Source organism: Candidatus Rickettsiella isopodorum, assembly GCF_001881495.1.
GTDB lineage: Bacteria > Pseudomonadota > Gammaproteobacteria > Diplorickettsiales > Diplorickettsiaceae > Aquirickettsiella > Aquirickettsiella isopodorum.
Genome location: NZ_LUKY01000032.1, coordinates 173,014 through 384,641 on the forward strand (window position 1 = coordinate 173,014; position 211,628 = coordinate 384,641).

Genomic DNA, 211,628 nt, shown 5'->3' on the forward strand with positions numbered 1-211,628 from the left:
GGTCAATAGAAACGACTGCTGATAAAAATTTAGTCGATAAAGTTCTATTGAATTGCTCAGCATTATTATTAATTTATTTTAATAAAGATTATTTTGCTAAAAGGCCTAATAATTTGCAACTCGTTACTGATAAGTTATTTGACTGTTATTTAAACGAACTCGAAGAGCAAAAAGCCCAGAAAATAATCTACACCACTAAATTTTCATTTTTTAATTGGCGCTACTCTACAACGCAAAAAATAGAAGCAGCACTCTCCTTAAAAAAAGCTTTAGTTACACAAGAAATGGATAAAGCATCCGTTTTAATGAAACTCAAAGACCAGTATTCTATTTTATCTTCCTATCCTCCTCTTTGTAATCTATTTGCTGCCTACCAAGAAAGCTATAAGCAGGCTGAGCAGGCTAAGGAAGTAGATGAATTAACTTTGGAAAACGATGCCGTACATCGTCAATTCGATGTGCCGGCTTACCATCTATAAACATTTAATTTAAAATTTTTTAGTCAAAGAAAATCCGTATTTTCTTTGACACGAAGTGAATCAAATTGAAACAAATTAAGCGTTAATGCGGGTAGGCTCGAGGAAGTTTACTCGTAAAACCCAAATAAAGTGCAATAATAGCCATCAAGAGATAGAAAAAACTATCGGAAATAGTAATGTGTACGATACCTAGATTACCATTTATGGCAAAACTCCAAATCGCTACCGTAGCAAAGATGCATCCAAAAAGCTTAAAATACAAACGCGCATAAAAGATAGAACCACTAGCAGACAAAGCAAGCAGACCGACCAGTATATAAAAAAGATTCAATAAAATAGCAACCGTAAAAAAATTGAACAATACATGATTGGGAGCAATCGCTGGAATGAAGCCCAATAAGCCTAATAGAATAAAAACAATAGCAAAGATTAAGGCCATACCTCTTAAGAACACGCTGAAACTCCCTTTACAACGTTTGGCTTTTGCTACCAAAGTCTCGAGTATAGTTTACTTTTAAAAATTAGCAAATAAGCCATACGTCCTAAATAAGATGACACTGATCGCTAAAAATGTTTAATTATTAGGCATTAGGATGACAAATCTATATTTACCCACAGATTCTGTGAATAACTTTGTGGACAGCGTTGGGGGAAGCTAGTAAAAACCTTTATTTATAAGTCATCGTTACAATTTGTACAAGCTTTAAACAAAAGAAAAAAAATGTCTTTTTTCAAATAGTTATTTCCTGTCAATCAGAAAATTACTTTTAATGCTGTTAAGATTGCATAGAATAAATTAAATTAAGCTGACTTGTGCAAAAGTCCTGACCATTCTTAGCTAAACTTAGCGTTGTCAATAGGTAGTCTATGGAAATTTATAACAAACTTTTCAATCGGTTAAATCCAGATGATTTATTACTAACAGGCAATAAACGCTTAATTCCTTTTTTACAGAAAACTTACGCGCATTATCAACAAAAACAAAAAAAACAAATTTGGTCTACACCGAAATTTTTTACTTTTACACATTGGTTAGAAACGCTTTGGGAAAAACAATTCATTGAAGAAACCGGTTTCTCTTTGCGCTTACTCAACAAACACCAGGAATGTGTACTATGGCAAACGATTATTCAGCAATCGACTTATTTTTTTTTAGATACGGCTCATACTGCAAAGAAAGCCCAGGAAGCTTGGCAATTAGTACAGCAAACGCAACTTGATTACCGATCTCCTCTTTTTAAACAATGTAATGAAACCGAAACCTGGCAAACATGGGCCAATCATTTCGTAAATCTTTGCCAAAGCCAGGCTTATATTGATTTATCGAGTGTCATTAATCATCTGATCCTATTATTTAACAAGAAAATTTTAAACCCTCCGCAGCGTATTTTTCTGATAGGATTTAATGAAATAAACCCACAATACCAAAAACTGCTCGGCGTCTTACAAGAACTACATTGCCACATCGATCATTACGCACCGATTTATCCAAGCGCTAAACCACAACGTCTACGCTTAAGCGATAAAGAAACCGAATGTCATAACATGGCACTCTGGACTTATCAATCCTGGCGACAAGGTAAAAAAAATATCGGCTGTGTTATTCCCAATCTAGTCGAACAACGTACTCATTTACTTAATACCTTTACCGACCTATTTACTGAATTGGCGCCTCAGAGCATCAATCCTCCTCCCTTTAATATTGCTGCGGGTAATCCACTGTCTGAATTTACATTAATTCAAACCGCAACTCACATTCTTAGCTTAGAGTCCATCAATGCATTTCCGAAAATCAATCAATTATTACGCTCACCCTACGTAGGAGGTTCTCAACAAGAACAATCACAACGTGCACAACTTGATATTTATCTGCGTTGCACTGCTGAGAATAAACTGAGCTTAGATCAGCTACTTAAACTCAGCCAGCAACAAGCCTGTCCTCTTTTTAGTCATTTAATCACTCATCTCATTCATTTAATAAAGAAATATCCTATCCATTTTTTAGCTAAACCCAGTTTTTGGTCAGACTATTTTGCTAAAAAACTTTATGCTTTATCCTGGCCTGGAGAACGTGTATTAATTAGTAGCGAATTTCAATTGCTGGAACGTTGGTCTGAATTATTAACTCAGTTGGCTAGTTTAGATTTTATTCTTGGAGAAATCTCACACGCAGAAGCATTACAGCAATTACATGAATTAATTGCGAATACCTTATTTCAAACTAAGACATTGCATGAACCGCCTATTCAAGTATTAGGATTACTGGATACGGCAGGCATGTATTTTGATGCCTTATGGGTGATGGGACTCGATGACAGAACCTGGCCAGCCGCTGCAAAGCCTAATCCTTTTATTCCTTATGCTTTACAGCGCACCTATCAAATACCTTATGCCTCCAGTGAACGTGAATATTATTTTGCATCGATGTTGACAAAAAAATTACGTGCCTGTGCAAAAACTCTTATTTTCAGTCATGCGGCACAACATCTGGATCAGATTTTATGTCCTAGTGTTTTGATTAAATCTATACCAGAAACTGAATTAAGTGATCTGAGTCTACCCAGCTACCAAACTTTTGCTAAAAAAATAATGGTTAGTCAACAATGGGAATATTACACTGAGGAATCCGTGGCAATAGCTGATGCAGATAGCTTTTCTGCTGGTACACAGCTCTTGCAATCGCAAGCGGCATGCCCATTTCAAGCCTTTGCGCGCTGGCGTTTAAAAGCACGTTTTCAACCATTCCCGCAAAACGGACTTAACGCACGAGAACGTGGCATACTCCTACACCAAATCTTGGAACAATTTTGGAATAAGGTGAAAAATCAAGAAACCTTATTAGCGCTAACACCCCGCGCGCTCCATCAACACATCAATACAGCAATTAACTATAGTTTAAACCTATTTAGTAAAAAACGACCGCTTGTTTTTAAAACGCATTTTATTAACCTAGAACGACAACGTTTGCAATCTTTATTAAATAACCTCATTGATTTAGAAAAACAACGACCCACTTTCAGACAAACACAACATGAAAACAAACGACAATTAACACTAGGCAAGTTGTTGCTGTCATTACGCATCGATAGACTTGATCAGCTTAATCCAATGGAATCTATGATTATTGATTATAAAACCGGCAAACCGAGTAAAATAGATTGGTTGGAAGAACGTTGTGATTATCCGCAATTACCGTTGTATTGTTTAAGCTATCCAGAAACCGTGCGTAGCTTTGCCATCCTACATCTACGTAGTAATAAAATGACACTGCAAGGAATTAGTGCAGAAGAAACTGCACTAAAGCAACTCACACCCTTAAAAAAATTAAAAACTTCCGTCGTCTTAAACCATTGGCCAGACCTACTTAAACATTGGCAAGCTTCCTTAGAAAAACTCGCCATAGAATTTCAACAGGGGATTACGCAAGTTAATCCGAAACAGGGTGCTCACACCTGTCGAGATTGCGATTTGCAGTTACTTTGTCGTATTAACTCTCTGCAACTTAATGTAACAGTCTCATGAAATCTCCATTCCAGTTAGTCGACTCGAATCAACGCCAGCGAGCACTCGATCCTAACGCATCGTTTATTGTGCAAGCACCCGCTGGATCCGGAAAAACAGAATTATTAGTTCGCCGTTATCTCGTGTTATTGGCGCGCGTAGCATGCCCAGAATCAATCATTGCGATTACTTTCACACGTAAGGCCGCTAACGAAATGCGCTTACGGATTATGCACGCCCTAGAGCAAGCACAAAACATTGAACCAATCGCTAGTAAAGATAACGAACGATATTATTTAGCCCAAAAAGTGCTGGCACAGGATCAAGCCTTAAACTGGAATTTATTAAGCAATCCCAATCGACTGCGCATACTCACCATTGACAGTTTTTGCCAATCCTTAACTCGACAAATGCCTTTACTTGCTGGGTTAGGTGAAAAATTGACACCCGTCGATAATCCTGAATGGTTATATCGCTTAGCCACACATGAATTACTCAACCAGCTCGAAGATAAAGTGCCTTGGCAAGCCTCATTAAGTCATTTATTGAGTCATCTCGATAATGATTTTCAACGCGTAGAAAATTTATTCATTCCAATGTTAGCGCGACGTGAACAATGGTTAGATTATTTATTGCAACATCAACAAGATTTACGCAAAGACTTAGAACACGCTTTATTTAACATTAATCAAGCATTGGTCGAAAAATTAAATCAACTCATTAGTCAAGACGTTGCACAAGAACTTTTTCAATTGCTCAATTTTTCCTTACAACAGCGCCAATTAACACCTTTAGTTCAGCACAATGATTTAAAATTTTGGCAAGCAGCGGGTCATTTATTGTTAACGGAAACCCACACCTGGCGTAAACAATTACGAAAAACTGAAGGTTTTGCTGCGGCTAATGAAAAAAATAATCTCGAAAAAACTGAAATTCAAACACTAAAAAAACAATTATTGAATTTAATTACCCACTTAAGTCAACAAAACTTAGTACAAGAAACTTTAATTGCTTTAAACCGAGCACCACCTCAACACTACTCAGAGGCGCAATGGCAGATTCTCAAGTCACTCTTTGAATTATTACCGATTTTAGTGGCGCATTTAAAGTTCATTTTTCAACAGCAGAAAAAAGTGGATTATACTGAGATCTTACTCGCCGCAAGCGCTGCGCTAGGACAACCTGAAAACCCCACTGACTTAGCTTTGGCTTTAGATTATCAAATTCAACATTTACTCGTGGATGAATTTCAAGATACTTCCAGTACGCAATTCCATTTAATTGAAAAATTAATTGCCGGTTGGGAAAAGCAAGATGGTCGCACATTATTTTTAGTGGGTGATCCGATGCAATCGATCTACCGATTTCGCAAAGCCGAAGTCAGTTTATTTTTAGACGTACAACGACAAGGCATCGGTTCATTGCAACTCCAAACGTTACGTTTAACTGTTAACTTCCGTTCGACCTCTGGCATCGTCGATTGGGTCAATCGGCATTTTAGTCAGTTATTACCCACCACACAAGATATCCAATCCGGCGCAGTCTGTTACTCGGCCGCTAGTGCTTACTCACAAGCGACACAAACGGATACCGTAGATACCTACTGGCAACTCGCCAATGATTCTGCCTCGGCAGAAACCGCAGAAGCCGATCAGATCATAAAAATTATTCAAAAAATTAAACTTAACGATCATCCCTGTTCGATCGCTATTTTAGTCCGTGCACGTAGCCATTTACGCAGCATTTTAACTGCCTTGCGCAGCGCGGCAATTCCTTATCAAGCCATAGAGATCGACAGTCTCGCCGAAAAATCGGCGGTGCAAGATCTTTTAAGCTTAACCCGAGCACTGCATCACTTAGGTGATAGGATCAGCTGGCTCGCCTTATTACGGTCACCCTACTGCGGCTTATCGTTAAGCGATCTTTACCAAATTACACAATTTAATGATGAAAACCAAACGATTATTAGTATTTGGCAACAACTCCAGCAATTTGAAAAAATTTCTCTTAGCATAGAAACTAAACAACGTTTACGCCGCATCGTGCCGATTTTACAACAAAGCTTACAACAACAAGGACGTATTCCTTTCCCCTTATGGGTCAAACAAACCTGGTTACAATTAGGCGGGTCGACCACTTTGTCAAACTGGGAAGAAATGGATGTTATTCAGGCTTATTTAAATTTTCTAGATAATAAAATTAAAGTCGAAGGCGAATCATTCGATTCTTTTAAATTAGGTGATGAATTAAGTCACATTTACACACAAACCACCTCGACAACTGGCGCTCAAGCAATCGAAGTCATGACACTACATAAAGCCAAAGGTTTAGAATTTGATCATGTGATCTTACCTGGTTTACATCGTCGTAGCCGTCCTGAACCCTGCCCTTTATTATTGTATAGTGAACAAATGCTTGGGCAACAAAAAAAAGATTTTTTACTGGCACCGATACCTGCCAGTCATGAAGAACAAAATTTAATTTATAATTATCTGTTGCACGAAGAAAATAAAAAAAACACCGCGGAATTAACACGTTTGCTTTATGTCGCCTGTACTCGCGCCAAGAAATCATTACATCTATTAGCAACGTTAACAAAAGACACCTCTGGAGAATTTAAATCCCCGGCGCCACAATCTTTGTTAAGTCAGTTATGGCCGGTTTTAGACATCCAGGCAAAAGACGTGTTAAGCAATGCTTCAATACCCACTCGTACAAATCTACCTGCTCAACCTTTATTAAAACGTTTACCCGCCGATTGGCAGTCTATTCCTAATAATCAATTTGAGACACACGCTGAGATAAAAATCAACGCTTATTCCTATCAATGGCTCTTACATCCAGAACGCATACTAGGAACGGTCATCCATCGTTTATTATATCAAATCAGTCAAGATGGTTTAGACCGATGGAATAGAAAAAAAATAAGTACCTCACAAGCGATGTTAGGCAGTTTACTGACACAATACGGCCTGTTAGACTCCTATCTACCGCAAGCTTTAGTGACACTCAACACTTGCTTAGAAAAAACCTTAGCCGATCCGCGCGGGCGTTGGATTTTAAATCAGCAGCATCTTTCACCACAATCAGAATATGCAATAACTGCTCTACTCCATGGCAAATTGGAAAACTTTGTCATCGATCGAACGTTTATTGATCCCATTACTCATATACACTGGATTATTGATTATAAAACGACGGATTATCAAGGAAATAAACCCGAAGAATTTTTAAAACACGCCATGCAACAACATCAACAACAATTGAATCGCTATGCGCAAGCACTGTTGTTGGATACACAATATTATGCCCGCCAGACGCGCTGTGGATTATATTTCCCACTCACCTCACTGTGGTGCGAGTGGAAATTTACGGAAGTGTCTATCACTGAATCGAGCCAATAAATTTAGTTTATTACAAAAATACTTACCGACATTCGTGTATCCTTATCGATGTTGAAGTAGGCATTTTATTTGAATCGTTTTTTCCATTGCCTTTAAAAAAAATAAATGCACTCGATCGGCTATTTTCTAAATTATTAATTACTTCTGCTTGTTTTTCATGATGGAGATTAATTTTATTATTAAAAAATTCTATAATTTTATCAAAAATAGTTTGAGTTAATACTTTGACTTTTAAAAATGCAGCGCATAATCTATTTAATAACGAATCTGAAGGCTCCTCTGTCGAATTCTCAGATATCCGATTTTGCTGATCATACCGCTTAGCTTTATTATATATTTTTAAAAACTGAGAAAAGTGTTCTTGATCTAAAATATTTGAATGACTAAATTTAGAAAGTACCTGAAATAAATGCAGCAAATCAGCTTTTTCTAAGTTAGTAATAGGGGTAAAATTATCCTGAGTTAAAATAGCCGCTTTATCCAATAAAGAAATTACATCCGATAACGTTTTAATATCAAAATCTGCTTTTTCTATTTTATCAATATTCTCATGCGTTAATAGATTTTTTAAATTAATGGCCAAATCAAAGTTTTCTTGAGTTAAGACTTTTGATTTATCTTCTACTTGTATAAATTGAGCCAGCACTTCGAGATCAAGATCAGAATTATCGAGCAATTTATCCAGATTAGCTTGGTTTAAAAGAGGATCGGTCCCCCCACTTAAACTGAGTTTATTGAGCACACTAGAAAATAGTTTACTATTTAGTTGCGTTTTAGCATTAACTTTATTTAGGTTCTCCTCCATAAGTAAATCAAAGTCATTCAACCTTACCCACATTTTAGCCATTTCGAAAGCATCGGCATGCGTTAAGCTAACGTAAATTGCATCCATATTCGTAGAAAAATTAATGGTTTCGAAAAAATCGGATTGCTTGAGAAAAAACTCTACTGCCTTAGAAATTTGCAATACTGGCGAGATCGTTAAATGCTCAAAAGATGGGGAAGTTAATAGTGTCAGTATTTTTAAATAAATTCCATTTTCTTTTTTTTGTATAATTTTTTCCTCCAGCAATCCCTCTAGTTTAAATGTTATGTCAGTATTTTCAGAAGCTAAGTCCCTAAATGTTTGTTGCGGGAAAGATTGTTTTGCGAGTTTTTTATCGAGAAGTTCTTCCTTTAGAAATTGATTAAATTTTTCGAAAAATAGTCTATACGCTTGCCTATCCGTTTGCTGGCTATTAATAATATTCTGCATATTTCGCAATGCAGCGGAGCGTGAAAAATATCTAATAATCCCATCGTGCTTTGGACTCACCTTCTTAATCTCTAAAGCGGTCTTAATAATTTGAAAAATTTTATTGTGATTTATGAGTTCTTTCATATTATTCTCCGATGCAACGCACTGGATCTCAGTGCCTAGTGTATAGAAGAAGCCTTAAGAAACACTTAAATATCAAGGTTAGTAAAAATACGATTTTTTATGCTGAATTGGATTTATTCAATCAAAAAAATAACTTTGTAAGTTTTTTAATAAAAAAAGCGTATGGAAAAAATTTAAAAGACCGCTTTCATTAATAAGCTAATCTGTGTATGTAAGGCCTCGGTTGCACTATGCCAATGGTCATGAAAAAGATAACCGGCACCAATAAACAGACTAACCCATACAACCGCACCAAGATACGCAAACACAGCAAAATAGCGAAAGGGTAATTTTAACGCCCCAGCCACATAGCCAGTCAAGTGTCGAACACCGGGAATAAAATAACCGATCACTAACGCCCATTTACCGAAGCGTTCAAACCAATTGTGTGCAAGCTGATAACGCTTTTCGGTTAATCCGATATATCGTCCCCAACTTTGACTCAGATAATGACCTGTGGCTAAACCTAGACCATAACTACCGCTGATACCGCAACAACTTCCCGCATAAGCGGCTAGTAAACTTGGAACTATGGCTAGTTTTCCTTTGGCCATTAAAAATCCTAATAATAATAGTAAAGATTCTTCTGGTATGGGTAAGGCAAAAACTCCTAATCCAAACCAAACAAAAATCGCCAGACTACCATAGTGATTTAACCAAGGTAAAAAATGATCCAGCAAAGCGGGTAAGGACATAAAATGTATTCAATAAATAAAACCATTTAATAGCATCAACAGCCACCTATTAAAGTATAGCGTTGCAACCGACAATGATTATGCCATTGATGCTTTTTTTCTCAACTTAAGCAGGACGGGTAATCGCCTCTTCGATCTTTTTCAAATCCGCTTGACTTTTATCGGTTTGGCTCGCTGTCACTTGTTCCTCAAGGGAATTGATTATTTCTAATTGGTTGTCAGCCACTTGATTATCGAAAACATCAAAATCATCGTTACTGCTAATGATATCATCGTCATCGTCGTCGTCATCACTGACTCGAACATGATTCGAAGGATAAGGTAAAATAATTACCTGCGTACCAATATCCGCAAATTCTCTATTCAGCCACTGAGCATCGTCAACAAATAATCGCACGCAACCATGGCTCGCATTGTAGCCTGGCACACCACGTGAGCCGTGCATAGCAAAACCACCTTTAAAGAACATGCAATATGGCATCGGTGCACCGCCATAGGGTTTAGGGAATTTAGTTGAAGTACAACCAGGTCCCCGTTTATCATAAATTTTGAACGTTCCAGAAGGCGTATGACAAGGTCTCCCTAAATCTGGACACCAATTTTGACCACTTGATGCCGGCCCCCAGCGAATAATATTTCCAGCAGGACCATAAGCTGCCCAGGCATTTAATGCCGGCGAGTAAACAATCATTTTTCTACCAGAAGGCGCTCTATAGGGTGAAAATGGTGTATACTCCATCCAATTAGTTGCGTCGAGATTTCGTGGTGCAGCGATCCTCATTCCCGGCCAAATACCCGTATTCATACGGTTAATACGTTGGACCAATTCGCGTCGTTGTGGATTGGGAAATAAGGTATACCAAGTTTCCCCTCTCGCTACGACCAAGCAATACAATCGAGGATCATTACACAGGCTTTGTAATAACCACCCACGCGCGGCAAAGCTGTCACCATGCATAATGAAGAACACAACAAGCAATGCAATCAATAAACCAAATCTTATGAGTATACGCATAATTTCTCCTTCCGCTGAGTGAGGGCGGTTTTTTCGCTTTTTAAGAAAGCGTTACTCTTATTAAAATGATAGTCTATTTTTAAAGGCTAAGAAGAAATATCATGCTTAAATTTACTGAAAAAAACCGTAAATGGTGGATCCTACTCGCCATGTCCAGTTCCTTAGCACTGGTATTTATTGACCAAACGGCCTTAGCAGTCGCCTTACCGGCTATTCAGCGTGAACTGAATCTCAGTAATAGCCTCACACAATGGGTCATCAATGCTTATTTGTTAGCTTTAAGTGCCATCATCTTATTGGGTGGAAAAATTGGCGATAGATTAGGCCATAAACGTGCTTTTTTATTTGGCGTAACTGTTTTTGTACTGGCATCGGTATTAAGCGCCTTAGCCGAGTCTGGCGGGTGGTTAATCACGATGCGTGCCATACAAGGTATCGGCGGTGCGTTTATGATGCCTTCGACCAATGCTTTGGTCACTAACGCCTTTCCTGATAAGGAACGTGGCAAAGCGCTAGGAATTTATGTAGCCCTGGCGGCTATCTTCCTTGCCTTAGGACCTTTATTAGGAGGATTTTTAACTCAGGTATTTAGTTGGCGTGCCGTTTTCTGGATTAATTTTCCGATCGCTTTAATCAGTATTTTTCTAGCGATTTCCTCTGTTCCTGGCTGGACACGCACTGAAAAATTAAATATCGATTGGTTAGGATTTTTTATCTCCATCCTTTTCATTAGCGGATTTGTATTAGGTTTTATGGAAGGTCCTAATTGGGGCTGGACCTCTTTATCTAGTATTAGTTTATTTCTATTTAGCACACTCAGTCTTGTTTCTTTTATTGTATGGGAAAATAAAACCAGCAATCCATTAGTAGAATTAACTCTGTTTAAAAATCTAACTTTTTCTATTTTATTTAGTGTGCTGCTAATTATTCAAGCGGTGGGTATTGTATTTGTATTTTGGGCGATATTTCTACAAAATGTTTTATATTACACCCCTTTAAAAGCCGGCCTATTGCTGTTACCGGCTATGTTGCCTATTATTATTATGGCTCCGCTTGGTGGTCATTTACGTGATAAATACGGGCCCACGATACCGATGTTTTGGGGATCGTTACTTGTTATATTAAGTCTTATTTGGATAGGTATTTTTTGTCATCATCAAACCTATCCTATTTTATTTCCTGGTTTACTCGGTTTTGGTATTGGTATGCCCTTGATATTATCCGGCATTATGGTAACGGTAATGAATATGGTCAAAGTCGAACAACGAGGGATTGCTAGTGCGATATTGAATTGCTCACGACAATTTGGTACCTCGATAGGCTTAGCCGTGTTAGCAGGTTTGTTAGGCAGTTTAAATAAATGGCAACTCGGTTCTTTTTTAAAACACAGTGCGGCCCCCTTTTCCTCTCTGCAGGAATATCAAATTGATGGTTTATTAGTACAATCGGATCGCGCTATGCAAGCAGTCCGTCATTTGTCAGCACAAAATTTGCACCTGTTAAAAACAGCCGCCGCTAAAGCGTATACGACCTCCTTTAGTATCACCATGTTTGTCGCAGCTTTGTTTGGCTTGATTACCTTAACGCTAGTATCTAAGCTTCCACGTAAAAAGTAGATCAATTAAAAACCAGACATCCCGCATTCTTATCTATTTATTGATTAAATTAATTTCTTAAGTTTCTGCTAAGAAAACTAATTTATAATGCCAGCATTTTTTAGTCATTAAAACTTTTAATCTATTTAACTGCAAGGAAGTCACTCTTTATTTTTAAAAAAACCTAAGATCAATGCCTACTTCCTATGTTTTCGATTCCGCTTTAAACCTTAATAAATGCTTCCAAAACACTCCGCCTTTAACTCTACAAATCAATGATTTGCCTAAACTACCTGAAGCTTGGTTGACAGAATTAGAAAATAAATGTCGTCAAGTTACGCCCAACTTAGAAAAAAATATTTTTTTTAAACATGTCGGCCCTATTGCTCAATATAAACTTAAAAAACCTTTAAAAGAGCAATTATCATTTCTATATTATCGTGTTTCAGGTGGTTTAGACACGCCTCTAGGTCCTTTAGATAACGAATCAAGTAAAATATTATTACTCGAATTACTCGAAGATATCCATCAATGCACACCCGGTTTTCACATTCGGGTGAATAAACTGGTCAATTCACTACAAATACCAACCGATCTGGATCAGTTATTATATTTAGTTAGGAAAAGTATTATATTAGAAATTGCCGCCCACTTAACCAATACCGTTGAAGCGATATATCAAGTTCATGTTGTCGATCGGGTATGTCGAATTGCAAAAAAACAAGGCTTAGCTATAGAACCGAATATTCAAAACGATCAATACAAAAGTTTATTATCCGGTAGCACGATTCGTGAACGCTTAGAAGAATTTTCAACACACTATACGGCATTTAAAATTCCTTTTTTATTAGCTGAACAATTACAACTTATTTTAAATCAGCATGGATATAAAGGCCCTGAAGATATGGGTTATGCCACCGGTCCTGCAGAACATATGCTTGATATTATACAGCGATTTTTAACTCATCCCGCTAAGTCAAATACAAATAAATTTTGTCCTTTTTTCATTCTAGATAAGTTTGACGAATTTGGTGACGCAACGCGGATTTATGATATTAATTGGTCTTTGATTCGACAGCTTTTTTTTCAAAAATTAAACAACCATAACTATTATACCGCGGAACCACAAATAGTTGATTTAATGGATTACGCTTACTATCAAGCCCTAATCCCTAAAAAAGCGACTATTGAAACAGAAACTAAGCTTATTCATAATAAACTTTATGATCAAAATTTTATACTACTGTTTGACGAATTAATCTCAATTCAAGATAAGTTCCCTGATTATTGGAAAAAACTCATAACCCATCCACTGATAATAAAAAATCTTGACACTTTTTTTAATTTTTTAATAGCGCAGCCCCGTAACGTTTCTAATGCTCGAGAACTATTAAAAAAATTAAATTTTACTTATACCTTATTTTTTTCTCAAAACGATAAATTTATTTTAGACAACATCATCGTTGGAAATGCTAGTAAAAAAAATTTAACGGTAATGGATGTCAATCATAACCTACTCTTAAAATCAATTAGATATCGACCTGAAATTACTAAAAAAGCCTTTAGCCTTATTTTTGCTAAAAGTAATCACTCTCATCAAGTGTTTTTTAATCTTGCTGCCAAACAAAATAGTGAAGGCTCTAATCTTTTAATGCTAGCTGCGCGATACCATACCGAAACAATGCAACATATTTTGGGTTTATTAAATCAATTTATTAATTGTTTTGAAAAAGAAAACATTACCGAATTATTTTTTAGAAAAAACAAAGAGAACTGGAACTTTATTAGTTTAGCCGCTAAATATCGATCGGATGCTATGAAATTTATTTTTGATTTTATCAGTGAAAATCCTTATTATTTCGATGAAGAAATTCTCAATAAAATCTTCAATCAATCCACCTATTCTGAATGGAATTTTTTATACTTTTTAGCGCGCTATCAAACTAACGATGAAGTCACTATTTGTTTAGATTTTATCAGTGAAAAATTTAAACTTTCTAAAAATACCCAATGGCTAAAATTGATTTTAAACAATCACATGGGAAATATATTACGATTGGCGGCGCAATCCAATTTAAATGCACTCAGCAGTTTCTTAGCTTTCATTAATCAACATAGTGATCACATTGAACTCCCTAGTTTAAGTGATTTTTTCTTACATTCCAGTAAAAATAATTGGAACTGTTTACATGCCGCAGCGCGTTACTCTCCGAGCAATCTGTCTTTACTTTTACAGTTCATCAAAGAAAAGAGAGATAAATTTTCTGATATCGCAATAAAGAATTTATTTTTTGCACAAAACGATACCGGTCGTAATTTTTTAATGCTGGCGGCTCATTATCAAACAGCGGCCATCAATCGAATCATTGAATTCATGCAGCAGCAATCTCAAGTCTTCGACAGAGAAACCTTGAGAAACTTATTTTTACAACAAAATTCTGATGGTTGGAATTTTTTAAGCGCAGCGCATAACCAGCCCGGCAACCTACAGCTTTTTTTAAATTTTATCCTTGATAATTTCGATAAATTTAATACGAAAACGATTAAAGAAATTATCTTCCAGAAAAATAAACGTGGGTATACTTGTTTGCATCTTGCTGTCCGTTATCAACCGGATAGCATAAAAAATATTTTAGATTTTATCGATCAGTATATCGATAGTTTTACTCACGAATTTGAACAATTATTGCTCGCTAAAAATAAACATGAAAAAAATTTATTACTGCTTAGTTTAAACTATCAATCTGATGCAGCTATTCATTTTTTAAGTTTTTTTAATCAGCATGTTGATCGTTTTGCTACACTTAAAAATAATGAAATTTTTAAAAAGTTTATTTGTCAGACATTCCTATTAAGCAAGGATCAAACCTTAATTAAAACCACGCTGGCTATTCATAGTGATTTATTAGTTGATAATTTTTACCGATTAGCTTTCAATGAAATGACTATACCCCGCTGCACACAATTTTTTTCATTAAAAATGTGCTGCTCTAAACAACTAAAAACAGCTGCCCAAGCATTTAAAGATCTATTAAAAAGAGGTTTACACGCTAACGACTTAATGGAATTAAAAATCATGTATCCTGCTGTAGCCCGTGGAGAACTGGGTAAGCTTTATCAAGCGTTAAATCAGGTTTTTTGTAACAATAAAGAAACGCAACCCATCAATGAAATAAAGCATCCCTACCGCTTATAAAGGGATCATAGCATAGCAGGACTGAGTTAATCATTTATTTCGCCGCCATTCAGTCCCGGTGATACTATCCTCCAATACCACCCCTAAATTCAATAACTCATCACGTATCCTATCCGCTTCTTGCCAATTTTTAGCCGCTCTCGCTTCATTGCGTGCAATAATTAAAAGGTTAATTTTTTCTGCCTCGTTGCTATTTTGTACTAGGCCAAGTTTTAAAAACTGTTCTGGATCCTGTTGTAAAATACCTAAGATGCTTGCCAGACAGCGTAAACACTCCGCATAGTACTGCGCTTTTTTATTATTCGTTCCGCGAAAACGATTAATTTCACGTGCTAATTCAAATAAGACTGCTAAGGCGTCGGGTGTATTAAAATCATCATCCATCGCCGTTTGAAATTTTTCTAGGTATTCTCCTGAGAATTGCTCAGGAACAAAAGTTTGTGGCGCTTTACCCACCAAGCCGCGTAAGCTGGTATACAACCGTTGTAGTGCCGCCTGTGCGGTTTGTAAATTTTCTTGGCTGTACTGAATCGGACTACGATGATGGCTCGACACTAAGAAATAGCGTATCACTTCAGCTGGATATTCTTTTAAAACATCACGCAGCGTAAAAAAATTACCTAATGATTTAGACATTTTTTGACGATTGATTTGTACAAAACCCACATGGATCCAGGTATTAACAAACTTCTTAGCGGTTGCCCCTTCAGATTGAGCTATTTCATTTTGATGATGAGGAAATACCAGATCTAACCCTCCGCCGTGTATATCAAAATGTTCGCCTAAAGCCGCCATCGACATGGCCGAACATTCAATATGCCAACCGGGGCGCCCTACTCCCCAGGGAGATTCCCAACTCGGTTCGTTGGGTTTAGCTTTTTTCCATAACACAAAATCTAAAGGATCTCTTTTGGTAATATCGACAGCAACACGTGAACCATGGCGTAACTTTTCTAAATTTTGATGCGCTAATTCGCCATACGATTTAAATTTATTCACTGCATAACAAATATCACCATTTTCTGCCTGATAGGCATAACCTTTATCGAGCAAGATTTGAATTAAATCTACTATCTGTGGGATAGCATCCGTTGCTCTGGGTTCATGCGTCGGTGGCAGGATATTTAATTGGGCGAAATCTTCATGCATCGCTACTATCATGCGCTGTGTCAATGCTGACATGCTTTCATTATTTTCTTTGGCACGTTTGATGATCTTATCGTCAATATCAGTGATATTACGAACATAATTTACCTGATACCCTTGCATGCTTAAGTAACGCAGCATGACATCAAAAGCAACCAATACGCGAGCATGGCCAATATGACACAAATCATAGACCGTCATGCCACACACATACATACCGACTTTCTTGGCATGCAGGGGTCTAAATTTTTCTTTTTTTTGCGTTAACGTATTATAAATTTTTAGCATAGCATATTCTCTCGCGAATTTTTTCATTGCCTAACAGGCTAAATAATTTAGCCAGCTCAGGACCATCGTGACGCCCCGTTAATACCAAGCGTAAGGGTGAAAACAAAGCTTTGCCTTTAAGATTTAATTTTTCTTGTAACTGTTTTATTAAAACTTTAAAATCTGTATTGCTTTGCTCTAATAAGTCTAAGAGTGTCTGCCAATACAATGGATCAACTTTTTGTAAGAATTCCTTCACTTCTCGGGTAAAACTTAATCCCTTAGATTCTGCAAATAAAATAGTCGCCCATTCTACTGCTTGCTCAGGAAAACAAATTGTCGAACGCATCAACTCTATAAATTCTAATTCAGCCACACAAGGCACTAAATTTTTTATTTTAGGCTCTAACCATTCGTACAGTTTATCATTAGAAATATGTAATAAAGCTTGTTTTTGCCAATATAATAATTGGGTTGGGTCATAGTGTGCCGGTGATTTTCCGAGACGACTCGGTGAAAATTGATCGGCTAAAGCATGAATATCAAGAAAACTTGGATTAGGATAAGTATGACCTAAGCGTGCTAAATAATTCTGTAAGGCTTCGGCAAAATAACCTGCTTCCCGCAAACCTTTAATACTAAAACTCCCATGACGTTTTGATAAAGGCGCACCATCCTCACCGACAATTAATGCCATATGCCCATAAGCCGGAATATTTAAACCTAAAGCCTGCAATAACATAATTTGCCGTGGTGTGTTGGTGAGATGATCTTCACCACGCAATACATGCGTAACTTTCATTAATGCATCATCAATCGCGTTACAAAAGAAAAATGCGGCTGAACCATCACTCCGCTGAATCACAAAATCGCCGATATCATCACTGGAAAAGCTTTGCTTGCCTTTGACAAAGTCATCAAAACGTATCACTTGCTTAGGTAAAACATGAAAACGCAAACTCGCTAACTGACCTCGAGCCTTTTTTTCGGCCACTTGCTCGGTAGTTAATTGACGACATTGGCCGCTATAACGTGGTGGTTTGCCCAGTGCCAGCTGATGTTTACGCATCATGAGCAATTCCGATTCACTACAAAAACAAGGGTAAGCACGACCGATACTAACTAATTGTTCATAATAAAGCGTGTAAATCGCTTGCCTTTGCGATTGGTAATAAGGCCCCAGGCCTTTTTCTTGACCAGGACCTTCCTGCCAAGGTAAACCTAACCAGAGTAAGTCTTCCTCTAATTCTTTAGCCAGCGCCAATAGCGAGCGCGTTGCATCACTGTCTTCTATCCGCAATAAAAAACAACCGGCCTGTGAATGGGCCAACAAAAAATTAAATAACGCGGTTCTAGCATTTCCTAAATGGATATGGCCGGTAGGACTAGGTGCAAAACGAGTTTTCATAATCAACTACTTGTTTAAAATTTTGGTAGGTTCATCCAAGATGTTTAACTATTATTAGGGTTAAAAAATATCATCACGACCTGCTAATTTACGCTATGATTAAGTCCTATGTCGACCCTCTTTATATCCGATTTACATCTCAGTAGCGACCAACCTGCCATAACGCAGTTGTTTCTAAATTTCTTACAGTACCAAGCCAAGCAAGCTGAAGCTTTATATATATTAGGTGATCTATTTGAAATTTGGGTAGGTGACGATAATTTAAGCACCTACAATCAAAGCATTATAGCGGCACTCGCTGAATTAACGGCCAGTGGCATAGCAACTTACTTCATGCCCGGGAATCGCGACTTTCTCATAGGTAAACGTTTTATTCAGCAAACGGGCTGCCGCTATCTTACTGATCCGACAATGATTGATTTGTATGGAAATCCCACATTACTCACACATGGTGATAGTTGGTGCACATTAGACAAACATTACCAACGCTATCGGCGCTGGTCGCGTAATCCCTTTTGGCAATTTTTATTTTTACATCTACCTTTAGTATGGCGACAAAAAACTGCTAATTTCTTACGTAATCAAGAACATTCCACCACACCGACTGATGCGACGAAATATGATGTAACCCTGCCTGATATGTTAGCTTTCTTAAAACACTATTCAGGTACACAACAAATCATCCATGGTCACACTCATTTACCGAGTATTCAATTAATAAAAATTGCGGATGATACATGGATAAAACGTTTTGTGTTAAGCGACTGGACTTCTAAGCAAGGGAATGTATTAAGCGCATTACCGAATCATAGCTTTGAATTAATCTATTTCAACTAGTCTCGATTAGCTTACCGTTTAAAATCAAAGACGTATTACGTATACTGGATACCTTACAAACTAACGAATTATGTCCTTGTCATTGGAAAAAAGGCGGAGCCCCCCCTAGCATCGCACTGTAGACCAAACCATAACCTTTCAGGAGATTATTATGATCCTAACGATAGAAACATTCAAAAACAAACTGTTAGACAGTGCAAAAGATATTAAACTAAATCTATCGAACATTTTAACAGAAGAAGGCTCACCGGATTTAAGCAAAAAACAAATCGGCGGCATTGCACTGGCTTCGGCGTATAGCATAAAAAATACAGCCTTAATAGGAGCCGTTTTATCGGAGTTTAAATCTATATTGTCAGAAGCAGAAATTAACGCTGCCAAATCCGCAGCCACTATCATGGCAATGAATAATATTTATTATCGATTCATTCATTTGGTTAATGATAAAGAATTTTCGAGTATGCCGACTAATTTACGCATGGGTGTGATTAGCGATCCAGGTGTCGATAAAGTGAATTTTGAATTAAATTGTTTAGCGGTATCGGTAATCAATGGTTGTGGCCTGTGCATTGAAGCCCATACTCGCGGCCTGATAAAAAATGGTGTCAATAAACTGGGGATGCAATCGAGTGTGCGTATCGCGTCAGTATTAAATGCTGCAGCGGTTGCCTTCGAAATTGCAACACTTCAAGAATAATTAATCTAAATAGCTTGTTTACTGAGTAGTTTATACTCAGTAAACAGCATTCGCTTAATAAACCTTTTGCTCAAATTAGTATTGAGCTTTCTGTATTTCAAGATGACTATGTATAGACTCGGGTAAGAAACTACTCAACCAATCTTCTAAAGGTTGGAAATGTGGTACTAATACGGACTCTTGCCAAGATGCTTCTTTAGCGAACGGAGTTAAACTGACCAGCATCATTAATAACACTACCACTAAAATTCCGCGTGCAATTCCAAAAATAATCCCTAACACACGATCAGTGCCGCTTAATCCAGTATTCGCGACAAGTTGACCGATCAAATAATTAATCAGCATACCCAATATTAATGTCACTAGGAATAAACCGACAAAACTAACCACTAACCTGACTGAATCAGAATGAATAAAATTTACCAGTAAATCAGCAATATAACGATAAAAAATAAAGCTGACTGCAATCGCGGCAACCCAAATAACCAAAGAAATCACTTCGCGCACAAAGCCTCGCATGACGCTAATTAATACGGACAGCGCAATGATGGCGATAATGGTGTAATCGATCCAATTAAATGTAGACATCAGAAAAACCTTAGAATAGTGTAAAGAATTTTAAACGTGTAGATAGCACCCCGTTGGGTTATATAGTATAAACTACTTTTTTAAAGTAGTGATATTAATAACGTTTGAAAACGGAGAAAGCCTATATCTTAGGACAAAAAAAGACCGATAGTATTTTAAATACAAACCCATTAACTCCTCTATCACTTAATTTTTAATTAATTCAAAGGAAGTAGTGTCATGTGGCAATCGAATTCTACTCTTGACGCAGGAACTCTGTTACGTCGCGCTGCAGCCGAAGGAGACGTAGACAAAGTTAGAAGCTTGTTAGATAAAAACTTTATCAATCATAAAAGTTCAAATGATAATACCGCATTACACTGGTCTATCGTCAATAAACATTATGCCGTCACGAAGCTCTTATTAACTCTCTCTGGCATCCATGTCGACGCTAAAAATAAACAAGGTGATACACCTCTACATTTAGCGACAAAACAAGACGATAAAAAAACCGTCTATCGTTTACTAAAAGCCGGTGCGGGGAAAAAAAATATAACCGACAAAAAAGGACTTTCTCCTTTAGATTATGCTTTGGATAAAAATTGTAGTTTTATAGTCGCTAAATTAAAACAAATACTTCCTAATATGACTTTTAAAAAGGATCATCAGCTTGCCGAACAAGCCTATGAAAAATTTAAAACAAACAATCCTAATCTACTACGCAATAAGAAAATCTTTGATCCTAATTATCTTTTTAATGATAAAGTGGCTCGTTATTTTCTACCGGGCAACCCGTTCACGTTAGTCGGGATACAAGCCGCCATAGAGAAAGGTGTCCTTAATCCGCATAAATTATTTTGTTCGGGTAATTTACTGCAAAGCGCAGCCGTTTCTCGAGTTGATACCTGTTAAAAATTTCGTTGGCTACTCGAACAAGATGTCGATCCTAATCTGCAAGCCTGCCACGAGATAAATCCTTGTTCTTATAAAAACACTGCGTTACATACACTGATTGCTAACGAAGATGAAAAGGATGCGCTAGTGTTCATCGACATGCTGAATGCTAATCAAAAATTTAATTTTAATTTGACGGATAGTGAAGGAAAAACCTGTCTTTGTTTAGCGACAAAAGTAGGTTTATCTAACGTGGCTAAGAAACTAATTAAACTAAAAGATAGAATTGATGTCAATGTTCCTGATGAAGACGGTAATACGCCTCTACACTATGCGCTTCTATTAGGACATTCATCCATTGCGACTGAACTGCTTGCCCATCAAGCGAACAAAAATGCAAAAAATAAAGAGAACAAAAACCCTTATGAATTATTAATCTCAACCGATAGTGAAGATGTTAGGGACTGTTTAGAGATCATTTGGATTAATCCAGATAAAAAAGTTAAACCTTCTAGAAAAACTTACATTCAACTGTGTATGGAAAATAGAGAGCGCGCTAAAAATGAGTGGGTTACTATTTTTACCAATACCAACCTACCTATAGCGCATAAAAGAAAAAGCATTTGTTTTCTCTTAGCCGCAGCAACCGGTGATTTAACTAAGCTGAAAAACCACTGCGATAGTTTTACACTAAATCAAGTTAACGCAAAAGGAAATACTGCTTTACATTTAGCCTGTGAGCACGGACATGATGAAATTATAACCTATCTTTTAGAACAACCTGGAATCAATCTTGACAAAAAAAATAATGAAAACATAAAAGCAATTGATCTATTGAGTAATCCATTACTTGCGACATTATTCAAAGAAAAATTTTTTGGTATAGAAGAAAAAACAACTGAAGATAAAAAAGATAATGGTAATCGATTAGTTCAGGATTCAGGAACTCTCAGTAACAAAACGAAATGGGCTTTAAGCAATTAATAATAATAGAATCTCAAAGCTTAGCTTACTAATCGGTCATTTTATAATCAAGCCAATAAACTAAATATGGACCTTAATAATTCCATCCAACGTGTAGACACTATGTAATCGATAACCCGCAGCCAATAACGCTTCTTTGCCGCCTTGCTGTCTATCCACTAACACAACGATATCTTTTACTTGTATATCGTGTTTTTTTAAAATCTCCGCTATCTGTAACACACTGCCACCGGTAGTGACGACATCTTCAACGATTAAACAATCTTGACCGAGTTTAAAAACTCCTTCGATTTGTTTTTTAGTCCCATATTCTTTAATTTCTTTTCGACACATTAGCATCGGCAGGTTTTGATCGAGTGAAATAGCCGTAGCCATAGGTAATGCGGTATAAGGCACACCACATAACAAACTCGGTTTAAGATGTTTTATCTTACCCCACAAGGCATTAGCAACGGCCCGCAATAGCGGCGGATAGGAAATAATTGAGCGACAATCGATATAGATCGGCGAAATTTCACCGCTACGTAACGTAAAATTGCCCCATTTAATCACACCCAGGTTAATTAACGCATCGAGTAATTTTTGTTTTTCCATCATTAGGCTTAAGGCTTAATTAAGATTGTCGCTATCCGTTTTCTCTGGCGCTAAATGTATCAATGTATCGGTTTGTTCTGGACTTGCGATCAAATCTTCTTCGATACGTTCTAAACCCACTAAGCTTTCACCTTCATTCAGTCGTATCAGCCGTACCCCTTGTGAATGACGGCCCGCCACACGAATTTCAGCAACCCGTGTACGCACTAACGTCGCTTTATTGGTAATTAACATGACTTCATCCGAAGGTAGTACTTGCACCGCAGCGACTACATTTCCATTACGTTCTGTGGTTTTAATCGCGACCACACCGCTACCGCCACGACTCGTCAAGCGATGCTCAGGAACAGGCGTGCGTTTACCATAACCCTGACTGGTTGCTGTTAAGATTAATCCTTCAGGCTTAGCAATGATTAAGGAAATAACTTGCTGTCCTTCTTGTAATTTAACACCTCTTACACCACAGGCCGTACGTCCCATACAACGGACTTTACTTTCATTAAAACGTATGACCTTACCCGCATTAGTAAACAATAAAACATCTTGCTGACCATCGGTTAATGCAACGCCCACTAAACGATCACCTGCTCTCAAATCAATCGCAATAATTCCGTCGTTACGTGGTCTAGAAAAATCAATCAAACTGGTTTTTTTCGTCGTACCATTCGCCGTAGCCATAAAGATAAAATATTCGGCACTATAATTCTGTACAGGTAAGACGGCAGTAATCCGTTCCGTTTCACCTAAAGGTAATAAATTAACGATAGGACGACCTTTGGCAATCCGACTACCTTCGGGTAATTTATACACTTTTAGCCAATAGACTTTACCCACGCTAGAGAAACACAATAACGTAGCATGCGTATTGGCAATTAATAAATGTTCAATAAAATCTTCTTCTTTGACATCGCCTGACGATTTCCCTCGACCACCCCGACGTTGTGCGTGATAAACATCTAAACTTTGTCGTTTGACATAACCTTCATGCGACAATGTCACCACCACATCCTCGGCAGGAATCAAATCTTCTTCATTAATTTCAGCATCAACACTAATAATTTCGGTACGTCGTGGATCAGCGAATTCTTCTTTAATTGCTATCAGTTCATCATGAATCACCTGACGCAAGCGTTCCGGTTGATTTAAGATATCTAATAAATCAACAATAATATCTAATTGATCGCGATATTCTTTTAAAATTTTCTCTTGTTCAAGGCCCGTTAAACGATGTAAACGCAGTTCGAGTATTGCTTGCGCCTGTTCAGGTGATAATCGATAACTACTTTCGCCTTTTTTTACTCCATATTCATGCGCTGCATCTATCGTTAATTGGGTTTCCAGCAAATCGGTTTTAGTCAGCATCTCAGCCACCATACCTAATTGCCAAGTCTGTGCTAACAGCTGAGATTTGGCATCCGCGGGATCCTTAGCGGTCTTAATCAACGCGATCATCGGATCAATGTTCACTAAAGCAATGCCTAAACCTTCTAAGATATGGGCACGTTCTCGGGCTTTCCGTAATTCAAAGATCGTACGCCGCGTCACCACTTCTCGACGATGTGCTAAAAATTCGATAATTAATTGTTTGAGATTAAGTAAGACGGGTCTGCCATCGACCAAAGCCACCATATTAATACCAAACGTGACTTGCAATTGAGTTTGCGCAAATAAATTATTCAATAACACATCCACGTTTTCACCGCGCCGTACTTCAATCACCATGCGCATACCGTCTTTGTCGGATTCATCGCGCAATGCAGTAATCCCTTCAATACGTTTTTCCTTTACCAATTCAGCAATTTTCTCGATAAGTTTTGCTTTGTTTACTTGGTAAGGGAGCTCGGTCACAATAATTCGTTGTTTATTCGATTTTTCATCCTGTTCGAGTTCGATACGCGCTCTAACAAATACTCGCCCACGACCACTGTGATACGCCTCAATAATGCCTTGCTTACCATAAATTAAACCCGCCGTCGGAAAATCAGGTCCTTTAATAAAGTTCATCAAACGTTCTATGGTCAATTCAGGATCGGCTAATAAGGCCACACTGGCATCGATGACTTCAGCAAGATTATGCGGTGGGATATTAGTCGCCATACCGACCGCAATCCCTGAAGAACCATTGACCAGTAGATTAGGTACGCGGGTCGGTAATACGGTAGGAATCTGTTCTGTTTCATCATAGTTTGGTGCAAAATCGACAGTTTCTTTAGCTAAATCTGCTAGCAAGGCATGTGCCAGCTTCGACATCCGAATTTCGGTATAACGCATCGAAGCCGCGGAATCACCATCAACCGAACCAAAGTTACCTTGGCCGTCAATCAACACAGAACGCATGGAAAAGGTTTGCGCCATACGCACGATGGTATCGTAAATCGCCCCATCACTATGTGGATGGTATTTACCAATTACGTCACCCACCACACGAGCAGACTTTTTATGCGGCTTATTCCAATCGTTGCCAAGCTCACTCATGGCAAATAAAACTCGCCTATGTACCGGCTTTAAGCCATCTCGCACATCAGGTAACGCTCGACCTACTATGACACTCATAGCATAAGCCAAGTAGGACTGCTTTAGTTCCTTTTCAACTGTTACTGAAATAATTTCATTAGCCACTGATTCTGCCATAAAAGCGCAAACCTATTGATACGTAAAAAGTTCTAGATAGTTATACTCACAGCAATTGGATTTTTGGCAAGTGCCGCAACCATGCAGCAATCTGGGTATATACAATAACCCTGTGGATTGCGAGTTGGGCGACAAACAGGCAAAAATTCAAGCCCAAAGAGTATACCATAAATAGGCTTAACTGGCAGTGTGATCCAGTAAAATTTTTAAACAAAAGAAGCGTTTTTCCTTGATTTAATAGGAAACTTCAGAGGATAAATTTAGACTTTTCCTGGCTATCCTATGCTGCTTAAAACAGCGTAGGATAGGTCCAAGAGAAAAAGCAAATTATTAATTATTCTTAAACCAGTCTATAAACAGTGATTTTTAGGCTGGTGTTTATAATAAATTTACTTATTTTGATCCAGCGGCAGAATTAGCTGAGTTATCCTTATTAGCGGGTTCTGCGGGTGTTGTCGTATTGGTGGTTTCTTTGTTAGATGATGTATCCGGTGTTACCGGCGTAGCGGGCGTAACATCGCTAGGTGGTGTTTGAGTAGGCTCCACAGCTTGTGGACTAACCGACATTGGTGCATCCGAACCAGATGAATTCGCTGGATTAGCCATTTGATCTTGAACAGGCATTGCGGTATCTGATTGATCTCCTTGCTTATCAGAAGGCTGATGATTACAGCCGACTAACGCCGCCGTCAGCAGCATTGAAACCAAAAACTTCTTATACATAAGCAAAATTCCCCATCTAAAAATAGTGCAAAAAAACATTAAAGAACAAAATTGTCAGCAATAGACTGACAAATCCGTAGCCCATAGTAGAAGCCAACTTAAGCATAGCAAAACTTTCAAGTAAAACAAAATCTCATAAAAATTAGACTTGACTGATTAAGTCCTGTACACCTCCTCTTCCTATTTTAATTAACCAATCTACTCAATATTGTTATAAAATCCTCTGCTGAAACCCCTCTTTTATTGCCAACCTACTAAATACTGTTATAATAAGCTCTAGATTTAGTTTCCAGTGTCAGTATATAGCTCGGCTAAACCCTCTATTTAACTGACATAAAAACAGAACGAAATGATAAGAAATCAACGTTTTTGTAAATAGAGCTAACTAAGGTAAAAATTTTTAGTTAATAAATTTACTCTTGGTGATGAATTTTAACGCCAAAATTAGAGAATTAGTCCGGCTTCTTAAGTTTGCAACTTTTTATTTGGTCGATATTCTTAGGGTGCAGATTTTGTGAATAGTAAATATTATTCGCAAAAAATATGGTATTCAGAATAGGCAAGCATATAATCCGTGTTAAAATCAGATATTTAAAACTCGCTACTTAGCCTAAAGGGCAAAATAGCTTATGCAAAGAACCCTGTTGACTCATTCACCCCTTTTAATTAATTAAGCGGTCATTGTTTCAGGTAATGGCAATAGTTTTTAATTTCTTTTAACCACAATTATCACATTGACAAATAAGCAAGCTTAGTTGAGCCTTCATTAAAATAGGATTCAACGATGCATAATGAAAAAAATCGAATATTGATCAATGCAAATCAACCAGGAGAAATTCGGGTTGCTTTGCTCGAAGACAACAAGTTATCCGACCTAGATATCGAATATAGTGGTCAAGAACAAAAAAAATCGAATATTTATAAAGGAAAAATTAGCCGTATTGAGCCTAGCTTAGAGGCTGCATTCATCGGCTATGGCGCCGATCGTCATGGTTTTTTACCCTTCAAAGAAATCGCTCCTTCATACTTTAAGGGGAGAAATCATGAATCACAATCCATCAAGCACTCGCTGAAGGTCGGCCAGGAAATGATGGTACAAATTGAAAAAGAAGAACGGGGTGACAAAGGCGCTGCTTTAACCACTTACATTACTTTACCCGGTAGCTACTTAGTATTGATGCCTAATAATCCGGGAGCCGGCGGTATTTCACGACGTATCGAAGGAGAAGAACGACGCGAAATGCAAGATCTCATGCAAGAGCTCATGAAGCAAATGGATCTTTCAAAAGATATGGGCCTTATTCTACGCACGGCAGGCGTAGGTAGAGAGTTTCCCGAACTACAAAATGATTTGCATTTGCTTATCCAACAATGGAATGCCATACAGAAAGCATATAATGAGCGCCCTGCTCCTTTCCTTATTTTCCAAGAAGGTGATCTGATCACACGTTCGATACGTGATTATTTAAGACGTGATATTGACGAAATTATTATCGATGATAAAAAAATCTATGAAAAAATTAAACATTACATAGAACAAATTCGACCTGATTTTGTATCGCGAATTACGCTTTATCAAAATTCTATCCCCTTATTTATGTATTTTGATATTGAAGAAGCCGTTGAATCTGCATTTAAGCGCAAAATAGAACTCTCCTCTGGTGCCACCATAGTTATCGATCGTACCGAAGCCTTAGTTTCTATCGATATTAACTCAGGGCGTTCTACCAAAAATGTAGACATTGAAGAAACCGCCGTTGCCACCAATCTTGAAGCGGCTAAAGAAATTGCCCATCAATTAAGGGTGCGTGATTTAGGAGGCTTAATTGTCATTGACTTTATTGATATGAATTCAGAAGAAAATCAACGTAAAGTCGAAAACTGCTTACGTTTAGCGACTAAAAAAGATCGTGCACGCATCCAAATAGGTCGAATTTCTGCGTTTGGATTATTAGAAATGTCACGACAACGCTTACGCCATTCCTTAGGAAAGGCTAACGAAACCCTATGTGCACGCTGTAATGGTGAAGGAACGGTACGAACCATAGAATCATTAACTTTATCTTTATTACGTGCAATAGAAAAAGAAGCTTTAAAGAAATCTACCCAGCAAATACGTGTCGAAATACCTGTCGATATGGCTACTTATCTAATCAATGAAAAACGCCCAGCCATACAACAAATTGAGCAACGTTATAAAATAAACCTAGTATTAATACCTAATCCCTATTGGCAATCTCCTCAATTTAAAATTACTGGTCTAGGTAGAAACATAAATCTGCAGGCGAATGAAAACGCGAGCTACCAAATACTCGATAAATCTTGTGCAGAATCACCGTTACCCTATAGCGCACCGACTATTAAAACGATAGAAACACCAGCTGTTAAATCCTTAAGCTTTGCGATTAACAAAAATAAAACTAAAACTCAATTAGGTTTATTAAGCCGATTGCTAGGTATGCTAAAAGATCTCGGTAAAACCAAGGTTGAGCTTAATAAAAAACCATTAAAAAAAGAGATGACTCATACATCTATGTATCCTAACGATCCACATAGGCATCCTTCAGAAAGACGTTATTCAAAAACAAATCGGAATAACCGAATGCGAAATCCTCGCCGCGATGATAGAGACAGACGTGATAAAGATGGAGAAGGAGGAAGCGAAAACAATGGCAACGGGGGGCAACACCGCCCTAACGCGGGTAAGCAATCACATAATCGTTATAATAAACATCACGCTCAACGTTATGAATCACATCCACAACAACAGAATAATAAATCGACTCCTGCTGTTGTAAGCACAGAAAGAAAATCATTAGCTAATAAAAGAAAGCAACCCCTGTTAGAAAAAACAGTAATAAAACCCGAAAATAAACTACACACTCAAGCATCGAGAGAAGAAAATCTAACCATTAAACCAGAATCTAAAATTCCAGAAAAAAAAGTGATTATCTCGCAACAACAGGTTGAAAAAATTACTCCGAGCCAGGAGAAAAAAAAACCACTTGCTGATCCAGTGACTAACACAGCTAACGTTAATGCCAGCAACCCTACTCCCTCTACAAACGCTAACAATCCCTCATCACAACGCCGAAACACGATGCGACGTTATGGCGGTGAACCCAAATTACGTCATCGCACCTACAGTCACTATGAACAGGATCAAAAAACCAAAAGCTAATAATTAAACTTGAATCCATCTAACACCTAGCCTTCCAAAAACCCTCGGTTTTAACACATAGACCACCGAGGGAAACGCTGTAAATTGTAAAAATGGATGCTTCACGTTCTTAATAAACAATAAAGACAACACTTAGCTGGATGGATTAGCTTGCCAACTACCATACAAAGGGTTTGGTAAAACGAAATAACCGAAACCAAACTGACTATATTGTTGCGTATCATTAGGGAAAGCATACGCAGTAGCTTGCTTAAATTCAGGGAAATCTTGGATGTTATCGCCAAAATAGGCAATCACGAGATGTGGAGGTAATTTGTTAGACCATACCATTTCATGGGGATCATAGCAGCCATGTGTCACGGCATTAAAGCGTGGATTTTTATCTGCTGGATGTTTAGATTTTTTATCATTCGCTAAAATAACTTGATCAAAAGTAACGTGTTGTTGTTTTAAATTATCGATAGTGGCCTCGAGGCTGGTAATTCCAGATCGATCAACATAAGAACCATCACGATTAGAAACCAAACTCACATAACCGCCTAATTGATGCACCAATCGCGTAAACGCTACAACGCCTGGTAATGCGTGTGACTTTTGCGGGATCGTCACATAATGTTCAAAGTCTGCTGGATTCGCAGCTAAGTTGCTACATTGATAGTAATACCAGGAATTATCTAACGTCGTTTCGTCAATATCTAAAACCACGCCCCAGGTTTTAGCTTTGGGATGATGCTGTCGGACCCATTGTTTAATATAAGCCGATCCGATGTTATATACCTGTCGATAACTAGCTTTTTTCTCTGCCGAATTTCGATACCATTTAACCGCTTGAGCTATCGCAGAGTTTTTTTTTGCAGTCTGCGCGCAAACAATGACGTATTGATTATTAGCAAAAGCAAGCGGGGAGAAAACAGATAGATACACTAAGGTCACTATTAACCATTTCTTCATATATTTTTGCTCTATCAAATTAATTAAATGACACTCGACTCAAGCTAAAAATTCACAGTTCTTATCCAAAATAAATAAAGATTAGGATTGATGATAAAAAATTCAGAGATTTATTTCAATTAATATTATTCAAACTGAAAAGCCTGCGTTTTTTAAATAGTCTTTGCTATTTATTAACTGCCTCAGGCTTTTTTTATTGGTGGAGCTAAGCGGGATCGAACCGCTGACCTCTTACATGCCATGCAAGCGCTCTCCCAGCTGAGCTATAGCCCCGTGTTGAGCATTTTACCGTAGCACCAAACACTGTCAACCGTGAATATTAAGCTAAGTAAAAATAAGCTTTTATCTGTTAGATTGTACAAAGGTGATTTTACTCAATTGAATTTCTTCACTGGTATTTAAAGTCTTCTCAACGAACGAGTGCTGCTGTTTTTTACACCAGAAACTTGAAGAGGAATAGAGACTTTTTCCCAGTTGATAGGTTTCTTCTCCCACTTTAAAACAGAATCCTTGAACAAACTGTAAGAATAATGTTGGTAATAGCTTGCTATTTTCCGAAAGAAATAAACTAGGATTCCATAACAAGGTCCAGATCATCATCTGCACTAAAAAACACAGTATTTTATTGTGGATCTTTTCAGCAAGCTTTTGAGTCAGCGGTTGTCCAATAGCCACGCTTAGATAATTTACCGAAAAATAAGTAAAAATTCGGGCAATTTTTTGTTCTATTTCTACGGTTTGATCAAAAAATACGTTGTTCAAGCCCGCACTCACCACAGCAAAGAGGAAAGGTTTCAATCCATACTGGATATAGGCGGGAAGTAAAGGATAGTTACTTCTGTGAGCTAAACTGACATTATCAAGACAAGCCGAAGTAAATCCAGCTAATAATGAATGTAATAATAAAGGTAGGCCTTTTTTCACTTGTGAGGTAAATTCTTCACTAGAATAAGAAACTAAAGCAGTTTCCTGTAAACCTGTTAAATCTTTATCTGAATAAACCAGAAAATTCCTTTTAGATAGCGCACTAGTAGAATTAAAGAAAGGAAATTCTGTAGACAATGTCTGAGTTTGATTCAAACAGACTTTAATATCATTTAAATAGATCATCGGTGGTTCATGTCCATTAGGGAAAATACTGAGGTAGTTATTACATAGATTGACCTGCTGACGCGACCAAGCCACAAATGCCTGAACATTAGAAGCGTTATCGATGAATGTATCCATCTCTGTATAGAAGCTACCCTTATCCTTCTTCTGTAGGAAACAGACTAAGGTTTTAAATAAGTCAGGCTTCTCATTCACTAAGTACGCGACCCATTTTAAGGCGTTAAAATAAAAAGGGTATTGACGTGCTTTAAAAAGTTCAAATATAAAGGTATCGTTTACAAAATTTCTTAAGTCATAAATATTCTTTTCAGAACAGATACCGCTAGAATATAACTCAGCCATCCCTTCGACCAATGTCAAATCGATCTCTCGATTTTGGACATACAAAGCATATAAATGGTGAACATATCCATGCTTTAGAGCGGGAGGATCGAGCGTGTAAGTATAGGTCGAACCTAATAAAGGACCGGTTTGGCTTCGGTTTTCAAACGGAAAGTAAGTGGCCATAGTACCGAATTTTTCAGAAGGAATATCGCGCTCGAAAAGAAATTTATCTATCAAGAAGTTTTTTTCAGAGTCAGCCAAATGTAAACGATATTGACTGGCATTATAGTTAGTTTTAAATCCAAATTTTTCCATCCAAAGAACAAACGGTTCTACCGCTCTCATAGCGACACATAAGCGATCGAGATCGACTTTAGAACAGTTATTATTTCTAATATCTATGAAAAAACTAGGCAGTCGATCGATTGAACAGCGATAGTTATCTTTAAAACGAACATAATCAGATTTACATTGCGATCGATAATTTTTACTTTTACATAACTCAGTAAGCTGGGTCGAGTTAGGGTAACTTCGCGCAAGATACGATTTATATACAATAAACTGTAAAAAATTTTTTTCGACATAGCGTTTAAACTGATTATAAATAAACTTGCGAGTATCCTGAAGAGAGCGATTGATCATCGCTTGATTGACTATAACCTTCCTTACCCGACTCACTTTCAACGTATGAGCCAGCATACCCAATGTATCGAATAGCTCCATAGCCGCCAGCTCATTTGAATCAATCTGCGCTTTATCCAGTGAATAGGCCAAATCGCTAATCGTTCGTATTAAGACAGGATAGTTTTTAATAAAAATTATCGATTGAAAACTTAATAGTAAGGTATGGCGAAATTGTGATAAAAGCTTTAGTGAGTTAAACGGTCTTTGAGAAATTTTTTGAAAATCATTTGTCCAAAGGCTAATCTCAGGTTTTTTAAATAAATCGCGATACTTAGGTTCGAGCATTAGCGATAACAGTTGAAGATAATGGATCACGACGTTTTCTTGCTTACTATTAAAACGAGGTTCTACACTTATTTTATCCAAAATCCCAGCGGTAATTTCACTGAACTCTCTTAGAACGCCCTTATGCCATGGCTTAGTTTCTGCGAGTTTTCTTAGAAATCTAAAAAATAGAGTCGTTTCCGGAGGGTTATCAAAAAAATTAACCGATGTAATTTGTTGGTTAAATGAACTTAAAATCATTGCTAAACCAATAGGATTTATAGAAAAATAATCAGGCCATTTTTCCTCATTCAATAACAAAATTTTTAAACTAGGAGAAATAGGCCAAGAAGAAAAATTTGGCTTAATAGGCATTAAATCCATAACTTTCATATAAATCCCTTTATACTTTTCATTTATTTATTTAACTTTAATCTAAAATTAGTTTACAATAAAATTTTACAAAAAAATACAAAAAATTAAGCTGGCAGTTAATTAATAAATGATTTTTAAAATTAAAAAATTATTCAGATCCCAATCTAAATTTTTGGGATCAATTTAAGACGCGGTCTAAGCGGACTAAAACTTCTTGTTTACCTAATACGCGTAAGGTCGCATTAATAGGTGGTGATACACTCCCTCCTGTCACAACATAGCGCAAAGGCTGAGCCACTTTACCCATTTTCAATGAAAGTTCAGCACCTGTTTCAATTAATACACTATGTATCGATTCATCTGTCCAAACGCTAAGTGATTGAAACCGATCGCGGAGAATTTTTAATAACACTAACCTGTCGGCTGAGAGAGTCTGTTTTTCTATAGTGGGTGATAAATAAAAATAACGGCTTTTTTCAGCCATTTCATTTAAGGTTTTAACTCGTTCGCGTTGTAACCTAACCACATCCGTTAAATCCGGACCGGTATCGCTCGGTATGTTTAAACGCTGACATTCCTTTGCTAATAACTCAGCGATTTTTTTTACATCATCGGTTTTTAAATAATGTTGGTTTAACCAAATTAATTTATCTGGATTAATCGCCGCTGGTGCTTTATTTAAATGGTTCAAGTCAAAATACGCTATCATTTCGGCACGGGAGAAAATTTCTTGATCGCCATGCGACCAACCTAGTTTAACCAAATAATTTAACACCGCGTCCGCTAAATACCCTTCATCTCGATATTGTAAAATATTAGCCGCACCGGTTCTTTTAGAAAGTTTTTTTCCATCGCCGCCTAGGATCATCGGTAAATGGGCATACACTGGCAAACTAGCCTCTAAAGCCAGTAATATATTGATTTGTCTCGGTGTATTATTCAAATGATCATCGCCGCGAATGACATGAGTAATCTGCATATCACTGTCATCGACGACTACGGTAAAATTATAGGTCGGTGAACCATCACTGCGAGCAATAATTAAATCATCTAATTCACTATTTTGAAAAATAACTTGACCGTGCACTTGATCATCAACGATCACTTCACCCTGTAACGGATTACGAAAACGCACTACATAACGTTGCTGAGGTAATATCGATGTTCTCTCTCGACAATAACCGTCGTAGCGTGGTTTTTGATGTTGGGCAAGTTGTTTTTCTCTTAATTCAGCTAAGCGTTCTTTAGAACAATAGCAACGATATGCCTTACCTTCATTGAGCAATTGTGTTAAAACTTCTTGATAACGGGCTAAACGTTGACTTTGAAAGATGGGACCCTCGTTATAATCTAATCCTAGCCATTCCAAACCTTGTAAAATAACATCAGTTGCCGCCACTGTGGATCGTTCGGTGTCAGTATCTTCAATGCGTAAAATAAATTCACCTTGTTGTTTTTTTGCGAATAACCAAGAATATAATGCCGTTCTAACGCCGCCGATATGCAAATAACCGGTAGGACTGGGTGCAAAACGAGTACGAACTTTCATAAATTAGCCTTTATTTTTATACTCACCCTCATTGGATTTTTAACAAGTGCCGAAACCATGCCGCGATCTCCATCGTTACCTATCCATAAGGAATGCGAATTGAACGGTAACGCAAACAAAAATTCAAGTGCGAAGAGTATATATCAAATAGATTGAAACGGTTTAATATCTCCTCCACCACAGCGAATAATTTCGGGTGTATGGGTGGATAAATCAATGACGGTTGTTGGCTCTAGACCACAAAAACCTCCATCAATCACTAAGTCAACGCGTTTGCCTAAAATATCACAGATGGCTTCGGGTTCTAATAAAGGTAAATCAGAACCCGGTAAAATCAAGGTCGTACTCACTAAGGGTTGATCATTCATTTCCAATAGCGCATGCACTATTTTATTGTCCGGAATTCTTATACCGATCGTTTTACGTTTGACATTGACTAAATAGCGTGGCACATGAGAGGTTACGGGCAATAAAAAAGTGTAAGGACCTGGCGTGTTGGCTTTTATTAAACGAAAAATAGGATTTTCTAACTGAGCAAAGACTGCCATTTCTGAAATATCACGACACAATAAGGTCAGGTAGTGTTGGTCTTTCAACTGACGTATCTGCCTAATCCGTTGTATCCCCTTTTTATTACCTAATTGGCAACCTAAGGCATAAGCTGAGTCGGTAGGATAGACAATCACGCCTTCTTTCATCAAGCTATTGGCTGCTAGCCGTATCAAATGCAACTGAGGATTTTCTGGGTGGATCTTGAGAAACTGACTCACATTACTAACCCTTTCCTAAACAAATCAGACTATTATACATACGCTTCGCACTTGAACTTTTATCGATGTTGCCGCTCAATTCGCAATTCTCATGTAAAATATTGTATACACACAGATTGCCGCATGGCCGCAGCACTTGACAGAAACCTAATTACTGTGAGTATACTAAGGTGTATCGAGTCTCTATTACTTCACCCAATGCGCCTACTTTTCGATTTTTTGCCTATAGTTGCCTTCTTTATCGCTTATAAGTTTTTTGGCATCTATGTCGCAACCGCAGCCGCTATTATTATCAGCTTGTTACAAGTAATCAGTTACTGGATTAAGCACCGTACCGTACCTAGTATACAACTTATTAGCTTAGTCCTCATCCTCTTATTTGGGGGTGGAACCTTGTTATTGCATAATGAATTACTTATTAAATGGAAGCCTACTGCTCTTTACTGGCTACTCGCCTGTGGCGCATTAGTGACACAATATTTTGGCAAAAAACCTTTAATTCAGCATCTGTTAGAAACAAATATTGTCTTACCCGCTCACCTTTGGTCCTCTTTAAATAGAAATTGGATCATCTTTTTCACCTTAATGGGCAGCATTAATTTATGGGTTGCCTATACGTTTGATACGAACACCTGGGTCAATTTTAAGTTATTTGGCTTGTTGGGAATTACTTTTGTCTTTATACTCGTGCAAGCAATTTATTTAGCGCGTTATATTCGATCCGATGAAAAAACATGAAAAATAATAATCCAACACTTGATACAGCCGCCACGATTCGTAAAAAACTCTATCAATCACTCGCACCTACATTTTTAGATGTCATTGATGAAGGCGATCAACACATAGGCCATGCGAACGAAGGCGCCGGCCATTTTTCAGTACGAATCTCCTCACCTTTATTTAAAAACAAACCCTTAGTTGAATGTCATCGGCTGGTTTATACTGCATTGGGTGATACCATGCGTACCGAAATCCATGCTTTAAAAATAGATATCACCACGTCTGAGTCGTAATGTTCACAGTTGTAATGTTCTAAAATGATGATTTAATAACGCGTGATCATTATTTGGTTTATTTAAATTTAAAATCGCACTAAACCTATCCGGATAGGTTATGACTGTCTCATTTTGATACTGAGCAGAAAAAGAGCATAGCTTACCCACATCACAAAAATTCTTAGGCTTAAATTGAATAAAATTTTCATGGAGCTCAGTTTCGTTACTACAAATATCTAATTCATCTTTTGTTTGAAATGTTATTAATAAGGGGCAATTAGTTTTAATTAAACAGGGAAATATTTGATCGACTATTTTACAAAAAGTACGCTGCCTATTGTTGTGCTTTGTAAAATCAGGATTACGCAAAATTCCCAAGTCAATGGGTTCAAGAGCTACTTTATTAGTTATTTCATCGAGATTAGAAGCATCTGCACAGATAAATTTTACATTTTTGAAGTCCCTATATCGATTTTTGTTATCATCAATTACATCCCTGTTATTGTCTATACCAATGTAATTAACTTTTTTATTTTGATATTGAAAGTACATGATCAGTGGTATTATTTCTGTAGAGATACCACACGCTAAACTCAGAATGGTAAACGTATTTTGATGATTGTTTTCTGGCGGAAAAAACTCGGATAGTTTTAATGAGCTTATAATAAAATGAAAAGCAGTTGCTGATGCCAATTCGCCCTCAAGTTCCTCAGATGAGGTAATTTTCGTGCATTCTATCTTTAATAGTTCGTTTACTAATGTAAAATAGCAAGAAATTTTTTCTCTTAATTCTTGGGGCAAAGTAGATCGATCCACATTAACATGCAAATCTTGTAAAAAATCATGCGGTATCTTTCCACATTTATTTTTTATAAGGTGACTCGCGCCCGATTGGATTAACAAGCGAATGGTTTCATTATATGCTTCAGAATAGCCACCATGGTTTTCTTTCGCATTAAAACAGGCCCAATGCAACGCGGTATTCCCATTGGAACTTTGAGCATTGATATTAAAGCATGAATTTTTTTTATTTTTATTTTTATTTAAAATTTCTTGAACCGCATTAAACTCGCCATCCGCTGCATATCTACGTAATAGGTATTCTTCATTATTTTTTAAATCCTTTTTTTTTAAATTATTTTTAAACACACTTTACCTTCCTTTGTTTTTTTGTAAAATTAATAATATTTCATATTTACTTAAAATTTTTATCGTGATTTATAGAAATGGTTCCGCTATTAATAAAAAATTATATATTCTCAAGATAATTGTAATTGCATCACTTTAAACCGTCAACTTCAAATATTACGATTACAGCTTTCTTTATTAAAGAAAGAAAATTTTATTTTTTATTTTCATTGAAAAACAATTAAATTTTAACGATTATTTTTTTAAAAATTAATTTATATCTCAAAGGTGAAAATAGTTTGGATGGTAGTAATTAAAGTGTATACATTATTTGCTGTGTCGCTAACATCAACTTATTTTCGTCAAATTGATTTTCCCTGTTACCTTCTTCTTGATAAAAACGATAAAGATTTTTTTTATATCTTGCCGAAATAAAAATCGGTTTATTTTTTACTTCGGCACCCACGATTAATCTCAACAAATCGTCATAGTCCATTTTATTGGTGTTAAGAAATAAAAGCGTCTTCAATGGGTGATATTCTGGAAGGTTTAAATAATTCAAGCACGCTCTAGCGGAACGAGTCTGACCATTATTTAATCCATAGCGATTCATTAAACTGACGCCAATAAAATTTTTTAATAAATTCTTTATATGATCGCTACTTATTTCTAGTTGTGGTTCTTTCGCATTCAATTGTTGTAAACTTAACATGATCGTTTGTTTCTGCGATTTATTCGCTCGCCATCCCATATGCCGGATGACGGTTTGCATAAAACATTTCGCAAGATTAAACAATAGCATGTTTTTTTCTTTTTGGATGTCGACAAACTGTTGTTGCAGTTGGGTCAATTCTTTTTCTGACGCTTGTTTAATCGTCTTTTTTTCATATATTAAGCTTTGTATTTGCTCTTCTAAATGGTGTAATCGAGTAATCGTTTTGTCTTCAGCCTGTTGTTTTTCATGAGATAAAGCTAACTGTTCGTGGTAAGTTTCTAAACCTTTGATGGCATTGATCTTCTGGTTCATTCTCACTTTGAATTGAGGGATTTCTTGGAAATAATGATCAAATAATTGATCAAAGTCTTGTTGCTTTGCCCCACCCGATGAATTCAGAATATGCTTAATAAAAGCAAGGATTTTTTTTCTGCTTAGTAAACTTAGCAAACATTTACATTTTTCAAAGTTAGTTTTAATTAAATTAAAAGTTTCTTCTGTGATAAAGTTCCAAAGGCTATCATAATAAGTAAAAGGAAGCACACTTAAACCTCGATAATCTTTTTGATAAATTTCTGGTAAAGGTGGTTTTTTGCCAAAAAAATCTCCTCCCGACGCGCTATAACACTTATCACTTACGCGTAAATCATGTTCACCGCCGTATTGATCCGGTTTTCCTGGAGCGGATTGTTCTATACCGAGCAATAAACCAGATGACTTCTGTGTTTCACCTTGATAAAAGTTAATATATAAATGCCCATGTTCGCCATTATTCTGGATCATCTTTTTGGAAGCAAAATGTTGATTGCCTACACCACCCAACGCTAAATCGAAACCATAATGTTCCGCTATATCTAATTTATTTGATGTATGTTCCTGCATAAACTCCGAACAGGATGTCATTAAGCCTGTGACGGAATTGTACGCAAAGTTAATCGTGGCTTGTCCGATATTAATTTTTTCTTCTTTTAAACACTTATAGATAAAGGGATTGGTGGTGTTGTCATTATTATCAATCCTTTCTGCTTCTGTTAAGACGCTAATACCGTGTGTTGCTGCATAACGCCAGCTATTCTTATCAATAATCAGCCAATCCATTATTTGGCGTGCTAGTTCACTAGGAAATTCAATTAATACTCGACTACCATGTAATAGAATAGCGGCTATGGGAAAATGCGTTAACGTCGTGTTGGTTTTGAAATAGTTGTTTAACGTATCGAAGGGGTAAAAACATTGATCTGAGCTGTGCCGATAACAAACTTGACCAAAAAATAAAAGCAGCATACTTTTTAATAACCTATCCGCTTTTAGTTTATCTTGCTCGGATAAGCCGTAGTCAACAATCGCTAAACTCATGAATTCAATATCGCGCTTAAATTGGTTATCTAAGCTATCATTTCCAAAACGGATATGATTGAGTGCTTCATGTCTCAATTGAGTAATTTCACCTTCTTGTAAAATTACAAAACTATCATCCTGGTTTTCCTTAGTCATAGCAGCTCACTCCTTTTTATTAATATTTTATTGAGTTAAACGTTATTTTCGGGTGCTTAGTCACTAGAAAAAATTTCTATTAAGCTCTAAGCAGCCTCATTTAAGTCACCACCACTGAGGATAACTCTGGATCTTTACGATAATTAAGCAGGATTTCCTCTGCAATTTGCTCAATAATTCCTAGGCTAGAATCTTCAGTAATGACACCGTAATCCTCTTTTATGGCAGCTAAACGTCTTTCGACCAATTTTTTAATACTCCCATTGGGAAATAAACGGGCTAATATACGTCGCGCTTCTACCGGCCCCAAATTATGATAAAGCCGATTACGTAAACTTACGTCTTCTACCGTCGTACTAAACGCCCATAATTCGATAGGACCTAGCGTTAATGTTAACAATTGGGTATTCATCCCTTCTTTTGTCGCAAATTGCGCTAAGAAGGTAGCGCCGCCTTCACGTGGACCATGCACACGTGTTCGCAATGCAATTTTAGCGGTAGGGGACAAACCAAAGGTTTCTACTGATTTCTCAATGGATTGTGCAGGACCGGCATCCATAATATAAATCGACGTGGCGAACTCTACCATCACTTCATCAAAATCATCTAGCGATTGAGAAAGTAAAGCAATCTGGACATTCCATTTGCGGCCTTCACGCATATCCACGATCACTTGATCACGAACGGCTTTGGCTTTTGAGGTCCGATGAAATTCATCAAAGACTATACGCTTAGGGTCATCGCGCAATTCTGCAATACGTTGTTTGTGGTAGTCACGATATTGGCTGGCAATATCATTTAAATTTTCTTCACTCAAATAATAATTTCGCGCGAGTATATAACGTGCCAGCATATACATAACAGCGGTTTGTCTATCTGCTGCATCACCACCGCTTTTTGCCACCTCATCCAAATCTAATGAGACTATCCTTGCTTCACCCAAATCAAAACGCGTCACGCGTGATAAAATCGGATATTCTCGAATCGCACTGGAAATCATCCGTGCAAAGGCATTAATTAAACTTTCGCCAGTCGGCGCGGTTATTTTCCCATACAAATCTTCTATGATAGGCGTGCGACATATAGCGGCTGCATCGGCAAGTAAAGGCATTGCATAGCGTTGTGCCAACATAGCTTCATGTGGAAAACCTGAAATAAACAACGCATCCGTCACTTCCCACCAAGTCGTACGCTGATCCGCAATAAAACCCATTTCCTCTAGAATTCCATCCACTAAGGGTTCAATACCCGAAGTATACGGATAAGGCAGCCCCTCATCAGAAAGACTTTTGTAAAGTTCATCGATAACCAAACCCGCCATATCAGAAATAGCATCGTAAGGTTTAACTGCACCTAACGGCGTAGTTAATAAAGTTAAAAAATTAACTAAAAAGCTACGCTCTTGTGGTGTTGGGTAACGACAACCCAATTGCGTATCAAATGGATTAATCGAATAATCCGCTGTCATGCGCAAACGGTGATACGCCACCCAATGTCGATTCGCCACCGGTAATGCTTCGCGTAATAAAGAAATCAACCCGCTACTTGAAGGGCCGATATCAATAATGGCAATACGTGGTAAACGTTGTAAACCACCCGCCAAACAAAGCGCTAAATTTAATGTATTGGATAGTACTGATTTTCCTGAGCCAGGACGCGCGTAAATCAGATCGATCCAGGTGGTTTGTTCACTTGAACCGGGCTGAAATGGCCAAGGCTTACCATCAGGACTCCGAAATAATTGGGCACCCGTCTTCCATGGCGACGCTGGTCGTGTAATTGGTAACATATAAACGACCTGAGAAAAAGGCAGTATGGTTGGTGTGGCAACACTTTCTGCGGATATACCTAGCAGCGTTGAAGCAAGTCCACCAAAGGGATCACCAGAAACCTCAGAGACATCACAGGAACCCCAACCTTCGATGGCTTTAGCTAATTCTGCCGCGCGAGTACGTAATAAACCTATTTGTCCCTCGGGCGCCCAGGTGCATGCCGCTACGCGTAATCTCACTACCGCATCATCTGTATTAATCGCCACATATTGCAACAAATTATTGGCATCACTCAGCAAGCGATTTTGCGCTGAAGAAAAACTTAATATAGAAGCCAATGTCGATCGTAATTTAATAGTACGCAAGCCATCACTTTCTACAAAGAAAGAAATCCGCCATGGAATTCTTGCAGATAAAGTACGTTGCAATAAGGCATTGAAAGTTTTTATCTCCTTGGGTAAAAGATCAATAAAAACACAAGAATAAATTTTATCGCCAAAGCGTACGGTCCTTAAATCTAAATTCTCGGCATCACGGGGTAATACTTGGCGTGCTAAAGAGGGCCATAAAATATCAGAAATCGTATTGCGTGATCGGTCATATTCTTTCAGTGATATTTTATCGCCTGGTAATGCGGGGCGCCAATTTTTATCGGTAAAAGCAGGATCAGCTACTGAGCGAATCGCATGCAGTGCATCATGGACTTCTAATAAATTGGCCGCAATATTTAAATCCGCTAAATCATGGCGTATCGAACGGATAAATGCATCATGCGTATCACGCAAATCGGGTATGGCCGCAATGACATTTTGCGTCAACGTGGAAGGAGGAATTTTTTTTTCGCGAATAAATTTTAATTTATCTTTAGTGGAGCGCTGATGTTGTTCCGTGGTTAAGCTAGTCGGTCGTGTCCAACAAACAAAATAAACACTTTCAGAGGCACAATGCTTCGCGAGAAAATTAACTCGTTCAGCAAATAAATCATTTAACTCTAAATTTAATCGTTGACTGGTTTGCTTCCCTGGTTCTAAAATTTCTTTTATTAGGTCAGAAACAACTTGTCTATCATATTGAAATAAAACCTGCAGCGCATGACCCGAACGTGAAAGCGCAATTTGCAACGTTTGTGTTAACCCTTCGTGCAAACGCTGAAATTCAGTCGTTCCTATGAGTTGTGTCACACCTAAAATCTGAATGACCGAAATAAGCGAGCCATCATGGGCAACGAGCACACTAGGGCTATCGGCAGTTTCTAAATCGCAATAGGACTCCACTGTCTGCTTAAGTGATGTGCTCAACCAGGCAAGGAAAGAATCTATTCCATCTAAAAATGAATTTAGAAATTTAGCCATGCAAATTTTTTTATTGTAAAATAGTTGTTATTGAACGTGACCAATCTGTACTTTGATACCTAAATCCTGCTCGTGAAGGTAATAAGCGAATAGCGCTAAAAATTTTCTTGTCTAGTAAACTCTTATTTTCTGACTCAATGATAAGTTGGCCGAAAACAGCCGGTTCCTGCAATTGCGCACCCCATTCGTCTTCTATCACTTGAGCACGTAACTTTAAATTTCGATACGCATTTTGCGCTGTCTCTTTATACTTGGTTTCATTATTCATTGCTGTAAACAATAAATGACAAAAACCATTTAAATGATTTTGCGATACTTCGGGTAAATAAATTAAAATGCCTCCACCATACGTTTCGACCGATTCTAAAAAAAAGCATTGTGTGCATAAACTACAAGCGGTTACTAAATTAGACATTTTATTGTTATGATAATTTTGATCCAAGTTAATTATTTCTTGATGTTTTTTTGATTGTAAACCACAAAATTTACAAGCGAACTCATCACGTTGCCAAATTTTTTGACTAAATTCCTCAAAGCGCCGATCTAATTTACGTTGCATAAAAAGACGCCAGCCATGTGGATTTACATTTAATTTAATGGGATACATCGTTTAGGGGCCCGGCAACCCAGTCGTACCCGAAATTCCAGCTGCACCACTGGTCCCGCCAAAAATCGTATAACCGGCAATAATAAAGATATGGGGTAAAAAAATTAAAGCGGACCCGACAAATAATAAAGCAATCGGTGTTCCTATTGGAATTTGCGTAGGATTATCTTTATGTGCTTTAAACTTCAGCATCGAAGCCATAACAAAACCGATCCCAGCCATATACGCACCCGCGGTAATCAGCTTGGCTAAACCTTCAAATGATTTTGTAATCGTTAAGGCCATATCCCCTAATGTCATCACGCCATCGGCTTTACTCACTGCTGCATAACCTAAGGTAGTCAACATCACCGTTACTACGGATAGACAGCGCTGGACACTTAACCTTTTAAGCAAAACCATTTTTTTATTTTTCATGCATTTTTAAATCCTTAAATCATTCACCTACTTTAAAACACTAAATGGTAACTTTAGCATGACCTATTTCGAAGTAATTTCTGGATAGATTCTTCGGCCTTAAATTTTTGTCTGCGTTGCTGCTTAACTCTCAAGCTTCATATAATTATTATAAACTTCCTGAAAGCCCTGTCGTACCACTAACACCCCCTGCGCCACTGGTTCCACCAAAAATCGTGTACCCGGCAATACGGAATATATTCGGGAGGAAGATTAATGCGGCACCAATAAACAATAAAGCAATCGGTGTTCCAATAGGGATTTGTGTAGGATTATCTTTATGTGCTTTAAACTTCAGCATCGAAGCCATACAAAAACCAATACCCGCCATATAAGCCCCTGCCGTAATCAATTTAGCCAGTTGACCAAAAGAACCCGTAATCGTGCTAGCCACCTTGCCTAAATTATCATCTGTATCCGCAGCTAACGCTAAACTGGTATAAAAATAGACGCTCATCCACAAGGGCAATTGAGCTAAACTAGATACGCTGCGTCGAATCCGCTTAGCTTTTAGGAATTTATTCTTCATTTTACATTCTCCAAACATTCTCTATTTATAATAATGATCCACTCTAACTTATACCAAAACTGGCTTGTAACATTTCCTTTGTGCCTTCGATATTAATTGCTAAAAGCCCAGCAACAATATGTGTAACCGCTTTGCCCATCGTACTCCTCCCATTAGGATTAGATACATGGGTAAGACTCACCCAGCCTTTTATAAACGAGATAGTACCTATTAATTGAATAAAGCGCAAAACTGCCTGTGAGGCTAAGAACGTTGATAGACTACTCGCTGGCTCATAACTCATTGGATCCGTCACGCTGGTGGTCGCAAAAGTCGTTAACAGCATACTTTTAAAAGCAGTCGGTGCATACAGCAGTGCCGTGCCCGCAAAAAAGACCATCATAGTCGCTTTAAAGTTAGTTTGCACAGACATCATGGTGCGTAAATCACCGTAAACCTTTAATTGATATACTCCGCGAAAAATAAAAGCGATACCCATCAAATAAGCCAACGCGGTAATAAGACGGTAAATATTAGGAAATTGATTCGACACGGTGAGCAACATACTTTCAACATGAGCATAATGCACCCCACTGCAACCACTTAGAAACAAACAAGCTAGCAAGAATAAAGCAGGTCTCCAGGATTTCTTGATAAGATTGTTGTCACGGAATAAGTGCATGATTAATTACCTATCATCTGGGTTATAACCAATGATGGCTCCAGAACTCAAAGTAATAATTCCCTGATTAGGATCTATTGCGGTTATAACACCATATCCCGCTAATTTATCTCCCCTACCTAAAGTAAGCGTTGAACCATCCTGTAAGGTTAACCACACACGACCCGGTATGATTGCACGCACATAATAAATGGGTTTAGGTGCTAATTTTTTTCTTTCGCTTAGTTTAGTTTTAGCTTTTTGCTGTTTTTGAAAAAAAGCTTCTTGTTGAGTCCGTAATAGTTGAGTTTGTTCATTCATATCGATTAATCGCACATTGAGATCCGCTAAAGTTGATTTAATATCGCTTAATTCCGAATCAAAATCTTGGACATGCGATTGTAACTCACGCTGTTCTTTTTCAATATGATTAAACCGATTATCGAGCGCCATGTTAGCTTGCACGGCGGCTGGGATCGGCACAGCGGAATTTGGTACTTTTGCGACGGTTTTAGGTTTCGATACAACCTGCCTATGAATTAATTTATCCACTATTTTATAAATACCTAAACTTGTAAAAATAATAAATATAATTAAAAAAATATGATGACGTTGGGTCTTTTCCAAAATAGCCGATGCTGGATCTTTACTGGTTGTCCCCGAAAAATGTGGCGCTGATTCTGTTGAATCCTGAAGCTTGTATTCTTCATCAGAATTATAGTTTTTCTTATCCATTATCCCCTCATTTTACTGTGAATAGTTGTCTGTGACTGTATTAAGCATAAAAATTAACTCGTTGGTAATGCGGGTAAATCAGAAAGAAATAATATACCCACCGGTGTTCCAGAAAAAACCTTCACTGTCGGTGGCGTATTGAATAGGCTTCTTAATGCTGACGCATATTGCTGACCCACTTGACCTAAACCAACAAAAGCTCTCTCACGTGGCGATAGATTAATCGGTTGATTAGTTGGGTTAATAACCACCGCACCGGCATAAGTGTTACCATAATCTAAAAAGGATTGACCATAACCTTGGAGAAAAGCAGAAGCAAATAAAGTCCCATAACGTAACCAATAGTGATTATTGGTATCGCTGGATAAAGCGGTACGCGCGGTATTCTCATCAATAGCAACGGTACTAATCGGAACACTTTCGGATAATTTGGGTAGGGTTAAGGTATTAAAGGAAAGTAAAACCTTTTGACCTTGATTGCTTAATGCACCCATTAAACGGGCGCCTTTAAATTTGCCTTGTACAATCTCTGCAAGTACCGGTCCTGGCTCATCACTATTGACTGCCGTTAATAGTACCGCATACATAATAGTCCCTGCTTTTACGGCAGGCGCTTTGGTGTTTGCTTCTCCAGACAATGTACCCGTTAAACCATTCCCCAGTCGATTTAACTCCGGCATTCCTGCTACATATTGCTGATTGGGCGAAGTCCAAGCCGCAAAAAGCTGACTTGCTTGTGTACTCATCGAAGTTTGCATTTGTTGTTGTAATTGATCGGCTTTTTGGGCTGAAATTTGTTGCGCTTGTCTATCTAAAATGCTCCGTAATTCTGGATTAGGGTTACTCGCCGTGTCAGAGAGTAAACTAACAGCAGCATGGGTTGCTGTCTCATTATTGTTTGTTACTGACGCCGTATTTCTGTGGGGTGGTGTAATACTACCAATAGGATTACTTTGTGCATCGCGCACAACTCCACCCGCGCCTAATTTCCCTAAGGCTTTACCTTGTACGTCTCTAAGCAGGCCATCGTTACCTACACTTCCCACTAAATGGCCTTGACTATCATAAACAGGCGTACCGGGTGCAGTTGCGCCGAGTTTTCCTATAATTTCATCATGTAATCCGCGTACCAAACCATCACTATCTAACTTACCAATCACCTTTCCCTGTGTATTACGAACTTCAGCATCACTATCAAGCGTCCCTATTAATTTACCCTGATGATTGTAAACAGGTGTACCTGGAATAGCATGTCTTTTTTCATGTGTTCCTTTTAAGTAAGCATGACCAATAATTTTACCGGCTGAATTACGCACAATTCCGTTTGCATCGACTTCACCCATCACATTTCCTGCGGCATCTCTTAACTTACCATCGGCACCAAGCGTACCCAGCAAATGACCTTCGGAATCATAAACAGGAGCACCTATCATGTTAACACCCGTTTTACCGATAATATCGCCCTCAGAATTACGAACAGTGCCATCCGCATCGACTTCACCAATAATATGACCGTTGGCATCTCTTAATTTACCATCGGCATCCACCGTACCGATCAGATGGCCTTTTTTACCATAGGCTGGAATAACAATGCTGGCTTTGGGAACAACCACTTTACCAATCACTGCCCCTTTTAGATTACGTACAATACCATCAGGGCCCACTATGCCTATCACACGACCTTTTGCATCCCTGACTTTTCCATCTCGATCTACCGTACCTATTAACCGACCCGCCAGATCATAAATAGGATCGCCCATCGCCGGGACTGCAGCACTACCGATAACCGTTCCATCTTCTGATCGGACTAAACCATCAGGACCTACTTGGCCGATAATTTGTCCATTCCTATCTCGTACCTTACCATCCATACCAAGATGACCAATAACTTTTCCTTGTGCGTTATAAATTAATGTTCCCGATTTTAATTGACTCGGTTGCAGAGATAAACTGGCCGCTGTCGACTGTATACCCGCACATGCCATATATTTTGCGCAGGCCTCACACGGTGAACTGACCATTGGGCAAGGTAAACCACCATTTTGATTAAACTGATTAGAGTCGAGTAAAGTGGGGATAGAACTCGCACCCGTTTTTTCAGCGATAGCCGCTTGTTCAAGATTTTGTTGGGCTTGCAAACGTTGGTAATCCGCGGGGGGTGATTGCTTTAATCCACCAGGAACTGATTCAATATTGGGGGACCCTTTCAGCTGTATCGAAGTATCTTCGACGGATGTTTTTTTATTCGTAAAATGCATAAATCCATATAAAAAACCAAATACAAGGATGCACGCTGTTACTAGAATAATGCTACGTGTACGGATATTTTTAAATAAATTGGCAATATTTTGCAATTGAAGTTTCATAAATTTTTTTAAAATCCTTCAACTTTTAATTGGATAGACTGTCCATCTTCAAAACCCAAAATAAGGGGTGTTTTGGGCATTTCATAGGCCTTCATGCCATCTGGACTCGACATCGTAGCAATCCAGGCGGGTGAAATTAAGGTTAAACGTGTTCGCAAATAAAGATGATCACCCGCCAACCAAGCTTGAGCAAGGCCTCCTGAAATTTTTAATGCGGTATTTCCTGGGGGTGGAACACCTTCTAAGATATTTAATAAGGCTGGATCAGCGCTTTGCGGTAGATTTCTTCCTAAGAGTGCTTTTGCATTAGGACCATTGCCAGGAACACGTAAATCCACTCGGTAATCTACCGCTTTTTGACCCGAAATCAGTGTCACCATCACCGGTGTTTCTAAACCACGTAACTGTACCGCAAGATTTCCAACGTTATATAAGGAAGTCGCTTGTATCATCAACAAATTACTTTTTTTATCCCATTGGATATTAAATGCTTGTGGATTACCAATATCATAATTGTCCACAGGCCAGGATTGACCGGTTGAGTCAAGAAACGCGAGTGTCGTCACATAACCTTCGGCTAAACGGATAACCGTCGGTGTCGCACCAGGTTCTAACTTCACATATTGAGATGAAATAGTAGGCCGCGGTGGCGTGCCAGGTGTTGTAGCAGCAGCCGCTTGGGTTTGATTAAAAAGTCCTCTTAAGCGTTTTATTTGTTCCGGCGACATCGGTAACATCGTTTGCGCCATCGACCCAAATGCCGCTTTATTAAGGGATTGTATCGAAACAGACGCTTTATCGTTATCAGCACTTGCCTCTACTGAATTGCTAGCGGAAGAAGAATCTTGTTTAGCTGAATTTTCTGCCGCTGCAAACGACACCGCCGAAATGCTGATTAAGACTATCAGTGCTAAAAAGTTAAAAATAGTGCGAAACTTTCTTTTTTGATCAGTAAAAAAATACATACTTGTTAACCGGTTATTCCCCCGCCTCCCGATACAATAAATTGCGCAATACCGATACCACGTGGCGATGTTAACGTCGAAACTCGAACGATTAACATCGTGACTGTCACGGCTTGTTGAGAAAACTGACTGGCGCTTTGGAAAGTAATGAGCATCGGAATTTGCACTTTCCAAGTATAACGACCTGCTAATAAACCTTGTTCTAATATGACTGGAACACCTGTCGCCACAGCCGAGACAATTAATTTTTTACTAATCACGGCTTGCAAATTATTCGAACTTTTTATCGCCGAAAAAAACATTTGTTTTCCTTCTGGCGTAAAATAATCAGCCGCTTGTTGTAGCGCTTGTCGATAATTAACGAAGTTATAACTATAGGCTGCCGTTGCTGCGGTATTAGACCATTCCAATACGGCAGCATTGCTTAAATTCGGTTGCGAAAAAGGCACCAAAGGAACAACACGACCATCACTACTGGTTGCAAAATAACGGGGTGCCGGCGGATGTGTCACGATATAAAATAAGGCGCCCGCTAAAATTAATATAACAAAAAAACTAAACATTAAAGCGGCGACAACTTTTCTATAATTATCCCGATAAAATTCGTTACGTAACTTAACGACTTGTAGGGCATCTTCTTTCATGGTCATCTCAATTTTAAAATTATTTTTATTAAATTAAGTACGCATATCGCTTGAGGATTCGAATGAAACTAAACGTGTTAACTTTCCGTCTTGAGAACTTGCATAAAAATCAGGTGTAGGAGAAAAGACAGTTAAATAAATGACTAGTGCACTTAATATCAAAATTATAAATAAAGTGAGTAACAGCGCACTACAAACACGGTTGTAATTATCCCGATAAAAACCTTTACGCGATTTAAGCAACTCAATTCGATTCCCCACTATGACCTCTTTTTGTCTAATTTGGTCTTATTTCAACGAACTATAACTCAATACTAGGCGAAAAAGCTAGTTTTAAATACATCATTTAATTTCCCAAAAAAAGGTTTTTTAGGGTTGTTTATCGTTTCATTTCCTAAATTTTATTAGCCCCCTCGCTTCTTTTTTTCACTCGCTATCTTCAGGACGCAAATGGCGCGTTCTAATCTCAGTTGACAAAATTTTCGGTTGATCGCCATCAAATCTCACTCCTCGCTCATCGCTTTGGTCTCCTCTATCCCAAGCTCGAGCGACAATAATTCGTACATTCAAACCCTGTTCTAATAGATAATTTTGGATAGTTATAGCTTGTTGTCTCGCTAAATCTGAGGTTTCATACTGTAAATCTCCTGTCGGATTAAATGTCAGCACATCAATTCCTAAATTTTTTCGTTGGTTGAGCAAGGTGACTAGTCGGTTTAATGTAGGATAAGCACTAACTTTTAATTTAGAAGTATTCTTAATGAAAAAACGGGAATTAGGGAGAGTTAATCGCAACTCATCTCCTACTTCAAGTCTACGCACACCTTCTTTGCTAATAGCATTTAATAAATTAGCCTGTTGCGCAGCTGGGCTTAGTGATTTTTTAGGCGTGCTCGTACAAGCTGAAAGCAACAAAAAAATAAATAATAAAAAAATTCGATTTTTCATACATTAACTCGACTATGCATCTGACTTTTCCTCACGGGAGACCCGTTCTTTCTTAATAGCTAACAACAATTTATTCACATCTTTAGCCAGCTCTGCTCCTGGTAATATAGGATGAAGTGCCGGTGGATAATGGGTTGCTAACGCCATATCTTGAACAATTTCCGCAGCGATACTATTGGCATGTTTTTCAAATTTACCGGATACTTTTTCTATCACCGCTACTAATTTTTGTGTTATCGATCGTTTTAAAAATGCCGCGTTAAATTGATCCGGATTATCCACCGTCATCAAACTCGCTAATTGCGGTGTGACGGTTAATGGGGTGAACACATTTAATTCATTGTCAGGTAATGTTTCTTCTGTCTCAATGACTGTTTCTTCTTTACTGGCCTCTATAGGTTGATCTAAAACTAATAAAGCAGGCACTGCTGCTTTAATAGGATTGAGTTCAGGATGTTCGGATAAAGTTTGTGCCAACCTAGTAATAATGGTTGATTCATCAAGTTTAGTCAGTGAAAATTGTGCTTTGTCTGTCACTTTCCGAAAGTTTTGTAGGCGTGATTGCAAATCTAACAAATAGCGATTAGTTGGCAGACCTACTTTTAAAAATTGATTCAGTCTCATGCGGGCCACTGGACGTGGATTCGCATAAAATAATCGTGCGCGAATAATCTTAGATTTAAATAAAATGTGTGCTTCTCCTTCACGCTGTTCTTTTAAATCAAGTAAATCGATACGTGCCCGCTTTTCTGAAGAAGCGCTACGTGTATCCGCATAATTATTCATCACACTTTCAGCGCGGGTTTGAAAAGCATCTACTTTAGTAACCCAAGCCTCGCCTGCACTTTTTGAAAAAAAGTCCCACGTTTCTAATGGATCTTCCAATTTCATACAAAGTTTAATATTACAGTTTGCCCCTATCGATGCCGCTTCTTCTTTAGACGCTTTTTGAAAAGCGGGCAAATCTTGTCCTGCAAAAACGATGGAAAACCCTAATGAACGGGCTTGAGCAGGAACGACAGCAAACCCAGGGACTGCGTAATAGCCATATTCATCGAGCACACACAAGTAAGGCGTTAAAGAGTTAGTAGGCTTACGCTCAATAATATCTCGGTAATCCCCTTCGACTTCCTCCCCTAAACCCGCGGCTAACATTGCTTTTAAAGAAGCAATGATCACTTTACCTAGATTAGATAATTCATCCGGTGATTTTTCAAAAGCAGGCAATAAGACCAACAGAATGCGGCGATTGAGTACGACGTCTTTTAAATCCACTTCTGCCAAATTCGTTCGTAAAATATGGCCATAGGTATCGGCTAAGGAACCAAAAACACGCGTTAACTGCATGGTAATAAATCCATGTTGCTCCAAAACTTGTGAAACTTGTTTTCCTTTTTTGGATTTATCATAGCCAGGCAAGTTAATCAGATAATTAGTAATCGGTTCCAATACAACTTCAGGAACATCAATTAAGCTCAAAGGTTCTTGACCATCACGTGGAAATATTTTATCGATAACGATATTTTCTACTCGTGTTAACTCAAAATAATTACGTACCACATTAACATCTAATAGAATTCCACCTTGATCACGGATATAAACTAATAATTTCATTAACGCTTCAACAAATACGATGGCTCTACCTTTCCACATATCACCATCCGGTGTATTACTACTCGCATCCATTAAGCTGACGACCAACTGAGATAACATACTCGAAGAGCCATTAGCAAAAGGATTCATCGTATTTGACAACCGTTTTTCTTGTGGTCCAACAATATCCCGCGCACCAGTCATAAAATTGACTACAAGAATATCGTCTTCACGACCCATGGAACGTGCCATCGAGAAAACTTTAGCAAATAAGCTGTTATCTCCTTTGCCATCCACGTAAATAAATCCACTGCCCTGTACCAATGCATTAAAGGCTAAGGATATTAACGCTTCAGTTTTACCACTTCCGGTAGAACCAAAGATCAAACAGTGTGTCCGCATGTCATCGTTGCTAAACCATAACTCTTCGCCGCTAGATATTTCATTACCAAACAAGCAAATACCGCGTGCTTTTTGTGGTTTATTCGTTCCGGCTTTTAAATCATTATGGTCTAATTGATGTGAACGTTGTGGCATCCGAAACGGTAAGCTGGTTTTACGTGTATACGCATAAAAAAACGACAGGATACCCAGTAGAAAGATAAGATCGGCAATTGCTGGAATAAAAAAAGCACCTGAAGCGAAACCTACTAATAAAATCGTAACGGCCTGAGGATTTTTGAAAAAATCGACAAAACGCTGAGAGAGCGTACGCGTATCTCGTAATAATCGACGCGGATCTTGTTCGTGTTTTTGTTCTAAACCACGTGCTATCGCTACCATACCTTACTCAACTCTAATATATTATTTGAAGCAAAGTTTTCTTAATCTATGTTTAACCTGATCCAAGAACATTTTACACGTCTTCAGCATCAGGAATATAAAGTATGTCTTTAATCGCGGCTTCCAAACCATTCACTGCTTCTTCTACCATAGGAACCATCAGTCTTCTACCCATCGCACGTTCAACATTCCAGTGTGCAAAGGGTCCGCTCACTTCTGAAAAAGCGGTTTGACGACCGACTGAATTTAACATAAACCACAATAATCGATCCGTGGGTTTAAGCCACAAAAAATCTGCACTCGCCAAAACACCTTCTTTTCTTGCTAATTCTAACATCGAGGCCATGACTGTTAAAACATAAGCATGACTATACATCACACGTTGAACTAGTTTATTATTTTTATGTTTTTCTAATAAGGCATCCACGCCCGAAAAATCAAGCCGCCCGCTAGTTGTCGACTCTGCAATTTGTAATAATAATTTCAATGCACCATCGCGATCACGATTGGCTCTGGCAGCAAAGACAGCAAACAATGCCTTAGTCGCTGGTTTTAAGTAGTGAATACCTTGCCAATACTCGCCACATTGCATGACAAATACGTGGTGTGCCGCCTCTCTTTTTATACTCACTGTCCGTTGATTATGTTTCTTTGCTGCCATAGTCATGGAGGAAATGATTTTTTCTTCGTGTAATAATTTATATTTTTTGGCAAATTGCATCGGTGATAATGCCATCGCCCAAGGACCTTTATCAATATCTTCCTTAACTAAATCAAGTTTAATGACCGGGGAAATTTGTGGCCAATTTTTCCTTTCTGCTGCTGCGAGCGTGTCCATATTATAAAGTTTTTTAAATTGTAGATTAATATGACTAAAATAAATAATTAACGCTAATGCGACGAGGATCACAATAATCGGATAACGTAAATAATTACCAACCTCACGACTGATATCTAACAGTTGTGGAAAAGGTATTTGCGCGGGAATTAGATGGTGAATACTTACCGGAAGTTGCGCCATAGAAGGCAAGACGAATGCAATTAAACGCGACTCCCAAAATTTAATTTGTAATATAAAAGCAACAATTTGAGTATGAAAAAAAGCCCAAAACAACCATCCTAAAAGAAAGACACATAAAATAATCCATAATGGAGCAAGTGAGTTATCTCCGGATTGCTGTTGTTGTGCGGGAGCGGCCATAATAATTATTTATTTTTTTGTATACTCTTCATAATTGAATTTATGCCTGTGCTGCCTCAACCCACAATCCTGTTCGCGACACTTGACAAACACTCAATTGCTGTGAATATTTTTTTACATTCAATTCTGTTTTACTAAAAAATTTCTAACCACTTTATATTCCCCGGTGGCATGCACTAAACGAATAATATTCTTTAATTGAATCGCCGATGCACGCAAGCTAACTAATTTGCGTCCTTCGCGATCGGTACGTACTTGTTCCGCTGTGTCATTTAGAATAGCATCACTATGCACTTTAACCACGGCGTAAGCATGATTTAAATTTCTATCATTTAAACGAATCGCTGCTCGAACGTCCGTTTCATTGTAATAAATGGGTCTTCCCATGGTATAATTTTCTAAAGAGAAAACGACTTCTTGCCATTTGTTTATATTGTCACCTTGAGATTGATAAAGGGCAATATACACTTCGGTATGTTCAGCACTATTCGCTGCCAACAAATCCTTCGTAAGTTGCTCATGGTGCTGTTCTAGACCGACTCTAGTGACAAAATCATCGCGTAACTCTTCTAATTTTTTCTTAATCCCTTTTAAAAATAAATTAGCTTGCCATGGACCCGCCGCTATCCCTTCCTCTAATATTTTCTTTATTTCTAAAGCAGCTTGAATTTCTTGCTCAGTCTGAAGCATAAATTAAGCCCCTAATTTTCATCAGCAACAATTAAAAGTTCGCTTAGAGGTAGCTTCTGCGTTTGTTGTTTCGATTTTTTGATAAATAGCCTTTAAATAAGCCCCTGCCCCTGAAAAATTAGGACTTTGGCTTTTAAGCGCTACTCTGTCAGTCGCTTGTATAACGCGAGTTAATTCTGCTAAAACATTTTCTTTTTCGTCATGCAAAGAAGTACTCATGCATTTGTTACCAGAATCAGAAAAATTCAAATTCACCTTAGTCAACTCCTTTACTCATTTTTTGAGTTACTATTTTATCTATTTAAAATAGTATTAAATTAACACACACAAATCTACAAACGAGTCCGTTTATCGTATAACTTAAATCCATTTAATGGGGAGAATTCATAGTTTCGGGTCAAGCCCATCACTTTAATAAGCTCTCCCATTTCACTCGGCGATGTTAATAAATGTGCCTGTCGATTGACATCCATCGAGGATACCTCATCATAACATTTTTCTATTAAAGGTAACAAATCATTGTTAAGCAAGAACGCCGCTTGTGATGTATAACCGGCCACTTTTAAGCCAGCTTGCAGTGCCGCTTGTGCCAAGCAACTAAAATCAACCGACGCCGTGATATCCTGCAGACCCACTAAACTTAAAGGATCGTCATGGATGCGATGTTGGTAATAACACCTAAGCGTACCATTGACCCGGTCAGGATGATAATATTCTTGGGCTGGAAAACCATAATCGATAACTAAAATTAAACCCTGTTTTAAAGCGAAACTAAGCTTGTTCACCCAATCAGGTAGTTGCCCACACACCTCAGATTGATAGGCTTTTACCTTTGGAAAATACGCCGCTTTTAACTTGCCCAAATCATTTAACACGTAATTTTTAACAGGACTCAGATGGTAACAAAAACAATCTTTTTCACAACCAACTCGCACCTCTTGAATATTAGCTTCAGTCCAAAAGAACTGACTCACGGGTAAAGCATCCAGCACTTCATTGGCCAAAATCACTCCTTTAATAGGTTGTTTTGGCCAGTCATGTAACCACTGAATTAAAGGAAATAGATGAGGAATATGTTGCTGTAAGCGCTCTTGTTGACGTTCTCTAAGTGTTGGACTGATTTCAAAAATTTTATAGGTCCCAGGCAAACTCTGTTGTTTTTCTAAGAACAACAATAAATCGATGGCTAATTGACCGGTGCCCGCTCCGACTTCTAAAATATCGGTTTGACCTAAATTCGCAAAGACTTGCTGGCATTGTCGACCGATGCATTGTGCAAATAAGGGAGAAATCTCAGGTGCGGTAGTGAAATCTCCCATTTTACCAAATTTTTCTAAATGCGCTGTATAATATCCCCACTCTGGCTCGTATAATGCCAATTCCATAAATCGTGCAAAGCTGATAGAAGTTGATGGCTCATGGCGTATTTCTTCAGTAATCAATTGGCATAATGCGTCACTTTGCGTTTGCAAGGCAGCAGTCGGAACCGGTAAACCGAGCGGTATTGTTATCATTGTTACTCTAACTATTCATAAGGTAAAAGCCATGCTAGATGATTCGAAAGCCCATAGTAAAGTAGTACTTATAACCGGAGCCGGAAAGCGCGTTGGTGCGGCTATCGCCCAACATTGTCATCAGTTAGGTATGCGAGTGGCCATACACTATCGAGAATCCGCACAACAAGCGTCTGCTTTATGTACAAACTTTAATCTACAACGCCCAGATTCCGCCATAGCCCTCGGCGCCGATTTACGTGATACCGACCATCTGAAAGATCTAATCACACAAGTCACCCGTAAATGGGGCCAACTCGATGTTTTAATTAATAATGCGTCCAGCTTTTATCCCATGCCTGTCGCCAAAGTAACACCTAGTGTATGGGAAGATGTGATGGCAAGCAATTTAAAAGCCCCCTTTTTTTTAGCGCAACTTGCAGGGCCCCATCTTAAAGAGCAAAAAGGTTGCATTATTAATCTTGTTGATATTCAAGCACAACGTCCGTTGAAGAATTATTCTGTGTACTGCATTGCCAAAGCGGGATTGGTCATGCTCACTAAGAGTTTAGCTAAAGAATTAGGACCCAACATTCGCGTCAATGCGATTGCGCCGGGTATCGTTTTGTGGCCAGATGATGATACCGAGTTTAACGACGCCTTACGTGAGAAAATTGCTGCCCGAAATGCCTTAAAACGTATCGGAACCCCTCAAGATATTGCTAAGACGGCGGCTTTTTTAATTAATCACGCTGACTTTATCACCGGTCAAATTATCGCAGTGGATGGTGGTCGTTCACTCGGTTATTAATCAGAAAGAAAAAGACGAAAGGTTTTAGTAGAAGAAATAGAAAAAAGTCCCGCCAGTGTCTTATCTACTTGAAAGCGACAATGCTACGATGGCGATTTGTGATGCACTTTAGGCTTCCTACTTAAAGTAGGCATGCACACCATGCATCAAGACTATCTCCAACCTTTTAGGATCAAACTTCAAGCGCTATCCAACGGAACTTTCATAGTCAAGTGTAGCTTTTAATCAAGATAATGCAAATTATCGGCTATAGATCAAATTTTGAGCTGTTCTCTCATTTTCTTCAAGTACATTTGAGGAAGATTGAAAAAAAGGAGCTTTGGTATTTTTTTTAAGTTTAGTAAGTTTAGATAGTGATGATATTTCTACAAAATCTTCACCATTATATATAGAGTTAACCTGCGATTGTCTTGTAGCATCACTTATTCCTAAATGCGCCTCATAAGATGCTTTTGAATCTTTTTCCCAAGGTATAGATTCACCAGATTCAATTTTTCGCACATCAGAATATTTTTGTTTAAAATTATCTTGAATTGATTTTCCTATCGGATCTTGCCCTTCTAATGTATTTAAGGAAACAAATATATTTTTCAATCCTCCGCTAGACTTTTCTAATATTTCTTTAATATAGTGATAGACAAAATAAACACAAGAATAGTTATCAGCCTGCTTAGCATGATGGATATATTTAACCTGATAACCTTGTTTCTTTAAATCTTTTAAACAATTCGGATAAAAAAGATTTCGCCACCAAGATTGTGAATCATATGTATTTATTTTTTTCCTACCCTCTTCAATATTAACCTCGACCAAGACGCAATGTTGCTTCCATAAACGTGATTGCATTAAAGGGATTAATAAAGTGGTTTTTTGTTCGGGATTATTTTTTTCAGACTGTTGGATAACCTCGTTAATATAAGCAAGATTTTGCCGTGTTTTTTTGGCATCGCTAACCGCTTGAAAAACAAAAATAGAAGTTTCATTTTTTGAAATTTTTTTAAATGGAACTAATTTATTGTCTTTATCTATTTCATCTTGAATAGTATAACCCTTCTCTTCTGTAAGAGTCCCTATCATATAAGATAGAACTAGATTATTTAATTGCGTAGGATTTAATCGTGACGGTCTGCTTGCTGTAGGCATTTCTTAGCCCTTTTTATTATTATTTCTCCTTATTTTAATTGAGTTGTATTAAACAATTATTAACAGCTAAGAGCATGACTCCTTACTAAAGTTCTGAATAATTCACCATAACTGAAAAACAACTCTGTAGAAATTTATTAACATAAAACCTTGTTTTTAAACTAGAATAGGACTAAAATGGTCCCATTTCAGACGGGTATAATAAAAATTTACTTATTATGTTAAGACTCAGCAAACTAACCGATTATGCCGTGGTCATCATGGCGTATTTATCACAACATCCTGGATTGGCTATTAATGCGAAAAGCATTGCCGAGCATACCGGCATCTCTTTACCGACGACTAGTAAACTACTGAAACGTTTAAGCCATGAAGGCCTTTTACAGGCAAATCGAGGCATTAAAGGGGGCTATCAACTGGCCTGTCCAGCCACAGATATTGCACTCGGAACCGTGATTCAAACCCTAGAAGGCCAAATTGCTCTGACTGAATGTAGTCATCACACACGATCCTGTCACTTAGAAAAACAGTGTACGATTCGGGATAACTGGCGTAAGATTAGCGCCTTTATTCAGGCGACGATGATGCATATTAGTTTAGCGGATCTCATCCAGCCACTTAAGCGAAGTCAATTAGAGAGACTAAAAATAGAAAATCCTCTTCATTTGCTACCAGAGAACAACGCATGACTCAAGCTGCTTTAAACAAATTATTACAACAAGATTATCAACATGGCTTTGTCAGTGATATTGCGGCAGATACGTTGCCCTGCGGGTTGAATGAAGACGTTATTCGTCATATCTCAGCGAAAAAAAATGAGCCTGAATTTTTATTGGCCTGGCGCTTAAAAGCTTATCGCCATTGGCTAACGTTAACCGAGCCACACTGGGCTGATTATATGCATTATCCCGCCATCGATTACCAAGCGATTAGCTATTATTCGGCGCCAAAAATAAAAAAACAGCTGAATAGTTTAGATGAAGTCGATCCGGAGTTGCTACGTACTTATAATAAATTAGGTATTTCACTTCAAGAACAGGAACGCTTATCGGGTGTTGCCGTAGATGCCGTCTTTGACAGTATTTCTGTCGCCACTACGTTCAAAGAAAAACTGCGCACAATGGGAATTTTATTCTGCTCCTTTTCTGAAGCCGTGCAAGAATATCCAGAGCTGATCAAAAAATACTTAGGTTCTGTCGTCCCTTATACCGACAATTTTTATGCCTGCTTAAATGCGGCGGTGTTTACCGACGGATCTTTTTGCTACATTCCACCGGGCACACGATGTCCGATGGAATTATCCACTTATTTTCGAATTAATGCCGCGAATACTGGCCAGTTTGAACGAACCTTAATAATTGCCGACGAAGGCAGTTATGTGAGTTATTTAGAAGGATGCACGGCGCCACAACGCGATGAAAATCAACTCCATGCCGCTGTGGTTGAATTAATAGCCTTAGATCATGCGCAGATAAAATATTCCACTGTGCAAAATTGGTATCCTGGTGATAAAGAGGGCAAAGGAGGAATTTACAATTTTGTCACTAAACGCGGTCATTGTCGTGGCGTGCATTCAAAAATTTCTTGGACACAAGTCGAAACCGGGTCTGCCATTACTTGGAAATACCCTAGTGTTATTCTGCAAGGCGATGCTTCTGTCGGTGAGTTTTATTCTGTGGCCTTGACTAACCATAAACAACAAGCTGATACCGGAACTAAAATGATCCATATTGGCAAAAATACTAAAAGCACGATTTTGTCGAAAGGAATTAGTGCTGGTCACGGCCAAAACAGTTATCGTGGTTTGGTCAAAATAGTCGAAACAGCCGACCATGCGCGTAACTATACTCAATGCGACTCACTCTTAATTGGTGGAAGCTGTAAAGCACATACGTTCCCTAGCATTGAAGTTAAAAATCAAAGTGCACAAATAGAGCATGAAGCCTCTGCTTCGAAAATTAGTGAAGATCAGCTTTTTTATTGTTTACAACGGGGCCTTGATAGCGAAACCGCCCTTTCATTGATCGTCAATGGTTTTTGCAAAGCGGTATTTAAAGAATTACCTATGGAGTTTGCGGTTGAAGCACAGAAGTTATTGGGTTTAAGTTTGGAAGGATGTATCGGTTAATTATTCATAAAGACGAAGAAAAACATGTTAGCTATTAAAAATTTACACACAGAAGTCGATAACAAGAAAATATTACGTGGGGTTAACCTTCATATAAAATCGGGTGAAATACATGCCATCATGGGACCTAATGGTTCGGGTAAAAGTACCTTAGCCAATGTTTTAGCAGGACGTGGTAACTACACACTGACACAAGGCGAAATCAGCTATTTAGGGGAAGATCTAACCCGCTTAACACCTGAACTACGCGCACGCGCCGGAATATTTTTAGCGTTTCAATATCCCGTCGAAATTCCGGGTGTTAGCAACGTTTATTTACTAAAAGCTTCTTTAAATGCGATTCGCAAAGCACGTGGTGAAACTGAACTCGATGCCATGGATTTTTTAAACTTGATTAAAGAAAAACTAAAATTGGTCGAAATGGATCAAGATTTTCTGTATCGATCCGTCAATACCGGTTTTTCTGGCGGTGAGAAAAAACGCAATGAAATTTTACAAATGGCGCTTTTAGAGCCTCAACTCGCTATCTTAGATGAAACCGATTCTGGTTTAGATATTGATGCTTTAAAAATAATTGCACAAGGTGTCAATAGTCTGCGATCACCTAAACGCGCTATAGTGCTGATTACGCACTATCAACGTTTACTCGATTATATTAAGCCCGATCATGTCCATATATTGGCTGGCGGAAAAATTATTCGTTCCGGTGATTTCTCTTTAGCGCAAACCTTAGAAAAAGAAGGTTATACGACTATTTTACAAGAAGAATCGTTGGTGTAGAACATGTTAAACCCTAAAAAAATCAATGATGTTAACGCTATAACCCATTATTGTCGCGAATATCAACGAGTTGAAAAAAAATTAATCGGTCAGGATCAAGACTATTTACATCGATTACGACTCGCTGCTTTAGAAGAATTTTCTACGCGCGGTTTTCCTAGTAAAAAACAAGCCGATTGGAAATACACCTCCTTAACGGCGTTACGTCAAACGCCTTACTCGTTAAGTGCGCCAACAGCACGCAACACGGTTACAGCAACGATGCTGGATCCCGTTAGTAGTGAGTATCGCTTAGTCTTTGTGAATGGTTTTTTTGCTGCACATTTATCTACGATCGCAAGCCTAGCTAACTGTAAAATGACTCATTTAGCTACCTTGCTGAAGCAACCGTCTGAACGCTTCAATGCAACTTGGAAACCTAACGAAACGGTCGAAAAAAATAGTTTTACACATTTAAACACTGCCTTTATACAAGATGGCGCCTATATTTATTTATCTGCCAATACGCGTTTAAGCTCACCGATAGAAATCCTGTTTATCAATACGGATGAAACACCTCATCGTTTTATCCCACTACGTAATATCATTATCGCTGAAGAAAATAGTCAAGCGACTATTATCGAAAAATATATTGATATGACTCCTGGAAATAAGGCTAATTATTTTTTGAATACGGTGACCGAATGTTGTTTAGCCGCCCATAGTCATATCGAACATTACAAAAACATTACTGAAAGTAAGCAAGCACAGCATGTTGGCAATCTTTGTGTCACACAACAACAAAATAGTCGATTTTCAGCGTATTCACTGGCTTTAAGCGGTGCTTTAATTCGTAGCGATGTTTACGTGAAATTATTAGCGCCGCATGCCTATTGTCAATTAAAAGGTCTGTATTACGCCTTAGACCAACAACAAGTCGATCATTGCACACAGATCGATCATGTGAGTCCGCAAACCCGCAGTGAAGAATTTTATAAAGGTATTATTGATGACCAAGCCCGTGCCGCATTTAACGGGAAGCTTATTGTGCGCGAAGGGGCTATACAATCCAAAGCTCAGCAACTGAATAAAAATTTATTATTATCCGCACAGGCTGAAGTGAATAGTAAACCTCAACTAGAAATATTTACCGATGATATCCAATGCACGCACGGTGCGAGCATTGGTCAACTCGATAAAGAGGCTTTATTTTATTTACGTGCTCGAGGATTAACCGCAACCGCAGCAACTGATCTACTCGTTAAAGCGTTTATCCAAGATATCATTGAACAAATGCCGTTGTTTAATGTTTCGTCTTTATCCCGTTCAATTAATAAATACTCATGAAAGTGTTTGATATAAAAAAAATACGATCTGATTTTCCTATTTTACAAGAAAAAATAAAAGGTAAGCCTTTAGTTTATCTCGATAATGCGGCAAGCACACAAAAACCTAGCTCGGTTATTGAGCGTCTACAGCATTTTTATCGCCATGAATATAGTAATGTGCATCGCGGCATTCATACTTTAAGTGAAGTAGCCACTGAAGAATTTGAATTAAGCCGCGAAAAAATTAAACAATTTATTCATGCAAAGTCTTTTGCAGAAATTATTTTTGTCCGTGGTACCACTGAAGCTATTAATTTAGTGGCGCAAACCTATGGTTTAAGTCAGATCAAAGCGGGTGATGAAATTATTATTTCGCATATGGAACATCATGCTAACATTGTACCTTGGCAAATTTTATGTGCACAAACTGGCGCCCAACTTAGAGTTATCCCGATTAATGATTCGGGTGAGTTGATTCTAGAAGAATACCAACGATTACTCAATCCAAAAACTAAATTAGTCGCTATCTGCCATATTTCTAATACGTTAGGGACTATTAACCCAATTAAAGCGATCATCGATACTGCCCATGCGAATAGTCCCGAAACCAAAGTGTTAATTGATGGCGCACAGGCAGTGGCTCATCAAAAAATTGATGTCCACGCTTTAGATTGTGACTTTTATACCTTTTCGGGCCATAAACTCTTTGCACCGACCGGTATTGGTGTTTTATATGGTAAACAGGAATTATTAGCGCATATGCCACCTTATCAAGGCGGCGGCAGTATGATCACCGAAGTCAGCCTGGAAAAAAGTCATTACCGCGAGCCACCGTATAAATTCGAAGCCGGTACACCGCATATTGCCGGCGCCATTGGACTAGGAGCCGCTATTGATTACCTCAATCAATTAGATTTTAACGCGATACAGCTTCATGAACAGCAATTACTCGATTATGCCACGCAAAATTTACAAACGATTCCGGGCCTACATTTAATAGGCACTGCCAAAGAAAAAGCGGCTATTTTAAATTTTACTGTGAGTGACTCACGTGGTGTGCGTATCCATGGACATGATATCAGTGACGTTTTAAATGCCGAAGTCGGTGTTGCAGTACGTGCTGGTCAACATTGCACCATGCCATTAATGCAACGCTTCAATGTCGATTCGACCGTACGCGCCTCATTAGCATTCTATAATAATAAAGAAGATATTGATGCCTTAATAAGTGGTTTACAGTCATTAAAACAATTGTTTAAATAAAAATGATGTCAGATTTACGCGAACTTTACCAAGAAATGATCCTGGACCATGGGCGCAGTCCTCGCCATCACCATGCGATGCCGTTAGCCAATCGTCTAGCCAATGGTTTTAATCAACTGTGTGGTGATCGTTTAACAGTCTATCTTAAAACGGATCAAGATAAAATTACGGCGATTAGTTTCCAAGGTTCAGGTTGCGCCATTTCGATGGCATCCGCTTCATTGATGTCGGAACTATTATCAGGAAAAACACTCAACGAAGCTGAATCGTTATTTGAAATCTTTCATCAGTTATTAACAAGTGAATCCACGACCTCTGAACAATTACTCAGGCTCAAAAAATTAGCGGTTTTTTCTGGTGTTAAAGCTTATCCTGCACGAGTAAAATGTGCGACGTTGGCATGGCATACCTTACTCGCTGCCTTGAATCAAAACACCGAATTAGTTTCTACCGAACATTAACACATTAATAACCCACTCATCATGACACTCTACCCACTTAACGAAGACGCCTTAATTAGTTTAAAAAGTGCTATTATTGAAGCACTTAAAGGTGTTTATGATCCTGAAATACCGGTCAATATCTATGATTTAGGCCTTATTTATCATATTTTTATTGACCCACAAGGTCTGGTAAAGATTGAAATGACGTTGACTTCGCCGGGTTGTCCTGTTGCACAAACTTTTCCCGGCATTGTAGAAAATGTGATCAATAACGTAACGGATGTTAACGAGACGCAGGTGGAATTAGTTTGGGATCCACCCTGGACTAGCGAAAATATGTCTGAAGCCGCCAAATTACAATTAGGCATGCTATAAAAAATTTTCTGCGGTCATACTAAACGTCCACACAGGAGAGAAAGCGTGACAAATTGGGTTGATGTAATCGATGTAGCAAGCTTTCCGGTGAATAGCTATCAAGTATTTGATTGGAATGGCTTATCCTTATTAGTTTTCAATCTAAACGGTAAATTTTATGCCATAAAAAATCTCTGTACGCATGAAGATCAATCATTGGAAGGCGGTGAGATAGAAGGAGAAGAAATTATTTGTCCTTGGCATGGCGCCGGTTTTTGTATTAAAACGGGTGTTGCAACCCGCGCTCCCGCTTTCACAGGCATTAAAACCTTTCCTGCTCGATTAGTCGATGGCAAAGTCCAAGTCGCAATTGATAGGTAAATTCCAATGTTTTAACCTGACTTAACTATTGCTTTAAAGTGTGAAGTTTTTTAATTCGACTTCTGAAGCCTTGACAGAATTATTTTTTTCCTCGTCACTATAAAAAAATCGCTGCTTAGCTAAGCTAGTTACTAAAAAAGAACTTTGGCTGGTTTCTTGTTGCTCCAAAGCTTTTATTTTTTCTTCGATAGTTTGTAATCGCGTGTGCTTTTAATTTAAAAACTTTTTCAGCTTCCCATTTTGTTTTAGCTATTGCTGACGTATCTAATTGTTCTAGATTAGGCAGCGCTAATTACTGTAGAATTTATTCGGATAATTCTAAATTTTTAAATAAAATTTTGTGTTTAGAATTTTTTGCTCAGGTGAGATAGGGTGGATCCTGATAAGGAATATCAAGGTAGCGATAAACATTTACTCGGAAGCAATACGTTTATTATTCCCTTAATAAATGTGTATCATATAAAAACCTTTCGATCTACAATTTTTTAAAGTACAACCTATCACCTCTACATCGCTAATTTTGCAACTGTCTTTGCTAACGTATCCTCTTCAGCAAAGGTGGTTACCCCCGAAACGGTTGCTGAAGCCTGTAAATTATCAAAAAAAACAGATGATCCCATTAATCGAGGTGCCTGCTCTATATTTTCTGAATTTTCAGGTTCAAATAGATTTTTGGTTTTCTTTCTGATTTTCTTCCTAAAATTAAATCCATGAATTCCTTTGTCTTTAGAATCCGAAGAGTAATCTGTTCTACCAAAAATATATTTTTTTTTCTCTCTAACCTCCTCTCTTTCTCTTTGTGCTCTTTCTACCTCAACTATAGTTTCAGGAACATTCGTTAGATCTAACTCAATTTGATAGATAATGCCAATTTCTTCGAGTTTTTCTTTGGATACTAATATTTTTTCTAATTTAACCGATTGAAAATCTCCGGATATATAAGAAGTTTCGTTTCGCTTAAAAGGAGAAGGAATGTATAATTCTTTATATTCTTTTCCATTAAAAGAATAGATTGTTGAACCGCCGTCCCTAAAAACTTCCCTACTGTCAATTTTAACTTTTTCCCAATCGGTGGGTTCTTGCTTCATCCAAAATTCTTTTTCAGAATTAGTCATAAAAAAAAGTGCTGTTTTATCTTCTGTAATATTCGCTTGAAATAAATTCTTTGGTTTTAACATCGTATTGACCTTTTTTTAATTTAATCTAAATATACTAATAAATTTAAAAATAGCCGCCAAGGATAATTTAATCCTATTTATTACAAAATACTATTTAGGCTTTTTTGTCGATTAAAAGATTATTTAGAATAATAACCTATAGATTGTTTATTTTTTAAACAGCTTCTGTAACGCCAGTCATCTAAACGTGTTCAAACGCTTTTACACACATTTTTACACAGCTTTAACACAGAAACTGTGAATAGTGCCTCCTTCCGTTTGTTCTTCTATGGGATTCTCAAGTGCCTGTAATTGTTTCGCATAAAGAATTTTTTGTTCTTTATAAATATTGATTTGATCACTGAGTCTATTGACCGATTCTATAGGGGGATATTTTAGATTTTGTATATTTTCTATTGTTTTTCCTAGTAAGATGATAATATTTTCTACTTTTTGAATTTCTTGTCTTTTTTCGTCTAAGTCTAATTTTTTTTGTACTTCTTCTCTCGTCTCAGGAATACTCGTTAAGTCCAATAAAGATAAATTCGGAATACCTCTCTTATGAAGTGCTTCTTGAGATAAATGAATCGTATCTAATGGAATTTCTAAGGTTTCTTTTAATGCATAAGCCTTATTTTTAACTATAGAAATATTTAAGCTATCCATATAATCGTTTTTTTCAAAAAAATAGATTGTTGAATTTTCTTCTTTTGGTTTCAATAAGTGCTTTATTTTAAGCTCCTGCCAATCATTCAGGCCTCTTTTTATCCAAAAATTTTCAATCGAGGTGGTAATAAAAACAGATAATGGATTATTTTTATCATTCTCTGTGCAAAATAAATAACGTGGCTTAGGTTTATTCGTGCTATCACGGACAGAGAAAAAAGTTACACCATTGGGAGGAATATAATGAGTTTCCATTCTTTTCATACATTTATCCGTAGTTTTTTGCGATTATATTATTTTAAAATTTTACCTTGTTGACTCAAAGCTCAATTATTAAAAAGGAGTTTAATAGAGAAACTTGAATATTACTAGCGTTTTAAATTACTCCTATTTTTCCATCGGATTCCATGACACCCATTAATCTTTTTAGCCAAATGGGTAAATTAAAATTCTTATCTAAAACACCATCAATAGAAAATTCATCCGCACCCAATACGACATAACTCAAAATAAAAACACTCCACATGACGGGATATTCCCAACCACCACCGGGCAAGGCCCAAATAAAGCCCTTTAAAAAATGATGGCCGATAATGGTTGCAATAATTAAATAGAGGGACGTGCCTAACGCACCTACACGCGTTAAAAAGCCTAATCCTAATGAAATGACACCCGCTAGTTCGCATAAGCCTGATAATCGGACAAAAAAACTGGGATCAACCACATTTAAGTGCATGAAAGCGGTTACGTCAGTTCGGAAAGGGATACGCCCGGCAAATAATTTTTCGGTACAGTGAGCAATGAGATCAAAGCCTACGTAAAGTCGAATAAAGCTTAGATGCCATTCATAGGCCGACATTTCAAACATAACTTGAGGTTTACGCTGTAAAATAATAGGTCGTCGTTTAACATCGTGATAAGCAATATAAATAAATAAAATGACTAAACACAAAAAACTAATAATCACGGGTATCATCGGTACAAAACATTTATGCAGACCTAAAATTCGTAACACGGATAGCACACTAAACGTTGCAAATAAAAATGGAATACAAATATATCGATACAACATACACAGCGTGATGATGCCACCTAAGCTTAATAACACAATAAAAAAAGTGGGATTAGTAGGAATTCTATTGTTTGAAAAAGCCAAAATGATTAAGCTGAGAAACATTCCTACGATAGCAATAGCAACTAATGATGAATAGGCTTGTTTGAACATGAGTGCTCCAGTTAAGCAAATTAGTTTCAACCCCTTTTAGGCATCTTGCGTTAAAACTCAGATAATGATTGTTTTAACCTGATCGATCCATCTCTCTAAAATCAAACCATTGAACCTCAATTAGTATAGTATTTTATTTTTATACGGTAAGAAATTAAACTGTTAAGACTTCAGTTGATGAGTTGATATAAATACGGCATTAAATCACTGGCTAATAAACCACGCTCACCTTTTAGTCTAGCCGCTTTATCACCCGCCATTGCATGTAAATAAACACCACACTCTGCTGCTTGCTGTAAAGTGAAATGTTGCGCCATAAGTCCGCCGATTACTCCACTTAAAACATCACCCATGCCTCCACTGGCCATGCCAGGATTACCCGCTAGACATATTCGTAGTGATTGGTGAGTGCAGACTAAACTACCTGCTCCTTTTAGTACAACAACACCACCATATTTCTTTTGCAATGCCTTAACTGCCTTAATTCTATTCGTTTGAATCGCTTTAACCGTGCAGTCCAATAATCGCGCTGCTTCACCTGGATGAGGTGTTAGTATCCAGTTGTTTGATTTTTTAGGGCGTTTTGCCAGTAAATTTAAAGCATCGGCATCCAATACTTTGGTTTGCGAAACCTTTAAAAGAGACGTCACTAATTGTTGTGACCAACGGGACTGACCTAATCCTGTTCCTAGCACAATAACACTCGCTTTTTTGAGTAACGGCAACAGATCGTTGCTCGTTTTAACTGCATGCGCCATGATTTCAGGACGCTGACTGATGATGGCAGTAACGGATTCAGCTCGAGTAGCCACACTGACTAAACCCGCCCCCACACGCAACGCGGCTTCTCCTGCTAAACGTACAGCTCCCATCATGCCATGATCACCGCCGACTATCAGTGCATGACCAAATAATCCCTTATGAGCATCTCTAGGTCGCGGCGTTAATAATTCCTTAAAATCATTCAATTGTATACTGGATGGTTGTATCACCTGAGCAATCCTTTCATCATTAATCAATCCACTCAGTTAATAGCTTAGTTCAATTTTTAAAATTTAATTTCCAAACTAAACTCATAATGACGCTTTAGGAAAAATTGTATCGATGAATTGCGCGCTGATATTCAGATCACATTGTGCATCGATTTCACGTACACCGGTAGGACTGGTAATATTAATTTCGGTCAAATAATCACCAATGATATCTAAGCCAACAAATAACAAACCTTTTTCTCGTAAACGAGGCCCCACTTGTTGGCAAACCCAAACATCGCGTTCGGTTAATTTAACGGCCTTACCTATTCCACCTACCGCCAAATTAGCTCGCGTTTCACCGGGCGGCGCGACACGTGCCAAAGCATAAGGAATAGGTTCACCATGAATCATAATAATACGTTTATCTCCACTACGCACTTCGGGAATATAGCGCTGTACCATCATATAAGATTGGTTGTTAGCGGTTAAGGTTTCTAAGATGACATTGTTATTGGGATCATTGACACGCAATCGAAACACTGAATAGCCACCCATTCCATCCAATGGTTTAGCAATAATATCTTGGTGTTCCAACAAAAATTTTTGTGCCGCATGGATACTGGATGTCACTAAACTGGGAGGACAACATTGAGGAAAATTTAATGTAAACAGTTTCTCATTAAAATCACGCAAACTTTGTGGGTGATTGACAATTAATACGCCAAGCTGCTCCGCTTTATCGAGCAATTGTGTCGTATAAATATATTGCCTATCTACCGGAGGATCCTGACGCATCAATATCACCGATAAGCTGGCAAGTGGGGCAATCGTTTCCTTGTCATAAGTAAACCAACTTCTCTCATCATCTTTGACTTGCAAATTGCGCATGCGTGCATAAGGTTTGTCATTGACTAAAAAAAGATCCCGAGCTTCCATATAAAAAATCGGCCAATCCCGTTGCTGTGCTGCTAGCAATAGGGCCAAGGTAGTATCTTTCTTAGGATTAATCCCGGTAATGGGATCCATAATCACACCCAGAGGCTTAAGCATGGTTTACTCCGCTTTCTTTAAAACTTCGGCTTGTTCACGTGCCGCCGCCAATAAAGCCAATCGTGCGATGACACCATACACATAAAACCGATTTGCACATTTTCCTTTTGGTTGTCCGCTATGATCGGGAATATTACACGCTTGCACAAAAGGTAAAGGCTCAAATTGCATACCCGGTGTATTCAGATTATCACTGACACCGCGACCGGTATGGACACGATAAAAACCACCCACTACATATTGTCCTAGCATATACACCACGGGTTCAGCAACCGCCTCATTCCACGTTTCGAAAGTATAAACTCCTTCTTGGATAATCACCTGATCAATAGGTCGACTCCCTTTAGAAACCATCATATCACTGCGTTTTTTACGATTAAGCTGAGAGATTTCTTCCGCTTCGCGAATAGACAACACACCCATACCATAACTACCTGCATCTGCCTTAATAATGACATAGGGTTTTTCTTTAATATGATATTGCGTATATTTTTTTTGTGTTTTTTGTAATATTTGTTGACTTTTTTCTATCATGCACGCCTCACCTTCACGTTGCATAAAATCAACACCGGTACAACGTGAAAAATAAGGAGTAATCAACCAAGGGTCTAAATTCAGTAATTGAGAAAATTCTTTTGTTACTTGCTCATAGTGATCAAAGTGATTTGACTTTAAACGCTTATACCAACCCAAACTAATATTAGGTAAAATAACTTGTTTGATTCCTTGTAGGATTTCAGGGATACCATTTGCTAAATCATTATTTAATAGAATCAAGCAGGGTAAAAAATCACTGACTTTGATCTGATTCGCTAGCCGATGGATCGGTTCTAATGTTATCACTCCGCCTGATTCTAACTTAATTTCTTTGGTTGTTTTGATGTCTTCTAGTAAGGATCCCACTCTCACTTCAAACCCGGCTTTACTCAAAATATCCTGTAACCTATAAAGATTTTCGAAATAAAAATTATTTCGGGTATGATTTTCTGGGATTAATAAGATACGTAAACATCCTGGTACTAAGCGTTCTAAGGTTTCCTGTGCCGCTTGGACTGCCAACGGCACAAAAGCTTCATTCAAATTATTAAATCCCGCTGGAAATAAATTGGTATCGACCGGAGCTAATTTAAATCCCGCATTGCGTAAATCAACTGAAGAATAAAAAGGAGCCGGTGTTTTACGCCATTGTTCACGCAACCAATTTTCAATTGTGGTTTGTGCTACCAATAAGTGTTGTTCTAACTGGTGAAGCGGATCTAAGCAATGCGATGCTAAACATGGGATCTTATATCGATTTTCTGATGATGTTGTCATCCAGCTAACCCCCAATAAAGAAAAAGGACTTTTTTAGTGTATCTTAACTAAACAACTAAAAAAGTCCTATCAGTATTTTGAACGACTTTCTTTCAATAAAGTATAGGAAAGTCAATTTTATTTACCTACAATTGCAAAAGTAGATTTTCCCTCATCTGTTCGTCTGAATCCTCAAGAGGAGATTGAAGAATGGGGATATCTGAAAAAAATTGCATAATATCTTTGATTTTCTGATCCGTTAGTCTACATTCTATCTCTCCAGCCGCTCCTTCTATACTAGTTAGCTGCGCAATAGGTTTAACTATTAATGGTTTCATCTGCTCATCCCAATAATCATTTAATTCTTGCGTTTTAAAATTGGGTTTTCCAGTGATTGGATCTTTGTGTAAGAGTGCGTCAATAAGTACTCTTCCCATCACAGCATCCTTTTTTTGATCCACAATCTTTAAAGGTGTTTCACCTCTGTTGCTCACAATATTAAGTGAGGCCCCTCTCTTTATAAGCAGGTTAACAATCTTGTCATAACCCATTCGTACCGCAGCATGTAATACGGTTTCACCCGCAATATTTTTACTATTAATATTGGCACCGTGATCTAAAAGCAAATTTATCTGCAGAGCAGTATCCTGATAAAATGCATCATGTAATTGGATTGTATGAGTTAACTCCTTCATTTTTTCTGCAAGCTTTTCAGTCGGTGGTAATTTGCCTATCTGTATTGTAAATAGCTTACATAATTTTCCTTGAGTAATAGTAAAAATGGACCCTATTTCTATCTCATAATGGGATAAAAATAGTTTGCAGTCCTCTACAAATTGTGTAAATTCGCCCACAGTTAATCGACTGCGAAATTCAATCCTGTAAGCGGTATTAGAATTACCCACTAAACGACATTCTTGCCAGAATGCTCTTTTTAATAATTTATTTAACTTTCTAAACTCTTTTTTCTTCATAGCAAGTCCTTTTTATATCAATTAAAATCGATATTTTATTAATAAGCTAAACAACCTATGATCCGTTTAACGATTATACCTATAAACTTCAGCATAGACGGTTAGAAATAATCTCACTATTTTTAAAAAACTCAAAAATAAAATCTACACTTCATTGAGAAAATTAAAAAAAAATAAACTTTCCTAAAAACATGACTTCAAAAACAATCTTTAACCCGCTATAGTAACATTTTATTCAGTATCCACATGGGAATGACTTTTTTTCAACGTCTTGGTCGTTTTTTGCTCGGAAAACCCCGAAACCCTTTAAATCCTAACGCGCAACGCAATATCGCATTGGTGGCTTTTTTAGCCTGGGTGGGCCTAGGTGCGGACGGATTATCTTCTTCTTCTTATGGTCCTGAAGAAGCATTTATTGCTTTAGGACCGCATTACAGTTCTTTAGGTCTGTATATTTCCATTGCTACCATACTCACCGTTTTTATCATTGCACTGGCTTATAATCAAGTCATTACCTTATTTCCTAGTGGTGGTGGTGGTTATAAAGTGGCCACACAATTATTGGGTCCCCACGCAGGATTGGTTTCCGGTGCAGCACTCATCGTCGATTATGTCTTAACCATTACCATCTCCGTCGCCAGCGGTATCGATGCTTTATTTAGTTTATTACCTCATTATTTTCTAAATTATAAAATGTTGACAGCTGCTGCTGTCATCATCCTATTAATTACACTTAATTTACGCGGTATGAAAGAATCGATTAAGGTTTTAATGCCCATTTTTTTAGGTTTTATCGCCACACACTTTTTTTTAATTATTTATGGCGTCATTGCGCATAAAAGTAATTTACCCAGTGTGTTTTCAGATACCTTAAGTAACACACTCAAAATGTCAGAGCAAACCGGTTGGTTATTTATTATTGCTTTATTATTACGCGCTTACTCATTAGGAAGCGGAACTTACACCGGAATCGAAGCCGTCTCCAACAATGTGAATCGACTGACGGAACCCCGCGTGCAAACCGGCAAGTGGACCATGTTTTATATGGCGCTTTCTTTAAGTTTTACTGCGGGTGGAATTATTTTGCTGTATTTGTTATGGCATGCGCATCCCGTTTATGGTCAAACCTTAAATGCAGTCGTATTTCATAAAATTTTAGGTGATTCTGCCTTAGGAAAGGTGATGTTAACTGTCACCTTATTGATGGAAGCAGGCCTGTTATTAGTCGGTGCGAATACCGGCTTTTTAGCAGGTCCCAGTGTGTTAGCGAATATGTCAATCGATAGTTGGTTACCTAATCGTTTCCGCCATCTTTCGAGTCGTTTAGTCACACAAAATGGTGTCATTGTGTTTGGTATTGCTGCGTTACTCATATTGTGGTTGAGTGGGGGGCGAGTTTCTTGGTTAGTCATTCTTTATAGTATGAATGTGTTCTTAACCTTTTCACTCTCTATTTTAGGTCTATGTGTTTATTGGATCACCCATCGAAGTAATGCATCCCCAAACTGGGTAGGTCGATTATTTTTTTCAGCTTTTGCATTTCTAGTAACCTTTAGCATATTGATCATCACTCTGATATCAAAATTTACATTCGGTGGCTGGGTAACGGTGCTAATCACAAGTTTTGTTATTTTAATTTGTCTATTAGTCAAAAAACATTACACCATGGTCTTCAATAAATTACATGATATTGACCTATTGATGACTAGCACACCCTTAAAAACACCGACTGTGGCCAAACCCTTACAGCCTAAAGAAGCCACGGCTGTCATTATGGTAGGGAAACATCGTGGTATCGGTTTGCACAATCTGTTATGGATACTACGTATGTTCCCGAATCATTTTAAAAATTTTGTGTTTGTTACGATCGGGATCGTCGACGTAGAAAGTTTTAGTGCCAAAAAAGAATTGACTACGATGCAAAAAGATACGAATGAGATGTTGGATTATTTTGTCACTTATTGCCAGGAACAAGGCTTAGCAGCAAAAGGTTTTTCAGCTTATGGCACCGATCCGACAGAAAAATTAACGATTCTCTCTAAAAAAATTATAAAAGAATTTCCACATTCAATCTTTTTCGCCAGCAAATTGATTTTTAGTAAAGATAACTGGATAACTCGCTTATTGCATAATGAAACAGCGATCATGCTACAACGACGTTTACACTTATTAGGCGTACAACTGGTTATTTTACCCATGAAAATAGATTAACATGATAAAAAAATCTGCTCCGGAAAAAACTCCAGCCAGCATCTTGCAGCAAGATCCAGAAAGCGTGTTAGCGTTTATTCAAAAAAAAGTACAGCAATTAACAAAACTAAATCAGATCTGGCAAGCTGAAATTTCTAACGATCTAGAAGAACATACGCGTATTGCTAATTTTCGTGACGGTTATTTAATTGTCGAGTGTGATAGTGCGGCCTGGGCTACCCGTTTACGTTATATATTGCCTGATATAACTCAAAAATTACTTAAACATCCGGATTTGCGCGATTTAACCCATATTGAATGGAATATCCAGCCTCTGTTTCACACGCCAAACGCACAATTAAGCCTGCTGCCTCCTCTGCTATCCAGTGCTAGTGTAGCATTACTGAAAAATGCTGCAGGTAATATACACGTTAAACCTTTACAAGAAGCTCTATTACGCATCGCAAAGCATGAAAAATAACATTGTCGGCGCACAGAATGTAATTGGATAAACTATATAAAACCTGCTATTTTGCATCGTGACTACTGATAAGATTATCATAGGGAACTAAGTGTTTTTTATAAAGTTTGGTTAACCCCTCTCCATTATCCCGCCAATCACGTTGTAATTCAGCCGAGAGCGCAAACCAACCCATAGGAATAGCTCCAGCGTGTATCATACGGCTAAGCGCCGCATCACGTATCGACTTATTCAATGTTCCTGAAGCATCTACCACGATATAAACGTTATATCCTTCACTTAATGCGGCTAATGCGGGAAATGCTACACAAACATCCGTTACGATGCCTGCGATAATCAGTTTTTTTCGACCCGTTGCTTTGACCGCTTTTACAAAATCTTCATTATCCCAAGCATTGATTTGCCCAGGTCTAGGAATAAAAGGAGCATTCGGAAATTCCTTTTTTAATTCAGGTAAGAGTGGTCCATTAGGACCTTTTTCAAAACTCGTTGTTAATACAACTGGTAAATTATATAACTTACCGATAGCCGCTAAAGCTAAAATATTATTTTTGAATTCATCATATTGATAATCTCTAGCTATCTGCATCAAGCCAGTTTGATGATCGATCATTAATAATGCTGCGTTTTCTTTAGACAAGCGATTATCACCTACTTGTCTTTTGGCACACATATTTGCATTGTTCATTTAATCCTCCATGATTAAGATAGTTTATTATAAGCATTAATTAGGTAAATAACTATCCTATATAAAGCTTATAAACTTCCCTCTTCTTCCGACCATCCCGCTTTCACCTTGACCCAAAGCTCTAAATAAACTTTTTTACCAAAACACGTTTCCATATCCATTCTAGCTTCGGTGCCAATTTTTTTAAGCAACTCGCCATTTTTACCGATAATAATAGCTTTCTGACTGGATCGCTCTGTCCAAATAATCGCAGAAATTTTAATGATTTTTTTTTGTTCAACAAATTGTTCGATACTAACTGTTAACCAATAAGGTAATTCTTCGTATAAACTACGCATTAATTTTTCGCGAATAAATTCTGCGGCTAAAAAACGCTGGCTACGATCCGTATATTGATCCGGCGGATAAATAAATTCAGCGATCGGTAATGCTTCGGCGATCACTTTTTCTAATTCCTCAATATTTTTTCCTTTTTGCGCTGAAACAGGAACAACGGCTAAAAAAGGCATTTTTTCATAACAGGATTGCAAAAAAGGAAGTAAACGACTCTTATCTTTTATTTTATCTATTTTATTAACAATTAATATCACCGGCTGTTCTTGTTGCTTTAAGCGTTCTAAAATTGCATCCTCTTCTGCAGTCCAACGATTGGCTTCGACAACAAAGCCAATGATATCAACATCGATTAAAGCATTTATCGCTGATCGGACCATTGCTCGACTTAATCGACGTTGCGTGTTTTGATGGATACCCGGCGTATCGATATAAATGGACTGTGTCTGTGTGTCGGTTTTAATCCCTAAAATTTGATGGCGAGTCGTTTGTGGTTTAGATGAAGTAATCGTTAATTTTTCACCTAGAATTTTATTCAGCAAAGTAGATTTACCGACATTGGGACGCCCAATAATGGCGACGCTACCACAATGACTTGCTAGATTTTTCATAGTTATACACTCTTCGCATTTGAATTTTTGTCTGTGTTACCGTTCAACTCGCCAATCCTCATGGTGATTGTAGACACGTCGATGGCGGCATAGTCGCGGCACTTTGCCAAAATTCCAATGACTGGGAGTCTGCGTAGTTATTTCAAGCTTTATAAATTGATTCTAATTCCTCTAAAATTTTTTCTGCCGCTTTTTGTTCAGCACGGCGCCGACTACTTCCTATGCCTATCGCTTTATTAGGTAACCCATGTAGATGACATTCTACTTTAAAGGATTGTTGATGAGCGGGCCCTTCTAAAGCGAGTATGGTGTACACGGGTAACGCTAATTTTTTTGCTTGTAAATATTCTTGTAAACGAGTTTTAGGATCTTTAAGATCAGGAATAGTTTCGACGTTTTCCAAACGATTTTCATACCAACGCAGAATGCAGGTCTCACAGGCCTGAAAACCACCATCGAGATAAATAGCACCCACGACGGCTTCCATGCCATCAGCTAAAATAGATTTACGTTGCGCGCCACCGGTTTTTAATTCTCCCGCACCTAGGCGTAAATATTTTCCTAATTCGAATTCTTGTGCAAGATCGGTGAGAGTTTCACCGCGCACCAAATTAGCACGCAAGCGACTTAACTCGCCTTCGCGCGCTTTAATATTTTGACGAAATAAAGCCGCGGCTATAACAAAATTAAGTACTGCGTCTCCTAAATATTCTAATCGTTCATTATTTTTATTGCCGAGAAAACTACGGTGGCTCAGTGCATCTTCCAATAGCTCAGAATTTTTAAATCGATAATTTAACTTTTCACATAAGATTTCTATTTCTGCTCTCACTATTGCCTCTTAAAATAAAAAATCTTATTTAATGGATACGCATACCCAAGCGATCCCAACGAACTCGGTGTTGTTCGTTATCCCAACTAAAAAATACCCACATGGCCTTTCCTATGAGATTTTTTTCAGGAACAAAACCCCAATAACGGCTGTCTAAACTATTATCTCGGTTATCACCCATAACAAAATAATTACCGGGTGGCACATGAACTGAAAAATCTGTTGATGATTGATCAGGACGTAGATAAATATCATGTTGAACACCTAATAAATTTTCCCGTTTCAACAATACCGGCCATTTTTCATTCAAGCCATCTCGATCCGTTTTCTCTCCCAATAAAGTTTGTGGAGCAAGCTGGCCATTAATGGTTAATACTTTATCCTTATAGGTAATAACGTCACCCGGTAAACCGATTACGCGTTTGATGAAATAAATTGATGGATCTTTCGGCCATAAAAAAACCACAATATCGCCCCGTTTAGGTTCACCGATGGGAATAATTTTTTTATGAAGTACCGGTAAGCGTATGCCATAACTAAATTTATTTGCAACAATAAAATCACCGATCAATAAATCAGGTTTTTCAGAACCGGAAGGAATGCGGAACGGTTCAGCCAAGAAAGATCGTAATAATAAAACTAAGAGTAAAATAGGAAAAAAAGAACGTGCATATTCAATTAACATCGAAGGATGAGCAATTTTTTTTCGCTGTCGAATAGGCGCAAAAATCAGTCTATCTATTAAAGCAATGGCACCCGAAATGATGACCGCCATCGTTAAAAAAAATTCAAAATTAAAACTCATCATAGTCACTCTATATAGGATTATTTCTTCTCTAATTGCAAGACAGCTAAAAAGGCCTGTTGCGGTATCTCTACGCGACCAACTTGCTTCATGCGCTTTTTACCCGCTTTTTGTTTTTCTAATAATTTTTTCTTACGTGAAACATCTCCTCCATAACATTTAGCGATGACATTTTTACGTAACGCCTTAACCGTTTCTCGTGCAATAATATGGCCACCTATCGCGGCTTGTAGTGCCACCTCAAACATCTGGCGCGGAATAAGCTCTCTAAGCCTAGCTACCAATTGACGGCCCCGATATTGCGATTGACTACGGTGTACCACTAAAGCAAGGGCATCGACTTTATCACCATTAATTAGAATATCCAACTTGACTAAATCCGCTTCTTGAAAACGGATAAACTGATAATCCAGTGAAGCATAACCCCGGCTTAAAGATTTTAAACGGTCGAAAAAGTCTAAAACCACTTCACTCATCGGCAATTCATAAGCGATAGAAACCTGTTTGCCTGTATAAAGTAACTTGGTTTGTATGCCACGACGCTCGTTACAAAGTGTGATCACTGCCCCTAAATAGGTTTGTGGCACGAGTATATTCGCCAAAACGATGGGTTCACGCATCACAGCCATTAAATTGGCAACCGGTAAATCAGCCGGATTATCCACATGTAGCGTTTCTCCCCGCGTGGTTACTATCTCATAAACAACGGTAGGGGCGGTAGTAATTAAATCGAGATCGTATTCTCGTTCTAAGCGCTCTTGGACTACCTCCATATGCAACAAACCAAGAAAACCACAACGAAAACCAAATCCTAATGCTTCGGAAGTTTCAGGTTCATAAAATAGTGATGAATCGTTTAAACTGAGTTTTTCCAACGCTTCGCGAAAATCGGTAAACTCTTCGGTATTGACTGGAAATAAGCCCGCGAATACCTGAGGATGGACCCGTTTAAAACCGGGTAAAGGTGCGCCGGCTGGCTTCGAGGTATGAGTTAAGGTATCGCCGACCGGTGCACCATGGATATCTTTAACACCTGCAATAACAAAACCGACTTCACCGGCACTGAGTGTCTCCATTTCTTGTCGTTTAGGCGTAAAAATCCCACATTTATCAATAAGGTAACTGCGTCCCGTGGACATCACTTGGATCTTGTCTCCTACTTTAAGCCTGCCATTTTTTATGCGTACTAAAGAAACGATGCCTAAATAGGTATCAAACCAAGAATCGATAATCAAGGCTTGTAAGGGTTGCTGTAAATCACCTACGGGTGGAGGAATAACGTGTATGAGCCTTTCTAGGAGTTCTAAAATACCTATCCCTTGTTTTGCACTTACTCTAACCGCCTCTTGAGCCGGTATGCCAATGATCTCTTCAATTTCTTGGATGACGTTTTCTGGATCGGCTTGTGGTAAATCAATTTTATTTAATACCGGTAAAACTTCTAAGCCTTGTTCAACCGCCGTATAACAAACCGCAACGGTTTGTGCTTCGACACCTTGAGCGGCATCGACGACTAACAACGCTCCTTCACAAGCCGCTAAAGAACGTGATACCTCATAAGAAAAATCCACATGTCCTGGCGTATCAATAAAATTTAACTGATAGCGTTGGCCGTCCCGAGCGGTATAATACAAGGTAACGCTTTGCGCTTTGATAGTGATGCCACGTTCGCGTTCTAGATCCATAGAGTCCAGTACTTGTTCGGACATTTCTCTCGCCGACAACCCTCCGCAAACTTGTATTAACCTATCGGCCAAAGTCGATTTTCCATGATCAATATGGGCAATAATAGAAAAGTTACGAATATTCTGCATGATAATATTGTATCGCCTTAAACTATTTAAAATGTCGTTTTTTTACTGGATAAAGCGAAAGAGTATAACGGATTTATACTCACAGCAATTGGATTTTTGGCAAGGCGCCGAGAAAATGAGCAACCGGAGTATATTAATAGATACATGAGGATTGCGAATTGAACGGCAACACAGTCAAAAATTCAAGTGCGAAGAGTCTATCTTTATTTTTGTAAACGTTGTTGTAACCATTGTGTTATATCCATAATTTCTTGTGGACAAACGCTATGACCTATTGGGTAACGATTAAACTGTACAGGATAAGCTAATTTTTTTAAACACTCGTAAGAAAATTCGCCTAATGCTGGTGCGACCACGTTATCTTCATCACCATGAGCCATAAAAATAGGAGTTGTTTTATTCGCGTCACTCGCTTCTTTTTCTAAAAAATGATGTAAGGGTAAGTAGGTCGATAAGGCCAAAACCCCCGCCAAAGCATGTGGATAACGTAAAGCCGTGTACAAAGCCATTGCGCCACCTTGAGAAAAACCTGCTAAAACAATCCGATTGGCAGGAATACCTCGCGCCATTTCTTTTTGCATCAACTCAAATAAGCTTTGCGCAGCAGCACGAATACCCGCCTCATCTTCAGGCGAGCCAAATGTTAGGCCATGGATATCATACCAAGCTGGCATTTTCACTCCACCATTTAAACTAATTGGTCTCACCGGCGCATGCGGAAAAACAAAACGAAAGCCTGTGCTTAAGGCCACTGCTCTAGCCATATTGGCTGAATCGTGACCACTGGCTCCGAGTCCATGTAAACAAATGATGCTAGCTGAAGGAGATTGGATCGGATTAAACTCTAAATAATCTAATGGCCTTGGGTTTTCCATTGTGAACCTCATAAAAATTAAGACTGTTTTTTACTATATTGCTTCCGAATTGCTTCCGAAGAAAAATCACTTATATTTTCAGTATATACCGCTCCCTAATATTTTTAAATTTTCCCCTTTGTGTTAAAAACGAGCAATTTTACTTAAAATTTTTGGCGTCAACTCCACCTAGGCAGGATTGTAAAATCTTAGCACAATAGAATTGATGGATTATTTTTAACCGCTCGCAATTTCAATTGCGAATACTATATACTAGGAGTTTCAAGGTTTCACAATAGCGCTTTATGAAGTTTTCATTAATCCTTGGCTGGCTCTTATACTTTAGGGTAAAAAAATTTTTTAGATGCTATTCGGCTGATAATAAATTAAATTTCTAGACCCATTAACTTTTAACTTTATGCGAACAAAACACTGCTGGTACACTCTTTATTTAAGTATTGTAGTTTTAGCCGGGTGTGGACAAATGGGTCCTTTATATTTACCCGATCAAAAACCACCCGTTTATATCCCTCATCATTTTGCTAAGCCTGCACCCTAATGTCTTTTCATTATTCAAATCAGGTTTTACATGCAGAAGCGATCCCTATCACACACTTATTAGCTAAATATGGTACGCCTTGTTATATCTACTCGAAAGCTAGCTTACATCGCCAATGGTGTAGGTTTAAACAGTTATTCCAAAACCCGCAGCAAATCTGTTATGCCGTAAAGGCTAATTCTAATCTTTCTATTTTAGCTATTTTAGCCAAATGGGGGGCCGGCTTTGACATTGTGTCTGGCGGAGAACTTGCTCGTGTCCTGCTAGCAGGAGGAAACGCAAAACAAACTGTATTTTCTGGTGTCGGTAAAACCAGCGAGGAAATCAAGACTGCTTTACGAGCAAATATTGGCTGCCTCAACGTTGAATCACCCTCTGAATTACTCAGAATCGAAGCGCTTGCAAAAAATTTGCGTCTACTGGCTCCGATTGCCTTGCGTATCAATCCCAATATAGATGCTAAAACCCACCCTTATATAACAACCGGTTTAAAAGGTACTAAGTTTGGTCTAAGCGAAGAAGATGCCTTATCACTCTATCGCTTAGCCGCACAATCTCAACATTTAAAGATTCAGGGTATTAGCTGTCACTTAGGTTCACAACTCACAACACTCGATCCTTTTTTACAAGCAATGGAGCAATTGTTAAATCTTGCCGAACAATTAGAGAAAGAAAATATCCTATTAAAAACTATTAATTTAGGCGGTGGCTTAGGTGTTGCGTATCAATCAGAAAATGTTCCCAGCCCTGAAGAATATTGCCAGAAAATTTTAGCTTTACTGAAAAAAAGAAACTCTAAACTTCATTTAATCATCGAGCCCGGCCGCGTAATTACCGCACAAGCAGGTATACTTGTCACCAAGGTTGAATACCTTAAATCGAATAGGGATAAAAACTTTGCTATAGTCGATGCAGGCATGAATGATCTCATCCGGCCTGCTCTTTATCATGCGGAACAAAACATATTACCCATCATGCAACATAGCGATAGGCCCAAAAAAAATTATGATATCGTCGGTCCTATTTGTGAAAGTAGTGACTTTCTCGGTAAAAACCGTCGACTGGCACTACAAGCTGATGATTATTTAGCAATTATGGATAGTGGTGCCTATGGTTTTTCTATGAGTTCCAACTATAATTCTAGACCGAGAGCCACCGAGATTATGGTTGATAAAGATCAAGTCTTTTTAATTCGCTCACGCGAAACCTTAGAGCAATTATGGGCAAATGAAACGATAATCTCCGCATCCAATTAAAAACCTAAAGCAAATCCAATGAAAACTGAATTTACTAAGATGCATTTATTAGGGAATGACTTTGTTGTTGTCGATGCCCTACAACAAAATTTTAAGCCCAATGGTAAATTGATAAGGCTCTGGGCCAATCGACACCGTGGTATTGGTTTTGATCAGCTATTGTTAATCGAAAAGCCTCGATCCAAATCCAAGCATTTTTATTATCGCATCTTTAATTCCGACGGCAATGAAGTCGCTCAATGTGGTAATGGCGCTTTATGTGTTGCAAAGTTTTTATTAGAAAAAAAACTTTGTATGGAAAATCCCATCCATCTGATGACCATGAATAATCCCTTGGAACTCAACATGGAAGCAAGTGGTAAAGTCACTGCCAATTTAGGTCTCCCGATTTTTAATCCAGAAAAAATTCCTTTTATCAGCCTGTCTGCACCACCCATTCATCCTATCGAAACACCTTTTGGGCGCTTTGATTGTTGTGTTTTATCTTTAGGCAATCCACACTGTGTGATTCAAGTCAATTGTTTAGATAAAGCACCGCTAGAAGACTTAGGCACCTATCTTAATCAGCATCCCTACCCTTATTTTCCGCAAGGGTGTAACGTCGAGTTTATGAAAATTCGGGATCCAAAACAAATCGATCTCCGTATTTATGAACGTGGTGCTGGAGAAACTCAAGCCTGTGGCAGTGGTGCCTGTGCTGCAGTCATTGCTGGACGTTTATTAAATCGGCTCACTAAAAAAGTTAATGTCAATTTACCGGGCGGCCTTCTCACAGTAAGGTGGGAAGGTGAAAATTCTCCTGTCTTTTTACGCGGAACCCCTGTCAAAATATTTAGTGGTGTTATCGATTAACCCACATTGGGTCCCAGCATTTTTTTAGGGTCAACCGCTTTATCGAATTCTTCCCCTTTGAGATAACCCAAAGACAAACAGGCTGCACGTAAACTCGTTTCTTCATGTAGCGCTTTATGCGCAATTTTAGCGGCTTTATCATAACCAATAATAGGATTTAAAGCTGTCACTAACATCAGTGAATTTTCTAGAAAATGCTTAATTTTAGCTTGGTTGGCTTTTAAGCCTTTAACACAGTAGTTAGTAAAGGATTGGCACGCACTACTCAATAAATCGACCGATTGTAAAAAATTATAAATCATCACAGGCTTATAGACATTTAATTCGAAATTACCTTGACTACCTGCTAAGGTGATCGCCGTATCATTGGCCATCACTTGTACGCATATCATGGTCATGGCTTCACATTGGGTAGGATTCACTTTACCCGGCATAATCGAAGAACCCGGTTCGTTTTCAGGTAAAATGAGTTCACCTAAACCCGAACGCGGACCCGAACCTAACCAACGAATATCATTGGCTATTTTCATTAAAGCACAAGCTAAGGTTTTGAGCGCTCCGCTAGCAAAGACTAACGCGTCATGAGCAGCCAATGCCGAAAATTTATTTTTCGCTGAAACGAAAGGTAATTTAGTTTCTTCAGCAATGATTTTTGCAGTTAATTCGGCAAATTTTGGATGTGTATTCAAGCCTGTACCCACTGCTGTACCGCCAATTGCCAACTGATAAAGCCCTGGTAAGGTTTGTTCGATATTCGCTAATATCGATTCCAATTGATCGACATACGCTGAAAACTCTTGGCCTAAGGTTAAGGGTACCGCATCTTGTAAGTGCGTACGTCCAATTTTAATAATATCCTTAAATTCATGAACTTTTTCAATCAATGCTGCATATAATGTCTGCACAGCTGGAATTAATTGTCTAACAATAGCCAGTACAGCAGCGATATACATCGCGGTAGGAAAGGTATCGTTAGAGGACTGGGATTTATTAACATGGTCGTTAGGGTGAACCGGATTTTTACTGCCACGCTCTCCCCCGGCTAATTCTATGGCACGATTGGCAATTACTTCATTCACATTCATATTCGTTTGTGTGCCACTACCCGTTTGCCAAACGCGTAAAGGAAATTCAGCATCAAGCTGTCCAGACTTTACTTCTTCGGCCACTTGGATAATTAAATCAGCTTTGTCCTTTGTTAATAAACCTAATTCCAAATTGGCTTTAGCAGTCGCTTTTTTCAAAATGCCAAACGCATGAATGACCGCCAACGGCATCGCTTCGTGACCTATGGCGAAGTGATGCAAACTCCGTTGTGTTTGAGAACCCCAATAGTGATGCGCTGGAACTTCAATCGGCCCCATACTATCGGTTTCAATACGCGTATTTTTTGTATTTTCTGACATACCACCCCTATAAACAAATTAGTTCAGCAAATTTAAAGTGAGTTTGCCAACAAAGTATAAAGACTCTATTTACCATTGGCTAGTTTTAAGCTAAGCCACCCAAACTTAATGAGCAACACTAGTCTAAATCACTGGCAATTTAGAGGTTGCGCCCGCTTGTTCATACACACATTTCGGCACTAAATAACCGGGTAACCTCTCGCGCAATGCAGTCATGAGCTGTTTAGCTTTTGTTCGAGACACCTCAAAATGTGCAGCCCCCTGCACTTTATCTAATAAATGCAAATAATAAGGGAGAATCCCACAGACAAATAAACGTTGACTCAAATTAACTAAAGCTTCAACATTATCGTTGATACCTTTTAATAACACGGTTTGATTTAATACCGTAATTTTTTGTTGACGTAATTTGCTCATCGCATGTTGCACCGAATCATCTAATTCATTAGCATGATTACTATGCGTAACCAATACCGGTTGCAAACGTGTTGCAGTAAACCCATTTAAAAACTCAGGGGTAATACGCTCGGGTAAGACAATCGGTAAACGAGAATGGATGCGTAAAATCTTTACATGCGTTATATTCGCCAGATCATTGGCACATTGTTTCAAATAGTGATCATTAGCCAATAAAGGATCGCCGCCACTGAAAATAACTTCACTGATTGAAGTATCCGCTTGGATATACGCTAAAATAGCCTGCCATGCCTTGCCACCCGGAATATTCTCTGTGTAAGGAAAATGACGGCGAAAACAATATCGACAATTTATTGCGCAGGCCCCTGTCATCGTTAGCAGCACTCTGCCATGATACTTATGTAATAACCCAGGCAATGGATTAATGGCATGCTCGTGCAAAGGATCACGACTAAATCCTTCCGCCGTTATTTCCTCTGCAGCTAAAGGAAGTACTTGTTGTAAAAGCGGATCAGCTGGATTGCCTTTTTCCATCCTTGCCACAAAATTTTCCGGAACGCGTAAAGGAAATAATTTTGCTGCTCGCTGTGCGTCGGATAACAAGCTAGAATTTAATTCTAATTTGTCAAGCAATTCTGCCGGATCGGTAATTACTGCTTTAAGTAAGCATTGCCAATTTTTTTGCATAAGAAATTTTTATTTAGATTAGAAACACTTCATCCTATCAAGCAGTAATAACGCTTTTTAGTTTTTATGGGCACACAACCATGGTCCCATTTAATATGCAAACGACATTGCTTAAATTAATATTGGGACCGGATGCCAATGTAGTGCTCATCCCACCTGATACAGATAGCGTACCACTATTCATAGTTATACTGCCGCCACCTGTAGTCAATAAACCCTCTGTTGTTGAAGCGGGGTCATTGTTTCTTACATCAAGATTACTACGATTCATTGTCACAGAACCACTCTGGGATAGAACTCCTATAGTAACAATATTACCCACTAATCCAACCACATTTATCTGGCTATCATTAACCTGCGCATTAGAATTTGTTGCATCAATTCCAGCAGGAGCAGTAGCGCTATTAACATTAATAACACTTGATTGCATTAGTAAGGAAGCATTATTAAGTTCAATAGCAAACTCACTGGAATTAATAATTGAATTTTCCAGTGTTACACTGCCACCGCTCGCAATACTCATTCCGGTTTCATAAGTAGTATTAGCACCACCAATGACACTATTGCTTATCAATACATTGTTCGCCCCAGAAACATTAATGCCTATATCGGATACCGCTGTATTGACTAAAATAACACCATCTAAAGTATTATTACCTAACAGATTAAAAGCCCCATTAAAAGTAGAACGTGCTGCACCCGTTGCAGGGGCTGAATAGTTGGCTGTTCTGGAAAAAACACTTTGACCATTATTTAACGTTAGAGCCGTATTTACACCCGCTGCGGCCGGATAAGCTCCTCCATTAAAATAAAAGTCAGTATTTGGCAATAAAATATTTAATGTATTAACGCCGGTTTGACTAAAGTCCGTCGGCCCGCAAGGATTTTCAAAGGTACAGTTAGCTAAGGTTAATCCTACTCCACCCCCATTCGGCGTTCCCGTTTGACTAAAGAAAGCAATACTATCACTGACCAATACACGACTACTACCGCCACCTATTCCATATAATAACGTTTTACTCGGTATCCCAGCAGAACCATGACCTAAATTGGCTAAATAGCGTTCCACCGGATCCGTTAAACGTTCGGATAGACCTGGATCCGTCCAATGTTTTCTTACTCCTCCAAAACTAATTCCTACACCACCCACTACGTGATTATGTTGATAATTATCGTAACTATAATTCGCAAATACTCGGATATTGTCATTAACCCAATATTCCATGCCCGCCGCACCACCACACACATTATCGGCATTGGCTATGCCAAAAAAATAAGCTCCCAAATAACCCTTTAAGGGCACAGTACGAAAGAGTTGATAACCCACTCTTGCATCCATACCATTACCCACTTGTTGAATGGCATTCGCATCGTTAAACACGCTATTTCTTATCTCCGTATGACCTGTAAAAACTGTGTTCACGACATTGAATCTTCTTATGCCTAATTCATTACTACGTCCTGCCACAGGAATATACGCATTAATCCGTGCATCCCAACGACTTCCCATCACTTCTAAACCTGGATTCGTTATCCAAAATCCACTGCTATTTTCAGCACATGTATGCCCTGCAAAAAGATACCAGCCTAATATCGCCGACTCATTTTTAATCCAGCGATAACCTAAACCCACATCACCATACCATTGCTGATCACTGCCGTACGCGCCTTGTGGATTCACATACAAATTATGTTGTCGATCTCCATCCAAAGAAATCATCAAATCCGCCTGACCTACCGTATACACACCCGTAGATGCATTCGCTGAAAATCGTGGCGGTAAGAGTTCTCGTGCTTGAACATTCGATATAAAAAAAATAGAGAAAAGTATAAAATAAAAAGCATGACTCTTTAACATCAATCCCTTTCCTTGTCCCAAATATTCTTAATAAAAATCGAACTTATGACAATGCGTTACTTTGAGGAATTTATTTTTAATACTTAAATGGGTGTAATTCGCTAAACTCTATTAGACAAAAAAATTAATATAATTATTTAGGCTTTCCATACGGGTATCAAATTATACCTTACTAAAGATAGTATGCACTAAAACGACTAATCTTGCATACCTTGTGAAGGAAGCATTACGTGAGGAAGTGGTTGATTAAGACTCGCTAAATCGTCAGGGGGAATATTAAGCAAGTGTAATGCATTATTCATCACATGGGAAAAAATAGGTCCTGCCGTATAACCGCCATAATATAAGCGACCTTTTGGATCATGCAACACAACTGCAACGACAAGACGTGGGTGGCTCGCAGGAGCAATGCCAATAAAAATACTATTATAACGATGTTTTTCATAACCATGCACACCGACTATACGCACAGTACCGGTTTTACCGGTCACTCTATAGCCTGGAACGCGTGCTAAGGGTGCTGTTCCACCTTTAGTCAGTACGGACTCTAACATATCCAACACTTCTCTACTAATAGTCTTATCTAGCACCCGTTGTCCCGATGGAGCATCACCTTGAATTTTAAGAAAAGTCACCGGAACTTTAACACCCCCATCCGCTAACACGGCATAAGCTTGTGCCAACTGCAAAGCAGTCACTGAAATTCCATAACCAAACGACAAGGTCGCTAATACAAAAGGATTCCATACTTTAAAATTGGGTAAACTACCGGTTCGCTCACCCGGGAAACCACTTTGCGTAATTTGACCAAAACCCACTGTATTTAAAGTATTCCATAAATTTTCCGCGGGTAGTGAAAGAATTAATTTTGACATACCCATGTTGCTAGAAATCTGTAATATCTTGGTTAAATCCATGACACCATTATTACGTTCATCCATAATACGTTTACCGGCAACGATCATCCAACCAGGCGATGTATCGATTTGACTACTAGGAGTAAATCGACTACTGGCTAACACGCTCGCCATACTAAAGCTTTTAATGGTAGATCCCGGCTCAAACAAATCGGTTAATGCACGATTACGCGTATGGCCGTCCTGTGTTGTAAGCCTGTCATTAGGATTATAAGAGGGCCAGTTTGCCATTGCTAAAATTTCACCCGTTTTAACATCAAGTACAACGACCGATCCAGAATCCGCTTGATATCGTTCGATTCCTGTCTTAAGCTCTCTAAAAGCCGCATATTGGATGCGTTTATCTATACTTAATTGTAATTGATGTCCTGGTCTGGGTTGACGGATTGATCGTATATCCGCTACAACATGCCCTAATCGATCTTTAATCACTTTCTTTAAACCGGATTGACCTTCTAGCCAATTATTATAAGCGAGTTCTAAACCTTCTTGCCCTTTATCATCCACATTCGTTAAACCCACCACATGTGCCATCACCGGTCCTTCTGGATAATAACGATGATATTCATTTTGTAAAAAAAGGCCGGGTATTTTTAGATCCTTGATTTGCTTGGCTAAACTGGGATTTAAACCACGCTTTAAATAAACAAATTCTTTAAATTGACCATGTAACCCTATTTCATGAATAGTTTGAGGATTGATGTGTAAAAAATGACTGAGTAAAGAAAGTTGTTGTCTATTCGGCTTAAAATAAGCAGGATCTATCCAAATAGCATCTACCGGAGTACTGATCGCTAAAGGTTCACCACGGCGATCCAAAATCATACCGCGATGTGCAGGAATAGTTAACGTACGCACTGTTCTTGCATTCCCTTGGTTACGTAAGAATTGGCGATTAACAATCGTTAAATTGATAAGTCGTCCAATTAAACCTAAGGCGACGATCAACAATATAAAAACCACTATCATCAAACGCCATTGGTAGGTCGAAGCAATAGGAGTACGTTTGTTTTTTTTGACGCGACGACGCTGCATGAAAACTAAACCTCTTGCTAAACCAAATTAAGAGCTTGAGTCCGAGGCAAGCAAGTCAAAAACCAAAATTATCTTGAGAAATAAATATTCTAAATTCTTTTCACAGAATAAAATCAAGTCGACAAGACCCTTTATAAAAAGATCGAATAGCATTTTTAAACAGACTTCGTTAATAAAACCGTGTTTTTCATTTCAGGAATTCGCATTCCTAATTCTTGTTGCGCTAAAGTTTGTATTCTCACTGGCGCCACCCAAGTATTTTCTTCGAGTAATAATTGGCTCCATTCTGTTTTTAAATGATCGTAATCTTGCTGACTTGCTTGTAACTGACTATATAAATTACGCTGTACGGTTTTTATATAAATCACTGAGAGTGCTGAAGACAATACGGCAAGTATTAATAAAATGAGTCCTAACATCTTTAAGGAAATGACCCAACTTTGCCCTCGCTCCCAAGTTAAAGAACTTTGTGTTAAAGCACGTGCTGCCATATTCATGATATTTTCTCCGCAATTCGTAACACAGCGCTACGCGATCGTGGATTCGCTTTAATCGCATACGCATCCGGTTTAATCCTGCGACCTAAATTTTTTAATTTAGGCTCCCATTTAGCTGGCATGAAAGGTAGCTTTTTTAACTCCACCGCTTCATGAGTATGCTGGCGAATAAACCGTTTTACGATTCGATCTTCTAACGAATGGAAGCTAATAACCAATAAACGTCCACCTATCTTCAACACTTCCAAACTTTGTTCTAAGCAGACTTTTAAATCTTCCAACTCATTATTAATTCGAATGCGTATTGCTTGAAAGGTTTGTGTAGCAGGATGTTTATGCCTCTCCCAACGAGGGTGAGCTAATTTCACTACATTCGCTAAATGAACCGTCGTTGCGATAGGTCTTAATTTCCGTTCTTCTCCTATTGCTCGAGCAATACGTTTTGCATAACGTTCTTCGCCATAATCCTTTAATACTTGTGCAATTTCCTTCTCTTGTGCACAGGCTAGCCATTCTGCTGCGCTGATTCCTGTTTTTGGATCCATGCGCATATCTAATGGCCCATCTCGTAAAAAACTAAATCCTCTATCCGCTTGATCTAATTGAGGGGAAGAAACCCCTAAATCTAATAAGATTCCAGCGACCTGACGCATAATACCTTCGATTTCTGCTATGGCTTTTAGACGCTTAAATGAACCCTGATACACTTTAAAGCGCTCATCATGACCCCATTGCTGGTGTGCATAAGCCACGGCTTCAGGGTCCTTATCAATAGCAATTAATCTTCCTTTAGGTCCTAAATTCTGTAAAATTTGTCCCGCATGCCCACCACGTCCAAACGTGGCATCCATATAAATTCCATCCACATCAATGGCTAAATTTTCAACAACCTCTGCCAATAAAACCGGTTGATGCTGCTCTTGTTTTTGCATCGACAAACGCCTACAACGCTAAATTCTGTAACTCACCAGGTAACTCTTCCGGTTTAACGGTCTCTGAAATCCATTGAGTACGATAATCGTCCCATTCTCTAGCGCTCCACAATTCAATTTTTCTACCTTGACCTACGACCATAATTTCTTTTTCTAAATGTGCATAATTTCTTAACAGTGCTGGCAATAAAACTCGGCCATTGGTATCGACATCCAAATCAGTTGCATGACCTATCAGTAATCGTTGAATACGCCGCACAGCCGGATTAAAACTGGGTAAGGCCTGCAATTTTTCTTCGATGATTTCCCATTCCTGTAAAGGATAAAGCAATAAACAAGGAGACTCGGTATCGATAGTAAGTACTAGTTGAGGTTCTTTATCTGTAGGTAGTAACTGTCGATAGCGAACCGGTAACTTGATCCGGCCCTTCGCATCGAGCACTACCAAATTTATACCCCGAAACATAATTTATCCCATTTTTGCCCACATTTACCCACTTTTTGCCACTTAATTACACTATAGGAATTAGAATTGCTTCTTGTCAAGCATTAGCTGGGCTTAGATAAAATTGATGGGGAGTTTTGTGTTTAATAAGCACAAAATGAGCCGATACAGAAAAAAATTTAGCGAATTAATTACCTGAATGGTAATACTTTTTTAGAAAAAGAGAGTTAGCCGATAAGCCGGGTTCTGTCGTGGACAGTCATTCATCTAGGATATACGTCACCATACATCTCAAGCGACCTACCCGAACCTAGCGTGGGCCACGCCTAAAAGGTTCCTATTTGGTCTTGCTCCAAGTGGGGTTTGCCCTGCCATCACTGTTACCAATGATGCGGTGCGCTTTTACCACACCTTTTCACCCTTACCCAGTCTATACTCTTCACACTTGAGTTTTTGGCTGTGTTGCCGCTCAACTCGCAATGCTCATGTATTTTGGATATACATGTTGACTGCACGAACGCGGCACTTGCCAAACATCCAATTGCTGTGAGTATATAATTTCACTAAGGCGGTATATTTTCTGTGGCACTTTCCGTAGGCTTACACCTCCCAGGCATTACCTGGCACTTTGCCCGATGGAGCCCGGACTTTCCTCTGTAGAAACTACAGCGACTGTCTAGCCAACTCTACTTCAGCTTAGCGTACTATTTTTTCCCTATGCTTTGCAATACAATTAAAAAGTTTTATTCTCCTATTTATTAATGATGGTTTAATGAAAAAATTATATATAGGTTTAATGTCAGGCACGAGTATGGATGCAGTGGATGTTGCATTAGTCGATTTTTCAAATAATCAACCCAAATTACTTGCTACCTATAAATCCCCTTTACCTCATCGGTTACGTAAAGAACTCAATAAACTTTACTCTATAGATTCAATTAACATAGTAAAATTTGCTGAACTCGATCAAAAAATCGCATTAATTTCGGTGGAAGCCGTTAAAAAACTATTAGAAAAAAGTCAATGTTCTGCTAAAGATATTTTAGCGATAGGTAGCCACGGGCAAACTGTTTTTCATTATCCCCATCTTTCAAATTATCCATTTACTCTTCAGATTGGCGATCCCAATATCATTGCAGAAAAAACCGGTATTACGACCATTGCGGATTTTCGTCGACGAGATATTGCCGCCGGAGGTCAAGGAGCGCCCTTAACGCCGGCTTTTCACAACACGATTTTACGCAATAAAAAAGAAGAGACTATCGTATTAAATCTCGGTGGAATTGCCAATATCACTTATTTACCTGCTGATCTAAAAGCGACAGTTTTAGGCTTTGATACGGGTCCTGCGAATTGCCTACTCGATCAATGGATACAATATCATTGTAAACGCTGGTTTGATGACGAGGGTGCTTGGGCAGCAAGTGCCTCTTTTGACCAAGCCTTATTAAACCAATTTTTATCTGATCCTTATTTTCAACTAAAACCTCCAAAAAGTACTGGGCCCGAATATTTCAATTTCAAATGGATACAGACACAACTTGCTTTGCTAAATCAACCGCCCGCACCTGCTATAGTGCAAGCAACTCTTTGCGAACTGATTGCTGTCAGTATTTCAAAAGCTATATTAAGCTTTAAAAGTACGCATGGCGTGATTTTACTCTGTGGGGGAGGAAGTAAAAATACTTATTTAAGAAAACGCATCCAACAACATTGCCGCCACCATCCTATCTTATTAACCGATGATCGAGGAGTACCCAGTGATTGGTTAGAAGCAATGGCATTCGCATGGCTTGCAAAACAAACTTTAGAAGGCAAATCCAGTAACCTCCCCGAAGTAACCGGCGCTAAAAACGCAACCATACTCGGTGGAATTTACTTAAAAACTTAAGCAGCAAAAGAAGAACCGCAACCGCACGTGGTTTTAGCATTCGGATTACGGATAATAAACTGTTCCCCCGTTAAATCCGATTTATAATCTATTTCTGCACCGACTAGATAAGCGAGGCTCATAGGATCAACGAGTAGCTGAATGTTGATAGGACAATGATCTCCAGCATCTTCTTTAACGATAGTTTTGGTTATCACCGTATCATCGTCATTGATAGTCTCATCGAAACTAAATCCGTATTGAAAACCAGAACAACCACCACCCGTAATAAATACACGTAGTTTTAACTGAAAATTCCCTTCTTCAGTAATCAGCTCCCCTATTTTGTTGGCTGCATTTTCAGTCATAACAATCGGCTGCATTTCAAACAGAGACGTCTCTGGAGGCAAATTTTGTGTCGATGTTATTTCTGACATAAAGACCTACTCGTATGGGAATTGGGTAAAAATTATACATCATTTTGGGAGCTAGGCCTATCCTAAGCCTATCTATTCGTAGAAATAGCTGAGCCTTGAGAACATCCCTTTAAGCATTTAACTAACGCTCTGTAATTGTCTTCTCAACTGCTTAAAATCCTTAAGATTTAAACTATCCGGCAATAAAACTAAAGAAATTTTAGTTTTTTTCTTATTTAAAGCAACAAAATTTAATAGCACAAAATAGCGGGTACAAATGCTATCATCCGCCAAATGTTGCATACTCACTTCACCAAGATTATTCCTTAACTGCCAACAACCGATGCTTTGTTGCCAAAATTCAATGACAGAATGAGGATTATTTAATAAGACATGTTGGCAAAAAAGCGTCACAAAACTCATCAAACAAGCCAAACTTAACAGTAATTTAGTCCACCAGGGCCAGGGCAAAAAGCACAAGCAAGCGATAGCGCCACCATGAACCACCAGGAGTAAAATAGCTAAATAATAAGAAGATTTTAAACGATAAAAATTAGCCGCCACAACTTATCCGTTCCATTAAAGCTTGCATCGCTCTATCTGTCATGGGCTGACGCTTAATTAAATAAGAATAAAGTTCTTGATCAGAATAAGTTAACAATTGTTCAAATAGATCTTGATCATTAGGCACTAAAGTTAGATAGTTTTTATCAAAAAAAGCTTGTAAAATAAGATCTAATTCTAGCATTCCGCGCCGACATTGCCAACGTAAACGTTGTCGTTTTTCTTGCAAATTCTTCATAACGAGAAGTAATAATCTCTACCAAAAATCAAAAGTTAGTTGACTAGAATATCACGAATTTGCCGCTGACTACTATCGCCCATAATAGCATAGCCTGCGGCATGAGGAAGTTTATCCTGATAGATTTTGGAAAAATTGCTGAGATACTCAGGATTAAAAAAAATACTTTTCACACCTAAGCTAGATAAAGTCACATAATTAGCACGTAACCCTAAAGGCGTTTTTTTCAAAAAAAGTAATTCTAATTCTGGGTAAAGAGAATCCGTGTCTTGTATCGTATTTTTGTTAGTTTTTTCAACCAAAGCAAAAATATCACGGGTTTCAAGAATATCATCCCGATGATCTTCTGCAGATTGGGTCGGATGAACCACTAAAAATCCAGAATTTTCAGGCAAAAAGCTAGGATAATCTTTATTTTTAATACTGAGATCCAACACTAAGGCTCGAGTTAATGGTCGAAATCCCATAAAAAAAATTTCTTCGCTGGGAAAAAATCGAGTCAATAAAATATACGCTAAACTGGCTATCGCCACTAACAAAACCGCTATCAGTATTTTTAAGCTAGTCATTTTGGTCATTTTATTTCCCTATCATTTCGACAAAAAAGATAAAAATTAATCTAGTATACTGTTCGTATCTTGATGACTACGCGTGCAATAAGTTTATTTGGCAGGCCGATATCGTTCATCATGTTTTGCCAGTACTTGTTTGGCTTGCATAATACCCCCCGGATCCAAACTCCCTTCAACCACCACTGACTGTCCTTCACGGAACAAATCCGGTAGCACCCCTTGATATTCCACTAGCACATTATGCGACGCATCACTCACTACAAAAGAAACTAACAATTGTTGCTCATTTTGTTTCACGGTGCCTTTTTTAACTTGACCCCCTAAACGAAAAAGTCGACCTGGGGTTACGTGTCGTTCAGCGAGTTGGGTAGGTGTATAAAACAAATTAATGTTTTGTTTTAACGCATAGAGAGATAAACCAATAACGAATGCAGCCACCATTATCATGAACAAAACGAAATTTAAACGTTTTTTTTGGAGCACATTCATTGCATTTTTTTGTCCGTAGTCCTAAAAGAAATAGCGACTCTATTTCAGAGAACAACTAAGTATTAGTAATCCGTTCATTGACTTGTAACGCTGCAAAAACTTCATTGAATTGTTGAGTAACACGCAAAAAAGTGGTGCGTTTAGAAAGTTCTTTCAAACGCTGCGCACCCACATAAGTGCAGGTAGAACGTAATCCGCCTAAAATATCAAGTAGGGTATTTTCGACCTTACCTCGATAAGGAATATTAACTGAACGACCCTCACTAGCACGATAGTCATTCATCTTACCATGATGTTTATGCATCGCCTCACTTGAACTCATTCCATAAAATCGCATAAACAATTGGCCATTTTCCTCTACCTTTTCACCCGCACATTCTTCGTGACCGGCCAGCATACCCCCTAGCATAACAAAGTCTGCTCCTGCAGCAAATGCTTTAGCGACATCCCCCGGTGAAACGCAGCCACCGTCTGCACACAAATGCCCGCCTAAACCATGTACTGCATCTGCACATTCTATGATAGCGGATAATTGAGGATAGCCTACACCTGTTTTCAAACGGGTTGTACAAACAGAACCCGGACCGATACCGACTTTAACAATATCAGCTCCTGCTAAAACCAATTCTTCAGCCATTTCAGCCGTCACTACATTACCCGCGATTAATGTTTTTTTAGGATATTTTTTTCGTAATGCTCGAATACTATCAACAAAACGTTGCGTATAACCATTAGCAACATCAATGCAAATAAAAGGACTCGGTGCACTTTTAATAATTTTTGCCAGCATATCGGCATCTTCCGGTTTAATTCCTGTCGTCGGGAAACAATAAGAAGTCAGTTTAGCGTGTTGAGTAGAAAATTTTTTCCAGTCTTGTAAGCTTGCAAACTTATCAATCGCGGTAAGTAATTTATGATGTGCTAAGCTTTTCGCCATAGCAAAAGTACCCGTATGATCCATATTCGAAGCAATAATAGGAATACCTTTCCATGAAAGCCGTGAGTGCTTAAAGGTATAGTCACGAGTTAAATCCACATCGGCACGCGTTTGCAACGTGCTGCGTTTCGGCCTAATTAACACGTCTTTAAAATCTAATCTTATTTCGTGCTCAATGCGCATAGTGTAACCTCATGACTTATTGACAGACTCGCTGCATAACGCCACACAGCGAGTTTAATCACTTTTTACCAGGATCTACAAAAATAAACCGCGTGTAGATATAGTAAGCTTTAAAATGGGCTATGTTATCATATCATTGAACACGATAACGAAACTGCTAGCTTAAATTCTAAAGCCTAACTTTCAATACGCATCGTTTTGGTTATGAAAATGCTGCTTTCTAAACACTAGACTTGCGCGTTTATCCGTACAAGCAACTCTATCAATACTGCTGGAAAGAAGTCTTATGAAAAAACCCCTGGTCCTAGTCGATGGCACTTCCTATCTATACCGTGCTTTTCATGCACTTCCGCCGTTAAGTAATTCTAGAGGGGAACCCACCGGCGCCGTTTATGGTGTCATTAATATGCTACGCAGATTAATTAAAGACACTAACCCAGAGTATATGGTAGTGGTTTTTGATGCTAAAGGTAAAACTTTCCGTGAAGAATTATATACGGAGTACAAAGCTCATCGCCCTACGATGCCAGATGACTTACAATTCCAAATAGAACCTCTCTATGCCATCGTGCGTGAATTAGGCTTACCACTCATTATCCATTCAGGCGTTGAAGCCGATGATGTGATAGGGACTTTAGCCGCTAAAGCAGTACAACAACAGCTACCGGTTTTAATTTCTACCGGTGATAAGGATTTTGCGCAATTAGTTTGCGAACACATTACCTTAGTGAACACCATGACCAACTCTCGATTAGACTATCAAGGTGTCGTTGATAAATTTGGTGTCACTCCAGAACAAATAACCGATTATTTAAGTTTGATTGGTGATACGGTGGATAATGTCCCTGGAATTCCCAACGTAGGACCAAAAACTGCAGCAAAATGGCTGAATCACTATGGAACTCTGGAATCACTGATAAAAAACGCCCATGAAATTAAAGGCAAAGTAGGAGAAAATCTTAAAGCGCATCTCGACAAACTCCCCTTATCGCGTCAATTAGTTACGATTAAAACTGATGTCGACCTCGAGTTTGACTTAGAAAAATTTCGGCCCCAAGCTCCTGATACTTTAGCGTTAATGAATAGCTATAAAAAACTAGAATTCAAAGGATGGATGCGCGAATTAGAAAAAAATTTAGATTTAAGCAACCAAGCGAACGATAAAAATCTATCTACACAAACCGCTTATTCATTAATTCTCGACGAAGAAGCTTTTCAAGTACTTTTAAAACAATTAATAACAAGTAAACTCTGGGCATTCGATACTGAAACAACGAGTTTAGACGTCATGCAAGCCGAACTGGTCGGTCTATCTTTTGCCATTCAATGTAAAAAACCTGTGTATATCCCCCTGGCCCATAATTATCCAGAAGCACCCAAACAATTATCTAGAGATTGGGTTTTACAACAATTAAAACCTTTATTTGAAGATCCTAAACAATTAAAAATAGGTCATAACTTAAAATATGATAGCGGCATACTGGCGAATTATGAGATCCCACTGCAAGGGCTTCACTTTGATACCATGTTAGCGTCTTATTTACTCGATAGTGCAAGTAATTCACATAGCCTCGATAGTGCGGCAATAAAACATCTGGACCATAAAACCATACGTTTTGAAGAAATCGCTGGTAAAGGGTCAAAACAAAAAACATTTAATCAAATCGATATCCAGGAAGCCGGTCCTTATGCTGCCGAAGACGCCGATATTGCTTTACGGTTACATGAAATTCTTAAACCGCAATTAGAGACATTAGCAGGTTTATCTAAAGTTTTTAGCGACATTGAAATGCCGTTAATACCCGTATTATCCCGCATTGAGCGTCACGGGGTGTTAGTCGATGCACAATTACTAGAAAAACAAAGTCGTTCGATTGCAAAACGTTTATTAAAACTTGAAGAAGAAGCCTATCAATTGGCCGGTAAAACCTTTAACTTAGGATCTCCAAAACAATTACAAACGGTGTTATTTGCGGAGCAAGGCTTACCTATTTTAGAAAAAACACCCAAAGGCCAAGCTTCAACCTCTGAAAGTGTTTTGCAAGCACTCGCTATAAAATTTCCGCTAGCTAAAGTCATTTTAAAGCATCGAAGTTTAAGTAAATTAAAATCAACCTATACAGACAAACTTCCATTACAGATTAATCCAAAAACCGGTCGTATCCACACCTCTTATCATCAAGCTGCCGTCGTAACAGGACGGCTCTCGTCCTCAGATCCTAATCTACAAAATATTCCAGCACGCACAAAAGAAGGTCGAAAAATCCGACAGGCTTTTATTGCTCCAGCGGGCTATAAAATCCTTGCTGCGGATTATTCTCAGATCGAATTACGTATTGTTGCCCACTTTTCACAAGATAAAGGTTTATTGGATGCGTTTGCACGAGGTCTTGATATTCACAAAGCCACTGCAGCAGAGGTTTTAAATATTCCCTTAGATCAAGTGTCACATGAACAGCGTCGTAGTGCTAAAGCGGTCAATTTTGGCCTCATTTATGGAATGTCTGCCTTTGGCTTAGCCAAACAACTAGGCATTTCACGTGAAGAAGCTAAAAATTATATCGATCGCTATTTTGCTCGTTACCCTGGCGTAAAAGACTATATGGAGCGAACACGGCAACAAGCTCATGAACAAGCTTATGTCACGACCTTATTTGGACGTCGTTTGAATTTAGCCTTTATTAATTCCAGTGATCCTTTACAACGTCGAGCCAGTGAACGTGCTGCAATTAATGCTCCCTTACAAGGTAGTGCAGCAGATATCATAAAAAAAGCGATGATCACTATTGATCATGCTTTAACTCAGCAAGCTTTTAAAGCACATATGATTATGCAAGTTCACGACGAACTGGTGTTCGAAGTCGCTGATGAGGATCTTAAGTCAGTAAAACAACTGATTGAAGATTTAATGGTCAATACCACACAGCTGTCCGTTCCCCTCATGGTCGATACTCAGATAGGATCGAATTGGAGCAAAGCCCTTTAACTAGAAGAACGTCATTTTATCTTAAATATACCAAAAATTACCTATTAGGTATAAAATGACGGACCTTAAAAAAATCCGAAATTCATTTTTTATCACTATTTTTATGCGAATATCCTGTTCTGTTGAGCGGATGAACCGATAGACTACACGCTTACATTCTCCCTGACTCCCCTCTGACCGGACAAACTCTTAATGTTCAGGGCTATGCCCTATGCATTTCCCATGCTAAACTTACTGCGCTTGGTTATAAGCTAAATAAATTTAAGACCAAGGCTTTTTGAGATTATATTTATATTTAAAATTTGCATGGAGAAGCTAATTATGTCTAAAGGGCAACTACAAGATCCTTTTCTAAACGCATTGCGTAAAGATAAAGTTCCTGTTTCGATCTATCTTGTTAACGGGATTAAACTTCAGGGTTTAGTCGAATCATTTGATCAGTTCGTAGTGTTATTAAAAAACTCAGTTAGCCAAATGGTCTACAAACATGCTATTTCAACAGTCGTTCCAGCAAAGAATGTTAAATTAGCAAGTATTGATGAAAGCAATGATCTACAAAATTGTAATGTGACTGACGAGGAACTAGAAATCAGTAATGCTTGAACGTCCCCAAAGCGGTGAGCTAGCGCTTTTAGTCCATATTTATTTTAAAAAATATGAACACGAAGAAATAGTAAAAGAATTTCAGGAGCTAGCTCTAGCAGCGGGCGCCCAACCGATGGCTCTCATCACTGGGCGACAACGTCGGGCTCAAGTAAAATATTTCATTGGCTTAGGTAAGCTTGAAGAAATAGTCACTGCCACCATTGCACACCGATCGCAGTTAATTCTATTTAATCATGATCTCAGCCCCGCTCAAGAACGAAATTTAGAACAAAAATTACATTGTCGTGTATTAGGGCGCACCGGATTAATCCTCGATATTTTTGCGCGACGTGCACGTACTTTTGAAGGGAAATTGCAGGTTAAGCTTGCGCAATTAGAACATCTCTCCACTCGGCTGATCCGTGGTTGGACACACTTAGAAAGGCAACGCGGTGGTATTGGCTTACGCGGTCCTGGTGAAACACAATTAGAAACGGATAAACGTTTAATTCGACAACAAATTAAAGTGATACAAAAACGTTTAGAAAAAGTTCGCTCGCAACGTGCGCAAAGTCAGCGTGCAAGAAGAAAATCTCACACACCCTATATCTGCTTAGTCGGTTACACTAATACCGGAAAATCTACATTGTTTAATCGGTTAACTAAATCAACCGTCTTCGTTGCCAACCAGCCTTTTGCGACACTAGATCCCAGTATACGTCGTATGCCTCTTAATGACGGACAAATAGCCATTTTGGCCGACACGGTGGGTTTCATACGTCACTTGCCTCACCCTCTAGTAGCCGCTTTTCGTGCAACATTAGAAGAAACCCAACAAGCCGATCTATTATTGCATGTAGTCGATGCCACTAATACAGAAAAGAACGAATGTAACCAAGCGGTTCATGACGTTTTAAAACAAATACACACGGATCACATTACTCAATTAGTCGTCATTAATAAAATCGATCGACTTGAAAATTACTCGCCCCGCTTAGAACGCAATGCAGCAGGCCTACCGACTAAGGTTTGGATATCTGCTCAATCGGGCATAGGTATCAAGCTATTAAAACAGGCAATCATCGAATGTCTTGCGTATCAAAGCAGTACCGAAAATTCTTATCGGTTTAATCTCCCGCTAGCAGATCTAGATGCCTCCCTTAGCCTCACACGACGGGATGAAAAAAACTCAATAATGCCTAAAATGCCGTTTATTTAGAGTTTATTCTGTTTTTCTAGCACCAAATTAAACGATAGCTTAAATTCCGTCTCAGACTTTTAACCACACATTTCTGAATTAATAGTTGCTAGAATGGCTCAGCATGCCTAAAATGCTTCTCTGAGTGGGCGTTATCTACAGTGTAGGTCAAATCCGTTAGGTTCATTAATTCAGAATCTAACTTAAAATCTGATGAAAAGTGAAGCTATTTAACACAGGAACATCGCGATAGAAAAATATAAGCTTTGGAAAAATCTTAAAAAACTAACAATTGGAGCATACTATGCCCTGGAACGAACCGGGTGATCCCAGCAAGAACAAAGATCCGTGGACAGGACGACCCAAACAGACTCCTCCTGATCTCGAAGCCTTTTTGCGTGATTTATTTAAAAAAATTATTGCTTTATTCAAGTTAAGAATTTTGAATAATAAATCGGCACTTGCTCGCCCATTTATTCCCACAAAACTTAATGCAAAGGCAATCGGTCTAATTTCAGTCTTCTGCTTACTCGCATGGCTTGTGCTCGGTTTTTTTAAGGTCAATCTGGATGAATCCGCTGTTATTACACGTTTTGGAGTGTATCGCGCTACAGAAGGTTCTGGCTATCATTGGATTTTAAAGCCATTCCAACACGTTACCATAATCAATTCCGGGAAAGTCAGTAAACTTTCTACTACGGTTAAGCTGCTAACACACGATGAAAGCAAAATTGCTGTTGATGTCAACATTGATTACTCAATTGTTAATCCACACAATTATCTTTTTAACAGTGCTCATCCTTTACTCAGTTTACAAGCAATCATACACAGTGCAGTTAATCACACGCTCAGCCAATTTACTTTAAATCAACTGCTCACCACTTCACCTCTTGCATTGGCCAATAATTTACAAAAACAACTCAATACATCAATGATAAAAGAACAAACCGGCTTAGCTATCAAAAATATTGAATTAGGATCCATTCAAATTCCAGAACAACTGCACGCTGCTTTTACGGATGCCGCTAATGCTAAACGGGATCAACAGCAACTTGAAAAATTGGCTAATGTTTATGCGCTTCAAGTAGAACCACATGCTAAAGCAGAAGCGCAACGACTGATAGCGGATGCCAAAACTTACCAACAACAAACTGTTTTAAAAGCTAAGACAGAAATTATTCGTTTTTTAGCTTTATTACCTCCTTATGAAGCCTCTCCTTCATTGACAAGGAAACGGCTTTATTTAGATGTCTTACAAACGATGATGGCACATAGCAATAAACTGGTTGTTGCTAATAGTGCTCATACCAATTTTTCCTTAACACTCGATCAATCCAGTACCCTACCCTCTATAAACACAACTAAATTAAGCCCTATCAGTGCGGCAGATACTAACGATAAAAAAGAAATTACTGCTAATAAAGAACCTAGTAATAAAAAAAATAATACTATCCCCAGTAGTTACAATATTTCCGGAGGATATGAATGATCATTCTAAGAAAAAAAATTCATTTGCTCTTAGGCTTTTTAGTCTGTTTATCTTTTATTCTTTACCAAAGCATCACTATCGTACCCGAAGGCCATCGGGCTTTATTAGTGTCTGAAGAAAAATTAATGTCTAATGGACAAGAATCAGATTCGGTTCTTAAACCGGGTTTACACTTTATAATACCTTTTTTCATGCGACCGATATTGCTCGATAATCGCTTGCAAACACTAATATTTAGTGAAAACAGTGATGAAAAGAACTCGCCAGAAAACCCCCTTACTATCGACTATTTTGCGAATTGGCACATTAGCGATCCTATACGCTATTATCAACAAACAAAAAATAATTTCCAACAAATTAAATTGTTAATCGGCCAGCAATTAGCTAGCTTATTCAATAACAAGAATACGCCTATTCCTTTTAGCCAACTTATCTTACAGGGAACAACGACGCAACAAAACTCCGTTTTGTCTGCAGCAAATAAACAACTCAAAACAGCAGGTATTCAGCTTACACAGATTGGTTTTAAACAGCTCCACTTATCTGCTAACGCCAATACACGATTACTAAACAGTATGAGTACTGAGCAGGAAAATAGTGCCATTACCCAACGTGCCGAAGGCAAAGCCCATGCCGAGTTGATTCGTGCCAACGCGGATAATTCAGTGAGCTTAATTTTAGCTAAAGCAAAAGAAGAAGCGGCACAAATTCGTGCGCAAGGAGATGCCGAAGCCGCTAAAATATATAATAAAGCCTATAATAAAAATCCAGAATTTGCTGCTTTTTATCTCAATCTACAAGCCTATCAACAAGGCTTTAATCAAACTCCAGTGAATAATTTTTTATTATTAAACACGAAAGATGAACACTTCAAACTAGAAAAAGATCAAATAAATAAAAACAAAATTAAATTAACCAATTAAACTAACCGCATGAAGAAAGTACCGAATTATGCCACTATCTTTTCTCTTTAGTTTAATTAACGTATCAAAGTATTTCTTATTGGGTGTTTTTTAAATCATGACAAAAACGATCATTATAGTGGGTTGCCAATGGGGCGACGAAGGGAAAGGAAAAATTGTTGACTTGCTCACACAACATGTTAAAGCAGTCGTACGCTTTCAGGGAGGACACAACGCCGGACATACTTTAGTTATCCAAGGAAAAAAAACTATTCTACGTTTAATTCCCTCTGGAATTTTACATGCAGGAGTAGAATGTTTAATTGGGAATGGCGTGGTGATTTCACCGGAAGCTCTACTCAAAGAAATGGAAGAATTAGAACAGCAAGGCATTCCTGCACGCCAACGTCTCAAACTCAGTGCAACCTGTCCTATTATCTTACCCACACATATCGCACTCGATGAAGCACGCGAAAAAAGCGGAAAAAATGCCATTGGAACAACAAAACGTGGGATAGGACCTGCCTACGAAGATAAGGTAGCGCGACGTGGTTTACGGCTTTGTGATTTTTTCCATCCGCAGCAATTCGCTGAAAAATTAAAAATACTTTTCCACTATCACAATTTTTTACTTGATCATTATTATCAGGCTCAAACGATAGATTACGAGAAAGCTTGTACGCATTTATTAGCATTAGGTAAACAGTTAGTTCCTCTCATTACCGATATCCCTGCACTCTTAGCAAAATATCATGAAGAAAAGAAAGCCTTATTATTTGAAGGGGCACAAGGTACCTTTTTAGATATCGATCAAGGCACTTATCCATTTGTCACTTCATCGAATACCATTGCCGGTTCTGCAGCTACAGGTAGCGGCTTAGGAATCCGTTGTTTTGATTATGTATTAGGTGTCAGCAAAGCCTATAGCACGCGTGTTGGGAATGGCGTCTTTCCCACGGAATTGCAGGATCAAGACGGCGATACTCTTAGAGATCGCGGGAATGAATACGGGAGTGTTACCAAACGTCCACGTCGTTGTGGATGGTTAGATACAGTTTTATTGCGCCGTGCAATCCAGCTAAGTAGCGTCTCTGGCTTATGTCTGACTAAACTGGATGTATTGGATACATTACCTCACATTAAAATTTGCACTGCCTATCAATTAGGATCTCAGGTACTCACCGACTTACCTTTAAATCCAGAAGATCTCACACAATGCATTCCACTGTACGAAGAACTCCCTGGGTGGCAAACACCGACAACGCCGATTAAAGAATTAGCCAAATTACCAAAAAATGCCCAGACTTATTTAAATCGTATCGAAGCATTGGTGGGCGTACCGATAGTCATTATTTCCACTGGTGCAGATAGAGATGAAACAATTATTTTGGAGAAAATTGTTTAACCACAAATCGAAGTATCTTTAAATTCAGATTTTACTTCTATTACCTCAGATTTTGGATGTAGTCCTATCAACATATTTTCACGTAGCTCTTCTCTAGAAAGTAAAGGAGATAAGTCTTCTAAAGGAGGAGAAACAATAGAACCATCTTTTTGTAAAGCGAGTGATAATTTAGGGCTAAATAATTGCTCTGGATGTGTAAATACTTCACAAATAGCTGGCCCAGTTAAATTTTTTACTTTTAGAATTTCGGATTCTACGTCTTCCCAGGTCCGAATAACAAACGATGGCATATCAAATGCTCGTGCTAAAGCAGAAAAGTCTGGGCAGCTAACACCCGATTGTTTATTAGTCCCGGTATACCTTCCGGAAAATAATGATTTTTGTGTATGTTTAATCATAAGATAACCATCATTATTAAACACAAATATTTTTATCGGTAAATTGTGATGCACTATGGTTTGTAATTCTTGCAAATTAAGCATCATTCCGCCATCACAGTTCAAACAAATTATCTCAGCATTTTTATTGGCAAATGCTGCACCTATAGCGGCAGGAAGTGCATAACCCATTTCACCCAGACCCGTCGAGGTAATTAAACGTTGGCCTTTTTTAATCGATAATATTTGATGCGTGCTTAATAAAGCAGTTCCCATATCGGTAACTATAATCTGGTTATTTGTAAAATAACCAGATAGTTTATGGATAAAAGTATAAGAATTGATATAACCATCACGATCAAAATATTCATGATTTAAAATGGGATATTTATTTCGATAATTATTACATTGTTCTAACCAAAATTTTGGTTTCTGTTTGGAAATAGAATTTGATTCCCTAATAGCCAACATGGCTTGCATAAAATCTTTCGCATCTGCGTGTATAGGTATGGATATTTTATCTGCATATTTCTGGATCTCTGCTAAATCAATATCCACTAAAGCTAATTTTGCTGTTCTAATAAATTCATTCAAATCATAGCCAATTTGAGGAATAGCTAAACGTGTCCCCACTGCCAAAAGAAAATCACAATTTTGTAAAATAAAATTAGCGGCTCGTTGACCGTAGACACCCGCTCTACCAAAAACTAAAGGATGATCCGACGAAATCATATCAATCCCTGCCCATGAAATTAATACGGGGCATTGTAAAAAATTGATAAAAGGTTCAACGAGATCAACTGCATCGGCTAAACGAATGCCATGACCTAACCAAATAACCGGTCGTTGTGCTTTAGTTAATTCATTCCAAACACAATTTGCCATCTGATACAGCTCAGTTATTTTTAAAGCATTCTCAGAAGAAGGTTTTGATAATTGTGCTTGCTCCTGTTGAGATGATTCAAACTCATGTAACTGCAAAGCTTGAATATTCATTGGAAAATCAATCCAACAAGGTCCAGGCTTAGCATTTAATGCATGATAATAGGCAGTTTCTAAAGCTAATAATGCTTCATTTGGACTTAGAACTCTTGTTGCATATTTAGTTACCTTACTCACCATAGCAACAGAGTCGTAACCCTGGACGCCCCAAATTCTTAACGGATTATCTTCCAGAGTATATTTAGAATTTTCATTTCCAGAAATCACTAAACAAGGAATAGAGTCCATCCATGCACTCACCACTCCAGTAATCGCATTGGTCGATCCTGCACCGGTGGTAACAATAGCAGCGGATAAGGCACCACAAATGCGATAATATGCTTGCGCCGCCATACAAGCTGCTTGTTCATGATGAACACAAATTATAGTTGTAAACCCTTTCGACACTATTGAATCAAATAGTTGCGCATTTCCGGCCCCAATAATACCAAATATATGGCGGATCCCTTTTTCTGCTAAAAAATTTGCAATTACTTCACTTATTTTCATAAAAATATTTTTAATAAGTTTTCAATTTAGATAGCTTATGTTTATTAACTTGCTTTTTTTGCTAAATCATTTGCGACTTCAATGATAATATCTTCTTGCCCTGCTATTATCCTACGTCGTCCGAGTTCAATAAAAATATCTCTAGGATCTACCTCAAACTCTTTTGCAATTCGCAAAACGGGTTTTAGAAATCCAGAAAAAACGCCAGCAAGTCCACTTATAATACTCAATGATTTTATTGCAGGGATTTCTTTCAAAAGTTCTTTTTCAGCAATATCACTAGCATCCAACATTTTATAAAAATCAATGCCTGTATGGTATCCTTTTCGATCAAGCACTCCTACTAAAACTTCGAGCTGAGTATTTCCTGCGCCTGCACCAAATCCACGCGCACAACCATCTAAAATAGTAGCTCCAGCTTCTACAGCCACTAATGAATTTGCAATAGCAAGCCCTAAATTATTATGCGCATGAAATCCTATAGGAATAGAAAGATGATCAACTAAAATTTTTACTCTCTCTATCACATCCTCTGGCAAAAAATTGCCCGCTGAGTCCATAAAAACAATACCCTGTGCCCCATAAGCTTCCATCTTAGCAGCTTGAATAAGCAGTTCTTTGCTACTTATCATATGTGCCATCATTAACACACCATAAACTGTTTTTTCTTGCATCCGAACGAATTGTATATGACGCTCCGCGATATCAGCCTCAGAACAATGAGCAGCCACACGTACCACATCAACCCCCAATTCAATAGCCGGGCGCAAATCTTTTTTAACTGTTCCGAATCCAGGAATAATATGAATCCCTAAACGAGATTTTTTAAGATGGGTTCTCGCTAAGTTAAGTACTTTTTCATCGGTAAGTTTAGCAATTCCAAGTTGCAAAGAAGATGCACCTAAACCATTTCCATGACCTACTTCCACAATAGGAATACCTGCAGATTCTGCCGCAATACAATAGTTAGCAATCTGCTCACCATTTAACTGATGTTTTAGAGCATGATTTCCATCGCGTAAAGTAGGATCACTAATTAAGATGGACCGCATAGAATTTCCTTATTCAATCTACTCATTGCGTATTTTTCCGCTATCGCCAAAGCTGCACAGTTAATAATATCTAGATTTCCAGCATAATCAGGAAGATAATCACCCTGCCCTTTCACTTGCACTATTACAATAATACGCTTATTTTCCATTAAAGGATTTAAAAGTATTTTGTAACCCGGCACGTAGCTCTGAACTTTTTTCTCAACACATTCAGCCATTTTAGTAAATTTTTGCATATCTAAATGTTTAACTTTAGCAAAAATAGTGGTTTGCATATCAATACAGGGTAATGCAGGATTGAGATTTAAGATAGCCTTAGCTTTTGAAACTCCTGTAAAAAATTTTATAGCCTGCTCAGTAGTATGAATATATTCATCTAAATTAATTCGCGTAGCAGGTCCTGCGCTGGAAGATGCAATGCTGGAAACCACCTCGATATATTGAATCTTCGCACCTGAAATACTGAAGGCATGAATAATAGGTAAAGTAGCTTGACCACCGCATGTTATCATATTAATGTTTTTATGTTGTAAAGCACTCTCTAAATTAATAATCGGTACGCACATTTCTCCTTGTTTCGCCGGTGTGAGATCAATCGTAAATTTATCTAAGCTTCTCAAAATAGGAGCATGTATTGCATGTGCCACTGCTGAAGTTGCATCGAACACCATTTCACAACAATCAGAGTTTTTTAGAATATACTCAATACCAGACACTGATGTATTCACACCTAATTCACAAGCTTTTTGAATACCTTTAGATAATACATTTCGACCGATAAATACGCCGCACTCTAAATAAGGTGATCGCAGAATTTTAATTAACAAATCTGTCCCTATGTTGCCACTTCCTAGGATTGCAACTTTCATTTTTTACAGCTGAGAATAAGTTATCAAAAGTTAACCCTTTCTTTTTCTATAACTAAAGGCCGCTTTAAAACCTGATGATGAATCGAAGCAATATATTCTCCTAACAAACCGACAAAAAACATTTGCATTGAAAAAAAGAAAAAAGAACCTATTAATATAGGTGCAAATCCCAAGGGAAACTTGCTCCAAAAAAACAGCTTAGCAAAAATATAAATAACCGCTATAAGCATACTAATAAAGGCCAAAGAAAATCCGACTAAAGACAGAATTCTAAGCGGTAGTTTAGAATGAGTGGTAATTCCCAACATGGCCATTTCATAAAGCTGATAGAAAGTGCTTGACGAAAAACCTCGTTTGCGCTTTGGCTGCTTAAACGGAATTTCAGCAATATCAAAACCAATTTCCGCAACCATTCCTCGAAGATAAGGATAAGGATCGTTGAACTGACGCATAATATGAATTATAGATCGATCATACAAACCAAAACCTGTAAAATTATTAAGTAATTTTAAATCAGCAATCTTATCGGAAAATTTATAATACAATTTTCGAATAAAAAATTTAAAAAAAGATTCTTCACTTTGTAGTTTCGTTCCTATCACTATCTTACATCCTTCCTCCCATTTTTTTAAGAAATCGTTAATCAGGTTTGGTGGATCCTGAAAATCAGCTGCCATATAAATAATGGCGTCACCTGATGCCTGTAACAAGCCATAAAAAGGGGAGCGAATCCAGCCAAAGTTTCTCGAATTGATGATAAGTTTTACATTAGAATCAATACTTGCTATTTCTTTTAGTAAAAAAATACTGTTATCAGTTGAAGAATTGTCTATAAAAATATGTTCATAACAATACGTGCCAAGTTTAGAAAAAATCTCCTTTACCGTTAGATAAATATCTTTAATATTGTCTTTTTCATTGAAACAGGGCGTTACCACTGAGATTAATTGCATATTAATTTACCAGGATAGAAGTTAAATTTGATCTTGATGCTATGGAAATCACACTTAGCATCCATGTAATCTTCCTTTAATATCTGACCTTGGAAAGTTATCCTTGCACATAAACAAGCTCATAACAACTCTTAATTGTTCTTAAAAATCCTTCTTCAATAGTAATTTTTGGCGACCATCCTAGCGTTTGAATTTTTTTAATATCCGGTATATTAACTGAGATTTTACTCTCTAAATATTCTGATTGAAACGATCTCGACTTTTTAACTACCTTTAACTGCCTATCATTAAATAGATTTTTTAATTTAACCGCTAACTCCATGATACTTAAAGAACAATCTAGATTCCCTACATTATAAGCTTCAGCATTTTCTCCTTTTAATAATATAGTAAAAAAGCCTAAAGTCGCGTCGGCTAGATAACAAAATGATCGAATTGCTGTACCTTTTCCATGAATAGTGATATCCCGATCATAAAAGATATCAGCAGAAAAATCAGCATACACGCGACCATCGTCTAAACTTAATCCAGGTCCATAAATATGAAAAGGCCGTGCAATGTTAACATGCAATTGATATTGATGTGCATAGGAAATACACATATTTTCACCCATACGTTTACTTTCGGCATAACAAGATCGGATGTGCGTGGGATCAAGATATCCAAAGGTATTTTCCTTGATTGGTACTTGTGTTACATCAACTTCTCCGTACACTTCTCCAGAACTGAAATACAAAAAACGTTCTACTTTATGAAGTTTAGCTAATTCTAATAAATGATGCGTACCTAACACATTCGCCGATAAGGTCCCTACAGGATCAATGGCATAATATTTAGGACTCGCTTGACTTGCAGCATGGATAATATAATCAATTTTATCCGATATATTAATCGGAAGGCAAACATCTTGAAAAAAAAACTTTAAATAATTTCGATTTAAGTAAGTACAAAAACGAGCAAATGTTTTTTCTTTATTTCTAGCAAGAGCAAAAATTTTTATATTATATTTTTTAACATCATTTAAATGGCACAATGTTTCTACCATATAGGCTGGTAAAAATCCATTTGCGCCTGTGATTAATATAGTTTTATTTGCAAATTTATCCCAAGCAAGATCATTGCTAATGATATTTTCTATATCTTCATCTATAATTTTTCTGTTCATTAGATTTATAATCAAAAATATTGGTTTCTTTTCATAAATTTAGCTTATCTAATTTTTCTTCAAAAGAATCAATTTTATTTTTTATAGTAAAAATTTTTTTATTGAGATAAAACGATATAAATGTAGTAAGAGCCATAGTTATTAACCCTGAAATATAAAAATTATTGATATATATATTAAACATTTTTACTAAAATTATATGCAAAAAATACAATATAGTACTTATTAATATAAATTTATAAAATAAACCAAAGTCTTTATTTTCGAATACAATTCTTCCAGTGGTTATAAAATTAAACATTACCCCTAACAATCCGGAAAATAGAAAAGCTAAATAATATCTTATTTGAAAAAAAATAAAAAAAGCAAAAACTGAGTAGCCAAATATGGTATTAATAGCTCCGACAAAAAGAAACGTAATGAACTGTTTTTTTGTTTCAATATCTAGTTTTTTTTTAAACTTGAATATTTGCATAACAATTCTCGAATTCGTGAAAAGTTTGATAAATATGCTCGATCATGGTTTCGGTCATACCATGATGACTACCGATTAATATACCTCCACGCATTATTTGATCCGCATGGGGATATCCAAATTCTGTTTCGCGACGTAAAATATTGGTAAATCCAGGTTGTCGCAAAATATTCCCGGTAAATATTGTTCTCGTCTGTATATTTCTCTGCTCTAAAAATATTTGTAAATCCTTACGTTTAAATGGCGCATCATCTCTCACAATAAAGGGAAAAGCTAGCCAAGCCGTTTTTGAGCCTTGCAATTGTCTAGGTAAAATAAACCAATCTGTATATTTAGAAAAAAAATCTAAATGTGAAGCAAAAATCTTTTCACGAACGCTAATGATGTTATCCAACTTGGATAATTGAACTAATCCAAATGCCGCCCCTAATTCTGATGGTTCTAAATTATAACCAATTTCTTCAAAGATAAATTTAGCGTCATAATCAATTTCATCAATTTTATTTTGAAAACGATTTTCTATGCTTTCTGACTCTACATATAAAGAGGAACTACGTCCCCAGCTGCGCAGTAATTTCGCTTTCTCTGCAAGAAACGGATTGTTTACACACAACATACCACCATTTCCAGCACAATTAATAATATGCGATCCATAAAAGCTAGTTGTGCTGATGTCAGAGTAAAAACCACTAGCATTTCCATCTAGAGTAGCCCCTAAGGTATCACAGGAATCTTCGATAACGACTAAATTATATTTATCAGCAATTAATCTTATTTTATGCCAATCTGGTAAATTTCCCAGTAAATTTGGAATGATTAATGCTTTTGTTTTGTCAGTGATCATGCTTACTATCTGATCGGCATCAATATTGAATGTATCCAGTTCGACATCGACAAAAACTGGAATTAATTTATTTTTTATTAAGGGCGCTACTGTCGTTGAAAAAGTTAATACTGGGGTTATTACTTCAGAAAATTCTGGTAATTTTAATAATTCAATTGCTAGATAGTTGGCTGATGAACCTGAATTAAGCATAACTCCAAATGCTTTATTAAATAATGTCGATATTTTTTTTTCCATGTCGCGGACAGCTTTACCCATTTGTGTTGAACTACGCAATACAGAAATAACCGCGGCTATCTCTTCTTCTCCATGTACCGATTTTCCATAAGGCACATGAATAAATTCCTTAGGCATTCGATGTTTCCTTAATAAAATTCTTTTCAGCAAAGTCCTGCATTTCATTACTAAATTGGTTAATTTGACTTATTGTCTTATCGTGCATATTTGTTTCTGTTTGATAAGCCTGAAACCAATCTACAGTTTTTTTGAGGCCTGTTTCTAGATTCCATATTGGAACCCATCCCAAAAATTTCTTTGCTTTGCTACTGTCTAATTGCAAGCTATTTGCTTCATGCAAATGTTTAGTTTCATCCTTGATCCATTTAACGGTGCTATTAGAGATTTTAATAAGGTAATCAGTTATCCAGCTTACCGATTTTATATCCTCTATTTCCGGCCCAAAATTCCAACTTTCTGCGAAGATATCAGGCGCAGAATACAATTTTTCGGCTAATATTAAATATCCATAGAGCGGTTGTAACACATGTTGCCAGGGACGCAAGGCATCTGGATAGCGCAGTAAAATATTTTCATGCTTCATACAAGCATTAAGCACGTCAGGAACCAAGCGATCCTTTGCCCAATCTCCCCCTCCGATAACGTTTCCGGCTCTTACCGTAGCAACGCCTACGCCTCTAGGTTTGAAATATACATCCCGATAAGTTTGGGTTACCAATTCTGAACAGGCTTTACTATTACTATAGGGATCATGACCACCAAGCCTATCTTCTTCCCGATATTTTTTATTTAAATCAGCATTTTCATAGCATTTATCACTGGTTACGTTGACTATAACTTTGACAGACTCTGTTAATCGTGCTGCTTCTAGTAAATTTATCGTGCCCATAATGTTGGTTGTATAGGTTTCTAAAGGGGCTTGATAAGAATGACGAACCAGTGATTGCGCGGCCATGTGAATAATAATTTCTGGCTGATATTTTTTTATTACAGCATGTAATGCTGAAAAATCTCTTATATCTGCTAAGTTATTTATCATTCCTGTGCTAAGCTGTGTTATATCAAAGAGATTCGGAAAGGTGGGTGGTTTTAATGAATAACCAATCAAATTAACGCCAAGTGATTTTAACCATAAAGACAACCAACTCCCTTTAAAGCCTGCATGGCCAGTTAACAGCACTGTTTTTCCTTGCCAAAACTTCATATTAACTTTTACTAAACTAGGTACAAATTGAATTTTCAAACTTTAGATCTTTATTAGCCCAAAGTCTCCAAGGAGCTTTACCTGAAGACCACATCTCTTCTAAAACATTTTTATCACGTAGTGTATCCATAGGATGCCAAAAATCATGATGAAAATAGGCAGACAACTGACCCTGTTGAACTAAAGTCTCTAGTGGTTGCTTCTCCCATAAAGTATTATCACTATCAATATAATTAAGAACTGACGGAGATAAAACAAAAAAACCTCCATTAATCCAAGCACCATCGCCATGAGGTTTTTCCTTAAATGCAGTAACTTTTTGGTCAGAAATTCTTAGCGCTCCAAATCTTCCTAGTGCTTGCACTGCTGTTAAAGTAGCCAATGTTTTTTGAAGTTTATGATATTCTATTAATTTATAAAGATTAACATTACCCAATCCATCTCCATAAGTAAAACAGAAATCCTCATTATCGAGATAAGGCGCTACTCTTTTTAGACGACCGCCCGTCATAGTATGTTCACCTGTTTCTACTAGGGTTATTCGCCAGGGCTCTGCATTATTCTGATGAATTTTCGTCTGATTTTTGGTCATATCAAAAGTAATATCCGATGTATGTAAGTAATAATTTGAAAAATACTCTTTAATCAGATAGCCTTTATAGCCTAAACAGATAATAAAATCATGAATCCCATAGACTGAAAATATTTTCATGATATGCCAAATAATAGGCTTACCGCCTATTTCGATCATGGGTTTAGGTCGCAAACTGGTTTCTTCACTGATACGAGTTCCAGCTCCGCCTGCTAAAATAACCGCTTTCATAAAACAATCCTTTTTCTACTAAAAAATCAATTGCTAGTAGCCTAATTTTAAATTCTTGAAAATTTTAATTTAAACGTAAAATCAGCTTCTTTCTGTTTTCCATCAACAATAGCCACACCATTCTTATAACATTTTGTAGCCGAAGCCCACCAAGAGATAGCATTACCACTAAAACTATTTGGAGAGGTTAATCGTAGTAAATAAGTATTCCCCTTTTGCATTTTAATATTTGGGAGCTTAAAAGATTCCCAAGCATTATCTTTTATAAATAGTGCAGATCGCTTATCTATGTACAGCTGTTTATGATTTTTGGTAAGCACTTCTAACTGAATAACCGTATTATTTTCTCTGCGGTATGTAGCTAGAAATAAATCTATTTGTTTAAGTTCTGAACCTTTCGCTTTAAAGCTTTGTTCAAACACTCTGCTAGCAGTTAACTCTCCAAATACTTTTTCTCTAATAGGATTTATAATATATCTATTAGAGTTCATATAATTTAGTATAAACACAATAATGGCCGGAATAATAAAAATAAGTATTCCTATATAGTACCTTTGTCGAACTTTAGTATATAAATAATTCCTTAATTCAAATGTTGTGTCTGTAAACAAAAATTTATATTTAAGAATTAGATTCAAAGTTAAATATCCCCAAAAAAGAGAAAGATAGACATTGACACTAAAACTTTTAAATAACCCAAACAACATACTCATACTTTGCACTTGTTGAAAAGTTATGTGAAATAATTTTGCCTGAAACATATTTAAATCAACGTTATCTTGAAACGATAAAACCGTATAAGCAATAAAAAAAAACATCCCGAACAAGTCAAAAAGCAAAAATTTTGAAATTTTATTTTTTTTAGCCAAAGCTGTGGTTAATGCCATAGCGGGCGTTACAAATATTAACCATTGCGGATGCCAAGAAATAAATAAGAATGGAAATATGCTTGCAAAAAGAAAGATAAATGCAGCTACTTTTTTATAATTCTTGTAGAGATCTAAATAATAAGTTATCCCGGATAATATTAGAAATATAGCAAAAATGTAATATACTTTCTGACCATTATAGGTTAAACCTGCCGAAAAAACACGCGCAATAGGTGAAAATCCTAGTACACCCGTAATATACGCTGGTGAATGTATATATAATATTTGAGTAATAACAGTTGGTATTGAAAAAATTAAACCACATACCATTATTTTTATAATTTTTTTTTCAAAGAATAATAGTAAAGGTATAAAAACAAACAAGGGAAAATATTTAAAAGTAATTGCTAGCCCAAATAAAATCGAACCTATATAAGGCTTCTTTTTTAAAAAAATGAAAAACCCGAATAAAGTGAAAAAAACATAAAAAATATCATATTGGGAAAAAATAAACTGAGAAAAAATCGCTAATGGAGAAACAAACCAAATCCAGGTAGAGTAAATGCCCCATTCTCGGTTTTTTTGGTAAATTTGAGTCACGCGATAAAATACTAATCCCGTAGCAATATACACCAAAGTAGTCAATACTTTTAACCAATAGACCAAATAAAGAGGAAAATAAAGTGGCGTTTTGATTATGCCTAAAAGTTTAAGGGGGTATAACCATAATGCAAAAATTAAAAATATCGATGGTGGATAGCTAGCTGGCTCAAAAATACCTTTACCTTGTATTTTTTTACAATTTTGGTAAAAATCAAGTGGATTTCCATACAAGTAATTTAAAGAATTCCATCCTGTAGCAAATATATCATAGTGGAAAAAAGCAAAATAACAGAATAAAAACAGTAATCCTCCAAGAAGGTAATCTACTGTACTTAATCGAAAGGGAGAGAATATAGTTTTTTGATTCAATTGCCAAAGTTCCATTTTGTTAAACATTCACTGGCCTTAACATAGGTCAAGCCTTTTTAGGGTATATGTTACAACGCTTAAGTATTGGGTACAATAACCTCTTTAAGAAATTTATACAGATATTTTATTTTATTTGTGAATATGCCATTAAGGTTTTTAAAATGCCTGTTGAAAACGTCTCTTTAGGTTGCCAATTTAACTCTTTACTAATTTTTTCCGCATTGATTGCATAACGCAAGTCATGCCCAGGCCGATCCTTTATAAAAGTTATTAAATCTAAATATTTATAACTAACAGGCCTAACGTTGCTTAAAATTTCACAGATAACCTCTATAACTTCCAAATTAGTTAATTCAGTATTTCCACCAACATTATAGCTTTCACCTAATTTTCCGTTTCGAATTACTCTATCTATTCCACTACAATGATCTTCTACAAAAAGCCAATCCCGAATGTTAGAGCCATCACCATAGACCGGAATAGGTTTTTGTCGTAAGCAACTATCAATAATGGTAGGAATAAGCTTTTCATTATGTTGATAGGGTCCATAATTATTTGAGCAATTGGTAATAGTAATAGGAAGTCCATAAGTATTATAATAAGCACGTACCAGATAATCTGAAGACGCTTTACTGGCTGAGTAAGGAGAATTAGGTCGGTATGGCATTAGTTCAGTAAACGCTGGGTCATCCTTCTGTAAGCTGCCATACACTTCATCGGTAGAGATATGGTGAAATCGACAAGCAAATTTGCTTAAACCCTGTTCTTCCAACCAGTATTTTCGACATGAATCTAATAAAACAAACGTTCCTGATATATTGGTTCGTATAAATTCTTCGGGTGTATTAATCGAACGATCAACATGTGTTTCGGCCGCAAAATGAACAACCGTATCCACTTTAAATTCTCTCAATAAATTTAATACTAAATAACTATTCAGTATATCTCCCTGAACAAAACGATGTTGCGCTGGCAAGTCTAAATTTTTTAAATTATTTAGTGATCCCGCATAAGTAAGCTTGTCGAGGTTAACTATAAAGATTTCTGGATAATACACTTGGGAATATTTCACAAAATGACTTGCAATAAAACCTGCACCACCAGTGACTAAAACATTTTTAGGTGTATACATCATAATAAAATATTCACTACCTTTTTTAAACCATCGAACCAATCATTAGGTTTAATATGAAATACTTGCACAATTTTGTTACAAGACAGTTCTGAATTAAAGGGTCTCTGTGCAATACTGGGATATTCTAATGCTGAAATAGGTATAACTTTTTTTAAGATTAACTTCTGCCGTTGCTTTGCTTCATCTACTATTTTCTTGGCAAATTCATACCAACTTAGCGTGGGTGTTCCTGTATAATGGTAGGTACCCCAATCGGTCTGACCCTTATATAGGCACCCTATTAATTTTAGCAGCGTCTGAGCAATATCTACCGCATAAGTCGGAGAGCCCCTCTGGTCAGCAATAATTCTTAATTCATTTTTTTCGTTAGCTAACCGAATAATATTTTTCACAAAATTATTACCGTAAACTCCAAATACCCAACTGACTCGTAAAATGATATGTTTATACCAAGTTTCTCTGAGTAAATTTTCGCCGCTTAATTTACTTTGGCCATAAATAGACAACGGTTGGGCTTGATCTTCTTCGGTATACGCTAATTTTTTTTGGCCATCAAAAATATAGTCCGTTGAAATATGCAGCAAGGGTATATCGTATTTCTTAGCGATTTGTGCCAAGTAGGCTATGCCCGTCGCATTAACTAAAAAAACATTTTCTCTTTCCAATTCTGCTTTATCAACTGCCGTATAAGCTGCAGCATTAATAATATAATTTGGTTTAATTGTCGCTAATACATACTCAATTTGTTCGAGATTTGTAATATTAAGTTGCGTGCGTGTAAAAGAATATAATTTTAAGTTACGATTTTTTGCTAAATTGACAATTTCATTACCTACTTGTCCATTTGCACCTGTTAATAATATTTTTCCAGAAAAAGACATCAAAATAATCTCACTAGTTAATTTATCTCGCTAGATTTTTTATAAATACCATCTTTTATACCTCTGATAGCAGCTAATAAACTTTTTTTAGGTTCAGGAACAAAGGGTATTTTTTTAATTTCCAATATGTTCCGAATCAATATAAAAAAACGAAAATCAAACGGATATTGTTTCTCTCTAAAAAGAAAAAAGCTATTCCGTATTGTATAATAATACCGCATGGGGTTTTGATAAAGCATAAAGCTATTTTTGTTTGTTTTAATTTCACCAATAGTATGTTGAGTCTGAATTTTTTTTAACCTTTCAACATGATAATCTTTAGAAAGTGCACGCAAACACCACTCTAAATCAACTAAATCAATAAAATACTCTTTTTTAGGATAGCCAATATTCTTTAAAGACTTCACTAAAACTAACATCCCAGAACTAATAATAACATTATTTACCCTATATATATTATCTATTTTGCTTGTAATTTTAAATCTTTTATTCAATGCTTTTTTCACAAATTTCACAAATTTCACAAATTTCACAAATTTCTTAAATTTCTTAAATTTCTTTTGATACCAATCATAAACTCTAGGATCTTTCCATGAAGGCCCAATGGCTACCAAACGAGAATGTATTTTTTGTAATTGATAAAATTCTAATATCATACTATTAACAAAATATTCGGGAAGTTGAGTATCTTGATCTAAAAAAAGCACAAAATCAAAATTCTCTGATTCAGCCATTTCACAAGCATAATAATGTGCGCCCGCGATTCCTACATTTTTAGTACTCTTATATAAAATAACTTTTTCAGAATCAATGTAATTCAAGCTATGCTTATCAGATGCATTGTCAAATAATAAAATCTTTACCTGCTCATAATCCAAACAAATACGAATAAGCTCTAATATTTTATTTTTATCTGAATTATAAAGTACAATATTAATTAATATGCGGGGTTCAGACATGCAATTTTTTCCATGGGATAATATTTAACTATTTAGCTGATATTTTTTTTAATAAAAAATCCATCCTTAATACCTCGATAAGCTGCAATAAAACTTTTTATAGGTGCTGGTGAAAAAATTATTTTTCTTAATTTAAATAAATTTCCTAGTAAAATTAAAATTTTGTAGGAGAGCAGGATATTTTTTTCATGAAATAACAAGAAACTATTACGTAGTGAATAATAATAACGAATAGGTTCTTCATATTGAACAACTAATTTACTCCATTTTTTGATTTCACCTATTCTATGCAACATCTGTACATCAGGTAACATAAATATCTGGTAACTTTTGTATAAAGCCCGTAAACACCATTCGGTATCCACTAAATCGATAAAATATTCTTTTTTTGGATAGCCAATATATTTTAAAGTAGGTACCCAAATTAACATTCCTGAACTAATTAATACCTGCTTTAAATTCGGTGCTTTTAAGAACGTTCTTAGCTTATCTTTTAATACTCTAGTTTTTGACTTTCCAAGCTCAGGATCATTCCATGTTGGTCCAATAGCACACAAACGAGGATAGATTTTTTGTAATCGATAAAATCCTGAAAGCATGTCATTTAAAAATCCCGAGGATAACTGACTGTCCTGGTCTAAAAATAGCAAAAAATCAAACTTTTCTTCTTCCGCCATTTTGCAAGCGGTATAATGCGCCCCTCCTACACCGACATTTTTGGGGCTTTTAAATAAGATAATATTCTTATTATCACTGATCTCAAAAGATTGTGAATCTTCACTATTATCAAATAGTAAAATTTTCATTTCTTCATATTGAGAACAAACACCAATGAGATCTAATATTTTGTTCTTATCGGCGTGATAAAGGACGATATTAATTAATACCGAAGGTTTAGACATCATAGTCATAAGCTATTTTAATAAAGTTCAATATACCTTACACTAGAAAACATTTAAAGCTCACGTTAAAATTTTGATTTAAGCAGAAATTAACAAGGAAAATTATCCATGAAAGGTATCATATTATCAGGCGGTTCCGGTACCCGTCTACATCCCATAACCAAAGGGATTAGTAAGCAATTGCTACCGGTTTACGATAAGCCCATGATCTATTATCCGCTTAGTGCTCTCATGTTGGCAGGGATTCAAGAAATTTTAATCATTACTACTGTTGAAGCGTTGTCCCAATATCAGAGTTTGCTTGGAACAGGTGAACAATGGGGGATCGATCTCCGTTATTTAACCCAAGACAACCCTGACGGTTTAGCCCAGGCTTTCATTATAGGTGAAAAATTTATTGGCAAAGATTCAGTAGCGCTTATTTTAGGTGATAATCTATTCTATGGAGAGAAACTTTCCGAGATCTTAAAATCTGCCGCCGGACAACAAAAGGGAGCTAAGATTTTCTGTTATTTTGTCAATGATCCCGAACGTTATGGTGTCGCGGTATTTGACAAATACCATCGCTTAATTGATATTGAAGAAAAACCCAAGCTTCCTAAGTCCAATTGGGCGGTTACGGGTCTTTATTTTTATGATAATCAAGTCATTGATATTGCGAAAAATATTAAGCCTTCTAAACGTGGCGAATTAGAGATTACCGATGTAAATCGTCACTATTTAATACAAGATCAACTTTCACACCAACTGATTCGCCGTGGCAGCACCTGGTTAGACACCGGAACGCATGATGCCTTGTTGGAAGCTTCCCATTTCGTGCAAGTAGTCGAAAAACGGCAAGGCTTAAAGATAGCTTGTTTAGAAGAAATCGCCTGGCGCAAGGGGTTTATCAGTGATGAAATCTTAGAAATTTCTGCACATAAATTACTCAATAGTAGTTACGGTAATTATTTACTCGACATCCTTAAAAAAGAATTATGAAAATTATTCCGACCTCGATCCAAGATTTAATTTTAATCGATCCTAAATCGTATCCAGATGAACGAGGCTTTTTTTTAGAAACTTTTCAGAAAGAACGTTATCAACGTTTACTAAAAAAAGATATTTATTTTGTTCAAGATAATCTATCTCGTTCAAGGAAAAATGTATTGCGTGGTCTACATTATCAGATTAAACAACCGCAAGACAAATTAATCACAGTCATCCGTGGAAGCGTATTTGATGTTGCTGTGGATATCCGAACTCAATCGGCTACTTTCGGGCAATGGTTTGGTGTGATTTTAAATGATGAAAACCATTACCAGTTTTTTATACCCAAAGGGTTCGCTCATGGATTTTGTGTACTGAGTGACATAGTCGATTTTCATTATAAATGTAGTGATTACTATAATCCTGACGCTGAACAAGGCATACTTTGGTCTGATCCTAATATAGCAATTGATTGGCCTTCGCAAGCACCAATAATATCCCCAAAAGATAAAAATTATACTTATTTAAAAAACTTACCGTCTACTTTATTATTTTAACAACCATTTCCAGGAGTAATATAAAGCTGATTTACTTGCAACCCATGCCATCTGTTTATCTTGATAAGCCGCTCTTTGCCAGACATGTTTAATTCTAACGCTTGGTGAATAAGCTATTTGGGAAATACTTGCCATACGTCGACCCAAATCGGAATCATCATAATACATAAAAAATTTCTCATCAAAACCTCCTAAACGTTTGAGCAGATCCAATCGACAAAACATAAAACAACCGGTAGGATTACTTAACTTAAACATCACTTCGTTATAATTTTTATCTTGCATTTCAAAGTGATTTAACTGTTTATGAAATATTTTTTTAAAAAAATTCGGTGCAAAACGACGCAAAAAACTTATCCAAAGACTAGGGTTATGTCGACAAAGGTGCACTCTTTTCTCATTCATATCATAAACATCTGGAACTAACATACCAACGTACGGATGTCGTTGCATAAAATCAAATGCGTTTTTCAGTGAATCCGGCATTAAATAAACATCATTATTAAGAATAAGGTGATATTCAGCATCACTTTTAAATATAGCTTGGTTATGACCATAGCCATAACCGCCATTTTTAGAGGATACAATATAATCAATAGGTAAATTTACAAAAAAATTTTTAATGTTTATCGCCAAAGCATTATTTTTTTGTAATTCTAAAGCGCCATTATCTACTAGGGTAATTTCATAAGAAATAGCTTGTGGTATTGCACTCAGTAGGCTTAAAAGACAATCTTTAATTTGTAAAAAGCTTTCTCCATACACAACAATGCTGATTGAAAGTTTGATTCGATACATTAATTTATATATCTTCCTATTGTTTAGCCACTATGGTCGCAATAGAGGTTCTTGTTGAAACAAAGTCTAAGCTTAGTTAACTTGAGAATAAAACTTTAAGCCTTCTTCTAGGCCACCCACGTATTTAAGCTTTCCCTTTTCTAACAACACGACTTTATTACAAAGCCTTTGAATCGTTTCGTTAGAATGTGAAGCTAAAACCATAATACTGGATTGTTCAATAAACTCTGCTAAACGTGCTTCTGCTTTTATCTTGAACGCCGCATCTCCAGCCTCTATCATCTCATCCATCAATAGAATATCTGGCTTTATACAAGTTGCCACTGCAAAAGCTAAACGCAGTTGCATTCCTGCAGAATAAGTACGTATAGGTACTGACAAATATTCGCCTAATTCCGTAAAATCTGCAATTTCCTGCATTTTCGCTTTAATCTCTTTTTGCCCAAGACCTAACAAAAGTCCGCGCACTAAAATATTTTCGTAACCTGTTGATTCTTGGTTAATCCCTAACATGACATTCAAAAGAGGAGATACGCTACCCTGTATATGGATACTTCCTTGCGTCGGCTCATATATCTTAGCAAGTACACGTAGTAAAGTACTTTTTCCTGCGCCATTATGCCCAATCAAACCCACCCGATCTCCATGCTCTAAAGTAAAGCTGATATTATCTAAGGCTTTAACAACGACGGTATGCGCTGTCTCCTTACGTAAAGCACCGCCCGTTAGACGCAAAAAACGTTTTCTAATTGAACGTGCATTTAGATGGTAGATAGGAAAATCAACTGTTAAGGAATTAAGTTGTATTAATGCCATTACAAATACTCATTACAAATACTCATTACAACCAATAGGCAATTCTAGCACGATAGCGGCTGAAAATTATAAATGCAGAAAAAATACCTAATATAGTCAAACTTAAAGTTGTGATTAACGTATAGTTTGAAGGTAATGCACCTAATAAAGGGCTTCTAAATAATTCCATAAATTGTGCAAAAGGATTTAAGTCAATAACGTAATGATAACGTGCGGGTAAAATACTCGGAGACCATAAAATAGGGGTTAAGAAAAAAACAACTTGTATTAAACTGGCTACTAATATCGGTATATCGCGAAACCGTGTCCCCAAAAGAGCCAGTATAGTGCTATAAGAAACTGCGTTGATCCAGAGTATCAATAAACTGATAAATATAAATAGTGTACTGAAATTAATTTTAAGATAAAAAAATAATATCAAGGGAAGTAATACTAAGCTATTATGAAAAAATATAATAAAGTTTCGCGTAACCGACTGAAACAGAAAAAATGAATACGGCTGTTTCATTTGTTTTATGAATTGATCAGCACTGACAAACGTCATCGTTCCATCATTAACGATCAATGAAATTAAATTCCAACCCAAAATTCCTGTTGCAAGAAAAGGGTAATAGACGGCTAAATCCATTTTGAATAGATGACCATAGAGTATGCCCATGGTGTAGATAGTAATCGCCATACTGATGGTGATCCAAAATGGTCCTAATGTCGAACGGCGATAACGGAGTTTTACCTCATGCCAAGCAAGTAATAACCAAATTCGCCAGGATTTCAAGCCCTCTGCAATATCATTCCAAGCAAGATAATATTTTTTATACAATGCGGGTTTAACCATAATTCTACTATTGTGTTATTTTAACTACATAAAATCTATGCATGAATATAGAATCTATTAAATTACAAAAAATTGGTGGGAGTATGGGTTGGGCTTTCAGTTAAATGTTTATGCTGCAATTTTGCTGCCTCGACAAAACCTACAAATAATGGATGACCATCGCGTGGATTCGATGTAAATTCAGGATGAAATTGACAACCTATAAACCAAGGATGATTCTCTAACTCAATCATCTCAACCAAAGTTCCATCTTCGGAACGGCCAGAAACGACTAATCCAGTCTTTTCTAATGAGGGTAATAATTGATTGTTAACTTCATAACGATGCCGATGGCGTTCAATAATACGATCACGACTATATAATTCTCTCGCCTTGGTTTCTTTTTTTAGACAGCAAATTTGGCCACCTAAACGCATCGTACCCCCTAAATCTGAATCTTTATCGCGTTTTTCAAGTTGGCCATCCGCAGTAGTCCATTCTGTTACCAAAGCAACCACTGGATAAGGTGTATCCGCATCAAATTCAGTACTATGGGCATTGGTTAATCCCGCTACATGACGAGCAAACTCGATCAAGGCCGTTTGCATACCTAAACAAATCCCTAGATAAGGTATGTTATTTTCACGCGCATATTGCGCCGCTAGAATCTTTCCGGCTATTCCTCGTTTACCAAAACCACCGGGTACCAAAATAGCATCCAAGGGCTCCAGTAGTTTGACGCCCTGTTGCTCTAAAGCTTCCGCGTCGATATACACTACATTCACATGCGTATGTGTTTTAATGCCTGCGTGTATTAAGGCTTCACTCAAGGATTTATAGGAATCCGCTAGACCCATATATTTTCCAACCATACCAATTTTTACTTCGGCGGTAGGATTTTCTTTGGCCGCCACGACTTCTGCCCACGCTTTTAAATCGGCAGGTGGATAATCTTTCAAACCAAAACGTTGTAATACCCTTTCATCAACACTTTGTTGGTGCAATAACAAGGGTATCCGATAAATATTATTCACGTCGGGTAAAGATATGACGCCTGATAGTTCAACATTAGTAAATAAAGCAATTTTTTCACGTGCATGCTCTGGAATTTCTTCCTTGGATCGACAGATAAGCATATCGGCCTGAATACCGATAGAACGTAATTCTTTGGTGGAATGTTGGGTAGGTTTAGTTTTAATTTCACCTGCCGTACTAATATAAGGGACTAACGTCAAATGAATAAATAAAGTAAATTGACTACCCAGTTCAATACGTAATTGACGAATCGCTTCTAAGAACGGTAAAGATTCAATATCCCCGACCGTTCCGCCAATTTCGACTAAAGCAATATCGGCTCCGTGCGCACCTTTTAATATGGCTTGTTTAATTTCATCGGTAACGTGCGGAATAACTTGCACGGTACCACCTAAATAATCACCGCGGCGTTCTTTACGTAATACTCGGGCGTAAATCTGCCCCGCAGTAAAATTATTGTCTTTAGTCATTTTTGCACGAACGAAACGTTCATAATGACCTAAATCTAAATCGGTTTCTGCTCCATCTTCCGTAACAAACACTTCACCATGTTGATAAGGACTCATCGTTCCTGGATCAAGATTTAAATAGGGATCCAACTTGAGCAAGCTAACTTTCAGCCCACGAGACTCTAAAATGGCTCCTAAAGAGGCTGCAGCAATACCTTTCCCTAAGGAAGAAACCACTCCTCCCGTAATAAATATATATCGTGTCGCCATTTAAGAGAGTTGAACCTCCGAAAATAAATGATTATTTAGCCAATTTGCTAACAAATTAGCGACAAAACTAGCCGCTTGGGACTCGCTCATAAAGCCTTTATCATAAACTGCTTCACAAACATCTGCAAAACAAAAACCTTGTTGTAATAGATACAAAACTAATGCTTCCGCCTCAGTTAAAGCTATTGCGTAAGACTGTAATCCTTTACGCCAAACTACGCAATGATTCTTAATCATCCGTACTTCTGGTACGGGTTTTTCTTGAACTAAGGCTTGCCATATCGCATAGCTATTATAATTAAAGCTAAAATATTGTACTGAAGGATGAAATTTAAAACATAAAGAGGGCCAGTTTTGTTCAGCAATATTTGCTAATACTTCAAAATTCAAACAAGGCGCATCAGCTGCTTCTAAACTCGTAATTAAGCCCTTAATTAATTGCGTTAATTCACTCAAATAGAGTTGTTCAGAATAAGGTGCTTGTTCGGTTAGAAATTGTACTAATGGCTCACTAAACTTTGCTATCGAATAAAATTGCGATGGATAGGTATCAATAAAGACTTCTGCCAGCACGGTAAAGGCTTCATCGCCTAATAGCTTAGCTAACAACCCATACTCTTGATGTAAAGCATCAATTAAACGCCAATCATAGGCATTACGATAGACGGCTAAGCGTTCGTGTACCGTCCCTCTTACTGGCAACACTAGCTGGTTTAAAATTTGCTTATCTTCTCCCATTAAATGGGTTTGCAATCTATGTTGCAAATTAGCTAATGCAGACATTTTCCTTCCAAATATTTTTTGCTATCTTTTTAGCCTGTTGCAACTCAGCAAATAAAACTGGAAACTCAGGTATCTCGTCATCACGTTCTATCATGGTCGCAACTCTCCCAAATCGTTTTACTGCTTGCGCATAAAGAGACCAAACTCCATCGATAATAGGTGCATCATGTGTATCTATAATATAATCCCCACAATTTTTATGTCCTGCTAAGTGAAACTGTCGTACTCGATGGATAGGGATCGCGTTTAAATAGTGTAATGGATCAAAATAATGATTTACAGAACTCACATAAATATTGTTAATATCAAGTAAGATTAAGCAGTCCGCTTGTTCAGCGATAGCCGTTAGAAATTCCCATTCCGTTACCTTGGAATCACGATATTCGATGTAACTTGAAACATTTTCTAACAAGATCTGGCGACCTAAAAAATCTTGTACTTGTTTAACGCGATCAACCACGTGTTTCAAAGCTTCTTCAGTATAAGGTAATGGCAATAAATCATGCGTATTTAAGCCATCAACTCCTGTCCAACATAAATGATCGGAAATCCAAACAGGTTGTATTTTATCAGCCAACGCTTTTACTTTTTTTAAATATTCCCTATTCAGGGGATCACAACTTCCTATCGACAAAGAAACGCCGTGCATCACCAACGGATAGTGCTCGCGTATACGATTAAGATAATGTAGTGGTTTACCACCGGGCACTAAATAATCTTCAGTAATTGCTTCAAACCAATCTATTTCAGGCCGATGTTCTAAAATGTAAGAATAATGTTGGGTTCGCAAACCAAGACCAAAACCTAGAAAAGCATCCATTGTCAGGAACTAACCTATAAAAAAATCTTTTAATAAGAAAAGCCGCGTATCAATACGCGGCTTTATTGTACATAGTCACATGGCTAATGAACAGCCATAAATCACTGAAAACTAATTATTATCCATTCATTTGACTGGTTGTATTTTCAGCGGTTCTGCAATGACGACGGTGGTGATGTCTTTTTGGAGGACACGTTCTACATCTATTCATTTGCTTGCATCGGCTCATACATTTACATGTATTACATGGAGGCACGCAAGGTGTTGCACAAGGTGTTTCACAGATTGGTGTATTTTCTGGAATGTTGCGCGCACCTGTTGCACAACCAGATAAAAATATAGCAGCTGCAGCAGCAGCGATAACTAAACCTGACTTTTTCATGATCATGATCACTATCCCCTGTAATAAAAATGGATAAGAAAAATTTTTCTGTCACTAATACCCACTGCTTATAGCATTACACTATAGAACAGCTAGTGACACTTAGTTTTTATACATAATTGTAAAAGAATGCAAGTATTTTTTAAATTTCATTAAATAAACGCACAAAAAATAAACTATTTTGAATTTTTTACTAACAAATTGCGACAATAATTGACAACAAAAAAATAAAAAATAAAAAATAGTAAAAAACTCATAAACATTACACTTTCATTAAATCGATAATAAAAAGCGCACAAGCCAACTAAACCTAATACAAAATTTGCACTCCCGAAAAGAATATTAATTTGTAAAGGAGAAAAATTTAAAGCTAATAATAAATGGTGTCCATGTTGTCTGTCTGAAAAAATAACCGATTGACCTTTTATTAACCGATAAAGCATCACGGCAGTCGCATCAAATAACGGGACCGACATAATCCACAACATCGTCACGGGCGTTATCGGCCGAAAGTTGCTTTGTGAAAGCTCAATTAAAAACCAAACTAAAGAAAAACCTAACAACATACTCCCCGCGTCACCCATAAATAGTTGCGCATAGGCACGACCTGGAAAAGGAAAGTTAAAGCAAAGAAAACCTAACACACTGGCTGCCAATAACAATAATAGAGTAGCCACTGGAAAATGCTGTGTCGTCATCGCGCAATAAATTAATAAGATTAATTCCACTAAAACTAAAGTTCCCGCTAAACCATCCACTCCGTCTATCATATTGATGGTATTAATAATTCCCAATCCGGCAATTAACGTCACTATTAAACTGGTGTAATGCCCTAAATAAATAGCTTTTAAAAAAAATAGATTACCGAGATAGGTAATATAAACATTCCCCCAAAAAATCATTAACAATACCGCAATAATTTGTGCAAGAAAACGACTTTTCGCTGATAACTCTCGAAAATCATCTAACATACCCACAAAAACTAATAAAGCCGATCCCGCAATAAAACTACGATAATTTTGCAGGGAAATGGGCAACGTTAACAAGCCGACTAAAAAACCCATCAGCATTGCTAAACCACCAATCAAAGGAATATTTCCTTGATGTTGTTTTCGAATATCCGGTGTATCAATTAAATTTAATCGCAAAGCGAGTGGACACAATAAAACAACACAAAAAATAGTAACAAAAAAAGTTATTATTACAGAAAAAAAAATCATCATATAATTGCCTACCTATTATAGGACTAGATCTCATTATATTTTAAAAATTAGTTGGGGATTATGGTGGATTTATATATCACAGAGTTATTTTTCCATAGGTAGCTAAATAGAATTTAGAAAAATTTTATGGTAATAATTTCTAATCCATTTTTTAAACTTATTAATCTCTAAACTGCATACTATAAAGTTTGGCGTAATAACCATTTTTTGCGAGTAATTCTTGGTGTGTTCCTCTTTCTACGATACGACCCGCATCTAAAACTAAAATCTGCTTTGCTCTTTCTACCGTTGAAAGTCGATGGGCAATAACCAACGTAGTGCGATTATGCATAAGTTCTTCTAATGCCGCTTGAATGTGGCGCTCAGCTTCGGTATCTAATGCAGAGGTTGCTTCATCTAAAATTAAAAAGGGAGAATTTTTAAGTAAAGCGCGTGCAATTGCAATCCTTTGTCGTTGACCGCCGGATAGTAACACACCATTTTCACCAATTAAAGTATTAAGGCCTTGAGGTAATTGTTCGATAAACTCCATGGCATGGGCTGCCCTAGCTGCACGTACTATCATTGACTCACTCACATCACTTAATTGTCCATAAGCAATATTATGTGCAATGGTGTCATTAAATAATGTAACGTGCTGGGATACTAAAGCAAATTGACTACGTAAATCTTTAAGTTTTAGTTCACGGATATCAACCCCGTCGATTAAAATTTTTCCTAAATAATTATCATAGAAACGTGGCAATAAATTCACCAACGTAGATTTTCCACTCCCTGAACGCCCAACCAAGGCAATCGTTTCGCCGGGATTTATTTTAAAACTGATATCCTCTAAAATAGGTTGTTGAGATAAATAGGCAAAACTTACCTTTCGATATTCTAAACAACCTTTAAGTACGTTAAGTGTGTGTGTGCCTGCATCTAATTCATTTTTTTCATCTAATAAATTAAAAATGCTGCCCGCTGCAGCAATCCCACGCTGTATGATGCTATTCACCGCCGCTAAATTACGCATGGGTTTTAGTAATAATAACATGGCCCCTACCATGGAAGTAAATCCACCCGCAGTAATATGTGTTAAATGTGAAATGGCTAAGTAAATAGTCACTACGGCAATGGCACCGGCAATAAGTTGCACACCGGAACTAGCAAGAGAATTCGTCACAACCACCTTTAATTCACGAAAACGATTCCTAGCTAATAAATTTTTAAATTTTTTAATTTCATATTCTTCGCCACCAAACGTTCTTATCACTTTATAACCATCGATAACCTCTTCTGCCACTTGCGTCATTTCACTCATTGATTCCTGAACGGCACTATTTAAGCTACGCATACGTCGACTAGAATAGCGCGCTATCCAAATCATGGTTGGAACCGTAATAAAAAACAATAGGCTCAACTGCCAACTCGCCATTAACATGACAACAATTAATCCCAGCACAAAAAAACTTTCTTGTACTAATGTAATTAACGCATCGGTACTCGCATTGGCCACTTGATCCACATTATAAATAATGGTAGAAAGTAATTGGCCCGATGTTGTATTGTCGTAAAATTTAGCGGGTAAACGTAATAATTTAACCAATATGTCTTGTCGTATATTCATCACGACACTTCTTGCAACCCGTGCTAAGCAATAACTAGATGAAAAATTCGCTAAGCCGCGAATTAAAAAAGCAAAAATTAAAATAAAAGGAAGATAATGTATAAAATGTTCATCTTTATCGACAAAACCTTTATTCAGCAAGGGTTTTAAAAACCAAATAAGCCCGGCATCCGTGCTGGCTAATAAAATAGTCCCAATGATACCTAATAAAAACCAACTCCAATAATGGCGAAGGTAATACAATAAACGTCGATAACTATAAAAACCCGTATGATATTGCGATGTCTGTTGTTCTGTCATATCTTTTCTTAATTAAATGGCAGTACCACCCACGGTTAACGCATCAATTTTTAATGTAGGTTGTCCGACACCGACAGGAACGCTCTGACCTTCTTTACCGCAACTGCCAATGCCATTATCTAATTTAAGATCATTACCAATCATAGAAACTTGCGTTAACACATCAGGTCCATTGCCAATCAAGGTCGCTCCTTTAACAGGTCGCGTCACTTGACCATTCTCAATTAAGTAAGCTTCACAAGCAGAGAATACAAATTTTCCTGAGGTTATATCCACTTGCCCTCCAGAAAAATTCACCGCATAAATCCCTTTTTTTACTGTCGCTATAATTTCTTCTGGAACATAAGGACCGGGCAGCATATAAGTATTCGTCATACGCGGCATCGGTAAATACGCAAACGATTCGCGACGACCATTTCCTGTCGATTGCGATCCCATCAATCGCGCATTTAATTTATCCATCATATACGCTTTCAAAATACCCTTCTCAATTAAAACGGTACGTTGAGTAGGTGTACCTTCATCATCAATAGTCAGCGATCCGCGCCGATTAGGCATCGTTCCGTCGTCCACTACCGTACATCCCGCTGAAGCAACACGTTCACCCATTCGACCTGAAAATGCAGAGCTCCCTTTACGATTGAAGTCTCCTTCTAAACCATGGCCTACGGCTTCATGCAATAAAACACCTGGCCAACCAGGCCCTAACACGACCGGCAGCGTACCTGCAGGAGCTTTCACTGCCTCTAAATTCAATAGTGCTAGACGGACTGCTTCTTTTGCTAAGTCAGTGGCCACCTGATCCGTAATAAAATAGCTATAACCGGTTCTACCACCCCCCCCAGCAAAACCTTGCTCACGCAGCCCTTTATCTTCTGCAATCACACTAATATTTAACCGAACTAAAGGACGAATATCAGCCGCCATACCACCCTCACTATTAATCACTAGGATCACTTCTTGTGCCCCTACTAAACTGACATTAACGTGTTTAATACGCGGATCACAAGCACGTGCCACTTCATCTACTTGACGGAGTAAGCTTAATTTTTCCTGTTCTGTCCAGGAAGAAATAGGGTTAATCGGTTGATATAATGACTTTAAAAGCGGATTTTTTTGCCAAGCGTGAATTTGGCCATGCTGTCCAACTTTAGTAATACTCGCAGCCATGGTGGCGGCAGACTCTAAAGCGGGTAATACAATATCATCGGAATAGGCAAAACCGGTCTTATCACCGCTGATGGCACGTACGCCAACACCACGTTCAATATTAAAGCTTCCATTTTTAACGATACTATCTTCTAATACCCAGCTCTCTAATTGACTGGCTTGGAAATACAGATCAGCCATATCCACTTTAGGCGTTAATAAGCGGCCTAAAATTACTTGCAATTGATTTTCAGTCAGTCCAGCGGGATCTAATAAGGTTTCACAGGCTAAAGTTAGATTATTTTTCATCATACTCGCCATCCTAACTTAGCTGAAGTCAGGATGCAATTTTACTCATCTCAACAAATTTAATAGCGATTACTCCCTCTATCTATAAGTAGATCGAGGAAATAAAATACTAGATTCAGATGGATTGAAGTTATTAATCTCTGGATAAATAAAAAAACCTCCTGTTTGGGTGTATGCAACTAATTCCAACCGATCGGTTTGTTTATCTGATTGTGTTTTTATTCTTTTAATGGGATTAATGAATTGTCTTTCATAATTTAAATATCTGAAACTACGCAAACCTATATCAATCGTTTCATTCTTTTTTACAAAGTCATTAATTTTCAATAATAAAGCTTGTTTAAAAATGGTAGGACTTTCTTTAATACACCCTTCTAATCGATCATAACCAATAACTTCTGTGACAAAAATCTCTGGGATACTAAAAAAATCGAAAGTTGCAAATAAGTAGTCCAAAATTACAGTAGCTGTTATTGATTTTTTTTCTATTAATGTTGAGAATACGTGTAGTAAGTGAGGAAAATACCATTTATCGCCGTCATGACCAAATTCAGTTCTATTGAAATATCGCTTTAGCTCTGCATTTTTTAATTTTTCTAAAAGACTATCAGGGGATTTTTCTAACCAAATCGAAAAAAATTCGACTGCATCAGAAAAACTTCGATTCACATTAATACATTTCTTTAAAATAAATTTAAGATAGAATTCAAATTCAAGGTTAGAAATTTTTTTCAATTCAGTAAGCAAAAGATTAATTAATCCTTCACCTGCAGCACAATCTAGATAAAAAAAGAAACTATGCTTTTTTAGGTTTACGTTTCTATTTGGAAATAAAGAAATTTTTTTTTGTGCTCTTACTGGCATAATACCTCTTGTTGCACTTATTTTATAAAAATAAGTGCAACAATCTATCGTAATATATTGTTGAGGTAAACTCTATGTTGGTTTTTTTATTTGATAGGTTTAAGCAGAAGTTTTAACTACATCCGGCTTACTCCAAGATCCAGTAATATGATAGGACGTCTCAGCAATTTTTTGTACGGTAGAACCTAATACCGCATTGGCTAACCAGGTTACAACACCGGCAACCGGACCACCTGCCAATCCAACAATCACCGGTAAACTGGATGTAAAATGCGGTACCACTTTAACCACTAAATCATAGTCCTTATTTAACATTCCAATTCGTCCAGCAATACTTATTGAAGCAACTGGACCTTCGATAGTCACATCACGAGTGATAGCATTACCATTTCTTAAAGTAAAATTACCTTGTAAATTAGTAAAATCAAAACCTTTAGTTTTTAAATCACTAAAATCCAACTGCAAGCGTTTAGTTAAGCTTTGTATGCTTAAAAAAGTAAGTAATCGACCAAAATTTAATTTAGCTTCGTTACTCGATCCAATATCAACAATCTGACCATTGCTGGCCGTAAAAGAAAAATACCCCTTAAGTTTAGTAAAGCTCACCTGATAGGGGGCACCCTGCCAATTCAAATTAAATCGCATATGGCCTTGTTCCGCGATGATACTGGCTGGCAAACCCCAGCTTCGTAAAAAATTGCTTAAATTAGCGCTATCTAATTGTCCTCTCAATTCGGTGAAATGACCCGCATGCCATGCACCACTTGCTATAAGATGATAATTGGCATCCCCTGCATTTAATTCTCTAACTAACACGCCTCCAAGCATGGGACTTAATTTTAACTGCACTGCTCCAAAGCTCATCTCTTTATAACGCACTTCTCTAGCGTTTAAATAGATCTTAGGTAATTGTTTAAAATTCCACGTGTTGATTCCTTTAGACTCAATCGATGAATCTAAATTGATAATATCAAAATTGGCTACGATCGGTTGTAAACTACTTTTAGGTATCAAAACCGTGCCTTTAGCCGTTTGATTATCAATACTGAAACGCCAGCCATTTTGTTCAGGTTTTAAATGCGTCAAGAGATCATCATAATGAATCGTTATTTGCAAATTTGGTACGGAATGAATAGCCAATTCTATGGGCTTTTTCCATAATATTCCCGTCAATTTTTCGGCAGATATGCCATCCTGGTTAAAGGTGAAAGGTCCTATTAATTGTTCTAATTGAATATCATGCTTTGGAATTTTTAACTGAGCATTTTCAATCTGAGCTAGACCCAGTAATTTTAATTTTTGTTTTCCTGATTCGAGAGGAATAGCTATTTGCATACTAAGCTGCAAAGGGCCTGTTAATATTAAATTTTTTAATTGACTTAAAACTCCTTGAGCCAAAGGTGTTGCCAGCAAAAAGGCTTGGCCTTTTTCTAAACGAGTATCAATTTGACCACTAGCAATATGTAATATAGCTTGGACGTTTTTCTTAATTATCGGTATATTGGCCTTTATATTCTTCAATGCCGTATCTTGCAACTCGGCAGAATTCACTAAGACTTGCATTTGCCGACCAGAAAAAATAAGTTCGCCATTAATTTTTTTCAAAATAGGCCAAGCTCGCTCGTAGTTTAAAGTAACCTCATTTATTTGTGTATCAATTAAAAAAGTTCCCTTATGTTGATCAAAAGGAAATTGATTCACTGGCCCCTGTAATACTAAACTTCCTAAGCCTGATCCTTGACTAATAGCGGTACTAAGCCAATGATTGAGCTCTGGACCTAATAAAGTTTGCGGTAAATAATAGCTAATATGCGTTGAATGATTTATTTTCACATGAGCTAATAAACTAATCTGGGACTGAATGGCATGTTTAGGAATTAATAACGAAAACTGTGAGTTAACCGAAATATCCTGATTAGCGGCTTCAAATTTAGGGACTTCGATTAGCCATGCATTATCTTTTTGCTGCCAATTCAATTGACTCGATAAACTATCCAAATGTATCGGAGCTTTAAATAGTTTATTAAAATCTAGGCTGAAATTGTTAGAATGCGCAATAAGATTTCCCCTGTGCGGTGTCATATGCAAATAAGCATCTAATCCTTGGATTCCTGGAGTTTTTTTCCCCGCTTGCACACCGAAATGATGAACCATCGCCCCTATACTCCAGCTATTCTGGCTAGTAACTTGCCAAAGTATATTCATGAAAAAAGGAGAAAAGGAAAGCGTGGGTTGTTTATCAATTTTTACCGATGCTGCCTGTAAGTTAGTGATCAACGCTTGAAATTGCGTAAAATGATCCCATTGCCACGTGGCCCATAGTTTAAAATTTGCTCTCGCATTTTGTAGCTGCAAGCTGGGTTTCCACTGATTAAACCATCGATCCAGAAAAATATTTTGGCCGTGTATATAAATAGGTCCGCTAAGATGGTTTTGAGAAGATGATAGGAGGGAACCACTCAGATCGACTTTAAAATTTAATTCAGAAAATTTTTCTTGTAAAAAACTCAATCGCCCACTTAATTGATGTCGATCACTGCTATTTTTTAATAGTAAATTTATGTGCATTGTCGGCCATACAGGACCCGATTTTGGATAAAATTTTAAATCCGCATTTTCTAAACTTAACTGCGGTTCAGCTAAAAACCATCCTATTAATTCATTCACGGCATTCGAATTAGGCGCAGAAGTTTGATCGAATAATGTGTTAATTCCATTAAAAATTAATTGATTATCTTTAGTTTGGTGAGCAACCAACTGAATACCATTCACACTAACCGCACCTAATTTAATACCTCCACTCAGTAAACTATTGAAAATATCAATACCTATATTAAGCTGATTAACACTTAATAGAGGATGGGTTCGAGCGTCATTCCAAATAATAACTTCAGAACTATGAAAAATAGGTGTTAAGCCCTGCCATGCCACAGAAAATTGCTTAATTTGCACGGGTTTATGCAATATTTTAGCAGCTAAGTTTGAAACCGATTGTGCTTGTTTGTTTAAATAGGGTGTTAAAATTCGTCCTGCAATGACTATCAATGCAAAAAAAACGATACTACTCGTTAAAAACACGATGAGTAAGCGTAATATTGAATACAGTAATTGTTTCATTCGATGGATGCCAAATAAAATGAAAATCGAACGTTAGCTGGTCTATAAAATATCCAAATTCAAATTGTTAAAAACAAACTTAATATAGATGTTTTCTATTAATTAAATAACGTCTCATAAGCTTGTGATTAAATATATACTCATTATACTCATTGCACCTCAAGATGCGAGTTTACATCTTCAAGTGCGCGCGATATATATTTTATATAGTAAAATTTTTATTTTTTAACGCCAATGATAATCAGCTAGGGTCTATCATGTCATCAAAATTGCCAACTATTTCTGTGATTATAACTACCTACAATCGTCCTGATGCCTTGCATTTAGTTTTATCGGCCTTAGCACAACAAACACGGTTACCGAATGAAGTCATTGTGGCTGACGATGGCTCAACCGATGAAACTCGATTATTAATTAACCAATTACAAGGTCAACTTAATTATCCCCTCAAACATGTTTGGCAAAAAGATGAAGGTTTTCAAGCGGCTAAAATCCGGAATAAAGCAGTTCTACGCGCCCATCATAATTATCTTATTTTTCTGGATGGCGACTGCGTCCCCTTCTCCGATTTTATTGAAAATCATCACTTACTAGCCGAACCTCATTGGTTTCTTTCTGGCCATCGCCTACTACTAGAGAAAAAATTGACGCAAAAAATCCTGCAAGAAGTTTTACCCATTTATAAACACACAACGCTACAATGGGTATTACACTATTTTCATCGCCAGTCAAATCGTTTATTTCCTTTATTACGAATTCGATTAAATAAATTACGCAAATTACAAGCGAAGCATTGGCAAGGAGCAAAAAGTTGTAACTTAGGTTTATGGAAAGAAGATTTTTTGACCGTCAATGGTTTTGATGAAAGCTTTACAGGATGGGGATATGAAGATTCGGACTTAGTCATCCGCTTAATTCGCGCAGGGATTTATCGTAAATCAGGAAAATTCGCGGTTCCCGTTATTCATTTGTGGCATCAACAAACTAATCGCGAACAAGAACCAATAAATCTTAATTTGTTAAAAAAAGTAACCGAAAACCAACGAATTCGTGCCAAAATTGGCTTAAATAATGTAAATTAATTTGATTTGAAAGTAATTTTCTCAGATTTATAGGATAATCCCGCGAACAACAAAGCGGTGAAAATAACATAAAAACAACCTTGAGTGACATCCATAAGCCAAGAATTAAACAATGAACCCACCGCAATAGAGACCAAAACCGCTTGCGCAAAATATTGACGTATACCTTGCAATCGAAAACTTGCCCAGGCATGAACAATAAACAGGCTTAACAAAATAACCATCCCTAATAAACCAAATTGCACTGCAATATTGAGGTATTCATTATGGGGATTTTGAGTCGCAAATTGTTTATTTTCAGCAACTGCTAAATAGTCTTGTGCAAAACTTCCTGTACCTGTTCCTATCCAAGGATGTTCTTTAAATAACTTAAAACTATTATGATAAAACTCTAAACGTAAACCTACCGATGTAGCAAAATTTCCCTGTTTATATTGGGTCACTTCACTCTGTGCTAGATTGAAGCGTTCTTTAAAATTAGCAGGTAAAAACAACAAGCTACCACATAAAAAAAATGAGATTAATAATCCCGCCAGGAGACCTTTCCAAGCAAATTGTTGCCAAGCTAATAATAACAACAAACTAACTAACACCACATAACCCGATCGACTTAGATTAATAAATAATACGTTATAAGCTGCTACTAAAAACAGCAAAACAAAAAACCAGCGCCAAGTTTTTTTAATTGAGAAAGCTAAAACAGCATAACAATAACTGGTAAAAGCTAATAAAAATCCTGTAAAAATATGATCCTTAAAAACACCTGAATCAGCAGTAAAACGATGTACAAAATCCCAGTGTCCAAAAAATTTAATCAAAGAAAAAAGTAACGTGAGACTAGCCGATAATAAAAATGCAAAAAAAGCATACTGGGCTGTCTTGTCATGTCGAAAGGTACTAAACAAAAAAAATCCTAGCAAAAATTTACTATATTTTATTACGGTATGGAAAGCGATTGGTCGTTGCACCGTCGTATAAGTAAGACCTATTAAAAATAGTCCAAAAAATAAAATAAACATCAATGCCATCGGGTTATAACGCAAAACTAGATATTTTTCATGCCAATTCCCCGCTAATAAACAACAAAGCACCGTCGCTGAGAAAAAAATCATCAACGCCGCAGTTGATAGTGGTAACACAAATGCAGACGCCACCGCAAAAATTTGACTAAGTTGTTGAAAATAATTTCTGAGTGGACGAGATGGAGTCAATGCATCAACTGACATGGTTTATCCTGTGATAAAGATAGATTAATTTAACATAACGATAAAAAACACCTAAAGCATTGGAAACAGCTAATATAAAACCTTCACGTCCATCCAAAAAACCTAGCCTTAATAGATAGCCACGAATAAAACACCACATTGTATGCAAAATCGCTTTAAATAGAGAGGATTTTTTGCGCTGGTGATAAGCCATTAGAGCCCCAAAGCTAGAATAATGATCTAGCTTCACTAACACTTGGCTAATAGTTTCCATTGTCTTGTGAAACATAACTTCTTTCAAGCAACCTAAATGCACATACCCATTTAATTTTTCATGTATAATTGCGGGTGTAAATTGAATATGAGATAAGCGGCGAAACAACCTTATGACTTTATCCCTACCCCAATCTCCGTAACGAATCTTTTTTCCAATAAAAAATGAGGCTCTCTTAATCGCAAAAGCATCATGTTGCTCCTGAGTATTGTTTATAATCTGTTTTATTTCTTGAATCAAGCTCGCACTTAAGGCTTCATCTGCATCGATAGACAACACCCATTTACCTTTCGCTTTATCTAAAGCTCGATTTTTTTGTAAACCAAATCCTGGCCAATCGGTGGAAAAAATTTTCTGTGTATATTGTCGACAAATTTCTAGCGTATTATCTTGGCTACCGGAATCCAAGATAATAATTTCATCCGCCCACTTTACTGATTCCAGACAACATTGGATATCTTTTGCGGCATCTTTTACTATCACAATCACGCTTAACGCAAGCATATACTTTTAAAAACCTTGTAAAGCTAGCAGAATATACCATATACGCATTAGGGAAGTAGCGTTAAAATGTCAAATTCATCTACTTTTTTCCAACTGCAGTCTTCATTTTTATATCACAGAAAGCAAAGATAAAAGGTGGTTTAAACTGAAGATATATCCGGATAATTAATTAAAATTCTGACTTTATTAATCACTTGCTGAGCAGTTAAATTTTCTAAACAACGACTATGACTTCGAATATGTTGCTCACAACCTTCTTGAAAGCAAGGGACGCAAACGCCTGAACCTTGCATTAAATAAACATTATTTCTATGTTGCGATCCAACTCGAACAAATGGATTGCTTAATGTCCAAGCTTTGGGCCAAGGACCCCATTTTACTGGATTACTTGGACCAAATAACGCCATCGTTGGAACGCCTAGAGCCGCCGCCATGTGCGTTACTACGGTGTCCGGACCAATATAAATTTTAGCCTGACTCAATAAAAAACCAAGTTGATTCAAATTTAAGTAACCCACCCTATTAATAGCGCCTTCTGGTAAGCTATCGATTAGTTCGGCTGCCATTTTTTTTTCTAATTCATTTTTATCTCCAGTTAAAACCACCGTATAGCCGACTTGCAATAACCAGGTAGCGACGCCTATCCAACCTTCTTTAATCCATTCCTTGTAAGAAAATTTAGGCTGTAGGTGTAAAATAGCTAATTTTTTATTGATATCAACGAGTTGGCTTACTTTCTGCCTATCTTTTTCCTGCCAAGTGATAACAATCTCTGCGTAAGGATTTAACTGTAAAACTTCTGCCAAACGTAAATTCATTAATACGGTATGCGTAGCAATGTTATCAAACTCTACCGTTTCCGAGAGTAAACGCTGTTTCCACCAACGACTTTTATCCGCACCTAACATGCCTAAACGATATTTCGAAGCAACAAAAGCGTATAAGTTAGCTTTATCTCCAGGCAATGTAGATACCGCCATGTCATAAGCGCGAAAAATTTTTTTTATTAACTGGCAATGCTGATAAAAATCAGCATGTTCTTCAATGGTAATAATATTTTGTATATCGGGATTGGCGTTGAGTATCGATTCAGTCCCTTTAAAGACCAAAAGATCAATCTTAGCTTCTGGCCAATGACGTTTAAAGGTTCGAATTAAAGGAGTAACGAGTAAAACATCCCCAATGCGGCGAATACAAATAATTAGAAGGCTTCTTGGCGGTAAATTGAGCATATCCTTTACAAATACTGGGATTTGCTATGCAAATCGTATGGAGAGAAAAATAAAAATCCAATCCGTTTGACTTCGCAATCAAACATCCATTCCTTGAATAGTTAATTCAACTCTATCAAATAAAAGAAAACATTAATGATTATATAATTTATAATGCTTAAGGATTATCTTTAGAAATATCGATTTTTACATCGCCAAAACATTGTATATTATAAAATTCATCTTTTATATCTTTAAACCATTTTACTCGAGAATCAATACCAATTATTTCACGAATAATTTGAAACATCTCGGCATAATGATTATTACATCCAAAATCGTGCTCAAATTCTGTACCGTCAGATAATATTATCTTTACTTTACTCATATTAAGCCTTTTTAGGATAGAATTTTGCAAGCCTCTTTGAGGGCCGACCCGTCGCTAAAGTGATGTGTATGGGTAGAATCGTACTGAGATTTTCCATCAACCACTTATTTAAACAGGCATCTTCTCCGCTTAAAGAAACATCTATTGGTTTTTCAATATGAGCTGCTATTTTTGGTGCAATACGTTTTTTGAATGCTGCATTTCCTGAATAGCTTAATAAACTGCGCTTATTACTAGCTTTACTAAACATATATCCCCCTTGGAACCATTTTCTTTAGATTGCTAGTTAATTTTTTAATTAGATGACATTAATTTTATTGGATTAAAGCAATCTAGATACTCAATCGATACTCAGTATGCTTTTAATAATTACTCTTTTTCACTTGAATTTTTGTCTGTGTTGCCGCCAACTCGTCATTTTTTTCACGGCATTGCCCAAAACACGATTACGGTGAATATTGTTTTTAATATTTGACTTAAGTTAATCTTTTATTGGTAAGATTTTTGAAACATTCGTTTTTTTCTAAAAATTTTGATGCATAAGTAATAAAATAAGCTTCACTAAATATAGTGGTTATAATTTTTAAAACAACAATATATAGTATATATCTATTTTACTTACGTTATTTTATACAATCACGTATAACAACTTTAGCAAAAGATTGCATTATCCACAAGTTTTCAAGGGCTTTTTCACAGCTTATACAACTAGTTACGCGCGGATAAGCAAATTATTAATCATAAGAAATAGTAAACAATGCGCTTGCTAGATAAAAAAATAGCTACTTAAAAAGAAATCCGGTTGACCATTTAAAAGGGTCAACCGGATAATAGTAATAAGGCTTGCTAACTAATTACGCAACAATTAAAGGGAGTCGTTGGATTTGTTTCAGAATTTGCATCACTCCCTTTACCGGAAAAGAAATTACTTTTTTTTACACTGGATGAAATAAAAGAACGAGGATAATCCGATTGCTGGCTTGGGTAATATTTTTTAATTAATGCTTCTAAGATGCTTATCGTTTTTACACTAGGTTCTCCCGAATAGTTTTCAGGTTCAAAATGCATTTGAAATGCTCTGATGACATCTTTGGTTTGGAGATCTAATTGACCTGTCACCTCTATTTTATATCCATAATGTCGTAGATTATTTTGTATCCATTTATAATCAATTCCTTGCTCAATGTAAATTTCCTGCTCAATAGCTGATACTTGCTCTTCATTAGGCCATGCGCCTATCTCTCGATCCGCTAATTTTTTCCACAAACGTGTGCCAGGATCCGTCTTTCTACCTGGTGCAATATCAACATGACCTGTTATAAACTGAGGAGCTATTTGGTAATAAACTGCTTTTTCATCTTTGATTGTTATTTGCTCTTGAATTCCTTTAATCAGATCGACCAGTGTATCAATTTGGTGATCGGTATATTCATCCCACTTAAGCTTCCCTTCCTTTTCTAATTGATAAAGTTGTTCTTGTTCAATAGGAAGAAAAACATCGTTAGTTTTTCGCCATTCTTCAGTTAACGTTTTATATTTACTTATCAAATCTTGCGAAACCTGTTCTTTATAAACTTCACGATCAGTCGGCGGCACTAAACCGCGTGTCATGTCAGATAAAAACGCAGTGAATAATTGTTCTTTTTCTAAAAGCTGATATAAACTTTCATCCTCTTTTTTTAAAGTTTCAACAATAAATTCTTTAAGTTGATTCTCAACTTGATAGGTAAATAATACTTCTCCAGAATCTTGGACTAAACCATAACCATAATTAACGATTTCTATCCCTATTGACGTATCATTTAAACCACGTCTACCCGCAAATTCACTGATACCGGCATGCCAAGCACGATTGTTTATATCTACAAATTGATAATAATCAAAGGATTCTTCTCCCTCTTTAAAGGATTGTTTTGGAATTAAAAAGTGTGCGCCAACACCGCCGCGAGTTAATGTTTCTATGGAGTCCTTTTCTTCTAAAACGGTATAATGCAATATGATAAATCGTTGGTGTCTATCAAAATTTTGTTTATCCGCCGGTATAAATTTTTCTTTCATAAATATTTCCATTTTTACTTTAATTCAAATTATATTTTACTAAATATTTTTCTTAATATAAATAAAAAAATATTTTGAATAAAATTAACCAATTAACTTTTTATATTTAAAAATTAATGGCGCATATCTAAAGGGTTTATTCTTAGTACATTACCCATCAATGGCCAGACTAAAGCACTCATTAATAAAGATATCCAAGCCCAGCGAAAATCAACCGGAAATCCAAGCCAAGCGTGTATCCAAATAAGTATCATTTGATAGATCATTAACACAACAAAGATAAATAATAGTTGTTGCAGCAATGGGAACATCCGAAATTGCAAATGAAAACGGTAAGCCAAATAAGCAACCACACATAAAGCCAAACTATGTTCGCCCAAGCAGCTACCATATAGCACATCTATAAATAATCCGAGTATCCAGGCTAAAGTAAAATGAATATGCTCCGGCAATACCATGATCCAATAAATTAAGACTAAGGGTAACCATAAAGGAAAAAATAATGCTAAAACAGGAGGTAAAGGAATAATATTCAGAATTATCGCTGCAAAAAAGCTAATCGCAATGAGCAATAAGGTAGAAAAATAAAGTGGTTTCATTCTGCTATCCTATTTTTTAACCGCGCGTGAAAGTATTTTAGCCTTCGAATTAATTTCAGAAGTGGGTGTATTGACTGACGAAATTAATAAAACCGGCCGATTTCTATTTAATTGGGCACTCGGATCAACTTGTATACTCGCAAATTGTGTTGCAACATTCGTATTAATCGCACTAACGACACCGACAGGATAGCCGGCTGGGTAACGTCCTCCTAAGCCAGAAGTCACTAATAGATCATTCACTTTAATATCCACTGTACCGGGAATATCTTTTAATAAAAGTTTTGCGAGCCGTCCTCTTCCCACTAAAATTCCACGGGCATCGCTACGTACATCTTGGACAGGAATTGCACTACGAAAATCGGTCAGTAATAGCACACGACTACTTAAAAAATCTACACTGATGACTTGACCCATCACCCCATTGGCATCCAATACCGGTTGACCTACTCTGACCCCATCCGATTGTCCTTTATCGACGATTACTTCGTTAAGTAAAGGATCGGCATTAACCAGTAATAATCGTGCCAAACGAACATGCTGCTTTTTGAGATGTTCAGTCGCAGCTAATAATTGGTTCAATTGCCTATTTTCACTTTCTAAAGCGGCATAACGTTGCAATCGAGCTTGTAATAATACTTGCTGCGTACGTAAAACGGCATTTTCAGATTGAATTTTTTGTCGCGTTACAAAGTTGCTGCTGATAGTGTGAAATAATTGCACCGGGGCATCAACCATGTATTGCAAAGGTGCCACAACGTTATTTAAGGTGCGCCGCAGTGACGGTAAATAATGATGATAATCCAATAAAATAAGTAATAGCGATAAAAGAACAAAAAAAACTAGCCTTAACCCTAAAGAGGTTTTTCCACGGTTAAATAATAGTTTAATAGCGCTTACCTGCTAATCTTTGACTAAAAAATCCCCACCCATTTCATCGATAATCTCGAGTGCACGACCACCACCCCGCGCAACGCAGGTTAATGGATCTTCTGCTACGACGACAGGCATACCGGTTTCTTCAGTAATTAGACGATCTAAATTTCTTAATAAGGCACCGCCACCCGTCAAAACCATTCCTCTTTCTGAAATATCAGCCGCTAATTCAGGTGGCGTTTGCTCTAATCCAGTACGAATGGCACCAATAATATTGGCTAAAGGTTCTTGCAACGCTTCTAAAATTTCATTGCTATTCAAAACAAAAGCTCTAGGAACGCCTTCTGAGATATTACGCCCGCGTACTTCAATTTCGCGTACTTCAGACAGAGAAAAAGCGGTACCAATTTCGTGCTTAATTCGTTCGGCGGTAGGTTCACCAATTAAACTTCCATAACTACGTCGAACATAATTGACAATCGCTTCATCGAAACGATCACCACCAATACGCACGGATTGAGAATAAACCACGCCACCTAAAGAAATGACAGCCACTTCAGTAGTTCCACCTCCAATATCCACCACTAATGATCCACGCGCTTCGTCAACGGGCATGCCTGCACCAATAGCCGCTGCCATCGGTTCTTCGATCAAATAAACCTCTCTAGCACCGGCACCTAAAGCCGATTCACGAATCGCTCTACGCTCAACTTGCGTTGATCCACAGGGTACACAAACCAGAATTCGAGGAGCAGGACGTAAAAAACGATTTTGATGGACTTTGCTAATAAAATGCTGCAACATCTTCTCAGTGACATAAAAATCAGCGATGACTCCATCTTTTAAGGGGCGTATCGCATTAATATTACCGGGAGTACGGCCTAACATGCGCTTAGCTTCCCAGCCTACCGCAAGTACACGGCGCTGATTTCCGTCTTCTAAACGAATAGCGACTACAGATGGTTCATTAAGGACAATTCCTTCGCCACGAACATAAATTAATGAATTGGCCGTGCCTAAATCGATGGAAATGTCTTTAGAAAATAAACCGCGGAATTTGCTTAGCATAAAGTTGACCACCTACGTATGAGCGTTTACCTACACAATATAGTGTGTGCCTAAGCACTTTAGCAAATCTAGAAGATTTTATGCAAGCAACCTGACAAGATAGGAAAAATAAAATCGCAGAAAGTCTGGAGTCACTTCAACATAATATTTTCAGATTCGCAAATTTAAGCGTAATAGGTATAATACCGAGCTTTTTATAGTATTTTAGATTTGGAGTTTTGTTCGCTATGGTGATTACACTTGAAAATGTTAATAAAATTGCTGATCTCGCTAGGATACAAATCGATCCTAAGGAAGCTACTCGATACTTAATCAGTCTACAAGACATTTTTAAGCTAGCCAGTCAAATGGATGCGGTCGATACTGTCTCGGTACAGCCCGTCGCTCATCCTTTTGGCATCACTCAACGCTTACGTCCTGATAAAATCACTGAGATTGTACATAGAAAAGATTTTCAACAACTCACTGACTCTACAGAAGCAGGACTCTATTGCGTCCCCCTTGTTTTAGAATAACTTTAGAAGAGATTAACAACTATGCATAACCATACGCTCGCTGAGTTATCTACCGCCCTTCGAGCCAAAAAAATATCAAGCACAGAGTTAACCCAACATTTTTTAGCGCGTATCGATAAATATGATAAAACCTTAAACAGTTTTATTACGATCACACCCACTGTAGCGCTAGAGCAAGCCAAACAGGCTGATCGACAACATCAAAATGGCAGTGCGGGGCCTTTGACTGGGATTCCTTTTGCACATAAAGATATTTTTTGCACGACAGGCATTAAAACCAGTTGCGCATCTAAAATGTTAGATAATTTTATTCCTCCCTATGACGCAACATTGGTCAATCGGCTGAATCAAGCAGGGACCGTGCTATTAGGGAAAACTAATATGGATGAGTTTGCTATGGGCTCATCCAATGAAAATAGTTTTTATGGTGCAGTAAAAAACCCTTGGGATATCTCGCGTGTACCCGGCGGATCTTCTGGTGGTTCGAGTGCTGCCGTTGCTGCTCGATTAACGCCTGCCGCCACAGGTACCGATACGGGAGGTTCCATAAGACAACCCGCTGCACTATGCAATCTTACTGGACTTAAACCCACTTATGGCCGGGTTTCACGCTATGGGCTTATTGCCTTTGCCTCTAGCTTAGATCAAGCCGGTCCAATGACACAGACCGCTGAAGATGCCGCGCTCCTAATGAATGCCATGGCAGGTTTTGATGAAAAAGATTCTACAAGCATCGACCAGCCGGTTCCCAACTATTTATTGACATTGAATGATTCTCTCGAAGGCTTAAAAATTGGTTTGCCAAAAGAATATTTTTCGCAAGATCTTGATCCTAAAGTTGCAGCAACCATCCAAGCCGCTATTAAGCTCTATGAAAAATTAGGCGCAAAAGTGAGTAGCGTCAGTTTACCTAACTGTCATTTAGTTATTCCGCTTTATTATATTATTGCATCCGCTGAATGTTCTTCCAATCTTGCTCGTTATGATGGTGTGCGTTACGGTTATCGCTGTAATAATCCGACTGATTTAAAAGATCTTTATGAAAGAACCCGCGGTGAAGGATTTGGTAATGAAGTAAAAAGACGGCTGTTGATGGGTACTTATGTCTTATCCGCTGGATCTTATGATGCTTATTACGCTAAAGCACAAAAAATTCGCGCTCTTTTAATTCAAGAATTTAAAGAAGCTTTTCAGCAGGTTGATATCTTATTAGGACCTACCACACCAACAACTGCATTCAAACTAGGTGAAAAAACCAACGACCCGGTGAGTATGTATTTATCCGATATTTACACGATCGCTATCAATTTAGCAGGCCTACCTGCTGTTTCAATTCCAGTAGGCTTTCTTGATGGACTTCCCTTAGGGATGCAACTCATTGGCCGACCTTTTACTGAAGCAAAATTATTGAATGCCGCACATCGTTATCAACAAGCGACCGATTGGCATCAAAAAGTACCGGAGAGTTTTAATCTATGACCTCGGCTATACACAAAAAATCATCAAAAAATAGCAAAGTCGAGCCTGAAAAACCTGCTGATGCATGGGAATCTGTTATAGGACTTGAAGTTCACGTTCAATTATCCACACTATCAAAGCTTTTTTCAGGGGCAGCAACCGCCTATGGCGCTGAACCCAATACACAAGCGTGCGCAATCGATTTAGCTTTACCGGGTGTACTACCCGTTTTAAATGCAGAAGCCGTGAATATGGCCATTAAATTTGGTTTAAGTATCCAAGCAGACATCCCTCATTATTCAATTTTCTCACGTAAAAATTATTTTTACCCTGATTTGCCTAAAGGCTATCAAATTAGTCAGCATGAAAATCCTATTGTCGGCCCTGGACACTTAACGATAGTCTTAGAAAATGGAGAACAAAAAATTATTCGTATTACGCGCGCTCATTTAGAAGAAGACGCTGGAAAATCGCTACATGAGGGATTTGAAAATATGACGGGCATCGATCTGAATCGTGCCGGAACTCCTTTATTAGAAATTGTTTCAGAACCCGATTTAACTTCACCCAAAGAAGCGGTTATCTATCTTAAAACATTACATACCTTGGTTCGTTACTTGGATATCTCTGATGGTAATTTACAAGAAGGCTCATTTCGCTGCGATGCCAATGTCTCTGTACGTAGAGCTAACCAAAAACAACTAGGAAAACGCGTCGAAATTAAAAATCTAAATTCGTTTCGTTTTATAGAAAAAGCGATTCAATATGAAATTGAACGCCAAATTGCGGTTTTAGAAAACGGTGGCCACATTGACCAAGAAACCCGTTTATATGACACCGATAAACAAGAAACTCGCCCCATGCGCAGTAAAGAGGATGCGAAAGATTATCGCTATTTTACCGACCCGGATTTATGTCCTGTCTTTATCAATGCTGATTTTATTGAAACACTCTATCAAACTTTACCTGAATTACCACAAAAAAAATTAGCTCGCTTTCAAACAGACTATAAGTTAAGTGCTTATGATGCGAGTTTACTGACAGCTACTTGCGAATTAGCTAACTATTTTGAAGAGGTTGTTAAAGAAAATGTTCCCGCTAAATTAGCCGTCAATTGGATCATGGGAGAACTTGCAGCCGCTCTAAATAAATCAAATTTCACCATTATTGAATCTCCCATTAGTGCCAAACGATTAGCTACTCTATTGCAACGAATTGCTGACAACACGATTTCTAGCAATATCGCCAAAAACGTGTTTGAAGAATTATGGAGCAGCAACAAAACCACTGATAAAATCATTCAAGAAAAAAATCTACAACAAATTACGGATCAAACCGCCATCTTGAGAATTATTGATGAGATTTTAATAAAATATCCTGAACAATTAGCTGACTATCGATCTGGAAAAAATAAACTATTTGGTTTTTTTGTGGGTCAAGTCATGAAAGCTTCAGGTGGTAAAGTAAACCCTCAACAATTAAATCATTTATTAAAAGAAAAACTCGATCAGTAAAGAAACTTTATGTTATTACAAAAAATTTACATTGAGACGCATGGTTGCCAAATGAATGCGTATGATTCAGAAAGTCTATACAACCTCTTATCTCATTCTCATGGCTTAATCTTGACTAAGGATCCAAACGAAGCAGACGTCATCGTCTTAAATACCTGTTCTATTCGTGAAAAAGCGCAAGAAAAAGTTTATTCCCAGCTAGGACAATGGCGTAAAATTAAAGCCTTGCGAGCTCATATCATCATCGCTGTAGGTGGCTGCGTCGCGAGTCAAGAAGGCGCCGGTATTATTCAACGCGCGCCTTTTGTAGACATTGTATTTGGGCCTCAGACTTTGCATCGACTTCCGGATATGATCAATCAAGTTTTAAAGAAAAAGCAAACTGTGGTTGATATTTCTTTTCCTGAAATCGAAAAATTTGATCACTTACCCGCTCCACGAGCTGAAGGTCCCCGCGCCTATGTCTCTATCATGGAAGGATGTAATAAATATTGTAGCTTTTGTGTCGTTCCTTACACACGAGGTGAAGAAATTAGTCGCCCTCTAGATGATGTTCTCGCAGAAATTGTACAACTCGGTGAACAAGGTGTCCGTGAAATTACCTTATTAGGACAAAATGTTAATGATTATCAAGGTCCTCGCCATGAAGGCGGCATAGCCGACTTAGCGGATTTAATACGCTATATCGCCACAATAGACCCTATTTTGCGTATACGATTTACTACCTCTCACCCCTTAGCATTTTCAGAACGTTTAATTCAAGCGTATGCCGATGTACCAAAATTAGCCGATCATTTACATTTACCGGTGCAAAGTGGCTCCGATCGAGTTTTAGCGGCGATGAAGCGTGGTTATACCTCACTAGAATTTAAGTCTAAAATTCGTAAATTACGCAAAGTTCGACCCAATATTGCTATTTCTTCAGATTTTATTATTGGCTTTCCTGGAGAAACTGAAGCAGACTTTCAAGCCACTCTTAATTTAGTCGAATCTATAGGTTTTGATCATTCATTTAGTTTTATTTACAGTCGCCGACCTGGTACGCCGGCAGCAGAACTTCCAGATGATGTATCTCCCCTCGTAAAAAAACAACGTTTACAGATCCTCCAAAATCTCCTAGTATTTCAAGGACAGGCCCTAAGTAAAAAAATGTGCGGTAAGGTCCATCAAATATTGGTTGAAGGTCCTTCTAAGAAAAATAAAGAGGAATTTCAAGGGCGTACAGAAAATAACCGTGTGGTTAACTTCAGAGGTCACGCGCGCTTAATAGGTCAATTAGTTCCTATTACTATTACTGAGGTATTAAGAAACTCTTTACGAGGAGAATTAATAGTAAATTGAATACTCAAGCTTATACTTTTCAACTCATGCCCGAAGATAATCATCGTTTAGCGAATCTTTGTGGTCCCTTTGATCAGCATTTACGTCAAATTGAGCAAAAACTCAACGTTTGCATTTATAATCGTGGTCATGACTTTCAAATTAACGGCCCTAACTCTGCTGTTGAAGTTGCCGCTAAAGTTTTACACCATCTTTACGCAGAAACCGGCACAAAAAAACACACACTCACGTCGAATACTATTCATCTCGTCTTGCAAACCGCTCAAACTGATCCGAATATGACACTAAAGCCCCTTCAAACACCTGGTATTGTGATTCCAACTAAACGTGGGCCTATCAAACCTCATAGCCCAAATCAAGCACTTTATATCGATCGTATTTTAAATCACGATATAAATTTTGGTTTAGGCCCTGCGGGAACCGGTAAAACTTACTTGGCTGTCGCTTGCGCAGTATCCGCGCTAGAGAAAGAACAAATTAGCCGAGTCATACTCGTTAGACCCGCCGTTGAAGCGGGTGAAAAGCTAGGTTTTTTACCGGGTGATTTTTCGCAAAAACTCGATCCCTACTTTCGCCCCCTTTATGATGCATTGAATGATATGCTCGGTTTTGAATTAGTGATGCAACTCGTCGAACAACACATTATTGAAGTCGTTCCTTTAGCTTATATGCGTGGACGTACATTAAATGATGCCTTTATTATTTTGGATGAAGCTCAAAATACCACGAAAGAACAAATGAAAATGTTTTTGACACGCATCGGTTTTAATTCCAAAGTGGTTGTGAGTGGTGATACTACACAAACCGATTTACCGCGTGGCCTAGAATCAGGTCTGTGTCATTGTTTAAATATTTTAAAAAAAATAAAGGGTATCAGCTTTACTGAATTTCAAATGCAAGATATTGTCAGACATACATTGGTACAAGCCATACTACAAGCTTATGCGCAAAACGAAAGCCAAAGAAAAGCGCATTAAAATCACGATACAAACTGTTACTAGTCACACTTTTATTCCTAGTCGTTATTTCCTGCAACAATGGGTAAACAAAGCGTTCTCAAATAAAATTGGAAGTAGCGCAGTGAATATACGGCTTGTTAGTAAAAAAGAAAGTGCTGAGCTGAATAACTTTTATCGACATAAAAAAGGACCTACTAATATCTTATCATTTCCTTTTGAGCCGCCACCTAAAATTTCCTCACCGTTTCTAGGCGATTTAGTCATATGCGCCATGCTGGTTAATCAAGAAGCTAAACAACAAGCAAAAACCCGCTTAGCCCATTGGGCACATCTGGTTATTCATGGTTGTTTACATTTGATCGGTTATGATCATATTTATAACAAAGAGGCCACCCAAATGGAAACCATAGAAATTCAATTATTAAAGGAATTAGGTTATGAAAACCCCTACATCTGACGATAAACTTAAGATAAAAAAAAATCGTCAGCCCTGGCTCACTCGTGTTCATCAAGCTTTCAAGCAAGGTCCTAAAAATAGAAAACAACTGATAGAATTATTGCATTACTCACGCCAGCGCAACCTACTCAACTCACAGGCGCTCAAAATGCTTGAAGGCGTATTACAAATCTCTGACATCCATGTCAGAGATATTATGGTTCCTCATGCCAAAATTACCATTATTTCCGAAAAGGCTAATTTAGCAACCTTACTTCCTATCGTTATCGAATCGGGTCATTCGCGTTTCCCGGTTATTAATGATGAACGACGTGTTATTGGTTTATTATTGGCAAAGGACTTGCTCAAATTCAATCCATTAGACCATCAAGACAGTTTTGATATCCGTGATATCTTACGCCCTGTGGTGTTTATACCGGAAAGTAAACGCTTAAACAGTTTACTCGAAGAATTTCAACATAAACATTATCATATGGCTATTGTCGTTGACGAATATGGTGCCGTATCTGGTCTAGTGACTATTGAAGATGTTTTAGAAGAAATTGTGGGTGAAATTGAAGATGAATATGATGCTAATGAGGAAGTTTTTATACAAGAACAAAATCCTAATCAATTTATTGTCAAAGCCATGATGCCCATTGAGGATTTTAATGATTTTTTTAATTCTCATTTAGCGACCGATCAATTTGATACCATCGGTGGAGTCATCGCGAATCGTTTTGGTTATTTACCGAAACGCGGCGCCAGTACGACTATTCATCCTTTTCGATTTAAAGTTTTACGTGCTGATAATCGTCTTATTCGTCTATTGCAAGTCAATATTGAAAAAACCAACTAGGGAATGCTCCATATGAAATTAAATAATGCTTCGCTGTTTCAGCAAAGTTGTTTTATTAATGGAAAATGGATCCATGCAAAAAAAACTATCCAAGTTAACAATCCTGCTACCGAGGAAAACATTGGAACGGTTCCTGATTTAGAAACAGCAAACGTACTTGATGCCATCGCCGCCGCCGCCGCAGCCTGGCCGATGTGGCGATCAAAAACCGCCGTAGAACGTGGCGAATTACTCTATCGTTGGTACACACTTATTTTAGAAAATATCGACGATTTAGCGCGGTTGCTCACGATAGAGCAAGGAAAACCCATTAGAGAAGCTAAGGAAGAAATTCGTTACGGCGCCTCTTTTATCCAATGGTTTTCCGAAGAAGGCAAACGCATCTATGGTGACATCATACCCGCACCATTAGCCAACCAGCATTTGTTCGTCAACAAACAATCCGTAGGCGTGGTAGGTGCTATTACACCATGGAATTTTCCTAACGCCATGATCACACGTAAATGTGCACCCGCTTTAGCCGCTGGCTGTTCCATTGTACTCAAACCTTCGGGATTAACACCTTTTTCAGCCTTAGCATTAGCGGTACTCGCCGAAAAAGCCGGCATACCACCCGGTGTATTTAATATCGTTACGGGTAATTCTGAATTGATCGGCACTATTTTTACCGACAGCTCTTCAATACGCAAGCTTTCATTCACTGGCTCTACAGCTATTGGCAAATTATTAATGCAGAAAGCAGCTAATTCGGTAAAAAAAATATCCCTAGAATTAGGCGGCAATGCACCGTTTATTGTTTTTGATGATGCCGATATCAATCAAGCAATCCTAGGCGCTATTGCATCAAAATTCCGTAATAGTGGCCAAACGTGTATATGCACCAATCGTTTTTATATTCATGAAAAAATTTATGAACGTTTTACAAAAAAATTAGCTGATGCCATTCAACAGTTAAAAGTAGGTAATGGTCTAGAAGATACTGTTCAAATAGGTCCTTTGATCAATCAAGCGGCGGTTAAGAAAGTAGAAAAACATATTACCGATGCATTGCATCAAGGAGCCGAACTGGTATGTGGCGGAAAAATACATACGTTAGGTGGGAGTTTCTTCCAACCGACACTCTTAAAAAATTGCACAGCCACTATGTTAATTGCCAAAGAGGAAACCTTTGGACCTGTCGCGGCATTATTTAAGTTTTCTGAGGAAAAAGAAGTCATCGATTTAGCCAATGCCACTGAATATGGACTCGCTGCTTATTTTTATACGAAAAAAGTTGATCGGGTTATCCATGTCGCCCAACAACTCGACTATGGTATCGTCGGCGTCAACACCGGGCGCGCTTCGAATGAAGTCGCACCCTTCGGTGGTTTCAAGCAGTCTGGCATTGGGCGTGAGGGCTCAAAATATGGTATCGAAGACTATTTAGAAATTAAATATATCTGTTTAAATACAGAATAAATACAGACTATCTTGTTCTAAACATATTATCGCTTGGTACTATGTCTGGAAGTAATGTATAAGCAAATTTTGCTTTGTTTTCTTTAAATGCCCCCAGTTTTAACAATTTCGTGCTTATAACAGGGCTAATAGGTCTTAACAATTTTTTAACCGCATCTCTTTGATAGGGTTTAAAGTAACTTAATAGATCGATATAACATTCCTTTGATAGTTGGCCATTTTGTCGTTGAAAGCCTTCTATCTGATCCCTCATCAAAGGAGAGTTCAAGAACTTAATGGCATCATTTGGAGGAAAAAGTTTAATAAAATTTTTAAGATCTTCTATTTTCATAGAGGCAATGATGGCTTGATGACCATATTCCTGAACGTTTCTTTTAAAAAAATTTAATGTCGATTCAGAACACTCTTTTATAATGGATAATCTGAATTGTGCGAGTGATAATTGACTCCTCTTAGTGACCTTAGCCTGTGATTCGTTATTACTTTCTCTAGAATTCGTATTAGATTGACAGCGATTATAAATCTTATCTTCTGTTCTTTTTGGTATTGAATAGGGAGTCATTCTCTTGACATTTTGTTTAGCAGGAAAAATACCCGCAAAATTTTTTTTATCGAATGGTAATAAATCATTGAAAGCCGGATCCTGGGATAAACAAGCGCTAAGTACTTTTATTTCGAGTTCAGATAGCGCAGACAATTTAATATCAAAATGTTTTAATAAAAGTTTGAAGGCATTAAATCGATCGAGCTTAGGAAACAAAAAAAGAATCGCTTTTAATTGGATAGACTTAAGTTCAAAATTTTTTAGTTTATTTTCCTTAATTAAATTTTTTAATTCAACAATCCGTAGCTCTGAATATTTAATTTTTTTAAAATGATTTAATAAGCTTAGCTTTTTGTTATTGGTTATAGTTATCATAATCTTATTATTAGAAAAAGTGGTGGCGTGTAGTCTAACAGAAAATTTTTACTGCTCAGTATATAAAATTATTCAAGCAAAATATTTCATATTATATTTATGCACTATTAATTTTATTGATAGAATACAGCAATAACCTCCCATCCTAGCTTATCAAGCATTCTATCTAAACAATTTTAAACGCTTTATTGCACGCCAGAATGTCCAAAGCCACCCACGCCGCGTTCGGTTTGCACAAATTCAGGAACCAATTCAAATTGTGTTCTAACGACCGGTACAAACATTAGTTGAGCAATTCTATCTCCGGGCTGGATTGCAAACTCACTATGACCGCGATTCCAACACGAAATGAATAACTCGCCTTGGTAATCGGAATCAATGAGACCAATGAGATTTCCAAGTACAATACCATGCTTATGGCCAAGACCCGAACGCGGCAGGATCACAGCCGCTAAATTTGGCTGAGCAATATAAATCGCTAAACCAGTGGATATTAGCTCGGTCTGGTTAGGCAATAATTGTATGGCCTGCTGAGTACACGCGCGCAAATCTAATCCTGCGGATCCCTCTGTGGCGTAGCTCGGCAATGGAAATTCCTCACCTAATCGGGAGTCCAAAATTTTTAATTGGATATTTTGCATCATCAGATCCTATTAGAAATGGACTCTCATTATAACCCAATCTAACTGTACAATTATTAAACGATTTTGTCGGGTGTAACTGGTATTTACCTCCCCCACTGCCTATACTTTTTATAAGAACGATAGATAAATAGTCCAAAAATTATTTCATTTTCCATGGGGTAAAATATGAAAAAAATTAATTCATTCGCCTTAATAGGCGTTTTATTAGTCGGCCTAACAGCCTGTGATACGATGTCACCCGACCAAAGACGCGTGGCCGGAGGTTTAGGTGGTGCCGCAGTAGGTGGTCTATTAGGTAACACGATTGGTAGTGGCTCTGGTAGAACTGTAGCGACAATAGCCGGCGCAGGATTAGGTGCTGTAGCAGGAAGCCAATTAGCTGGCAGCTCAGGCAACCGCTACTAGAAGATAGAAGAATATATACTCACCGTTATTGGATTTTTGACAAGTACCTCGATTGAGTCTTGCATAGCAACACAGACAAAAATTCAAGTGTGAGAATATAACTTACCTTCGGATAGCCTAGATATACGCTCTGCATTCAAATGAGCGTTTGTCTAGGCTTTTTTATACCGCTCTTTATTTCACTGAAAGCCTTAGATATCATTTTATATTGAGTCGATTTTTCTTTTAAATCACTCTCGCACTTGAAGATGCAAACTCGCACCTTGGGGTGGTGCTATGGGTATATTCTCTATAAATGCTATACTTTTTCCTATTAAATCGATATTAATACACTTATGCGTCTAGAAAGTATCAAATTAGCAGGATTTAAGTCCTTTGTTGATCCCACTACCGTGGCTTTTCCGAGTAATCTTACCGCTATTGTAGGCCCCAACGGCTGTGGAAAATCGAATATTATCGATGCCATACGCTGGGTTATGGGCGAAAGCTCTGCCAAACAACTACGAGGTCAATCACTCGATGATGTGATATTTAACGGCTGCCATACCCGAAAACCACTAGGCAAGGCATCGATTGAACTCAATTTTGATAACTCTGATGCAAGTCTAGGAGGTCAATACAATAGCTATACGCAAATTTCGATTCGACGTGAAATCACGCGAGAAGGCCAATCGATCTATTCTCTTAATGGAACCCGTTGCCGTAGACGTGATATCCGAGATATTTTCTTAGGTACGGGTCTAGGTCCACGTAGTTATGCCATTATTGAACAAGGTATGATTTCTCGCATTGTGGAAGCTAAACCTGAAGAGCTGCGTGCTTATATTGAAGAAGCGGCTGGCATCTCAAAATATAAAGAACGACGTCGTGAAACCGAGTTACGTTTGGAACATACACAGGAAAATTTAAATCGTTTAAATGACGTAAGAGAAGAACTTAGCAAACAACTTAAGCATTTACAGCGTCAAGCCAACGCCGCGGAACGCTACAAATCACTTAAAGAAGAAGAACGTTTCCTAAAAGCTCAATTACAAACTCTTCGTTATCAAACATTTCAGGAACAACTACACACTCAATTAAATGAAATACAATCGGTTGAAGAACAACTACATGCCTCTCAACTTGAACAACAGCATTTATCCGCACAGGTAATAGCCGATCGTATTGAGCAAACTCAAGCACGACTAAATTTTAGTAACTTTCAAACTGAATATTATGAACTCGGCAATGAAGTAACCCGTTTAGAAGAAAATTTACGCACACAAACAACACAACTTCAGCAAAATCAACTCGAGCTAGCCGACTTAACCAAAAAGAAAGCGGTTCTTGAAGAACAATGCCAATCCAGCGAAGCAAATCAGATTCAGATTAATCAAAGACTTAATGAACTCCAGAAAAAACAAACTGAACTTCAGGTAGCCACTGAACAAAGCCTAGTTTCATTAAAACAAGCGGAGAAAAATTATGCCGGATGGCAAACCCAATGGGAAACCATCCAAACCTCTTTTATTGAACTAAAACAACAGCACCATAGTGTTACAACACAAAACCACTTTGATCAACAGCAATCTCACACATTAAACCTACGTATTGACCGCTTGCAACATGAGCATGATGAACAAACTAACATTTTGAATCCTCAGAATAAACAATCTGAAAATTTAAACGAAATTTTAGCCTCGATTGAAGCAAAATATACACACTGTAAAACTCAACAAGAACAGATAACTCAACGAATTCTTGAACAACGTACTCTTTTACAGCAAAACACTAAAGAATTGGATCAATTAAAAAGTCACTTACAAATGACGCAAGGAGAATACGCCTCACTCATGGCCTTGCAACAAGAAGCCTTAGGTAAACGCGAACATACCTTATTGGAATGGTTTAAAAAACATCATTTAACCGAACAACCTCGACTAGTACAGCTATTACAAGTAGAAACCGGCTGGGAGCGGGCAATAGAAGTCGCTTTGAACCAACATATCCAAGCGGTATGTTTTACCGACCGAGATTCTTTAGATGATTTCTTAAATTCTCCCCCGCCGAATACGGTTAGTTTAATGACAAAGTCGATACCCTGTGAATATTTTGCTGCGACTTTTCAGAATCAGTTAACACTAGCGCCTATTAGTAGCAAGTTTACAGCGCCATGGCCACTTGAACACTTGCTCGCAGGAGTCTATGTAGCCGAGAACGTAACAGAAGCGATGGAACATACCAAGCAATTAAAAAGTTATGAATCTATCATCACACGTGAAGGAATTTGTTTGGGTAATCATTGGATTCGTTTAACGGGTGGTGATGATCATAAAGCAGGCTTATTACAACGAGAACGTGAAATAACTCAGCTACAAAAAGTGCAACAAGACATTCAAGAACAGCTTGATAAGAAACAAATAGACTATCAGCATATTCAAACCCAATTAAAAGAACTGGAAGATACGCAAGCAAAACAACAGAAACAATCCACTGAATTAATTGCTCAACAAGCGGATTTAAGTGCACGCCAAAAAGTCCAACACGCTCGAGTATTTCAAGCGAAACAACGTCTTACAGCAATACAACAAGAATTGCAAGAAACTAAACAACACTATGCAACGATACAGGAAAAATTACAGCAAGCCTGCGAAGAGCAAAAAATAGCACATACTCAACTGCAAGAAATAGAAAAACAAAGGCTAACTCACTTAAAAGATAAAGCTACCTTGCAAAACCAACTCAATGAGTCGGCACGTGTCACTAAAGACTATGAAGCAGAACTTCATCAACATGAGTTACGTTTACAAGCGATGCATCATCAACTAAAAACCGAACTTGCCACTTTAGCTAACGTAAAACAGCAGTATAGGCAATTAGAACAACGTCTTAATCAATTGCATGAATTGATCGACGTTGCTGAAAATCCGATAAACTCACTTCAGGAACAACTCAATCTACAAATCGATAAAAAAAATAAACTGGGTTTACAACTTAAAGAACATCAAACAAAGTTAGAAATCATTGATAAAAAAATTAAAGACACCGAAACTCAATCACAAGCACTGGAAGCTCATCTTAATTTAGATCGAGATTCTTTAGAACAACAACGATTACTTTCACAAGAATTACGTATACGGGCTAAGACCTTAGAAGAACAATTGCAAGAACAGGGTTATGAACTGGAAAAACTTTTATCAGAAATTCCTTCTGGACAGATTGATATCACTGAACGTGAAACGCAACTGACTCAATTAACTCAGCGTATTGAACAGATGGGGGCAGTAAATCTCGCTGCTTTGGAAGAACAACAGATAGTTTCAGAGCGTGAAAAATATCTAGAAGCCCAATATAAAGATTTAACCGAAGCCTTAGAAATGTTACAAACGGCTATTCAGAAAATGGATAAAGAAACGCGTAACCGGTTTAAAGAAACCTTCGATAAAGTCAATCAGAACTTCATTACTTTATTTCCAAGGCTATTTTCAGGCGGTGTCGCTTCATTACAACTCCAAGATCCCGACTTACTGAGTAGTGGTATTTGCATCATGGCGCAACCACCAGGAAAACGAAATAGCACCATACACTTGCTTTCAGGGGGAGAAAAAGCCTTGACGGCAACTGCTTTAGTTTTTTCATTTTTTCAGTTAAATCCTGCTCCTTTTTGCCTATTAGATGAAGTGGATGCGCCATTAGATGATACGAATGTTCTAAGGTTTTGTAAGTTAGTGAAAGAGATGTCGAATGAAGTGCAATTTATCTTTATTAGCCATAATAAAGTGGCAATTGAAATGGCCCATCACTTGACAGGAGTCACTATGCATGAACCGGGTGTTTCGCGCCTGGTCGCTGTCGATCTAGAAAAAGCCATAGCCATTGCTACTGCTTAAGCCTACAATGAACCGGTTACTTTTCTTCCTATGCGAGTGGTATATTTTTAGTTTTATTTCTTCGTATGATACGATGGAGAGCCAGACATGGAAACTTTAATAGCTCAAACGTTTTCTTTCTTTAGTAAAAAACATTATTTCTTTCAAGAGGTATCGATGTGATGGACATTGACTACTTACTGATTATTTTACCTAGTATTATTTTTCTCGGTGTTTTTGGTTTAATACTTATTATTTGGCATGGAAATTTTCGCAGTAAAAAAGAAAAATTAAATGCCGAACATTCAATAACAGAACCTCCGTCTAAAACTGAGCTATCGACATCGCGACTCGAACCTACTTTCACTAAATCTAATCTGAAACAAGAAAGCACTAACAACAAGAACTCCATAACTCAATATGACCTCGATAACTATATAATCTTACAATTAATGGCCCCCAAACAAAGACCATATCGCGGATATGAACTGATCCAAACATTGACGAGTGCCGGTTTTCACTATGGCAAAATGAATATTTTTCATTTTTATGCCGATCCTTTAGCCAAACAAGAGCTTTTATTTAGTCTAGCCTCAGCTATCGAGCCTGGAACCTTTGATTTAGATAATACCGGAGAAATAGTTTGTCCCGGATTATGTCTATTTATGTCGATCCATCAGGTTAAATCCGCGCTGAACACATTTAACTTAATGTGGGAGACGGCACAAATTCTCGCACAAGACTTAGATGGTGTACTGTGTGATAAACAACTACAACCTATTGAGGATCCTTCTCGATATCACTCACAACTTCATGCTTATGCCTAAACCATCCGATAGCCTTATTAAAAAAATGGAGCGGCTTAAAAAAAAAATTAACGAACACAACTATCGGTACCACATTCTTGATGACCCATTGATTAGTGATGCCGCTTACGACAAACTGTTTCGTGAATTAGAAGATCTCGAAAAACACTATCCCGAACTGGTAAGCAATGACTCTCCCACACAACGCGTCGGTAGCACTCCGTTAACATCCTTCCAACAAGTCCAACATGCTATACCCATGCTCTCTTTGGAAAATGCTTTTTCTGAAAAAGAAGTACTCGCGTTTAATCAACGTATACAAGAGAGATTACAGACCGAAGACGATATCGAATATGCATGCGAACCCAAATTGGATGGTATTGCCGTAAGCTTAATCTACTATAAAGGACAACTCATTCGTGCCGCAACACGGGGCGATGGCCATACTGGAGAAGATATTACTTTAAATATCCGTACCATTTTAAGTATTCCCTTACAACTTCGAGGGTCGGATTACCCGACAAATTTAGAGGTACGTGGCGAAGTATACATTCCCAAAAAAGCCTTTCAACAACTTAATAATCGGTTAAAAGAAACGGGAGAAAAACCATTGGTTAATCCACGTAATGCGGCAGCAGGAAGTTTACGTCAATTAAATCCTAAAATTACTGCGCAACGTTCTTTAGCTTTTTTTACACATAGTGTCGGACAAATTAAAGAGGGTCCATTAGCAGCGACACACACAGCGATCTTAGATCAATTTAAACGTTGGGGTTTACCTCGTTGCCCACAAACTAAAACAGCGAAAAATATATCCGCCTGCTTAGCGTATTATTATAAAATAGAAAAACAACGCGTGACTCTTCCTTATGAGATTGATGGTGTCGTTTACAAAGTCAACTCTATTGCCTTACAACAGCAACTGGGCTTTGTTTCACGTGCTCCACGCTGGGCACTTGCGCATAAATTTCCCGCGCAAGAAGCATTTACACGGGTCCTAGCCATCGAGTTTCAAGTGGGCCGTACGGGTGCCTTAACCCCGGTTGCACGATTACAACCCATTTTTGTTGGAGGGGCAACGATTAGCAATGCCACTTTACATAATATGGACGAAGTTAAACGCAAAGACATACGTGTAGGGGATACCGTTATCATCCGTAGAGCAGGTGATGTTATCCCAGAAGTCGTCAGCGTCGTTCAAGAAAAACGGCCCGCTAACACCTATGATTTACAATTACCTAAACACTGCCCTATCTGTGGCTCAGATATCATTAAATTAGAAACCGAAGCAACTGCACGCTGCAGCGGCGCCCTCTATTGCCCAGCACAACGTAAAGAAGCCATCAAGCATTTTGTCTCACGCAAAGCCATGAATATTGAAGGTTTAGGCGATAAACTCGTCGATCAATTAGTCGATACTAATTTAATTAAAGATGTCTCTGACCTATACCAATTAAAGATAGAACAATTAGTCGATCTTGAACATCTGGGTGAAAAATCCGCTCAGAAATTATGCGCCGCCATACTCGCTAGTAAAAAAACCAGCTTAACCCGTTTCTTATATGGCTTAGGAATACGTGATGTGGGTATAACGACAGCCCTAAATCTCACTCAACATTTTCAAAAACTGAAATCTATCATGCAGGCGGATGAAGCGTCCCTACAAGCTATTCCCGACATAGGTCCTGTAGTCGCAGCCCATGTTAAAAAATTCTTTAGCGAAGCTCACAACCTTGAAGTAATCAAAAATCTACTGATAGCTGGGATTACTTGGCCAAAACCTCCTGGTATTAATCAGCAACACGTCTCCCTCTTAACCGGAAAAAATTTTGTTTTAACCGGCAGCTTATCTGAATTAAGTCGCGAGCAAGCCACCACTTTGCTCCAAGGACTCGGAGCAAAAGTCACTTCTAGCGTGACCAAAAAAACCGATTACGTGATTGTAGGCCAAAACGCTGGATCGAAACTCACGCATGCCCAGGAGTTAGGTCTCACTATACTGACAGAAAAAAAATTTTTATCGCTATTAAAGAAAGCAAATTTATCGTAAAATTACCTTTTTGGTAATAAAAACTAACACATACTTGCACATCAAGAGGCTAACAGGCATCTTGCTATGCAATCATCTCGCAGCGAAGATACCGTTCGCTATGAATTGAAAGATACGCATCTTTAAGTGCAAACTTAATAGATACTCACAGCAATTGGATTTTTGGCAGGGTGCCGCGAAAACGGAGCAACCGGCGTGTATAGAACATACATGAGGATTGCGAGTTGAACGGCAACACAGTCAAAAATTTCAAGTGCAAAGAGTAATAAAATAATAACAATAATGAGGCAAATTATGCGCATTCTATTAGTGGAAGATGATGGGGCATTAGGTGATGGGATTCACAAAGGTCTAAAACAATATGGCTATACGGTGGATTGGCTCACTGATGGCCGGACCGCCTTAAGTTCTATCAAAACAGAAACATTTGATGTCATCCTACTTGATTTAAATTTACCAGGCCTACCTGGATTAAGTGTCCTCCGTGAGATGCGCGCAGCAGGTATTACGATGCCTGTACTCATCTTAACAGCACGTCATGCCATCGAAGATAGAATAAAGGGATTAGACAGTGGTGCTGATGATTACTTAACTAAGCCTTTTGACTTAGATGAACTCTCTGCCAGAATCCGCGCTTTACAACGACGTTTTTCCAGCAATCGTGCCGCTCCTCTATTGACATACCGGGATATCGAATTAGATCCCAGCTCATTTACCGTTACGCTCAAAGGGCTTGCTATTAGTCTGTCTCGTCGTGAATTTAGTTTACTGCAAAAATTATTAGAAAATGCCGGTCACGTTGTTTCGCGCGACTCACTTAATCAATGCCTCTATGGCTGGGGTGATGAAATTGATAGCAATACACTCGAAGTCCATGTCCATAATTTACGAAAGAAATTAGTAGATACGCACTTTATTCGAACAATACGCGGCGTGGGTTATATGGCAGAGAAGGAAAATAATTAATGTTTACTATTTTTTCGATTAGACGGTTCTTATTGTTTAATCTATTAAGCACGGTTATCGCTACTATCATCATCACTGCTCTCGGCAATTATTATATAGACTGCCAAGCTATTAATGTGAGTTTAGATAATTTATTGGTGGAAACTGGCTCACTCCTTAAAACTATTACGAATAATCCACGTTTCTTAACGCCCGAAACACTTAGAGTCATTCAATCACAACTCAATATAGGGATAGGGAATACTCCTAAAAAAAACTTTTCTTCCAGCCCTCATTTAAATATCACTCCTATCACTCAAAAACGGTTACGTTATAAATTTCAATTGTGGGATGGCGACGGTAAGCTGTTATTAAGTTCAGAAAAAACACCCGCTGCACCACTCATCAGTAAACCGGGGCTCAGCGATAAAATTATCGATGGACAAAAATGGCGTACTTTTACCATTTATGACACTAAACGCGGCGTCATCTTGGTCTTAGCAGAACAATACGCAGCGCGTTATACCATGATTCATAACATGTTAGTGAGTGATACTTATCTCACACTATTAATTTATCCTTTATCAGGAATCTTTATTTGGTTAATTATTGGTAGCGGATTAAAGAGTATTCGTTTTTTTGCTAAAGAAATGGCGGAAAGAGCGGCTGATCATTTAGATCCCGTTGATCTCAATGAAGTTCCTGTAGAAATAAGCCCTTTGGTAGATGAGCTGAATAAACTTTTTTCACGTTTACAACAAGCTTTTGAACGTGAACAACGTTTTGCCGCTGATGCCGCTCACGAATTACATACGCCTCTCGCTGCTCTAAAAACCCAAGCACAAGTAGCACTTAAAACGACCGATCCACAAGAATGTTACTTGCATTTAAAACAAGTGATTGCGAGCGTCGATCGCTGTACACATGTCATTCAACAATTACTGACATTATGTCGCTTAAGTCCTGAAACCATCATGCCAGAACACTTTACACAAGTAAATTTATCACGCATAGCTGCCGAAGTCATTGCACAACTAGCACCCCAAGCTATCCTTAAACAGATCGAAATCGAATTAATCGCAAAAGATTCTGATTATAAGCTATTAGGTAATACTACTGGCTTGCATGTATTAATTCGTAATCTAGTCGATAATGCTATTCGTTATACACCCACAGGGGGAATTATTAAGGTACTTCTCCTTAATACCTCTGATTCCATTATCTTACAAGTAATCGATAATGGGCCTGGGATTCCTAATAAATTACGCGCGCGAGTATTTGAGCGTTTTTTCCGTATCTTAGGAACAAATGCACAAGGCAGCGGTTTAGGGCTTGCTATCGTAGAACAAATTGCAAAACTACATAAAGGTTCGATAGCTTTAGATACGCCCTCAGAGGGCACCGGACTACAAATTGAAGTTCGCTTTCCAAAAAATCAGTATCGTTTTTTAAAAATCTAATATCACTTCATAATATAGGCATTGCTACTCACAATGCCTAATACCTATTAATTCATTAAAACTTGTTGATAAGAATTCAACACTCTTCCTGTATTTTCTTGATTATTAATTGGGCTGCTCCAAAATAACGGCCGCGGATAAGTTGATAGCGCAGGCTGATATAAATTAGACTCCGCTTCATCTGAAATACCACTGTCTGATTGACTATCCATGGTTGTTATAAACGCCTCATCTTTATTTAAGTCTTCTTCTTGTTCTAATTGATCCCGATTCGAAGTGACAGAAATATCAGATGAATCATCCTCCCAATCAGTATCCCAAGCATCTTCCTCTTCGTCAGAATCATACTGGCAAGGATAAATATTCTCTGCTATTTCTTTTTTTAATGCGGTTTTTAGCATTAAAACTTCCGTTAAAATAAACTGACTTAATTTAGTTAAGTCAGTTTCTAATAGCTTAGGTTCCATTTTTTTTGCGTAAATTTCTAGCTCTGCTGCAACATTTTGAAGTTTATCTAATGTCAAATATAAATGGGTACATTCTGAGTTGGAAAATGCTTGATTAGTCGTATGAAAAAATAAACTTCTATTAATATAAAAAATAGTTTCTAACTTATTTAAAATTTGATAAAAATTAGAATCGTTTCCATAACAACGATCAACTTGTTTATCTAAATTTTTCCTAAAGCCTTCATAACAAAATTGCATCTTATAAATTGATAAGCTTAACAACTGTTTAAATTCGGAAGTTAATTGATTTAAATTTTTATTTTGCAAGTTAACTTTCTCATTAAATTCATATTGAAGTTTAAATCGTTGTCTAATCCCTTCAATTAGATTGTAGATACCTCCTATTCTAACTGCATTTTTGTGAATAGATGTGTTTTTGATAAATTCTTTTATTTCACCAATTTTCTCTTCAAATAAAGAAAATTTTTTATCAAAAACAAATGCTTTAAGCTTAGTCAACTCTTTGGATAACTTAATTTTTTCATCTGATACTATGAGCAATTTAATTCTATAACTTAAATAGTTAAGTAGTGAATCTATATCTGAACACTCCTTACTGAGATCAGAAGCAGTTCCACTATATAATTTCTTCTTATACGATGAACTCCACTCTTCAAGTAATTTATATTCATTAATAGGGGTATAAATTAAAGAGGAAACTTTATTTTCGAGAAATTTTTCTACCATAAAAGGCAGTGCCTTATAGGTTTCCATTTCTAAATTAACATCTAATAAATCATTTTCAGTATTTGCTATACGATGTTTTATATTTCTCAAAGCTTCCAATATTTTTTTCGCATCGGCTAAATTTCTAAGCTTGGGTTTAGGTTTAATAATCCAAGAAATAAACATTTGCAACCAACGCACCACTCGCCAATTTGATTTCACTGTTAATTTTGATTCAAGATATTCCGGAAAAAATCGAACAAATAAATCAGAATGACTAGTATTTTTAATCGTTAATAAAATTAAATTATATAAAGCATCTTTTTGCACTTCATTTCTATAAATATTTTCTTTATTAAAATTTTTAAAATAATTCTCAAGAATTTTTTTATCTAATTTATTTATTTCATTAAAAAAAATAATGACTGCATTACTAAGCAACAACTTATAGTCAACATCATTTTTTGAAATACAATTTAATTTATTTTTATATTCCTGTAATAATTTATTATATTTTTTTACATTCATAAATACCTCTTTTTTTATTTTTTTTATGGGTATTATTTTTAGTGAATGATAGGCTACTTTTATTAAATGAAATTGTCAATTAAATTAATTTTTTAAAAATTAATACTTAATATTTCTTTATTTAAAAAATTTTAATGTAAATTTTTTTTTAAAATTTTTCCTAATGCGGATTTTTGGAGATAATTTAAAAACACAATTTCATGCGGTAATTTATAGCTAGTCAATGCAGCACGACAATCCTTTAATAGCTCATCAGATGTTAGGCTCTGATCTTTTCTTACCACGAACGCTTTAATTGCTTCGCCGGTCTTATCCGATGGAACGCCGATAACCGCAACCTCTTTTACTTTAGGATTTTGTTGAATAACTTGTTCAATTTCTTCTGGATAAACATTAAAACCAGAAACTAAAATGAGTTCTTTTTTACGACCCATGATAAACACGAAACCCTGATGATTGATACGCGCTAAATCACCCGTTATTAACCATCCATCCGGCGTTAATGGATACTCTACATCAGCCTGCACCCAATAATTTTGCATGACTTGAGGACCTTTCACCCAGAGCTCACCCACCTCCCCTATTTTTACTTCATTTTTTTTATTATCACGAAGACAAATATCCGTGGAAGGAAGTGGTAACCCCACATGGTCCCCTGCTACCACTAAATCCCAAGGAGGGGCACAAACAACCGGAGAAGCTTCAGTTAGACCATATCCTTCTAATAATAATTTTCCTGTTATTTGTTTCCAGCAAATTTTAACGTGAGATTGTATTGGAGCACCACCACCTAAAGCGATTTTTAAATGCGTGAAATCTAAATTTGCAAATGCCTTATGTTTTAAGAGTGCCTTAAATAAAGTATTGACACCTAACAAGGTACTAAAATGGGTGTCCGCAAGCACTTGAATAAGCTGTTTTATATTGCGCGCATCGGGAATTAAACAATTCTTACCTCCTAAACGCACGCACATTAAACCATTAACCATTAAAGAAAAAATATGATACAACGGCAAAGCGGTAATAAATGTTTCTTGTCCTTCACGCAAAATAGGTCTTACCCAAGACCTTAACTGCTCTATATTCGCTAGCATGTTACGGTGAGTTAGCATTGCACCTTTAGGGACGCCTGTCGTACCGCCAGTGTATTGTAAAAAAGCAAGGTCTTCTCTATTAATTACCACCGATGATGTTTTTAAGCTTTGACCTATTTTTAGAATCGTTAAGAAATTAATCGGATGTATCGTTGGATCTTTTTGTTTTTGGTTTTTTATAACCCACCAAGCAGAGCTATTGACCATCCAAGATCGCGGCCAAGTCAGCATATCACCTAAGCAAGTCGTAATAATGTATTTTATAGGCGTGTTTTTTATTACATGAATGATATTAGGTAGAAAATTACTTAATATAATTAACACTTTGGCCTGTGAATGATCGATTTGTTGAGTGAATTCGGGTACGGTATAAAATGGATTGACATTAGTCACTACCAATCCTGCTTGCAACACCCCAAAAATAGATATCATATATTGTGGACAATTAGGTAGCATGAGCGCCACTTTAGTTCCTTTGCTCAATTTTAATTCCTGTTGCAAATAAGCGGCTAAGCGGCGACTTAAATCAGCCCATTGATCATAGCTAATCGTTTGCTGAAAAAAACTTAATGCAGGCAACGAGCGAAATTTTTGACAAGCCTCTGCAAATAATCGATCGAGTGATTGATAAATATCAGGATTAATCTCAGCAGGTATTTGTTGCTGATAACGATTCAACCAAATTTTTTCCATCATTCACCACCTAGAAAATTAAAGGCGAGCATTCCCTATTAAGTTTTAGTATATAATGCCTACTTTATTTCGATATTAGTGACTAGGTGGACTATTTATGCACAGTTTGATGGGAACATCACAAGAAGCCTTTAAATTAAAGGCGAGTCTATTCACATTGACTACTTTTCATTTATTCAGCGCCGATGCACAACTCGTTCATCAACAATTAAAGCCTTTAGTAGCGCAAACTCCCCGTTTTTTCCAACAATTACCTATTATCTTAGATTTATTTTCCTTACCTGCTGTCACCGGACCTATCGATTTCCCGGGTATTATCAGTTGCCTACGTGGTTATGGGTTAATTCCTGTAGGAGTACGTGGTGGCAATGCAGAACAACAAACATTCGCTATACAATCAGGTCTCGCTATCCTTGCCAATGTAAAAACTGAATCAACTGACACTTCGCCAAAAATAAATACTGCCTCACCTGCTATTAACTCTAAGTTGATTACTCAGCCCGTACGTTCTGGCCAACAAATCTATGCAAAAAATAGTGATTTAATTGTCATTGCCTCAGTCAGCCCTGGAGCAGAATTGTTAGCCGATGGTAATATCCATATTTATGGGCGATTAAAGGGTCGAGCACTTGCGGGTGTAACCGGAAATCAACACGCACATATTTTCTGCCAAAATTTAGAAGCGGAACTTGTCGCAATTGCTGGCCATTATTGGCTAAGTGAAGATTTACAGGATTTACAACAAACGCTTAACAACGGCAGTGTGCATATTTCTTTAGAACAAGAACGTTTACAAATGAAACAACTCGCTTAAATAATCTTCTCTTAGAAAAGTTAGATCTCCTTTAATTGTGCAAAATAAATATCGGGCCAACGTTCCATAGTCAATTTCAAATTAACCCGACTGGGGGCTAAATAAATCAAATTCTCTTTAGCATCATGTGCTAAGTTGAGAGCCACTCTATGTTGAAATTCTTTTAATTGCTTATTATCATCCGCACTCACCCAACGCGCCGCAATAATATTAACGGCTTCATAAGCGCATTCTACTCTATATTCATGTTTTAATCGGTAAGCCACCACATCAAACTGCAAAACACCCACTGCCCCTAAGATTAATTCGCTACTGTTCAAAGGCCTAAAAATTTGTATGGCGCCTTCTTCAGATAATTGCATTAATCCTTTTAACAATGCTTTAGATTTCAATGGATCTTTTAGACGAACGCGTTGAAATAATTCCGGAGAAAACGAGGGAATTCCGGTAAATTTTAGCGTTTCACCCAGGGTAAAACTATCACCTATCTGTATCGTACCATGGTTATGTAAACCAATAATATCGCCTGGCCATGCTTTTTCCGTTTTCACTCTGTCACCCGCCATAAAAGTCAGCGCATTATGTACCGTGATTTCACGCTGAGTTCTGACATGAAATATTTTCATACCCGGTGTATATTTTCCAGAACATAATCGCAAAAAAGCAACCCGATCTCGATGTGCTGGATCCATATTCGCTTGAATTTTAAATATAAATCCACTGAAATTCGCTTCTTGTGGTTGCACTATTCGAACATCTGTTTTCCTTGGCTGCGGACAAGGTGCATACGTCACAAATGCAGCTAGTAATTCTTGCACACCAAAATTATTAATTGCTGAACCAAAAAAAACCGGTGTTAACTTTCCTGCAAGATAATCTTGCTTATTAAAATCTGAACTCGCCCCCTTAATCAGCGCCAATTCATCTTGTAATTCATCGAATAAAACACCCACTCGTTCTTTTACCTTAGGATGATTAAGACCTGTAAAACATTCACTTTCTCTACGTTTTAAATTACTTGACGAAACATAAAAATAAACCTTATCTTCTAAGGTATGATAAATACCCTTAAATTGTTTTCCCATTCCTATAGGCCAAGTGATGGGGGCACAAGCAATCCCCAAAGTCGATTCAATATCATCTAATAATTCAATAGGTGTGCGCGCTTCTCTATCCATCTTATTAATAAAAGTCAAAATGGGAATCTGGCGTAAACGACAAATCTCTAATAATTTTTTTGTTCGCGGTTCGACACCTTTAGCTGCATCAATGACCATTAAGGCAGAATCGACTGCCGTTAAAGTGCGATAGGTATCCTCAGAGAAATCAGCATGACCAGGCGTATCTAATAAATTAAAAATACAATCTTGATAAGGAAATTGCATCACGGAAGTTGTGACAGAGATTCCCCGTTCTTTTTCTAAGGCCATCCAATCCGAGGTAGCATGGTGTGCGGCTTTACGGGCTTTGACTGTTCCAGCAAGCTGTATGACACCACCCCACAACAAAAGCTTCTCTGTCAATGTCGTCTTACCTGCATCCGGATGAGAAATAATTGCAAATGTTCTTCTAGATAAAATTTCTGCCGAATACGATGCGTCTGACATATAAGACCCTATGGATTTAAATATTAAAACTAACCCTTATTTTAAAAGGGTTGTTATTGTATACGAAATTACGTTGCCGTTTTCATCTAATTCATCGGTTCTTGATAATGCCAATTGCCAAATTAAGTATTCTAGTTTAACCTGGCAACTTTCTGGGAGAGGTGTCCGAGCGGCTTAAGGAGCACGCCTGGAAAGTGTGTGTAGGTTTATCCCTACCGCGGGTTCGAATCCCGCTCTCTCCGCCAATGGTGGTTATATCGGTCCCTTCGCAACGCAAAGCAGCGAACCCCGTCAGATCCGGAAGGAAGCAGCGGTAGTTGTCCATGCGGGTGCCGAGGTGTGGCTGCTATAACCGCCTCCATTAACGATCTGACGATCGGGTCAAGGTGGTTCTTATGAGTTATCAAGTCCTTGCGCGAAAATATCGACCTCAGTCATTCGAACAGTTAATTGGTCAAGAATCCACTTGTCGCATCCTAAAAAATGCACTGCATACACAACGAATCCATCATGCTTATCTTTTTACCGGTACACGTGGAGTTGGAAAAACAACCTTAGCACGTTTACTCGCCAAATGTTTAAATTGTCAAACCCAGATCACACCTGAGCCTTGTAATCAATGTGTTCCATGTCAATCGATTAATACGAATCGTTTTACCGATCTTATTGAAGTCGATGCTGCTTCACGCACCAAAGTAGAGGATACTCGTGATTTACTGGCTGATGTCCATTATGCGCCTAGTCAAGGCCGCTATAAAATTTACCTTATTGATGAAGTGCATATGCTTTCTTCACATAGTTTTAATGCCTTATTAAAAACGCTTGAAGAACCTCCACCTCATGCCATTTTTTTACTAGCGACTACCGATCCACAACGCTTACCTGCCACGATACTTTCACGTTGCCTACAGTTTCACTTAAAAATTATTTCTGTCGCACAAATTAGCGATCATCTCGCTTATGTTCTAAAAAATGAAAAAATTCCTTATGAACCCGCGGCACTGTCACCGCTTGCCAAAGCGGCACGAGGTAGTTTACGTGACGCACTAAGTTTATTAGATCAAGCGATTGCTTATACCAATCAACCTCTCACAAAACAGGATGTCCACACCTTACTCGGCCATGTTACTAACACTGAAGTCACTAGTTTACTTGAAGCCTTGATTTTAGAAGATACCTTTCAGCTCTGGTCTCTGGTCGAAAAATTAAACGAACTAGCCGTTGATTTTTCATGCGTTATTGATGAGCTCCTCATTTTTTTACATGATATGGCGCTGAGTCAACGGTTTAAGAGTGAAGCAAACTATACCCAACCCGTCATCGATTTAGCTGAAAAATTTTCACCCGAAGACATACAACTTTATTATCAAATTGCTTTATTAAGTCGACGCGATATAACGCTAGCACCCACACCACGACTGGGTTTTGAGATGATGTTACTTAGGTTGCTGGCGTTTAAACCCGCTATTCCGCAGGCAGACCCTTATCGCCTAACAAAACCAGCTCCTCCACCTACGGTAACAGCAAAAAAACAAACAACTGCGCACAAAGTAGAGAAAGTAATCGTGCAAAAATCCAAAAAAGCCTTACACTGGCCTGCACTGATTAAACAATTGAACCTAACGGGCTTAACCTATGCCCTCGCCCAGCAATGCGTCTTACAATCTTATCAAAGCAACCACATTTCTTTATGCCTAGACCCTAAACAAGCCGCACTACGCAGCATTAAACAAGAAACCAAGTTAGCGCAAGCACTTTCGGATTATTTTGAGAAACCAACCACATTAGCGATTATCCTTGGTGATGCTAGTTTATTGACTCCTGCGCGTCTCGATCAACAGCACAAATCACAGCGTTTAGAACAGACGACAGAAGCTCTGCAGAAAGATCCTGCTATTCAAGCGATTATGCAAACATTCGATGCTAAACTACAGCCTGAGTCTATTCAGCTTTTGGATGAAGATTGAATAGACTCCCATATAAACCCATTGCACTTCAAGATGCGAACCAGTATCTTGAAGTGACTTCATCTTATCGATGGAGATTCTCAAGCAGAGAGGCAAATTCTCTATTTGAGTAGCTAGTCCAGGTGGTTTAGCTTAGATAACCTATAACCAGATGTATATCGCTCAAAAAATAGTGTAAAAATTTGCATCTTCAAATACAGGTGGTATAAACCAATAAAGTTGATCCTACAAAGAGGAAAATAAGATGAATATGAAAGTTGACCTAGATACGCTTTTAAAACAAGCACAAGACATGCAATCCAAAATGCAATCTGCTCAAGCCGAACTAGCACAAATAGTGGTTACCGGAGAAGCAGGTGGTGGTATGGTTAAAGTTATCATGGATGGCCGACACATGGTGAAATCCATTTGGCTGGACCCCGCCTCATTACAAGAACCGAAAGAATTTGTAGAAGAATTGCTTGTAGGCGCATTTAATTCCGCATTAAAAGAAATTGAACAAGCATCACGTCAAAAATTAAATGACTTAACAAGTCTTATGCAAACTAAATTTAGTAGTGATATCGCAACACCGACGATTGAATAATAGACGCTTAGGCATTGGATTTTTGGCCGTATCGTGTAATAAAGCAAGCAAAATGTATTAATCCTATGTGGATTACAAGTTGAGCAGCAAACCGGACAAAAATTTACGTACAAAAAAGATAGAATTTAGTATTCGTAATATAGAATAGGTGTGAAATATGGCTTTTAGCCCTTTGATAACACAATTGATTGCACAATTTTGTTGCTTGCCGGGAATAGGGCCTAAATCCGCACAGCGTATGGTTTTTCATTTGCTTGAAAGAGCACGCTCGGATGGTTTAGCGCTGGCAAAAATTATAGAACAAGCCATTCAAGAAGTTGGAAATTGCGAACAATGTAGAAACTTAAGTGAAACGCCTATTTGCACGTTATGTTCAAGTTTAAATCGAGATAGCAGTCTACTTTGTGTTGTTGAAACGCCGGTTGATGTACTTGCTATTGAACAAACGGCCAGCTATCGCGGTTATTATTTTGTTCTAATGGGACGATTGTCGCCACTCGATGGCGTGGGCCCTGAAGAGCTGGGTATTAAACATTTTATTCAGCGCATTAACACTCGACCTCCCCAAGAAATTATTTTAGCGACTAACCCCACTGTAGAAGGCGAAGCAACAGCACACTATCTCACTGAACTAATTAAGGAAAAAGGTATTAAGATCAGTCGCATTGCGCATGGTGTTCCATTAGGTAGCGAGCTAGAGTTTATTGATAATCATACGCTAGCTCGATCATTGTTTGCACGCGTCACTGTTTAACAGATTGACCATACTGGATATGGCTAGCCTATCCAGATGACAATCCATTCATTAAAGACCCAGTGATTTTTGTGTTTCCGGGAAAAATGGAACCTCATCTTGGTTACTTTGGAAAAAAATAACGCTTCTACGAGTTTGAAAAGATGAAGCAAGACAAGCTTGCTGATTACTACGCTCTTCTGCTTGCAAATAGCGCTGATAAACTTCGCTTAGAGGTAAGTCAGGATGACGAAGACGATCGCGTGTTAATAAGAAAAATTTTTCTCCGATAGTCTCTTTTATTTTTTCGCAATTAACAGTTTTCTTATAAGCGGGATTTGTGATAAAACTTTTTTCGTTAATGCCTAAAGCAAAAGCGACAAATGCGGAAGGTATAGCCCCTATAATACACCTCGGATCGACCTTAGAAATAATAGCGTAATCTACCCCCTCATTGATCTCTTCTGTATAACCTGCAACAAACTGTTTGTTTAATAAATTTTCTTCACACAAAGGAATACTTTGTATATTTTTTTCACTGGTATCGATCAAATAAATATATCCATAAGTCCCAGCAGAAAACTGCTCATATTCCAGGCCCGTTAGTTCATTGCGATTACAATAAGTATTAGATGCACAAATAAAATCAGGATAGTATCGTTTAATGTAGGGTAAACTGGCTAACACACTTATCTCATCCTGCTGCGTAAAACCATTGGTAAACACATTATTTAAGGATTCTATTAAGTGCAATTGTTTATCAAAAGCTTCTCCGCGCAATAAAAATCCATTTTTTGGGCCATAGGAAATGATAACCTTATCTTGATTATGGTGAGACAATTCAAAGGAAGTTTCAGGCAGTTGTCGATCGGCAGAAATATTTTCCATGATAATTATTATCCTTTTGTTTAAGTATAAAACACTTAAATAGGTTAACAGAATAAAAAAATATTGGGAAGATTAAAATTAAATACTTTAATTTTAAAAAAATTTAAAGATATATCCTCACCTTATTATTAATTTTAAACTTTTAAACGCGGCTAATAAAGTGAGCATACTATTTAAAGAGGATTTAAGCTAAGGCTTGCTTGGCTTTTTCAACGAGCTGTGCAAAAGTAGCTTTATCAGTAATCGCTAAATCCGCTAAAATTTTACGATCAACCGCGATTTCTGCCTTACTAAGACCCGCAATAAAGCGACTATAAATCATACCCTCTTCACGTACTGCGGCATTAATACGCACTATCCAGAGTGCACGAAAATCACGTTTCTTTTGCTTTCTATCACGATAAGCATATTGACCTGCTTTTGTTACTGCTTGCTTCGCCGCTCGGATAACACGGCTGCGTGCACCTCTATAACCTTTGGCTGCTTTTATAATTTTTTTATGTCGGGCTCTTGCAGTCACCCCACGTTTCACTCTTGGCATCGTCTTTAACCTCTTTAATAATCTTTTGTTTTCTTAAGAACCTTGTAACAGTCGTTCGACTGCACGTACGTCACTGGGATTAACTAAATTTGTATGACGCAAGTGGCGCTTGCGTTTACTATCTTTCTTAGTAAGAATATGGTTATGATGTGATTGTGCACATTTATAACCTTTAGCTGTAGGTTTAAAGCGCTTTGCAGCACCTCGGTGACTTTTTAACTTAGGCATAGAATCTACTCCGCTATTACTGATATATTTTTTAGCTACTTAGTTTTTTTGGGGCTAACGACTAACACCATTTGTCGGCCTTCCATCTTAGGTTTATCATCGATCGCAGCATAATCAGCTAGATCCTTTTCTAAACGTTCAATAAGCTTAGCACCTAAATGCAAGTGAGCAATTTCACGACCTCGAAATCGTACCGTGATTTTAGCCTTATCCCCTTGTTGCAGGAAACGAATCAGGTTGCGTAGCTTGACCTGATAATCCCCTTCTTCTGTTACGGGTCGAAACTTAATTTCTTTCAATTGAATACGCTTTTGCTTTTTCTTTTGCGCTGTTTTTTGCTTACTCAATTCAAAGAGATACTTACCATAATTCATGATCCGACAAACGGGAGGAGCCGCTGTTGGCGCAATTTCTACTAAATCAAGTTCAGCCTCTTCAGCTTTTCTTAGCGCTTCATTTAAAGAAACCACACCTAACTGCTCACGATCAGGGCCTATTAACCTTACTTGGGGAACACGAATTTCGTTGTTAACCCTGACCTTTTTTGCATTGCTGGTTGCTGACCTAGGTTGAAAACCTCCTACTGGTCTATGCTGAATAACTTTTTCTGTACTAATAACTATTTCTCCGTATCGATTCGACTATGCGGCACCATAGCCTGTCGAATCATCTGATAAAACATATGGACCGACATACTACCCAAATCATCCCCTGTTTGTCTACGTACGGCGACTTGTTTCGTATTGACTTCTTTAGCTCCTATCACGAGTTGATAAGGAATCTTCTGTAAGCTATGTTCGCGAATCTTAAAGCTGATCTTCTCATTTCTCAAGTCCAACTTGACTCTTAGCCCTAAACTCTCTAATTCCTGGGCTATTTCAGTGGCATAATCTCGCTGCTTATCGGTAATCGTCATAATAACTACCTGAATAGGCGCCAACCAAACGGGGAAATGACCCGCATAATGTTCAATCAATATCCCTATAAAACGCTCTATAGAGCCTAAAATGGCTCGGTGCAGCATAACCGGTGTTTTACGCTCGCCCTGCTCGCTGACGTACTCAGCGCCTAAACGCCCTGGCATAGAAAAATCAACTTGGACCGTTCCACACTGCCAAACACGGTTTAGACAGTCTTTTAAAGAAAATTCAATTTTTGGGCCATAGAAAGCGCCTTCGCCCGGCGAATAAGTCCATTTTAGTCCTGCTCTAGCGTCTAAGGCTTGCGCCAAGGCTTTTTCTGCCTTATCCCAACTTTCATCGGAACCAACCCGCGCTTCTGGGCGTGTCGCTAATTTAAGGATAACTTCATCAAAACCAAAGTCGGCATAAACCCCGTACAACAAATCAATAAAAGCGGCCACCTCCGCTTGAATCTGGTCTTCAGTACAAAATATATGGGCATCGTCTTGCACAAAGCCGCGTACGCGCATTAAACCATGTAAAGCACCTGAGGGTTCATTACGATGACAAGAACCAAATTCCGCGAAACGCAATGGAAGATCGCGATAACTTTTTATTCCTTGATTAAAAATTTGGATATGGCCCGGACAATTCATTGGCTTAATAGCAAATTCCGTATTTTCCGTAACCGTGGTAAACATTTCTTTAAAAAATTTATCCCAATGACCTGATTTTTCCCAAAGCTGACGCGCCAATAATTGTGGTGTACGTATTTCTTGATAACCTGCACTTTGTAAACGTGAACGAATATACTGCTCAATAATTTGATAAATGGTCCAGCCATGAGGATGCCAGAACACCATACCAGGTGCTTCTTCTTGAATATGAAATAAATCTAATTGTTTCGCTAATTTGCGATGATCTCGTTTTTCAGCTTCTTCTAAGCGATATAAATAATCTTTTAAATCATTTTCGGTTAACCAAGCGGTACCATAGATACGTTGTAACATTTCATTTTTTGCATCGCCACGCCAATAAGCGCCTGCAACATGCGTTAATTTAAAGACTTTAAGCTTACCGGTACTCGGGACATGAGGCCCACGGCAAAGATCAATAAAATCTCCTTCCCGATACAGCGATAATACTTCCTCTGTTGGAATCGCAGTAATAATCTCTGCTTTGTATTCTTCTCCCAAATTCCTAAAAAATTTAATGGCCTCTTCTCTAGACATCGTAGAACGTTGTATGAGTAAATCCTGCTTGACTAATTCCTGCATACGCTTTTCAATTTTTAATAAATCATCTGGCGTAAAAGTGTGTGATAACGCAAAGTCGTAATAAAATCCATTTTCGATAACAGGTCCTATCGTCACTTGTGCCGTTGGAAATAACTGCTTGACGGCATGTGCAAGCAAATGAGCCGTCGAGTGACGAATAATGGCTAATGCTTCCGGATCACGTGCTGTCAGTATTCGCAAACGAATATCTTTCGTAATGGAATAGGATAAATCCACGAGCTGACCATCAATTTCTGCTGCTATAGCCGCTTTTGCCAAACCCGGGCCGATTTGCTCTGCCACTTGATAAGCCGTAGCGCCGCTAGCGACGGTACGTTGTGTTGTATCCGGTAAAGTAATGACAGGCATACATCTATAAAAATATATTGGTAGGCACGAGTGGGATCGAACCACCGACCACCACCATGTCAAGGTGGTGCTCTACCACTGAGCTACGTGCCTACAGGTTATAAGAGGGCGTCGTCATTCTGTGTCGACGGGTCCTGCCGCTCTTGGCAGTTTGCGCGTCACCCGTCAACAGCAATCGACACTTCCATGACGAAACAAAATAAATGCTAAAAATAAAACGAGAAAATAACATTCTTGATTTACAGACGCAACTGCTTAATCAATTCCCATTATTTTTTCTTTAAGATTTTTTAATTTATCACGTGTTTCTGCGGCTTCTTCAAACTGCAAGTTTTTCGCGTAATTAAACATTTCGCGTTCCAATTGTTTAATTTTTTTGGCGAGTTCTTCTGGAGACAAAGCCGCATAGTAAGCTTGCTCTTCGGCAACTTTAAGCAGATGTTGTTTATTTGTGGAAACATCGGATCGCGCTCCCTCAAGAATATCATGAACTGCTTTTGCAATCCCTTTCGGCGTAATATGGTGTTTTTTATTAAAGGCGAGCTGCTTAATCCGACGTCTCTCCGTTTCGGCGATAGCTTTTTGCATCGAGCCCGTTATTCTATCGGCATACAGAATAGCTCGACCATCAATATGGCGTGCTGCTCGACCTATCGTTTGGATTAAAGAACGCTCGGAACGTAAAAATCCTTCTTTATCGGCATCTAGAATCGCAACGAGTGCAACTTCTGGCATATCAAGCCCTTCACGAAGTAAATTTATTCCAACCAGTACATCAAATTTGCCTAAACGCAAATCACGAATAATTTCGACTCGCTCCACGGTATCAATATCAGAATGCAGATAACGCACTTTTACGCCATGCTCGGCAAGGTATTCAGTTAAATCTTCAGATAAACGTTTAGTTAAGGTGGTGACTAAGACGCGTTCGTTTTTTGTCACACAACGATTTATTTCAGAAAGTAAATCATCCACTTGTGTGCCTACGGGTCTTACTTCAATTAAAGGATCGACTAAGCCTGTTGGCCTGATGACTTGCTCCACTACTGCACCCGAATGTTCGAGTTCATAAGTACTCGGAGTCGCAGAAACATAAATAGTCTGAAAGACTAAATCAGAAAACTCTTGAAACTGTAAAGGTCTGTTATCCAAAGCAGAAGGTAAGCGAAAACCATACTCCACTAAAGTTTCTTTTCGTGAACGATCACCTTTATACATAGCACCCAGTTGAGGGACTGTAACGTGTGATTCATCAATCACCAACAAAGCGTCTTTTGGTAAATAATCGAGCAACGTAGGTGGCGGCTGACCGGCATCGCGACCGGATAAATAACGCGAATAATTTTCTATTCCATTACAATACCCTAACTCTAAAAGCATTTCGATATCAAATCGAGTACGTTGCTCTAAGCGTTGAAATTCTATTAATTTATTCGCGGTTTGTAGTTGCGCCAACCGGTCTTTTAATTCAATTTTAATCGACTCAACCGCGTTTAAAATTTTATCTCGCGGCGTGACATAATGAGTTTTTGGATAAATAGTTAAACGCGGTACCCGTCTCAGTAGTTCGCCTGTTAGAGGATCAAAATAACTAAGCTGTTCAATACTATCATCCAATAACTCGATACGTACTGCTTCTTCGGCAGACTCTGCAGGATAAACATCAATCACATCACCACGCACCCGGTAAGTGGCGCGACGAAAGTCTGTGTCATTACGATTATATTGCAATTCAGCTAAACGCCTTAAGATAAAACGCTGATCGATTTGATCGCCCCGGCGTACATGTAACATCATATCGATGTAAGTATTAGGATCACCTAGACCATAAATAGCCGATACCGTTGCAACAATAATGACATCTCGTCGCTCTAATAAAGACTTGGTAGCCGATAAACGCATTTGTTCGATATGTTCATTGACCGCCGCATCTTTTTCAATATACGTATCGGTCGTAGGGACATAGGCTTCCGGTTGATAATAATCATAATAAGAAACAAAATATTCTACGGCATTATGAGGAAAAAAATTTCGCATCTCACCATACAACTGAGCGGCTAAAGTTTTATTAGGCGCCAAAATAAGAACCGGTCGTTGAATTTTTTGTATGACATGAGCAATACTAAACGTCTTACCCGAACCTGTTACACCTAACAAAGTTTGGTGCGCTAAGCCTGCCTGCAAACCATGAATCAACTCCTTGATCGCAATGGGCTGATCGCCTGCCGGTTTAAAATTGGAAGTTAATACTAAAGTTTTAGGCATGAAATAATATCAATCTCTTGGTCAATAAGTGCTAGACAAACCATGCTGGGTCTTTAACAACGAGTATCTAATCAAATATAGTGAAAAAAATAGAAATCCGTAAGTTTATCTACATAAAAAGCAGACTTGCTTTATTATTAATCTCTCGCCGATAATAGGCTCTATAATCAGTTTAACTTAACTAGACCTAATCTATGAAAATAAATCTCTCACATCGCGTTTCTCAAATTAAACCATCACCCACTTTAAGCCTGTCTGCAGCAGCCAATCGACTCAAAGCCAGCGGCAAACCCATTATAAATCTGACTGTCGGTGAGCCTGATTTCGATACTCCCGAACACATTAAACAAGCCGCTCGTCTCGCTTTAGATGAAGGGTTTACCAAGTACACCGCGGTCGATGGCATGTTACGTTTAAAACAAGCCGTCGTTGCTAAATTTAAGTTAGAGAACCAACTGGATTATTCATTGGATCAAGTCATTGTTTCGAGTGGTGCGAAACAATCCATTTATAATCTGATGCAATCTTTATTAAATCCCGATGATGAAGTGATTGTCCCAGCCCCCTATTGGGTTTCTTATCCCGATATGGCTTTATTAGCAGAAGCCAAACCGGTTTTTATCCCCACGTCGATTGAATCCAGCTTGAAAATTACGCCACAGCAATTAGAAGCAGCGATTACTGAAAAAACTCGGCTTTTTATTATTAATAGCCCTTCCAACCCGACTGGAATGGTCTATACGCCCGCCGAACTGAATGAACTGGCCAAAATTTTATTACGTCATCCATCCGTCTTTATTCTTACCGATGACATTTATGAGCATATCTATTGGGGGAATGAACCTTTCAAAAATATTATCAACGTATGTCCCGAATTATATGACAGAACCTTGGTCTTAAATGGCTGTTCAAAAGCTTATGCCATGACCGGCTGGCGCATTGGTTATGCGGCTGGGCCTAAAGAAGTCATACGCGCCATGACGAATGTGCAATCACAAAGTACGTCTAATCCTAATTCTATTGCTCAATTCGCAGCAGTGGCTGCTTTAACTGGCCAACAAGACTGTGTCCAACAGATGAATGAGATTTACCATCAACGTCATCATTTTTTTTCAGAAGGACTTAACAAAATCCCCGGTGTACATTGCTTGTCTGGACAAGGCGCTTTTTATAGTTTTCCTTCGTTTCATACGTTTATTGGAACTCTTAAAAAGTTTGTTTCTGATTATGAATTAGCCGATTACTTACTCAATCAAGCGAATGTTGCTACCGTTCCTGGATCCGCTTTTGGTGCACCCGGTTATTTACGACTTTCCTATGCGCTTGATCATGCAAGCCTAGAAAAAGCGTTATCACAACTCAAAACAGCGTTAGCACATTTAATTTAAAGGCTTACTGCTGCCTGACACATTTAAGCAGAATATCGACCTATACCGCGTGTTTCTCTTAAAAAGATAGCTAATACTGCAACAATAACAAATGCAACGGGAATAATAGATAATGCATGTTGAAAACTTTCGATTGAAAATGCCATTAAATTTCCCCTAACGTGTGTACCTGTAGACACATCTAAAATTTTTCCTATTAAGGGCTGGAATAAAGCACCTCCAGACATCACTAACAAGTTAGTCAACGCGATAGCCGTCCCCGCTAAACCTGCAACATTAATTTCTCGAGCAATAGGAAAAATAATAACTTGTGCAGAACTACACAGACCAAAAATAAATAATACAAGCCCCAAACAATGGTGAACCATAAACGGAAAATAAATAAGTAACGTAAATAATGCCGAACCTAATAAAGCACCTATAATAATGGGACGACGTCGATTACCAATTTTTTCTGAAATCCAACCCATTAAGGGACAACCAATAGCCCAACCTAAAAAAATAAAAGACACTTTCGCTGCGGCAGCAGAATTCGATAATCCATAAACCCGAATTAAATAAGGGATACCCCATACTTCTGCAAACGCAGAAAGTGATAAATAAAGTAGGGCCCCTATAACCCCCACTAACCACATTTGTGGATTCCTACATAGTTTAAAAACAGCTTGAAAAAACTCTTTATAATTTAACACTGGGTCAATAGGCTCGTGTGTGGTTTTCACCTTTTTTGTTGCCGGTATGAAATACCATAAACATATAGTTAATACTATCCCTATTGCCGCTGCAATATGGAGTGTGACGGTAGATCCTAAGGCAAATACGAGCTTTGATAAAACGATATCTCCGGTCATTGCCCCGATCATTCCTAAAGAAGTTGCCATCCCTGCAATAAGAGCAAAGCGTGACGGAGGAAACCATATCGCAGCCAGTTTAAGCACACCTACAAAAGCGAATGCTGAACCAAATCCTACTAAAAAACGACCTACTTGTGCGGTAGAAAGATAATGATGGGAAAATAAATAGGTTCCTATGGCACACACTAAACAGGCAAAAGCCAATAACTTCCGGGGGCCGAATCTATCCATCATGATGCCTACGGGTAGTTGCATCGGTGTGTAAGCGTAGTAATAAAAAGCCACTAAATTTCCGAATGCCGCACCACTGATATTGAACATTTTTAGTAAATCTTCCGTCATTACACTAGGCAAGATTCGCAAAAAATATTCATAACAGTAAAAAAGAGCCCCTAAGCCACATACCAACCAGGGAAAAAGGTCAATACGTTTTCTCGGCATAATCATACCCCCAGAGTAATAGAAATAAGCAGTATAGGCACGCGAATTAAAAATTAACGGTAATTGTAATTTTTAAGCAAGCCAAACTAAAATAGGATTAAACTAAGCCGCTTCTTTTGGGACAGACTTATCTGCAGCCTTAAGAGTGTGTTTACCGTATTTTTGTTTAAATTTATCAACACGGCCACTGGTATCAACAATTTTTTGCTTACCTGTGTAAAAGGGGTGGCATTTTGAACATACTTCTATAGTAAGAGCAGGCTCACCTAAAGTAGAACGAGTTTTAAAACTATTACCACAACTGCAAGTAACAGTGACTATGTTATAGGATGGATGGATATCTTGCTGCATAATAATTTTTATATCCCTTGAATAGAATGAGGGCGGCATTATAACAGAACAAATTATAAAACAAAATTTTTGGGGAAAACCATCGCCGAATACATTCTTTTCAATCCTAAAAAGTAAGTAATTTATGTACAAAAATTGATATTAGAATGCCTTATATTGACCTAAGCGGTGTAATCTATAAAATCGAGCCAAAAATACGTTTATAATCAAACAAAATTAATGTGAAGGAGTGTGCTTAATTGAAAATCGTATGGATTAAAAAAAATTGTCTCTTTTTTCTATGTAGCAGTTTCATACTCATTAGCTTGATGACACAAAACAGCCATGCCTCAACCTATGGACTACAAGTAGCTTATGGAACAGGTAAACCTGACCAGTTAAGAGGGTACCGGGTGGCCATGCAACAATTTTGGCCATGGACGGGCTTCTCCCAATCTCCTATGAATTTAACCGGCTACTGGGACCTCAGCTATGCTAATTGGCATACTCATCCCCCTCTTGCGAGTCAACCTCGATCTATTAGTATTGTGGCCCTATCACCCATTATACGCCTACAAAGCCGGGAAAATTGGCTGTTAGCTGCCCAAACTTATCTCGAGCTGGGTGTAGGTGCTAGTTGGCTTTCTAACAATCATTTGGGGCATCGAAATTTGGGCAGTCAATTTGCCTTTCAGGATTTAATGGGTTTGGGTCTACGTTGGCGAAAAAGTGCAACCTCGATATGGACCTTTAGCTATCACTATTTACATTACTCAAATGCCAGCTTATTTCCTCCCAATCAAGGAATTGATGTCAAGCATTTATTTACACTAGGTTATGAGTTTTAAGCACTTATAATATCTCTCGTATTTGAAAATACTTTTCGTCCCCTTTAATGAACTATGCGCACTGAAGACTTATTTTCAAAAGATTTTTTAAAAACTATATTGTAAAATATCGTGAGCATCTTATACTGCACAAACTGTTCTTAAATGCCATCCAATACGCACGCTTTCAAAAAGAGCGAGCGTCAATGAACTAGGGATCTTTTTTAGAGGCTATAATGCAATGGCCAAAAGCAAATCACCACCCCAACATTCAACCATTGAACATCAAGCGCTACGCCTTTTCACAGAAAAGGCTTATCTTGATTATTCCATGTATGTCATTCTTGACCGAGCCTTACCACACATTGGCGATGGTTTAAAGCCTGTACAACGACGCATTATTTATGCCATGTCTGAATTAGGATTAACAGCACTTGCGAAATATAAAAAATCAGCACGAACCGTCGGTGACGTCTTAGGTAAGTTTCACCCACATGGTGATAATGCCTGTTATGAAGCAATGGTATTAATGGCACAGGCTTTTTCTTATCGCTATCCACTTATTGATGGCCAAGGTAATTGGGGATCCCAAGATGATCCCAAATCGTTTGCCGCCATGCGTTACACCGAATCGCGTTTAACACGTTATGCACACGCTTTACTCACCGAATTGTCCGATGGCACGGTCGATTGGTTGCCTAACTTTGATGCAACCCTAGAAGAACCTAAATTATTACCCGCGCGTTTACCCAATATCTTATTAAATGGTGGATCAGGTATTGCAGTGGGTATGGCGACGGATATCCCATCACATAATTTAATCGAGGTAGTCAACGGTTGCATTCGCTTATTAGACGAACCAAACACCACATTAGCAGAACTTTGTGAGTTGGTTATCGGACCTGACTTCCCTTCTGCGGCAGAAATCATTACTCCACGCGCTGAGATTAGTCATATTTACCAACAAGGCCAAGGCGCCATTCGTGCCCGTGCGGTTTATACCGAAGAAAAAAACCAAATTGTCATTACCGATCTCCCTTATCAAGTATCCGGCGCCAAAATCATTGAACAGATTGCTGAGCAAATTCGCGATAAGAAATTACCACTGGTAGAAGATTTACGTGATGAATCGGATCATGAAAATCCAACTAGGCTGGTGATTGTACCCCGATCGAATCGAGTGGATAATGATACCTTGATGACCCATTTATTTGCAACAACAGACTTAGAACGTAGTTATCGTATTAATCTTAATATGATAGGTCTTGATGGGCGACCTAGGGTTAAAAATTTACTCGTCATATTACAAGAATGGTTAGAATATCGACAAGCTACCGTAAGAAAACGTTTAGAGTTTCATTTAAATAAAATTTTACATCGTCTTCATCTTTTAGAGGGTTTTTTAATTGTCTATCTGCATATCGATGCAGTCATAAAAATGATACGGCAATACGATGATCCCAAAATCCAGTTAATCAAGCGCTTTAAATTAAGTGCTACTCAAGCCGACGCCATTTTAGAAATACGTTTACGACAATTAGCCAAACTAGAAGAAATCAAATTGCAAACAGAACAAGAAAACTTAATCGCAGAACGTGACAAAATTCAGAAAATTTTGTCTTCTAAAGCACAATTGAAACGCCTTATTCGATCCGAATTGCAAGAAGATGCGAAACTCTATGGTGACAAACGTAAATCACCGCTCGTTGAACGTAACGCCGCGCAAGCCATGCAAAAAACTGAAATCATTCCCTCCGAACCCATGACGGTTATCTTATCGACTCGGGGTTGGATACGTGCGGCAAAAGGTCATGATTTTGATGTCAGTGGTTTAAATTTTAAAGCGGGCGACTCCTTAAAAGCAACGCTACTTGGCCGCAGTAATCAATCGCTTGCTCTCATTGATTCAACCGGACGTAGTTATTCAACCTCGATACATACGCTTCCTTCCGCACGAAGTTCCGGAGAACCTTTAACAAGTCGCTTTAATCCCCCCACAGGTGCTAATTTTGAAGGTATGATTACCGGAAATCCTGAACAGTCTGTGTTAGTCAGCGCTGATGCCGGCTATGGTTTTATTACCCAATTATCTGAATTGTATTCTAAAAATCGTAATGGAAAAGCATTATTAAAATTATCTCCTCATGCTCAGGTTCTACCCTTATTAAGCGTAGATCAGATTGATTCTAACTATATTGCATTAGCTACCAATACAGGTTACTTATTAATTATTTCTGCACAAGAGTTACCGATATTGGCGCGTGGGAAAGGCAATAAAATGATGCAAATTTCTCCTAAAAAACTCGAACAACGTGAAGAATTTATAAATAAAATAGTTATCTTACCTTCAAAAAACAGTAAGTTAAGGCTAGTTTCTGGAAAAAAACAGTTTATTTTGAAAGGCTCAGATTTGGCCAATTATATTGGAAAAAGAGGACAGCGCGGCCATAAATTACCACGCGGTTTACAAAAATTAGATACCTTAACAATCGACTTAACCTGAATAGTGATGAATTTTAATAATGAATAAAAATATAAATTATTGTTTGTTTTTCTTACTCGCCGCTTTTTGGAGCGGTTCATTTGTTGCGATTAAAGCGGTGGTATTACAGGTTCCTCCTTTCTTTGGCGCCATGCTGCGCGTAGGTTTAGCGTTAATATTCTTAAGTCTTATTTTTTGTTTTTTAAAAAAAAGCGTCACTGTCCCTTTTAATTTACGCTGGCGCATTTGGATCATGGGGCTTTTTTCTCAAGGACTTCCTTTCTTCTTCTTGTTTTATGGTGAACAACATATTTCACCTGGTTTAGCAGGTATTTTAAATGGAACCGTACCCATTTGGACATTAATATTTAGTTTAACTTCTCCCAAAACCAGAAATTTTTCATTCTTAAAGTGCATAGGTTTATTCACCGGTTTATTAGGTATCTGTATTATTTTTTGGCCCTTACTGGATTTTAATACCGCACATTCTGCCTTATTAGGTACCGCCTCTGTATTACTCATGGCCATCAGTTATTCAGTCGGTAATTTACTTAATCAACATATGTTATCAGGTCAAACTAAATTAGATTTTTATGCCAACCTCTATCATCAGCATTGGGCCAGTCTTATCTTTCTAATGCTGGTATCACTGTTATTCGAACACTGGCCGAGCAGTAGTTTATTATTGCATACACCTATTATCTGGGTGGCAAGCATCTACATGGGTTTATTCTCCACTGCAATAGCTTGGATTATCTATTATCATTTAATTCGCGAATGGGATGCAGTACGTGCAAGTGCAGTGATGTATATCGTTCCTATCATGGCTATACTTTGGGATTTTGTTTTTTTTCACAATCGCCCGCAATGGTCAGAAGGCTTAGGCATAATAGCCATTTTATTTGGTGTGGTATTAATTCAATGGCCTAAAAATTTACCTAAGTCACTTATCTATTTTATAAAAAATAAATAGTAATTTAGTTAGACCATTTAAGCTGGATACAACTAAAAGGCAAAATAGCCGCAGAAAATAAAACTTTAGCTCATGCTTTAAGTCTTAAGTAACTAAGGTTATATTGCCTCATAGTGGCTTGCTCTATTTAACTTAAATAAAAAAATTGCTCGCAAACTAAAATGTTTTGGCTGTTACGTTAGACTCAAATGTATTTATAGAATCAATAATTCGATCCTCCCGTTCGCGACGTTCACTATCAATAACATTAGTATTTGATTTTTTTCTTGGTTTTTTATTAAATAATGTACTTGCTAAAAGTAATGTCCCATTGGCATTGCTATTATTCACTCCCCTATTATCCGCTAGGTGTGTTTCAGACATTGAACTCAGGTTGAATCCCCGAGCTTCAGCCTGCGCAGCGAGAGGATTGGTTCTAAAAAATCCCGTTGCATTCACCAAAGGCGCAAGCGACTCATTTAATTCACTCATAGCAAAAAGATCACTTTTTAATGCGGAGACTTGCTCTCTAGAAGAAGTATCATGAGTTTTATGGCGTTGCCTTTTCTCCTGATCTGGATTTAATAACTCTCCATTTTGTTTTAAGAGATAATTACCTAGTTCTGCAGGATTATCTTGATGAACCCGATGAAGGCGAAAATTATCTTTATTATTTACAGATTTTATCTTGGTAACTTGCTTCAAATAGTGAACGAGATTATTATCTCCAATTTCTATTGCAATATCTATAGGTGTAGACTCATCATTATTTTTAACTTCGGTACTTGCGCCTTGCGTAAGCAAAGATCTAACAAGCTTAATATTCTCAGTTTCCACTGCCATATGTAAAGGAGTACTTCCATCAACATTTTTAGCTTCTATATTAGCACCTTGCGTAAGCAAATATTTAACCAGCCTAATATTCTCAGTTTCCACTGCCATATGTAGAGGCGTATTTCCATCACTATTTTTAGCTTCTAAATCTGCCTTATTATCAAGAAGGTATTTTATAAGCTTTTTGCGATTATTTGAAACGGCTAAATGTAGTAGCGTATTATTTTCATTATCTTTTACCGATAAATCTATTTTTTTCTCATTAACAAGATACTTAACTATTTTTGTATTACCGTTCTTAATCGCTAAAGATAAAACGGTATCACCCTCATTATTTTTAGCTTCTACATTGGCACCTTTAGAAATAAGAAACGCTATTATCTGGAAATGACCATTTTTAGCCGCTGAAAGTAAGGGAGAGTTCCCTTGGATATCCCTGCTTTCCAAATCAAGCCCCTGAGAAAGAAAATATTTAACTAATTTGAAGTGACCATTCCAGGCAGCCGCGTGTAACAATGTCTGATCATAGTTATCTTTAGTGTTTAAATCAGAACCTTGCTCAACTAAATATTCTACACTATTTAATTGGCCTTCCCAGGTAGCATAATGTAGCGGTGTACTTCCATATTTATTTTTGTTTTCCATCAAACTAGAATTTTTAGTGACTAAATTTCGAACTGCGTTTAAATCGCCTAAAGCCGCAGCAACATGTAATCGAGTATTGCCAAAATTATCCGATTCAAACAATTCAGATTCATAAGGTTTCAAGTTGATGGGTGATTGAGAAGTTTTAGATATATTATATTTTTCCATTTAATTTACTCCTATACTTATTATTTAATATTCTTATGAATATTTTTCAATTTAATAAGAAAGTTTATTTTTACATAAAACCACTCGATCATTCAACTTTTCTTTACTACTTCATGTCCATTTTAGTCAATTATTTTTATTATTTTATAAATAAAAATTTAGTTACGTTATTTTAATTTTTAATCATTTTAAAAAAGAAATTTTACCCCCTTACAATCGATCACTCTCTCAATATAAGAGATTATTTTAGGTGAATTGTATTTTATTTCAGAATAGAATCAGTCTATTTGCTCGCTAAAATCTGACGTAAATGATTCGCAAATGTTTGACTTTCTTCTTGTCCAACTATTCGAGAATCTGTTAATTCTTGCCCATTCGGTGCAAAAAATAAAAAAGTAGGGGGGGCAATCACATGAAACTGACGTTCTAAGGCTCTATCTTGGTGATCGTTCGCAGTGACATCTGCTCTTAACAAGACAAAATGTGACATTAAGGATTTAACTTGTGGTGCAGTAAAGACGACCCGTTCCATTTCCTTACATGATAAACACCAATCCGCATAAAAATCGACTAGCACGAATTTATGCTGTTGTTTTGCTTGTATTAAGGCGTGTCTTAAACCAGAAATACCTTTAATTGTTTGAAAATTATTGGTTTCAGCGCTTACGACTTGATTAGGATGAAGTAGGCGAAAGGGTCGGGAATTGCTGGGAATGATTCGTGCAAGCAGCCACGCCGCCATAACCAACATCAGTATACCTAAAACAATTTTAATTCCATTCATCCAAGGCCCTGATTTAGGCAACCATTTACCTGCCGAAGTTCCAATAACTAATAAAGGCACCCCTGAACCCAAACCCAAAACAAATAAAGCAAGTCCACCCAGTATGGCATTACCGGTATTGCCAATATAGGTTAATACGCCAACTAAAGGTGCGGTGACACACGGAGAAATAACTAACGTGGACAAACAACCCATCAAAGCTACGCCAATATAATTACCTCCTCGTTGACGATTCGTGATATGAATCAGCTTTTCATGCCAACTGGCAGGCAGGCGTAACTCATAGAAACCAAATAAAGAAAAAGCGAGCGCAATAAACAACGTACAAACAATAATAATAACCCATGGACTTTGTAAAAATGCTTGTAAATAACTACCTGCTAAACCAGCAAAAACACCCGCTACCGCATAAGTAAGTGCCATAGCCAGAACGTAAGTTATTGACAAACTAAACGCTTTAGCCGTCGTCAATTGCTTTTGACCTAAAATGATAGCGGATAACACTGGAATCAACGGCAAAACACAAGGAGTCAGCGATAATAATAAACCAAACCCAAAGAAACTAATCAGTGTCCAAAAAATATTATGACTGGCTAATAAGCTTAAAATTTTACTTTGTTCGCTGGCCATTTTTTTAATTCCTTGACCTTGATTTTTTGTCAAAGAATTCTGGCTTAAGTCTGTGCTATTTTGATTAGTTTCGGTAATAGGCATTCCAGCAGAAGTTAAGCTTATGTGTTTAACTATAGGCGGATAACAAAAACCCGCTATGGCACAACCTTGATAGTGGATTGCCAAATCAAGATTTTTATCGGGGAAAGGATTAATAAATTTTAATAACGTAACCACATGCCCTTGGTAAACTTCATATTTCCCAATAAATTGATTATGCTTAACGATCCCCTTAGGAAAAAACACTGACCTTATATGTATAGGCGCACTGTCAAAATGTATTTTACTCTTATAAAGATAATAACCAGGCTTGATAGTCCAACGTGCCGCCAACGTTTTATTATTTAAACGCTGCACTGAAACTTGAAAAACCTGATCAACGGGTAAAGGCTGCTGCATGGCATAAGCATTTAATATTCCTACACCCAAACTCAAACTAAATAATAAAACTTTTAAAAACTTAATAAAATTAAACAAAATAGTTCTTCCTATAAGTTAATTATGAGTATCAAGTACTAATATTAAATAGATCTTTTTTCCAAGCAATTTTTCTAAGAGGTATCGTCATTTAACACGGCGAGGGGGCATAAAGGCGTGGTTTTTCTGTGTTTCGTTACTCACCTACTCAAGTATACTGCGTTACGATAGTTGAAAAATCTATGCTTTGTGTCTCATCCTCACGTGTGACGATGCAGCGGAAAATCTCACAAAAAAAAAACAATATTTCGTAAAATATTTAAGAAAAATTAGGCCTTAATCTTACTTAGAGACTAAGAAATTCAAAAAATCCGCCAAAAGACGCTTGTCGCAACCTCTTAGCTACTATATTATGGAAACTCCTCTGACCTAGTCAAGTCTCAAAGGATAATGTATATGCAAAATGCACTCGATCAACTTCCTGTTCTACCTATGGTGGCTAGCGCTGGCGCACCTCAACAGCCGCTAAAAACTTATGTCGAACAGGCTTTAGAAAATTACTTTTCACAATTAGATGGAAACTCACCTTCTAATCTTTATGGTCTTGTTTTAGCCGAGGTTGAATCCCCTATGTTAGAAGTGGTATTACGCCAAACTCGCGGAAACCAAACCAAAGCAGCTAAAATGTTAGGTATCAGTCGTGGTACTTTACGAAAAAAACTCAAACAATGTGACCTTTGCTAGATCAAAAGACCAGTAAATAAACCTCTCGTGCAATTATAAAAAAAAATAACAACAAGAAAAAAAATGTCTTCAATAACAAGAAAAATCTATTTTAACTGGATATTTTGGTTTTTCGTTGGAAATGCCTTGTTATTTTGGGGAATTGGCTTGCATTATCTTGCCAGTATTATTCCCTTTCGTTTATCTGTTTCGTCACTCGCTAATCAACTGTTGGCGTGTTTGTTTTTATTCAGTGCATTTTTCGGTCAACTTGGTTTATTTGCTTGTATTGCTGCGATTATCCCCATCTTACTTGCCATTCTTTGTCCTAGAAAAAAACTCATATTTTCTGTTTCAGTTATCCTAGGCTTCCTGTTTGCTTATTTACTTAGCATTGATACATTTGTATTTGGCCAATTCCACTTCCATTTGAATGGTGTTATTTGGAAATTACTAACGGGCGGTGAAGCTAATGAGATATTTGATATTTCCTGGCTAGAATGGCTATTGATAGGATTATTAACCAGCTTATTATTTGCTTTCGAAATAGGTTTAGCCCTATTCATATGGAAAAAATTGCGGCATAAAACCTATACCTTACACTTTCCTGTTGCAATGCTAGCTTGTCTTTTATTTTCCTATTATATGCTTGCACTATTAATCAAAAACTCCACTGCACTTGCACTCAACCAGCAAGCTTACACCCTACCTCTTTATTATGAAGTCTTAGCCAAATTATTACCCGGCAAACAAGCACTGCCTGAATTAGAAAGTCTTTATCGTTCAGATTTTGTCGAAATTAATCATGCTAATCAAAAACTTGACTACCCACTTCATCCGCTCATTTATAAGCCCGTTAAAAAACCAATTAATATTGTCTTTATTCTGATCGATAGTTGGCGTTTCGATATGTTGAATGCTGTCAATACGCCGAATATTTATCGTTTTGCTCAGCAAGGTTGGCAATTTCAACAACATTTCAGTGGCGGAAATGGAACTCAACCCGGTCTATTTTCTTTATTTTATAGTTTACCTGCTACCTATTGGACAGCCACGATTAATCAACATAAAAGCCCTTTGTTTATGGATAAACTACTCGCAGAAAATTACTCTATAGGTATTTTTGCAAGCGCCGAGCTGATCGCACCGCCCTTTAACCAAAATGTATTTGTCGATGTAAAAAATCTAAACACTTCAACTATAGGGCATACCCCTTACGATAGAGATAAGCAAATTACTAAAGAGTTTAAGCAGTTTATTACGCAAACCCCATCACCTTTTTTTAGCTTTTTATTTTATGATGCAGCACATAGTTTCTGTATTGGTAATAGCCCAGTGTCTATTTTTCAACCGAGCATCCCAGTCTGTGATCGTCTCATTTACACGAATCATACCAATCCAAACCCTACGTATAATCGTTACAAAAATGCCTTATACTACATAGACCAACTGGTAGGACAAGATCTGGCTTTACTTAAAAAACGCCATTTATTAGAGAATACACTTGTCCTTATTACGGCAGATCATGGTAATGAGTTTAATGATAATCATCTCGGCTATTGGGGACATGCCAGTAATTTTACTCATTTTCAAACTCAAGTCCCATTGATCATTCATTGGCCAGGACAAAAACCAATGCGGGTAAAGCATATGACGAGCCATTACGATGTGATACCCACTTTACTAAATCGAATCTTTGGCTTGCAAAACCCTTTAACAGATTACAGTGTAGGCCAATCTTTGTTTAATAAGACCCCTCCTCCTTTTTTATTAATTCATAGTTATACCAATTTAGGGCTGGTAACTAATAAAAAAATTATCACTCTCTTCCCTTCAGGTTATTTTCAAATCCAAAATCTACAAGCTAAGATGCTGCCCAATGAATCATTACCCGTGAAAAATATCTTAGCCGTTTTAGCTTTAACTCAGCGTTATTATGTTAAAGATAAAAATTAAGCCTTTTCTATTTTTTATCACTTGACAGACTCTGTGTGGCTTTAGCACAATAGACGGCCTTTGGCTATGTAGCTCAGTTGGGTGAGCAAGAAAAGAAAAAGCAACGCTTTTTCCTTGCGAACGCTCGAAGCAGGATGCGCAGGGCCGGCTTTCAAGCGGAATTGTGTAGCGCAGAAAGGAGCACAGCAAAGTAGATCGAAGTTGAAGAAGTTTAGGCTATGTAGCTCAGTTGGTTAGAGCACAGCATTCATAATGCTGGGGTCGGTGGTTCGAGCCCACCCATAGCCACCAAAAACTAATCCGGATCCTACGTTATTAAAAAATCCTATCCCTATAACCTATTTTACTCTTTCTACGCTACCCATTTGCCGTGCTATATCCAAGGTTTCAGTTAATTGTGCAACAGGAAATACTGTCATGCCATTAATCACTTGCTTGCTCCTATTCGCTTTAGGAATAATCGCTGATTTAAAGCCGTGTTTCGCCGCATCACGCAAACGTTCCTGACCATTGGGTACTGGACGGATTTCCCCGGACAAACCGACCTCGCCAAATACCAAACAATCTTCTGGAAAAGGTTTATCCCGTAAGCTCGATAACACCGCTAATAAAACCGGTAAATCCGCACTGGTTTCTAATAAACGCACCCCACCCACCACATTAATAAAAACATCTTGATCATACGTCATAATCCCCGCATGCCGATGCAATACCGCTAACAACATCGCTAAGCGATTACCTTCTAATCCTACGGTCACTCGACGTGGATTGCCTAAGTGACTGTTATCAACTAAGGCCTGTACTTCGACCAGTAAAGGGCGACTGCCTTGCCAAGTCGCCGTCACTAAACTACCTGAAACCGGCAAACCGGATCGTGACAATAACATCGCTGAAGGATTGCTAACTTCACGCAAACCTTTTTCGGTCATGACAAATACGCCTAATTCATTCACCGCACCAAAACGATTTTTAACCGATCGTATTAAACGATGTCGGCTATCGGCTTCACCTTCAAAATATAAAACTGTATCAACCATATGTTCTAAAACGCGAGGACCTGCAAGTACTCCATCTTTAGTGACATGGCCCACTAAAAATAAAGCGATACCGGTTTGCTTAGCTAAACGTGTCAATTGCATAGCACTTTCCCGAACTTGACCTACTGCGCCCGGCGCAGACTGAAGTAAATCAGTATGCATGGTTTGGATCGAGTCAATCACTAAAACTTGAGGCTTTTCTTGTAAAGCATGCATTAAAATACTTTCGACTCGGGTTTCAGTGAGCAAGCGAATTTTCTTTTGTGGTAATCCTAAACGCTGAGCACGTAACGCTACTTGCTGCAGTGATTCTTCTCCTGTTATATAAAGCACCGCGTGATGCTCACTTAATTGACAAAGACTTTGTAATAATAAAGTAGATTTTCCGATGCCTGGATCGCCACCCATGAGTATCACAGAACCTGGGACTATCCCTCCCCCCAGCACTCTATCAAGCTCTTTTATCCTTGACGAAAATCGTTCTATCTCACTGAATTGAATACTGTTTAAATCCGTTATTTTTGCATCGGCCGCCGCATAACCTTTAACACGGGGAAAAGTGTGTGAGGAGAGAGGCGCACTTTCTTCTAATATACTATTCCAAGCTTGGCATTCACCACATTGCCCAGACCATTGTAAAAACTGCCCTCCGCAGGATTGACAACTATAAACGCGTTTCGATTTAGACATGCTGTTTTTCCTGTAATAATTGACGCACAGCGCTTAATAGATCAGGAAAAACTGGAATTTCGTCGGCTAGTTCACGATTATTTAACAAGGTTTGTTCCCCATTACCGGTCAACACTAAAATAGGTTGGCAACCGACTTTAAGAGCTGCTTTAATATCTCGCAGAGAATCACCAATAGCGATAATGCCCCTTAAATCGAGTTGATAATAATCAGCAATTTGTTCAAATAAGCCGATACCCGGCTTTCTACAACAACACTGATCGTCAGGAAGGTGTGGGCAGTAAAAAACCTTATCCACCTGACCTCCCAGCGCTTTTATGCTGCTCAACATTTTTTGATGGATAACCATTAAATCAGCATCGGTGTAAAATCCTCGACCTACACCCGATTGATTGGTTGCCACAGCGATGGTGTAACCTGCCTGACTTAATAAGGCAATGGCTTCTAAACTCCCCGGAATAGGTAACCACTCCTCAGGCGTCTTGATGTAGTCCTTAGATTCAAAATTAATCACGCCATCCCGATCCAGGATGATAAATGCAGAGTTTTTAGCATTTTTAGCCATTTTTTACTCCCTTTAAGTCTCTCTTAACATTAAAGACTTATACTTTTCAGATATTTCATTAAAGTTTACAGTATATTTTCCATGGCCATACCACAACCTGAAAAAGAATTAGATGCTGCGTTTCTAACCGCTTGGCAACTAAAAGAAAAAATTAAAGAAAACTATATCTCAAGAACCCGTCATATTCACTTGAAAAAAGATGAAATACAAGAAGAAATCATAGGATTTATAAAATCAAATCGAGAAGTAGTTAAGCGATATATTGAAAACAAAACAACGACTGAAGATATCCTATTAGCTCAGATTATGAAACAATTTGAGGGGATACACAAGACGATAGAATCTTATAAACAAACCCGAAAATTTTTTCAGAATAATCCAAATAATTTTATTAAGGAAATAGAAAAAAAGCTCAAAGATATTAATGAAATATTTAATATGCTTCACTGGAAATACCCCGATATACCCGCTGAATCTATCAAGCTTACGACTGATCCCAGGTTTAACCGCTAAAATTCCCTATCGCATAACGAGTGATAACATTTTTCAAACAAGCTAGATTATTGATAAGACCTAATCCGTACTGGCGCGTTTTCTGTAATATCGGATTGCTAGCGGCAAATAGATATTTAATGCTATCCACACCACCCATCATGACACGATTATGAAAACGACGCTCTCTTTCATAACGGCGTAAAGTATGAAACGCACTTATCGATCGATGTTTCTGCTTTGCCTCGATGATCACCTTTGCTAAACACTGTGCATCAGCCAAACCTAAATTTGCACCCTGCCCCGCTAAGGGATGTAGTGTATGCGCCGCATCACCGATTAAAGCAACACTCGATTTTATGTACTGCTCTGATTCTTGGATTTTTAATGGATAACTTAAACGTGGACTTGTCGAAGCAATTTGACCTAAACACTGTTCGAAAACTTTGGTTAATTCTCCACAAAAAAGTTCGTCATTTAGCGCTTCCAAGCGTCGTATTTCTTCGGGTGTATTCGACCAAACAATGGAACATTGATGTGCATCTCTTAAAGGTAAAAAAGCCAAAGGACCATTCGCTAAAAAAACCTGTCTTGCTATCTGGTCGTGCGTCAATTCAGTTTGTACCGTTGCAATGAGTGCACGCTGCACATAATCAGTCGCTTTAATTGGCAAATCAGCCCATTGTCGAACTTTAGATTGCTCCCCATCGGCACCGACTAGCAAACGGGTACTTATTTCTGCTCCAGACGCTAATGTAACTACCACTTGATTTTTTTCTATCTGCATATCGACTAATGCATCCGGTGTAAACCAAGTCAACTCACTATTCGTTTTTGCTTGTGTGTGTAGTGCTTGTTCTAAATCATAATTCTTGACGATATAACCTAAACTGGCTTGACCGATATCCGCACTATCAAAAAAAAGATGGGCTGCTTGTCCAGATTCCCATACTTGCATACTACGGAACGGCGCATCGTGTTTTCTGTTGAACCGCTGCCAAACATTCAGTTCTTGCAAATAATGCTGCGAACCCAAAGTAATAGCAATAACGCGAAGTTGAGAAGTAAGACTTGAGGATATATTAGGAGAAGTCTCTTTATTTATTAGGGCGATCTTTAAATCTTGATCCTTTAAGTGACAAGCCAGTGTTAAGCCAACAATACCTCCGCCAACAATAACGATATCATAATCAGTTTGTACTTCTAAAGTCATAATGACTCAGAATATTGATAAGTAACATATTCCGGATACCAAAATTGACGATCGATTTCTTCAGCTAAATCAATCGACTCCGAAATTTTTGCTAATCCTTCCTGGCGCGCTTGAGTTGCTACAGCGAGCCCAATACAGCGACTAATCGCATGTATGTCTTCAAAATTAGGTAATAATGCATTTTTTGTATCGGAAGTTTGGCTAACAAAACGACTTAAGGCTTTAGATGCTTCCCAAAGCATTCCCTCGCTCAAATGCGTCGCTTGAGCTATGACGACACCCAAACCTATTCCTGGATAAATAAGGGCATTATTACACTGTGCAATTGATATTTTTTCACCTTTAAAATCAACTTGACCAAAAGGACTACCCGTCGCAATGAGCGCACGTCCTTCTGTCCAATTGAGTAAATCATCCGGAGTGGCTTCTGATTTCTCAGTAGGATTGGATAAAGGAAAAATAATAGGATCTTCGACCTGTGCAGCCATAGTTTTAACAATCGCTTCAGTGAAAATTCCACCTTGACCAGAGCAACCGATTAATACCGTGGGTTTAAATTGTTTCACCACATCATACAATTGTAACGTAGTGACTGTTTCACCCATCAAATGTTGTGCATAGGGTTTTTGAAAAATAGTCAGCCCCGACGTTGCATCATGTATCAAACCATGTCGACCTACCAAATAAAATCGTGATAAGGCTTCTTCTCTAGATAGACCTTGTCGTACCATCCCTGCACAGAGTTGGTCAGCAATCCCGGTGCCTGCTGTTCCAGCACCCACAATAACAACACGCTGTTCAGTTAAAGGAATTTTAGTCCGATGGATAGCAGATAAAAGTGCAACCAAAGTCACCACACCCGTTCCTTGCATATCATCATTAAAAGTACACATTTGGTCATGATAGCGTTCTAAATTACGCCTAGCATTTTCCCGACCAAAGTCTTCCCAATGTAAATAAGCTCGAGGTAATTTTCGTTGTATCGCTGAGACTATGTTTTCTACCATATCATCATATTTTTGACCCGCTAAGCGTGGATGACGCCAGCCCAAATACATCGGATCATTCAGTAATTGTTCATTGTTAGTTCCGACATCGATTTGAATAGGTAATAACCGATTGGGATGAATGCCCGCACACAAAACATAAACCATCAATTTTACAATACAGATATCCATTCCACCAACCCCTTGATCGCCAATACCTAATACCCCTTCGCCATCCGTCATCACGATAATATCCACTTCGGAATTCAAACGATTTTCCAGGATTTCATCAATATGATCTCTATTTGGATAAGCGATATACAAACCTCTTGGTTGCTGGAATTCATGGCTAAATTGCTCAACGGCTTTTCCAACCGTCGGCGTATACAAAATAGGCAACATTTCAGTTAAATGTTGACTCACTAATTTATAAAACAACACCTCATTCGTATTATGCAAACTACGTAGATAAAGATGCTTTTCTAAATTATTTTCTTTTTTTAAAAATTGTTGATAAACACGTAATTCTTGTTGCTGCAAACTTTCAATACTATACGGTAACTTACCCCGTAATCCCAATTGTTGCCGTTCTGATTCAGTAAATGCGGTACCTTTATTTAACTTAGCGGTAGTTAATAACGCTGAACCCAACGCGTTAGTTTCCAGGTAAAGAACCTTAGCATTTTTTTTATCAATGATGGATCTAAATTTTGGCATACTAATATTCTTCTTTTTGTAAAGTTAAACCACGAGTCAAACCGGGAAGTCGGCCATGAATGCCCATTAAGCGGCGAGACAAATTTCTTTTACAACGTGGAAGTAAATCCATTGCTAATAGACCATTATTGTAAATGAAAGTCAACGGCCCGAAACGGGGCTGCAATCGCGTCAATCGCTCGGTAAATCGGATGATTTGTCGCTGTGCCGTCAAACGTGCATTGAGATACGATTGAGCCAAACTCGCATCAGCCAAATCTTTATGTTGTTGCAAAGCATGTACTATCAAATCTACGCATTCAGCCATATCTTGTAAACCTAAATTTAGACCTTGGGCGGCAATCGGAAGTAAAGTATGCGCGGCATTTCCTAATAGGATCAACCCTGCTTGCGCTTGAGTTGCTGAAATACAACTTTTTAAAGGATAAGTCTGTGGTGGAGTATAGTGTAATAGCTTACCAAAACGATAAGAAAAATGTTGTTGTAAATTCTCCAAAAACTCTGACGCCGTTAAATTTTGTAAGGCTTCAATCGTTTTCGGTTCTGAAGTCCAAACTAAGCCTATTTTATTAGCCAGCAAAGGTAAACAAGCAATAATGCCTTGTTTCGTAAAACGTTGATAGGCAATATGTCGATGATGGCGACTAATATCAATGAATGTCGTCAAAGCGGCCTCCGAAGTAGGCCTAATGTTTAAACCAATTTTCAGCAAACTGCGGACAGTAGAGTGTGTCCCATCCGCAGCAATAATTAAACGTGGATAAATAATTTTTTTTTCGTTTTGAAGATGACTGAATACAACCTGCCAAACCCCTTCATGTTGGTTGATTGATTCACAGAGAGCAGGATTATACAGATCTAAACTCCCTTGCGCCCTTTTGCTAGCCCCAGCCTGAAGCAAAGCCTTAGTTAATTCATATCCCAAACGATCCGCAGGAATAACGGCACCTAATTGTGGAACACCCAACTCTTTTGCATTCATTCTCGATTGAGCAAAACAAGCCTGCTGCGAAATATGCACGCTATTAATCGGATTTGCATACATTTCTAAAGCAGTCCATACATTTAATGTCTGTAAAATACGTAGACTTGCCAAATTCAAAGCGATAGGCTTACTTTGTGCAGGTAAAGCCTCATCGAGGGACTTAAAAGAGGATTGTTCGATCAGCGCGATCCGTAATGGTAAAGAGGATAAAGCTAAAGCGAGACTACTTCCTATGATTCCCGCACCCACGATGAGAATATCGTAATCCTGTTTCATGAGGAGGTTCGCATTATATTTTCAATGTCAGCGATATCTTTGGGTGTTTGAGATGTCAACACTTCACAGGCGTCATGAGTCACTCGTACATCATCTTCAATACGGATACCAATATTCCACCATTTTTTATCAATACTCGGTGCTGGACTGATGTAAATACCGGGCTCTACCGTGAAAACCATTTCCGGTTCTAAACTGCGCCATTTTTTTTCTACTCGATAACAACCCACATCATGGACATCTAAACCTAACCAATGACTACAACCGTGCATATAAAATTTTTGATAACTTTTTTGTTGAATGAGATCACTAACATTCCCTTTCAATAAACCCAAATCTACTAAACCTTGCGTTATACACTCTACACAGATTTTCTGTAACTTGTTCCATGCAACACCTGGTTTTATCAACGCTAGGATCGCTTGCTGAGCTTTTAATACAATTTGATAAATAGCTTTTTGTTCTGAACTAAAACGACCATTGACTGGAAAAGTTCGAGTAATATCGGAGGCATAGTGTTGATATTCGCACCCGGCATCAATTAATACTAAATCACCCGATTTTAACTGAGCACGATTTTCCATGTAGTGTAAAATGCAACTATTTGCTCCACTTGCAACAATATTAGGATAAGCTAAGGCTTGGCTCCCTTGTTGGTAAAATTCATAGAGTAATTCTGCTTCTAATTGATATTCATATACACCTGGCCGACACGCTTGCATTGCTCGCTGATGAGCTTTACTGGAAATATGGGCCGCCTGGCGCAAGCTATCCAATTCAGTTGGACTTTTTCTAAGTCGCATTTCATGAACTGTATTAACTAATTTTTTAGCATACTCCACCGGAGTTTTTTTTAAGCGCGCTAATAACTTATTAATTCGTTCTAAAATTGGGTTGTGCAGTTTTTCATCCCAAAGATGATAGCAAACACGACTTAAATATTTAGGAAAATTCACTTCAAATTGATCGATAGGATAAGCTTCATCCACCCCGAATTCTTCACAAGCTCGTATTTGGCCAATACGTTCACCATTCCAAATCGCAGCGGCTGAGTCCTCTGGACGATTGAATAAAATAAACCTACCAAATTTAGTATTATCAGGTATGAGTAGCGCTATCGCCTCAGGTTCAGGAAATGCAGTTAAATAGTAAAAATCGCTGTTTTGGCGATACGGATACAGTACATCGCCATTCCGTATAGATTCTGGCGCTGCCATTAAAACAATAAGCTCATCGCTCTGTATTTGGGATAATAATTGCTTGCGCCGATGCTGTAATTCCAAAAGATTAAACATAGATCATTAGCAGTAGATGGTCTTTTTAATGAAGATACATAGAGCCTGTACTTCCTTCTACTGAGTAACGAATTAACTCTTCATAAATCAAAGGGATAGCATGAGTAATAAACTCGATTGCTTCATCATAAGCCAGTTTATCAAGTTCAGTTACTTCTAAATGGTTAATTTCAAGCTTGGCAATCTCGGCAATACAATACAAGGCTTCGTGTATAACATCCGGTGTCTCATCTTCAATAGAGCTCCCCCCTAAGCCTAACCCATATAAAAAACCCTCACACCACAAGCTTAAGGCTTCAGCACGTTCTTCTAATTCATGTTGTTCATCCGGCAACAATAATTGAAACGCTTGCAAGCCACTTAACTGACGACAGGCCGCATCATACAAGCCCACAATGGCACCTTGCGATCCCAGCATAAAGGGAGGCCTAGTACCCAAGCGCTTTAGCAAAATATCGATCAAAAAGCCGCCGTTAAGTTTAGGGCCCACACATACAAAGCCGCATAACATACCATGTATTTCCGCTGGAGAAGTAGCTACTTCTGCTTGCGTCAATAAATGGTAAAAATCATCGAAAGCAGGGGCTTTAGCCTGAGTTTGCATGGGCGTACTCTTTTAAAGAAAGTAAGTCTTAACTATATTACCATTCTAAGCAGTGTTAATACAGCTAAGCAAACCTTAACAAAAATAAAATCCGCATAAAGCCCGTCATAATGTAAGGTATTTTCTTTATTTGGCGCCAATTTTGCATTAAGACTTAACGTTAAATTTTTTAATTAATAGACAGTAAGCGCTTAAAATAGATTATACTATTCAAGTATCTGACTCAGTCGATAGTTTTTCGATCGATACTTTCATAAAGTCAGGGATAGTTGATTTATTTACGGTGTGCATGCTTGCAGGGTGTGTCGTCATTCAGCGATGATGGCACACACCCTAACAAGAAGCCTAAAGTAGATAGACTTAATCCCACCTGCATCCCAGGATCAGGAAACGAGCTGAGTCAGATATTTTTAATATCATAGGAAGCTATGGATACTCGCCAATTATCTCGTAAGAAATTACAACAGCAGCGAGCCAACCTTACTTTAAACGAACAAAAAATAGCTTCTGCTATCATTACCGAACGGTTAAGTCATCATCCACTATTTTTACAAAGCCGAACGATCGCCAGCTATATAGCCATTCAACAGGAAATTGATCCCTCAGCACTCATTCAAAAAGCCTGGCACAATAAGCAAACTTGCTATTTACCCATTTTACAAGGACAGCAATTAATATTCTGTGCTTATCAAGCGGATACGTTGTTAAAAAAAAATCGATTTAATATTCCTGAACCTCCTTTATCTTTAGATGCTTGCATTGCGCCTGACGCTATCGATTTAGTCTTAGTTCCTCTGGTAGGCTTTACCGAAAAAGGTCAACGCTTAGGAATGGGTGCGGGTTTTTATGATCGAAGCTTTGCTTTTTTATTACATTCACCTCAATCGATACGGCCTTTTTTACTTGGCCTTGCCTATGAGTGGCAAAAGTTAGCTTCTTTCAATGAAAGAAGCTGGGATGTTCCTTTAAATGCCATTATGACTGAAAAACAAATTTACTTTAGTCAGGTTAAATGAACCATTTTTGTTTCTCTACGAATACATTTGAAATAAATGATCTAAATGTTGGCTGAATTGTTTAAACAAGCTTCCATTTTTATCCTTTTCCGGTGGTGCATTAAACAAGACTGCAAACGCACCTAAGTCACCATTTTGCAATCTAAAATAACCGGCAATGGTATACACCGATTTTGGTATACTTATATGGCCTGTTTTAAAACTTGACCATTGCATCCAAGGATGCTGCGCAGTCATCATCCCACGCCAAATTTTTTGTTGTCCTGGCACAACTAAGCTTCCATAATATATCGGAAAATCACGTTTATTTTTATACATCCCTTCTAACAGAATAATAAGATCTTGGGCCGAAACACGATTTAATGGGGTTAATCCGCTCGCATTTTTGAAGAGGGGTAAACCACCCGCATTCTTAATAAGAAAATGAGTGTTTGCCACCATCGGTTTATAGTTATTAAAAAGTAATTGTGTCGCATCACTCAATTCTACTGATGCAACTAATTTCGTTTGACTGTCTCGCCATAAGTCCAGCATCAACGTATCGGCTATATAATTATTACTATAAAATAGCATGTCCTGCAAAGAATGAATCAGTGGATCACTGTCTAATTGGGTTAACAATCTATCAGTGGGCAATAAAGGCCTTGATTCAACCTTTACGTGACCCTTTAAACTGATACCCGATTTTTTTAAAAAGGCTACTAATAAATTTGCAGTAGTTAAATTGGGATCGCCGACAGAACGATAAAGCGTTAATGGTTTACTTAGTACACCTAATTGACCGGAAATTATTAAAATTTCTTTTTTATTCTGTGTAACTCGATTAAGTTGAATAGTATTATTTTTTCCAGAAATCGTGTGCACACTGCCTTTAAGGACGACATTATCTAAAGCATAGGGTATAATTTTTACTATTGCGGCATCACCTACTTTCAAACCCGGTGAAATAGTAACGGCGATGTTTCCAAAATTTGTACCTGATGAAGTAAGTAAACCATTATAGGCTACACTTGAATGAGTTTTTGCTAGGATTCGATCGGGATCGTTTAGAATAACCTTACCAAAATAAGAGGTGTTAACGATTAAATAACCTGTTATTTTATTTAAACCTATGTGTTGTAGATTATTTATTAAGCTCCAAATCTTTTCATTAGTGAATTCAGGATCACCCAAACCATAAAAAACTAAATCTCCGTATAATATGCCCGCTTTAATGTGTCCTCTTATATAAACTTGCGTCGAAAAAGTATGTCGATCTCCCCAGTGCGTTAATACACTCGCAGCAATAAAAAGTTTCGTTACCGATGCGGGAATTAAACGTAATTGCTCATTCTTAGCATAAAGGATCTTAGGATGGGTCAAATCAACCATTAGCTCTGAACTTTGAATATTCTCTTCATTAGCCAGTACTGTCGCACAAACAAAATAAAAAAATATCAATAAATAGTTTAACAACCCATATTTTTTCTTTTTCATGTGGAATCTATTTGGTGAAGCTCAAAGCATTCATTATTAAGGCTTGAATAGACTCACAGTGATTGGATTTTTGCCCAGTGTCACGAGGCAGATTGCAAATCAAGCAATAACACAGACAAAAATTCAAATGCGTAGAGTTTATTAATGACTGATAACTTGCCATACTCCTTGGCTATTCCGGCAGGCTATGTAGTTAAAAGAAGGGGGATCAAAGAAACCTCGAATTAACTTTATTTCATAATCTCTACATCCTTGTCCTTCAGGATTAACGAAAATTTCTTTACTAGTAAATACAAATCGAGCACCCGTAGTATCGCTAGTCCAACTGATAAACTGCGTAGGTTGCGCAGTGGCTACTAAATTTTTCAACTTACTATGATCCGTATTTCCCATAAAATGCGCAATAGAAGGATCAACAAAAATATCCTTACTATTATCTAACTGCGGTTCTACTGGTGTTTGCGGTATCTGTACGTGATGACTTGCACAGGCTGTCAAATTTAAAATAAACGTCCCAATGAATAAACATTTAATGATTTTTTTTTGCATCATTTATTTCCTCAATACGCGTACGGACTAACTGTCCTCGATTAATGCCACATAATAATTCGAAACGAAAAGATGACGTGCTTTCTGCTATTTGCTCAATAGGTAAACCCGTTCCCCATAGCACCACAGGATCGCCTATCTTAGCATCCCATTGATTCGACAAATTAACTGTCAACATATCCATAGAAACTTGACCTATCAATTCACTGAGTTTGCCATTCACCAAAATAGGGGTCCCACTTTCAGCTCGATGTGGATAGCCATCGCCATATCCTATAGCCACAATTCCTACACGTAATGGTTTAGGAGCGATCCATGTTCCTCCATATCCGACTCTATCGCCTGGTTCTAATTGATGAATTGAAATAATTTCAGATTTTAAAGTCATTACCGGTTTAAGCGCATACTGTACGCCTGATGATTCTGGAAAAGGTGACACACCATAGAGCATTAATCCTGGGCGCACCCAGTCGGCATGAACTTTAGGAAAAGCTAAAATCGCAGCAGAGTTAGCTAAACTGGTTGGAAATTGGCATTCTTTAAGAACCTGATCAAAGCGTTTTATTTGGTTTTTAGTCGTTGTATCCTCTGGTTTATCGGCACTTGAAAAATGTGTCATCACACAAACAATATTTAGCCAAGAACAGTGATGGAGCTTTTCTAAAACAGCTTCAAAATCATTCGGTGAAAACCCTAAACGATTCATTCCGGTATTTATTTTTAACCATACGTTAATAGTGGCGGGTAATGGATGTTCGCTCAACCAATTTAGCTGATTGCAATCATGTATGACGGTATCTAACTCATAATCAGTTAATAAAGGAATTTCATCCTTGGAAAACAAGCCTTCCATTAAAACTATCCGTTGCTTTAATCCTGCCTGACGTAAATACAATGCTTCTTCTGAACAGGAAACACCGAAACCCTCGACATCGCTTAGTGCTTTTGCGATAGAAAGTAAACCATGCCCATACGCATTCGCCTTAACCATAGCCAATAATTGGGATTGTGGTGCAATTTCACGTATGCGTTTAACATTATGACGTAGTGCACCTAAATCAAGTTCTACAGTAAAGGGTCTGCTCATGCATAATTCTCAGCATGATAACGTTGCGGAGCAAAATTTTCAAAACGAGTATATTTTCCTAAGAAGGTCAGTCGCACCTTACCGGTAGGTCCATTACGCTGTTTAGCAATAATAATTTCTGCGCTACCTTTATCTGGGCTGCCTTCATTATAAACTTCGTCACGATAAATAAAAATAATCAAATCGGCATCTTGTTCAATCGCACCTGAATCCCGTAAATCAGACATCACCGGTCTTTTATCGGCACGTTGTTCTAAACTACGGTTTAACTGCGACAATGCGATAATAGGCACATCCAATTCTTTAGCTAAAGCTTTTAAACTGCGCGAAATTTCGGATATTTCTGTCGTGCGGTTTTCCTTAGAACCTGGTACTTGCATTAATTGGATATAATCGATAACAATTAATCCTAATGCGCCTTGCTCTTTAGCCACTCTTCGTGCACGCGCACGAACTTCTCCAGGACTTAACGCTGCCGTATCATCAATAAACATCTTTGCTTCTGATAACATGCTGACTGCTGAAGTGACACGAGGCCAATCTTCATCACTTAATTTTCCTGTCCGTATTTTATGCTGATCAATTCGTCCTAATGACGACATCATACGCATCGCTAATGCCTGACCTGGCATTTCCATGCTAAAAATCAATACGGGTTTATCCCCTTGTATTGCTGCATGTTCTGCAATATTCATGGCAAATGTTGTTTTTCCCATTGACGGTCGGCCTGCAACAATCACGAGATCAGCGGGTTGTAACCCCGATGTCATTTCGTCTAAATCTTTATAAGCAGTGGAGAGTCCCGTGATCACTTGATCGGAATGAAACAAGATATCAATTCTATCGACCGCTTTTGCCAAAAAATCGCTAATTCTAAGTGGACCACTCCCACGTGTGCCTTGATCAGAAATCTGAAATACTTTTCGCTCCGCTTCGTCTACCAGTTCAGTGATCGAACGTCCTTCTGGCATGAAAGCATTTTCAGTGATTTCAGAAGCGATACCAATCAATTGGCGTAAAATTGAACGTTCTCGTACGATATCGGCATAAGCGACGATATTGGCAGCACTGGGTGTATTGCGCACCAATTCAAATAAATAAAGATCGCCGCCTATTTCTATCAATTGATTCGAGCTTTTTAAAGCATCTGTAAGAGTGACTACATCAAAAGGCTTCGCATGATTGGCAAAACTAACAATCGTACGAAATAAGATACGATGTGATAACAGATAAAAATCTTTTTCTTTTAATCTGTCTGCAACTCTATCCCATGCTTGATTATCCAGCATTAATCCACCTAAAACCGATTGCTCGGCTTCAAGTGAATGTGGAGGTAACTTAAGATGATCGGTTTTTTGCATAGCAAGAATTGCCTAAACCATAAACTAACAAAAAAATCCTTGTTGCTAGTTTAAATTAAATCTTTTACAGAAGTTAGTAAAGTGCTGTATTTATTCCTATAAAGATACTCTTAGCACTTGAATTTTTATCTGGGTTGCTGCTTAACTCGCAATCCTCATGGTTGTCAATACGCTTCAGTTGCTTTTTTATTTTCGCAGTCTTGCGAAAAAATCAATTGCTATGAGTATAATAGGACTTATCGTTCAAAATACAACATCCTTGTTATATTAGCCAGCTGTAAGTAATATAAAGCGGCCTGTCGAAATTTTGTTGGATAAATAATTATTCTTCTGCAACAACATTTACTTTCAATATTGCGATAACATCACTGTGTAATTGCACAGTGACTTCATGTTCACCCAATTGACGTAACGGACCATTAGGTAAGCGAATTTCACTCTTTTCAAGTGTGACACCTGCAGCATTTGCTGCACGGACTAATTCAGAAATACCAATAGAACCATATAAACGACCTTCTTCTGCTGACTTAACCGGTATGGTTAATGCTAAATCATTGATAGCCGCGGCACGCGTTTCCGCGACGTCTAATTTTTCTTGTGCGACTTTCTCTAATTCAGCACGCTTCATTTTGAATTCAGCGATAGTTTCCTTATTAGCAGGTACCGCCTTGTTTTCAGGGTATAAATAATTTCGCGCATAACCGTTACGCACCGTCACTTGATCCCCTAAATCACCTAAAGAATGTATTTTTTCTAATAAAATTACTTGTGCCATGAAAAATAAACCTCAAAATTCACTTGTTAACTCTTTATGTATCAACTGTTACTCTCTATTCTTAACCGATAGCGTAAATTAACCCAGCTATCGATAACTGCGAATAGTATCAGTGCAGTGGCTACATAAGGAAAAAAAACTACCAATAGTACATAAAATAGAAAAATCCATTTATTAGCCACGTTTCTTAAATCCGCCACCGCATGAAAAACACTTAACCCTGCTAATACAAAAATTAATCCCACAACAGGTAAGACATCTTGCGCTAATACTATTCCTAGGAAACTTAATATACCTATCCCTAAAAGAAGGAGTACTTCCCATAGACTCAGCCGGACACTTTTTAATTCCAGTCGAAACTGGCCCGGATTATATAGCATTGACTGCAACCCTCGTGCAAGTATTAAATTAATAAGTACCGACAAGGAAATAAATGCGACTTGAAAACCAGTAGCAAACTTAGCAAAAAATTGAAAATGTGCTGTGTTAATAGCGACATTAAATTGATTTTTAACTAATGTGGCATAATGCTCGAACTGATTTGACCATACCTCATTGATATGTGGTATCCATAAATGCACTAAGAGCACTGCTAATAAACCGAGCAACAGACTGGTTGTTAATACAGCTTTCCAACTCTGTGTTTGACGTAAAATTAAGGCTAACACATACGTAAATAAACTGCCGCCAATAATTCCATATAAAATAATTAAACGATTACCTAAACTAGCGACAACAACGGCCGGTAAAATAACCCATAATAATACGATAACCCCTTCTTTAGCGCCCTTACGTAAGGTAACTAAAGAAACAATGACATTACTCACCCATCCGAACAAAGGAAGAATAGTAAAAAGTAGTCCTACTATGACGGCCTGTCGGCGGCCACGCATCACATAGCTTGCAAAACGATGCAGTATACCTCTTGGACTTGTCGAACTTGAATTTTTTTCTATGTTGCCGCTCAATTCGCAATCCTCATGGTTCTCATCATTTTTAGCCTATCTCAAAACATTAACCCATGTTTTGATGTTTATCACAATAAGGAAGTAATCCTAAAAACCGTGCGCGTTTAATCGCTTGCGTCAATTTACGTTGAACGCTAGCGGTAGTTCCTGTTGTGCGACTGGGAACTATTTTAGCGGTCTCCGTCAAATGATTTTTTAAAAGAGGGAGATCTTTATAATCGACCTGCATACCTTCAGCAGAAATTCGGCAATGCTTACGGCGTCTATTTTGATAATTGTTCATAAAATCTATTCATCCTAATAATTAAAAGCTGATAATTAATATTACAAGGTTACACCGCTCTTCCTTCAACTTCAGTCTCTCTGGAATCTCTGGAATCTCTGGAATCTCTGGAATCTCTGGAATCTCTGGAATCTCTGGAA

At 37.7% G+C, this 211,628-nt stretch carries 185 protein-coding genes, 4 tRNA genes and 4 other RNA genes (1 of these 193 running past the window's edge); 68 read left to right on the forward strand and 125 right to left on the reverse strand.

The window, feature by feature from the left end; all coding sequences use genetic code 11:
• A protein-coding gene (locus A1D18_RS02980) for a hypothetical protein (RefSeq protein ID WP_071662335.1) crosses the window boundary here: on the forward strand, window positions 1-479 show its 3' portion. Its footprint begins 3,238 nt before the window's first position; 479 of the gene's 3,717 nt are visible here — the last part of the coding sequence; its start codon lies beyond the left edge, outside the window; the stop codon is at window positions 477-479.
• Window positions 480-561: 82 nt separating this feature from the next.
• On the opposite strand, the gene A1D18_RS02985 is transcribed toward A1D18_RS02980, so the two are convergent.
• Window positions 562-918 (reverse strand): DUF4383 domain-containing protein, encoded by a 357-nt coding sequence (locus tag A1D18_RS02985; RefSeq protein ID WP_071662336.1) that lies wholly within the window; start codon window positions 916-918, stop codon window positions 562-564.
• 428 nt (window positions 919-1,346) lie between these two features.
• Between A1D18_RS02985 and A1D18_RS02990 the strand changes: the two genes are divergently transcribed.
• Both A1D18_RS02990 and A1D18_RS02995 read left to right on the forward strand, forming a co-directional pair.
• Window positions 1,347-4,001 (forward strand): PD-(D/E)XK nuclease family protein, encoded by a 2,655-nt coding sequence (locus tag A1D18_RS02990; protein WP_071662337.1) that lies wholly within the window; start codon window positions 1,347-1,349, stop codon window positions 3,999-4,001.
• Window positions 3,998-7,384: a UvrD-helicase domain-containing protein gene (locus A1D18_RS02995; RefSeq protein WP_071662338.1), complete on the forward strand. Its 3,387-nt coding sequence runs from the start codon at window positions 3,998-4,000 to the stop codon at window positions 7,382-7,384. Before A1D18_RS02990 ends, A1D18_RS02995 begins: the two co-directional genes overlap by 4 nt.
• A 22-nt stretch (window positions 7,385-7,406) precedes the next feature.
• Here the strand turns inward: A1D18_RS02995 and A1D18_RS03000 are convergent, their stop codons facing one another.
• The 3 genes from A1D18_RS03000 to A1D18_RS03010 all read right to left on the reverse strand — a co-directional run bounded on the left by A1D18_RS03000 (window position 7,407) and on the right by A1D18_RS03010 (window position 10,514).
• Window positions 7,407-8,765 (reverse strand): hypothetical protein, encoded by a 1,359-nt coding sequence (locus A1D18_RS03000; RefSeq protein ID WP_071662339.1) that lies wholly within the window; start codon window positions 8,763-8,765, stop codon window positions 7,407-7,409.
• Between the two features lie 173 nt (window positions 8,766-8,938).
• The gene (locus A1D18_RS03005; RefSeq protein WP_071662340.1) at window positions 8,939-9,499 is read right to left on the reverse strand and encodes a DedA family protein; all 561 of its coding nucleotides are present in this window, start codon (window positions 9,497-9,499) and stop codon (window positions 8,939-8,941) included.
• A 106-nt stretch (window positions 9,500-9,605) separates the two neighbouring features.
• Window positions 9,606-10,514 carry a L,D-transpeptidase gene (locus tag A1D18_RS03010; protein WP_071662341.1) on the reverse strand — a complete coding sequence of 303 codons (909 nt, stop codon included), beginning with the start codon at window positions 10,512-10,514 and terminating at the stop codon, window positions 9,606-9,608.
• A 101-nt stretch (window positions 10,515-10,615) separates the two neighbouring features.
• On the opposite strand from A1D18_RS03010, the gene A1D18_RS03015 reads away from it, so the two are divergent.
• The gene (locus A1D18_RS03015) at window positions 10,616-12,130 is read left to right on the forward strand and encodes an MFS transporter (protein WP_071662342.1); all 1,515 of its coding nucleotides are present in this window, start codon (window positions 10,616-10,618) and stop codon (window positions 12,128-12,130) included.
• A 172-nt stretch (window positions 12,131-12,302) separates the two neighbouring features.
• On the forward strand, window positions 12,303-15,305 hold the full coding sequence (locus A1D18_RS03020) for a hypothetical protein (protein WP_071662343.1): 3,003 nt from the start codon (window positions 12,303-12,305) through the stop codon (window positions 15,303-15,305).
• A gap of 30 nt (window positions 15,306-15,335) precedes the next feature.
• Here the strand turns inward: A1D18_RS03020 and cysS are convergent, their stop codons facing one another.
• Window positions 15,336-16,739: a cysteine--tRNA ligase gene (gene cysS / locus A1D18_RS03025; RefSeq protein WP_071662515.1), complete on the reverse strand. Its 1,404-nt coding sequence runs from the start codon at window positions 16,737-16,739 to the stop codon at window positions 15,336-15,338.
• Entirely contained in the window at window positions 16,723-18,126 is a 1,404-nt protein-coding gene (gene gltX, locus A1D18_RS03030; protein WP_071662344.1) for a glutamate--tRNA ligase, read from the reverse strand. The genes cysS and gltX (A1D18_RS03030) overlap by 17 nt, the downstream gene beginning before the upstream one ends.
• Window positions 18,127-18,234: 108 nt before the next feature.
• On the opposite strand from gltX (A1D18_RS03030), the gene A1D18_RS03035 reads away from it, so the two are divergent.
• Window positions 18,235-18,963 (forward strand): UDP-2,3-diacylglucosamine diphosphatase, encoded by a 729-nt coding sequence (locus tag A1D18_RS03035; RefSeq protein WP_071662345.1) that lies wholly within the window; start codon window positions 18,235-18,237, stop codon window positions 18,961-18,963.
• Between the two features lie 151 nt (window positions 18,964-19,114).
• Window positions 19,115-19,660, forward strand: coding sequence for a carboxymuconolactone decarboxylase family protein (locus A1D18_RS03040; protein WP_071662346.1), 546 nt, complete (start codon window positions 19,115-19,117; stop codon window positions 19,658-19,660).
• Between the two features lie 75 nt (window positions 19,661-19,735).
• Here A1D18_RS03040 and A1D18_RS03045 read toward each other — a convergent pair whose 3' ends face one another.
• Entirely contained in the window at window positions 19,736-20,248 is a 513-nt protein-coding gene (locus A1D18_RS03045) for a CvpA family protein (RefSeq protein WP_071662347.1), read from the reverse strand.
• A 219-nt stretch (window positions 20,249-20,467) separates the two neighbouring features.
• Between A1D18_RS03045 and A1D18_RS03050 the strand changes: the two genes are divergently transcribed.
• Together A1D18_RS03050 and A1D18_RS03055 are read left to right on the forward strand one after the other, a co-directional pair.
• Window positions 20,468-21,139 (forward strand): ankyrin repeat domain-containing protein, encoded by a 672-nt coding sequence (locus A1D18_RS03050; protein WP_071662348.1) that lies wholly within the window; start codon window positions 20,468-20,470, stop codon window positions 21,137-21,139.
• Window positions 21,140-21,268: 129 nt separating this feature from the next.
• On the forward strand, window positions 21,269-22,105 hold the full coding sequence (locus tag A1D18_RS03055; RefSeq protein WP_143750419.1) for an ankyrin repeat domain-containing protein: 837 nt from the start codon (window positions 21,269-21,271) through the stop codon (window positions 22,103-22,105).
• Between the two features lie 60 nt (window positions 22,106-22,165).
• Here the strand turns inward: A1D18_RS03055 and A1D18_RS03060 are convergent, their stop codons facing one another.
• The 3 genes from A1D18_RS03060 to A1D18_RS03070 form a co-directional block, all read right to left on the reverse strand.
• Window positions 22,166-22,702 carry an orotate phosphoribosyltransferase gene (locus A1D18_RS03060; protein WP_245756772.1) on the reverse strand — a complete coding sequence of 179 codons (537 nt, stop codon included), beginning with the start codon at window positions 22,700-22,702 and terminating at the stop codon, window positions 22,166-22,168.
• A 12-nt stretch (window positions 22,703-22,714) separates the two neighbouring features.
• Window positions 22,715-25,330, reverse strand: a complete 2,616-nt coding sequence (gene gyrA, locus A1D18_RS03065; RefSeq protein WP_071662350.1) for a DNA gyrase subunit A — start codon at window positions 25,328-25,330, stop codon at window positions 22,715-22,717.
• A gap of 393 nt (window positions 25,331-25,723) precedes the next feature.
• Window positions 25,724-26,053, reverse strand: coding sequence for a hypothetical protein (locus tag A1D18_RS03070; RefSeq protein WP_143750420.1), 330 nt, complete (start codon window positions 26,051-26,053; stop codon window positions 25,724-25,726).
• Between the two features lie 784 nt (window positions 26,054-26,837).
• Between A1D18_RS03070 and A1D18_RS03075 the strand changes: the two genes are divergently transcribed.
• Complete coding sequence (locus tag A1D18_RS03075) at window positions 26,838-29,234, forward strand: Rne/Rng family ribonuclease (RefSeq protein ID WP_071662352.1); 2,397 nt, start codon at window positions 26,838-26,840, stop codon at window positions 29,232-29,234.
• A 132-nt stretch (window positions 29,235-29,366) separates the two neighbouring features.
• Here A1D18_RS03075 and A1D18_RS03080 read toward each other — a convergent pair whose 3' ends face one another.
• The 5 genes from A1D18_RS03080 to A1D18_RS03100 form a co-directional block, all read right to left on the reverse strand.
• Window positions 29,367-30,185, reverse strand: coding sequence for an HAD family acid phosphatase (locus A1D18_RS03080; protein WP_071662353.1), 819 nt, complete (start codon window positions 30,183-30,185; stop codon window positions 29,367-29,369).
• A 197-nt stretch (window positions 30,186-30,382) separates the two neighbouring features.
• Window positions 30,383-30,458, reverse strand: a tRNA-Ala gene (locus A1D18_RS03085).
• A 69-nt stretch (window positions 30,459-30,527) separates the two neighbouring features.
• Entirely contained in the window at window positions 30,528-32,960 is a 2,433-nt protein-coding gene (locus tag A1D18_RS03090; protein ID WP_071662354.1) for a hypothetical protein, read from the reverse strand.
• A gap of 160 nt (window positions 32,961-33,120) precedes the next feature.
• Complete coding sequence (gltX, locus tag A1D18_RS03095; protein ID WP_071662355.1) at window positions 33,121-34,491, reverse strand: glutamate--tRNA ligase; 1,371 nt, start codon at window positions 34,489-34,491, stop codon at window positions 33,121-33,123.
• A 143-nt stretch (window positions 34,492-34,634) separates the two neighbouring features.
• Window positions 34,635-35,261, reverse strand: coding sequence for an L-threonylcarbamoyladenylate synthase (locus tag A1D18_RS03100; RefSeq protein WP_071662356.1), 627 nt, complete (start codon window positions 35,259-35,261; stop codon window positions 34,635-34,637).
• Between the two features lie 198 nt (window positions 35,262-35,459).
• Between A1D18_RS03100 and A1D18_RS03105 the strand changes: the two genes are divergently transcribed.
• Window positions 35,460-35,999, forward strand: coding sequence for a septation protein A (locus A1D18_RS03105; protein WP_071662357.1), 540 nt, complete (start codon window positions 35,460-35,462; stop codon window positions 35,997-35,999).
• A complete protein-coding gene (locus tag A1D18_RS03110; protein ID WP_071662358.1) occupies window positions 35,996-36,274 on the forward strand; it encodes a BolA family protein in 279 nt (92 codons plus the stop codon). The genes A1D18_RS03105 and A1D18_RS03110 overlap by 4 nt, the downstream gene beginning before the upstream one ends.
• A 3-nt stretch (window positions 36,275-36,277) precedes the next feature.
• Here the strand turns inward: A1D18_RS03110 and A1D18_RS03115 are convergent, their stop codons facing one another.
• From A1D18_RS03115 to A1D18_RS03200, 17 genes are all read right to left on the reverse strand, one after another.
• Window positions 36,278-37,405 carry a methyltransferase domain-containing protein gene (locus A1D18_RS03115; RefSeq protein ID WP_071662359.1) on the reverse strand — a complete coding sequence of 376 codons (1,128 nt, stop codon included), beginning with the start codon at window positions 37,403-37,405 and terminating at the stop codon, window positions 36,278-36,280.
• 292 nt (window positions 37,406-37,697) lie between these two features.
• Window positions 37,698-39,593, reverse strand: a complete 1,896-nt coding sequence (locus tag A1D18_RS03120; RefSeq protein ID WP_071662360.1) for a hypothetical protein — start codon at window positions 39,591-39,593, stop codon at window positions 37,698-37,700.
• A 100-nt stretch (window positions 39,594-39,693) separates the two neighbouring features.
• Window positions 39,694-42,717 carry a type IV secretion protein IcmB gene (locus tag A1D18_RS03125; protein ID WP_071662361.1) on the reverse strand — a complete coding sequence of 1,008 codons (3,024 nt, stop codon included), beginning with the start codon at window positions 42,715-42,717 and terminating at the stop codon, window positions 39,694-39,696.
• Between the two features lie 10 nt (window positions 42,718-42,727).
• A complete protein-coding gene (gene icmJ, locus A1D18_RS03130) occupies window positions 42,728-43,324 on the reverse strand; it encodes a type IVB secretion system protein IcmJDotN (RefSeq protein ID WP_071662362.1) in 597 nt (198 codons plus the stop codon).
• Window positions 43,325-43,327: 3 nt separating this feature from the next.
• Window positions 43,328-43,741, reverse strand: a complete 414-nt coding sequence (locus A1D18_RS03135) for a type IV secretion protein IcmD (RefSeq protein ID WP_071662363.1) — start codon at window positions 43,739-43,741, stop codon at window positions 43,328-43,330.
• 148 nt (window positions 43,742-43,889) lie between these two features.
• A complete protein-coding gene (locus tag A1D18_RS03140) occupies window positions 43,890-44,237 on the reverse strand; it encodes a type IV secretion protein IcmD (RefSeq protein ID WP_245756778.1) in 348 nt (115 codons plus the stop codon).
• Window positions 44,238-44,352: 115 nt separating this feature from the next.
• Window positions 44,353-44,970, reverse strand: coding sequence for a hypothetical protein (locus A1D18_RS03145; RefSeq protein WP_071662365.1), 618 nt, complete (start codon window positions 44,968-44,970; stop codon window positions 44,353-44,355).
• A gap of 6 nt (window positions 44,971-44,976) precedes the next feature.
• Window positions 44,977-45,684 (reverse strand): hypothetical protein, encoded by a 708-nt coding sequence (locus A1D18_RS03150; protein WP_071662366.1) that lies wholly within the window; start codon window positions 45,682-45,684, stop codon window positions 44,977-44,979.
• A 53-nt stretch (window positions 45,685-45,737) separates the two neighbouring features.
• Window positions 45,738-48,050 (reverse strand): 5-fold beta-flower protein, encoded by a 2,313-nt coding sequence (locus A1D18_RS03155; protein ID WP_071662367.1) that lies wholly within the window; start codon window positions 48,048-48,050, stop codon window positions 45,738-45,740.
• 8 nt (window positions 48,051-48,058) lie between these two features.
• Window positions 48,059-49,015 (reverse strand): DotH/IcmK family type IV secretion protein, encoded by a 957-nt coding sequence (locus A1D18_RS03160; RefSeq protein ID WP_071662368.1) that lies wholly within the window; start codon window positions 49,013-49,015, stop codon window positions 48,059-48,061.
• 5 nt (window positions 49,016-49,020) lie between these two features.
• On the reverse strand, window positions 49,021-49,659 hold the full coding sequence (locus tag A1D18_RS03165) for a type IVB secretion system apparatus protein IcmL/DotI (protein WP_071662369.1): 639 nt from the start codon (window positions 49,657-49,659) through the stop codon (window positions 49,021-49,023).
• A gap of 426 nt (window positions 49,660-50,085) precedes the next feature.
• The gene (locus A1D18_RS03175) at window positions 50,086-50,607 is read right to left on the reverse strand and encodes an OmpA family protein (RefSeq protein ID WP_071662371.1); all 522 of its coding nucleotides are present in this window, start codon (window positions 50,605-50,607) and stop codon (window positions 50,086-50,088) included.
• 12 nt (window positions 50,608-50,619) lie between these two features.
• Window positions 50,620-52,983: a TraM recognition domain-containing protein gene (locus A1D18_RS03180; protein ID WP_071662372.1), complete on the reverse strand. Its 2,364-nt coding sequence runs from the start codon at window positions 52,981-52,983 to the stop codon at window positions 50,620-50,622.
• 73 nt (window positions 52,984-53,056) lie between these two features.
• Window positions 53,057-54,184 (reverse strand): type IVB secretion system coupling complex protein DotM/IcmP, encoded by a 1,128-nt coding sequence (gene icmP, locus A1D18_RS03185; protein ID WP_071662373.1) that lies wholly within the window; start codon window positions 54,182-54,184, stop codon window positions 53,057-53,059.
• A gap of 120 nt (window positions 54,185-54,304) precedes the next feature.
• Window positions 54,305-54,874: a Dot/Icm secretion system protein IcmQ gene (icmQ, locus tag A1D18_RS03190; protein ID WP_071662374.1), complete on the reverse strand. Its 570-nt coding sequence runs from the start codon at window positions 54,872-54,874 to the stop codon at window positions 54,305-54,307.
• A gap of 21 nt (window positions 54,875-54,895) precedes the next feature.
• On the reverse strand, window positions 54,896-55,093 hold the full coding sequence (locus A1D18_RS03195) for a hypothetical protein (protein ID WP_071662375.1): 198 nt from the start codon (window positions 55,091-55,093) through the stop codon (window positions 54,896-54,898).
• 113 nt (window positions 55,094-55,206) lie between these two features.
• On the reverse strand, window positions 55,207-56,388 hold the full coding sequence (locus tag A1D18_RS03200) for a class I SAM-dependent methyltransferase (protein WP_084028709.1): 1,182 nt from the start codon (window positions 56,386-56,388) through the stop codon (window positions 55,207-55,209).
• 31 nt (window positions 56,389-56,419) lie between these two features.
• Between A1D18_RS03200 and A1D18_RS03205 the strand changes: the two genes are divergently transcribed.
• On the forward strand, window positions 56,420-57,178 hold the full coding sequence (locus A1D18_RS03205) for a pteridine reductase (RefSeq protein ID WP_071662376.1): 759 nt from the start codon (window positions 56,420-56,422) through the stop codon (window positions 57,176-57,178).
• Window positions 57,179-57,220: 42 nt separating this feature from the next.
• On the opposite strand, the gene ssrS (A1D18_RS06965) is transcribed toward A1D18_RS03205, so the two are convergent.
• Both ssrS (A1D18_RS06965) and A1D18_RS03210 read right to left on the reverse strand, forming a co-directional pair.
• Window positions 57,221-57,381: non-coding RNA, 6S RNA (gene ssrS / locus A1D18_RS06965), on the reverse strand.
• Window positions 57,382-57,418: 37 nt separating this feature from the next.
• Window positions 57,419-58,321, reverse strand: a complete 903-nt coding sequence (locus A1D18_RS03210) for a hypothetical protein (protein ID WP_071662377.1) — start codon at window positions 58,319-58,321, stop codon at window positions 57,419-57,421.
• Window positions 58,322-58,539: 218 nt separating this feature from the next.
• Here A1D18_RS03210 and A1D18_RS03215 point away from each other — a divergent pair, with 218 nt between their 5' ends.
• From A1D18_RS03215 to A1D18_RS03250, 8 genes are read left to right on the forward strand one after another with little or no spacing between them, the layout of a single operon-like run.
• Entirely contained in the window at window positions 58,540-59,010 is a 471-nt protein-coding gene (locus A1D18_RS03215; protein ID WP_071662378.1) for an SUF system Fe-S cluster assembly regulator, read from the forward strand.
• Window positions 59,007-60,449: a Fe-S cluster assembly protein SufB gene (gene sufB / locus A1D18_RS03220; protein WP_071662379.1), complete on the forward strand. Its 1,443-nt coding sequence runs from the start codon at window positions 59,007-59,009 to the stop codon at window positions 60,447-60,449. The genes A1D18_RS03215 and sufB overlap by 4 nt, the downstream gene beginning before the upstream one ends.
• Before the next feature lie 24 nt (window positions 60,450-60,473).
• Window positions 60,474-61,229: a Fe-S cluster assembly ATPase SufC gene (gene sufC, locus A1D18_RS03225; RefSeq protein WP_071662380.1), complete on the forward strand. Its 756-nt coding sequence runs from the start codon at window positions 60,474-60,476 to the stop codon at window positions 61,227-61,229.
• A 3-nt stretch (window positions 61,230-61,232) separates the two neighbouring features.
• Entirely contained in the window at window positions 61,233-62,555 is a 1,323-nt protein-coding gene (sufD, locus tag A1D18_RS03230; RefSeq protein ID WP_071662381.1) for a Fe-S cluster assembly protein SufD, read from the forward strand.
• Window positions 62,552-63,799 carry a cysteine desulfurase gene (locus A1D18_RS03235; protein ID WP_071662382.1) on the forward strand — a complete coding sequence of 416 codons (1,248 nt, stop codon included), beginning with the start codon at window positions 62,552-62,554 and terminating at the stop codon, window positions 63,797-63,799. Before sufD ends, A1D18_RS03235 begins: the two co-directional genes overlap by 4 nt.
• A 2-nt stretch (window positions 63,800-63,801) precedes the next feature.
• Window positions 63,802-64,260, forward strand: coding sequence for a Fe-S cluster assembly sulfur transfer protein SufU (gene sufU, locus A1D18_RS03240; RefSeq protein ID WP_071662383.1), 459 nt, complete (start codon window positions 63,802-63,804; stop codon window positions 64,258-64,260).
• 21 nt (window positions 64,261-64,281) lie between these two features.
• Window positions 64,282-64,617: an SUF system Fe-S cluster assembly protein gene (locus A1D18_RS03245; protein ID WP_071662384.1), complete on the forward strand. Its 336-nt coding sequence runs from the start codon at window positions 64,282-64,284 to the stop codon at window positions 64,615-64,617.
• A gap of 45 nt (window positions 64,618-64,662) precedes the next feature.
• On the forward strand, window positions 64,663-64,977 hold the full coding sequence (locus A1D18_RS03250) for a Rieske (2Fe-2S) protein (RefSeq protein WP_071662385.1): 315 nt from the start codon (window positions 64,663-64,665) through the stop codon (window positions 64,975-64,977).
• Between the two features lie 506 nt (window positions 64,978-65,483).
• Here A1D18_RS03250 and A1D18_RS03255 read toward each other — a convergent pair.
• The 7 genes from A1D18_RS03255 to A1D18_RS03285 all read right to left on the reverse strand — a co-directional run bounded on the left by A1D18_RS03255 (window position 65,484) and on the right by A1D18_RS03285 (window position 72,316).
• Window positions 65,484-66,155, reverse strand: coding sequence for a hypothetical protein (locus A1D18_RS03255; protein ID WP_071662386.1), 672 nt, complete (start codon window positions 66,153-66,155; stop codon window positions 65,484-65,486).
• A gap of 213 nt (window positions 66,156-66,368) precedes the next feature.
• On the reverse strand, window positions 66,369-67,064 hold the full coding sequence (locus A1D18_RS03260; protein ID WP_071662387.1) for a hypothetical protein: 696 nt from the start codon (window positions 67,062-67,064) through the stop codon (window positions 66,369-66,371).
• A 112-nt stretch (window positions 67,065-67,176) separates the two neighbouring features.
• Window positions 67,177-68,025 carry a DoxX family protein gene (locus tag A1D18_RS03265; RefSeq protein WP_071662388.1) on the reverse strand — a complete coding sequence of 283 codons (849 nt, stop codon included), beginning with the start codon at window positions 68,023-68,025 and terminating at the stop codon, window positions 67,177-67,179.
• A gap of 170 nt (window positions 68,026-68,195) precedes the next feature.
• On the reverse strand, window positions 68,196-69,017 hold the full coding sequence (locus A1D18_RS03270) for an NAD(P)H-hydrate dehydratase (RefSeq protein ID WP_071662389.1): 822 nt from the start codon (window positions 69,015-69,017) through the stop codon (window positions 68,196-68,198).
• A gap of 81 nt (window positions 69,018-69,098) precedes the next feature.
• Window positions 69,099-70,049, reverse strand: coding sequence for a glutathione synthase (gene gshB / locus A1D18_RS03275; RefSeq protein ID WP_071662390.1), 951 nt, complete (start codon window positions 70,047-70,049; stop codon window positions 69,099-69,101).
• A gap of 3 nt (window positions 70,050-70,052) precedes the next feature.
• Window positions 70,053-71,363: a glutamate--cysteine ligase gene (gene gshA / locus A1D18_RS03280; RefSeq protein WP_071662391.1), complete on the reverse strand. Its 1,311-nt coding sequence runs from the start codon at window positions 71,361-71,363 to the stop codon at window positions 70,053-70,055.
• A gap of 125 nt (window positions 71,364-71,488) precedes the next feature.
• Window positions 71,489-72,316: an ankyrin repeat domain-containing protein gene (locus A1D18_RS03285; RefSeq protein WP_071662392.1), complete on the reverse strand. Its 828-nt coding sequence runs from the start codon at window positions 72,314-72,316 to the stop codon at window positions 71,489-71,491.
• A gap of 246 nt (window positions 72,317-72,562) precedes the next feature.
• Here A1D18_RS03285 and A1D18_RS03290 point away from each other — a divergent pair, with 246 nt between their 5' ends.
• Together A1D18_RS03290 and A1D18_RS03295 are read left to right on the forward strand one after the other, a co-directional pair.
• On the forward strand, window positions 72,563-74,527 hold the full coding sequence (locus A1D18_RS03290) for an APC family permease (protein ID WP_245756773.1): 1,965 nt from the start codon (window positions 72,563-72,565) through the stop codon (window positions 74,525-74,527).
• A gap of 1 nt (window position 74,528) precedes the next feature.
• Window positions 74,529-74,987: a DUF721 domain-containing protein gene (locus A1D18_RS03295; RefSeq protein WP_071662394.1), complete on the forward strand. Its 459-nt coding sequence runs from the start codon at window positions 74,529-74,531 to the stop codon at window positions 74,985-74,987.
• A gap of 46 nt (window positions 74,988-75,033) precedes the next feature.
• On the opposite strand, the gene ycaC is transcribed toward A1D18_RS03295, so the two are convergent.
• The 6 genes from ycaC to A1D18_RS03325 form a co-directional block, all read right to left on the reverse strand.
• Window positions 75,034-75,675, reverse strand: coding sequence for an isochorismate family cysteine hydrolase YcaC (gene ycaC / locus A1D18_RS03300; protein ID WP_084028710.1), 642 nt, complete (start codon window positions 75,673-75,675; stop codon window positions 75,034-75,036).
• 68 nt (window positions 75,676-75,743) lie between these two features.
• Window positions 75,744-76,619 carry a GTPase Era gene (gene era, locus A1D18_RS03305; RefSeq protein ID WP_071662395.1) on the reverse strand — a complete coding sequence of 292 codons (876 nt, stop codon included), beginning with the start codon at window positions 76,617-76,619 and terminating at the stop codon, window positions 75,744-75,746.
• A 142-nt stretch (window positions 76,620-76,761) separates the two neighbouring features.
• The gene (rnc, locus tag A1D18_RS03310; protein WP_071662396.1) at window positions 76,762-77,451 is read right to left on the reverse strand and encodes a ribonuclease III; all 690 of its coding nucleotides are present in this window, start codon (window positions 77,449-77,451) and stop codon (window positions 76,762-76,764) included.
• 28 nt (window positions 77,452-77,479) lie between these two features.
• Complete coding sequence (lepB, locus tag A1D18_RS03315; protein ID WP_071662397.1) at window positions 77,480-78,256, reverse strand: signal peptidase I; 777 nt, start codon at window positions 78,254-78,256, stop codon at window positions 77,480-77,482.
• Window positions 78,257-78,276: 20 nt separating this feature from the next.
• Window positions 78,277-80,070 (reverse strand): translation elongation factor 4, encoded by a 1,794-nt coding sequence (gene lepA, locus A1D18_RS03320; protein WP_071662398.1) that lies wholly within the window; start codon window positions 80,068-80,070, stop codon window positions 78,277-78,279.
• Window positions 80,071-80,273: 203 nt separating this feature from the next.
• Window positions 80,274-80,945, reverse strand: a complete 672-nt coding sequence (locus tag A1D18_RS03325; RefSeq protein ID WP_071662399.1) for an alpha/beta hydrolase — start codon at window positions 80,943-80,945, stop codon at window positions 80,274-80,276.
• Between the two features lie 397 nt (window positions 80,946-81,342).
• Here A1D18_RS03325 and lptM point away from each other — a divergent pair, with 397 nt between their 5' ends.
• Genes lptM through dapF form a run of 3 tightly spaced genes read left to right on the forward strand, consistent with a single transcriptional unit; the run spans window position 81,343 to window position 83,591 of the window.
• Window positions 81,343-81,483 carry an LPS translocon maturation chaperone LptM gene (lptM, locus tag A1D18_RS06865; RefSeq protein WP_171910812.1) on the forward strand — a complete coding sequence of 47 codons (141 nt, stop codon included), beginning with the start codon at window positions 81,343-81,345 and terminating at the stop codon, window positions 81,481-81,483.
• Entirely contained in the window at window positions 81,483-82,739 is a 1,257-nt protein-coding gene (gene lysA, locus A1D18_RS03330) for a diaminopimelate decarboxylase (RefSeq protein ID WP_071662400.1), read from the forward strand. Before lptM ends, lysA begins: the two co-directional genes overlap by 1 nt.
• A gap of 18 nt (window positions 82,740-82,757) precedes the next feature.
• Entirely contained in the window at window positions 82,758-83,591 is an 834-nt protein-coding gene (dapF, locus tag A1D18_RS03335; protein ID WP_071662401.1) for a diaminopimelate epimerase, read from the forward strand.
• Here dapF and fumC read toward each other — a convergent pair.
• The 8 genes from fumC to rnpB form a co-directional block, all read right to left on the reverse strand.
• The gene (gene fumC, locus A1D18_RS03340; protein ID WP_071662402.1) at window positions 83,588-84,997 is read right to left on the reverse strand and encodes a class II fumarate hydratase; all 1,410 of its coding nucleotides are present in this window, start codon (window positions 84,995-84,997) and stop codon (window positions 83,588-83,590) included. The two genes, dapF and fumC, sit on opposite strands and share 4 nt — an antisense overlap.
• A gap of 123 nt (window positions 84,998-85,120) precedes the next feature.
• On the reverse strand, window positions 85,121-86,101 hold the full coding sequence (gene epmB, locus A1D18_RS03345) for an EF-P beta-lysylation protein EpmB (RefSeq protein ID WP_071662403.1): 981 nt from the start codon (window positions 86,099-86,101) through the stop codon (window positions 85,121-85,123).
• A 64-nt stretch (window positions 86,102-86,165) separates the two neighbouring features.
• Window positions 86,166-87,959: an inverse autotransporter beta domain-containing protein gene (locus A1D18_RS03350; RefSeq protein WP_071662404.1), complete on the reverse strand. Its 1,794-nt coding sequence runs from the start codon at window positions 87,957-87,959 to the stop codon at window positions 86,166-86,168.
• A gap of 197 nt (window positions 87,960-88,156) precedes the next feature.
• Window positions 88,157-89,911, reverse strand: coding sequence for a peptidoglycan D,D-transpeptidase FtsI family protein (locus A1D18_RS03355; RefSeq protein WP_071662405.1), 1,755 nt, complete (start codon window positions 89,909-89,911; stop codon window positions 88,157-88,159).
• Between the two features lie 155 nt (window positions 89,912-90,066).
• Window positions 90,067-90,408: a cell division protein FtsL gene (gene ftsL, locus A1D18_RS03360; RefSeq protein ID WP_084028711.1), complete on the reverse strand. Its 342-nt coding sequence runs from the start codon at window positions 90,406-90,408 to the stop codon at window positions 90,067-90,069.
• A complete protein-coding gene (gene rsmH / locus A1D18_RS03365; protein ID WP_143750421.1) occupies window positions 90,405-91,340 on the reverse strand; it encodes a 16S rRNA (cytosine(1402)-N(4))-methyltransferase RsmH in 936 nt (311 codons plus the stop codon). Before rsmH ends, ftsL begins: the two co-directional genes overlap by 4 nt.
• Before the next feature lie 10 nt (window positions 91,341-91,350).
• Window positions 91,351-91,806 carry a division/cell wall cluster transcriptional repressor MraZ gene (gene mraZ, locus A1D18_RS03370; RefSeq protein ID WP_071662407.1) on the reverse strand — a complete coding sequence of 152 codons (456 nt, stop codon included), beginning with the start codon at window positions 91,804-91,806 and terminating at the stop codon, window positions 91,351-91,353.
• Between the two features lie 198 nt (window positions 91,807-92,004).
• Window positions 92,005-92,473, reverse strand: an RNA gene (gene rnpB / locus A1D18_RS03375) — RNase P RNA component class A.
• An 84-nt stretch (window positions 92,474-92,557) separates the two neighbouring features.
• Here rnpB and A1D18_RS03380 point away from each other — a divergent pair.
• Window positions 92,558-93,676 carry an anhydro-N-acetylmuramic acid kinase gene (locus tag A1D18_RS03380; protein WP_071662408.1) on the forward strand — a complete coding sequence of 373 codons (1,119 nt, stop codon included), beginning with the start codon at window positions 92,558-92,560 and terminating at the stop codon, window positions 93,674-93,676.
• On the opposite strand, the gene erpA is transcribed toward A1D18_RS03380, so the two are convergent.
• From erpA to A1D18_RS03410, 6 genes are all read right to left on the reverse strand, one after another.
• A complete protein-coding gene (gene erpA, locus A1D18_RS03385; protein ID WP_216095021.1) occupies window positions 93,673-94,038 on the reverse strand; it encodes an iron-sulfur cluster insertion protein ErpA in 366 nt (121 codons plus the stop codon). The two genes, A1D18_RS03380 and erpA, sit on opposite strands and share 4 nt — an antisense overlap.
• A gap of 171 nt (window positions 94,039-94,209) precedes the next feature.
• On the reverse strand, window positions 94,210-94,635 hold the full coding sequence (locus A1D18_RS03390) for a protein YgfX (protein ID WP_071662410.1): 426 nt from the start codon (window positions 94,633-94,635) through the stop codon (window positions 94,210-94,212).
• Entirely contained in the window at window positions 94,625-94,873 is a 249-nt protein-coding gene (locus A1D18_RS03395; protein ID WP_071662411.1) for an FAD assembly factor SdhE, read from the reverse strand. Before A1D18_RS03395 ends, A1D18_RS03390 begins: the two co-directional genes overlap by 11 nt.
• A gap of 35 nt (window positions 94,874-94,908) precedes the next feature.
• Complete coding sequence (locus A1D18_RS03400; RefSeq protein WP_071662412.1) at window positions 94,909-95,451, reverse strand: hypothetical protein; 543 nt, start codon at window positions 95,449-95,451, stop codon at window positions 94,909-94,911.
• A gap of 84 nt (window positions 95,452-95,535) precedes the next feature.
• The gene (ccmE, locus tag A1D18_RS03405) at window positions 95,536-95,934 is read right to left on the reverse strand and encodes a cytochrome c maturation protein CcmE (RefSeq protein WP_071662413.1); all 399 of its coding nucleotides are present in this window, start codon (window positions 95,932-95,934) and stop codon (window positions 95,536-95,538) included.
• Between the two features lie 55 nt (window positions 95,935-95,989).
• The gene (locus A1D18_RS03410; protein ID WP_071662414.1) at window positions 95,990-97,054 is read right to left on the reverse strand and encodes a GMP reductase; all 1,065 of its coding nucleotides are present in this window, start codon (window positions 97,052-97,054) and stop codon (window positions 95,990-95,992) included.
• Window positions 97,055-97,340: 286 nt separating this feature from the next.
• Between A1D18_RS03410 and polA the strand changes: the two genes are divergently transcribed.
• The 6 genes from polA to A1D18_RS03440 all read left to right on the forward strand — a co-directional run bounded on the left by polA (window position 97,341) and on the right by A1D18_RS03440 (window position 105,619).
• A complete protein-coding gene (gene polA, locus A1D18_RS03415) occupies window positions 97,341-100,040 on the forward strand; it encodes a DNA polymerase I (protein WP_071662415.1) in 2,700 nt (899 codons plus the stop codon).
• 321 nt (window positions 100,041-100,361) lie between these two features.
• On the forward strand, window positions 100,362-100,643 hold the full coding sequence (gene hfq / locus A1D18_RS03420; protein WP_071662520.1) for an RNA chaperone Hfq: 282 nt from the start codon (window positions 100,362-100,364) through the stop codon (window positions 100,641-100,643).
• Window positions 100,636-101,844 (forward strand): ribosome rescue GTPase HflX, encoded by a 1,209-nt coding sequence (gene hflX / locus A1D18_RS03425; RefSeq protein ID WP_084028712.1) that lies wholly within the window; start codon window positions 100,636-100,638, stop codon window positions 101,842-101,844. The genes hfq and hflX overlap by 8 nt, the downstream gene beginning before the upstream one ends.
• Before the next feature lie 283 nt (window positions 101,845-102,127).
• Window positions 102,128-103,312 (forward strand): FtsH protease activity modulator HflK, encoded by a 1,185-nt coding sequence (hflK, locus tag A1D18_RS03430; RefSeq protein ID WP_071662416.1) that lies wholly within the window; start codon window positions 102,128-102,130, stop codon window positions 103,310-103,312.
• Window positions 103,309-104,235 carry a protease modulator HflC gene (hflC, locus tag A1D18_RS03435; protein WP_071662417.1) on the forward strand — a complete coding sequence of 309 codons (927 nt, stop codon included), beginning with the start codon at window positions 103,309-103,311 and terminating at the stop codon, window positions 104,233-104,235. The genes hflK and hflC overlap by 4 nt, the downstream gene beginning before the upstream one ends.
• A 97-nt stretch (window positions 104,236-104,332) precedes the next feature.
• A complete protein-coding gene (locus A1D18_RS03440) occupies window positions 104,333-105,619 on the forward strand; it encodes an adenylosuccinate synthase (RefSeq protein ID WP_071662418.1) in 1,287 nt (428 codons plus the stop codon).
• Here A1D18_RS03440 and A1D18_RS03445 read toward each other — a convergent pair.
• The 14 genes from A1D18_RS03445 to A1D18_RS03510 form a co-directional block, all read right to left on the reverse strand.
• Window positions 105,616-107,487 carry a thiamine pyrophosphate-binding protein gene (locus A1D18_RS03445; protein WP_216095017.1) on the reverse strand — a complete coding sequence of 624 codons (1,872 nt, stop codon included), beginning with the start codon at window positions 107,485-107,487 and terminating at the stop codon, window positions 105,616-105,618. The genes A1D18_RS03440 and A1D18_RS03445 overlap by 4 nt on opposite strands.
• A 44-nt stretch (window positions 107,488-107,531) precedes the next feature.
• Window positions 107,532-108,539 carry a 4-hydroxy-2-oxovalerate aldolase gene (gene dmpG / locus A1D18_RS03450; RefSeq protein WP_071662420.1) on the reverse strand — a complete coding sequence of 336 codons (1,008 nt, stop codon included), beginning with the start codon at window positions 108,537-108,539 and terminating at the stop codon, window positions 107,532-107,534.
• Window positions 108,524-109,408 carry an acetaldehyde dehydrogenase (acetylating) gene (locus tag A1D18_RS03455; protein WP_071662421.1) on the reverse strand — a complete coding sequence of 295 codons (885 nt, stop codon included), beginning with the start codon at window positions 109,406-109,408 and terminating at the stop codon, window positions 108,524-108,526. The genes dmpG and A1D18_RS03455 overlap by 16 nt, the downstream gene beginning before the upstream one ends.
• A gap of 23 nt (window positions 109,409-109,431) precedes the next feature.
• A complete protein-coding gene (locus A1D18_RS03460; protein WP_171910813.1) occupies window positions 109,432-110,361 on the reverse strand; it encodes a glycosyltransferase family 2 protein in 930 nt (309 codons plus the stop codon).
• A 97-nt stretch (window positions 110,362-110,458) separates the two neighbouring features.
• Entirely contained in the window at window positions 110,459-111,526 is a 1,068-nt protein-coding gene (locus tag A1D18_RS03465; RefSeq protein WP_071662423.1) for an NAD-dependent epimerase/dehydratase family protein, read from the reverse strand.
• Between the two features lie 31 nt (window positions 111,527-111,557).
• Window positions 111,558-112,001 carry a GtrA family protein gene (locus A1D18_RS03470; protein ID WP_071662424.1) on the reverse strand — a complete coding sequence of 148 codons (444 nt, stop codon included), beginning with the start codon at window positions 111,999-112,001 and terminating at the stop codon, window positions 111,558-111,560.
• Window positions 111,982-113,199 (reverse strand): DegT/DnrJ/EryC1/StrS family aminotransferase, encoded by a 1,218-nt coding sequence (locus A1D18_RS03475; RefSeq protein WP_216095018.1) that lies wholly within the window; start codon window positions 113,197-113,199, stop codon window positions 111,982-111,984. The genes A1D18_RS03470 and A1D18_RS03475 overlap by 20 nt, the downstream gene beginning before the upstream one ends.
• Window positions 113,192-114,286, reverse strand: a complete 1,095-nt coding sequence (gene rfbG / locus A1D18_RS03480) for a CDP-glucose 4,6-dehydratase (RefSeq protein ID WP_071662522.1) — start codon at window positions 114,284-114,286, stop codon at window positions 113,192-113,194. Before rfbG ends, A1D18_RS03475 begins: the two co-directional genes overlap by 8 nt.
• Window positions 114,287-114,302: 16 nt before the next feature.
• Window positions 114,303-115,109, reverse strand: coding sequence for a glucose-1-phosphate cytidylyltransferase (gene rfbF, locus A1D18_RS03485; RefSeq protein WP_071662425.1), 807 nt, complete (start codon window positions 115,107-115,109; stop codon window positions 114,303-114,305).
• 47 nt (window positions 115,110-115,156) lie between these two features.
• Complete coding sequence (locus tag A1D18_RS03490) at window positions 115,157-116,965, reverse strand: glycosyltransferase family 87 protein (protein WP_071662426.1); 1,809 nt, start codon at window positions 116,963-116,965, stop codon at window positions 115,157-115,159.
• A gap of 109 nt (window positions 116,966-117,074) precedes the next feature.
• Window positions 117,075-118,085, reverse strand: a complete 1,011-nt coding sequence (rfbB, locus tag A1D18_RS03495; RefSeq protein ID WP_071662427.1) for a dTDP-glucose 4,6-dehydratase — start codon at window positions 118,083-118,085, stop codon at window positions 117,075-117,077.
• Entirely contained in the window at window positions 118,082-118,966 is an 885-nt protein-coding gene (gene rfbD, locus A1D18_RS03500; protein ID WP_071662428.1) for a dTDP-4-dehydrorhamnose reductase, read from the reverse strand. Before rfbD ends, rfbB begins: the two co-directional genes overlap by 4 nt.
• A gap of 17 nt (window positions 118,967-118,983) precedes the next feature.
• Window positions 118,984-119,925, reverse strand: coding sequence for a glycosyltransferase (locus A1D18_RS03505; protein ID WP_071662429.1), 942 nt, complete (start codon window positions 119,923-119,925; stop codon window positions 118,984-118,986).
• Between the two features lie 32 nt (window positions 119,926-119,957).
• Window positions 119,958-120,830, reverse strand: coding sequence for a glycosyltransferase (locus A1D18_RS03510; protein WP_171910814.1), 873 nt, complete (start codon window positions 120,828-120,830; stop codon window positions 119,958-119,960).
• 105 nt (window positions 120,831-120,935) lie between these two features.
• Here A1D18_RS03510 and rfbA point away from each other — a divergent pair, with 105 nt between their 5' ends.
• A complete protein-coding gene (rfbA, locus tag A1D18_RS03515; protein ID WP_071662431.1) occupies window positions 120,936-121,808 on the forward strand; it encodes a glucose-1-phosphate thymidylyltransferase RfbA in 873 nt (290 codons plus the stop codon).
• Window positions 121,805-122,353, forward strand: a complete 549-nt coding sequence (rfbC, locus tag A1D18_RS03520; RefSeq protein ID WP_071662432.1) for a dTDP-4-dehydrorhamnose 3,5-epimerase — start codon at window positions 121,805-121,807, stop codon at window positions 122,351-122,353. The genes rfbA and rfbC overlap by 4 nt, the downstream gene beginning before the upstream one ends.
• Here the strand turns inward: rfbC and A1D18_RS03525 are convergent.
• The 6 genes from A1D18_RS03525 to bufB all read right to left on the reverse strand — a co-directional run bounded on the left by A1D18_RS03525 (window position 122,345) and on the right by bufB (window position 128,138).
• Complete coding sequence (locus tag A1D18_RS03525) at window positions 122,345-123,151, reverse strand: glycosyltransferase (RefSeq protein ID WP_071662433.1); 807 nt, start codon at window positions 123,149-123,151, stop codon at window positions 122,345-122,347. The genes rfbC and A1D18_RS03525 overlap by 9 nt on opposite strands.
• A gap of 72 nt (window positions 123,152-123,223) precedes the next feature.
• Window positions 123,224-123,967 (reverse strand): ABC transporter ATP-binding protein, encoded by a 744-nt coding sequence (locus tag A1D18_RS03530; RefSeq protein WP_071662434.1) that lies wholly within the window; start codon window positions 123,965-123,967, stop codon window positions 123,224-123,226.
• Between the two features lie 25 nt (window positions 123,968-123,992).
• A complete protein-coding gene (locus tag A1D18_RS03535; RefSeq protein ID WP_071662435.1) occupies window positions 123,993-124,802 on the reverse strand; it encodes an ABC transporter permease in 810 nt (269 codons plus the stop codon).
• 62 nt (window positions 124,803-124,864) lie between these two features.
• Complete coding sequence (locus A1D18_RS03540; RefSeq protein ID WP_071662436.1) at window positions 124,865-126,535, reverse strand: CTP synthase; 1,671 nt, start codon at window positions 126,533-126,535, stop codon at window positions 124,865-124,867.
• A complete protein-coding gene (locus A1D18_RS03545; protein ID WP_071662437.1) occupies window positions 126,536-127,318 on the reverse strand; it encodes an HvfC/BufC N-terminal domain-containing protein in 783 nt (260 codons plus the stop codon). It lies immediately after the preceding gene.
• On the reverse strand, window positions 127,302-128,138 hold the full coding sequence (gene bufB, locus A1D18_RS03550; RefSeq protein ID WP_071662438.1) for an MNIO family bufferin maturase: 837 nt from the start codon (window positions 128,136-128,138) through the stop codon (window positions 127,302-127,304). Before bufB ends, A1D18_RS03545 begins: the two co-directional genes overlap by 17 nt.
• A 215-nt stretch (window positions 128,139-128,353) precedes the next feature.
• Between bufB and A1D18_RS03555 the strand changes: the two genes are divergently transcribed.
• Window positions 128,354-128,557 carry a hypothetical protein gene (locus A1D18_RS03555; RefSeq protein WP_071662439.1) on the forward strand — a complete coding sequence of 68 codons (204 nt, stop codon included), beginning with the start codon at window positions 128,354-128,356 and terminating at the stop codon, window positions 128,555-128,557.
• A 139-nt stretch (window positions 128,558-128,696) separates the two neighbouring features.
• Here A1D18_RS03555 and A1D18_RS03560 read toward each other — a convergent pair whose 3' ends face one another.
• The 5 genes from A1D18_RS03560 to A1D18_RS03580 all read right to left on the reverse strand — a co-directional run bounded on the left by A1D18_RS03560 (window position 128,697) and on the right by A1D18_RS03580 (window position 137,091).
• Window positions 128,697-129,743 carry an MraY family glycosyltransferase gene (locus A1D18_RS03560; protein WP_071662440.1) on the reverse strand — a complete coding sequence of 349 codons (1,047 nt, stop codon included), beginning with the start codon at window positions 129,741-129,743 and terminating at the stop codon, window positions 128,697-128,699.
• Between the two features lie 160 nt (window positions 129,744-129,903).
• Window positions 129,904-131,652, reverse strand: coding sequence for a lipid A export permease/ATP-binding protein MsbA (msbA, locus tag A1D18_RS03565; RefSeq protein ID WP_071662441.1), 1,749 nt, complete (start codon window positions 131,650-131,652; stop codon window positions 129,904-129,906).
• A gap of 12 nt (window positions 131,653-131,664) precedes the next feature.
• Window positions 131,665-133,110 (reverse strand): metalloprotease TldD, encoded by a 1,446-nt coding sequence (gene tldD / locus A1D18_RS03570; RefSeq protein ID WP_071662523.1) that lies wholly within the window; start codon window positions 133,108-133,110, stop codon window positions 131,665-131,667.
• Between the two features lie 78 nt (window positions 133,111-133,188).
• Entirely contained in the window at window positions 133,189-133,974 is a 786-nt protein-coding gene (locus A1D18_RS03575; RefSeq protein WP_071662442.1) for a hypothetical protein, read from the reverse strand.
• A gap of 99 nt (window positions 133,975-134,073) precedes the next feature.
• Window positions 134,074-137,091, reverse strand: coding sequence for a YhdP family phospholipid transporter (locus tag A1D18_RS03580; RefSeq protein WP_071662443.1), 3,018 nt, complete (start codon window positions 137,089-137,091; stop codon window positions 134,074-134,076).
• A 257-nt stretch (window positions 137,092-137,348) separates the two neighbouring features.
• Here A1D18_RS03580 and A1D18_RS03585 point away from each other — a divergent pair, with 257 nt between their 5' ends.
• Window positions 137,349-138,173 (forward strand): glycosyltransferase family 2 protein, encoded by an 825-nt coding sequence (locus tag A1D18_RS03585; protein WP_071662444.1) that lies wholly within the window; start codon window positions 137,349-137,351, stop codon window positions 138,171-138,173.
• On the opposite strand, the gene A1D18_RS03590 is transcribed toward A1D18_RS03585, so the two are convergent.
• From A1D18_RS03590 to A1D18_RS03630, 9 genes are all read right to left on the reverse strand, one after another.
• Window positions 138,170-139,399: an O-antigen ligase family protein gene (locus A1D18_RS03590; protein ID WP_071662445.1), complete on the reverse strand. Its 1,230-nt coding sequence runs from the start codon at window positions 139,397-139,399 to the stop codon at window positions 138,170-138,172. The two genes, A1D18_RS03585 and A1D18_RS03590, sit on opposite strands and share 4 nt — an antisense overlap.
• On the reverse strand, window positions 139,389-140,156 hold the full coding sequence (locus tag A1D18_RS03595; RefSeq protein WP_071662446.1) for a glycosyltransferase family 2 protein: 768 nt from the start codon (window positions 140,154-140,156) through the stop codon (window positions 139,389-139,391). Before A1D18_RS03595 ends, A1D18_RS03590 begins: the two co-directional genes overlap by 11 nt.
• A 140-nt stretch (window positions 140,157-140,296) precedes the next feature.
• Entirely contained in the window at window positions 140,297-141,388 is a 1,092-nt protein-coding gene (locus A1D18_RS03600) for a glycosyltransferase family 9 protein (RefSeq protein ID WP_071662447.1), read from the reverse strand.
• 157 nt (window positions 141,389-141,545) lie between these two features.
• On the reverse strand, window positions 141,546-141,755 hold the full coding sequence (locus tag A1D18_RS03605; RefSeq protein ID WP_071662448.1) for a hypothetical protein: 210 nt from the start codon (window positions 141,753-141,755) through the stop codon (window positions 141,546-141,548).
• Between the two features lies 1 nt (window position 141,756).
• Window positions 141,757-142,005, reverse strand: coding sequence for a hypothetical protein (locus A1D18_RS03610; RefSeq protein WP_071662449.1), 249 nt, complete (start codon window positions 142,003-142,005; stop codon window positions 141,757-141,759).
• A gap of 596 nt (window positions 142,006-142,601) precedes the next feature.
• Window positions 142,602-143,813, reverse strand: a complete 1,212-nt coding sequence (locus tag A1D18_RS03615) for an N-acetylmuramoyl-L-alanine amidase (RefSeq protein WP_071662450.1) — start codon at window positions 143,811-143,813, stop codon at window positions 142,602-142,604.
• A 113-nt stretch (window positions 143,814-143,926) separates the two neighbouring features.
• Window positions 143,927-144,412 (reverse strand): rod shape-determining protein MreD, encoded by a 486-nt coding sequence (gene mreD / locus A1D18_RS03620; protein WP_071662451.1) that lies wholly within the window; start codon window positions 144,410-144,412, stop codon window positions 143,927-143,929.
• Between the two features lie 9 nt (window positions 144,413-144,421).
• Entirely contained in the window at window positions 144,422-145,303 is an 882-nt protein-coding gene (mreC, locus tag A1D18_RS03625; protein WP_071662452.1) for a rod shape-determining protein MreC, read from the reverse strand.
• A 12-nt stretch (window positions 145,304-145,315) separates the two neighbouring features.
• Window positions 145,316-146,356 (reverse strand): rod shape-determining protein, encoded by a 1,041-nt coding sequence (locus A1D18_RS03630; protein ID WP_071662453.1) that lies wholly within the window; start codon window positions 146,354-146,356, stop codon window positions 145,316-145,318.
• Window positions 146,357-146,583: 227 nt separating this feature from the next.
• Here A1D18_RS03630 and gatC point away from each other — a divergent pair, with 227 nt between their 5' ends.
• The 8 genes from gatC to A1D18_RS03670 are packed head-to-tail and all read left to right on the forward strand — an operon-like array spanning window position 146,584 to window position 154,896.
• On the forward strand, window positions 146,584-146,871 hold the full coding sequence (gatC, locus tag A1D18_RS03635) for an Asp-tRNA(Asn)/Glu-tRNA(Gln) amidotransferase subunit GatC (RefSeq protein WP_071662454.1): 288 nt from the start codon (window positions 146,584-146,586) through the stop codon (window positions 146,869-146,871).
• A gap of 21 nt (window positions 146,872-146,892) precedes the next feature.
• A complete protein-coding gene (gatA, locus tag A1D18_RS03640; RefSeq protein ID WP_071662455.1) occupies window positions 146,893-148,350 on the forward strand; it encodes an Asp-tRNA(Asn)/Glu-tRNA(Gln) amidotransferase subunit GatA in 1,458 nt (485 codons plus the stop codon).
• Complete coding sequence (gene gatB, locus A1D18_RS03645) at window positions 148,347-149,843, forward strand: Asp-tRNA(Asn)/Glu-tRNA(Gln) amidotransferase subunit GatB (protein ID WP_084028716.1); 1,497 nt, start codon at window positions 148,347-148,349, stop codon at window positions 149,841-149,843. Before gatA ends, gatB begins: the two co-directional genes overlap by 4 nt.
• A 9-nt stretch (window positions 149,844-149,852) precedes the next feature.
• Window positions 149,853-151,184 carry a tRNA (N6-isopentenyl adenosine(37)-C2)-methylthiotransferase MiaB gene (gene miaB / locus A1D18_RS03650; protein ID WP_071662456.1) on the forward strand — a complete coding sequence of 444 codons (1,332 nt, stop codon included), beginning with the start codon at window positions 149,853-149,855 and terminating at the stop codon, window positions 151,182-151,184.
• Window positions 151,181-152,161 (forward strand): PhoH family protein, encoded by a 981-nt coding sequence (locus A1D18_RS03655; RefSeq protein WP_084028717.1) that lies wholly within the window; start codon window positions 151,181-151,183, stop codon window positions 152,159-152,161. Before miaB ends, A1D18_RS03655 begins: the two co-directional genes overlap by 4 nt.
• Window positions 152,127-152,600, forward strand: a complete 474-nt coding sequence (gene ybeY / locus A1D18_RS03660) for an rRNA maturation RNase YbeY (protein ID WP_071662458.1) — start codon at window positions 152,127-152,129, stop codon at window positions 152,598-152,600. Before A1D18_RS03655 ends, ybeY begins: the two co-directional genes overlap by 35 nt.
• Entirely contained in the window at window positions 152,581-153,438 is an 858-nt protein-coding gene (locus tag A1D18_RS03665; protein ID WP_071662459.1) for a CorC family transporter, read from the forward strand. The genes ybeY and A1D18_RS03665 overlap by 20 nt, the downstream gene beginning before the upstream one ends.
• 12 nt (window positions 153,439-153,450) lie before the next feature.
• The gene (locus A1D18_RS03670; protein WP_084028718.1) at window positions 153,451-154,896 is read left to right on the forward strand and encodes an NAD-dependent succinate-semialdehyde dehydrogenase; all 1,446 of its coding nucleotides are present in this window, start codon (window positions 153,451-153,453) and stop codon (window positions 154,894-154,896) included.
• 7 nt (window positions 154,897-154,903) lie between these two features.
• Here the strand turns inward: A1D18_RS03670 and A1D18_RS03675 are convergent, their stop codons facing one another.
• The gene (locus A1D18_RS03675) at window positions 154,904-155,815 is read right to left on the reverse strand and encodes a hypothetical protein (protein ID WP_071662461.1); all 912 of its coding nucleotides are present in this window, start codon (window positions 155,813-155,815) and stop codon (window positions 154,904-154,906) included.
• Between the two features lie 185 nt (window positions 155,816-156,000).
• The gene (gene dut / locus A1D18_RS03680; protein ID WP_071662462.1) at window positions 156,001-156,459 is read right to left on the reverse strand and encodes a dUTP diphosphatase; all 459 of its coding nucleotides are present in this window, start codon (window positions 156,457-156,459) and stop codon (window positions 156,001-156,003) included.
• A 165-nt stretch (window positions 156,460-156,624) separates the two neighbouring features.
• On the opposite strand from dut, the gene A1D18_RS03685 reads away from it, so the two are divergent.
• The 6 genes from A1D18_RS03685 to A1D18_RS03710 all read left to right on the forward strand — a co-directional run bounded on the left by A1D18_RS03685 (window position 156,625) and on the right by A1D18_RS03710 (window position 165,973).
• Window positions 156,625-156,864 carry a glycine zipper 2TM domain-containing protein gene (locus A1D18_RS03685; protein WP_071662463.1) on the forward strand — a complete coding sequence of 80 codons (240 nt, stop codon included), beginning with the start codon at window positions 156,625-156,627 and terminating at the stop codon, window positions 156,862-156,864.
• Between the two features lie 335 nt (window positions 156,865-157,199).
• Complete coding sequence (smc, locus tag A1D18_RS03690) at window positions 157,200-160,733, forward strand: chromosome segregation protein SMC (RefSeq protein ID WP_071662464.1); 3,534 nt, start codon at window positions 157,200-157,202, stop codon at window positions 160,731-160,733.
• Window positions 160,734-160,894: 161 nt separating this feature from the next.
• Complete coding sequence (locus tag A1D18_RS03695; RefSeq protein WP_071662465.1) at window positions 160,895-161,539, forward strand: cell division protein ZipA; 645 nt, start codon at window positions 160,895-160,897, stop codon at window positions 161,537-161,539.
• Window positions 161,532-163,568 carry an NAD-dependent DNA ligase LigA gene (gene ligA, locus A1D18_RS03700; protein WP_071662466.1) on the forward strand — a complete coding sequence of 679 codons (2,037 nt, stop codon included), beginning with the start codon at window positions 161,532-161,534 and terminating at the stop codon, window positions 163,566-163,568. Before A1D18_RS03695 ends, ligA begins: the two co-directional genes overlap by 8 nt.
• Window positions 163,569-163,862: 294 nt before the next feature.
• Window positions 163,863-164,534 (forward strand): response regulator, encoded by a 672-nt coding sequence (locus A1D18_RS03705; protein ID WP_071662467.1) that lies wholly within the window; start codon window positions 163,863-163,865, stop codon window positions 164,532-164,534.
• Window positions 164,534-165,973: an ATP-binding protein gene (locus A1D18_RS03710; RefSeq protein WP_071662468.1), complete on the forward strand. Its 1,440-nt coding sequence runs from the start codon at window positions 164,534-164,536 to the stop codon at window positions 165,971-165,973. Before A1D18_RS03705 ends, A1D18_RS03710 begins: the two co-directional genes overlap by 1 nt.
• A gap of 47 nt (window positions 165,974-166,020) precedes the next feature.
• On the opposite strand, the gene A1D18_RS03715 is transcribed toward A1D18_RS03710, so the two are convergent.
• On the reverse strand, window positions 166,021-167,676 hold the full coding sequence (locus A1D18_RS03715) for a hypothetical protein (protein ID WP_071662469.1): 1,656 nt from the start codon (window positions 167,674-167,676) through the stop codon (window positions 166,021-166,023).
• 131 nt (window positions 167,677-167,807) lie between these two features.
• Window positions 167,808-169,466: an AMP-binding protein gene (locus tag A1D18_RS03720; protein WP_216095019.1), complete on the reverse strand. Its 1,659-nt coding sequence runs from the start codon at window positions 169,464-169,466 to the stop codon at window positions 167,808-167,810.
• Between the two features lie 94 nt (window positions 169,467-169,560).
• Between A1D18_RS03720 and minC the strand changes: the two genes are divergently transcribed.
• Window positions 169,561-170,277: a septum site-determining protein MinC gene (gene minC, locus A1D18_RS03725; protein WP_071662471.1), complete on the forward strand. Its 717-nt coding sequence runs from the start codon at window positions 169,561-169,563 to the stop codon at window positions 170,275-170,277.
• Window positions 170,278-170,297: 20 nt separating this feature from the next.
• Here minC and A1D18_RS03730 read toward each other — a convergent pair whose 3' ends face one another.
• Complete coding sequence (locus A1D18_RS03730; protein WP_071662472.1) at window positions 170,298-171,884, reverse strand: peptide chain release factor 3; 1,587 nt, start codon at window positions 171,882-171,884, stop codon at window positions 170,298-170,300.
• Between the two features lie 10 nt (window positions 171,885-171,894).
• Between A1D18_RS03730 and A1D18_RS06915 the strand changes: the two genes are divergently transcribed.
• The 6 genes from A1D18_RS06915 to recR all read left to right on the forward strand — a co-directional run bounded on the left by A1D18_RS06915 (window position 171,895) and on the right by recR (window position 175,191).
• Window positions 171,895-172,062 (forward strand): hypothetical protein, encoded by a 168-nt coding sequence (locus A1D18_RS06915; RefSeq protein WP_216095020.1) that lies wholly within the window; start codon window positions 171,895-171,897, stop codon window positions 172,060-172,062.
• Window positions 172,040-172,129, forward strand: a tRNA-Ser gene (locus tag A1D18_RS03735). Before A1D18_RS06915 ends, A1D18_RS03735 begins: the two co-directional genes overlap by 23 nt.
• Before the next feature lie 10 nt (window positions 172,130-172,139).
• Window positions 172,140-172,236: signal recognition particle sRNA small type (gene ffs, locus A1D18_RS03740), an RNA gene on the forward strand.
• Between the two features lie 43 nt (window positions 172,237-172,279).
• On the forward strand, window positions 172,280-173,851 hold the full coding sequence (dnaX, locus tag A1D18_RS03745; protein ID WP_071662473.1) for a DNA polymerase III subunit gamma/tau: 1,572 nt from the start codon (window positions 172,280-172,282) through the stop codon (window positions 173,849-173,851).
• Between the two features lie 244 nt (window positions 173,852-174,095).
• Window positions 174,096-174,437 (forward strand): YbaB/EbfC family nucleoid-associated protein, encoded by a 342-nt coding sequence (locus A1D18_RS03750; protein ID WP_071662474.1) that lies wholly within the window; start codon window positions 174,096-174,098, stop codon window positions 174,435-174,437.
• 157 nt (window positions 174,438-174,594) lie between these two features.
• Window positions 174,595-175,191 (forward strand): recombination mediator RecR, encoded by a 597-nt coding sequence (recR, locus tag A1D18_RS03755; RefSeq protein WP_071662475.1) that lies wholly within the window; start codon window positions 174,595-174,597, stop codon window positions 175,189-175,191.
• A 51-nt stretch (window positions 175,192-175,242) separates the two neighbouring features.
• Here the strand turns inward: recR and A1D18_RS03760 are convergent, their stop codons facing one another.
• From A1D18_RS03760 to uvrB, 7 genes are all read right to left on the reverse strand, one after another.
• On the reverse strand, window positions 175,243-176,058 hold the full coding sequence (locus A1D18_RS03760) for a hypothetical protein (protein ID WP_071662476.1): 816 nt from the start codon (window positions 176,056-176,058) through the stop codon (window positions 175,243-175,245).
• Between the two features lie 184 nt (window positions 176,059-176,242).
• Window positions 176,243-176,599: a 50S ribosomal protein L20 gene (gene rplT, locus A1D18_RS03765; protein WP_071662477.1), complete on the reverse strand. Its 357-nt coding sequence runs from the start codon at window positions 176,597-176,599 to the stop codon at window positions 176,243-176,245.
• 33 nt (window positions 176,600-176,632) lie between these two features.
• Window positions 176,633-176,827: a 50S ribosomal protein L35 gene (gene rpmI, locus A1D18_RS03770; RefSeq protein ID WP_071662478.1), complete on the reverse strand. Its 195-nt coding sequence runs from the start codon at window positions 176,825-176,827 to the stop codon at window positions 176,633-176,635.
• A gap of 35 nt (window positions 176,828-176,862) precedes the next feature.
• Window positions 176,863-177,426 carry a translation initiation factor IF-3 gene (gene infC, locus A1D18_RS03775; RefSeq protein ID WP_071662479.1) on the reverse strand — a complete coding sequence of 188 codons (564 nt, stop codon included), beginning with the start codon at window positions 177,424-177,426 and terminating at the stop codon, window positions 176,863-176,865.
• Between the two features lie 20 nt (window positions 177,427-177,446).
• Complete coding sequence (gene thrS, locus A1D18_RS03780; protein WP_071662480.1) at window positions 177,447-179,375, reverse strand: threonine--tRNA ligase; 1,929 nt, start codon at window positions 179,373-179,375, stop codon at window positions 177,447-177,449.
• An 18-nt stretch (window positions 179,376-179,393) separates the two neighbouring features.
• Window positions 179,394-179,468 (reverse strand) — tRNA-Val (locus A1D18_RS03785).
• 162 nt (window positions 179,469-179,630) lie between these two features.
• Entirely contained in the window at window positions 179,631-181,640 is a 2,010-nt protein-coding gene (gene uvrB, locus A1D18_RS03790) for an excinuclease ABC subunit UvrB (RefSeq protein ID WP_071662481.1), read from the reverse strand.
• A 194-nt stretch (window positions 181,641-181,834) separates the two neighbouring features.
• Between uvrB and A1D18_RS03795 the strand changes: the two genes are divergently transcribed.
• Window positions 181,835-183,028 carry a pyridoxal phosphate-dependent aminotransferase gene (locus tag A1D18_RS03795; RefSeq protein ID WP_071662482.1) on the forward strand — a complete coding sequence of 398 codons (1,194 nt, stop codon included), beginning with the start codon at window positions 181,835-181,837 and terminating at the stop codon, window positions 183,026-183,028.
• 23 nt (window positions 183,029-183,051) lie between these two features.
• Here the strand turns inward: A1D18_RS03795 and A1D18_RS03800 are convergent, their stop codons facing one another.
• Complete coding sequence (locus A1D18_RS03800; RefSeq protein ID WP_084028719.1) at window positions 183,052-184,323, reverse strand: MFS transporter; 1,272 nt, start codon at window positions 184,321-184,323, stop codon at window positions 183,052-183,054.
• A 102-nt stretch (window positions 184,324-184,425) separates the two neighbouring features.
• Window positions 184,426-184,674 carry a 50S ribosomal protein L31 gene (gene rpmE / locus A1D18_RS03805; RefSeq protein WP_071662484.1) on the reverse strand — a complete coding sequence of 83 codons (249 nt, stop codon included), beginning with the start codon at window positions 184,672-184,674 and terminating at the stop codon, window positions 184,426-184,428.
• Between the two features lie 308 nt (window positions 184,675-184,982).
• Between rpmE and A1D18_RS03810 the strand changes: the two genes are divergently transcribed.
• The 3 genes from A1D18_RS03810 (at window position 184,983) to A1D18_RS03820 (ending at window position 188,935) form a co-directional block, all read left to right on the forward strand.
• Complete coding sequence (locus A1D18_RS03810) at window positions 184,983-185,501, forward strand: acyloxyacyl hydrolase (RefSeq protein ID WP_071662485.1); 519 nt, start codon at window positions 184,983-184,985, stop codon at window positions 185,499-185,501.
• Between the two features lie 220 nt (window positions 185,502-185,721).
• A complete protein-coding gene (parC, locus tag A1D18_RS03815; protein WP_071662486.1) occupies window positions 185,722-187,983 on the forward strand; it encodes a DNA topoisomerase IV subunit A in 2,262 nt (753 codons plus the stop codon).
• A gap of 19 nt (window positions 187,984-188,002) precedes the next feature.
• On the forward strand, window positions 188,003-188,935 hold the full coding sequence (locus tag A1D18_RS03820) for a DMT family transporter (protein WP_071662487.1): 933 nt from the start codon (window positions 188,003-188,005) through the stop codon (window positions 188,933-188,935).
• A gap of 156 nt (window positions 188,936-189,091) precedes the next feature.
• On the opposite strand, the gene A1D18_RS03825 is transcribed toward A1D18_RS03820, so the two are convergent.
• Both A1D18_RS03825 and dsbD read right to left on the reverse strand, forming a co-directional pair.
• Window positions 189,092-190,561 (reverse strand): ankyrin repeat domain-containing protein, encoded by a 1,470-nt coding sequence (locus A1D18_RS03825; protein ID WP_071662488.1) that lies wholly within the window; start codon window positions 190,559-190,561, stop codon window positions 189,092-189,094.
• Between the two features lie 283 nt (window positions 190,562-190,844).
• Window positions 190,845-192,494: a protein-disulfide reductase DsbD gene (gene dsbD / locus A1D18_RS03830; protein ID WP_084028720.1), complete on the reverse strand. Its 1,650-nt coding sequence runs from the start codon at window positions 192,492-192,494 to the stop codon at window positions 190,845-190,847.
• A 396-nt stretch (window positions 192,495-192,890) separates the two neighbouring features.
• On the opposite strand from dsbD, the gene fis reads away from it, so the two are divergent.
• The 3 genes from fis to A1D18_RS03845 all read left to right on the forward strand — a co-directional run bounded on the left by fis (window position 192,891) and on the right by A1D18_RS03845 (window position 195,404).
• On the forward strand, window positions 192,891-193,178 hold the full coding sequence (fis, locus tag A1D18_RS03835; RefSeq protein WP_084028721.1) for a DNA-binding transcriptional regulator Fis: 288 nt from the start codon (window positions 192,891-192,893) through the stop codon (window positions 193,176-193,178).
• Between the two features lie 63 nt (window positions 193,179-193,241).
• Window positions 193,242-195,113, forward strand: coding sequence for a DUF3413 domain-containing protein (locus A1D18_RS03840; RefSeq protein WP_071662490.1), 1,872 nt, complete (start codon window positions 193,242-193,244; stop codon window positions 195,111-195,113).
• A gap of 214 nt (window positions 195,114-195,327) precedes the next feature.
• A tRNA-Met gene (locus A1D18_RS03845) sits at window positions 195,328-195,404 on the forward strand.
• A gap of 47 nt (window positions 195,405-195,451) precedes the next feature.
• On the opposite strand, the gene radA is transcribed toward A1D18_RS03845, so the two are convergent.
• Window positions 195,452-196,840: a DNA repair protein RadA gene (gene radA / locus A1D18_RS03850; protein WP_071662491.1), complete on the reverse strand. Its 1,389-nt coding sequence runs from the start codon at window positions 196,838-196,840 to the stop codon at window positions 195,452-195,454.
• Window positions 196,833-197,405, reverse strand: coding sequence for a D-glycero-beta-D-manno-heptose 1,7-bisphosphate 7-phosphatase (gene gmhB / locus A1D18_RS03855; RefSeq protein WP_071662492.1), 573 nt, complete (start codon window positions 197,403-197,405; stop codon window positions 196,833-196,835). Before gmhB ends, radA begins: the two co-directional genes overlap by 8 nt.
• 81 nt (window positions 197,406-197,486) lie before the next feature.
• Between gmhB and A1D18_RS03860 the strand changes: the two genes are divergently transcribed.
• The gene (locus A1D18_RS03860) at window positions 197,487-197,918 is read left to right on the forward strand and encodes a hypothetical protein (RefSeq protein ID WP_071662493.1); all 432 of its coding nucleotides are present in this window, start codon (window positions 197,487-197,489) and stop codon (window positions 197,916-197,918) included.
• Here the strand turns inward: A1D18_RS03860 and A1D18_RS03865 are convergent.
• From A1D18_RS03865 to A1D18_RS03885, 5 genes are read right to left on the reverse strand one after another with little or no spacing between them, the layout of a single operon-like run.
• A complete protein-coding gene (locus A1D18_RS03865) occupies window positions 197,908-199,110 on the reverse strand; it encodes a UbiH/UbiF/VisC/COQ6 family ubiquinone biosynthesis hydroxylase (protein WP_071662494.1) in 1,203 nt (400 codons plus the stop codon). The two genes, A1D18_RS03860 and A1D18_RS03865, sit on opposite strands and share 11 nt — an antisense overlap.
• On the reverse strand, window positions 199,107-200,813 hold the full coding sequence (locus tag A1D18_RS03870; protein WP_071662495.1) for an NAD-dependent malic enzyme: 1,707 nt from the start codon (window positions 200,811-200,813) through the stop codon (window positions 199,107-199,109). The genes A1D18_RS03865 and A1D18_RS03870 overlap by 4 nt, the downstream gene beginning before the upstream one ends.
• Window position 200,814: 1 nt before the next feature.
• Window positions 200,815-202,074, reverse strand: coding sequence for an FAD-dependent monooxygenase (locus A1D18_RS03875; RefSeq protein WP_071662496.1), 1,260 nt, complete (start codon window positions 202,072-202,074; stop codon window positions 200,815-200,817).
• Window positions 202,071-203,369 carry a Xaa-Pro aminopeptidase gene (gene pepP, locus A1D18_RS03880; protein ID WP_071662497.1) on the reverse strand — a complete coding sequence of 433 codons (1,299 nt, stop codon included), beginning with the start codon at window positions 203,367-203,369 and terminating at the stop codon, window positions 202,071-202,073. The genes A1D18_RS03875 and pepP overlap by 4 nt, the downstream gene beginning before the upstream one ends.
• A gap of 25 nt (window positions 203,370-203,394) precedes the next feature.
• A complete protein-coding gene (locus A1D18_RS03885; protein ID WP_071662498.1) occupies window positions 203,395-203,973 on the reverse strand; it encodes a UPF0149 family protein in 579 nt (192 codons plus the stop codon).
• Between the two features lie 212 nt (window positions 203,974-204,185).
• Here A1D18_RS03885 and ssrS (A1D18_RS03890) point away from each other — a divergent pair.
• Window positions 204,186-204,384, forward strand: a non-coding RNA gene (ssrS, locus tag A1D18_RS03890) — 6S RNA.
• Window positions 204,385-204,401: 17 nt separating this feature from the next.
• Window positions 204,402-204,989, forward strand: coding sequence for a 5-formyltetrahydrofolate cyclo-ligase (locus tag A1D18_RS03895; protein WP_071662499.1), 588 nt, complete (start codon window positions 204,402-204,404; stop codon window positions 204,987-204,989).
• A gap of 15 nt (window positions 204,990-205,004) precedes the next feature.
• Here the strand turns inward: A1D18_RS03895 and dacB are convergent, their stop codons facing one another.
• From dacB to rpsR, 7 genes are all read right to left on the reverse strand, one after another.
• Window positions 205,005-206,465: a D-alanyl-D-alanine carboxypeptidase/D-alanyl-D-alanine endopeptidase gene (gene dacB, locus A1D18_RS03900; protein WP_071662500.1), complete on the reverse strand. Its 1,461-nt coding sequence runs from the start codon at window positions 206,463-206,465 to the stop codon at window positions 205,005-205,007.
• 141 nt (window positions 206,466-206,606) lie between these two features.
• Entirely contained in the window at window positions 206,607-207,017 is a 411-nt protein-coding gene (locus A1D18_RS03905; protein WP_143750423.1) for a hypothetical protein, read from the reverse strand.
• Window positions 206,995-208,101 carry an alanine racemase gene (alr, locus tag A1D18_RS03910; RefSeq protein WP_071662502.1) on the reverse strand — a complete coding sequence of 369 codons (1,107 nt, stop codon included), beginning with the start codon at window positions 208,099-208,101 and terminating at the stop codon, window positions 206,995-206,997. The genes A1D18_RS03905 and alr overlap by 23 nt, the downstream gene beginning before the upstream one ends.
• On the reverse strand, window positions 208,098-209,462 hold the full coding sequence (gene dnaB, locus A1D18_RS03915; protein ID WP_071662503.1) for a replicative DNA helicase: 1,365 nt from the start codon (window positions 209,460-209,462) through the stop codon (window positions 208,098-208,100). The genes alr and dnaB overlap by 4 nt, the downstream gene beginning before the upstream one ends.
• A gap of 322 nt (window positions 209,463-209,784) precedes the next feature.
• A complete protein-coding gene (gene rplI, locus A1D18_RS03920) occupies window positions 209,785-210,237 on the reverse strand; it encodes a 50S ribosomal protein L9 (RefSeq protein WP_071662504.1) in 453 nt (150 codons plus the stop codon).
• A 41-nt stretch (window positions 210,238-210,278) separates the two neighbouring features.
• Window positions 210,279-211,205, reverse strand: a complete 927-nt coding sequence (locus A1D18_RS03925; protein ID WP_143750424.1) for a DUF2232 domain-containing protein — start codon at window positions 211,203-211,205, stop codon at window positions 210,279-210,281.
• A 46-nt stretch (window positions 211,206-211,251) separates the two neighbouring features.
• Window positions 211,252-211,488: a 30S ribosomal protein S18 gene (rpsR, locus tag A1D18_RS03930; protein WP_071662506.1), complete on the reverse strand. Its 237-nt coding sequence runs from the start codon at window positions 211,486-211,488 to the stop codon at window positions 211,252-211,254.
• Window positions 211,489-211,628: the final 140 nt, after the last annotated feature.

What these genes read in the sequence shown, in the direction of transcription:
- icmP (WP_071662373.1), bottom strand. Translation starts at nt 54,184, where the DNA reads ATGGCCGCTCCCGCACAACAACAGCAATCCGGAGATAACTCACTTGCT.
- A1D18_RS03380 (WP_071662408.1), top strand. Translation starts at nt 92,558, where the DNA reads ATGAAAAAATTATATATAGGTTTAATGTCAGGCACGAGTATGGATGCA.
- A1D18_RS03145 (WP_071662365.1), bottom strand. Translation starts at nt 44,970, where the DNA reads ATGCACTTATTCCGTGACAACAATCTTATCAAGAAATCCTGGAGACCT.
- gshB (WP_071662390.1), bottom strand. Translation starts at nt 70,049, where the DNA reads ATGCTTAAGCCTCTGGGTGTGATTATGGATCCCATTACCGGGATTAAT.
- A1D18_RS03885 (WP_071662498.1), bottom strand. Translation starts at nt 203,973, where the DNA reads ATGCAAACTCAGGCTAAAGCCCCTGCTTTCGATGATTTTTACCATTTA.
- A1D18_RS03695 (WP_071662465.1), top strand. Translation starts at nt 160,895, where the DNA reads ATGGACATTGACTACTTACTGATTATTTTACCTAGTATTATTTTTCTC.
- A1D18_RS03810 (WP_071662485.1), top strand. Translation starts at nt 184,983, where the DNA reads ATGACACAAAACAGCCATGCCTCAACCTATGGACTACAAGTAGCTTAT.
- A1D18_RS03015 (WP_071662342.1), top strand. Translation starts at nt 10,616, where the DNA reads ATGCTTAAATTTACTGAAAAAAACCGTAAATGGTGGATCCTACTCGCC.
- A1D18_RS03165 (WP_071662369.1), bottom strand. Translation starts at nt 49,659, where the DNA reads ATGAAAGAAGATGCCCTACAAGTCGTTAAGTTACGTAACGAATTTTAT.
- dmpG (WP_071662420.1), bottom strand. Translation starts at nt 108,539, where the DNA reads ATGCGGTCCATCTTAATTAGTGATCCTACTTTACGCGATGGAAATCAT.
- dacB (WP_071662500.1), bottom strand. Translation starts at nt 206,465, where the DNA reads ATGAAAAAGAAAAAATATGGGTTGTTAAACTATTTATTGATATTTTTT.
- A1D18_RS03590 (WP_071662445.1), bottom strand. Translation starts at nt 139,399, where the DNA reads ATGTCAGTTGATGCATTGACTCCATCTCGTCCACTCAGAAATTATTTT.
- A1D18_RS03125 (WP_071662361.1), bottom strand. Translation starts at nt 42,717, where the DNA reads ATGGCTAAATTTCTAAATTCATTTTTAGATGGAATAGATTCTTTCCTT.
- A1D18_RS03905 (WP_143750423.1), bottom strand. Translation starts at nt 207,017, where the DNA reads ATGATGCAAAAAAAAATCATTAAATGTTTATTCATTGGGACGTTTATT.
- sufB (WP_071662379.1), top strand. Translation starts at nt 59,007, where the DNA reads ATGACTCAAGCTGCTTTAAACAAATTATTACAACAAGATTATCAACAT.
- A1D18_RS03215 (WP_071662378.1), top strand. Translation starts at nt 58,540, where the DNA reads ATGTTAAGACTCAGCAAACTAACCGATTATGCCGTGGTCATCATGGCG.
- A1D18_RS03410 (WP_071662414.1), bottom strand. Translation starts at nt 97,054, where the DNA reads ATGCGCATTGAGCACGAAATAAGATTAGATTTTAAAGACGTGTTAATT.
- A1D18_RS03035 (WP_071662345.1), top strand. Translation starts at nt 18,235, where the DNA reads ATGTCGACCCTCTTTATATCCGATTTACATCTCAGTAGCGACCAACCT.
- rpmI (WP_071662478.1), bottom strand. Translation starts at nt 176,827, where the DNA reads ATGCCTAAGTTAAAAAGTCACCGAGGTGCTGCAAAGCGCTTTAAACCT.
- lepB (WP_071662397.1), bottom strand. Translation starts at nt 78,256, where the DNA reads ATGAGTTTTAATTTTGAATTTTTTTTAACGATGGCGGTCATCATTTCG.
- fumC (WP_071662402.1), bottom strand. Translation starts at nt 84,997, where the DNA reads ATGTCAGAAAATACAAAAAATACGCGTATTGAAACCGATAGTATGGGG.
- A1D18_RS03175 (WP_071662371.1), bottom strand. Translation starts at nt 50,607, where the DNA reads ATGAAAAATCGAATTTTTTTATTATTTATTTTTTTGTTGCTTTCAGCT.
- A1D18_RS03155 (WP_071662367.1), bottom strand. Translation starts at nt 48,050, where the DNA reads ATGAAACTTCAATTGCAAAATATTGCCAATTTATTTAAAAATATCCGT.
- A1D18_RS03265 (WP_071662388.1), bottom strand. Translation starts at nt 68,025, where the DNA reads ATGTTCAAACAAGCCTATTCATCATTAGTTGCTATTGCTATCGTAGGA.
- A1D18_RS03540 (WP_071662436.1), bottom strand. Translation starts at nt 126,535, where the DNA reads ATGGCGACACGATATATATTTATTACGGGAGGAGTGGTTTCTTCCTTA.
- A1D18_RS03045 (WP_071662347.1), bottom strand. Translation starts at nt 20,248, where the DNA reads ATGTCTACATTTAATTGGATCGATTACACCATTATCGCCATCATTGCG.
- rplT (WP_071662477.1), bottom strand. Translation starts at nt 176,599, where the DNA reads ATGCCAAGAGTGAAACGTGGGGTGACTGCAAGAGCCCGACATAAAAAA.
- A1D18_RS03395 (WP_071662411.1), bottom strand. Translation starts at nt 94,873, where the DNA reads ATGAAGAATTTGCAAGAAAAACGACAACGTTTACGTTGGCAATGTCGG.
- A1D18_RS03715 (WP_071662469.1), bottom strand. Translation starts at nt 167,676, where the DNA reads ATGAATGTAAAAAAATATAATAAATTATTACAGGAATATAAAAATAAA.
- A1D18_RS03010 (WP_071662341.1), bottom strand. Translation starts at nt 10,514, where the DNA reads ATGCGTATACTCATAAGATTTGGTTTATTGATTGCATTGCTTGTTGTG.
- A1D18_RS03720 (WP_216095019.1), bottom strand. Translation starts at nt 169,466, where the DNA reads ATGATGGAAAAAATTTGGTTGAATCGTTATCAGCAACAAATACCTGCT.
- A1D18_RS03665 (WP_071662459.1), top strand. Translation starts at nt 152,581, where the DNA reads ATGAAAACCCCTACATCTGACGATAAACTTAAGATAAAAAAAAATCGT.
- A1D18_RS03110 (WP_071662358.1), top strand. Translation starts at nt 35,996, where the DNA reads ATGAAAAATAATAATCCAACACTTGATACAGCCGCCACGATTCGTAAA.
- A1D18_RS03710 (WP_071662468.1), top strand. Translation starts at nt 164,534, where the DNA reads ATGTTTACTATTTTTTCGATTAGACGGTTCTTATTGTTTAATCTATTA.
- dnaB (WP_071662503.1), bottom strand. Translation starts at nt 209,462, where the DNA reads ATGCAAAAAACCGATCATCTTAAGTTACCTCCACATTCACTTGAAGCC.
- A1D18_RS03195 (WP_071662375.1), bottom strand. Translation starts at nt 55,093, where the DNA reads ATGAGTACTTCTTTGCATGACGAAAAAGAAAATGTTTTAGCAGAATTA.
- A1D18_RS03205 (WP_071662376.1), top strand. Translation starts at nt 56,420, where the DNA reads ATGCTAGATGATTCGAAAGCCCATAGTAAAGTAGTACTTATAACCGGA.
- A1D18_RS02990 (WP_071662337.1), top strand. Translation starts at nt 1,347, where the DNA reads ATGGAAATTTATAACAAACTTTTCAATCGGTTAAATCCAGATGATTTA.
- era (WP_071662395.1), bottom strand. Translation starts at nt 76,619, where the DNA reads ATGAAAAATCTAGCAAGTCATTGTGGTAGCGTCGCCATTATTGGGCGT.
- fis (WP_084028721.1), top strand. Translation starts at nt 192,891, where the DNA reads ATGCAAAATGCACTCGATCAACTTCCTGTTCTACCTATGGTGGCTAGC.
- A1D18_RS03465 (WP_071662423.1), bottom strand. Translation starts at nt 111,526, where the DNA reads ATGAACAGAAAAATTATAGATGAAGATATAGAAAATATCATTAGCAAT.
- tldD (WP_071662523.1), bottom strand. Translation starts at nt 133,110, where the DNA reads ATGAAAAATAATCTAACTTTAGCCTGTGAAACCTTATTAGATCCCGCT.
- A1D18_RS03530 (WP_071662434.1), bottom strand. Translation starts at nt 123,967, where the DNA reads ATGGCATTAATACAACTTAATTCCTTAACAGTTGATTTTCCTATCTAC.
- gltX (WP_071662344.1), bottom strand. Translation starts at nt 18,126, where the DNA reads ATGAAAACTCGTTTTGCACCTAGTCCTACCGGCCATATCCATTTAGGA.
- A1D18_RS03285 (WP_071662392.1), bottom strand. Translation starts at nt 72,316, where the DNA reads ATGAAGAAAAAAGAGTTTAGAAAGTTAAATAAATTATTAAAAAGAGCA.
- A1D18_RS03605 (WP_071662448.1), bottom strand. Translation starts at nt 141,755, where the DNA reads ATGAGTAAAGTAAAGATAATATTATCTGACGGTACAGAATTTGAGCAC.
- rfbA (WP_071662431.1), top strand. Translation starts at nt 120,936, where the DNA reads ATGAAAGGTATCATATTATCAGGCGGTTCCGGTACCCGTCTACATCCC.
- A1D18_RS03865 (WP_071662494.1), bottom strand. Translation starts at nt 199,110, where the DNA reads ATGACTTTAGAAGTACAAACTGATTATGATATCGTTATTGTTGGCGGA.
- A1D18_RS03535 (WP_071662435.1), bottom strand. Translation starts at nt 124,802, where the DNA reads ATGGTTAAACCCGCATTGTATAAAAAATATTATCTTGCTTGGAATGAT.
- A1D18_RS03075 (WP_071662352.1), top strand. Translation starts at nt 26,838, where the DNA reads ATGCATAATGAAAAAAATCGAATATTGATCAATGCAAATCAACCAGGA.
- A1D18_RS03545 (WP_071662437.1), bottom strand. Translation starts at nt 127,318, where the DNA reads ATGTCTGCATTAGCTAATTTGCAACATAGATTGCAAACCCATTTAATG.
- miaB (WP_071662456.1), top strand. Translation starts at nt 149,853, where the DNA reads ATGTTATTACAAAAAATTTACATTGAGACGCATGGTTGCCAAATGAAT.
- sufU (WP_071662383.1), top strand. Translation starts at nt 63,802, where the DNA reads ATGATGTCAGATTTACGCGAACTTTACCAAGAAATGATCCTGGACCAT.
- erpA (WP_216095021.1), bottom strand. Translation starts at nt 94,038, where the DNA reads ATGCAGCCGATTGTTATGACTGAAAATGCAGCCAACAAAATAGGGGAG.
- minC (WP_071662471.1), top strand. Translation starts at nt 169,561, where the DNA reads ATGCACAGTTTGATGGGAACATCACAAGAAGCCTTTAAATTAAAGGCG.
- A1D18_RS03255 (WP_071662386.1), bottom strand. Translation starts at nt 66,155, where the DNA reads ATGTTAAAACCAAAGAATTTATTTCAAGCGAATATTACAGAAGATAAA.
- gatC (WP_071662454.1), top strand. Translation starts at nt 146,584, where the DNA reads ATGGTGATTACACTTGAAAATGTTAATAAAATTGCTGATCTCGCTAGG.
- rfbD (WP_071662428.1), bottom strand. Translation starts at nt 118,966, where the DNA reads ATGTCTTTTTCTGGAAAAATATTATTAACAGGTGCAAATGGACAAGTA.
- dnaX (WP_071662473.1), top strand. Translation starts at nt 172,280, where the DNA reads ATGAGTTATCAAGTCCTTGCGCGAAAATATCGACCTCAGTCATTCGAA.
- hfq (WP_071662520.1), top strand. Translation starts at nt 100,362, where the DNA reads ATGTCTAAAGGGCAACTACAAGATCCTTTTCTAAACGCATTGCGTAAA.
- icmQ (WP_071662374.1), bottom strand. Translation starts at nt 54,874, where the DNA reads ATGCTTCAGACTGAGCAAGAAATTCAAGCTGCTTTAGAAATAAAGAAA.
- A1D18_RS03860 (WP_071662493.1), top strand. Translation starts at nt 197,487, where the DNA reads ATGGCCATACCACAACCTGAAAAAGAATTAGATGCTGCGTTTCTAACC.
- hflK (WP_071662416.1), top strand. Translation starts at nt 102,128, where the DNA reads ATGCCCTGGAACGAACCGGGTGATCCCAGCAAGAACAAAGATCCGTGG.
- A1D18_RS03160 (WP_071662368.1), bottom strand. Translation starts at nt 49,015, where the DNA reads ATGTATTTTTTTACTGATCAAAAAAGAAAGTTTCGCACTATTTTTAAC.
- rpmE (WP_071662484.1), bottom strand. Translation starts at nt 184,674, where the DNA reads ATGCAGCAAGATATCCATCCATCCTATAACATAGTCACTGTTACTTGC.
- A1D18_RS03875 (WP_071662496.1), bottom strand. Translation starts at nt 202,074, where the DNA reads ATGAAACAGGATTACGATATTCTCATCGTGGGTGCGGGAATCATAGGA.
- A1D18_RS03870 (WP_071662495.1), bottom strand. Translation starts at nt 200,813, where the DNA reads ATGCCAAAATTTAGATCCATCATTGATAAAAAAAATGCTAAGGTTCTT.
- pepP (WP_071662497.1), bottom strand. Translation starts at nt 203,369, where the DNA reads ATGTTTAATCTTTTGGAATTACAGCATCGGCGCAAGCAATTATTATCC.
- sufC (WP_071662380.1), top strand. Translation starts at nt 60,474, where the DNA reads ATGTTAGCTATTAAAAATTTACACACAGAAGTCGATAACAAGAAAATA.
- ccmE (WP_071662413.1), bottom strand. Translation starts at nt 95,934, where the DNA reads ATGAATGTGCTCCAAAAAAAACGTTTAAATTTCGTTTTGTTCATGATA.
- A1D18_RS03490 (WP_071662426.1), bottom strand. Translation starts at nt 116,965, where the DNA reads ATGGAACTTTGGCAATTGAATCAAAAAACTATATTCTCTCCCTTTCGA.
- A1D18_RS03820 (WP_071662487.1), top strand. Translation starts at nt 188,003, where the DNA reads ATGAATAAAAATATAAATTATTGTTTGTTTTTCTTACTCGCCGCTTTT.
- A1D18_RS03080 (WP_071662353.1), bottom strand. Translation starts at nt 30,185, where the DNA reads ATGAAGAAATGGTTAATAGTGACCTTAGTGTATCTATCTGTTTTCTCC.
- A1D18_RS03455 (WP_071662421.1), bottom strand. Translation starts at nt 109,408, where the DNA reads ATGAAAGTTGCAATCCTAGGAAGTGGCAACATAGGGACAGATTTGTTA.
- gltX (WP_071662355.1), bottom strand. Translation starts at nt 34,491, where the DNA reads ATGAAAGTTCGTACTCGTTTTGCACCCAGTCCTACCGGTTATTTGCAT.
- A1D18_RS03105 (WP_071662357.1), top strand. Translation starts at nt 35,460, where the DNA reads ATGCGCCTACTTTTCGATTTTTTGCCTATAGTTGCCTTCTTTATCGCT.
- A1D18_RS03325 (WP_071662399.1), bottom strand. Translation starts at nt 80,945, where the DNA reads ATGGAAAACCCAAGGCCATTAGATTATTTAGAGTTTAATCCGATCCAA.
- A1D18_RS03705 (WP_071662467.1), top strand. Translation starts at nt 163,863, where the DNA reads ATGCGCATTCTATTAGTGGAAGATGATGGGGCATTAGGTGATGGGATT.
- A1D18_RS03585 (WP_071662444.1), top strand. Translation starts at nt 137,349, where the DNA reads ATGTCATCAAAATTGCCAACTATTTCTGTGATTATAACTACCTACAAT.
- A1D18_RS03040 (WP_071662346.1), top strand. Translation starts at nt 19,115, where the DNA reads ATGATCCTAACGATAGAAACATTCAAAAACAAACTGTTAGACAGTGCA.
- A1D18_RS03090 (WP_071662354.1), bottom strand. Translation starts at nt 32,960, where the DNA reads ATGAAAGTTATGGATTTAATGCCTATTAAGCCAAATTTTTCTTCTTGG.
- A1D18_RS03615 (WP_071662450.1), bottom strand. Translation starts at nt 143,813, where the DNA reads ATGAAAGAAAAATTTATACCGGCGGATAAACAAAATTTTGATAGACAC.
- gmhB (WP_071662492.1), bottom strand. Translation starts at nt 197,405, where the DNA reads ATGGCTAAAAATGCTAAAAACTCTGCATTTATCATCCTGGATCGGGAT.
- A1D18_RS03355 (WP_071662405.1), bottom strand. Translation starts at nt 89,911, where the DNA reads ATGCAGCGTCGTCGCGTCAAAAAAAACAAACGTACTCCTATTGCTTCG.
- gatB (WP_084028716.1), top strand. Translation starts at nt 148,347, where the DNA reads ATGACCTCGGCTATACACAAAAAATCATCAAAAAATAGCAAAGTCGAG.
- bufB (WP_071662438.1), bottom strand. Translation starts at nt 128,138, where the DNA reads ATGGATGCTTTTCTAGGTTTTGGTCTTGGTTTGCGAACCCAACATTAT.
- ligA (WP_071662466.1), top strand. Translation starts at nt 161,532, where the DNA reads ATGCCTAAACCATCCGATAGCCTTATTAAAAAAATGGAGCGGCTTAAA.
- A1D18_RS03400 (WP_071662412.1), bottom strand. Translation starts at nt 95,451, where the DNA reads ATGACCAAAATGACTAGCTTAAAAATACTGATAGCGGTTTTGTTAGTG.
- A1D18_RS03800 (WP_084028719.1), bottom strand. Translation starts at nt 184,323, where the DNA reads ATGCCGAGAAAACGTATTGACCTTTTTCCCTGGTTGGTATGTGGCTTA.
- A1D18_RS03245 (WP_071662384.1), top strand. Translation starts at nt 64,282, where the DNA reads ATGACACTCTACCCACTTAACGAAGACGCCTTAATTAGTTTAAAAAGT.
- rplI (WP_071662504.1), bottom strand. Translation starts at nt 210,237, where the DNA reads ATGGCACAAGTAATTTTATTAGAAAAAATACATTCTTTAGGTGATTTA.
- A1D18_RS03140 (WP_245756778.1), bottom strand. Translation starts at nt 44,237, where the DNA reads ATGAGCGTCTATTTTTATACCAGTTTAGCGTTAGCTGCGGATACAGAT.
- uvrB (WP_071662481.1), bottom strand. Translation starts at nt 181,640, where the DNA reads ATGCCTAAAACTTTAGTATTAACTTCCAATTTTAAACCGGCAGGCGAT.
- A1D18_RS03350 (WP_071662404.1), bottom strand. Translation starts at nt 87,959, where the DNA reads ATGTTAAAGAGTCATGCTTTTTATTTTATACTTTTCTCTATTTTTTTT.
- A1D18_RS03630 (WP_071662453.1), bottom strand. Translation starts at nt 146,356, where the DNA reads ATGCTAAGCAAATTCCGCGGTTTATTTTCTAAAGACATTTCCATCGAT.
- A1D18_RS06915 (WP_216095020.1), top strand. Translation starts at nt 171,895, where the DNA reads ATGGATTTAAATATTAAAACTAACCCTTATTTTAAAAGGGTTGTTATT.
- A1D18_RS03760 (WP_071662476.1), bottom strand. Translation starts at nt 176,058, where the DNA reads ATGGAAAATATTTCTGCCGATCGACAACTGCCTGAAACTTCCTTTGAA.
- A1D18_RS03235 (WP_071662382.1), top strand. Translation starts at nt 62,552, where the DNA reads ATGAAAGTGTTTGATATAAAAAAAATACGATCTGATTTTCCTATTTTA.
- rsmH (WP_143750421.1), bottom strand. Translation starts at nt 91,340, where the DNA reads ATGCAAAAACAAGAGCAGCATCAACCGGTTTTATTGGCAGAGGTTGTT.
- mraZ (WP_071662407.1), bottom strand. Translation starts at nt 91,806, where the DNA reads ATGTTTCGGGGTATAAATTTGGTAGTGCTCGATGCGAAGGGCCGGATC.
- A1D18_RS03020 (WP_071662343.1), top strand. Translation starts at nt 12,303, where the DNA reads ATGCCTACTTCCTATGTTTTCGATTCCGCTTTAAACCTTAATAAATGC.
- hflX (WP_084028712.1), top strand. Translation starts at nt 100,636, where the DNA reads ATGCTTGAACGTCCCCAAAGCGGTGAGCTAGCGCTTTTAGTCCATATT.
- mreD (WP_071662451.1), bottom strand. Translation starts at nt 144,412, where the DNA reads ATGAAACCACTTTATTTTTCTACCTTATTGCTCATTGCGATTAGCTTT.
- cysS (WP_071662515.1), bottom strand. Translation starts at nt 16,739, where the DNA reads ATGCTAAAAATTTATAATACGTTAACGCAAAAAAAAGAAAAATTTAGA.
- rpsR (WP_071662506.1), bottom strand. Translation starts at nt 211,488, where the DNA reads ATGAACAATTATCAAAATAGACGCCGTAAGCATTGCCGAATTTCTGCT.
- rfbG (WP_071662522.1), bottom strand. Translation starts at nt 114,286, where the DNA reads ATGAAGTTTTGGCAAGGAAAAACAGTGCTGTTAACTGGCCATGCAGGC.
- A1D18_RS03580 (WP_071662443.1), bottom strand. Translation starts at nt 137,091, where the DNA reads ATGAAACAATTACTGTATTCAATATTACGCTTACTCATCGTGTTTTTA.
- A1D18_RS03505 (WP_071662429.1), bottom strand. Translation starts at nt 119,925, where the DNA reads ATGTCTGAACCCCGCATATTAATTAATATTGTACTTTATAATTCAGAT.
- A1D18_RS03510 (WP_171910814.1), bottom strand. Translation starts at nt 120,830, where the DNA reads ATGATGTCTAAACCTTCGGTATTAATTAATATCGTCCTTTATCACGCC.
- thrS (WP_071662480.1), bottom strand. Translation starts at nt 179,375, where the DNA reads ATGCCTGTCATTACTTTACCGGATACAACACAACGTACCGTCGCTAGC.
- A1D18_RS03260 (WP_071662387.1), bottom strand. Translation starts at nt 67,064, where the DNA reads ATGAAAAGAATGGAAACTCATTATATTCCTCCCAATGGTGTAACTTTT.
- sufD (WP_071662381.1), top strand. Translation starts at nt 61,233, where the DNA reads ATGTTAAACCCTAAAAAAATCAATGATGTTAACGCTATAACCCATTAT.
- A1D18_RS03290 (WP_245756773.1), top strand. Translation starts at nt 72,563, where the DNA reads ATGGGAATGACTTTTTTTCAACGTCTTGGTCGTTTTTTGCTCGGAAAA.
- epmB (WP_071662403.1), bottom strand. Translation starts at nt 86,101, where the DNA reads ATGCAAAAAAATTGGCAATGCTTACTTAAAGCAGTAATTACCGATCCG.
- A1D18_RS03560 (WP_071662440.1), bottom strand. Translation starts at nt 129,743, where the DNA reads ATGATGATTTTTTTTTCTGTAATAATAACTTTTTTTGTTACTATTTTT.
- rfbB (WP_071662427.1), bottom strand. Translation starts at nt 118,085, where the DNA reads ATGATGTATACACCTAAAAATGTTTTAGTCACTGGTGGTGCAGGTTTT.
- dut (WP_071662462.1), bottom strand. Translation starts at nt 156,459, where the DNA reads ATGATGCAAAATATCCAATTAAAAATTTTGGACTCCCGATTAGGTGAG.
- recR (WP_071662475.1), top strand. Translation starts at nt 174,595, where the DNA reads ATGGCTTTTAGCCCTTTGATAACACAATTGATTGCACAATTTTGTTGC.
- A1D18_RS03840 (WP_071662490.1), top strand. Translation starts at nt 193,242, where the DNA reads ATGTCTTCAATAACAAGAAAAATCTATTTTAACTGGATATTTTGGTTT.
- A1D18_RS03525 (WP_071662433.1), bottom strand. Translation starts at nt 123,151, where the DNA reads ATGTATCGAATCAAACTTTCAATCAGCATTGTTGTGTATGGAGAAAGC.
- A1D18_RS03825 (WP_071662488.1), bottom strand. Translation starts at nt 190,561, where the DNA reads ATGGAAAAATATAATATATCTAAAACTTCTCAATCACCCATCAACTTG.
- A1D18_RS03610 (WP_071662449.1), bottom strand. Translation starts at nt 142,005, where the DNA reads ATGTTTAGTAAAGCTAGTAATAAGCGCAGTTTATTAAGCTATTCAGGA.
- A1D18_RS03445 (WP_216095017.1), bottom strand. Translation starts at nt 107,487, where the DNA reads ATGAAAATAAGTGAAGTAATTGCAAATTTTTTAGCAGAAAAAGGGATC.
- A1D18_RS03060 (WP_245756772.1), bottom strand. Translation starts at nt 22,702, where the DNA reads ATGATGGAAAAACAAAAATTACTCGATGCGTTAATTAACCTGGGTGTG.
- A1D18_RS03730 (WP_071662472.1), bottom strand. Translation starts at nt 171,884, where the DNA reads ATGTCAGACGCATCGTATTCGGCAGAAATTTTATCTAGAAGAACATTT.
- lysA (WP_071662400.1), top strand. Translation starts at nt 81,483, where the DNA reads ATGTCTTTTCATTATTCAAATCAGGTTTTACATGCAGAAGCGATCCCT.
- A1D18_RS03000 (WP_071662339.1), bottom strand. Translation starts at nt 8,765, where the DNA reads ATGAAAGAACTCATAAATCACAATAAAATTTTTCAAATTATTAAGACC.
- ycaC (WP_084028710.1), bottom strand. Translation starts at nt 75,675, where the DNA reads ATGAACAATGCAAATATGTGTGCCAAAAGACAAGTAGGTGATAATCGC.
- A1D18_RS03685 (WP_071662463.1), top strand. Translation starts at nt 156,625, where the DNA reads ATGAAAAAAATTAATTCATTCGCCTTAATAGGCGTTTTATTAGTCGGC.
- A1D18_RS03670 (WP_084028718.1), top strand. Translation starts at nt 153,451, where the DNA reads ATGAAATTAAATAATGCTTCGCTGTTTCAGCAAAGTTGTTTTATTAAT.
- A1D18_RS03050 (WP_071662348.1), top strand. Translation starts at nt 20,468, where the DNA reads ATGTGGCAATCGAATTCTACTCTTGACGCAGGAACTCTGTTACGTCGC.
- ybeY (WP_071662458.1), top strand. Translation starts at nt 152,127, where the DNA reads ATGCGCAAAACGAAAGCCAAAGAAAAGCGCATTAAAATCACGATACAA.
- msbA (WP_071662441.1), bottom strand. Translation starts at nt 131,652, where the DNA reads ATGACAGAACAACAGACATCGCAATATCATACGGGTTTTTATAGTTAT.
- A1D18_RS03475 (WP_216095018.1), bottom strand. Translation starts at nt 113,199, where the DNA reads ATGCCTAAGGAATTTATTCATGTGCCTTATGGAAAATCGGTACATGGA.
- A1D18_RS03440 (WP_071662418.1), top strand. Translation starts at nt 104,333, where the DNA reads ATGACAAAAACGATCATTATAGTGGGTTGCCAATGGGGCGACGAAGGG.
- A1D18_RS03575 (WP_071662442.1), bottom strand. Translation starts at nt 133,974, where the DNA reads ATGCCAGTAAGAGCACAAAAAAAAATTTCTTTATTTCCAAATAGAAAC.
- A1D18_RS02995 (WP_071662338.1), top strand. Translation starts at nt 3,998, where the DNA reads ATGAAATCTCCATTCCAGTTAGTCGACTCGAATCAACGCCAGCGAGCA.
- alr (WP_071662502.1), bottom strand. Translation starts at nt 208,101, where the DNA reads ATGAGCAGACCCTTTACTGTAGAACTTGATTTAGGTGCACTACGTCAT.
- rfbC (WP_071662432.1), top strand. Translation starts at nt 121,805, where the DNA reads ATGAAAATTATTCCGACCTCGATCCAAGATTTAATTTTAATCGATCCT.
- A1D18_RS03795 (WP_071662482.1), top strand. Translation starts at nt 181,835, where the DNA reads ATGAAAATAAATCTCTCACATCGCGTTTCTCAAATTAAACCATCACCC.
- lepA (WP_071662398.1), bottom strand. Translation starts at nt 80,070, where the DNA reads ATGCAGAATATTCGTAACTTTTCTATTATTGCCCATATTGATCATGGA.
- A1D18_RS03460 (WP_171910813.1), bottom strand. Translation starts at nt 110,361, where the DNA reads ATGCAATTAATCTCAGTGGTAACGCCCTGTTTCAATGAAAAAGACAAT.
- icmJ (WP_071662362.1), bottom strand. Translation starts at nt 43,324, where the DNA reads ATGTATCCCATTAAATTAAATGTAAATCCACATGGCTGGCGTCTTTTT.
- smc (WP_071662464.1), top strand. Translation starts at nt 157,200, where the DNA reads ATGCGTCTAGAAAGTATCAAATTAGCAGGATTTAAGTCCTTTGTTGAT.
- A1D18_RS03750 (WP_071662474.1), top strand. Translation starts at nt 174,096, where the DNA reads ATGAATATGAAAGTTGACCTAGATACGCTTTTAAAACAAGCACAAGAC.
- radA (WP_071662491.1), bottom strand. Translation starts at nt 196,840, where the DNA reads ATGTCTAAATCGAAACGCGTTTATAGTTGTCAATCCTGCGGAGGGCAG.
- parC (WP_071662486.1), top strand. Translation starts at nt 185,722, where the DNA reads ATGGCCAAAAGCAAATCACCACCCCAACATTCAACCATTGAACATCAA.
- lptM (WP_171910812.1), top strand. Translation starts at nt 81,343, where the DNA reads ATGCGAACAAAACACTGCTGGTACACTCTTTATTTAAGTATTGTAGTT.
- dapF (WP_071662401.1), top strand. Translation starts at nt 82,758, where the DNA reads ATGAAAACTGAATTTACTAAGATGCATTTATTAGGGAATGACTTTGTT.
- A1D18_RS03595 (WP_071662446.1), bottom strand. Translation starts at nt 140,156, where the DNA reads ATGCTTGCGTTAAGCGTGATTGTGATAGTAAAAGATGCCGCAAAAGAT.
- A1D18_RS03135 (WP_071662363.1), bottom strand. Translation starts at nt 43,741, where the DNA reads ATGAAAAATAAAAAAATGGTTTTGCTTAAAAGGTTAAGTGTCCAGCGC.
- polA (WP_071662415.1), top strand. Translation starts at nt 97,341, where the DNA reads ATGAAAAAACCCCTGGTCCTAGTCGATGGCACTTCCTATCTATACCGT.
- A1D18_RS03295 (WP_071662394.1), top strand. Translation starts at nt 74,529, where the DNA reads ATGATAAAAAAATCTGCTCCGGAAAAAACTCCAGCCAGCATCTTGCAG.
- rfbF (WP_071662425.1), bottom strand. Translation starts at nt 115,109, where the DNA reads ATGAAAGCGGTTATTTTAGCAGGCGGAGCTGGAACTCGTATCAGTGAA.
- A1D18_RS03210 (WP_071662377.1), bottom strand. Translation starts at nt 58,321, where the DNA reads ATGCCTACAGCAAGCAGACCGTCACGATTAAATCCTACGCAATTAAAT.
- gyrA (WP_071662350.1), bottom strand. Translation starts at nt 25,330, where the DNA reads ATGGCAGAATCAGTGGCTAATGAAATTATTTCAGTAACAGTTGAAAAG.
- A1D18_RS03895 (WP_071662499.1), top strand. Translation starts at nt 204,402, where the DNA reads ATGGATACTCGCCAATTATCTCGTAAGAAATTACAACAGCAGCGAGCC.
- A1D18_RS03005 (WP_071662340.1), bottom strand. Translation starts at nt 9,499, where the DNA reads ATGTCCTTACCCGCTTTGCTGGATCATTTTTTACCTTGGTTAAATCAC.
- A1D18_RS03470 (WP_071662424.1), bottom strand. Translation starts at nt 112,001, where the DNA reads ATGCAAATATTCAAGTTTAAAAAAAAACTAGATATTGAAACAAAAAAA.
- A1D18_RS03675 (WP_071662461.1), bottom strand. Translation starts at nt 155,815, where the DNA reads ATGATAACTATAACCAATAACAAAAAGCTAAGCTTATTAAATCATTTT.
- A1D18_RS03120 (WP_071662360.1), bottom strand. Translation starts at nt 39,593, where the DNA reads ATGACTAAGGAAAACCAGGATGATAGTTTTGTAATTTTACAAGAAGGT.
- A1D18_RS03150 (WP_071662366.1), bottom strand. Translation starts at nt 45,684, where the DNA reads ATGGATAAGAAAAACTATAATTCTGATGAAGAATACAAGCTTCAGGAT.
- A1D18_RS03200 (WP_084028709.1), bottom strand. Translation starts at nt 56,388, where the DNA reads ATGATAACAATACCGCTCGGTTTACCGGTTCCGACTGCTGCCTTGCAA.
- A1D18_RS03600 (WP_071662447.1), bottom strand. Translation starts at nt 141,388, where the DNA reads ATGCTCAATTTACCGCCAAGAAGCCTTCTAATTATTTGTATTCGCCGC.
- gatA (WP_071662455.1), top strand. Translation starts at nt 146,893, where the DNA reads ATGCATAACCATACGCTCGCTGAGTTATCTACCGCCCTTCGAGCCAAA.
- A1D18_RS03070 (WP_143750420.1), bottom strand. Translation starts at nt 26,053, where the DNA reads ATGTATAAGAAGTTTTTGGTTTCAATGCTGCTGACGGCGGCGTTAGTC.
- A1D18_RS02985 (WP_071662336.1), bottom strand. Translation starts at nt 918, where the DNA reads ATGGCCTTAATCTTTGCTATTGTTTTTATTCTATTAGGCTTATTGGGC.
- A1D18_RS03180 (WP_071662372.1), bottom strand. Translation starts at nt 52,983, where the DNA reads ATGGTAGCGATAGCACGTGGTTTAGAACAAAAACACGAACAAGATCCG.
- ftsL (WP_084028711.1), bottom strand. Translation starts at nt 90,408, where the DNA reads ATGAATATGGCAGCACGTGCTTTAACACAAAGTTCTTTAACTTGGGAG.
- hflC (WP_071662417.1), top strand. Translation starts at nt 103,309, where the DNA reads ATGATCATTCTAAGAAAAAAAATTCATTTGCTCTTAGGCTTTTTAGTC.
- gshA (WP_071662391.1), bottom strand. Translation starts at nt 71,363, where the DNA reads ATGACAACATCATCAGAAAATCGATATAAGATCCCATGTTTAGCATCG.